The organism is Rhizobium sp. ZPR4, assembly GCF_040215725.1.
GTDB lineage: Bacteria > Pseudomonadota > Alphaproteobacteria > Rhizobiales > Rhizobiaceae > Rhizobium > Rhizobium rhizogenes_D.
Genome location: NZ_CP157969.1, coordinates 458,349 through 689,034 on the forward strand (window position 1 = coordinate 458,349; position 230,686 = coordinate 689,034).

General features: G+C 59.5%; 188 protein-coding genes and 3 pseudogenes (1 of these 191 running past the window's edge). 92 read left to right on the forward strand and 99 right to left on the reverse strand.

Going from position 1 to position 230,686, the window contains the following annotated elements:
• Nucleotides 1-11 precede the first annotated feature (11 nt).
• Together ABOK31_RS29995 and ABOK31_RS30000 are read left to right on the forward strand one after the other, a co-directional pair.
• A complete protein-coding gene (locus tag ABOK31_RS29995; RefSeq protein WP_349962613.1) occupies nucleotides 12-1,616 on the forward strand; it encodes a GMC family oxidoreductase N-terminal domain-containing protein in 1,605 nt (534 codons plus the stop codon).
• A 28-nt stretch (nucleotides 1,617-1,644) separates the two neighbouring features.
• Nucleotides 1,645-2,652 carry a GlxA family transcriptional regulator gene (locus ABOK31_RS30000; protein WP_349962615.1) on the forward strand — a complete coding sequence of 336 codons (1,008 nt, stop codon included), beginning with the start codon at nucleotides 1,645-1,647 and terminating at the stop codon, nucleotides 2,650-2,652.
• Between the two features lie 124 nt (nucleotides 2,653-2,776).
• On the opposite strand, the gene ABOK31_RS30005 is transcribed toward ABOK31_RS30000, so the two are convergent.
• From ABOK31_RS30005 to ABOK31_RS30020, 4 genes are all read right to left on the reverse strand, one after another.
• A complete protein-coding gene (locus ABOK31_RS30005; RefSeq protein ID WP_349962616.1) occupies nucleotides 2,777-4,204 on the reverse strand; it encodes an aldehyde dehydrogenase family protein in 1,428 nt (475 codons plus the stop codon).
• On the reverse strand, nucleotides 4,201-5,292 hold the full coding sequence (locus ABOK31_RS30010) for an ATP-binding cassette domain-containing protein (RefSeq protein WP_349962617.1): 1,092 nt from the start codon (nucleotides 5,290-5,292) through the stop codon (nucleotides 4,201-4,203). The genes ABOK31_RS30005 and ABOK31_RS30010 overlap by 4 nt, the downstream gene beginning before the upstream one ends.
• The gene (locus tag ABOK31_RS30015; RefSeq protein WP_174172596.1) at nucleotides 5,289-6,341 is read right to left on the reverse strand and encodes an ABC transporter permease subunit; all 1,053 of its coding nucleotides are present in this window, start codon (nucleotides 6,339-6,341) and stop codon (nucleotides 5,289-5,291) included. Before ABOK31_RS30015 ends, ABOK31_RS30010 begins: the two co-directional genes overlap by 4 nt.
• Nucleotides 6,342-6,450: 109 nt before the next feature.
• On the reverse strand, nucleotides 6,451-7,323 hold the full coding sequence (locus ABOK31_RS30020) for an ABC transporter substrate-binding protein (RefSeq protein ID WP_350019317.1): 873 nt from the start codon (nucleotides 7,321-7,323) through the stop codon (nucleotides 6,451-6,453).
• 226 nt (nucleotides 7,324-7,549) lie between these two features.
• Between ABOK31_RS30020 and ABOK31_RS30025 the strand changes: the two genes are divergently transcribed.
• On the forward strand, nucleotides 7,550-8,527 hold the full coding sequence (locus tag ABOK31_RS30025; RefSeq protein WP_349962620.1) for a LysR substrate-binding domain-containing protein: 978 nt from the start codon (nucleotides 7,550-7,552) through the stop codon (nucleotides 8,525-8,527).
• A 297-nt stretch (nucleotides 8,528-8,824) separates the two neighbouring features.
• Here the strand turns inward: ABOK31_RS30025 and ABOK31_RS30030 are convergent, their stop codons facing one another.
• The 5 genes and pseudogenes from ABOK31_RS30030 to ABOK31_RS30050 form a co-directional block, all read right to left on the reverse strand.
• Nucleotides 8,825-10,024 carry an ABC transporter permease gene (locus tag ABOK31_RS30030; RefSeq protein ID WP_349962621.1) on the reverse strand — a complete coding sequence of 400 codons (1,200 nt, stop codon included), beginning with the start codon at nucleotides 10,022-10,024 and terminating at the stop codon, nucleotides 8,825-8,827.
• 4 nt (nucleotides 10,025-10,028) lie between these two features.
• On the reverse strand, nucleotides 10,029-11,171 hold the full coding sequence (locus tag ABOK31_RS30035; RefSeq protein WP_349962622.1) for an ABC transporter permease: 1,143 nt from the start codon (nucleotides 11,169-11,171) through the stop codon (nucleotides 10,029-10,031).
• Complete coding sequence (locus ABOK31_RS30040) at nucleotides 11,168-11,878, reverse strand: ABC transporter ATP-binding protein (RefSeq protein WP_349962624.1); 711 nt, start codon at nucleotides 11,876-11,878, stop codon at nucleotides 11,168-11,170. The genes ABOK31_RS30035 and ABOK31_RS30040 overlap by 4 nt, the downstream gene beginning before the upstream one ends.
• Nucleotides 11,875-13,014 (reverse strand): efflux RND transporter periplasmic adaptor subunit, encoded by a 1,140-nt coding sequence (locus ABOK31_RS30045; protein WP_349962625.1) that lies wholly within the window; start codon nucleotides 13,012-13,014, stop codon nucleotides 11,875-11,877. The genes ABOK31_RS30040 and ABOK31_RS30045 overlap by 4 nt, the downstream gene beginning before the upstream one ends.
• A gap of 87 nt (nucleotides 13,015-13,101) precedes the next feature.
• Nucleotides 13,102-13,233: pseudogene (locus ABOK31_RS30050) on the reverse strand (AraC family transcriptional regulator); the annotation flags it as partial.
• 204 nt (nucleotides 13,234-13,437) lie between these two features.
• Between ABOK31_RS30050 and ABOK31_RS30055 the strand changes: the two are divergent.
• The 6 genes from ABOK31_RS30055 to ABOK31_RS30080 all read left to right on the forward strand — a co-directional run bounded on the left by ABOK31_RS30055 (nucleotide 13,438) and on the right by ABOK31_RS30080 (nucleotide 21,270).
• Nucleotides 13,438-14,451, forward strand: coding sequence for an ABC transporter permease (locus ABOK31_RS30055; protein ID WP_350019318.1), 1,014 nt, complete (start codon nucleotides 13,438-13,440; stop codon nucleotides 14,449-14,451).
• Nucleotides 14,452-14,481: 30 nt separating this feature from the next.
• Complete coding sequence (locus tag ABOK31_RS30060; RefSeq protein ID WP_349962629.1) at nucleotides 14,482-15,501, forward strand: sugar ABC transporter substrate-binding protein; 1,020 nt, start codon at nucleotides 14,482-14,484, stop codon at nucleotides 15,499-15,501.
• A gap of 12 nt (nucleotides 15,502-15,513) precedes the next feature.
• On the forward strand, nucleotides 15,514-17,631 hold the full coding sequence (locus ABOK31_RS30065; RefSeq protein WP_349962631.1) for an SMP-30/gluconolactonase/LRE family protein: 2,118 nt from the start codon (nucleotides 15,514-15,516) through the stop codon (nucleotides 17,629-17,631).
• A complete protein-coding gene (locus ABOK31_RS30070; RefSeq protein ID WP_349962632.1) occupies nucleotides 17,628-18,722 on the forward strand; it encodes an SMP-30/gluconolactonase/LRE family protein in 1,095 nt (364 codons plus the stop codon). The genes ABOK31_RS30065 and ABOK31_RS30070 overlap by 4 nt, the downstream gene beginning before the upstream one ends.
• A gap of 1 nt (nucleotide 18,723) precedes the next feature.
• Nucleotides 18,724-20,217 carry a sugar ABC transporter ATP-binding protein gene (locus ABOK31_RS30075; RefSeq protein ID WP_349962633.1) on the forward strand — a complete coding sequence of 498 codons (1,494 nt, stop codon included), beginning with the start codon at nucleotides 18,724-18,726 and terminating at the stop codon, nucleotides 20,215-20,217.
• 156 nt (nucleotides 20,218-20,373) lie between these two features.
• The gene (locus ABOK31_RS30080) at nucleotides 20,374-21,270 is read left to right on the forward strand and encodes a LysR family transcriptional regulator (RefSeq protein WP_349962635.1); all 897 of its coding nucleotides are present in this window, start codon (nucleotides 20,374-20,376) and stop codon (nucleotides 21,268-21,270) included.
• Nucleotides 21,271-21,376: 106 nt separating this feature from the next.
• Here ABOK31_RS30080 and ABOK31_RS30085 read toward each other — a convergent pair whose 3' ends face one another.
• On the reverse strand, nucleotides 21,377-22,873 hold the full coding sequence (locus ABOK31_RS30085; RefSeq protein ID WP_349962636.1) for an aldehyde dehydrogenase family protein: 1,497 nt from the start codon (nucleotides 22,871-22,873) through the stop codon (nucleotides 21,377-21,379).
• Nucleotides 22,874-23,020: 147 nt separating this feature from the next.
• Here ABOK31_RS30085 and ABOK31_RS30090 point away from each other — a divergent pair, with 147 nt between their 5' ends.
• From ABOK31_RS30090 to serA, 3 genes are all read left to right on the forward strand, one after another.
• Nucleotides 23,021-23,767: a glucose 1-dehydrogenase gene (locus ABOK31_RS30090; protein WP_174172610.1), complete on the forward strand. Its 747-nt coding sequence runs from the start codon at nucleotides 23,021-23,023 to the stop codon at nucleotides 23,765-23,767.
• 10 nt (nucleotides 23,768-23,777) lie between these two features.
• Nucleotides 23,778-24,875 carry an isocitrate/isopropylmalate dehydrogenase family protein gene (locus ABOK31_RS30095; protein ID WP_349962638.1) on the forward strand — a complete coding sequence of 366 codons (1,098 nt, stop codon included), beginning with the start codon at nucleotides 23,778-23,780 and terminating at the stop codon, nucleotides 24,873-24,875.
• A gap of 287 nt (nucleotides 24,876-25,162) precedes the next feature.
• On the forward strand, nucleotides 25,163-26,401 hold the full coding sequence (gene serA, locus ABOK31_RS30100; protein ID WP_174172612.1) for a phosphoglycerate dehydrogenase: 1,239 nt from the start codon (nucleotides 25,163-25,165) through the stop codon (nucleotides 26,399-26,401).
• 72 nt (nucleotides 26,402-26,473) lie between these two features.
• On the opposite strand, the gene ABOK31_RS30105 is transcribed toward serA, so the two are convergent.
• The 3 genes from ABOK31_RS30105 to ABOK31_RS30115 all read right to left on the reverse strand — a co-directional run bounded on the left by ABOK31_RS30105 (nucleotide 26,474) and on the right by ABOK31_RS30115 (nucleotide 32,553).
• Nucleotides 26,474-29,608, reverse strand: coding sequence for an efflux RND transporter permease subunit (locus ABOK31_RS30105; protein ID WP_174172613.1), 3,135 nt, complete (start codon nucleotides 29,606-29,608; stop codon nucleotides 26,474-26,476).
• Between the two features lie 54 nt (nucleotides 29,609-29,662).
• The gene (locus tag ABOK31_RS30110; RefSeq protein WP_349962639.1) at nucleotides 29,663-30,781 is read right to left on the reverse strand and encodes an efflux RND transporter periplasmic adaptor subunit; all 1,119 of its coding nucleotides are present in this window, start codon (nucleotides 30,779-30,781) and stop codon (nucleotides 29,663-29,665) included.
• A gap of 284 nt (nucleotides 30,782-31,065) precedes the next feature.
• Nucleotides 31,066-32,553 (reverse strand): GMC oxidoreductase, encoded by a 1,488-nt coding sequence (locus ABOK31_RS30115; RefSeq protein ID WP_349962641.1) that lies wholly within the window; start codon nucleotides 32,551-32,553, stop codon nucleotides 31,066-31,068.
• 123 nt (nucleotides 32,554-32,676) lie between these two features.
• On the opposite strand from ABOK31_RS30115, the gene ABOK31_RS30120 reads away from it, so the two are divergent.
• On the forward strand, nucleotides 32,677-33,561 hold the full coding sequence (locus tag ABOK31_RS30120) for a sugar phosphate isomerase/epimerase family protein (protein WP_349962642.1): 885 nt from the start codon (nucleotides 32,677-32,679) through the stop codon (nucleotides 33,559-33,561).
• 25 nt (nucleotides 33,562-33,586) lie between these two features.
• On the opposite strand, the gene ABOK31_RS30125 is transcribed toward ABOK31_RS30120, so the two are convergent.
• A complete protein-coding gene (locus tag ABOK31_RS30125; RefSeq protein WP_349962643.1) occupies nucleotides 33,587-34,435 on the reverse strand; it encodes a sugar phosphate isomerase/epimerase family protein in 849 nt (282 codons plus the stop codon).
• A 579-nt stretch (nucleotides 34,436-35,014) separates the two neighbouring features.
• Between ABOK31_RS30125 and ABOK31_RS30130 the strand changes: the two genes are divergently transcribed.
• Both ABOK31_RS30130 and galE read left to right on the forward strand, forming a co-directional pair.
• Complete coding sequence (locus ABOK31_RS30130) at nucleotides 35,015-35,989, forward strand: UDP-glucuronic acid decarboxylase family protein (protein WP_349962644.1); 975 nt, start codon at nucleotides 35,015-35,017, stop codon at nucleotides 35,987-35,989.
• Nucleotides 35,986-36,960: a UDP-glucose 4-epimerase GalE gene (gene galE / locus ABOK31_RS30135; RefSeq protein WP_349962646.1), complete on the forward strand. Its 975-nt coding sequence runs from the start codon at nucleotides 35,986-35,988 to the stop codon at nucleotides 36,958-36,960. The genes ABOK31_RS30130 and galE overlap by 4 nt, the downstream gene beginning before the upstream one ends.
• Nucleotides 36,961-36,963: 3 nt before the next feature.
• On the opposite strand, the gene ABOK31_RS30140 is transcribed toward galE, so the two are convergent.
• From ABOK31_RS30140 to ABOK31_RS30170, 7 genes are read right to left on the reverse strand one after another with little or no spacing between them, the layout of a single operon-like run.
• On the reverse strand, nucleotides 36,964-38,202 hold the full coding sequence (locus ABOK31_RS30140) for a glycosyltransferase family 4 protein (RefSeq protein WP_349962648.1): 1,239 nt from the start codon (nucleotides 38,200-38,202) through the stop codon (nucleotides 36,964-36,966).
• Nucleotides 38,199-38,939 carry a class I SAM-dependent methyltransferase gene (locus ABOK31_RS30145; protein ID WP_349962649.1) on the reverse strand — a complete coding sequence of 247 codons (741 nt, stop codon included), beginning with the start codon at nucleotides 38,937-38,939 and terminating at the stop codon, nucleotides 38,199-38,201. Before ABOK31_RS30145 ends, ABOK31_RS30140 begins: the two co-directional genes overlap by 4 nt.
• The gene (locus ABOK31_RS30150) at nucleotides 38,936-40,246 is read right to left on the reverse strand and encodes a glycosyltransferase (RefSeq protein ID WP_349962651.1); all 1,311 of its coding nucleotides are present in this window, start codon (nucleotides 40,244-40,246) and stop codon (nucleotides 38,936-38,938) included. Before ABOK31_RS30150 ends, ABOK31_RS30145 begins: the two co-directional genes overlap by 4 nt.
• Entirely contained in the window at nucleotides 40,243-41,466 is a 1,224-nt protein-coding gene (locus ABOK31_RS30155) for a glycosyltransferase (RefSeq protein ID WP_349962653.1), read from the reverse strand. The genes ABOK31_RS30150 and ABOK31_RS30155 overlap by 4 nt, the downstream gene beginning before the upstream one ends.
• Nucleotides 41,447-43,270, reverse strand: a complete 1,824-nt coding sequence (locus ABOK31_RS30160; protein WP_349962654.1) for an ABC transporter ATP-binding protein — start codon at nucleotides 43,268-43,270, stop codon at nucleotides 41,447-41,449. The genes ABOK31_RS30155 and ABOK31_RS30160 overlap by 20 nt, the downstream gene beginning before the upstream one ends.
• Entirely contained in the window at nucleotides 43,267-44,268 is a 1,002-nt protein-coding gene (locus tag ABOK31_RS30165) for a glycosyltransferase family 2 protein (RefSeq protein WP_349962656.1), read from the reverse strand. The genes ABOK31_RS30160 and ABOK31_RS30165 overlap by 4 nt, the downstream gene beginning before the upstream one ends.
• Nucleotides 44,252-44,377: a hypothetical protein gene (locus tag ABOK31_RS30170; RefSeq protein WP_349962657.1), complete on the reverse strand. Its 126-nt coding sequence runs from the start codon at nucleotides 44,375-44,377 to the stop codon at nucleotides 44,252-44,254. Before ABOK31_RS30170 ends, ABOK31_RS30165 begins: the two co-directional genes overlap by 17 nt.
• Nucleotides 44,378-45,046: 669 nt before the next feature.
• Between ABOK31_RS30170 and ABOK31_RS30175 the strand changes: the two genes are divergently transcribed.
• The 4 genes from ABOK31_RS30175 (at nucleotide 45,047) to ABOK31_RS30190 (ending at nucleotide 50,195) form a co-directional block, all read left to right on the forward strand.
• Entirely contained in the window at nucleotides 45,047-45,505 is a 459-nt protein-coding gene (locus ABOK31_RS30175) for a (2Fe-2S)-binding protein (protein ID WP_349962658.1), read from the forward strand.
• Nucleotides 45,506-45,507: 2 nt separating this feature from the next.
• On the forward strand, nucleotides 45,508-46,875 hold the full coding sequence (locus ABOK31_RS30180) for a cytochrome c (RefSeq protein WP_349962659.1): 1,368 nt from the start codon (nucleotides 45,508-45,510) through the stop codon (nucleotides 46,873-46,875).
• Complete coding sequence (locus tag ABOK31_RS30185) at nucleotides 46,868-49,153, forward strand: molybdopterin cofactor-binding domain-containing protein (protein WP_349962661.1); 2,286 nt, start codon at nucleotides 46,868-46,870, stop codon at nucleotides 49,151-49,153. Before ABOK31_RS30180 ends, ABOK31_RS30185 begins: the two co-directional genes overlap by 8 nt.
• Before the next feature lie 442 nt (nucleotides 49,154-49,595).
• Nucleotides 49,596-50,195 carry a hypothetical protein gene (locus tag ABOK31_RS30190; protein ID WP_349962663.1) on the forward strand — a complete coding sequence of 200 codons (600 nt, stop codon included), beginning with the start codon at nucleotides 49,596-49,598 and terminating at the stop codon, nucleotides 50,193-50,195.
• Nucleotides 50,196-50,255: 60 nt separating this feature from the next.
• On the opposite strand, the gene ABOK31_RS30195 is transcribed toward ABOK31_RS30190, so the two are convergent.
• The gene (locus ABOK31_RS30195) at nucleotides 50,256-50,567 is read right to left on the reverse strand and encodes a type II toxin-antitoxin system RelE/ParE family toxin (RefSeq protein WP_174172628.1); all 312 of its coding nucleotides are present in this window, start codon (nucleotides 50,565-50,567) and stop codon (nucleotides 50,256-50,258) included.
• Entirely contained in the window at nucleotides 50,564-50,815 is a 252-nt protein-coding gene (locus ABOK31_RS30200) for an antitoxin (RefSeq protein WP_174172629.1), read from the reverse strand. Before ABOK31_RS30200 ends, ABOK31_RS30195 begins: the two co-directional genes overlap by 4 nt.
• Nucleotides 50,816-51,539: 724 nt before the next feature.
• Between ABOK31_RS30200 and ABOK31_RS30205 the strand changes: the two genes are divergently transcribed.
• Together ABOK31_RS30205 and ABOK31_RS30210 are read left to right on the forward strand one after the other, a co-directional pair.
• A complete protein-coding gene (locus ABOK31_RS30205) occupies nucleotides 51,540-51,821 on the forward strand; it encodes a GNAT family N-acetyltransferase (RefSeq protein ID WP_349962665.1) in 282 nt (93 codons plus the stop codon).
• 351 nt (nucleotides 51,822-52,172) lie between these two features.
• Nucleotides 52,173-52,406, forward strand: coding sequence for a hypothetical protein (locus tag ABOK31_RS30210; RefSeq protein ID WP_174172631.1), 234 nt, complete (start codon nucleotides 52,173-52,175; stop codon nucleotides 52,404-52,406).
• A gap of 25 nt (nucleotides 52,407-52,431) precedes the next feature.
• On the opposite strand, the gene ABOK31_RS30215 is transcribed toward ABOK31_RS30210, so the two are convergent.
• The 3 genes from ABOK31_RS30215 to ABOK31_RS30225 all read right to left on the reverse strand — a co-directional run bounded on the left by ABOK31_RS30215 (nucleotide 52,432) and on the right by ABOK31_RS30225 (nucleotide 56,043).
• The gene (locus ABOK31_RS30215; protein ID WP_349962667.1) at nucleotides 52,432-54,207 is read right to left on the reverse strand and encodes a thiamine pyrophosphate-dependent enzyme; all 1,776 of its coding nucleotides are present in this window, start codon (nucleotides 54,205-54,207) and stop codon (nucleotides 52,432-52,434) included.
• Between the two features lie 150 nt (nucleotides 54,208-54,357).
• Nucleotides 54,358-55,542: a 2-isopropylmalate synthase gene (locus ABOK31_RS30220; RefSeq protein WP_174172633.1), complete on the reverse strand. Its 1,185-nt coding sequence runs from the start codon at nucleotides 55,540-55,542 to the stop codon at nucleotides 54,358-54,360.
• A 228-nt stretch (nucleotides 55,543-55,770) separates the two neighbouring features.
• On the reverse strand, nucleotides 55,771-56,043 hold the full coding sequence (locus ABOK31_RS30225) for a hypothetical protein (RefSeq protein WP_349962669.1): 273 nt from the start codon (nucleotides 56,041-56,043) through the stop codon (nucleotides 55,771-55,773).
• A 795-nt stretch (nucleotides 56,044-56,838) separates the two neighbouring features.
• Here ABOK31_RS30225 and ABOK31_RS30230 point away from each other — a divergent pair.
• The 3 genes from ABOK31_RS30230 to ABOK31_RS30240 all read left to right on the forward strand — a co-directional run bounded on the left by ABOK31_RS30230 (nucleotide 56,839) and on the right by ABOK31_RS30240 (nucleotide 58,721).
• Complete coding sequence (locus tag ABOK31_RS30230) at nucleotides 56,839-57,477, forward strand: HAD family hydrolase (protein ID WP_349962671.1); 639 nt, start codon at nucleotides 56,839-56,841, stop codon at nucleotides 57,475-57,477.
• 45 nt (nucleotides 57,478-57,522) lie between these two features.
• Entirely contained in the window at nucleotides 57,523-58,335 is an 813-nt protein-coding gene (locus ABOK31_RS30235; protein ID WP_349962673.1) for an arginase family protein, read from the forward strand.
• Between the two features lie 176 nt (nucleotides 58,336-58,511).
• Nucleotides 58,512-58,721, forward strand: coding sequence for a DUF2945 domain-containing protein (locus ABOK31_RS30240; RefSeq protein WP_174172662.1), 210 nt, complete (start codon nucleotides 58,512-58,514; stop codon nucleotides 58,719-58,721).
• 502 nt (nucleotides 58,722-59,223) lie between these two features.
• Here the strand turns inward: ABOK31_RS30240 and ABOK31_RS30245 are convergent.
• On the reverse strand, nucleotides 59,224-60,057 hold the full coding sequence (locus ABOK31_RS30245) for a hypothetical protein (protein WP_349962675.1): 834 nt from the start codon (nucleotides 60,055-60,057) through the stop codon (nucleotides 59,224-59,226).
• Nucleotides 60,058-60,511: 454 nt separating this feature from the next.
• On the opposite strand from ABOK31_RS30245, the gene ABOK31_RS30250 reads away from it, so the two are divergent.
• Nucleotides 60,512-61,477, forward strand: coding sequence for a magnesium transporter CorA family protein (locus ABOK31_RS30250; RefSeq protein ID WP_174172664.1), 966 nt, complete (start codon nucleotides 60,512-60,514; stop codon nucleotides 61,475-61,477).
• A gap of 26 nt (nucleotides 61,478-61,503) precedes the next feature.
• Here the strand turns inward: ABOK31_RS30250 and ABOK31_RS30255 are convergent, their stop codons facing one another.
• From ABOK31_RS30255 to ABOK31_RS30280, 6 genes are all read right to left on the reverse strand, one after another.
• On the reverse strand, nucleotides 61,504-62,088 hold the full coding sequence (locus ABOK31_RS30255) for a DUF4337 family protein (protein WP_349962678.1): 585 nt from the start codon (nucleotides 62,086-62,088) through the stop codon (nucleotides 61,504-61,506).
• Between the two features lie 420 nt (nucleotides 62,089-62,508).
• Nucleotides 62,509-63,273 (reverse strand): glucose 1-dehydrogenase, encoded by a 765-nt coding sequence (locus ABOK31_RS30260; RefSeq protein ID WP_349962679.1) that lies wholly within the window; start codon nucleotides 63,271-63,273, stop codon nucleotides 62,509-62,511.
• Between the two features lie 11 nt (nucleotides 63,274-63,284).
• Nucleotides 63,285-64,052, reverse strand: coding sequence for an SDR family oxidoreductase (locus tag ABOK31_RS30265; RefSeq protein WP_349962681.1), 768 nt, complete (start codon nucleotides 64,050-64,052; stop codon nucleotides 63,285-63,287).
• Nucleotides 64,053-64,503: 451 nt separating this feature from the next.
• Nucleotides 64,504-65,478: a glycine betaine/L-proline ABC transporter substrate-binding protein ProX gene (proX, locus tag ABOK31_RS30270; protein WP_174172668.1), complete on the reverse strand. Its 975-nt coding sequence runs from the start codon at nucleotides 65,476-65,478 to the stop codon at nucleotides 64,504-64,506.
• A 308-nt stretch (nucleotides 65,479-65,786) separates the two neighbouring features.
• On the reverse strand, nucleotides 65,787-66,890 hold the full coding sequence (locus tag ABOK31_RS30275) for a helix-turn-helix domain-containing protein (protein ID WP_349962683.1): 1,104 nt from the start codon (nucleotides 66,888-66,890) through the stop codon (nucleotides 65,787-65,789).
• A 47-nt stretch (nucleotides 66,891-66,937) separates the two neighbouring features.
• On the reverse strand, nucleotides 66,938-68,488 hold the full coding sequence (locus ABOK31_RS30280) for a trimethylamine methyltransferase family protein (protein ID WP_349962684.1): 1,551 nt from the start codon (nucleotides 68,486-68,488) through the stop codon (nucleotides 66,938-66,940).
• A 170-nt stretch (nucleotides 68,489-68,658) separates the two neighbouring features.
• Between ABOK31_RS30280 and ABOK31_RS30285 the strand changes: the two genes are divergently transcribed.
• Entirely contained in the window at nucleotides 68,659-69,609 is a 951-nt protein-coding gene (locus ABOK31_RS30285) for a LysR substrate-binding domain-containing protein (protein ID WP_174172671.1), read from the forward strand.
• On the opposite strand, the gene ABOK31_RS30290 is transcribed toward ABOK31_RS30285, so the two are convergent.
• On the reverse strand, nucleotides 69,586-70,689 hold the full coding sequence (locus ABOK31_RS30290; protein WP_349962686.1) for a mandelate racemase/muconate lactonizing enzyme family protein: 1,104 nt from the start codon (nucleotides 70,687-70,689) through the stop codon (nucleotides 69,586-69,588). The genes ABOK31_RS30285 and ABOK31_RS30290 overlap by 24 nt on opposite strands.
• Before the next feature lie 222 nt (nucleotides 70,690-70,911).
• On the opposite strand from ABOK31_RS30290, the gene ABOK31_RS30295 reads away from it, so the two are divergent.
• Nucleotides 70,912-71,817: an ABC transporter permease subunit gene (locus tag ABOK31_RS30295; RefSeq protein ID WP_350019319.1), complete on the forward strand. Its 906-nt coding sequence runs from the start codon at nucleotides 70,912-70,914 to the stop codon at nucleotides 71,815-71,817.
• A gap of 11 nt (nucleotides 71,818-71,828) precedes the next feature.
• Nucleotides 71,829-72,851 carry a betaine/proline/choline family ABC transporter ATP-binding protein gene (locus ABOK31_RS30300; protein WP_349962690.1) on the forward strand — a complete coding sequence of 341 codons (1,023 nt, stop codon included), beginning with the start codon at nucleotides 71,829-71,831 and terminating at the stop codon, nucleotides 72,849-72,851.
• A gap of 312 nt (nucleotides 72,852-73,163) precedes the next feature.
• Here the strand turns inward: ABOK31_RS30300 and ABOK31_RS30305 are convergent, their stop codons facing one another.
• On the reverse strand, nucleotides 73,164-73,679 hold the full coding sequence (locus tag ABOK31_RS30305) for an NUDIX hydrolase (RefSeq protein ID WP_349962692.1): 516 nt from the start codon (nucleotides 73,677-73,679) through the stop codon (nucleotides 73,164-73,166).
• Nucleotides 73,680-74,008: 329 nt separating this feature from the next.
• Nucleotides 74,009-75,019: a substrate-binding domain-containing protein gene (locus ABOK31_RS30310; protein WP_349962693.1), complete on the reverse strand. Its 1,011-nt coding sequence runs from the start codon at nucleotides 75,017-75,019 to the stop codon at nucleotides 74,009-74,011.
• A 184-nt stretch (nucleotides 75,020-75,203) separates the two neighbouring features.
• Between ABOK31_RS30310 and ABOK31_RS30315 the strand changes: the two genes are divergently transcribed.
• From ABOK31_RS30315 to ABOK31_RS30350, 8 genes are all read left to right on the forward strand, one after another.
• Entirely contained in the window at nucleotides 75,204-76,232 is a 1,029-nt protein-coding gene (locus ABOK31_RS30315; protein ID WP_174172677.1) for an ABC transporter substrate-binding protein, read from the forward strand.
• Nucleotides 76,233-76,322: 90 nt separating this feature from the next.
• Nucleotides 76,323-78,560: an iron ABC transporter permease gene (locus tag ABOK31_RS30320; RefSeq protein ID WP_349962695.1), complete on the forward strand. Its 2,238-nt coding sequence runs from the start codon at nucleotides 76,323-76,325 to the stop codon at nucleotides 78,558-78,560.
• A complete protein-coding gene (locus tag ABOK31_RS30325; protein WP_174172679.1) occupies nucleotides 78,557-79,621 on the forward strand; it encodes an ABC transporter ATP-binding protein in 1,065 nt (354 codons plus the stop codon). The genes ABOK31_RS30320 and ABOK31_RS30325 overlap by 4 nt, the downstream gene beginning before the upstream one ends.
• Before the next feature lie 36 nt (nucleotides 79,622-79,657).
• Nucleotides 79,658-80,458, forward strand: a complete 801-nt coding sequence (locus tag ABOK31_RS30330; RefSeq protein ID WP_349962697.1) for an inositol monophosphatase family protein — start codon at nucleotides 79,658-79,660, stop codon at nucleotides 80,456-80,458.
• Nucleotides 80,459-80,614: 156 nt separating this feature from the next.
• Nucleotides 80,615-81,925, forward strand: coding sequence for a sn-glycerol-3-phosphate ABC transporter substrate-binding protein UgpB (gene ugpB, locus ABOK31_RS30335; RefSeq protein WP_349962698.1), 1,311 nt, complete (start codon nucleotides 80,615-80,617; stop codon nucleotides 81,923-81,925).
• Between the two features lie 67 nt (nucleotides 81,926-81,992).
• A complete protein-coding gene (ugpA, locus tag ABOK31_RS30340) occupies nucleotides 81,993-82,874 on the forward strand; it encodes a sn-glycerol-3-phosphate ABC transporter permease UgpA (protein WP_174172682.1) in 882 nt (293 codons plus the stop codon).
• 9 nt (nucleotides 82,875-82,883) lie between these two features.
• Nucleotides 82,884-83,732 carry a sn-glycerol-3-phosphate ABC transporter permease UgpE gene (gene ugpE / locus ABOK31_RS30345; RefSeq protein WP_349962700.1) on the forward strand — a complete coding sequence of 283 codons (849 nt, stop codon included), beginning with the start codon at nucleotides 82,884-82,886 and terminating at the stop codon, nucleotides 83,730-83,732.
• Nucleotides 83,732-84,787, forward strand: coding sequence for a sn-glycerol-3-phosphate import ATP-binding protein UgpC (locus tag ABOK31_RS30350; RefSeq protein WP_349962702.1), 1,056 nt, complete (start codon nucleotides 83,732-83,734; stop codon nucleotides 84,785-84,787). The genes ugpE and ABOK31_RS30350 overlap by 1 nt, the downstream gene beginning before the upstream one ends.
• A gap of 315 nt (nucleotides 84,788-85,102) precedes the next feature.
• Here ABOK31_RS30350 and ABOK31_RS30355 read toward each other — a convergent pair whose 3' ends face one another.
• From ABOK31_RS30355 to ABOK31_RS30375, 5 genes are read right to left on the reverse strand one after another with little or no spacing between them, the layout of a single operon-like run.
• Nucleotides 85,103-85,879 carry an ABC transporter permease gene (locus ABOK31_RS30355; RefSeq protein ID WP_349962703.1) on the reverse strand — a complete coding sequence of 259 codons (777 nt, stop codon included), beginning with the start codon at nucleotides 85,877-85,879 and terminating at the stop codon, nucleotides 85,103-85,105.
• A 2-nt stretch (nucleotides 85,880-85,881) separates the two neighbouring features.
• Nucleotides 85,882-86,700 (reverse strand): ABC transporter permease, encoded by an 819-nt coding sequence (locus tag ABOK31_RS30360; RefSeq protein ID WP_349962704.1) that lies wholly within the window; start codon nucleotides 86,698-86,700, stop codon nucleotides 85,882-85,884.
• A 33-nt stretch (nucleotides 86,701-86,733) separates the two neighbouring features.
• Nucleotides 86,734-87,810: an ABC transporter substrate-binding protein gene (locus ABOK31_RS30365; RefSeq protein ID WP_349962705.1), complete on the reverse strand. Its 1,077-nt coding sequence runs from the start codon at nucleotides 87,808-87,810 to the stop codon at nucleotides 86,734-86,736.
• Between the two features lie 14 nt (nucleotides 87,811-87,824).
• Nucleotides 87,825-88,655: an ABC transporter ATP-binding protein gene (locus ABOK31_RS30370; RefSeq protein ID WP_349962707.1), complete on the reverse strand. Its 831-nt coding sequence runs from the start codon at nucleotides 88,653-88,655 to the stop codon at nucleotides 87,825-87,827.
• A 6-nt stretch (nucleotides 88,656-88,661) separates the two neighbouring features.
• Complete coding sequence (locus ABOK31_RS30375) at nucleotides 88,662-90,017, reverse strand: LLM class flavin-dependent oxidoreductase (protein WP_349962822.1); 1,356 nt, start codon at nucleotides 90,015-90,017, stop codon at nucleotides 88,662-88,664.
• A 313-nt stretch (nucleotides 90,018-90,330) separates the two neighbouring features.
• Here ABOK31_RS30375 and ABOK31_RS30380 point away from each other — a divergent pair, with 313 nt between their 5' ends.
• Genes ABOK31_RS30380 through ABOK31_RS30405 form a run of 6 tightly spaced genes read left to right on the forward strand, consistent with a single transcriptional unit; the run spans nucleotide 90,331 to nucleotide 96,647 of the window.
• Nucleotides 90,331-91,509, forward strand: a complete 1,179-nt coding sequence (locus ABOK31_RS30380) for an acyl-CoA dehydrogenase family protein (RefSeq protein ID WP_349962709.1) — start codon at nucleotides 90,331-90,333, stop codon at nucleotides 91,507-91,509.
• Between the two features lie 11 nt (nucleotides 91,510-91,520).
• Entirely contained in the window at nucleotides 91,521-92,876 is a 1,356-nt protein-coding gene (locus tag ABOK31_RS30385) for an LLM class flavin-dependent oxidoreductase (protein WP_349962710.1), read from the forward strand.
• An 11-nt stretch (nucleotides 92,877-92,887) separates the two neighbouring features.
• Nucleotides 92,888-93,226: a DUF3088 domain-containing protein gene (locus ABOK31_RS30390; protein WP_349962711.1), complete on the forward strand. Its 339-nt coding sequence runs from the start codon at nucleotides 92,888-92,890 to the stop codon at nucleotides 93,224-93,226.
• A 13-nt stretch (nucleotides 93,227-93,239) separates the two neighbouring features.
• Nucleotides 93,240-94,460 (forward strand): acyl-CoA dehydrogenase family protein, encoded by a 1,221-nt coding sequence (locus ABOK31_RS30395; protein ID WP_349962713.1) that lies wholly within the window; start codon nucleotides 93,240-93,242, stop codon nucleotides 94,458-94,460.
• Nucleotides 94,457-95,785: an LLM class flavin-dependent oxidoreductase gene (locus ABOK31_RS30400; RefSeq protein ID WP_349962715.1), complete on the forward strand. Its 1,329-nt coding sequence runs from the start codon at nucleotides 94,457-94,459 to the stop codon at nucleotides 95,783-95,785. The genes ABOK31_RS30395 and ABOK31_RS30400 overlap by 4 nt, the downstream gene beginning before the upstream one ends.
• A 13-nt stretch (nucleotides 95,786-95,798) precedes the next feature.
• Nucleotides 95,799-96,647, forward strand: a complete 849-nt coding sequence (locus ABOK31_RS30405; protein WP_349962716.1) for an NADPH-dependent oxidoreductase — start codon at nucleotides 95,799-95,801, stop codon at nucleotides 96,645-96,647.
• Nucleotides 96,648-96,653: 6 nt separating this feature from the next.
• On the opposite strand, the gene ABOK31_RS30410 is transcribed toward ABOK31_RS30405, so the two are convergent.
• On the reverse strand, nucleotides 96,654-97,664 hold the full coding sequence (locus ABOK31_RS30410; protein ID WP_349962717.1) for a LysR substrate-binding domain-containing protein: 1,011 nt from the start codon (nucleotides 97,662-97,664) through the stop codon (nucleotides 96,654-96,656).
• Complete coding sequence (locus tag ABOK31_RS30415; protein ID WP_349962719.1) at nucleotides 97,661-98,014, reverse strand: hypothetical protein; 354 nt, start codon at nucleotides 98,012-98,014, stop codon at nucleotides 97,661-97,663. Before ABOK31_RS30415 ends, ABOK31_RS30410 begins: the two co-directional genes overlap by 4 nt.
• Here ABOK31_RS30415 and ABOK31_RS30420 point away from each other — a divergent pair.
• Nucleotides 98,007-99,623: an ABC transporter substrate-binding protein gene (locus ABOK31_RS30420; protein WP_349962720.1), complete on the forward strand. Its 1,617-nt coding sequence runs from the start codon at nucleotides 98,007-98,009 to the stop codon at nucleotides 99,621-99,623. The genes ABOK31_RS30415 and ABOK31_RS30420 overlap by 8 nt on opposite strands.
• Nucleotides 99,624-99,684: 61 nt before the next feature.
• Here the strand turns inward: ABOK31_RS30420 and ABOK31_RS30425 are convergent, their stop codons facing one another.
• The 7 genes from ABOK31_RS30425 to ABOK31_RS30455 are packed head-to-tail and all read right to left on the reverse strand — an operon-like array spanning nucleotide 99,685 to nucleotide 107,377.
• Entirely contained in the window at nucleotides 99,685-101,109 is a 1,425-nt protein-coding gene (locus tag ABOK31_RS30425) for an FAD/NAD(P)-binding protein (RefSeq protein ID WP_349962722.1), read from the reverse strand.
• A 3-nt stretch (nucleotides 101,110-101,112) separates the two neighbouring features.
• Entirely contained in the window at nucleotides 101,113-102,348 is a 1,236-nt protein-coding gene (locus ABOK31_RS30430; RefSeq protein ID WP_349962723.1) for an acyl-CoA dehydrogenase family protein, read from the reverse strand.
• 60 nt (nucleotides 102,349-102,408) lie between these two features.
• Nucleotides 102,409-103,467: an aldo/keto reductase gene (locus tag ABOK31_RS30435; RefSeq protein WP_349962725.1), complete on the reverse strand. Its 1,059-nt coding sequence runs from the start codon at nucleotides 103,465-103,467 to the stop codon at nucleotides 102,409-102,411.
• 14 nt (nucleotides 103,468-103,481) lie between these two features.
• The gene (locus tag ABOK31_RS30440) at nucleotides 103,482-104,417 is read right to left on the reverse strand and encodes an oligopeptide/dipeptide ABC transporter ATP-binding protein (RefSeq protein WP_349962726.1); all 936 of its coding nucleotides are present in this window, start codon (nucleotides 104,415-104,417) and stop codon (nucleotides 103,482-103,484) included.
• Nucleotides 104,395-105,390 (reverse strand): ABC transporter ATP-binding protein, encoded by a 996-nt coding sequence (locus ABOK31_RS30445; protein ID WP_349962728.1) that lies wholly within the window; start codon nucleotides 105,388-105,390, stop codon nucleotides 104,395-104,397. Before ABOK31_RS30445 ends, ABOK31_RS30440 begins: the two co-directional genes overlap by 23 nt.
• Entirely contained in the window at nucleotides 105,387-106,391 is a 1,005-nt protein-coding gene (locus ABOK31_RS30450) for an ABC transporter permease (protein WP_349962730.1), read from the reverse strand. The genes ABOK31_RS30445 and ABOK31_RS30450 overlap by 4 nt, the downstream gene beginning before the upstream one ends.
• On the reverse strand, nucleotides 106,388-107,377 hold the full coding sequence (locus ABOK31_RS30455; protein ID WP_349962732.1) for an ABC transporter permease: 990 nt from the start codon (nucleotides 107,375-107,377) through the stop codon (nucleotides 106,388-106,390). The genes ABOK31_RS30450 and ABOK31_RS30455 overlap by 4 nt, the downstream gene beginning before the upstream one ends.
• A gap of 289 nt (nucleotides 107,378-107,666) precedes the next feature.
• Between ABOK31_RS30455 and ABOK31_RS30460 the strand changes: the two genes are divergently transcribed.
• The 4 genes from ABOK31_RS30460 to ABOK31_RS30475 are packed head-to-tail and all read left to right on the forward strand — an operon-like array spanning nucleotide 107,667 to nucleotide 112,688.
• Nucleotides 107,667-109,271, forward strand: a complete 1,605-nt coding sequence (locus ABOK31_RS30460; protein WP_349962734.1) for an ABC transporter substrate-binding protein — start codon at nucleotides 107,667-107,669, stop codon at nucleotides 109,269-109,271.
• 23 nt (nucleotides 109,272-109,294) lie between these two features.
• Nucleotides 109,295-110,473, forward strand: a complete 1,179-nt coding sequence (locus ABOK31_RS30465; RefSeq protein ID WP_349962736.1) for an LLM class flavin-dependent oxidoreductase — start codon at nucleotides 109,295-109,297, stop codon at nucleotides 110,471-110,473.
• 11 nt (nucleotides 110,474-110,484) lie between these two features.
• On the forward strand, nucleotides 110,485-111,522 hold the full coding sequence (locus ABOK31_RS30470) for an ABC transporter substrate-binding protein (RefSeq protein WP_349962737.1): 1,038 nt from the start codon (nucleotides 110,485-110,487) through the stop codon (nucleotides 111,520-111,522).
• Nucleotides 111,523-111,539: 17 nt separating this feature from the next.
• Complete coding sequence (locus tag ABOK31_RS30475; RefSeq protein ID WP_349962739.1) at nucleotides 111,540-112,688, forward strand: acyl-CoA dehydrogenase family protein; 1,149 nt, start codon at nucleotides 111,540-111,542, stop codon at nucleotides 112,686-112,688.
• Nucleotides 112,689-112,715: 27 nt separating this feature from the next.
• Here the strand turns inward: ABOK31_RS30475 and ABOK31_RS30480 are convergent, their stop codons facing one another.
• Both ABOK31_RS30480 and ABOK31_RS30485 read right to left on the reverse strand, forming a co-directional pair.
• A complete protein-coding gene (locus ABOK31_RS30480; RefSeq protein ID WP_349962741.1) occupies nucleotides 112,716-114,317 on the reverse strand; it encodes an ABC transporter substrate-binding protein in 1,602 nt (533 codons plus the stop codon).
• A 1,165-nt stretch (nucleotides 114,318-115,482) separates the two neighbouring features.
• Nucleotides 115,483-116,412 carry an MYG1 family protein gene (locus ABOK31_RS30485; protein WP_349962743.1) on the reverse strand — a complete coding sequence of 310 codons (930 nt, stop codon included), beginning with the start codon at nucleotides 116,410-116,412 and terminating at the stop codon, nucleotides 115,483-115,485.
• A 401-nt stretch (nucleotides 116,413-116,813) separates the two neighbouring features.
• Between ABOK31_RS30485 and ABOK31_RS30490 the strand changes: the two genes are divergently transcribed.
• The 4 genes from ABOK31_RS30490 (at nucleotide 116,814) to ABOK31_RS30505 (ending at nucleotide 120,676) form a co-directional block, all read left to right on the forward strand.
• Complete coding sequence (locus ABOK31_RS30490; RefSeq protein ID WP_349962744.1) at nucleotides 116,814-118,886, forward strand: hypothetical protein; 2,073 nt, start codon at nucleotides 116,814-116,816, stop codon at nucleotides 118,884-118,886.
• A gap of 304 nt (nucleotides 118,887-119,190) precedes the next feature.
• Nucleotides 119,191-119,628, forward strand: coding sequence for a curlin (locus tag ABOK31_RS30495; protein WP_174172711.1), 438 nt, complete (start codon nucleotides 119,191-119,193; stop codon nucleotides 119,626-119,628).
• A 62-nt stretch (nucleotides 119,629-119,690) separates the two neighbouring features.
• Complete coding sequence (gene csgH, locus ABOK31_RS30500; protein WP_174172712.1) at nucleotides 119,691-120,089, forward strand: curli-like amyloid fiber formation chaperone CsgH; 399 nt, start codon at nucleotides 119,691-119,693, stop codon at nucleotides 120,087-120,089.
• Nucleotides 120,090-120,262: 173 nt separating this feature from the next.
• Complete coding sequence (locus tag ABOK31_RS30505) at nucleotides 120,263-120,676, forward strand: curlin (RefSeq protein WP_349962745.1); 414 nt, start codon at nucleotides 120,263-120,265, stop codon at nucleotides 120,674-120,676.
• A 311-nt stretch (nucleotides 120,677-120,987) separates the two neighbouring features.
• Here the strand turns inward: ABOK31_RS30505 and ABOK31_RS30510 are convergent, their stop codons facing one another.
• Nucleotides 120,988-121,908 carry a LysR family transcriptional regulator gene (locus ABOK31_RS30510; protein ID WP_349962747.1) on the reverse strand — a complete coding sequence of 307 codons (921 nt, stop codon included), beginning with the start codon at nucleotides 121,906-121,908 and terminating at the stop codon, nucleotides 120,988-120,990.
• 144 nt (nucleotides 121,909-122,052) lie between these two features.
• On the opposite strand from ABOK31_RS30510, the gene ABOK31_RS30515 reads away from it, so the two are divergent.
• Entirely contained in the window at nucleotides 122,053-122,931 is an 879-nt protein-coding gene (locus ABOK31_RS30515; RefSeq protein WP_349962748.1) for an NAD(P)-dependent oxidoreductase, read from the forward strand.
• A 184-nt stretch (nucleotides 122,932-123,115) separates the two neighbouring features.
• Here ABOK31_RS30515 and ABOK31_RS30520 read toward each other — a convergent pair whose 3' ends face one another.
• Both ABOK31_RS30520 and ABOK31_RS30525 read right to left on the reverse strand, forming a co-directional pair.
• Nucleotides 123,116-125,161, reverse strand: a complete 2,046-nt coding sequence (locus tag ABOK31_RS30520; protein WP_349962749.1) for an acyltransferase family protein — start codon at nucleotides 125,159-125,161, stop codon at nucleotides 123,116-123,118.
• A 186-nt stretch (nucleotides 125,162-125,347) separates the two neighbouring features.
• A complete protein-coding gene (locus ABOK31_RS30525; protein ID WP_349962751.1) occupies nucleotides 125,348-126,082 on the reverse strand; it encodes a YoaK family protein in 735 nt (244 codons plus the stop codon).
• A gap of 328 nt (nucleotides 126,083-126,410) precedes the next feature.
• On the opposite strand from ABOK31_RS30525, the gene ABOK31_RS30530 reads away from it, so the two are divergent.
• The 8 genes and pseudogenes from ABOK31_RS30530 to ABOK31_RS30565 all read left to right on the forward strand — a co-directional run bounded on the left by ABOK31_RS30530 (nucleotide 126,411) and on the right by ABOK31_RS30565 (nucleotide 133,123).
• Nucleotides 126,411-126,713: a helix-turn-helix transcriptional regulator gene (locus ABOK31_RS30530; RefSeq protein ID WP_174172718.1), complete on the forward strand. Its 303-nt coding sequence runs from the start codon at nucleotides 126,411-126,413 to the stop codon at nucleotides 126,711-126,713.
• Complete coding sequence (gene hyfB, locus ABOK31_RS30535) at nucleotides 126,710-128,731, forward strand: hydrogenase 4 subunit B (protein ID WP_349962753.1); 2,022 nt, start codon at nucleotides 126,710-126,712, stop codon at nucleotides 128,729-128,731. The genes ABOK31_RS30530 and hyfB overlap by 4 nt, the downstream gene beginning before the upstream one ends.
• The gene (locus ABOK31_RS30540) at nucleotides 128,722-129,678 is read left to right on the forward strand and encodes an NADH-quinone oxidoreductase subunit H (protein ID WP_349962754.1); all 957 of its coding nucleotides are present in this window, start codon (nucleotides 128,722-128,724) and stop codon (nucleotides 129,676-129,678) included. The genes hyfB and ABOK31_RS30540 overlap by 10 nt, the downstream gene beginning before the upstream one ends.
• Nucleotides 129,678-130,343, forward strand: coding sequence for a hydrogenase-4 component E (locus ABOK31_RS30545; protein WP_174172721.1), 666 nt, complete (start codon nucleotides 129,678-129,680; stop codon nucleotides 130,341-130,343). The genes ABOK31_RS30540 and ABOK31_RS30545 overlap by 1 nt, the downstream gene beginning before the upstream one ends.
• Nucleotides 130,340-131,044, forward strand: a pseudogene (locus ABOK31_RS30550) (proton-conducting transporter membrane subunit); the annotation flags it as partial. The gene ABOK31_RS30545 and the pseudogene ABOK31_RS30550, both read left to right, overlap by 4 nt.
• Nucleotides 131,045-131,049: 5 nt before the next feature.
• Nucleotides 131,050-131,439: pseudogene (locus ABOK31_RS30555) on the forward strand (hydrogenase expression protein HypE); the annotation flags it as partial.
• Nucleotides 131,440-131,451: 12 nt separating this feature from the next.
• Nucleotides 131,452-131,979 (forward strand): NADH-quinone oxidoreductase subunit B family protein, encoded by a 528-nt coding sequence (locus ABOK31_RS30560; protein ID WP_349962757.1) that lies wholly within the window; start codon nucleotides 131,452-131,454, stop codon nucleotides 131,977-131,979.
• A 118-nt stretch (nucleotides 131,980-132,097) separates the two neighbouring features.
• Nucleotides 132,098-133,123: a DUF4365 domain-containing protein gene (locus ABOK31_RS30565; protein ID WP_349962758.1), complete on the forward strand. Its 1,026-nt coding sequence runs from the start codon at nucleotides 132,098-132,100 to the stop codon at nucleotides 133,121-133,123.
• A 743-nt stretch (nucleotides 133,124-133,866) separates the two neighbouring features.
• Here the strand turns inward: ABOK31_RS30565 and ABOK31_RS30570 are convergent.
• On the reverse strand, nucleotides 133,867-134,601 hold the full coding sequence (locus tag ABOK31_RS30570; RefSeq protein ID WP_349962760.1) for an SDR family oxidoreductase: 735 nt from the start codon (nucleotides 134,599-134,601) through the stop codon (nucleotides 133,867-133,869).
• Between the two features lie 148 nt (nucleotides 134,602-134,749).
• Between ABOK31_RS30570 and ABOK31_RS30575 the strand changes: the two genes are divergently transcribed.
• Nucleotides 134,750-135,628: a LysR family transcriptional regulator gene (locus ABOK31_RS30575; RefSeq protein WP_349962824.1), complete on the forward strand. Its 879-nt coding sequence runs from the start codon at nucleotides 134,750-134,752 to the stop codon at nucleotides 135,626-135,628.
• 173 nt (nucleotides 135,629-135,801) lie between these two features.
• Here ABOK31_RS30575 and ABOK31_RS30580 read toward each other — a convergent pair whose 3' ends face one another.
• The 10 genes from ABOK31_RS30580 to ABOK31_RS30625 all read right to left on the reverse strand — a co-directional run bounded on the left by ABOK31_RS30580 (nucleotide 135,802) and on the right by ABOK31_RS30625 (nucleotide 145,135).
• The gene (locus tag ABOK31_RS30580) at nucleotides 135,802-136,557 is read right to left on the reverse strand and encodes an SDR family NAD(P)-dependent oxidoreductase (protein ID WP_349962762.1); all 756 of its coding nucleotides are present in this window, start codon (nucleotides 136,555-136,557) and stop codon (nucleotides 135,802-135,804) included.
• A gap of 15 nt (nucleotides 136,558-136,572) precedes the next feature.
• Nucleotides 136,573-137,331: an SDR family oxidoreductase gene (locus ABOK31_RS30585; RefSeq protein WP_349962764.1), complete on the reverse strand. Its 759-nt coding sequence runs from the start codon at nucleotides 137,329-137,331 to the stop codon at nucleotides 136,573-136,575.
• A 9-nt stretch (nucleotides 137,332-137,340) separates the two neighbouring features.
• Nucleotides 137,341-138,375: a proline racemase family protein gene (locus ABOK31_RS30590; protein WP_349962766.1), complete on the reverse strand. Its 1,035-nt coding sequence runs from the start codon at nucleotides 138,373-138,375 to the stop codon at nucleotides 137,341-137,343.
• A 12-nt stretch (nucleotides 138,376-138,387) separates the two neighbouring features.
• Entirely contained in the window at nucleotides 138,388-139,863 is a 1,476-nt protein-coding gene (locus ABOK31_RS30595; RefSeq protein ID WP_349962768.1) for an aldehyde dehydrogenase family protein, read from the reverse strand.
• A 34-nt stretch (nucleotides 139,864-139,897) separates the two neighbouring features.
• On the reverse strand, nucleotides 139,898-141,136 hold the full coding sequence (locus tag ABOK31_RS30600; RefSeq protein WP_349962770.1) for an FAD-dependent oxidoreductase: 1,239 nt from the start codon (nucleotides 141,134-141,136) through the stop codon (nucleotides 139,898-139,900).
• 56 nt (nucleotides 141,137-141,192) lie between these two features.
• Nucleotides 141,193-142,071: a dihydrodipicolinate synthase family protein gene (locus tag ABOK31_RS30605; RefSeq protein ID WP_349962771.1), complete on the reverse strand. Its 879-nt coding sequence runs from the start codon at nucleotides 142,069-142,071 to the stop codon at nucleotides 141,193-141,195.
• A 30-nt stretch (nucleotides 142,072-142,101) separates the two neighbouring features.
• A complete protein-coding gene (locus ABOK31_RS30610) occupies nucleotides 142,102-142,767 on the reverse strand; it encodes an amino acid ABC transporter permease (protein WP_174172734.1) in 666 nt (221 codons plus the stop codon).
• 9 nt (nucleotides 142,768-142,776) lie between these two features.
• Nucleotides 142,777-143,439 carry an ABC transporter permease subunit gene (locus ABOK31_RS30615; protein WP_174172735.1) on the reverse strand — a complete coding sequence of 221 codons (663 nt, stop codon included), beginning with the start codon at nucleotides 143,437-143,439 and terminating at the stop codon, nucleotides 142,777-142,779.
• Nucleotides 143,436-144,233 carry an amino acid ABC transporter ATP-binding protein gene (locus ABOK31_RS30620; RefSeq protein ID WP_174172736.1) on the reverse strand — a complete coding sequence of 266 codons (798 nt, stop codon included), beginning with the start codon at nucleotides 144,231-144,233 and terminating at the stop codon, nucleotides 143,436-143,438. Before ABOK31_RS30620 ends, ABOK31_RS30615 begins: the two co-directional genes overlap by 4 nt.
• Nucleotides 144,234-144,301: 68 nt before the next feature.
• Nucleotides 144,302-145,135: a transporter substrate-binding domain-containing protein gene (locus ABOK31_RS30625; RefSeq protein WP_349962773.1), complete on the reverse strand. Its 834-nt coding sequence runs from the start codon at nucleotides 145,133-145,135 to the stop codon at nucleotides 144,302-144,304.
• A gap of 199 nt (nucleotides 145,136-145,334) precedes the next feature.
• Between ABOK31_RS30625 and ABOK31_RS30630 the strand changes: the two genes are divergently transcribed.
• Nucleotides 145,335-146,054, forward strand: a complete 720-nt coding sequence (locus ABOK31_RS30630) for a GntR family transcriptional regulator (RefSeq protein ID WP_174172738.1) — start codon at nucleotides 145,335-145,337, stop codon at nucleotides 146,052-146,054.
• 9 nt (nucleotides 146,055-146,063) lie between these two features.
• Complete coding sequence (locus tag ABOK31_RS30635; RefSeq protein ID WP_349962775.1) at nucleotides 146,064-146,849, forward strand: pyrroline-5-carboxylate reductase; 786 nt, start codon at nucleotides 146,064-146,066, stop codon at nucleotides 146,847-146,849.
• A 95-nt stretch (nucleotides 146,850-146,944) separates the two neighbouring features.
• Here the strand turns inward: ABOK31_RS30635 and ABOK31_RS30640 are convergent, their stop codons facing one another.
• From ABOK31_RS30640 to ABOK31_RS30650, 3 genes are read right to left on the reverse strand one after another with little or no spacing between them, the layout of a single operon-like run.
• A complete protein-coding gene (locus ABOK31_RS30640; RefSeq protein ID WP_349962776.1) occupies nucleotides 146,945-148,213 on the reverse strand; it encodes a glycerate kinase in 1,269 nt (422 codons plus the stop codon).
• Nucleotides 148,210-149,298: a tartrate dehydrogenase gene (locus tag ABOK31_RS30645; RefSeq protein ID WP_349962778.1), complete on the reverse strand. Its 1,089-nt coding sequence runs from the start codon at nucleotides 149,296-149,298 to the stop codon at nucleotides 148,210-148,212. The genes ABOK31_RS30640 and ABOK31_RS30645 overlap by 4 nt, the downstream gene beginning before the upstream one ends.
• A gap of 21 nt (nucleotides 149,299-149,319) precedes the next feature.
• Entirely contained in the window at nucleotides 149,320-150,555 is a 1,236-nt protein-coding gene (locus ABOK31_RS30650; protein ID WP_349962826.1) for an MFS transporter, read from the reverse strand.
• Nucleotides 150,556-150,730: 175 nt separating this feature from the next.
• On the opposite strand from ABOK31_RS30650, the gene ABOK31_RS30655 reads away from it, so the two are divergent.
• Nucleotides 150,731-151,645, forward strand: coding sequence for a LysR family transcriptional regulator (locus tag ABOK31_RS30655; RefSeq protein WP_349962779.1), 915 nt, complete (start codon nucleotides 150,731-150,733; stop codon nucleotides 151,643-151,645).
• Between the two features lie 152 nt (nucleotides 151,646-151,797).
• On the opposite strand, the gene ABOK31_RS30660 is transcribed toward ABOK31_RS30655, so the two are convergent.
• Entirely contained in the window at nucleotides 151,798-152,577 is a 780-nt protein-coding gene (locus ABOK31_RS30660; protein WP_349962781.1) for a 3-keto-5-aminohexanoate cleavage protein, read from the reverse strand.
• Nucleotides 152,578-152,662: 85 nt separating this feature from the next.
• Between ABOK31_RS30660 and ABOK31_RS30665 the strand changes: the two genes are divergently transcribed.
• From ABOK31_RS30665 to ABOK31_RS30695, 7 genes are all read left to right on the forward strand, one after another.
• On the forward strand, nucleotides 152,663-153,553 hold the full coding sequence (locus tag ABOK31_RS30665) for a MurR/RpiR family transcriptional regulator (RefSeq protein ID WP_349962783.1): 891 nt from the start codon (nucleotides 152,663-152,665) through the stop codon (nucleotides 153,551-153,553).
• The gene (locus ABOK31_RS30670) at nucleotides 153,550-154,878 is read left to right on the forward strand and encodes an aspartate aminotransferase family protein (RefSeq protein ID WP_349962784.1); all 1,329 of its coding nucleotides are present in this window, start codon (nucleotides 153,550-153,552) and stop codon (nucleotides 154,876-154,878) included. The genes ABOK31_RS30665 and ABOK31_RS30670 overlap by 4 nt, the downstream gene beginning before the upstream one ends.
• Before the next feature lie 255 nt (nucleotides 154,879-155,133).
• A complete protein-coding gene (gene glnH / locus ABOK31_RS30675; protein ID WP_349962786.1) occupies nucleotides 155,134-155,877 on the forward strand; it encodes a glutamine ABC transporter substrate-binding protein GlnH in 744 nt (247 codons plus the stop codon).
• A gap of 59 nt (nucleotides 155,878-155,936) precedes the next feature.
• On the forward strand, nucleotides 155,937-156,593 hold the full coding sequence (gene glnP / locus ABOK31_RS30680; RefSeq protein WP_174172747.1) for a glutamine ABC transporter permease GlnP: 657 nt from the start codon (nucleotides 155,937-155,939) through the stop codon (nucleotides 156,591-156,593).
• On the forward strand, nucleotides 156,590-157,318 hold the full coding sequence (gene glnQ, locus ABOK31_RS30685) for a glutamine ABC transporter ATP-binding protein GlnQ (protein WP_174172748.1): 729 nt from the start codon (nucleotides 156,590-156,592) through the stop codon (nucleotides 157,316-157,318). Before glnP ends, glnQ begins: the two co-directional genes overlap by 4 nt.
• A complete protein-coding gene (locus ABOK31_RS30690) occupies nucleotides 157,308-158,354 on the forward strand; it encodes a C45 family peptidase (protein ID WP_349962788.1) in 1,047 nt (348 codons plus the stop codon). Before glnQ ends, ABOK31_RS30690 begins: the two co-directional genes overlap by 11 nt.
• A gap of 11 nt (nucleotides 158,355-158,365) precedes the next feature.
• Nucleotides 158,366-159,298 (forward strand): MurR/RpiR family transcriptional regulator, encoded by a 933-nt coding sequence (locus ABOK31_RS30695; RefSeq protein ID WP_349962790.1) that lies wholly within the window; start codon nucleotides 158,366-158,368, stop codon nucleotides 159,296-159,298.
• A 363-nt stretch (nucleotides 159,299-159,661) separates the two neighbouring features.
• Here the strand turns inward: ABOK31_RS30695 and ABOK31_RS30700 are convergent, their stop codons facing one another.
• Nucleotides 159,662-177,628 (reverse strand): VCBS domain-containing protein, encoded by a 17,967-nt coding sequence (locus tag ABOK31_RS30700; RefSeq protein ID WP_349962791.1) that lies wholly within the window; start codon nucleotides 177,626-177,628, stop codon nucleotides 159,662-159,664.
• 241 nt (nucleotides 177,629-177,869) lie between these two features.
• Here ABOK31_RS30700 and ABOK31_RS30705 point away from each other — a divergent pair, with 241 nt between their 5' ends.
• A complete protein-coding gene (locus ABOK31_RS30705) occupies nucleotides 177,870-179,081 on the forward strand; it encodes a hypothetical protein (RefSeq protein WP_349961381.1) in 1,212 nt (403 codons plus the stop codon).
• A gap of 260 nt (nucleotides 179,082-179,341) precedes the next feature.
• A complete protein-coding gene (locus tag ABOK31_RS30710) occupies nucleotides 179,342-180,292 on the forward strand; it encodes a transglutaminase-like cysteine peptidase (RefSeq protein WP_174172753.1) in 951 nt (316 codons plus the stop codon).
• 74 nt (nucleotides 180,293-180,366) lie between these two features.
• Here ABOK31_RS30710 and ABOK31_RS30715 read toward each other — a convergent pair whose 3' ends face one another.
• The 5 genes from ABOK31_RS30715 to ABOK31_RS30735 all read right to left on the reverse strand — a co-directional run bounded on the left by ABOK31_RS30715 (nucleotide 180,367) and on the right by ABOK31_RS30735 (nucleotide 186,683).
• Nucleotides 180,367-180,987: a ribbon-helix-helix domain-containing protein gene (locus ABOK31_RS30715; RefSeq protein WP_349961384.1), complete on the reverse strand. Its 621-nt coding sequence runs from the start codon at nucleotides 180,985-180,987 to the stop codon at nucleotides 180,367-180,369.
• A 41-nt stretch (nucleotides 180,988-181,028) separates the two neighbouring features.
• Nucleotides 181,029-182,330: an HlyD family type I secretion periplasmic adaptor subunit gene (locus tag ABOK31_RS30720; RefSeq protein WP_174172755.1), complete on the reverse strand. Its 1,302-nt coding sequence runs from the start codon at nucleotides 182,328-182,330 to the stop codon at nucleotides 181,029-181,031.
• A complete protein-coding gene (locus tag ABOK31_RS30725; protein ID WP_174172756.1) occupies nucleotides 182,330-184,483 on the reverse strand; it encodes a type I secretion system permease/ATPase in 2,154 nt (717 codons plus the stop codon). The genes ABOK31_RS30720 and ABOK31_RS30725 overlap by 1 nt, the downstream gene beginning before the upstream one ends.
• A gap of 29 nt (nucleotides 184,484-184,512) precedes the next feature.
• Nucleotides 184,513-185,868: a TolC family outer membrane protein gene (locus ABOK31_RS30730; RefSeq protein WP_349961386.1), complete on the reverse strand. Its 1,356-nt coding sequence runs from the start codon at nucleotides 185,866-185,868 to the stop codon at nucleotides 184,513-184,515.
• A gap of 401 nt (nucleotides 185,869-186,269) precedes the next feature.
• Nucleotides 186,270-186,683 (reverse strand): hypothetical protein, encoded by a 414-nt coding sequence (locus tag ABOK31_RS30735; RefSeq protein WP_349961387.1) that lies wholly within the window; start codon nucleotides 186,681-186,683, stop codon nucleotides 186,270-186,272.
• A 933-nt stretch (nucleotides 186,684-187,616) separates the two neighbouring features.
• Here ABOK31_RS30735 and ABOK31_RS30740 point away from each other — a divergent pair.
• The 3 genes from ABOK31_RS30740 to ABOK31_RS30750 all read left to right on the forward strand — a co-directional run bounded on the left by ABOK31_RS30740 (nucleotide 187,617) and on the right by ABOK31_RS30750 (nucleotide 190,178).
• Nucleotides 187,617-188,468 carry a DUF6502 family protein gene (locus ABOK31_RS30740; protein ID WP_349961389.1) on the forward strand — a complete coding sequence of 284 codons (852 nt, stop codon included), beginning with the start codon at nucleotides 187,617-187,619 and terminating at the stop codon, nucleotides 188,466-188,468.
• Nucleotides 188,465-189,490 (forward strand): DUF5666 domain-containing protein, encoded by a 1,026-nt coding sequence (locus ABOK31_RS30745; RefSeq protein ID WP_349961391.1) that lies wholly within the window; start codon nucleotides 188,465-188,467, stop codon nucleotides 189,488-189,490. Before ABOK31_RS30740 ends, ABOK31_RS30745 begins: the two co-directional genes overlap by 4 nt.
• Before the next feature lie 172 nt (nucleotides 189,491-189,662).
• The gene (locus ABOK31_RS30750; protein WP_349961392.1) at nucleotides 189,663-190,178 is read left to right on the forward strand and encodes a DUF6118 family protein; all 516 of its coding nucleotides are present in this window, start codon (nucleotides 189,663-189,665) and stop codon (nucleotides 190,176-190,178) included.
• Nucleotides 190,179-190,563: 385 nt separating this feature from the next.
• Here ABOK31_RS30750 and ABOK31_RS30755 read toward each other — a convergent pair whose 3' ends face one another.
• From ABOK31_RS30755 to ABOK31_RS30815, 13 genes are all read right to left on the reverse strand, one after another.
• On the reverse strand, nucleotides 190,564-191,643 hold the full coding sequence (locus tag ABOK31_RS30755) for an ABC transporter ATP-binding protein (protein ID WP_174172763.1): 1,080 nt from the start codon (nucleotides 191,641-191,643) through the stop codon (nucleotides 190,564-190,566).
• On the reverse strand, nucleotides 191,640-192,440 hold the full coding sequence (locus tag ABOK31_RS30760) for an ABC transporter permease (RefSeq protein ID WP_174172764.1): 801 nt from the start codon (nucleotides 192,438-192,440) through the stop codon (nucleotides 191,640-191,642). Before ABOK31_RS30760 ends, ABOK31_RS30755 begins: the two co-directional genes overlap by 4 nt.
• 1 nt (nucleotide 192,441) lies before the next feature.
• Nucleotides 192,442-193,314, reverse strand: a complete 873-nt coding sequence (locus tag ABOK31_RS30765; protein ID WP_174172765.1) for an ABC transporter permease — start codon at nucleotides 193,312-193,314, stop codon at nucleotides 192,442-192,444.
• A 111-nt stretch (nucleotides 193,315-193,425) separates the two neighbouring features.
• On the reverse strand, nucleotides 193,426-194,436 hold the full coding sequence (locus ABOK31_RS30770) for an ABC transporter substrate-binding protein (protein ID WP_174172766.1): 1,011 nt from the start codon (nucleotides 194,434-194,436) through the stop codon (nucleotides 193,426-193,428).
• A gap of 55 nt (nucleotides 194,437-194,491) precedes the next feature.
• Nucleotides 194,492-194,806: an NIPSNAP family protein gene (locus tag ABOK31_RS30775; RefSeq protein WP_349961395.1), complete on the reverse strand. Its 315-nt coding sequence runs from the start codon at nucleotides 194,804-194,806 to the stop codon at nucleotides 194,492-194,494.
• A gap of 5 nt (nucleotides 194,807-194,811) precedes the next feature.
• Nucleotides 194,812-196,275, reverse strand: coding sequence for an aldehyde dehydrogenase (locus ABOK31_RS30780; RefSeq protein ID WP_349961398.1), 1,464 nt, complete (start codon nucleotides 196,273-196,275; stop codon nucleotides 194,812-194,814).
• Nucleotides 196,276-196,280: 5 nt separating this feature from the next.
• Nucleotides 196,281-197,321 carry an LLM class flavin-dependent oxidoreductase gene (locus ABOK31_RS30785; RefSeq protein WP_349961401.1) on the reverse strand — a complete coding sequence of 347 codons (1,041 nt, stop codon included), beginning with the start codon at nucleotides 197,319-197,321 and terminating at the stop codon, nucleotides 196,281-196,283.
• Nucleotides 197,318-198,253: a flavin reductase family protein gene (locus ABOK31_RS30790; RefSeq protein WP_349961403.1), complete on the reverse strand. Its 936-nt coding sequence runs from the start codon at nucleotides 198,251-198,253 to the stop codon at nucleotides 197,318-197,320. Before ABOK31_RS30790 ends, ABOK31_RS30785 begins: the two co-directional genes overlap by 4 nt.
• A complete protein-coding gene (locus ABOK31_RS30795; RefSeq protein WP_349962828.1) occupies nucleotides 198,250-199,077 on the reverse strand; it encodes an alpha/beta hydrolase in 828 nt (275 codons plus the stop codon). Before ABOK31_RS30795 ends, ABOK31_RS30790 begins: the two co-directional genes overlap by 4 nt.
• A 33-nt stretch (nucleotides 199,078-199,110) precedes the next feature.
• Nucleotides 199,111-199,713 (reverse strand): amino acid synthesis family protein, encoded by a 603-nt coding sequence (locus ABOK31_RS30800; protein ID WP_174172772.1) that lies wholly within the window; start codon nucleotides 199,711-199,713, stop codon nucleotides 199,111-199,113.
• A 352-nt stretch (nucleotides 199,714-200,065) separates the two neighbouring features.
• The gene (locus ABOK31_RS30805; RefSeq protein ID WP_349961405.1) at nucleotides 200,066-200,977 is read right to left on the reverse strand and encodes an agmatinase; all 912 of its coding nucleotides are present in this window, start codon (nucleotides 200,975-200,977) and stop codon (nucleotides 200,066-200,068) included.
• A 21-nt stretch (nucleotides 200,978-200,998) separates the two neighbouring features.
• A complete protein-coding gene (locus ABOK31_RS30810) occupies nucleotides 200,999-201,694 on the reverse strand; it encodes a GntR family transcriptional regulator (protein ID WP_174172774.1) in 696 nt (231 codons plus the stop codon).
• A gap of 86 nt (nucleotides 201,695-201,780) precedes the next feature.
• Nucleotides 201,781-202,482, reverse strand: coding sequence for a helix-turn-helix transcriptional regulator (locus tag ABOK31_RS30815; RefSeq protein WP_174172775.1), 702 nt, complete (start codon nucleotides 202,480-202,482; stop codon nucleotides 201,781-201,783).
• A gap of 129 nt (nucleotides 202,483-202,611) precedes the next feature.
• Between ABOK31_RS30815 and ABOK31_RS30820 the strand changes: the two genes are divergently transcribed.
• The 8 genes from ABOK31_RS30820 (at nucleotide 202,612) to ABOK31_RS30855 (ending at nucleotide 211,745) form a co-directional block, all read left to right on the forward strand.
• Entirely contained in the window at nucleotides 202,612-203,379 is a 768-nt protein-coding gene (locus ABOK31_RS30820; protein ID WP_349961408.1) for a metallophosphoesterase, read from the forward strand.
• Nucleotides 203,380-203,580: 201 nt separating this feature from the next.
• Nucleotides 203,581-204,165, forward strand: coding sequence for a protein-tyrosine-phosphatase (locus tag ABOK31_RS30825; protein WP_349961410.1), 585 nt, complete (start codon nucleotides 203,581-203,583; stop codon nucleotides 204,163-204,165).
• 349 nt (nucleotides 204,166-204,514) lie between these two features.
• Nucleotides 204,515-205,579: an ABC transporter substrate-binding protein gene (locus tag ABOK31_RS30830; protein WP_349961411.1), complete on the forward strand. Its 1,065-nt coding sequence runs from the start codon at nucleotides 204,515-204,517 to the stop codon at nucleotides 205,577-205,579.
• Nucleotides 205,580-205,669: 90 nt separating this feature from the next.
• Nucleotides 205,670-207,436: an iron ABC transporter permease gene (locus ABOK31_RS30835; RefSeq protein ID WP_349961413.1), complete on the forward strand. Its 1,767-nt coding sequence runs from the start codon at nucleotides 205,670-205,672 to the stop codon at nucleotides 207,434-207,436.
• Entirely contained in the window at nucleotides 207,429-208,490 is a 1,062-nt protein-coding gene (locus ABOK31_RS30840) for an ABC transporter ATP-binding protein (protein ID WP_349961415.1), read from the forward strand. The genes ABOK31_RS30835 and ABOK31_RS30840 overlap by 8 nt, the downstream gene beginning before the upstream one ends.
• Nucleotides 208,491-208,592: 102 nt before the next feature.
• Nucleotides 208,593-209,264, forward strand: coding sequence for a response regulator transcription factor (locus tag ABOK31_RS30845; protein ID WP_349961417.1), 672 nt, complete (start codon nucleotides 208,593-208,595; stop codon nucleotides 209,262-209,264).
• Nucleotides 209,254-210,645, forward strand: a complete 1,392-nt coding sequence (locus ABOK31_RS30850) for a sensor histidine kinase (protein WP_349961418.1) — start codon at nucleotides 209,254-209,256, stop codon at nucleotides 210,643-210,645. The genes ABOK31_RS30845 and ABOK31_RS30850 overlap by 11 nt, the downstream gene beginning before the upstream one ends.
• Nucleotides 210,642-211,745, forward strand: a complete 1,104-nt coding sequence (locus ABOK31_RS30855) for an ABC transporter substrate-binding protein (RefSeq protein WP_349961419.1) — start codon at nucleotides 210,642-210,644, stop codon at nucleotides 211,743-211,745. The genes ABOK31_RS30850 and ABOK31_RS30855 overlap by 4 nt, the downstream gene beginning before the upstream one ends.
• A 322-nt stretch (nucleotides 211,746-212,067) precedes the next feature.
• On the opposite strand, the gene ABOK31_RS30860 is transcribed toward ABOK31_RS30855, so the two are convergent.
• The 3 genes from ABOK31_RS30860 to ABOK31_RS30870 form a co-directional block, all read right to left on the reverse strand.
• Nucleotides 212,068-215,148, reverse strand: a complete 3,081-nt coding sequence (locus ABOK31_RS30860; RefSeq protein ID WP_349961421.1) for an efflux RND transporter permease subunit — start codon at nucleotides 215,146-215,148, stop codon at nucleotides 212,068-212,070.
• A gap of 9 nt (nucleotides 215,149-215,157) precedes the next feature.
• Nucleotides 215,158-216,279 (reverse strand): efflux RND transporter periplasmic adaptor subunit, encoded by a 1,122-nt coding sequence (locus tag ABOK31_RS30865; protein WP_349961423.1) that lies wholly within the window; start codon nucleotides 216,277-216,279, stop codon nucleotides 215,158-215,160.
• Nucleotides 216,280-216,799: 520 nt separating this feature from the next.
• Nucleotides 216,800-217,273, reverse strand: a complete 474-nt coding sequence (locus ABOK31_RS30870; RefSeq protein ID WP_349961424.1) for a VOC family protein — start codon at nucleotides 217,271-217,273, stop codon at nucleotides 216,800-216,802.
• 235 nt (nucleotides 217,274-217,508) lie between these two features.
• Here ABOK31_RS30870 and ABOK31_RS30875 point away from each other — a divergent pair, with 235 nt between their 5' ends.
• Nucleotides 217,509-218,054, forward strand: coding sequence for an AAA family ATPase (locus ABOK31_RS30875; protein WP_349961426.1), 546 nt, complete (start codon nucleotides 217,509-217,511; stop codon nucleotides 218,052-218,054).
• 252 nt (nucleotides 218,055-218,306) lie between these two features.
• On the opposite strand, the gene ABOK31_RS30880 is transcribed toward ABOK31_RS30875, so the two are convergent.
• A complete protein-coding gene (locus ABOK31_RS30880; protein WP_174172789.1) occupies nucleotides 218,307-218,693 on the reverse strand; it encodes a hypothetical protein in 387 nt (128 codons plus the stop codon).
• A 641-nt stretch (nucleotides 218,694-219,334) separates the two neighbouring features.
• Between ABOK31_RS30880 and ABOK31_RS30885 the strand changes: the two genes are divergently transcribed.
• Nucleotides 219,335-220,087 (forward strand): Crp/Fnr family transcriptional regulator, encoded by a 753-nt coding sequence (locus tag ABOK31_RS30885; RefSeq protein ID WP_349961428.1) that lies wholly within the window; start codon nucleotides 219,335-219,337, stop codon nucleotides 220,085-220,087.
• A gap of 92 nt (nucleotides 220,088-220,179) precedes the next feature.
• On the opposite strand, the gene ABOK31_RS30890 is transcribed toward ABOK31_RS30885, so the two are convergent.
• Nucleotides 220,180-221,082: a LysR family transcriptional regulator gene (locus ABOK31_RS30890; protein ID WP_349961430.1), complete on the reverse strand. Its 903-nt coding sequence runs from the start codon at nucleotides 221,080-221,082 to the stop codon at nucleotides 220,180-220,182.
• An 84-nt stretch (nucleotides 221,083-221,166) separates the two neighbouring features.
• On the opposite strand from ABOK31_RS30890, the gene ABOK31_RS30895 reads away from it, so the two are divergent.
• The 6 genes from ABOK31_RS30895 (at nucleotide 221,167) to ABOK31_RS30920 (ending at nucleotide 226,964) form a co-directional block, all read left to right on the forward strand.
• Complete coding sequence (locus ABOK31_RS30895) at nucleotides 221,167-221,601, forward strand: PACE efflux transporter (RefSeq protein WP_174172792.1); 435 nt, start codon at nucleotides 221,167-221,169, stop codon at nucleotides 221,599-221,601.
• 286 nt (nucleotides 221,602-221,887) lie between these two features.
• Complete coding sequence (locus ABOK31_RS30900; RefSeq protein ID WP_349962830.1) at nucleotides 221,888-222,913, forward strand: ABC transporter substrate-binding protein; 1,026 nt, start codon at nucleotides 221,888-221,890, stop codon at nucleotides 222,911-222,913.
• Nucleotides 222,914-222,939: 26 nt separating this feature from the next.
• The gene (locus ABOK31_RS30905; protein WP_349962832.1) at nucleotides 222,940-223,950 is read left to right on the forward strand and encodes an iron chelate uptake ABC transporter family permease subunit; all 1,011 of its coding nucleotides are present in this window, start codon (nucleotides 222,940-222,942) and stop codon (nucleotides 223,948-223,950) included.
• Nucleotides 223,947-224,708, forward strand: a complete 762-nt coding sequence (locus tag ABOK31_RS30910; protein ID WP_349961431.1) for an ABC transporter ATP-binding protein — start codon at nucleotides 223,947-223,949, stop codon at nucleotides 224,706-224,708. Before ABOK31_RS30905 ends, ABOK31_RS30910 begins: the two co-directional genes overlap by 4 nt.
• A 157-nt stretch (nucleotides 224,709-224,865) precedes the next feature.
• Nucleotides 224,866-225,633, forward strand: a complete 768-nt coding sequence (locus ABOK31_RS30915; protein WP_174172796.1) for an SDR family oxidoreductase — start codon at nucleotides 224,866-224,868, stop codon at nucleotides 225,631-225,633.
• Between the two features lie 182 nt (nucleotides 225,634-225,815).
• The gene (locus ABOK31_RS30920; RefSeq protein WP_174172797.1) at nucleotides 225,816-226,964 is read left to right on the forward strand and encodes an ROK family transcriptional regulator; all 1,149 of its coding nucleotides are present in this window, start codon (nucleotides 225,816-225,818) and stop codon (nucleotides 226,962-226,964) included.
• A gap of 7 nt (nucleotides 226,965-226,971) precedes the next feature.
• Here ABOK31_RS30920 and ABOK31_RS30925 read toward each other — a convergent pair whose 3' ends face one another.
• The 5 genes from ABOK31_RS30925 to ABOK31_RS30945 all read right to left on the reverse strand — a co-directional run.
• Entirely contained in the window at nucleotides 226,972-227,979 is a 1,008-nt protein-coding gene (locus ABOK31_RS30925) for a phosphosugar isomerase (RefSeq protein WP_349961434.1), read from the reverse strand.
• A 69-nt stretch (nucleotides 227,980-228,048) separates the two neighbouring features.
• Nucleotides 228,049-228,936: an ABC transporter substrate-binding protein gene (locus ABOK31_RS30930; protein ID WP_349961435.1), complete on the reverse strand. Its 888-nt coding sequence runs from the start codon at nucleotides 228,934-228,936 to the stop codon at nucleotides 228,049-228,051.
• 64 nt (nucleotides 228,937-229,000) lie between these two features.
• Nucleotides 229,001-229,789 carry an amino acid ABC transporter ATP-binding protein gene (locus ABOK31_RS30935; RefSeq protein ID WP_349961437.1) on the reverse strand — a complete coding sequence of 263 codons (789 nt, stop codon included), beginning with the start codon at nucleotides 229,787-229,789 and terminating at the stop codon, nucleotides 229,001-229,003.
• Entirely contained in the window at nucleotides 229,786-230,652 is an 867-nt protein-coding gene (locus tag ABOK31_RS30940) for an amino acid ABC transporter permease (RefSeq protein ID WP_349961439.1), read from the reverse strand. The genes ABOK31_RS30935 and ABOK31_RS30940 overlap by 4 nt, the downstream gene beginning before the upstream one ends.
• Nucleotides 230,649-230,686: the final stretch of a BadF/BadG/BcrA/BcrD ATPase family protein gene (locus ABOK31_RS30945; RefSeq protein WP_349961441.1), read on the reverse strand. It continues 916 nt past the right edge of the window; 38 of the gene's 954 nt are visible here — the last part of the coding sequence; its start codon lies beyond the right edge, outside the window; the stop codon is at nucleotides 230,649-230,651. Before ABOK31_RS30945 ends, ABOK31_RS30940 begins: the two co-directional genes overlap by 4 nt.

Below are 230,686 nucleotides of genomic sequence, written 5' to 3' on the forward strand. Positions count from 1 at the left end.
CGGAGCCTTCAATGAACTGGGACTATATCGTCATCGGCGCCGGATCGGCAGGTTGCGTTCTTGCCAATCGGCTAAGCGCCGATCCCTCGATCAAGGTGCTGATTCTCGAAGCCGGCGGAAGCGATAAGAAATTCAACATCATGATGCCGTCGCTTGCGTTCAAGGCGATGGCCGACAAGCGCACCAACTGGAAGTTCATGGCCGAACCGGACCCGACGCGCAACAACCGCCGGGACATGGTGCCGCGCGGCGAGGTCCTTGGCGGTTCCAGTTCGATCAATGCCATGTTCTATGTGCGCGGCAATCGTGGCGACTACGACCATTGGGCCCAACTCGGCAACCGCGGCTGGTCCTATGACGACGTTCTCCCTTACTTCAAAAAGGTGGAGGACAATCGCGACGGCGTGACCGATATCTACGGCAAGAACGGCCCGATCGTCGTCAGCGCCGTGCGCAAGCCGCCGAAGCTCGCGCATGTCTTCATCGAGGCGATGAAGGAACTCGGCTATCCCCACAATCCGGCCTACAACGCGGAACCGACCGAAGGCGTTGCCGTCAGCCACGTGACCCAACACATGGGGATCCGGTTCAGCGCCGCGCGAGGATACCTCGACCCGATCAAGTCCCGACCGAACCTGACGATCATCACCGGCGCATTGGTGCGAAAAGTCATGTTCGAGGGCCGGCGGGCATCTGGCGTGGAGTTCCAGGTCAACGGTAAGCAACGCATCGAGCGCTGCTGCGGCGAAATCATCATCTCTGCAAGCGCCATCAACTCCCCGAAGCTGCTCATGCTCTCCGGCATCGGCCCGGCCGAGCAGCTCAAGGCGCATGGCATCCCGGTCTTGCAGGATAGCCCCGGCGTTGGACGCAACCTTCAGGAACATGCCAGCACGCAGGTGAAGGCCTATGTGAACATCAAGACGCCGAACCAGGAGTTCAACCTCCTCGGTATCCTGAAATATGGCGCGCAGTTCCTGTTCGACCGCTCTGGCTACGCCACCTACACCTATACGGGCATGGGGCTGATCCGCACCCGTCCCGAGCTCGAATATCCTGACATCCAGTATCACTTCGGTGCGTTCTCCGCGAATTACACCGACGAGGGAATCGAGATGCAGAAGGAGGCGGCGATCAATCTACAGCCGAATGTCAACAATTCGCGCAGCCGTGGCTATCTGGAGCTGCGCTCGGCCGACCCGAACGAACAGCCTAAGATCCAGTTGAACCTCCTGAGTGATCCTTACGACATCGAAACCCTGATGGCCGGTGGCCGGATTGCGCGGGCGGCGCTGCAATCGAAGGCGTTCGCCCCTTATATTACCGGCGAGATGAAGCCCGGCAAGGATGTCCAGACGGATGACGAGTGGATCGCCTACATGCGCGAGAACGCAAGTGGCAGCTACCATCCGTGCGGTACCTGCAAGATGGGGATAGACCCCGCGGCGGTCGTCACTCCCGACCTTAAAGTCATTGGCGTCGAAGGGCTGCGCGTCGTGGATTCCTCGATCATTCCGCAGATACCGAGCTGCAATCTGAACGCGATCAGCATGGCGATCGGCGAAAAGGGCGCCGACCTCATCCTGCAGGATCGGGCTGCGCGCGCCGCTGCTTGAAGGATCAGAAAACGAAGTTGAGATACGAATGAGCATTCCGTTCACGAAGACCGTCGTTTTCTATATCGTGCCTGACTTCACGATGCTGGCTTTCACATCCGCTATCGAAGCATTGCGCCTGGCAAACGCCGTTCGGGGAGCGGAGGCCTACCGATGGCGGGTCGTGTCCGGCGATGGGCTACCTGTGAAGGCGAGCTGCGGCCTCACCATTACGCCGGACGGCTCCATCGCCGGGGAGAAGGCAAATCCACATGCCGCTAAGGCCGACATGGTCGTGGTTTGCTCCGGGTGGCACGTCGAACGCGCGGTGGACAGATCGGCCGCAGCTTGGCTCAGGTGGGCACGCAACGCCGGCACCACGATCGCAGGCATTTGCACGGGTGCCTACCTGCTTGCCCACGCTGGACTGCTCGCCGGCAAGCGCTGTACGATTCATTGGGAAAACCTGCCTGTTTTTAAGGAAAAGTTTCCAACCGCGATTGCCGTAACAAACCTGATCGAATGTGATTCCAACATCTATACATGTGCGGGGGGAGCCGCATCCTTCGATCTCATGCTGCATTTCATAGAGCACGAATTCGGAAGGCGGACGTCGCTGGCGGTTTGCGAGCAGGCGATCTTCGACCGCATCCGTCCACCGTCCGAGCGGCAACGCAGTCTCGTGCGGACGCTCGGCAATCTCAATCCGCTTCTGCTCTCAGCTGTCGAATTCATGGAGGACGCAATGGCCGAGCAGGCGAGCATCGAAGCCGTTGCCCGCCATATCAAGCTGTCTCGCCGCCAGATGGAACGTATGTTCGCCAAAGAATTGGCGACATCGCCATCCCGATTTTACCTGGAGCTGCGCCTCGATCGAGCTCGCCTGATGATCCTGCAATCCGGCATGGCCGTCATCGATGTAGCGGTTGCATGCGGCTTTGTCTCAAGCTCGCATTTCACGAGATGCTATCGCGAGCACTATGGCGTGTCACCGAATAAGATGAGGGTAAAGAAACCCCGCAGTGCGCAACTGCAGAACCTTGCCGAGGCGCCCTGAGGCTTTGAGGCAACAAGGCAGACCTGCAGCCGTGATCGCCGCTTGGCTCCATGACCAAAATTACGGCTATGCGGGTGACACCATGCCCCCTCACCGCATCCGGTGCGGTAAGGGGGTTTTCAATTCATGCCAGAAGACCGCCGATGGCCTTCAACTCCACGAAGGCTTCGAATCCCGCTTCGCCACACTCACGACCATTTCCGGACTGCTTGAAGCCGCCGAAGGGCGCGGAGGCGTCCCAGGCAGGATAGTTGATCGTCACCTGGCCGGCGCGCAACTGCCTGGCAATCGCCTTCGCCTTGGACAGGTCCGCGCACTGGAGATAGGCCGCCAACCCATACGGGGTGTCGTTGGTGATTGCGATTGCCTCTTCGACGCTGTCATAAGGAATGAGGCTGACGACGGGTCCGAACATCTCTTCGCGTGCTGCCGTCATGTCCGGTGTGACATCCGCAAAGACAGTCGGCTGCACGAAATACCCCCGGCTCAGCGACGAGGGCCGCTCGCTGCCTCCGGCAACAACGGTCGCACCTTCCGCAATCGTCCTGTCGATCAGCGACTTCACCCGCTCGTATTGGCGCTCGTTCATGACCGGGCCGAGCATGACACGATCGTCCGTGACGTCGCCTAGCACGACGGACCGCGCAGCCTGTCGGGCATATTCAATCGCCTTCTCCTGCAGGTGACGCGGCACGAGCATACGCGTCGGCGCCGTGCAGGACTGGCCGGCATTGCGATAGGCGCCTAGGACGCCCTTCGTCACCACGCTCTCGAGATCAACGTCGTCGACAAGAATGTTCGCAGAGTTGCCGCCGAGTTCCTGATGAACACGTTTGACCGTATCGGCGGCACTCTTGGCCACCTGGACACCGGCGCGTGTCGAGCCCGTGAAGGAAACCATGTCGACACCGTGATGGCTCGACATGGCCCCGCCAACAGTCGGTCCGTCGCCGTTGATCAGATTAAAGACGCCGGGCGGAAAGCCGGCATCGTGCAGGATTTCGGCAAACAGCATCGGACTGATCGGCGCGTATTCGCTCGGCTTCAGCACCACCGCACAGCCGGTCGCAAGCGCCGGCATGACTTTGGTGACGATCTGGAGTACCGGAAAATTCCACGGCGTGATCAGCGCACAGACACCGACGGGCTCCAGCGACAGCAAGGTCGGTCCGGCCATACGTTCGAATTCGTAATATTCGAGGATCCGGATCGCATCGGCTATATGCGCGCGCGAGCCGGCGATTTGAGCCTCCCGCGCAAAGGTGATCGGCGCACCCATCTCGAGCGTCGTCAGCTGCGCCAGTTCCTCGGCGCGTTCGTCGAAGATCGACAGCACCCGACGAAACAGCGTCAGCCGTTCCTCGCGGGACGACTGGCTGTAGGTTGCAAAGGCACGGCGCGCCGCTTTCACCGCAAGATCGACGTCTTCCGCCGTCCCCATCGCGATCGTTCCGGCAACCTCTTCCGTCGCGGGGTTGATGACGTCGCGTCGTGCCCGGTCGTCCGTCGTGACGAAGCGGCCGTCGATATAGAAGTGATCGAGATATTTCAAAGAGCATGCTCCTGCTGTTGCTGATCGTCGCGAGGCGGCTCGCCGGATCGCGCCTCGCGCGCCATGCGCGGCACCAGCGCCTTGAAGGCATCGGCCATTTTGACCACCCCCGCCGGGACGCCATTCTTCAAGACCACGAAGGATCTGGCGACATCGCCTTGCGACAGGGCGATCAGGTGTTCGAGATTGTCCTCGGCATCGACCTGTCCGTCTACATGGGTGTTCGTCACGACCCCGGGCGTCATGATCGATTCAGCGCGCATTACGCGCGCCAGATTGATGTCGTTAACGAATTTCTCGATGTAGGCATCTGCCGGACTGAGGATAATCTTCTGCGGCTCTCCCTGTTGCACGATGACGCCGTCCTTCAGGATTACCAGATGATCGGCAATCTTCAGGGATTCATCGAGATCGTGCGTGATGAAGACGATCGTTTTGTCGAGTTCTTCCTGCAGCTCGAGCAGAAGGTTCTGCATGTCCGTCCGGATGAGCGGATCGAGTGCCGAGAAGGCCTCGTCCATCAGCATGACGTCCGAATTCGAAGCCAGCGCGCGGGCGATGCCGACGCGCTGCTGCATGCCGCCGGACAGTTGTTGCGGATAGTAATTCTCGAAGCCCTTGAGGCCCAGCCGCTCCAGCCATTTCAGGGCGTTTTTCCGTGCGTCACCCTCGCTATCGCCGCGAGCGCGCTGCGCCATTTCGACATTCTGCTGCACCCGCATGTGCGGCATCAGCGCGAAGTTCTGGAAAACCATGGACATACGGAATCGACGAAGTTCGCGTAATGGGGCGCCCGTCAGCCCCGCTACATCGGTGCCGTCGAGCAAGATCTCACCGGCGGTTGGTTTGATCAGCCCGTTGATGTGGCGGATCAGCGTCGATTTTCCCGACCCGGACAAACCCATGATAACGGTGATCTCACCGCGTTTCATGTCGACATTGATGTCCCGCAGGCCGAGAACGTGGCCGTGCTTGTCAAGCAGCTCCGCCTTTCCCATACCGGCCCGAACATGCGGCACCATCTCCTGCGGCTCGGAGCCGAATATCTTGTAGAGGTTACGGATCGATATCTTCGGTTGGTCGGTCAATGGCCTCCCCCTCGATGTTGGAGAGTGGAGTTTACGCGCGACATGGACGCCTTGCTGACGCGATCGAAATTGATGGCCAAGAGGACAATGCCGAAACCCGCGACGAGGCCGACACCGAGTTCGAGATTGTTGATGCCCCGCAGCACGAGAACGCCGAGACCAGGCGCAGACACGAGCGACGCAATCACAACCATGGACAGCGACATCATGATCGTCTGATTGACGCCGGCCATGATGCTTGGAAGCGCGAGTGGCAGCTCGACCTTTATCAGCTTCTGCCACGGATCGAGACCGAATGCGTCAGCCGCCTCGCCGACATTGCCGTCGACCATCCGGACGCCGAGGTTGGTCAGCCGGATCACCGGCACGACGGCGTAAAGAATGATCGCGATCCCGTAGAGCTTCGACTCGGTGACCGAGAACAGGAAGATCAGCGGGATCAAGTAGACAAAGGATGGAAGCGTCTGGAGCATGTCGAGGATTGGCAGCGAAAACCGCTCCATGCGCTTGCTCTTCGACATCATGACTCCCAGGGGAATGCCGATAACGATACAGATGAGCGTACAGGCGAACACGATCACCATCGTCTGCAAAGCGTAATGCAGGTGGTCCACGAAACCCAGCGTCAGGAGGCTGGCCGTCACGAGACCAAGGATGGCCCAGGAGCGTGATGCGAGATAGACGATCACCAAGAGCGCGATAACCAGAACCCACCAGGGAACGACGTCCACGACGTGCAGCGAGAAATCAAGAAGCCATGACAGCGGCTGCGTCAGCGGATCTAGCACCGTCTTCAAGCCGACGCGCAGATACAGAAAAGTGCTCTCGATACCTGACGTCAGGTCACGCGTGCGCGGTATCGCCTGACAGGCATCATGTAGGGCATCGAGGGACGGAAACGGTGCGTCCATGAGCGATGGGCCGGACGTATCGTTGGCCTCCTTGGCTCGCTTGAGCAGTTCCGCCATGCTCATTGGACCGCTGCCCGCGCCGGCATTGCACCAGTTGCGAAGCCCCAGCCCATCAAAAAGTCCAGCGTAGAACGCCATGGTCCACCTCCGTAAGGAGCATCATCCGGAACCGGGCACGTCTTTAGGCCGGCCCGATGCGACAAGCGGCCCTCCGGGCACCTGGGTGCCGGCAGGCCCGCGACGCGCCTTACTTGATAATGGCGGCGATTTTGGTTTTGGCGTCGTCGGACAGCCAGTTTGGCCAGACGTCCTTGTAGGTCGTCAGGAAGTGAACGGCCGTCTCGTCGGCCGAGGCCTTGTTCTCTTCCTGCCATGAGAGAAGTCCGTTCATGACCTCGTTGCTGAAGGTGACCTTGCTCATCAGCGCCACCAGTTCCGGGTTCTTGTCATAGAACGGCTTGGCCATCGTAGTCAGGACGGTCGCCTTCGGCCAACCAGTCTTGCTCGGGGTCGCGCAATCGGCCGTGGCGTTGCACTTGGCCTTCTCGGCATCGACTGGCCCCATGTCGACTGCGACCATCTTGTATTTTCCGAGCACGCTGGTCGGTGCCCAGTAATAGCCGAACCAAGGTGCCTTGGCCTCGTACGCCGATGCGATCGACGCGGCGAGCGTCTCGAGCGATCCGTGGTTGAAAACCTGGATGCCGTGTTTTTCGAGCTCGAAGGCCTTAGCCAGATTGTCACTTGAGGTGCGGCAACCAGTACCGACAGGGCAATTGTTGAAACGGCCGCCGACCAGCTTCGGATTCGCAAGAATACCGTCGATCGTCTTCAATTCGGGATGTTGTTCCGCTAAATATTCCGGGATCCACCATGCATCGACACCGCCATCGGATAGAACGTTGGCGACCTTGACGATCTTTCCTTCTTTTTCCAGCTTGTAGTAAACATCGGCGACACCCGGCCAGACTTCGGTCAGGATGTCCGGCTGACCCGTCTCGGCAAGCGAGGTGAGCGCAGGCACCGTCGAGGTCGGAACCTTCTTCACCGTGCAGCCGTAGCCCTGTTCCATCAGGAAGCTCGATACCGCCGTGACGACTGCAGCGGATGACCAGTTCATTTCCGTTATCGTCACCGTTCCGCAGGCGGCGCTAGCGGAAGAGATGCTCGCGAAAAGGCCCGCGCCGACCAAACCCACAACTGCAAGAAATGATTTCATTTTTTGTTCCCCATTGGCTTTTGCCGATGACCGCCCGCGCAAAGTATTCGGGCATGTACGCGATCGGTTCTCAGTCGTTCTCTTGCTTTCCAGGGGAGAGATTACGGAGTGACTAGGAGATAACAAGTTGCTTAATTCCTACGTCATGCGTAACCTCAGCTTTATGCAAAGACTTCGTTACAAGTTGCCACCACCGAATCTTTTGATCACTTTCGAGGCTGCCGGGCGTCATCTCAGCTTTACGAGGGCAGCAAGCGAACTCAACGTGTCGCGTGTCGCCGTCAGTCAGCAAATCCAGGCGCTTGAGAAATTCCTCGGGATAATTCTGTTTCAGCGCCTGCAGCGGTCGGTGAAGCTAACGCGAGAGGGCGAACGCTATCACCTTGCAATTTCCGACGCTTTGGAACGAGCCCTGCGGGCGACCACCGAGATCAGCAAACGTGCGGAAAGCAATGTTGTCAATGTCGGAACCACGCCCGGCTTCATGACATACTGGCTGTCGCCAAGACTCGGCGAATTTCGGACCCTGCATCCCGACATCGAGCTTCGTTTCATCGTTTCCGACGGAAATCTTGGGTTCGAGGACAATATCGATGTGGCCATTCGCTATGGCGTCCCGCCCTTTGATGGAGCGGACGCAACCTTTCTCGCGAGGCAGGCGATTGCTCCGACATGCACAAGCACATTTCTACCCGAAGGCACACGTTTCCAGCCGTCGGATCTCCTGAAACAGCCCCTCTTGCATTTGGAAGGTCCATACGATGAACAGACACGCTGGTCGTCCTGGTTTCGCGCACAAGGCCTCGACATGGCGAAGGCCCGCGCAGGCATCACGCTCAACTCGTACACAAGTCTTGTTCAGGCAGCTCTTGACGGCCAGGGATTCGCTCTGATCGGCCCACCGTTGATCGAGAAATTTCTATCCAACGGTAACCTCGTCCAGCCAGTCGACGCACAGCCAATCGTCCGTCACGCTTTTCACCTGCTTTTACCGAAGACTACGCTGCCATCGATGGCTGTTCGCGCTTTCGCTGGCTGGATCAAGGCGTCGTTTCTGGCTCTGGGAGAAGCTCTGAGAGAAAATGCCACGGAACATGAGACTTGAGCGCTTAGCAGAAATGGGAGCGCTGTCCGCCGCCGAAAGCGGACTGAGCTTGTCACCTCCACTCAAATCGGAGGCTGCCAGCTCTTGAACCTAATCGAACCGGCGACCTGCAAAAAGCTTTATCGGGGTGCCGCCTTTCGACCGAGGCTGACGGCATTGTCTGGTATCTCGTGCGCTCCGGGATTGCGATTGGGCGTCGATCACGTCGGGCGATGATAAGGGCTCTGGCTGCTGCGCGGGTCAGAGCCCCTGCTGGGACGTGGATGGTATTGCGCGACGACCGTCGAGCTCGAGAGCTTATCCGCTCGACCGAAGCGCGGCGGTCAAGGGAAGCCGGCTGGCGACGATCGCCGGCACTGCGCCGCCTATAATGCCGATTGCAAGTCCGAGCAGACCGGCCGTCGCCATGACGTCGCCGGTTACTGAAAGCTGGAACGCCATGCGCGCACCGTTGGCACCGACCGTGCTTGCCTGCCAGCCGTTGAAGGCCAGCCAGGATGCCAGCAGTCCGAACGCAACGCCAAGTGCGGCAAGCACGATGGCCTCCACCCATGTGCCGAGAAACGCGGATATTCGGCTGAAGCCGAGTGCCCGGACCGTGGCGATCTCGACGGTACGGTCCGACACGGAGTTCATCATTGTGTTGAGCGCACCGGCCGTCGCCCCGACTGCCATCAACAGCGCGAGCGGCCAGCCGAACAGCCGGATGAGGCTGGCCGTGCGGGCCGATTGCGCCGCATAGAGATCGGCCTCGACAACGGCGCGCAGCGGGGTCGTCCTTATTGTGTCGAGCTTGGCCTGAAGCCGTGGCAATGAGGCGGGATTGGCAAGACGCAAGCGTAGGCTCTCGATCTGCCCCTGCCGGTCGAAGGCCGATCGAACCGCGTCCAGATCTGCCCAGATCTCGGACTCGAAGGCGCTGCCTCGCGCCGAGAACAGGCCGACCACCGTCCAGTCGACCGAGCCGAGCCGCACGATGCTGCCGATCGATATTCCGAGCTGTTGCGCGAGTCTGTTCCCAACGACAATCTCGCGCGAGCCGCGTATGAACAGACGGCCGGTCGACAAGGCAATATGGTCACGGATAGAGGGACCGGACTGATCCATGCCACGAAGGGCCAAGGTCCGGCCCGCGTCCGACCCGTTCGATTTGGCGTCGACGGCAACGACGATTTCGCGCGAGAAGATCGGCATGCCGCTGACGTCTCGGGTCACGCCGATGTCATCGGTCGTTGCACCCAGGGTGCGAATGACGGAGGCCGGAACATCGGAGCCGACCTCCTGGTTGGTGCCGCCGCCTAGAACGACCACAACGGAACTGGAGCCGGCACTTTGCAGGGCCGTCTCAAAACCTCTTGCCATGGCCAGGAAGCCTGCGAGAACGCAGACGACGAGCGCCACGGAAAGAACCATCGAGGCGGAGATGGAGATGCGTCGCGGCAGGCTGAACAGGTTTGCCCTGATCATGACGAATGCTTGCTTGGCATTGGAGGACATGAATCTACCTCGTTCTGAATGCGGAGATTATCGGGATCCTGAGCGCGTTGAGCGCCGGAAGGGCACCGGTCACAAGCGCCAACAGGGTGACCATCGCCAGGGCTTTTGCAAGAATCGCATTGGAAAAGACGAGGCCGATCGCAGGTCCCGCGATGACCGTTGCAAGCAGTGCAAACATGAGGCCGATGATGCCGCCGACCACGAATATGAAGAATGTTTCGCCAAGGATCAGCGCCATGATCCAGGAGCCGGAAAAGCCCAAGGTTTTCAGCATGCCGATCTCGAAGGTGCGCTCTCGAACTGCAAAGACCATGGTATTGCCGACGATCATGAGCAGCGTGATAAATGCCGCCCCGACCACCATGTTGACGATCAATCCGATATCGGCGTATTGCCGCAGGAAGGTCTCGAGGAACTGTTTTTCCGACCTGGTCTGTGTCGGCGCCGCCGAATTGGCAAACAGCTGATCTATCCTTGAGGCAAGTTCTCCTGTCTGAACACCTGACTGAGGTCTAACGATGAAGGCATCGACCGTGTCCTTGTTGCGGGCTCTGAGCGCATTGACATAGTCGTATTGAGCGACGACGAAATAGGTGTCGGTGGAGGCGTTTTCGCCGTTGAAGATGCCGGCGATTTCAAAAGACCAGTCGCGGCTGCCATCCTGCTTTGTCGTATCGAAGCTGGTGACGACGATCTTCTGGCCGACGACCCAGCCTTGCGCGTCGGCAAGCGCCCGGCCGACGAGGACGGTACTGCGGTCCTTGCTGAGTGCGCTCATCAAATCCGACGTCAGCCCGAGCTCCTTGCCGTTCGAGCTGAAGAGCCGTGCAGGTTCGGCGGCACTCACGGGAATGATGTTCTTTTCGACCGTCGCAAAGCCGCGAAGGCGCGACATATAGCCGACGGCGGTCACGCCCGTTTCGGTACCGATCCGGTTCAGGTAGGAAATTGGTAGCGGCTGGGCGCGGCCGGCCGCACTCATGACCCCAAGAATGTCCTCGCTGGCTGCTGACGAGCCCTGGCTACCGTCGATGAAGCTCGCCGTCAGGCCGTAGATGAGAAAGGCCGTGGCGACACTGACCATCAGCAATATTGTGCGCAGCGGCTTTCGCCACGCGCTCTTTCGCACGAGATCGAGGAACGTCATGCGTCCGCCCTCCGCTCTTCGACGAATTCACCTTTGTCGAGATGAAGCGTTCGGCTGGCATAGCTTGCAGCCTGCGGGTCGTGGGTCACCATGATGATGGTCTTGCCGAGCTCGCGGTTCAGAAAACGCAGCATTTCCAGCACCTCGTCCGCCGACCGGCGGTCGAGGTCGCCCGTGGGCTCGTCACACAGCAGCAATGCCGGATCCGCGACGATCGCCCGAGCGATGCCGACGCGCTGCTGCTGGCCGCCCGACATCAGCTTTGGATACTGCTTCTGGCGACCCGAAAGACCTACGAGATCCAGAACCTTGTCAACGCGGGCCTGGCGCTCCCTCGACGAAAGCGGCTTCAGTAGAAGTGGCAGCTCGATGTTTTCGGCCGCGTTCAGCATCGGCAGGAGGTTATAGAACTGGAAGACGATGCCCATGTTGTGGGCACGCCAGGAGGAGCGAGCCGTCTCTCCCATCTGGTCAAGGTTGCTGACCCCAATGCGCAGGCGACCCTGATCCGGCTTGTCTATACCCGATAGCATGTTGAGCAGCGTCGATTTTCCGGATCCGGAAGGCCCCATGATCGCGACAAACTCGCCGCGGGCGATCTGCAGGTCGAGATTGGAAAAGATCGGTACGGTCTCGGTCCCTATCTTGTATCCCTTCTTGACGCTGTTGAGCACGATGTATGGCTCTTTGCTTGTAGAGGCGGTCATCGAGGAGTGTCTCCTGGCTGTTGTGCTGGAACGGTCGAAATACGAATGCGGGCGGCCATGTTCGGCATGGTACCGTCGGGTGGATTGACGAGCGCAAGGCGCAGCGTGATCGTGCCTTTCTCCGCCGAGGCGACCGGCCATAGCTGCAGGATCTCGATCGCGAAAGGCTTGTCCGGGAAGCCGTCGAGGACAGCCTCGCCGCGAAGGCCAGGTCGAAGCTCGCCGATATTGGTCTCGGCCACGTCGGCTTCGATCACCAGGCTCCTGGTATCGGTAATCGTCAGCAGGCTTTCGTTTTCCTTGATACTGTCCACACGGGCCAGTACCCGGCTGCCGACACGGGCGTCGAGCCGCGTCACCGTGCCCGAGATCGGGGCTCTGACGGTCAACGCATCAACATGCTCTTGCGCGATCTTCACGCCGAGTTGGGCCCTGGTATAACTTTGACGTGCCTGATCGACCGCATTCAGCGCCGTATCTCTGGCTGTTTGCGCCTCCTCGACGGACTGGATCGAGACAGCGCTCTTTGCAGAGAGCGTCGCATTGCGTTGCAGCGAGCTGTCGGCCTGCTTGAGCGCCAGGATCTTTCCGTCAAGGACAAGCTTGGTGGCATCGCTGTCAGCCTTGGCTTGCTCCCGTGAGAAATCAGCGCTGACGTCATCGATTTTAACGATGACCTGCCCGGCTTCGACGCGATCGCCGATACTGACGCCAACCGATGCGATCTCTCCCTCATATTTGGAAAAGACCGTCACGATGCGCGGTGCGACGACGAAACCGGACCCGGTTATCTCGGGCGCTGATGCCGGTTTGGGCGAATTGGCGGAAGGGATGGGCGAACCAATACCGGAAGCCGCTTGGATGGATGAAACACTTGGTTTGTCGTCGATTTGCGCCATGCCCGGCGGCGGCGTGATTTCCGGCGACGATTGCAGTGCCGCTTTGATACGAGGTGCAATATCCGGCCAGAAGAAAGCGACCGCGATCGCGCTGACGCCAAGGGCGAGCATGGCACTTGAGAGGACAAGCCGCCAGCTCTTCTTGACCGGCGGCTCCACCGTTTGGAACGAAGGCTCAAGAGACAATGACCTGAGCGTTTCGGCGAGTTTGCGATTTTGTTCGGTGTTCGTGTTCATGCCGCCAACAAGAACAGGACGCGCAAAAACTCGACCTCAAACGCATTCCAGCTCGTACACGATCGCGATCTGGTACTTTTTTGCCCCCTAATGCCCCGAACCGGTCTTCTTGCGCCAGTCCAGAGGCGCAATCTCCGTTACACGGCGAAATTCACGGTTGAAATCGGACTTGGTCTGAAAGACCACCGCACACATCACCTCGATCGCGGATTTTTCCGTTTCTCCGGTTTCAGATCGATCCTTTCCACGCAAACGCCCGCCCCCATCTGGTGCCCGGAACTGAACAGCGTTTCAGAAAAACGAAATTGCTCAACTGACATTCAAGGAAGATGGTTGTTGTCGGAGGCTCGGCCCGGACAGGGTCTGAGAGGAGTGATCTGTGACCAGACGGGGAACGATCTCGCGGTCGAGGGGAGGCATATGGTGAGCGGCAGCAAGAGCGCCGGCACGACGAGCGGCGGTACGCCTAAGAAGCCTATCAAGCTGAGCCAGGAAGCCGTTGTTGTCGGCATTTCGATCTTATTGTTTTTGATTTTCTCCATCAGCCTCAACAACTTTCTGTCAGAAGGCAACATCGTCGCCCTCCTGAAGAATGTATCCATCCTCGGCACGCTGGCGGTGGGCATGGGGTTTGTCGTGGTCGGGCGCGGCATCGACCTGACCATGGTCGCCGTCATGGTCGTCGGCGTCGCATTCAGCATCTGGATTTCGTCCTGGGGCATCGATTTCACGCTGGCGGTCCTGATAGGCGCGGTGCTTGTCGCCTTGATCGGCCTCTTTACCGGCATCATGATAGCCTTTGCCGACATCCCTCCGATCTTCGCGACGCTCGCCATCGCTTCCTCCGTCTATGGTTCGGGCCGGATCGTCTTTGCCTCCGACGTGCTTTATGCACCCAACAATATCGCCTGGCTGAAATGGATCGGATCCGGAGCGGTATTTGGGATTCCGGCTTCTGTCGTCATCTTCGGCGCGGTGACGGCGATCATGGGCCTGTTTCTCAGGAAAACACGCTTCGGGCGGCTGGTCTACGCGACCGGCGACAATCCGAGCGCGGCGCGCAACATGGGTCTGCCGACACGACCGATCATCGTTACGCAATATGTCATCAGTGCGCTGATTGCCTTTACCGCTGGCCTGATCATGACGGGCCTTGTGACCGGCATCAACACCCGCCTCTACAATTCCAGCCTGATCTACGATGTGCTTCTGGTGGTTGTGCTTGGCGGCATCGGCCTGTCCGGCGGGCAAGGCGGGGTGCGCAACGTCATTGTCGGCACGATCTTGGTCGGCATTCTCACCAATGGCATGACGATCCTGAACTTCAGCTACACCAGCCAGAACCTCATAAAGAGCATCATTCTGCTAAGTGCGCTTGCCATCGATGCGATCATCAATCCACGGGATGAGCAGACCTCGCAAAGCGGGGATATCTAAAATCTCGAGACGTCCAATAGGGAGGAAACTATGACGGTTCTCAAGAAAATACTGATGGTCGTCGGCCTCAGCGCCGCCGCACTCTTCACGGCCTCTACCATCACGTCGGCGCAGGAGACCGACCAGGTCGGTCGCCAAGCCTATATCGACTCGATGAAAGGCAAGAAGGTCATCTTCGTGCCGATCTCTCAAGGGTTCGATCTCAACCAGGCCTGGGTCGCCGTCTGGCAGCGGCACGCCGCCCGCTACGGCTTCAAGCTTGAAGTGCGTGACCCCAATGGCGACACCAATGCCGGTATTCGCGCCATGCAGGGTGCGATCGCCGAAAAGCCGGACCTGCTCATCGTTCAAAATCCCGATGTGCAGACCTATGCCCGCCTGCTCAAGCAAGCGCAACAAGCCGGCATCAAGGTGCTGCAGGTCAACATGCAATCAGCGACCCAGACCGACAGCTATGTCGGCAATGACTGGATCGAAATGGGCAAGCTGGAGATGACGGAGCTCGCCAAGGCCTGCACCGGTCCCAAGGCGCCGTCGCACAAGGTCGTCTGGCTCGCAGGCGTGCAGACCGGAGCCGCCAACATCTTCATGCGCACCGGTATAGACGAAATCCTGAAGCAATATCCCGAACTGCAACTCGTCTCCGACCAGCCTGCCGATTATTCCAGCGAAAAGGCCCGCCAGATCACTGAGACCGTTTTGCAGCAGCATCCTGATCTTTGTGGGATCATGGGCATCTGGGACAACGCCGAGGTCGGCGCGGGTGCTGCGGTCGCCGCAGCCGGCAAGCAGGACCAGGTCACGATCGTCACCAACGGTGCCGGCAGCGATACCGGCTGCCAAAGCATCAAGAACGGCCTTCTGGACGTGATCTACAATTTCAACGCGCCGATCCAGGGCGAAATCGCTGCCCAGCAGATTTCCGAACTTTTGCAGCATCCTGATCGCCAGGCCGGCAGTGAAAAGACGATCTTCTTCGGGCCGATAACCCGCGTCGACAAAACCAACGCAAGCGGCCGAAACTGCTGGAAGCTCGACGAGCTCAAGTAACGGAACGAACAGATGAGCATGGCTGAAAGCCTGATACGATTGCGCTATCGCGTCCTCCCCGACCATGTGGTCGGGGAAATCCTCGCGAAGAAATGGATCGACAGCGTCATTCCCTTTTTCGCGCTGATCCTGCTGTGTGCAATTTTTGGGTCGATCGTCCCGGGATTCTTCGACGTTGCGACATTGACCAATCTCAGCGGCCAAACCGCTGAACTGGGTCTAATCGTGCTCGGGCTGACGATCGTTATGATATCGGGCGGCATCGATCTTTCAATCGGATCGACCTTCGCCCTCACCGTCCTGGCCGCGCTCTATGGCATGAATGTCGCCCAATGGAGCTTCGGTGTCGGGCTTGCCGCCACCTTGGCCGTCGGCGCGACCTGCGGGGCGATCAATGCCTTCATGGTGGGCATTCTGCGGATGCGCGCCTTCCTGACTACGCTCGTCACGCTGATCATCTTTCGCTCGACCTTTGAGATCATCTTTCCGCAGGTGTCGACGGCGTTGGTGACCAGCTCTCCGGATTCGCCACTCTACGACTATCTGGGCCTTGGTCACATCGGCGGCATACCCGTGTCCTTCGCCTTCTTTGTCATCGTCGCGATCATCCTGCACATCGTGCTGTCGCGCGGCCGCTACGGCTGGCGGCTATTCGCCGTCGGCGGCGCTCGTCGATCGGCCTACAATGCCGGCATCAACGTGCGCTTGACCGTGTTCAGCGCCTACGTGGTCTGCTCCGTGTTCGTCGCGCTCGCCGCCTTCCTGTTCTGCGCCCGCATCGGCAGTGCAGCCTCCGACATTGGCTCCGGCCTCGAACTCCAGGCGCTGACCGCCACCGTCCTCGGCGGCATTTCCCTCGGTGGCGGACGCGGCTCGGTGGCGAAGGCCCTGATGGGTGTCGTTTTCGTCCTCGTCCTCTCCAACAGCCTGCTGACGCTTGCCGTACCCGGCCCGGTCAACGACCTGACCCTGGGCTTCGTGCTGCTTGCCTCGGTCTTCCTCGATGTCCGATGGGTCAAAAATCGCCATAAGATCTTGCGTAGCGTCTATATCTCGCCCACCTTTGCCAAGATGCCGGAGGCGGTTTCCACCGCCCCGGGCATGCCGATGGCGGTCAATGATCGCCTGAAGGATGTCGGCGTGATCGGACTTGGCATCCTTGACGGCGCCGAGGACGTGATCTTCGACCGGGAAGACCGGCTCTATACCGGAAGCCGCCAAGGCGAGATCCTGCGCTTTTATCCGCCCGACTATACCCGCCGTGAGGTCTTTGCCCATATCGGCGGGGCACCGCTCGGCATGGCCTTCGACCGGCAGGGCAATCTCGTCGTCTGCGTCGCCGGCATGGGCCTTTATCAGGTGTCTCCGGCCGGCGAAGCGAAGCTTCTCACGGCCGAGACAAATCGCAGCCTGACATCGGTCGTCGACGACAGCACGATGAAACTCGCCGACGACTGCGACATCCTTCCCGATGGGCGGATCGTATTTTCCGAAGCGACCGTGCGCTTTGAAATGCACGACTGGTACGCCGATGCGCTTGAAAGCCGCGGCAACGGCCGCATCATCGTTCACGATCCGGCAAGCGGCGTTACCCGGACATTGATTTCCAACCTCGTATTCCCGAACGGCGTCTGCACATCCTTCGACGGACAATCGGTCCTCTTCGCCGAAAGCTGGGCGTGCCGCATCAACCGCTATTATTTCACCGGACCCAAGGCCGGCAAGCTCGAACGGGTGATTGAGGGCCTGCCAGGCTATCCGGACAACATAAACCGCGCGTCCGACGGCACTTATTGGCTGGCATTGATGGGCATGCGGACACCCGCGCTCGATCTGTCGCTGGAAATGCCCGGCTTTCGCCGGCGGATGGCACGGCGCGTGTCCGAAGACGCCTGGCTGATGCCCAATCTCAACACCGGCTGCGTGCTGCGTTTTAATGAAAAAGGCGAAATCCTCGAAAGCTTCTGGGATCAGACGGGCGAAAAGCATCCGATGATTACGTCGATGCGCGAGCACAAGGGCATGCTTTATCTCTGCGGCATCTTCAATAACCGCATGGGTACGCTCCCGCTGCCGGGAGCTGACAAGACCTGGTTCAGTACCGATTCCTACTGGGGCAAACCGGCATGAGACCATTCGGAGAATTCCTCGACCGCTTCCTGGGCCGCGGCGCCTGGGCCGTCACCGTCCCGACTTTCGACGGACCACTTTTACCGAACCAGAAGCTGGAAGAGGCAGAGACGCTTGCGCTGCTCGAAGCAGCGGACAACCTGATATCGACACCCAAGGGCATTCTCGTTTCGAGCGGCAAGCGCCTCCTGCGCATCCAGCCCAATGGCGGTATGGAGGAGGTTGCCAGCTTTCCTCAGGATATCACGGCGCTCGCCACGGCGCGCGGCATGACGGCAGTCGCACTCGATGGCGAAGGCGTCGCTATCCGTGGCGGCGCCCATGACGGCGCGGCTTTCAAGAGCACGGCCAATGTAAACCTTAATTGCGTGACGGCGCTGACCTTCCTGAACAACGATACGTTGCTCGTCGCCAATGGCTCGACGACATCAGGCGTCTCCGGCTGGCGACGCGATCTCATGCAGAAGGGCTGTTCCGGCAGCCTTTTGAAGATCGATCTGGGCGCGCGCAAGGTCGATCTCGTAAAGTCGGATCTTGCCTGGCCGGCAGGCGTGGCGACAACCGGCTCCAACCGCATCTTCGTCAGCGAGGCATGGCGACACCGGGTCATATCGATCGATCTCGCTTCCGGACAGGTTGAAAACGCGCTCGAACACCTGCCCGCCTACCCGGCACGCATCGCCCCTGCCGTCGATGCAGGCTACTGGCTGACGTTTTATTCGACGCGCAACCAGCTGGTGGAATTCATTTTACGCGAGGATCGCTATCGCGAACGCATGCTGGCGGAGGTTCCTGAGGCGTTTTGGATGGCGCCGTCACTGAGTTCCTGGAGCTCTTACCAGGAACCAATGCAGGGCAGCCAGCTCAAGCAGATGGGCGTCCTTAAACCCTATGCCGTGACCCGCTCTTACGGGCTTGTTGTCAATTGCGACTCGCAGATGCGGCCGCTGGCGAGCTTTCATTCGCGCGCCGACGGCAAGGCGCACGGAACTGTGGCGGCCTGCGAACATGGCGACGACCTGATCGTGGCGTCGCGCGGCGGTTCCAAGGTCCTCAGGCTCTTCGGTGCGGCGAACGGGCAGCGAGGTTGACATGGGCAACATCATCGAATTCACAAATGCGACCAAGACCTTCGGCGGCATAGCGGCCTTCCGCAATGTCGATTTCACGCTGGAGCCGGGTGAGATCCATGCGCTCCTTGGCGAAAACGGCGCGGGAAAGTCGACGCTGACCAAGGTGATGTCCGGGGTCTATCGCCTCAGCGAGGGTAAGCTCTCTTATGATGGCCGCGAGGTGGATTTCGGTTCGCCATCGGAAGCCCTGAAGGCGGGCATTGCCATGGTGTTCCAGGAAACCAACCTGGTGCCGGCAATGACCGTGGCGCAGAACCTCTATCTGGGCGAGGAAAAGCTATTCAACCGTCTGCGCGGCCTCAACATCCAGGCCCGGCAGTTCCTCGTCGGCATGGGGTTCCAGGTCGATCCGACCGCGCAGGTGAGCACGCTCGGCGCAGCCCATAAGCAGATGGTCGAAATCGCCCGCGCCGTGCATCACAAGGCGAAGGTCATCATTTTCGACGAGCCGACAGCGACGCTGACACCAGAGGAAAAGCGCCACTTCTTCAATCTTGTGGGCCGGCTGGTCAAAGCCGGGGTGGCGATAGTCTTCATCACCCATGCGCTCGAGGAAGCATTGCAGGTCGCCAACCGCATCACGGTGATGCGCGACGGTGAAATCGTTGCCACCGGCAAGGCTGGAGATTTCAGCCGGAATTCCATCGTCCAGGCAATGGTGGGCCGCAACCTCTCCGAAACTCTGCACGGATCGGCAAGGCGCGTTCCACGCAGCTATGGCGAAAAGGTCCTGTCGGTGGAGAATTTGTCCTGCGCCGGCCTGGTGCGGAACTCGTCCTTCTCCGTCTTCGCAGGCCAGGTCACCGGCATGTTCGGGCTTGTCGGCGCCGGCCGAACGGAGATGGCCAAAGTGATCTCCGGCGTGATGAAGCGGAACCTGTTTCATGGCGGCGAAATCCGGCTCTTCGGCAAGTCAGTGCGCTACCGCGTCCCGCGGCCGGCCATGCTCGACGGCATCGTCTATGTTACCGAGGACCGCAAGCTCGATGGCTTCTTCGAGACGATGACCGGCGGCGAGAACCTGCAGATCGGTGAATTGTCCAATGGCGTCAACCCGTTCTCGATCGTCTCGCTGGCGCGAGCCAAGGAATTGGTCGCCGATTGGGGCGCTCGGCTTCGGCTCAAGCAAATCAACGATCAGGCGCGGATGATCGAGCTATCAGGCGGAAATCAGCAGAAGGTGGTGATCGCCAAATCGCTGATCCAGAAACCGAAACTGATCATTTTCGACGAGCCGACGCGCGGCGTCGATGTCGGCGCCATTGTCGAGATTCATCAGCTGATCAGCGATCTCGCCGACAATGGCATGGCCGTCGTCGTCATCTCCTCCTACCTGCCGGAAATCATGGCCGTTTCCGATCGAATTCTCGTGGTCAAGCGCGGCCGTGTTGTCGAAGAAATGATGGCATCGGATGCCTCCGAAGAGAAAATCATGTTTGCAGCCGTTCATTGATCCCCTCCCAATTCAGGCATCTCAATAGGTCGCTTGCGCCGAGCATCGCAGGCGGCTTTTTTCTACGGTCGATCTTGTCATGATCGCATGGCGGAATATGCTGACGTTCGGAGGGGTCGATCGGTATCGATCGGCGCAAGTGAGACCATAATAATCATGCCGAATATCAATTTGAAATTGCTGCAAACCTTTCTTCTTGCAGCGGAATCCGGAAGCTTTCGGAAGGCTGCGGAAGAAAGCAACCGATCGCCTTCTGCAGTCAGCATGCAGATCAAGGATCTCGAGGAGCAGATAGGCCTCAGCCTGTTCACACGCACGCCGCAGAGGGTCAATCTCACCAACGAGGGCCAGGCGCTATTCGAGGAGATTGGGCGGGCCATGGCCGATGTGCAGGCAAGCCTAGACAAGCTGACGGAACTGGCCGCCCGTCGCAAAGGAAAAATCCAGATCGCTTGCGCCCCGACCCTTGCCACCAGCCGCCTCGGTGACATCTTGTCGACCTTCAAGCTGCGTTATCCACGCAGCGTGGTCGAGGTGCAGGAAACCCCGCCGCAGGCAGCGCTTGCCATGCTGCAGCAGCAAGAAGTCGAATTCTACATCGGCCCGGAGGTACCCAACCTCAACGACTTCCATTTCGAATCGATCATTGACGATCCGCTCGTCGCCTGCATCCCTGAAGAACTCTATGCGGGTGAAAAGACGATCCGGCTGGACGCAATCACCCAGTTCCCGCTGATCATGCTCAATCGCAAGACCGCCGTTCGCGGCCTCGTCGATCGCCTGACGCGCGAGGAAGGCATCGAGCTCAATGTCCAGTATGAAGTCGAGAGCGCGCAGACCGCCTTGGCGCTTGCCTCGTCAGGGCTCGGCGTATCGATCGTGCCAGGCATCGCACTCGGGCGGAATGTCGACCGCCGCATCCGCGTCGTGCCGCTCGACAATCCCAACGCCCGACGAGCTGTCGGCATCATCACCACTCGTGGCTATGTGCAGCAGCGCTATGCCGAACAGCTTATCGCCCTCATTCGGACCAATCTGCGCGGCGAGGGCTGAGCGCCTGGAGCAGTTCAGCGCTTCACGGAATCTCTGAACTGCTCTATCTCTTTGTTTTCACGCAATTCCGGACGGAAAACCGCTAGACACTTTTCCTGGAATTGCTTTAGTCGGTCTGTATCCACACGGCCTTGGTTTCAAGATATTCGTGAAGGTGCTCAATGCCACCTTCGCGCCCGTAGCCGGACATCTTCATGCCGCCGAAGGGCACGGCCGGATCGAGCGCGTGATACATGTTCACCCAGACCGATCCCGCCTTGATGCGGCGCACCAGCTTGTGCGCCATTCCGAGATTCTGCGTGAAGACGCCAGCCGCCAGGCCATAGGGCGATGCATTGGCGCGCTCGACGGCTTCATCGATCGTATCGAAGGGCATGGCTGAAATGACCGGCCCGAAGATCTCCTCGCGGGCGATTTTCATCTCGTCCTTGACATCGCCGAACACGGTCGGGGCAATGAAGTTTCCCTTATCGTAGAGAGACCCGGAAAGGCGCGTGCCGCCCGCAACCAGCGCGGCGCCTTCGCTCTGCCCGGATGCAATAAAGCTCTCAACGACCTGCGCCTGACGGACAGAAATCAGCGGCCCGATATCGGTATCAACGTCAATGCCATGACCGATCCGCAGCGAGCGGGCAAAATCGCCGACTTTGGTGACAAACTCATCGTGGATTTCGCGCGCCACGAACAAGCGCGAGCCGGCGATGCAGATCTGTCCGGAATGGGCAAAGACCGCCATGGCCGCGATCGGCACGGCGCGGTCTATGTCAGCGTCGCGGCACACGATCACCGGCGACTTGCCGCCAAGCTCGAGCGAAACCCGTTTCAGATTGCCGACCGCGGCACGGGCGATCGATTGCCCGGTGACGGTAGACCCCGTAAAGACGATCTTGTTGACGTCGGGATGTTCGGCCAGCCGGGCACCGGCGACCGAGCCCTTGCCGGTGACGATGTTGACCACTCCGTCCGGTACGCCGGCCTCTTGCATGAGTTTGGCGATCAGCAGCGGGGTGAGTGGCGCATCCTCCGAAGGTTTGAGCACCACCGTGCAGCCTGTCGCCAGCGCCGGAGCAATCTTCCAGATCGATGCCGCGGTGGGCGCATTCCAGGGAATAATCGCGCCGACGACCCCGATCGGCTCCCGGCGGGTGAAAGTCACGATCTCGCCGGGAATTGAATTGTCGATCACCTCGCCATGAAGCGCGGTCGCCATGCCGGCATAAAACCGCAGCATTCCGATGACCCGCCGCTTGTTGGCAAGCGTGCGCATGATCGGCATGCCCATGTTCAGCGTGTCGGAAACCGAAAGACGCTCCCAGTTCTCCTCGAACAAGTCCGCGATTTTCAGCAGCAGCGTCTGGCGCTCATAGGGTGAGAACCTCGACCACGGCCCTTCCAGAGCCCGACGCGCCGCGGCAACGGCGCGGTCGACATCGGCGGCGGCGGCGAGCGGAACAGTTGCAAGGACCGCCCCTGTTGCCGGATTATAGGTCTCGCTGACTTCACCGGATTGGGCGGCAACCCATTGGCCGCCGATGAACATCGGCCGGAAGCCGCCGTCGTAAAGCTCAGCCGCCATCTGCTTGGCGTCGAAAGTCAGTGTCATGGCGCGGTCTCCCAGTTTCATTCTGCAGTCGATATTCACTATCAGATCGCCACAACACAAATAAAGAAACCTAAAAAGGCGTTCAGATAATCGGACTGTGAAATCGCTCCGACTTATCCGATGCTGAAGCAAATGGAGGATCTTGATATGCGTCTTAAGGGAAAAGTGGCGATCGTCACCGGTGGCGGATCGGGTTTCGGAGAAGGAATCCTTCGGAAATTCGTAGAGGAAGGTGCGCAGGTCGTTCTCGTCGACCGCGACCTCGCTGCCGCGGAGCGCGTAGCGGCGCAGTACGACGGATCGGTCGTGCCGCTTGCCGGCGATGTCGCCACGCTCGATAGCCTCGTCGCAGCGCGGGATCTGGCACTGGCACGGTTCGGCGGTCTGCATATCCTCGTCAACAATGCCGGCATCGGACAGCCGCCGATGCCGATGGAGGATATGGACGAAGGCCTGTTCGATCGCATCTTCAATGTCAACATCCGCTCGATCTACAATGGGGCGCGGGCGGTGCTGCCGCATTTCAAGGCTGAGCGGCAAGGCGCCATTCTGAACGTCGCCTCCACGGGCGGCGTCTCCCCTCGCCCCAACCTCACCTGGTACAACGCCTCGAAAGGATGGGGCATCGCCGCCACCCGCGCGATGGCCGTGGAACTTGCTCCCTTCGGAATTCGCGTCAACGCGATCAATCCCGTTGCCGGCGACACGCCGCTGCTGTCGACCTTCATCGGCTCCGACAGCGACGAAAGCCGGGCGCGGATCGTCGCCACCATTCCGATGGGACGGCTTTCGACACCTGCAGACATGGGCAACGCCGCCGCTTTTCTGTGCTCGGACGAAGCAAGCATGATCACCGGCGTCGATCTCAATGTCGATGGCGGCAAGTGTATCTGAAGAGGCTGTCATGAAGGATATCTATGAGATTGCCGTGGTTCATGGCGACGGGATCGGTCCGGAGGTCTGCGCGGCGGCGGTCGATGTCGTCAAGGCCGCCCTCGGTAATCGTTCGCCCCTCAATTTCCGGGAATATCCAGCGGGGGCGGAGCATTTCCTCAAAACGGGCGAGAGCTTTCCTGAGCCCACCTTCAACGCCTGCCGAAATGCCGATGCGATCCTGCACGGTGCCGGCGGGATACCGGGTGTGGTCCATCCCGACGGGACGGAGGCAGGGCTGGATTTTACCCTCAGGCTGCGTTTCGAGCTTGATCTTTATGCCAATATCCGGCCGATCCGCCTTTTCGAAGGCGTTGCCTGCCCGCTTGCTGGCGTAAAGGCAGGCGAGATCGATTACATCATCCTGCGCGAGAACAGCGAAGGGCTCTACGCTGCCCGCGGCGCCGGCGTGCAACTGCGTGGCGAACTTGCCGTCGACAGCCTGGTTCAAACCCGCTCCGGTGTCGAGCGGATCGTGCGCAAGGCCTTCGAGCTTGCGCGTCAATCGAATGGCGCGCCCAGGGACGGTGTGAAACGCGTGACCTGCTGCGACAAGGCCAATGTCCTGCGCAGTTACGCTTTCTTTCGGTCGGTGTTCGACCTCGTCGCGCCGGACTATCCCGACATCGAAACGGAATATGTGCTGATCGATGCCATGACCATGCATCTCGTGCTCAAGCCCGGCCATTTCAACGTGATCGTCACCGAAAACATGTTCGGCGACATTATTTCCGATCTCGGCGCGGCGACCATCGGTGGCATGGGGCTGGCGCCCTCGGCCGAACTCGGCGATCGCAACGGCTTCTTCCAGGCAGCGCACGGCTCGGCTCCTGATATCGCCGGCAAGGGCATCGCCAATCCCTATGGAACGGTGCTCTCGGCAGCCGCCATGCTCGACTGGCTAGGGACAAAGCATGCCGATCGGGCGTTGTGCGAGGCCGCGTCCAACATCCGAAACGTCACGAATACGGCTCTGGCTGCGGGCTGCCTCAGCGCCGACCTCCGAGGCAACTGGAAATCGGCCGACATCACTCAGTTTCTATGCGAACGGCTTGCCCGATTGCATTGAACCGCTCCGACACGATAGTGATCGCATCTGTCCTTCGAGTGGCTTAGGCACGGATCGTCGATCGCTCGATATCGGGATCGTCTTCAGGTCGACGGTGCGCCGCAGCTGTTGGGCAGTTTCCTTGATCATGATGAATTGCGGCAACAGAAGCCCATGTCTACTGGCGACATTGAGTTTGCTCTTGCGCTGTCCATGGGATGGTCGCTAAGTCATGCGACCGTGGCTGCGAGCTTTTTGGCGGACGAGCGGCGTCGGCCAAATAGAATTCGAGAATCAAGGGCAATTCAATGACCGGACAACTTTCTCTTCCTCGTGATCGGATCTCAGTCCTTCTATTGGAAGGGATCAGTCAGAGCGCGGTGGACTATTTTGCGTCATCCGGCTACGTCAATCTCACTCATCTGCCGAAGGCCCTCGATGACAAGGATCTCAAAAGTCATATAGCCGAAGCGCATATCATCGGCATTCGGTCGCGCACGCAGCTGACAGAAGAGATTTTCAGCTCTGCCAAGAAGCTGATGGCAGTCGGCTGTTTTTCCGTGGGAACCAATCAGGTCGATCTGGATGCGGCCCGCCGACGCGGGATCCCGGTGTTCAACGCCCCCTATTCGAATACGCGCTCGGTCGCCGAACTCGTCATCGGCGAGATCGTCATGCTGACCAGACGGATTTTCCCGCGTTCGGCTTCCGCTCATGAAGGTGGATGGGACAAATCCGCCGAAGGCAGTCGCGAGATGCGCGGGAAAACGCTTGGTATCGTCGGCTACGGCAACATCGGCTCGCAGCTCAGCGTTCTTGCGGAAAGCATGGGCATGAACGTTCGCTATTTTGATCCATCAGACAAGCTTCGCCACGGCAATTCAGAATCCATGGCGTCGCTCGGTGAACTGCTGGAAATCTCAGATTTCGTGACGATGCATGTTCCCGAAACCAGCTCGACGCAAAACATGATAACCGAGGCCGAGCTGCGCAGAATGAAAAAGGGAGCCTTTTTCATCAACAATTCCCGCGGGACGGTGGTCGATCTCGACGCGCTTGCGAAGGTTTTGAAAGAGGGGCATCTCGCAGGCGCGGCAGTCGACGTGTTCCCCAAGGAACCGGCATCGAACAAGGAACGCTTCGAAACGCCGCTGCAAGGTTTGGACAATGTGATCCTCACTCCGCATATTGGCGGGTCGACCGAAGAAGCCCAGGAACGTATCGGAAGGGAAGTTTCCAGGAAGCTTGTGGAATATTCCGATGTCGGGTCGACGCTGGGCGCGGTCAATTTCCCCCAAGTTCAATTGCCGCCGCGTCCAAACGGCACGCGTTTCATCCATGTTCACGAAAATCGCCCTGGTATCCTGAACAGTCTCAATACGATCTTTTCATCGCGCGGACTGAATATCGTCGGCGAGTTCCTGCAGACACACGGCGAAACGGGCTACGTGGTTATTGAAGTCGAAGGCGTTGGCCAAACGGCGAACGAGATACTTGACACCCTTCGCCAGATCCCGGGAACGATACGAGCTCGATTGGTTTACTGACGGACATTGCCCCAGACCTGCCCCGTCCCGGTGGATTTCCGCCACCGGCATGAGGTTCACTGTTGCCCGGTCTTAGCGCAGGATTTTCAACTGTTCTTGTCCTACCTCCTCTCTGGGCGAGATCCGGCGGCTTTTGGTAAGCCACTTGGAAAATCCATCGAGATAGAGGTAGACAACGGGCGTGGTGAGCAAGGTTAGCGCCTGACTGACGGCCAGACCGCCGAACATTGCAAAGCCCAAAGGCTGGCGAAGTTCCGATCCTGTCCCATGACCAAGCATCAGCGGCACCGCCCCCAACATGGTTGCCATGGTGGTCATCATGATCGGCCGGAACCGGATCAATGCCGCTTTGCGTATCGCCTGCTCGCTCGTCAATCCCTCGCTGCGTTCTCCCTCGATGGCGAAATCGACCATCATGATGCCGTTCTTCTTGACGATGCCGATGAGAAGGATGACGGCGATCAATGCGATCAGACTGAAATCGTAGCCGAGCAGCATCAGCGTTGCCAGCGCCCCGACACCGGCCGATGGTAAGGTGGACAGGATGGTCAGGGGGTGAATATAGCTCTCGTACAAGACGCCGAGGATCAGATAGACCACGACGAGCGCGCCGACCAGCAAGAGCGGGATGGAGCCCAGCGACTGCTGGAATGCCTGGGCGGTGCCTTCGAAGCTGGTGTTGATCGATGCCGGCAGGTTCATCTGATGCAGAGCTGCATTGATCCTGTCCGTGGCGACGCCGATGGATGTGCCTGCCGCAAGGTTGAAGCTGATGGTAACGGAGGGGAACTGGCTTTCATGACTGATCTGGAGCGGCTGCACCGGTACGGTGGTCCAGTGCGCCAGCACGGAGAGCGGGACATCAGGGCCACTTGCAGATTTCACATACAGCTTATCCAGCGTGCTCACCTCGCTCTGCAGGTTCGGCAGCACCTCCATGATGACGTCATAACTCGACAGCTGGGTGAAATATTGCGCTATCTGACGCTGGCCGAAGGCGTCGTCCAGCGTGTTGTCGATCGCTTCCGGCTGAATGCCGTAACGCTGTGCCTGGGCGCGATCGATGGTCAGCGTGAGGGTTGAGCCGTTCGTCTGCTGGTCTGACGCGACGCCTTCGAGGCCGGGCAGTGTCTGCATCTTGGCGAGCACCTTCGGCGACCAGCTGTTGAGGGCGTCGATGTCGGCGCTGGTCAAGCTCATCTGGTACTGCGTGCGCGATGCGCGAGCGCCGACGCGCACGTCCTGCGCCGCCTGGAGGAAGAGGCGCGCGCCCTCGACTTTCTCCAGCTTTGGCTGCAGGCGCCGGATGATCTGGTCAGCACTCGCCTGACGCTGGTCGCGCGGCTTCAGGGTGATGAAAACCCGGCCCGTGTTCAAGGGATTGCCGACGCCGCCGACGGCCATGGCGACGCTCGCCACATCCGGATCCGCTTGAACGATGGTTCCGAGCTGCCGCTGACGGTCGAGCATCTTGGTGAAGGAAATGTCTTGTGCCGCTTCGGATTGTCCGGTGATCAGCCCTGTATCCTGCTGCGGAAAGAACCCCTTGGGTATCCAGATGAAGAGCAGCACGGAAAGGGCCAGCGATGCGAAGAAGACAGCAAGTGTAATCAGGCGGAACTTGAGCGCGAGATCGAGTGCCCATTCATAGCCATTCGTCATGGCATCAAACCCGCGTTCGCTGAGGGCGTAAAGTCTGCCGTGACGGGCTTCTTCGTTGTTTCGCAGGAAGCGTGATGCCAGCATCGGTATCAATGTCAGCGACACGAAGGCCGATACGGCAATGGTCATTGCGAGCGTTAGTGAAAACTCCCGGAACAATCGTCCGATGATGCCGCTCATCAATAAGAGCGGCAATAGAACGGCGACGAGTGAGAGGCTGATCGACAGGATCGTGAAGCCGATCTCGCCGGCACCAGCCATGGCCGCTTCGAAGCCGTCCATTCCCTCATCGATATGACGCTGGATGTTTTCCAAGACAACGATGGCGTCGTCGACCACAAAGCCGACCGCAATGGTGAGTGCCATCAATGAGAGATTGTCGAGCGTGAAGCCGGCAATCCACATCATCGCGCAGGCACCGAATAAGGCAAGCGGCACAGTCAGGCTTGGGATGAGCGTAGCCCGAACACTGCGCAGGAACACGAAGATGACGGCGACAACCAGCAGCACGGTGATCAGAAGCGTCGTGCGCACGTCGCTGACCGCGGCCCGGATTGTCTGCGTTCGATCGCTGAGGACGCCGATCTTGATACCGGGCTGCATCGACGCGGTCAGGCGCGGCAATTCAGCCGTGATACTGTCGACCGTCTGAATGACGTTTGCGCCCGGCTGCTTGAAGATGATCAGGAAGATGCCGCGCTTGCCATTGGCCCAGGCAGCCTGCTTGCTGTCCTGCGCCGCGGTGACAGCCTGGCCGATGTCGCGGATATAGAGCGGCGAACCGTTCTGATAGGTGATGATGACGTCGTTCCATTTCGATGCGTCGATAAGCTGGCCGTTGGTGTAGATGGTATAGCTTCGCGACGGGCCGTCGATATTGCCGGTGGGATTGTTTTCGGTAACGCCGTTCAGCTGCGTTCGCACGTCCTCCAGCGTCAAGCCCCTGACCGCCATCTTGCTCGGGTCCAGCTGCACGCGGATGGCCGGCTTTTGCTGTCCGCCATAAAGCACTTGCGCCACGCCGGGAAGCTGGCTGATCTGCTGGCCGAGCTTCGTTTCGACCTCGTTGTCGACCGTGGTCAGCGGCAGGGTGTCCGATGTCGCGGAGAGGAGAAGGATTGGCGAATCGGCGGGATTGACCTTGCGATAGGTCGGCGGGCTGGGCAGGTTGGTCGGGAGCTGGCCGCTGGCGGAATTGATGGCAGCCTGCACATCGTTGGCGGCGCCGTCGATATCTCGATCCAGATCGAACTGCAGGGTGATTTGCGTCGAACCAAGCGAGTTCAGCGACGTCATCTCGCTAACACCGGCGATCGAGGCGAAGGCGGTTTCGAGTGGCTGCGCGACCGACGAAGCCATGATGGTCGGGCTTGCCCCGGGCAACTGCACGGAAACCTGAATGGTCGGAAAATCCACTTGCGGCAGCGGCGCAACGGGCAGCAGCGGGTATGCCACTATGCCGACAAGCAGGATTCCCGCCATGATGAGCGAGGTGGCAATCGGATGTTTGATGAATGGCGACGACAGGCCACGAGACTGAGCCATGCGAGCTTCTCACTCTTGTAATTCAGTTGCACCGGAAACAGCGATTGTCAGGTCTTACTGGGCAGCCATTCTTGTCGCGGGCGGTGCGTCCGTGGCGATCTGCTGCTTGGCGTCGGCGACAAGGCTGCCGGGTTGCACACGATAGGAGCCATCGGTCACCACCATCTCGCCGGGCCTCACGCCATCACTCACCACGACATTGCCGTTGCCGGTCTCGGAGACCTTTATCGGGCGAACCTGTGCCTTGCGATCCGGCCCGACAATATAGGCGAACAGGCCATCGGGGCCGTGCTGCACGGCGTCGAGCGGAATCTGCACCACATTCTTCAGCGTCGAAATGGCCAGTTTGACCGTTACCGACTGTCCCGGCCAAAGCCCGTTGTCCGCATTCGCAAACGTCGCCTTGAGATTGATTGTGCCGGTTGCGACATTGATCTGGTTGTCGATGTACGAAAGCGTGCCTTGTGAGAGTACGGTCTTCCCATCCTCGCTAGTCACCTCTACCGGCACGTCGCCCGAAGCGAGCGCCTTGCTGACCGCCTGCAGTTGATCTTGCGGGGCCGGGAAGACCACGCTGATCGGCTGGACCTGCTCTATGGTGACGATACCGGTCGTATCGGTAGGCTGTACGAGGTTCCCCACGTCGATCAGGCTGAACCCCGCCCGTCCCGAGAATGGCGCAGAGATCCGGCAATAGGCCAGATTGACGCTGGCAGACTGGACAGCGGCTTCGTCCGCCTGCACCGTTCCCTGATCCTGAGCGACCAGTGCCACTTGGTCGTCCAACGTTACCTGCGGAGCTGTGTGCTGCGCGACCAGCTTGCTATCGCGATCGAGATCCACCTGAGCGCCTTTGTGCAGGGCCCGGTCATGCGCCAGTTGGCCTTTTGCCTGCGCGAGTGCGGCCTCATAGGTTTGCGTGTCGATCTCCACGAGCGGATCGCCCTTGCTCACCATATGCCCTTGCGTGAAATCGACCTTGGCTATGCGGCCGGTGATCTGCGAATGGACGGTGACGGTGTTTAGCGCCTGAACCGTTCCAAGCTCGTTCAGATTGACGAGGAAATCGTCCGATCGAGCGGGAGCAAGGGTGACCGGGACGCCAGGGGCCTGTGGCGGCTTTGCGCCATCTTTGACCACGGAGTGGTCAAGCCCGGTCAGCTCACGTTCCACATAGGTTCTCTCTATCCATCCCGTACTGATTGCTCCGATGATAAGAACGCAGACTATCAACGCTTTTGGGCTCTTGAGCCGAGAAGAACGCTGCAATTCGGCCATGTTCATCATTCCCTGAACGCGGCGACCGGGATTGGACGTCGTCAGGCAGCAAAAAACGCCGCGTGATGGCGAATGTTTGGCCATTGGACTGCACTATTGCGTGATCGCCAAGTGAGCAAAGCTTGGCAAAGCCAAGATCGGCCCCGAGTTTTTCCTCAATAATTCAGCTGGTCTGCCGATCAGGCGGTACGTCGATCAGCCGCGATCTGGCTGGCGCCAATGCTGGCAAGCGCGACGCTGAACAGGGTCGGGTTGGTGGCGGTCATCGTGGGAATGACACCATTGCCGGCGACGTAGAGGTTGTCGAAGCCCCAGACCTTGGAGTTCCTGTCACAAACGCTGGTGCCGTCGTCGCGTTCGCCCATGCGGATCGTGCCCTGGTAATGCAGCGACGAACCGACGGGCTGCACGAAGGTAGCGAAACCCGGAGCCGGGCGACCGATGATGGCGGAAATACGCTGGGCATGGCCCTTGGCCGCTTCGAGGCGCGCCTTGTCGCCTTCCGACTGACGCCACTGGATGGAGATGGCCGGCAGGCCGAGCCAGTCGCGACGATCGTCGTCGAAGATAACGCGGTTGTCAGCGCTAAGATCCGAGGGCACGAAAACGCCCATGCCGATCGGCTGGCCGCTCATATCGCTGGCATGTGGCATCGAGTGCAGGCTGGCTGGGGCGATAGTGACGGAATAGGGGAAATCCTTGGTGGCCGGAATCCAGCTCATCGCTGTCATCGGCACATCGGTCTGCATCTCCGTGATCTGCGAGACGATATAGTGATCGTTGATATAGCGGCCGAGCGCTTCGGGGCGGATGCCGGAGGCGTAGAGCAGCTGCGGGGAGTGCAGAGAGTCACACGCAACGACAACCGTGCCGGCGCTGACGATAAAGGTCTCTTGCGAGCCGGCGCGGGCAAGTTCGACACCCGTGACCCGGCCATTTTCATGGATCACGCGGCGGCAGGTGGTTTCAGAGAGAATATGAAAGCTATCCTCCGGCTCGTCGACGAGATCGCCGAGAACGACGTCGGTGCCGTGATAGCGCAGGCCATCGGGGCCTGGCGTCGCCGCGAGCGGCATGGGCTGAACGAAGCGATCGGGCGTCCGGCCAGGATCGAAGACCTCGCCCAGGCGCTCGCGCATGGCGATGGCTGCAACATCGCCGGCGCGTGGGTCCTTGTTGGTCCCGAGCAGTTTTGCCGACACGGCCAAAGCCTTATGCATCTCGTCGGTAGGGATGAAGGGCACCAGCTCGATCTCTGATGGGACCGGCGTGCCGGTCGACCATTTGGTGCCCATGCCGCCGACATTGGCGGCCGAGAAGCCGGCAAAAAGGTTTTCATCCTGGGCATCGGCATCGTTGGCGATGAAAAGGCCCGAGCGGCGCAGCAACGAATGATCGAAGCCACCGGCACGCCGGGCCTCCCATTCTTCCTTGTTGATCGGCATACGCGGGCTGCGGTCGCCACCCTGGGCACACACTTCGAAGGCCGCACGTTCATCGAGATCGGCGATATTGTCGAGATGTGCGCCCTTTTGCGGCAGGATCTGCGGGCCGGCTTCCACCATCAGAATGCGCGCTTCCGGCCAGTTATTCCTGATGACCCGTGCATAGGCCGAACCGGTCGGACCACTTCCGATGATGACGACGTCGGCAGACTGACCAGACATTCCTGCTATTCCCTATTGTTAAATCAATTTGATATCAAACAAAGATGTATTCTAGCCGATGTCAATCGGGATTGTTAAGTTACCGAACAAAGTTTTGGTGACAGCGCTCAAGGAGATGCCGCGATGAAGATAGGTCTGAGTTCATACAGTTTCCGTCCGTTGATGCAGAGCGGCGCCATGCAGATCGAGGATGCTTTTGCGTGGGTGGGCAAACATGGCGGCGATCATGTCGAACTGGCAACGCTCTCCGTCGCACCCGAAGGACAGGATCTTCAATATGAACTCGCCAATGACGCGGAGATGCTGGAGCGCCTGAAGGGCGCATCCCAGAAAAGCGGCGTGCCGCTTTCCGGCCTCTGCACATCAGGCAATTTCATCGACGACGGCGAGCGAGCATTCCAGCTTGGCCGACTGAAGCGCTATGTCGAGCTTTGCGACAAGCTTGGCGTCCGCTTCCTGCGCCACGATGTCGTGCCTTGGTCGCTCCGCGCAACGGAGCCCGGCCAGTTCGAAGCAGCATTCCCGGCGATCGCCGACGCCACGCATGAGCTTGCCGCGCATGCCGGGCGCTATGGCGTGACCACCAGTGTCGAGGATCACGGATTCTTCATGAATTCCAGCGAGCGGATCAGGCGGCTTCTGCATGCCGTCAATCTGCCGAGCTTCAAGCTGACCGTCGATATCGGCAACTTCCTCTGCGTCGACGAGAACCCGCTGACAGGAACGCGTGCATGCCTTTCCCAGGCAAGTTTCGTCCACTTGAAGGATTTTTACGTGCGCCAGACCGCGCCTGGCGCGGATTGGCTGCGGACGGTCGGCGGCCAGGCAATCCGCGGCTCCGTCTTCGGCTATGGCGACCTCCCCGTCAAATCGATCGTGGAGGACATCGTCGCCTCAGGCTATGACGGCTTTGTCTCGCTCGAATATGAAGGCAACGAGCCGACGCAATACGGTTGCGAAACCGGCTTGAAGAATGCGAAGGCGATGTTTGCGGCCGCTGGCCGCTGAACCTTGCCGTTCTGCAATCAAAAGACTAGAGCGCGGCGATCCGGTCGACGCGCCTTTTGAGATCGGCGAGGCGTTTGCGGTCGCCTCCCGGCACCTCGATCGAGGCCCAGCCGGAATAGCCGACATCGGACAGCGCCTTGTTGACGGCGGCCCAATCGCAGTCGCCATCGCCCAGCTCGACATTAAAGCCCTTCCACGGGCCTTCGCTGTTCATCTTTTCGAGACTGTATTCCTTGATGTCGATCTTCAGGATGCGCTTGCCGAGCGCCTCGATCCAATCCGTCGGCCGACCATAGCGCAGAACATTGCCGACATCGAAATACCAGCCGAGCTTCGGATGGTTGAAGCGATCGACGAAATCGGCCGCCTCCAGCGGGCTCAGCAGGAAGTCGTTCCACACATTTTCGAGCGCAATCGACACGCCGCTTTCTTCCGCGGCAGGCAGGATTTTTGCGATTTCCTCGCCAGCTCTCGCATAAGCGGCCTTGTAACTGGTGCCCGCATTGACGACGCCAGGCACAAGCAGCACCGTCGTGGCGCCATAGAGCTTTGCATCGTGAAGCGCCTTGACCATCGAATCGACACAGGCTTGACGCGCCACGGGATCAGGATCTGTCAGCGGGCGCTTCCAGTGCACGGCATTGACGAGGCCAGGAATATCAAGGCCGGTCTTGTCGTGGGCGCTCAAGACCTCGTCGAGCGGCAGATCATTGGGTGAATCGAGCTCGACCCCATCATAGCCGAGATCACGCAGGAGCTGGAATTTCTCCAGAATGGAAAGCGAAGGCTCCTCGACCATACCCCATTTCAGACTGATCTTCGCCAAGGGGCGGGCGGAAGCGGGCGAAGAGGAATTATTGGCGGATTCGGTCATCGATGGGTCTTTGCTTGGCATGAACGGATAGGCGGCGGCACTATGTCAGCCAATGCGAGGCCGATCAATCGGTCATCGGAAGGCAAGAAGCGAAGCTCGCCACACGCAGCTGAATGGATCGCGGTGGCGGCGCAGGTTGTCAGGCGACTTCGGCGACCCCCAAAAGGCGGCCTCGAGCGGAGCATCGGCAATATCGGCTTATAAAGGAATCAGGATTTTCTTATCAAGATCTGCAATCTTTAGGTGTGCCCATAGGCGGCGGCGTCAGTCTTGTGGTTGAAGATTTTCTCACCACAATTCCGTCGAGAAGACTTTCAACTTCCATCAGACCAAAGTCCGATCCATGACCGGACCTAGGTCCGAAGGCGCAATCTTTGGTCCTAATGCCATGGATTGCCCCGACCTTTGCGCCAGTTGTTTCCCGCGATGGAAGCGACGGCATACCCGGCCGCTATCGTATTGCATGCGGAGAAGGTCGATGAACATGAACGGCGTCCTTGAAAGCGACATCACAGCCCCGGCATCTGCCGCAGTTTCCGACAGCGGCAACTTCACGCTGCTGGCTGCGAGATAACCGGCATGCAGCAAACAAAGCGAATCCTGGTTACCGGCGGCGCAGGTTTTCTCGGCTCCTTCCTATGCGAACGGCTTTTGCGGGAAAAACACGAGGTTATCTGCGTAGACAATTTCTTTACAGGCCGGAAAAGCAATGTCTTTCATCTGCTTGACAACAAGTCCTTCGAAATCGTCCGCCACGACATCACCTTTCCCCTCTATGTGGAGGTGGATGAGATCTACAATCTTGCATGTCCAGCGAGCCCGGTTCATTACCAGTTCGATCCGGTGCAGACGACCAAGACCAGCGTCCACGGTGCGATCAACATGCTGGGGCTCGCCAAACGGGTCGGCGCCAAAATCCTGCAGGCCTCCACCTCCGAAGTCTATGGCGATCCCGAGATCCATCCACAACAGGAGGAATATTGGGGCCGGGTGAACCCGATAGGGCCGCGCTCCTGTTATGACGAAGGCAAGCGCTGCGCCGAGACCCTGTTCTTCGATTATTGGCGCCAGCACAAGCTGCAGATCAAGGTGGCGCGCATCTTCAACACCTACGGCCCAAGGATGCGCCCCGATGACGGCCGTGTCGTTTCCAACTTCATCGTGCAGGCGCTGCAGAACAAGCCGATAACGGTTTATGGCAGCGGCCAGCAGACGCGCTCGTTCTGCTATGTCGACGATCTTATCGACGGCCTGGTTCGCCTGATGGGAACAAAGGACGAGGTGACAGGCCCGATCAATCTCGGCAATCCAGCGGAATTTACGATGCTGGAGCTCGCCAACCTCGCGATAGAACTGACTGGAAGCCGCTCGACGATAAAATACCTGCCGTTGCCTGAGGATGATCCCAGACAACGGCAGCCGGATATCAGCGTCGCATCACGCGAACTCGGCTGGAAGCCGAGGGTTCAGTTGCGGGAAGGCCTTGCCAGAACTATCGCCTATTTCGAAGAGTTGCTGTCGTCAGGCCGTTCGCACGCGATCGCTGCCGAATGAGGACGGTCCTTGTCACCGGCGGAGCCGGCTATATCGGATCGCATTGCTGCAAGGCCTTCGCTGAGGCCGGGTGGTCGGTTGTCACCTATGACAATCTCTCTCGCGGCTGGCGTGACGCCGTGAAATGGGGGCCGCTGGTCGAAGGCGACATTGCCGACGCCGAGACGGTCGCGGCAACGTTGCGCCAATACCGCCCGGATGTGGTCGCCCATTTCGCGGCCTATGCCTATGTCGGCGAATCCGTCGAGTTTCCTGCGCTCTACTATCGGAACAACACATTCGGGACGCTGGTTCTTATCGAGGAGATGCTGAAAGCAGGTGTCGACAGGCTGATCTTTTCAAGCACCTGCGCCTCCTATGGCATTCCGACCCGTACGCCGATCGACGAGACCCATCCGCAGTGGCCGATCAATCCCTATGGATGGTCGAAATTCATGATCGAGCGGATGGTGGAGGATTTCTCGCGCGCCCGCGGTCTCAACGCGGTGATGCTGCGATATTTCAATGCAGCCGGCTGCGATCCCGATGGCGAGATCGGTGAGCGGCACGAGCCCGAGACCCATGTCGTGCCGCTCGCCATAGAAGCGGCGATCAGATCTGGCCGAACCTTCACCATCAACGGCACCGACTTCGACACGCGCGACGGCACCGCCATCCGCGACTACATCCATGTCAGCGATCTCGCGCAGGCACATGTCTTTGGCGGAGAGAAGCTGTTGCGCGATGAGGGGGTGCATGTCTACAACCTCGGTACCGGCAACGGGACGACCGTTAGGGAATTGGTCGATGCTGTCAGCCGCGTTTCCGCGCGAAGCCTTCCCGTTGCCTATGGTCCCCGCAGAGCCGGCGATCCACCGGCTCTCGTCGCTGCGGCCGATAAAGCCGAGCGCGAGCTTGGATGGGTGCCCAGGAATTCCAGCATCGACAGGATCATCGAGACGGCACTCGCCTGGTATCGCAGCCGGATGTGATCCTTACTTGCGTGCTGTTGTCAGAAAATTATCGAGAGCGGCGCCAACCGCTTCGATCGAAAATTTTTCCGTTACCCGCTGTCGGGCAGATGCGCCCAGTCGCACCCGAAGAGCTCTATCGTCTCTCAATCTTGCCAAGGCCCGCGCAATTTCCTCCGGCTGCTCCTGCCCGACCATCAGGCCACCCGAAGCTTCTCCGTCGGCAAAGATGTCCGGCAACCCCTGAGCATCCGAAGCGATGACGGGAAGGCCGCAGGCCATGGCTTCCAATGGCGCAACCGGCATGCCCTCGACGCGCGAGGCTGTGACATAGACATCTGCAGCCGATAGCCAGCGCCGGATCAAGGTTCGGTCCGTCATGTAGCCGGACAACCATTGCACGTTTGCCAATTCGCTTTCGCGAACGAGCTTTGCGAAAGCATCATTGTCCTGGCCCGAGCCAATAATCACCAATCGGCAGGTAGAAGCACCAGAAGCACCAGCAAAGCTCTCCCAGGCTTTCAGAAGCACATCAAGCCCCTTGCGGCGGATATCGATGCGCCCGTGATTGAGGACGATGAAGCAATCCTGCGGCAGGCCGAGATTTGCTCGCGCCTCATCGCGAGCCGTCGCTTGCCATTCCCGCGTATCCAGTGGATTGGGGATATTCGCGATATCGACAGCAATGCGCGGATAGGCCTTGGCAAGGCGCTCGCGCTCTGCGGCTGAAGCAACGATCAGACCGCGGCAGGCGCGTAGCGAAAGCTGTCTTGCGGCAGCCTCGATCCAGGAGAGTGTACGATCGCCTCCCTGAAAGGTGGCATAGAGAGGGAGGTTTAAGCCCCGCGCCAGCCATGCCAGTGCATCGAAACGCGTGTATTCATACTCCTGGGCAAGCAGCAGATCGCATCTGGAGCGGGAAAGGATCTCGCGGAAGGCGGAAAGCGGCGTTGCACACCAGCGCCTCAGGCTGTAGGCGGCAGACGAATGGCCTTGCCAAGGCCGCCTTGCCGGTGCAACCCAGATCGGTGTCCCCGTACCCGAGTGTTCGTAGCACTCAATCCTGTTCACCCGCTCGGATACACAGACGATGATCGGCTTGTGGCCTACCGAACTCAGCGCCGCCGCATAGCCGAACAGCCAGCCTCCCGTCATCCGCTCGACGAAGTCCTGAAGTTCAAGCCCGATCGGCTCGAGAAACTCTTCGATCACATCGCCCCACGGGAAGAGGGCGATCACCTTGGACGTCTGGTAACCTGTCATTTGCGCCAGGCAAAGGCGGTCTCGGTGCCGCGCGTGGAGGGCCGGTGCAGCAAGTAACCAAGGAAGGTGACGGGCGCCGCCAGCGCATAGAGGACTTTTCGGCGCCGGCGTCCGATGCGGGAAAACGAGACGTCGTGGAAGAAAGCTGTGGCGGCGTTGATGAAGGTGGCGCGCCGTTCCGGGCGTCTGTCAAAAAGCGCCGTGAGTTCCGGGTCCCGGTATCCTCGCCTGACATGGCCCCATTCGCGCATCAGCTCGCTTTCATGCGGGCAATGGCGTTTCATGACGCTGAAATAGGGGTAGTGCCAATTGAGCTCAGGGGTGGAGATCAGGACATACCCGCCTGGCCGTACCACCCGCAGCGCCTCCTGTGCGGCGCGGCGGTCGTCCTCGATGTGCTCCAGCACATCGAACATGGTGACAATATCGAAACTGTCGTCGTCCATTGGCAGCGAGCAGGCGTCACCGCAGATGAAGGTCGATTTCGCCCAGGAGGGCTGATGGTCGGCCAGTTCGGGGTCGATATCGAGCGTGACGATTTCGGCTTCCGGATAAAGGATGCTGGCAAGACCGCTGCGACCGCCGCCGATTTCCAGCACCCGTCCGGTGCCTCCCGTTTCAAGCGGCGCGACCCGATGGATGGCGCGCATCTTTTCGCGATAGAACAGACCGTCCGTCAAGCCGTTCGGATAGGGGTTCCCGGACAAAAACTGGCCAAGCGCTGCTTTCTTGATCATCGCGATATTCCTTTTTCAGCCGTTGCGGCTGTCCCCAGCGGGGTTCGCCGCATTCTCCAGCCGAAGCGCAGCAGAAACTGCAGGCCGGCGAGCCAGCCCTCTACTTCGGCCGCCAAAATTCCGAGCCTGCCCGGAGGCCCTTCGAAGAGCGCCTTGACGAAGGTCTTGGCAAAATAGACCGGCAGCTGCTTGCCGATGCGCACGATGTTTCCGCGGTCGCCGAAATTATCGTATTGCGTCACAAGGGCCGCGACGTGGCCCTTCATATAGGCTCTGATCTGCCGCTTGAGGCCGGGCCAGTCGCTGCGATGGTGGTGGAAGACAACGGCCCGAGGCTCGTAGAGGCACACACCACCAGCTACCAGCAGCCGGTACCAAAGCTCAGAGTCTTCGGAGCATCCCGCCGCTCCCGCGCCGAGGCGCTCATCGAACAGGCCGACCCGCTCGAATACGGAGCGTCGAAAGGCCATGTTGGCGCCGGCGCCGATCTTCCAGACATGCGCCCCGCTCGGCCGCGTCTCCTCAAAGAAGCGCCTGTCGAAGGTGAGCGGCACGAAAGTCGAACCAAAGCCGCCCATGGTGAACTGAAAGGAGCATTGCGCCGCCGTATCGAGACGCGCCGGCAGCACAAGACCGGTAAACGCCTCAACGTCCCGTTCCGCAAAGGCGCGCGCGATCTCGGCGGTCCAGCCCGGATGCGCTTCGACGTCGTCGTCGGTGAAGGCGATGATATCAAAGCGGCTTATTTGAACGCCGGTGTTCCGGGCTCGGCTTAGACCGGCATGGGGCTCGTGGACATAGCGAAAATCGGGGAATTGCCTGCAGATGTCCCTCGCATTCCCATCGTGAGAATTGTCGACGACGACGACCTCACCTGGAGGGCTGCGTTGTGCTGCAAGGCTGCTCAGACATTTGCTCAGAGCCGGACCGCGATCGCGAGTGCAGATGACCACGGAAATGTTCTGCGCGGAAGCGGAGGATGGAGCTGCGATCGCGTCGAGCGCCTCCACCAGATTTTGCGCCCCAAGCGCCGCCTCCAGAGAGAGCGCAGGCTTTGGCTGTCCTTCATAGGTGGCGCGCAACGGTGCGCCTAGCCCAATACTGCGCGCCTGGAGCTGCGCGGCCGCATATTCGGCAGCAAGCTGGCGCAATTGAGAGGTCCCGTAAGGTAGCTCGTCCTCCAGGGACGCCCGTGCTCCCAGCGGCAGGTTTTTCCACCAGAAGATCGACAATGCGGGCTCGCGAGCGTTCCCGATATCGGCGTCCGCAAGATCGATGTGCCTTACCTCAAAGCGTTCTGTCCTCATGAATTGCGCTCCCGGATCGACCTGATACGGGCGCGGGAGCGATCATATTCGCCGGCAAGGCCGTAGATTCCGCCCCACAGCTCAGCAATGCCGAAACGCAGCTCATGGCCGCGAAGCCGGCGAGCCGCGCGGGCAAGCGCCTTCAACTGGTCGAAGAACCACCAGCGGACCATGGCGCGATGGCGCGCCCGCATTTCATTATCGGTGCGATAGCTTTTGACGAGAAAGGCCATCATGCCGAGGCCCCAGGTCCAGTATTGCCGCCGGAGCTGCGGAATGGTTTCGCGATGCTCGTGATAAACGGCATATTCCGGCTCATAGATCATCGGGCGTCCGGAGCGTAGGACGCGGTAGAAGATATCGAGATCGCCGCCTCCGGGCAGCGGCGCTCCCGTATCGAGCGCCTCATCGAAGCCGCCAAGCTCGATCAGCAATTTGCGGTCGAAAGCCATGTTGCAACCGGCCCCGAGAATCCCGGCGCCGACGGGATGGAGCGGGTTGTCAAAGCGGGCCTTGTGAAACTCCCTTCGCGCAAAGCCGCGACCGAACCCTCCACGCCGCTCGAAAAAGATCTGCGCCTCGGTGTCGAGACGAAACGGCAGCACGAGGCCTGTGAAGCCGCCGACGCCGGGGTTGTCGCTGCACGCCTTGGCAAGGCCCGAAAGCCAATTACGGTCCACCACGACGTCATCATCCAGATAGGCGATGACATCGCCCCAGGCCGCATGAAGAGCGGCATTTCGAGCGAAATCCAGCCCGGCCTTCGGTTCGAAAACGTAGCGGATATCCCGGAAATTCCCGACGGCTTCGCGCGTGGCCGCATCCACCGAGGCATTGTCGACCACGATGATTTCGACGAACTGGAAGGGAGATTCATCCCGAATCTGATCGAGCGAGCGCAGCAACCGGGAAAGACGCTGCGCACGATCCTTGGTGCAGATCGCGATGCTGAGGCTGGGTAGCGTCGTCTCGTTCGCGGGTAAGCGCGCCCTCAGCTCCTCCTCCAGCTTTGCAACGAGGATGCGCTCCGCAAAGCGCTCGTCGGCAAGGGCTTTCAGGCTTTCGGCCGACAGCATCGGGCCAGCGAGCTGCTCGATCATTTCAAATCCGATCAGCCGGCCCTGCCATCGTGCGATCAAGCCGACACCGGTCTGCTCAGCCGAGAGTTCAATCGGTGCCAGGGGCTCCGACAACTCGATATCAATAAGCTTGTAACTCATCACCCAACTCCCGGCCGCTGCGGCGGCCGTGTTGAAATTCGTGGAGCCTGGAAAAATGTCCCTGCCGTTTGAAGAGCTCGTCCGGCGAACCGGCCTCGACCACGCGACCTTTTGTCATGACGATGATCTGATCGGCCGCCAGAACGGTCGAAAGCCGGTGAGCGATCACGACAACGGTACGGTTATGCGAGTATTTATCGAGCGCCAGCTGAAACGCCTGTTCGGTTTCGGCATCGAGCGCGTTCGTCGCCTCATCCAGCAGCAGAATATCGGGATTTCGAAGGATCGTTCGGGCGAGCGCCACGCGCTGCCTTTGCCCGCCGGACAGGCGCATTCCCTGGTCGCCGATCCGTGTCTCGTAGCCATCCGGAATGAGGCGGATGAAATCGTCCGCCTTGGCGATTTCGGCAGCCTTGCGGATCTCGTCCGGCCCGGCATCCAGATCGCCATAGGCGATGTTGGCTGAAATCGTGTCATTGAAGAGGTGGACCTCCTGCGACATCAGCGACAGACGCTTGCGCCAGCTGCTAAGATCGAATTCGGGAAGAGGCATACCGTCTGCCACGATCGCGCCGGATGTCGAATCCATGAAGCGAAAGAGCAGCGCCATCACGGTGGATTTTCCTGCCCCGGACTCACCTACGATCGCCGTGGTCTTGCCGGCGGGAATGCTGAAGGAAACATCCTCCAGCGCCAGCGGCTGTCCGGGCGCATAGCGGAATGAGACATTGCGGAATTCGACGGCTTTCCTGAAGCCAGGCGCCTGTACATGCCCCTCCGAGAGAAAAGGCCTCTCCGTTGTGCGGAGGAAGTCATCGACATCGTCGATGCTGCCGGCGAGCCCATCGAGCGCGATCTTCGATTGCAGCAACTCCCGGGTCGGACCTTGCAGACGATATAGCAGTGAGAGAAACGCGGCTAGCGCCGCAATGCCCAGGCCCACCGATTGAGCGACGAGAACGAGCGCGCCGATCAGGATTGTAATCGAGATTTCCGAGACAGGTCCCGGTGTCGCCCACAACATATCGAGCTTCAGAAGGCGTCGCCGCACATTGTCGGAAGTTTTCCGGAAACGGTTACGTTCATAGTCCTCCTGGGCGAAGGCGCGGATCAGTTGCAGCGCGTTGATGCTCTCCCACATCCGCAGGCCGAACTGCTTGTTTTCCTCGACGACGGCCTTGCCGGTTTCATCTGCGCGGCGCGTGGCCAGGCGAATGGCCATGGCCGCGAAGAGCAGGAACATCATCGAGAAGAAGGTCAGCCGGACGGAAATCAACAGCATCAGCAGCATGAAGACGACGAAGGTGCAGAAGCAGATCATCAAACGATAGGCGAGACTTAAGGCCTGACTGACCTTCCAGGTATTGTTGGCAATCGTCGTGATGATATCGGAGCGTTTGTTTTCCGCCCGATAGTCGATGCACGAGCTTATCGTCTGATCGAAGACCCTTGCTCTTAGCCGATGCGCGACGAGACCATCGATATACCGGGTCACCCAGGTATTGATGAGATGGACGGCATTCTTGAGGAGGATGCTGACGCACAGAACGCCTACCAGGAATGCCGTCAAATGGCTTTGCGGAACGGGCGCGAGAAGGCGGTCGAAAGTTCGCTGCCATTCTCCCCCCTGCGCCGCTGCTGCGCCGAGGCTCTGAATGAGGGGAATGAAGAGAAAGAGGCCTGCTCCCTCAAGGACCGCGGCGGCAAGGCCGAGCCCGACGATGGTTGGCCCTGCCCAGGCAGGCGCCTCCGCCAGGCGCAAGAGCCGTTGCAGCCGTGTGAGAAACGAACCGTCCGACCTCACGGGATCGTCTCCGTATAGAGCGGCCGCAACTCGGCGTTTCTTTGCAACCCCCTCAAGCGGGCCTTGAGCCAATCGGGAACCAGCCTGGCGCGGCAATAGACGTCCAGTATGTTCGGCAGGCTTGAAATCGCCAGGCGTGGCTCCAATGCCAGAAATCGCCTCAACAGATCACAGCCATCGAAAAATCGCCCGCTGACAAAAGCTCTGACGACCAGCCAGTGGATCATGTCGACCAAATGAGCGTCGAGATCGCTGCCATACTGAGGATATTTTTCGCGATATTCGGCAAGGACGATTTCGCATGAAGAGAGCATCCGCTTGACGTCGCTCGACATGTTCGTGTTCGTCATGCGGTAGCCGATCAAGTGCTGCTGTATGACGCGGAATTCGTAGTTTTCCGCGATTCTGAGGCAGATCAGAAGGTCCTCGCAGCCCTGGGCGTTGCGTGCCCTTAAGGACGGGTCGAACTGCCCGGCTTTTTCGAATGCGGAACGACGCATGAGCATCGAGCTGCCATTGCCGACGAAATTGTTTCTGCACATGCGCTGGAGCACATGTCCTTCATGGCTCGGCCGGTTATGCAGGGAAAATACGCGGCTATGTTCGTCGATGAGCGCGTACCAGCAATAGGCCAATCCAACCGCTGGTCCGCCCTCATCAAGCGCTTGCCATTGAAGGGCGATCTTTGCCGGAGCCCATAAATCGTCGGCATCGACAAATGCGAGAAACTCGGCGTCGGTCGCCGCCGCACCATTGTTGCGCGCCACGGCGACACCGCTATTGGCCTGCCGAAGGACCCGGATTCGTGGATCCTGCTTCGCGTATTCGGCCACGATGGATAGAGATCGATCCGAAGAACCGTCATCGACAATGATGATATCAAGCGCCTGATGCGTCTGGCGACAGATGCTGGCCAGGGTCGCACCGATCGTTCGTTCGGCGTTGAACATCGGCACGACCACCGCAACCGTGGTACTTCGCTTAGCTCCCACAGTCATTGCCACCTTTGGCGACGAGGCCGACGAACCCGATGATACCGTTGCCGACGGAAGCATTGGCAGATGCCGGGGCTGTGATGCCGCTTTCAAGGACGCCGTTCATGTTCATCGACCTTCTCCGCATGCAATACGATAGCGGCCGGGTATGCCGTCGCTTCCATCGCGGGAAACAACTGGCGCAAAGGTCGGGGCAATCCATGGCATTAGGACCAAAGATTGCGCCTTCGGACTTAGGTCCGGTCATGGATTGGACTTTAGTCTGATGAAAGCGGCTTCCTTGCCAAAATCAGCGGAACGATTGCCGGCTGCGGTGGTTTTCAGCGAGACTTTTTATGAGCAATTCCAAGTGATCTCACTTCGAAGGGTGATGATTTTGCGGGCGGCATCACCATCGCCGCTACCATCCGTATTTCCATTTGGCGGCGATCCATTCAATGCGACACAGCCTCGAAGGCTTACCTGAGTGCCCCTCGTCGACCGCCGACACCATGTCAGTCTGCGCGAGCGCAGAAAAAACTGGCCGGCTCCCGCGATGCGATTGCGCCCGAGACCGCAAAACAGGAGCCTCGTCGTAAGCCACGACAAACAGGGAAAACGTGAGAACGCCAACTGGAGGCGTCAGCAATTTCAAGGCACCGGCGCGCTCGTGGCTGCTGAACGGTGCGACGCAACGGCTGTGATAACGCATTGTTGAAGTTTACCCATCGTCGATACCGGCGTACCATCCCTCAGCAATTCCGTTGATGCGCCGATTTCACCGTCAGGCAGGGATGGAAACATGCTCACTCTGAATATCAATGAGCAATTGCACGAGGTCGATGTCCCCGAAGACATGCCACTTCTTTGGGTGCTGCGGGACCACCTCAATCTGGTCGGTACCAAATATGGCTGCGGCGTCGCCCAGTGCGGCGCCTGCACCGTCCATGTCGCTGGCAAACCGGTGCGCTCCTGCCAGCTGACCGTCGGCGACGTCGGCACCCGTGCCGTGATCACCATTGAAGGAATTGGCAAGACGCCGAACGGCGCGAAGGTCCAGCAAGCCTGGATGGAAGCGTCTGTACCGCAATGCGGCTACTGTCAGGCCGGTCAGATCATGTCGGCGACGGCCTTGCTCAACGTCAATCCCCAACCCGACGATTCCGACATCGATGCGGCCATGGCGGGCAATCTCTGTCGATGCGGAACCTACATCCGCATCCGCCGTGCGATCAAGAACGCCGCTGCCAAGCCGGCCTGATCATGAAGAAAATCATCGGCCTTCTCTTTGCGGTCATTGTCATCATCGCCCTTGGCTTTGCGGGATGGTTGCTTCTTGGCCGCGATCCGACTTCGTTTGCCGGCGGCTCGACAGTAGCGCTCGACGATTACCGAGCAGGCACCGTGAGCGGTGTTCCGGCTCAACTTGCCAGCGCCGATAGTGTGAAGCGCGGCGAATATCTCGTCCATGCCGCGGACTGCCAGGCCTGTCACACGGCGCGCGGCGGCATTCCCTTTGCCGGCGGCTTCGCCTTCAACATGCCATTCGGCACCATCTATTCCACCAACATCACGCCGGACAGGGATACAGGCATCGGCAATTACACCGATGCTCAGTTCCTGGCGGCCGTGCATAAGGGCATCCGCGCCGACGGCGAGAAACTTTATCCGGCCATGCCCTATGCGTCCTACACCTATATGGCGGACGCCGATGTGCTGGCGATCAAGGCCTATCTCTTCACGCTGTCGCCGGCCCATGCGCCGGCGAAGCCCGACCAGCTTTCATGGCCCTTCGATCAGCGCGACCTGCTGTCGTTGTGGAGCGTTGCGTTCAACACAGACGAACGCTTTCGCCCCAATATAGGTCAGAGCCCGCAGTGGAATCGAGGGGCCTATCTTGCCGAAGCGCTCGGCCATTGCGGCGAGTGCCACACGCCGCGCAATCTTGCCTTTGCGCTCGACAATCACCGCAAATTCGCAGGTGCCGTTACCGCCGGCTGGCATGCCTACAATATCAGCAGCGACAGGGATTCCGGCATCGGCGACTGGAGCGACGAGGATATCTATCTCTATCTTTCGACTGGCCACGCCAATGGGCATGGCGGTGCAGCCGGCCCGATGGGCGAAGCCACCGACGACAGCCTCAGCTATCTGGTGCCGGACGACGTGCATGACTTGGTGACCTATCTGCGCAGCATACCAGCCCACGCAACCGACCTGCCGCGCACCGTCACCACGGCGGCGCCGGCATCACACAAGGAGGGCGTGGCGGATGTCGATCCGCGCGGCGAGAAGATCTTTGCCGGTGCATGCGCCAGCTGCCATGACTGGACCGGCGTGAGCCCGGTCACCGGCTATGCGACGCTCACCGGCGTGCGCGCCGTCAACGATCCCAGCGCCACCAACGTGGCGCAGACGGTCATCAACGGCGTTAACCGCACGACCGCTGAGGGCAGGATTTTCATGCCCGCCTTCGGTCAGGGGTATTCGGACGACGACATCGCAGCCGTCGCCAACTATGTGACCGCCCGTTTTGGTGCCGAAGGCGCGCATTTGACAGGAAAGGATGTGGCCAACCTGCGAAAGCAAGCGGCCCAGCAACCTCATCCCCCGGAGGCAAACAATGACTGACATCAGGTCTGATTTCGCCGAGTCCGATGCCTATCTTTCGGCGTTGATGCGCGAGGTTCGTTCACTGCCCGTGGGCAACGCCGCGCCAAGCATGGGACGACGCAGTTTCTTCAAACTCGCCGGCGGCAGTGCTGCCGGGCTGATCCTGGGTTTTTATCTCGGCGACGAAGCATCCGCGGCCGAGGCGGCTGATGGCAAGGATCAGGCGATGAACGCGTTCATCCGCATCGCTCCGGACAACAGGATCACCATTTATTCCAAGTGTCCGGAGATCGGCCAGGGCATCAAGACCTCCTTCGGCGTCATCATTGCCGAAGAGCTTGATGCCGATTGGGCTCATGTCGTGATGGAGCAGGCCGACATCAACCCCAAGGTTTACGGCAGCCAGGGCGCGGGCGGCTCGACCTCGATTCCACGCGCCTGGGACCAGTTGCGGCAGGCCGGCGCGAGTGCCAAGGCGATGCTGATCGCCGCGGCCGCCGAACAATGGGGGGTGGAGCCGCCGCAGATCACCGCGCAGGACTCGCTCTTGACCCATGCCGCCACCAGCAGGTCCGCAACCTATGGATCGCTGGCAGCCGCAGCGGCAAAAATGCCTGTGCCCGATCCTCGAAGCCTGAAGCTGAAGGCACGCTCCGAATATCGCCTGATCGGCCAGCGCTATCACGGCGTCGACGATCCGAAGGTCGTCAGGGGCGAGCCGCTGTTCGGCATCGATGTCCAACGTCCCGGCATGGTCTATGCCAACTACACCAAATGCCCGGCAGCGGGCGGCAAGGTCAGATCCTTCAATGTCGACGAGATCAAGGCCGAGCGCGGCGTGCTCGATGCTTTTGCCCTGGATGGCACCGGCCAAGCGGTCGAAGTCATGCCGGGTGTTGCCATTATCGCCAGGGATACCTGGAGCGCTTTCCAGGCGAAGAACAAGCTGAAAGTGGACTGGGACCTAAGCGAAGCTTCGACGGATTCCACCTCGAAATTCGCAGCCGAGGCCAGGAAGCTCGCAGCACATTTTCCGGAAAAGCCTGATGAGGATGTCGGCGACGTGGACAAATCCTTTGGCAATGCCGCCAAGACCGTCGAGGCTTACTACGAATATCCCTTCGCAGCCCATGTGCCGCTGGAGCCGATGAACACCACCGCACACTGGCATGACGGGGTAATGGAAATGTGGGTCCCCACCCAGCAGCCCGATCGTGGCTTGCCGGTGATTGCGAAGGCAGCCGGCATAGCGCAGGAAAAGATCGTGATGCACCAGACCCGCGTTGGCGGCGGTTTCGGGCGGCGGTTGGTCAACGACTATGCCTGCGAGGCAGCGGTCATCGCGCGGAAGGTCGACGCCCCGGTCAAGCTGCAATGGACCCGGGAAGATGACTTCGGACACGACTTCTACCGCCCGGCCGGTTACCATCAGTTCAAGGGCGCGATCGACAGAGATGGCGGCCTCGACGCCTGGCAGGAGCATTTCATTACCTTCACCGCCGACGGCAAGAAGGAAGCAAGCGGCGCTGGCCTGACCGACAATCTGAAATATTCCATCAAGGCGCCCAACCTGCGCCGCGGCAAAACCATGCTCCCGCTGAAGATCCCGACCGGCGCCTGGCGGGCGCCGGGCGACAATGCCCAGGTCTTCGCCGCGCAGAGCTTCATGCACGAACTGTCGCTGGCGTCGGGCCGCGACCATGTCGAATTCCTCATCGCTGCCGTGAACCGCGACGTGCCTGAGCTTGCACCCAAGGACAGGAGTGTCAACTTCAGTCCGAGACGTGCCACCGACGTGATCAGGATGTGCGCCGACAAGGCGGGTTGGGGCAGGAAGCTACCGAACGGCAGCGGTCTTGGTCTTGCGTGGTGCTATTCCCACGCCGGCCATGTCGCGCAGGCCGTCGAGCTTCGCGTCGATGCCAGGAAGCAGATCAAGATCGACCGGATTGTGGTGGTGCTGGATGTCGGACCGATCATTGACATGGCCGGCTCCGAAGCGCAGGCGCAGGGTGCGTCGACCGACGCCCTTTCCACCGCGATGGGCCTCAAGATCACCATCGAAAACGGCCAGATCGAGGAACAGAACTACAACGCCTATCCGATCCTGCGTCTGCCCTTCGCGCCGATGACGATCGATGCCTATTTCATCCAGTCGGACAATCCGCCGACAGGCATGGGAGAACCCGCCTTCCCGGCATTAGCCCCTGCCCTCGGCAACGCCATATTTGCAGCAACGGGAGAGCGGGTACGCCGCCTGCCCTTGCGGGATCTGGGTTACTCGCTGGCGACCTGACATATTGCCTTCGCTCGGCCTCCATCGGCTTAGTTCATTTCTGATGATGTTCTCGCCCTTTGCACCGCAATCGACACGCAATCCACGGACATGAGGTATCAATTATGGAGATTGGGCGTACGGTATACGGCTATCATGGCTATGCCTCAAACTCCTCAGCGGTTTCGCCGAGTGACACCTGGTCTCCAAGATTCTCAATCAGTTGTTAGAAAAATTAATATCGCTGAATTCGGCAATCATACTATCGAATGCACCGCTCCTGAAAGCAGCCACAATGGTCGACTTCAGCCCAAATCGCTGTCATTGGGATGATTGCTCGGACAAGCTTGCCCTTGATATCCACGGGGCCGCTTGCCTTGTTTCAGTGGCGTATAAGCTGGACCGGAGACATATTGCCGATTATTTTCCTGGTTGTCAGCGCCAAGGTTGGGAAAGTTAAAACATGGTTTTCGAGAAATCGTGGGGCCTTTTTATCCGGATCCGGACGAATCTGTCGTTGCTGTCGGCTTTTATGGCTGCGATATGCGTGTCGTTCCCTGCGTACGGGATGGAAGATCAGGTCACCGGGCTGAAGATCGACCTCAGCAGCGATTTCATCGTCAAACCCGATTCCACCAAAAGCCCGACATACGATGTCCTCTTCGGGATCGACCCCGCGTCCGGTCAACCGCCTCATGTGGGAACCTCGAAGTACCTCTGCGGCGTCACATTTCGTGCCGCCCCGCAGAACGCCGGGTTCACCCAGGATCAGATCAATGAGATGATCAGGGGCGAGGAATGGAACCTGCAGGCCCGCAAGACGCTGTCGGCCAACTTAACTCTGGAGACCGCGAATGCCTTCCATATCGATGGCATCAACGGAGTTGAGTTCACAGGCATCCCGAAAGTTGGCCCGGATCACGAGAATGTCCGGCTGATGATGTCAATGCTTGAAACCCCCAAGGGCCGGACGACAGTCGTCTGCACCGCTACCAAAGCAAGTTTCGACGGTGTAATGCCAATGTTCCACACGATCCGTGACGGGGTCAGCCCTCCCCGCTAGGCTCAGGAGGTTGATTTTCAGCTACAACGGGTTTCAGGCAATCCTACCTTCGTCGGAAGATCATTCGTTCAGACGACCAGCCAATCGCTTCATGAGATCCATTCGCTCGTGAAAAATCGCCACGATCAGGGCAGGCGCATCCTCGCGAAGCAGACAAAAGACATAGTGGTGTTCACACCGCGCCATTCGTAACGCCGGATGAAGCGCGCTCATATCCTTGAAAGGACCTTTCCCCTCGGCAAGGTTCGCAATGCCTCGCTCCAAAGCCGAGATGTACCGGCGTACCTGAGCGGTACCCCATTGCGCATGTGTGTAGCGGATTACCGAACGTAGATCCGATTCCGCATCCGCGGTAAGAATGTAAGCCGTCAAGCACGATCCTCGGCAATCTCCTCATCGAGGATGTCACCTACGGTTTTAGTCGACAGTTTTCCGGCGAGCCCGTCATTGATGCGCGTATTCATCAATGTCTTCAATTCCTCCCAGGCTCGATCTCCATCTATGTCACCGGGAAAGAGGCGCTCGAGTGCATACTGCTTGATTGTCTTGCCCTGCAAAGCGGCCAGCGCCTTTAGGCTTTGATGTTGCTGATCCGTTATGTCGATCGTCAATCGGCTCATCTACGGTGCTCCTGAACTGAGAAAACCCACATTAGCACATATGTGGGTATGTGGCCACTGCCGCAATGTTTCTCGAAGATTGTTGCTGATGTCGCGACTGAGTTTCGGAGATCGCGCCGATTGCGATTTTGCACTAACCCGTATGGACAAAGCTAATACCCTCTCCCGACGAAGGCGCGCCGTCAGCCATACCATCTCCCCTGCGGAGGACCGGCAGGTCTTGGTCCGGTGTGTGAGCCATGCGGCCAGCGGCTGAAACAGGAAGAGTTGCGTACCGAACTAAATCCCGCATATCGGCGAGAGCGGTGGGTCCGATGCGGAAGTAAATTGACGCACCGGAACACGAATGCCAACGCGTTGGCACCATCTGAATTCTGCTAGAAAGTTCGGGCATCACATTGAGGCGTGTTCGGCCGGATCGCGCCAGAAGCGGACATTATCCTCCGATTGTCTTTCATCTTCCGTTGGCTAAACTTTGTCTTCCATCGTTCCTCTTCGGAAACAGCAGCGAACCGTTATGTCCACGATCCGACCAGCAGCTTCAGGAGACGAGGAGCCAATCGTTCACCTTTGGCATCAAGGGTGGCATGATGCTCATGCCGAACTTGTTCCCCAAGAGGTTCTAGCCTATCGAACGGAACGTCACTTCCTTATCTGGCTGAAAGAAGCGCCGGATAGGTTTTAAGTTGTTCGATCCGGGAAGGATCTTATTGGTTTCGTTTCTTTGAAAGGCATCGAGGTCGTCAAGCTCTACGTTGGCCGAGGCGCTCGGGGAACTGGCGTGGCATCTGCTTTATTGAGCTTTGCGGAGCGGGCTTTGCGCCAAGATGGTGTGGTTGAGGCGGAGCTTTTTTGCACAGCGGGTAACGCCCGAGCTGAAAGTTTTTACCTGCGGCAAGGCTGGACCCTTGTCGATACGTTTAACGATGCGCTCTGGATTCCGGCTGCTATCGGCCAAAAGTTCGTCGTTTCAACTCATCGCTATCGGAAAAAGTTAAGCGACTAGCCTTGTCTGCTTCGGGATGCCTTCTGTTCGGCAAACCTTAGCTGGAAGGTTTCGATCGCATTGCGCGCCAACCCTTGGCTTGCAAGCCCTTCTTCGAAGACCATTTCTCAATAAACCTGTCATTGATACATGCTCCATGAGTTCGAGAGGCTCTGCCGAATAGACTTGCGTCTCCGCTATCCATCGAACATTGCAATATCGACCCAAAGATTTACAACTATTCATTGAATATGCGAATTGATTATTTGTATTGATGAACAATTGATGCCTTGCTCTTGAAAAATGGCGCTGCAGCAGTTGCCTGCGCTTACCTCCGCTATACCTTGTCGACGAATATGGACGCCCGTCGTCATGGAGGAGAGCATCATCATGCCAGGTAAACAATGGTTGATCGATCTTGCAGATCAATCGAAGCGGCAGTGCCACGAGCAACTCCGTCAGAAAATCGATACAGCCGTGCAAGAGCTCCTGCAAGGCGGGTGGGAGCCTCAGTGCATAGCGGAAACGCTGCTCGAAATCGCCGACAACTATTTCGACACAGTCATTGGTGACATGGAGATGACGCCTTCGACATCATTGCATTGATCTGACATCGACGCTTCGTGTGGCGCTACAGGTTATTAGCCCGCGGATTTTGTCCCACCACCTGCTCTGCATCTACGGGAACCTCAACCAGGATGGATGGGTGACTGGGGCTGTAGCTTTCGTGCATGATCTCGGCGAGATTGCTCAGATCCGGCATCAGCTTGCGGCTTGACCAGCCGCATGCGCGTGCCATCGATCCAAAGTCGATGCGGTGCAGATCGCTGTGGTAGCGGGTGGATGAATAGTCGGGAATGACCACGGGCAGGCCCTGCACCATGATGCCGAGTGCGCCATTGTCCAGCACGAACAGGACGATTCCCAATGATCGCGCTTCGGCCAGACAACCCGCAATCAGCCGGAAGCATCCATCGCCCGTAAAAGCGAAGACCGTCGCGTCCGGTTTCGCAAGCTTTGCGCCGATTGCCGCGCCGAATGCTCCGCCCATTGCGGAACCGCGATAAAGCGAATGGAAGCGGACGTTCGGATGCGGGCGCTGCGTGACATATTGACGATCTTTGTAGGCAAGGCATACATCGTCGAATGCAATGCTTCCCGGTTGCCAATGACGATCAAGTTCCTGATAAAATCGGGCGATATCGATTGTCCCAGGACGTGGCGGCATGATCTCGCGATCATTGAGATCAGCCACGAAAGCCGGTGCTGGGGGGCGCGGCAGCCGAAGATCCTCGAGCCGGCCGATCGCTTCGCTTAGAACCTGATCGATCGGCCCCCGCACGTCGAAATAGTCGCCGCGCACGCGATGCCGAAATTCGCCTCCAACGCTGCCATATGGGTCGGCCAGGTTGGTGAAATTCCATGTCGTATGGGCGGGTATGTCAGAAAAATTAAGCGTATATTCGTCAGGGCAGAACCCGAGGGTAATGACGATATCGTCAGGGCCGAGACTTCTCCAGAGCTGCATTGCGCGATCATTGCCGCCAAAGCCCAGATAGCCGAAACCGAAGCTATTGTCGCGCGCTACCGCATTCGCCCCGTTTATGCTCCAGACGATCGGTGCCTGTAACACCTTGCACAAACGTTTGGTGAGGGCAGGCATGTACGGATACATGGCCGCCTCTTCGCCAGCGAGCACGATCACCCGACGGCCAGCCGCTTGCTGCGGGAATTCGGTCAGAAAATGGGCGAGCGCCCCATGGTCGATCCTGTTCGGTCTATGAGCGTAGTCAGCGCGCCAAGCCATATGGACCGGCTCAGGCACCGTCTTTCCAAGTGCCTCCGGCGGCATCAGAAGTGCGATAGGCGAGCCCTGATCGAGATGTTTGCGAGCCTGCTCAAGTTGTTCTCCGATATGATCTGGATCATTCAGGACGAATGTGCCTGATGGTAGCTCGGCCTTCAACTGAGCCACGACGTCGGCACCCTCCGGGCTCGTGTCCTGCAGCGGTGCACGGTATCGCGTATCTGCCGGACTGAGAGGAATGAGGTAGATTGCGGGAATATTATGTAATTTCGCATCACTCAGACCACAAGTCAGCAGCCGTGTCGCGGCTCCCGTCGTTGCAATGGCTGCGCTGATTTTCCCGCTCGCCAGATAGTATCCCAACGGAATGAAGCCGGCGACATACTCTCCGATATTGAAGAAAACCGGGAATTCGGCACCGTCCTCGAGGGAGACCATCGGCTCGAGATGTTTGAGCAAATGGATGACCCCTCCCCCCGTGACGCCGGCATAGTGACGCACATGCCAGGTCGCTAGCGTGTCGATCAGGAATTCATACCCTGTTTTCGGCTTGGTTACTCGAACATCGCCTGCCGTTTCGACTGCAAGATTCACCGTCATTTGCTCGCTTCTCCGCTATGACCTTCATTCCTGAATGCTGCCCTGAATGCTGCAAAGTATTGACGCGCATTTCCCCGGAGCCGGCCCAGGCCCCGAACAGGCGCGGTTCCGACACACTGCCGATCCCGATTGCATGTTCTGGAAGCAGAATTACGCGATGTGGCTTTCCCGGGAGAGGGCTTCCATACCCGCAACCGTCGCCAGCAGATCCTCATCACAAAGCGATGCCTTTTGATCGGCGATATGCTTGAAACGGGAAAAAGCGCGATCGAGATCGGCATCGGAGTCGAACTCGACGCCCAACGAGCGCATGCACATGCGAAAACCGTTACGACCCGAATTCTTACCTAGCACCAGCCGATACTCGTCAGCGCCGACCTCCGCCGCCGTCATGATCTGATAGGTCAAGGGGTTCTTCAGCATGCCATCCTGATGAATGCCGGACTGATGCGAGAAAGCATTCTTGCCGACGATCGCTTTGTTCGGCTGTACAACGAAACCCGTGATCTCCGAGACGAGCCTGGATGCAGCTGTTAATCGACGGGTTTCGACCGACGTCCGGCATCGGAAGAAATCCTCGCGTGTATGCAGTGCCATGACGATCTCCTCAAGCGACGCATTGCCCGCCCGCTCGCCAATGCCGTTGATCGTGCATTCAATCTGACGCGCACCCTGCCGGGTCGCTTCGAGCGAGTTGGAAACAGCCATGCCCAGATCATTGTGACAATGCGCGGAGAACACGGCCCTGTCAGCGTTCGGCACGACATTGCGCAGATAGGTGAATAGCTTGCCGTATTCGTGCGGCGTGGCGTAGCCGACCGTGTCCGGCAGGCTGACCGTGGTCGCGCCGGCTTTGATCACCTGTTCCACGAAACGGGCAAGAAACTCCGGCTCCGACCGGCTCGCGTCCTCGCAGGAAAACTCGATATCCTCGGAATAGCGTCGCGCGTGGAGCACCGCGTGAACGGCATGTTCGAGCACGTTTTCCGGTGTCATTTGCAGCTTGTATTTCATGTGAATAGGCGAGGTGGCGAGCACGATATGGATACGAGACGACGCCGCACCGGAAACGGCTTCCGCCGTCAGGTCGATGTCACGCTCGACCGCGCGGCTCAGGCTGCAAATCGTGCTGTCCTTGACGACCCGCGCCACGGCCTTGATCGCTTCGAACTCGCCGGGACTGGAGACGGCAAAGCCGGCCTCGATCACATCGACCTTCAGCCCTTCGAGCATAAGTGCGATCTCGACCTTTTCACCGGCGTCAAGGTTGATGCCGGGGCTTTGCTCGCCGTCACGCAAAGTAGTATCAAAGATAATGATCTTCTCGGTGTTCATGCGGACTCTCCCGATCGATTGAAGCATCGGCATTGCCGAATTCGTAAGGGTTAGCTGTATGGAATTACGCTGAAGTCACGGATGATCGACGCCTCGGGCGCATGTCATGCCCGCGGAGAAATCCGTCACCTGATGCAAGTCCTGTCAGATCTGATCCTGTTTGCGCCTGGCTTTGCCAGCATGCTGGAAACCGGGCAAAGCACTCCACGCTTAAGTTCGCATACACGCCTATGTCATCATCGAAATTGTGTATTTCCTGACGTGCGCGCCCCATCCTGATGACTCGGCATCCGCAACCCATGGCTGCGTCTGCTTCAGAGCGGAATGCAATCGAACGGACATGCGCTCGGTACGGAATTTCGTCCCCACGCAGGCACGGCAGGCAAATAGGTGATCAAGCCCCGCACCGGTCAGATGGCGCGCATATTGCCGTTGCAAGGCAGTCCAGGCCACCTCGATTTTCGGAGCAAAAATTTCAAAACCTGAGAATTGAATGTCCATAGCGCACCGAATGGTTACGATGGCGAGGATGGCTGCATTCGAGACGGCGGTATTTTAGAAAACTATGGACTATTTTTAGGAAATTACGGTTTCTGCTTGGCCGCCAACAGGTGTCTCCGCTTTGCCACACTTACTTCTGCCGCGATTATTTCAATGATATGGCGAGCGCAGCATCTGCCTCGGCTCGCGAGCCTTTAAATGTGCTGGAGCCTCGATGAACACGGCGCCTGCACTTAGACGCCCCACATCAAGGCAGCAAGGCTTGCTTGCCCTCGAAACCTTGGATGCTTGCGAGAGCGTGGCGGCTTCAGACCTAATATTCTTAACTGGAACCGAACTATTGGCCCCAAGTTGATTTGGCCAAGCTCTCGATAGATATGCCACTGCGCGGCACCGTTGATATTGGAAACATTCGATCCGGCCAAGTGATCCTGATCAATTCTGGCCCTTTGCAGGACTACACGACAAGCGCTAGACCGAGTCCTCGACCATAACGCCCGGGTCAACGGCCACCTGCTCAAGCCAGGTTAGCCGAACCTTAGCCGATATCCCCCTTTTTTGATCAACGGCGTCGGTCATCATTCGAGCATCCGCACCCATGGCCCCCGGACCTCATGTCAGGCATAGCGCCTGCAGAACTTCGGAATTGCCATGGTCTGATCCCTTCGATATATCCAGACAAATATATCGCTACTAAACGTCGTTCCGGCAATATCCCGACCAGCGCTTCGCAGTACTCAGTTCCTTTCTCGGACCAAACAGCCAACAGAGCCTATGCCCAAAAACAGCATTGTCGTGTTCGACATCGACGGCACGCTTACCGACAGCGTCGCCCAGCACCAGATAGCCTTTGAAAGGACATTGCGGAGCTTCGCGTTTCCGGCGCTCAGGACGGACTGGTCGAGCTATCGGCATCATTCGGATAGCGGAATTTTCGAGGAAGCCTGGGAGGAAGCCGGTTGGTCGCCGACGCCGGACCATATAGGCCTTGAAGAACGGTTCAGGCGCGAGTTTGATTCCGTTTTCGAGAACGAACCTGTCTCTCCGATACCAGGCGCAAGAGAGTTTCTCGCGTCCCTGTCGCAGACCGATTGGCTACCTGTTTTTGCCACCGGCAGCCTCCGCCACGGCGCGGTCCGAAAATTGAAGTGCCTCGATGTTCCTTTCGAGCAGGATATGCTGGTGACGGCATCGGAATATACGACCAGAGAAGAAATCGTCTCGAATGCTATCGCACGGGCGAAGGAAAAATACCGGATTGTCAGCCCCGAACGGATCATCTCGATAGGCGACGGCATCTGGGACCTGAAGACCGCTCGGAACCTGGGGCTGGAATTCTTGGGCATCGGCTTTGGCGAAAAGGCCGAGCAACTGCGATCCGCGGGTGCAAAAGTTCACGCTGGATTCGAGGAAGGCCTTGCCATCCTCTCCTAAGGCTCGATCCAGAATCCAAACACCATAGCATCAAGGAGAGGCCGTTTGACCTACGAACTCATTGTATCCCAAGGACGGATTGCCGACAGAACGCCCGGCGCCATACCGGGAGCGGCCCTGACGGCCGAAGCACTTCAGAAACTTGCCGGAATGACACCGACCTTTGTCGGTGCGAAAACCCCGGTCAAGCAGGACGATTGGTCGACGAGCCTGCCCGAAGCCCGAGAAACGCTGACCGCGCTGCAGAATGCCGTTTCCGATACCCTGCAGCGCGACAACAAACCACTGCTGGTCGCCAACACCTGCTCTGCCAGCCTCGCGACGCTACCCATCGTTGCCCAAGAGTATCCGGACGCAATCCTTCTATGGATCGATGCCCACGGCGATTTCAACACACCGCAAACGACACAAAGCGGGTATCTCGGCGGCATGGTTCTCGCTGCCGCCTGCGGGCTGTGGGACAGCGGTCACGGCAAAGGCCTCAATCCGGCGCAGGTCGTTATTGTCGGCGCACGAGATATTGATGCAGCGGAAGCAGATCTGCTGCAACAATCGGGCGTCCGTGTCCTCTCGCCCACCGAAACCAGCCCGGAGACGGTCCTGTCGACAATCGGCGATGCCCCGGTCTGGATCCACGTCGATTGGGATGCCCTCGAACCCGGCTACGTGCCGGCAGCCTACGCTATATCCGGCGGCCTTCATCCGGACACCTTGAAAGCCATTTTCGACGCTATCCCGAAGACGCAGATCGTCGGGATAGAACTTGCTGAATTCGAGGCCTCGAGCGACGACATCAAGGATGCCTCCTCCTTGGCCGTTCTCATTCAAACCGTGTCGCCGCTATTGCCGATGGCATAGATCCGTGCACAGGCTCATTCTCGATTTGGAACCTGGAAGTCGCCGATAGAAAAATCCAATCGCATCATTAAGCAATACCGACCTTTGCGGCGTCGCAACAAATAACGAGATCAGACTGGCGCGGATATCCAACAAGGCTGTTACAATCGGACAATACTTTTCGAACGGGCGAGGAGATGACAAGACGATTTGCAATCGGCGATCACGTAAGCTGGAATTCCGAAGCCGGGCGAGTGTCCGGGACGATCATCGCCATTCACACCAGCGACTTCGACTACAAGGGATATACGCATCGCGCGAGCGAAGACGAGCCGCAATATGAGATCAAGAGCGACAAAACCGATCATGTCGCCGCTCACAAGGGCAGCGCTCTCGACTATGTATAGTCAAGCCGACTCGTGACGAAGCAATGGTCAAGGTGGTCAAGGCATTTTGGTCAATTGCCTGATCGCAAGGCCATTTGTTGGCGAAGAATACACCCGAGATGGACCCTGATATCTATCACGACGCATTAAATCGATTTCTTCAATCCGTCCCGGGCGACGTTCACCGACCACGGGCGTAGTCGTTGAGTTGATTAACTACTCCACGTATCGTCGGTTTCTACCGATTGCCGTGAGAATGTGAGCGGTTAAGCTTGGTCGTCATTGAAAGTTTCGCCGATGCTCTTGGCGGACAGTTTTTCTGTCGGCAGGGTGAGCAGCACGAGTTGACTGCACAAATGGTCCTCATCCACAATCAGTTCCTGACGCTCATCGGCAACATCACAATATCACCCTGCATGATCACCCTGCATGTAAAAACGACTATTGCGATACGAACGGTTTTCACCGACTTCCACGATCTCACCTGTCTCGAAAATAGCGTTCTTCATCCGCAAGATGGATGTCACTCAGACAGATCGAAAACGAGTTTGGCGTTCGGGCTTTTATTGCTGTATCCGACGATATTACAGCCCTCACGGATCGGCGCCTTGCCCAGCAGCGTCAGATTGCCGCTCTGATAATGGCCGTTGACCAAGTACGGTGCCGGGTCGCAGCCCTTCTTGAAAGTGTACGCGACACCCGAGAACCATTCGTTCGGGACTTCCCAGCCGTGCACCAGGACTGTGTTCGGTTTGATGGCGCCAGCGATCGATGCCTTAGGCTCCTCATATACGATGATATGCTGCTTCTGATTGTTGAACATCAGCGAGCCGTTATGCCCGATAGGCTCTCCGTATCGATCCTCCGTGCGAAATGTCTGCGTGACGGGCACATCCCTGTACGGCCAGCCGAACGGACACAACTGCAGCCACATGGCACCTAGAGTGCGATCCATGGCGGTATCGGCAACGCGCTTGCCGGTGTCGGAATCACGAACGCCGGGATATCCGTAGAAGTTCTTGCTCTTGGTGTCTGGTCCGTCGAAAAGGTAATGCTTACCGTCAGTTTGCAGGTCGCCAGTTTCACAGTTCGCGCTAGCCTCGTAGACGCGACCGCCGTCATCTCCGTACGATTGCGCGCACGATGTGTCCGATGGATGCCAGTTCCCGCACCAGTTCTGCACCGATTCCGGTGTCACCTTGGCCTTCAGCGCCGATTTTGTGCCACCGTAGTCCGTGAATTCGAAGATGATGGGTGCAGGGCCGCCGCTCAGGGCGGGGAACTCTTCACCGATCGGCGCAGGTGGCATTGCAGGAATACTAGCAGCGAGAAAAATGAGTGGAACGAAAATCGACATGAAATCCCCAGGGCGTCGCCGGTTGATGTGTCGAAATGTAACACCCAATAATTGCGTAATTTCTAGTTGTGTTGGTAAAATTGTCCGCAACGGGAAATCCGTCGTCAGTAGTTTGCTGACGGTGGATCGGTAATGCCGTAGGACCAGATGTCAGCCACATCGGACAGCTCCTTGGTCCGCGACGTCAGCCAGCCATGCTGGTCGGACGTGCACGCTTCAAAAGCGCCAGCGCATTTGGTGGTTTCGGTGGAGCCGCATAGGCATCCTGGCAGGAGTTTTGATCTTGTCGATCTCGACCATTTCTTCAAAGATGGTCAGGATACAGAATCGAGGAGCGCCGGAACACATCATTGCTTCCAGCGGTCATTCTCGCCAATTGCCGTTCGGTCAACTGAGTTCCATACTTGGGCGAACCGAGAGTTTCTCGCCATACTGCAGGGAGTGACCACAGGAAATGCTAAGTGTTTTCCCGGTGCCGCAAGACGATAAAAAGGGCCAGCCGCAAGCGTTTGCAGAAGCCTTATGGATCGACCTGCTGAGTCCTAGTAGTGCTGAGTTAAGGGAGGTGGAGGAAGTCATTGGCGCACCTCTCCCCTCCCTTAGTGCCCTCAGTGAAATCGAAACGTCGAGCCGACTGAGAAATCAGCATGGCGTGCTTTACATGAGTACGCCGTCGGCGGCCCGACATCCGGAAGGGGCTGATACGACACCGCCCCTCGGGTTTGTCTTATCGATGAATCGTCTCGTCACGGTCCGGTTTATGGCACTGCCGGCTATTGACGCCGTCGCGTCCGGATTTGCCGGAGAAGATGCTCCAAAATCGAGCCTTGAGGTCTTCACATTGCTCTGTGAAGACATTGTCGACCGCGTTGCCGATGCTCTTGAGCACCTGGCAGGAGAGCTCAATGGCCTTTCAACAAGCGCCTTTCGTGCTGAGGACCCTCGCGGCCACCATGCAGCCCGCGCAAACAAGCTGTTGCGAGCACAATTGCGCCAGGTGGGGCGTCTAGGAGACCGTCTCTCCGAGATTCGAGACGGTTTACAGGGTCTCGGGCGCGTTGTGACCTACACAGAACAGCAAGCCAAGGGGTGGTCGGAAGATCTGGAGCCGCGTCTGGCAGGGTTATGCCGAGATATCCATTCGCTCGTGGACTATGAAGAGCAACTTGCCAACAAAGTCCAGTTCGTGCTGGACGCTCTCGTCGGCCTGATTGGCATTGCTCAAAACGACATATTCAAGGTTCTGACCATCGTATCGATCGCCGGCATTCCTCCAACCCTTGTCGCCGGCATCTACGGCATGAACTTCAAGAACATGCCGGAATATGACTGGACCTGGGGATATCAATATGGTTGGGCCGTCATCTTACTTAGCACCCTCATTCCACTGGTTTGGTTCAAGGTGAAGGGCTGGTTCTGATGGCGGGTGATACAACGGAACCCGGATCACCCTGCCCCCCACGCCCACAATAGTAGCACCCCACCCAAAAGGCCAAGAGCTGAGGATCCCCACCAGGCCGAGCGTCTCCGGGTCAGGGCGGCCACGGCACCCAGCGCGATTGCAACCTGCAACATGGCGACGGCGTAGGCGTAGTAGTGATGACGATGAATAAGGAGATTGGCCTCGTCATCCTTCTCGTCCCGCATTTTTTCAAGTTCATGCGCGGCAGCGCTGATTGATTTTTCTTCGTCCGCGTATCGTCGGTTCGTTTCATCGAGATCCGGCGCCACCGGCTTGCCTTCCGCGGCGAGAAGCTCCATCTGCGATTTGAGGATCGCAATCTTGATACCTTTCGCCTGATAATAGGCCCACTGATCGGAGGCTTGGGCCTGCTTTTGAGCCGCCTCCGTCTTCAACGCCAGCGCCTCATTGATTGAGCCTCCCGCCAGGAGGGAGCCGATTGCTGCGAGTGCGGCAAAGAACGCCGTTGTTAGAGCGATGAAACGCAGCAGCGAGGCGGATTTCTTCTCGATCTCCTCATCGATGGCTTCACGCAATTTGTCGGTATCAACCTCGATCTCTTCAGGCATGGTGCAGCTCAAAAAGTGAAACAATCAGGGCGCACACTCTCGCATGAATCTCCGCATCTGGAACTAGGCTGAGAAGGAATTTCTCCAACAATACCCAACTCTAAAGGGAGCCTGACTGAAGCTCGAGCCTGCTACCGGGCTGTATTTGCCCATTGCTCTTGAAGGGAAGCAAACTGTCGTCCCACACTTCCGCAAGCCAGTCTACCGAAATGCTGGCTCGGAGAGACCGTCTGAACCGAGCACGCCAGTCCAGGATATTCCTCTCCGCTTGGGCGGATGGCACCTCTTTTGGATTTCGCTCAGGTTCAGTCAGGCGAATCCAGATCCCATTGCCTTTAGCCGGCCCCAAGTATTCCGGAAATAGGATTACCTCCCGATGGAAATCCTCATGGCAGTTCGCGAAAAATCACGAGCGCAATATCACGATGCAGGAAGCGGCAGTTTCTTGGTCCGCCCGCCATCGACCACATAAACCTGGCCGCTGACAAAGCCGCTCTCTTCCGATGCAAGCCAGACTGCCAGGTTCCCAATGTCACGAGGCTCGCCCAGCCGCCCCACCGGATGCATGACGAGAAGTTCGCGCCGGACGCGTTCGCTATCTGGCATGCTGTCGATGTACTGCTCGCTAAGGTCGGAATTGATCCAGCCCGGAGCAATCGCATTGCAACGAATGCCATCTCGTCCTTGATCCACTGCAATCGCGGCAGTGAACCCATGGATACCTGCTTTCGACGCGGAATATGCGGGATGACCGGGATTGGACGCCAGGCCCTCGATGGACCCGATGTTGATGATGCTGCCTCCGCCCCGCCGTCTCATATGGGGCACCGAAGCCTTGGTGAGCAAGAACGGAGCCTTGAGGTTGATCGACATCATCTGATCCCAATCCTCCTCCGACATCTCCTCGACCGTCTTCTCGAACATGATTCCGGCATTGTTCACCAGAACGTCGAGACCGCCGAATTCCCGCACGGTCCATTCGATCGCATCCGTGATGTCATGCGAGCTGGAGAGATCCGCTTTAAGGAAAAACGTCCGCTCGCCGAGCATCTCGCTCGGCGGCGCATTTCTTTGGACGATCACCACCGTGGCGCCTTCTTCGATAAAGCGCGCCGTTATGCCGGCTCCGATTCCGCGGCCGCCGCCCGTGACGATCGCGACCTTGCCTTCCAGTCTTCCGACCATCCCCTATCTCCTCAATAAACGGCTTTTGCGCCGTTGACTTCGATCGTTGCACCCGCGATGTATCGGCTGGCATCGGAGGTGAGGAAGGTCACCACGTCGGCAATGTCTTCCGGCTCGGCGATCCGTCCCAAAGGAACGCTGCGGTTCAATTCTTCGATGGCAGTGTCCGGATCGAAGCCCCGGCGGATGAAACCGGTGCGCAGCATTGGCGTGTTCACTTCGTTGGGGCAGACGGCGTTCACTCTTATCCCGTCGCCGGCATGGTCCCGGCCGAGGCATTTCGACAGGCTCGCAACGGCCGCCTTGCTCGCACAATAGGCGGGATGTCCAGGACCGGGATAAAGGCCCCAGCACGACGAGATATTGACGATCGAGCCGCCGCCATGGCTCTTCATATGTGCGATCGCCTTCCGGCAAGTGTAGAAAATGGCGTTGACGTTGATATCCCACGTCCTTGCCCAGTCTTCATCAGTCGTCTCGGTGATCGTGCCACGCGTGATGATGCCGGCATTGTTGACAAGCGCGTCAAGCCGACCCGTTGCCTGAACTGCAAAATCGATCAGCTCCTCGCAATAGGCTTTCGATCTGAGATCGCCTGCTTTTGTCCAGACGACATGCCCATCGCGATTGAGATCGGCAGCAACGTCCTCCAAAGCCTTGGCGTCGGCATCGCCAGCAATGACATTATAGCCGCGCTTTACGAACTGCCTGGCAATCACCCTACCGATGCCGCCGGCCGCGCCGGTCACCACGACAGTCATCCCGCTTTCGGTCTTCATAAGCCCTCCCTAAACTCGACAGTTGTGTCTAGACTATTCTCGATCTCTGGCCGGAATGCCAGAGTCGCAAAACGTAGAAAAAGTCATGTGTCGATTGAGTTTGACGCTATAAGGCTTCGCACTGGAGCGCCTTGACTCCGCCACACCGCTACAGGCACCCGCGGGCGGCCCTAAGCGCCGTGACCTTTATTCCTGTCCGATATTATTTGGCGTCCTGTCCAAACCGCGGGATCGACTGAGGTGTGGATGCCTTCGAAGTTTAAGACGATTTCTTCATCGACACGCCTGGTCTCCAACTGGGATATCCGACCGGGATAACTGACATTCGACCCGATTCGATTGAAGCGTTCCTGCTCTCGATACAGGCGAGAGTCTGACAAACGTCACGCGGAACGCATCAGAAAACCAACGTGCGATGACGCTGCCGCACAGAACGGCAGCGTCTGCTCCATTACTTCGCAGCCTTGGCGTCTGCGATCCACTTGTCCCATTCCGACTTGTGCGCCGAGATCCAATCGGTCACATGCTTCTTGATCTGCTCATTGGACTTCTCGCCGTCATTGACGAGTTTGTTTTCGGCATTGATGTCTTCAACAGGGATTTGCACCTGCTCGAACCACTTCTTGGCCGACGGGTTGGCGTTTACGAAGGCGGTGTTGGCAATGACCATCTGGTCGTTCACCGGAAAGCCGAGATTGCCCAGACCTGGGACCGTGGTGTTGTCCGTCTTGCCATCGGGAAGTTCGGTCTTCTTGACATTGAGCCAGACCACTTCCTTGCCTGGCCGAAGCACGGCGGAAACCCACAGCGGCGTCCAGGTGTAATAGAGGGTCGGCTTACCTTCCTTGATCCTCTCGATCGCATCGGGGATGATGGAGAAATAACCGCCCTGTTGATGTTCGACAGTATCTCGAAGGCCGTAGGCATCCAGTTGATGTTCGATGACGCGCTCGCAGCCCCAGCCAGGTTCGCAGCCGTAGAGATCAGCCTTTCCATTACCATTAATGTCGAAGAGCTTTGCCTTCTCTGGATCTTTCAGATCTTCGAGATATTTGATCCCGGTCGCATCCGCAGTCTTCTTGTCGATGAGATAGCCCTGCAGCGAGTTGGTCGAGAGCTTTCCAAGCCGGATAAGCTTTGCATCGCCGCCGGCTTCCTTCCAATAGGCTTCGTGAAGCGGCTCCCAGTGGGCCGCATAGAAGGTGAGATCACCGTTTGCTACCGCGACATGGGCAAGCTGAACTTGTGTTTGAACGGGCTCGGCAACATCGTAGCCAAGATCTTTCAATCCCTGCGAAACGATATATGTCTGGAACAACTCTTCAGTAATTCCGGACCATGCCGGTTTCACTTGCTCGGCTGCCGACGCATTGCCGGTCACTGCCAGAAGCGATGCCAACAGGGCAGCGATGGACTTTATCTTCATGATGCCAGTTCCCTCTTTTTTGATTGACGCTCGACCTTCCGAACTACGCAGTGCAAAGCGCCTTTAGCTCTGCGTTCCAGATACTCCTCCCATGGAGTACTAAGATTGGTAACACATGTCTTTCGAACTCAACGCCGTAAAAAAGTAGACCGTCAGGTGACTTTAATGCACTGATCTCATTGTGTTGTTTGCTCTTGATAGAGGATGTGGCCGCGCTGCCGGATACCGCGAATAAGATCGCTTTGACCGAAATTCCATTGGTTGTGCTGAGGTGGTCGCAGACCTGCAAGAATGCCGGATGAGACGCTCTACCAGAATGCGGCGTGTCGCTTCTTCTTCCGGATCCCAATCGGCGTCATGCGCTCCAGCCTTGCTTGCTGGGGACTGCATCCATACAGAAGACGGTAGCATTTCGAAAAATGAGATGCCGAGACGAAACCACATGCTACTGCAATGTCGACGATGGGCTTGTTGGTGGCTTTAACCAACTGTCTCGCACGATCGAGACGCAACTGAACATAGTATTTGTGCGGAGAGATGCCGAGATAGGTTTCGAACAGGCGCTCCAGCTGTCGCCTTGAGATCGTCAACATATCCGCAATCCGATCGAGCGAGAGCGGTTCATCCAGGCAGCCCTCCATCAGCGCGAGCGCCTGGGCAAGCTTGCTGCTCGTGCCGCGCGCGGTCCACGGATACCAGCCCGTTTGCCGATGCGTCCGGTCCCTTACTCCGTCGGCAACATTGCGCTTGCAGATATCCGCCGTCAGATACGTACCAAGCGTGCGTTCGAGAAGCGCTATCGCAAGATCGAATGCCGAGGTTTGCCCGGCACAACTCCATATACCGCCATCTGCGGTATAGATTGCGTCAATCGCCTTGAGGTTGTTGAACGTCTCGGAAAAGGCGGCAGACTGCTCCCAATGAATGGTGCATTCGGCATTCTTCAGCGCACCCATCTCGGCAAGCATCCATGTGGCCGTTCCGAGAGCGACCACGGGTATGTTCTGTCGAAGGCACAGCCGTATGGCGCCCGATAGCTCAGCCGACGCACCGGGTTCTGCAGCGCCGTCCGCGATCATAACGACCATTTCGGTGCGCGCGGATGAGCCCATTTTGGGCATGACTTCCGAGAATCGAAATTGAACCGGCATTGCCAGACCAAGGCTGCAGGCTTCAGAAGCACCGGATCTGCTTGCGAAAGCCCAGCGAAATCTCTGCCGCCCCAGAATTGCATTGGCTTTTTCGAACGGTGCGAGGAAGGAAGAAAGGCTTAGCAGCGAAAAGCCGGGAAACAGAAGAATCGTAACCGTGGAGGCGTCATCCTGACCCAAAAGGGCTGGCTCGGCGAAAGTGGCCGCATCATCGACCAAATCCGCAACGTCATCGTCCGGCCATTCCGATATTCGTCTCATCTCTCCGCTCCCCTTGCGAATGCGCCTCGCTAGACGCTCTGAAGAGATCAATGATCTTCGTTCAGCGCGTCGACGGCAGGGATTTCGCGACTGCGGCGGTCGATATAGGCACGCAGTTCCTCCTCGACGGCTTCGTCGAGCTTGGGCTCCTGGTACTCCGACAACAGGTATCGAGCCTGCTCCAGCGCACGCTGCTTGATATCCTTGGATCCGTCGGCAATCCATTGCTCGATCGAGTTGTTGTCGAACAGTTTCGGCATGAAGAACGCGTTTTGGAAGTTCGCCTGGGTATGCGGATGACCGAGATAGTGACCACCGGGGCCGACATCGCGGACGGCTGCCAGTGCTTCGTCGAAGTCATGCCACTTGACGCCTTCAGCCATGCGGTAGCCCATCGCGCAAACTTCGGAGTCCACCATGAACTTCGCGATCGAGCAGTGCATTCCCGCCTCGTTCCACCCCGCCGAATGCCAGATGTAATTCGCTCCGGACATCAGGACCGCCATCATCGTCATCGCGCTTTCATAGCCCGATTGAGCGTCGAACATCTTGGCGCCGCCCAGGAGATTCGAGGTGCGCCAGGGAACGTTGTAGTGGCGCGCCATCTGGCCGATCATGAAGTTCATGAGGGAAATTTCGGGCGTCCCGGCCATCGGCGCGCCCGACTGCATCGAAACGGTCGAGAGATAGTGCCCGTAGATCGCAGGGCATCCGCGGCGGACGACCTGCGTATAGGCGAGTGCGGAAAGAGCCTCGGCGTTAAGCTGGGCGACTGCGGCTGCGGTAGAGGCGGGGGTATTGGCACCACCGAGCACAAACGGCGAGCAGAGAACCGGCTGGTTGCGCCGGTTGAATGCCCGCATGGCGCCGAGCATGGTCTGGTCCCAGACCAAGGGCGAGTTGCCGTTGCAGTTTCCGGTGGCAACCGCATGCGTCTCCATGAACTCCGCGCCGAACAGGATCGCGCACATGTCGAGCACATCCTCGGCGTTCTTGGGCGACGTCGTCATGCCCATGAACATCTTGTCCGAATACTTCATCGAGGAATAGGTGATGTGAAGGTGACGATGGGCCACCACGATATCCATAGGCTCGACGATGTGGTGCGCCGACGAATGCAGTGCGGGCATCATGTGAGCAAGTTTGTGGAATGTTCCCAGGTCGGCGATCGTCGGCCCGCGGCGAACATCTTCGAGGTCTCGCATGTAGGGCGCGCCCGTCATCGGCACGAAAATCGAATTCTTGCCCCCGAGCTCAACATTGTTTTCCGGATTCCGGGCGTAATATTTGATGTCGGACGGAATGGTCTTGATGAGGTCCATGATAAGAGCACGATCCAGATGGACCCGCTCGCCCCTGACGTCGGCCCCTGCCCGCTTCCAATCATCGAGTGCGATCGGATCGCGGAACACGACGCCGACCTCCTCGAGAATGTCCATCGAAGCATTATGAATTTGCTCGATCTGCTCCTCGTCCATCGGTTCGACATTCGGAAGACCGCGCTTCAGCGTCGGAAGCATCTGGAATTTCGGAGTGGTCCGAAGCATCCGGCGGGCGTCTCGGCCACCCCTTCTTGCCGTGTTGGATTGCATGCTCATGGCGCCTGTCCTCCCCCAGAAAAATTCTCTCGGTGTGCGGAAAACTCGACGTCGCGCACGGACTAGACTAATGACCGAGGCATGCGGAATAACCAAATGCAAAAGTCTCACGCGTCAGTTGACTATTATGCTAGCGTGCAGGCTTACCATTGCCTTTGGGAGAGGGATTCTTGGTTCGCAGGTTTTACGACCTTCCATCGCTCACGACGCTTGCTGTGTTCGAGGCGTCTGCGCGTCATCTGAGTTTCAAGTTGGCAGCCAGCGAATTGAACGTCACGCCTGGCGCCGTCAGCCGCCAGATCAAGGCGATCGAAGACGAGGTGGGTGTGCCGCTATTCGTGCGGAATGCGAAGGGTGTCGCCCTCACCACCGAGGGAGAAGAACTCTACGGTGTATTGGCCAGCGGATTTTCGAAGGCTTCGGAGGTCGTCCGCTCGATCAAGCGCGGCGATCGGGCGCGAAACGTGACGATTGCCTGCACCGACGCTTTTGCGACGATGTGGCTGATCCCGAGAATGCCTGACTTCTGGCGTCGCTATCCCGAAATCGCGGTGGACCACCTTATTTCCGACAACGCCAAGGATTTTCGACGAGCCGAGGTCGAGCTTCGAATACGCTATGGGTTCGGCGCATGGCTCGACGAAACTGCGGAACTGTTGTTTGACGACGTGATCTATCCGGTATGTGCTCCAGGTTTCGCCGCCGAACACGAAGGCGTCACAGCCGTGGGCCTGGGGGAACTGCCGCACCTGCATGTGGATTGGGTCGATCCGGATTGGGCGGGATGGGATGAGGTCCTATTGCGTGCCGGGATCCCCCATGGTCATGGCGCCGGCCGGAGGTTCGGTAAATTCAGTGTCGCCATACAGGCCGCCATGGCGGACCAAGGCGTCGCAATCGGATGGGACCGCCTGGTGCGTCATCTCATAAATGAAGGAAAGTTGGTGCGGATCACCGATCTGGTGATCCCGGCACCGGGCGCCTATTATCTGACCTGGAACAATAATCGCGAGCTTTCGGTCGCGGCCACCGTGTTTCGCGATTGGTTGCGTGAAATGGCCGAGCGGGAACGAGGTATCACGCCCAACAGGATGATATCAGCCAAACGACAGGACTGGTGAGCCGAGCTTCGACCTGTCCGGCTTTACGCCAAGGCCCGGCCCGGTCGGCACTTTGATGCGCCCCTGCTCGATACGAACGGAATTTTCCGCGTCGTAATGTCCTTCGATGTAGGGTGCGGCGATCCAGGACCCTTCGAACCTCGATGGCGCGACGGTGGCACCCACATGCACGCAGGCCGCGGCGATGATGTCGCCGCCCCAGGCATCGTCGCAAGTGTGCGGCAGGCTGCGTGCATCGCAGATGTCGCGGACGGTCCTCAAGGCCGAGATGCCTCCGACACGAGTCAGCTTGAGGCCGAAACCATCGACCAATCCGCCTGAAACCGCCCGCATTACGCTGTTCACGTCCTCCGCCAGCTCGTCCATATAGACAGGGTGGCAAAGCTGGTGGCGAACCGCCGCGATCTCCTCCACCGTATTGCAGGGCTGCTCCATCACCATGGAGATATCCCTGCAACGCTGCGACAGGAACATCGCGTCCCGGCTGGTAAGACTTCGGTTCGCATCGGCCGCAAGCCTTATCCCCGGTTTGATCGCCGCCTTGACCTTGTGCAGCGTCTCGATGTCCTCCTCGACATCGCGCCCGCCGATCTTGAGCTGAATGCGGGCATAGCCTTCCAGTTGGCGTTCGCGTGCTTCCCTCGCCATCTCGTCAGGCGAGGCCGTCGTGATCGAATAGTATGTCGGGATCGTGTCTCCGGTCGCTCCGCCGAGAAGGTCGCATACGCGCCGGCCATAGCTGTTGCCCGCGATGTCCCAGGCAGCAATGTCGATAGCAGCCTTGGCGTACCGGCTGCCGTTGAGCGAAGCATCCATGGCGCGGTTCAGCTGGCCGATGTTCCGAGGATCGAGGCCGATAAGACTGGAACCGATTTCCTGGAGGGCAGCACGAGCGCCCAACATATGCTGCGGTTGATAGACCGGTCCCACCGGGCATGTTTCCCCAAATCCAATAATGCCTTCGTCGGTGACGAGTTCAACCACGGTGCTCTGCAGGAACGTCACCGTCGCGGACGCCATTTTGTACCCGCCCGCAACCGGCAGATCAACATTGTACACGTTTATCGCTGTCAGCTTCATCGCGGTCTCCATCATGGCGGATAGGCAGAAGCTACGGTGTTTGGCGCCGCTGATGAAAGCCGAAATAAAGTCACCTGACGGTCTACTTTTTTGCGCCGGGGAAACAACGCCTCCTGTGTTATTCAACACTATTAACAAGACCTAATAAAAAGAGGGAACGTAATGGCAAACTGCGGAATTCTTGACCCGTTTGCTTGTGGTAAGCTTCCACTTGCAGATTGGATGACGGTCGGTCTCAGATGGCTGGTGGACAACTACCGCCCGTTCTTCCAGGCCGTGAAAGGCCCGATCGACACGATGCTTCAGTCCTTCTCCGCCGGCTTGAGCGCGGTGCCGCCGACAATCGTGATCGTCGTGGTCACGCTGCTGGCCTGGCAAATTGCCGGGATCAGGCTGGCCGTCGGATTAGCTGCCACCTTGGTCTTCGTCGGCTTCATCGGTGTCTGGCCGGAGACGATGCTCACCTTGTCTATCGTTTTGACCTCGCTGATCTTCTCCATCGTGATCGGTCTTCCGCTCGGCATATGGGCGTCGCGTTCCGACACGCTCTACGCGATCCTTCGACCTCTGCTCGACGGGATGCAGACCATTCCCGCCTTCGTCTACCTGGTTCCTGTCGTCATGCTTTTCGGGATCGGCAACGTGCCCGGCGTCATCGTCACCGTCATATTCGCCGTCGCCCCCGTTATCAGGCTGACCTATCTCGGGATGAAGCAGGTTCCGGTCGATGTGGTCGAAGCGATGCGAGCCTTCGGTTCGACCGAGTCCCAGCTGCTCTGGAAGGCGCAGCTGCCGTTGGCCCTGCCGACGATCATGGCAGGCGTCAACCAGACCCTGATGATGTCGCTTTCGATGGTCGTCATCGCTTCGATGATTGCCGTCGGCGGGCTCGGTCAGATGGTGCTGCGCGGCATTGGACGTCTTGATATCGGCATAGCCACGGTTGGCGGCCTGGGGATTGTCGCCCTCGCGATCGTATTGGACCGCCTGACGCAGGCACTGGCAAAACCAACGAAACGAGGGGAATGGCTGACTCGCGGGCCTGTCGGCCTCGTCCGATCCTGCGTGGGAAGCTCATACAGTCCCGCAGCTCAGGACGTACCGCAGTCGTCGGCCATCAAGAATTGAGGAATGCAGCCATGACCGAAGCAGTCATAGAATGCAGCAACGTTTGGAAGATTTTCGGCGAGAAATCCAAAGAGGCCTATAAGGCCGTCAACGACCATGGGCTGAGCAAGAAGGAGATCCTGGAGCAATACGGTTGCGTGGTTGGCGTGGTGGACGTCTCGTTCACGGTCGGGAAAGGCGAGATTTTCTGTATCATGGGACTTTCCGGTTCCGGAAAGTCCACACTGGTCCGGCATATCAATCGCCTTATCGAACCGACGGCGGGCGTGATCCGCGTCGCCAATCAGAACGTCAACTCGCTGCAGGGGCCGGAACTCAGGCAATTGCGGTCCCAGAGCGTGGGAATGGTCTTCCAGAACATGGCCCTGCTTCCACATCGCACGGTGATCGACAATGTCGCTCTGAGCCTGGAGCTACGCGGCATGAACCGGAACGAGCGCCACATGATTGCAGCCGAAAAGCTCAAACTGGTGAGTTTGGACGGCTGGGGCGATCGCTTCCCCGATGAGCTATCCGGCGGGATGAAACAGCGGGTGGGCCTTGCACGAGCGATGGCAGCCGATCCGGAGATCCTGCTGATGGACGAGCCATTCTCCGCCCTCGATCCACTGATCAGACGGCAGCTCCAGGAGCAGTTTCTCGACCTGTCAAAGGTTCTCAAGAAAACGACCGTATTCATCACGCATGACCTCGATGAGGCCATCCGGCTCGGAACTCATATCGCGATCATGAAGGACGGACGGTTTGTCCAGGTGGGAACTCCCGAGCAGATCGTGACCGAGCCGGCGGACGATTACGTCGCCGATTTCGTGAAGGGAATTTCCCGGCTCGAATTGATTTCGGCGAGAAGAGTGATGCAACCTATAGCGGCAGCGTCCATTCCCGTATCAGGCCCGACCGTCCTTGCAACGGATAAACTGTCGAGGCTGCTGCAAATTGCCAAGGAGCACGATGGAGAAATCACCGTCCTCGACGACGAACGGCCGGTTGGAGTGATTTCCCGACACGATCTCCTCAATGCCGTCAGTGGATGATCTCGACCGGTCCAACAGCCCGACATACGTTCCCCGGCTTGTCGGTTTCTCCTAGTTCCCGACAAGCTCTTGCTGGCAATGGCAAACACCATTGCCAGCATTTTTCCTGAGCCAATCGCATCGACACAATGAAAATGGCCGAAGGGTTCGCAAATCCAGCCGAGCATGAATCCTATCCGCCTTGCATGGTTCAAACCGCCGCTCTTCGACTGGTCAACCAATACCGTCACTCGATGTCGACGCTCCGGTCTTACTACCTGCAACGGTTGGTTAAATATAACTCTTGATGAGATATGGACGGGAAAATGGCGATCACTTTGCCAGTGGCTTAAAGTTGACGAGCAGCGATTTAAGCTCGATTTCGCGCACCCGCCGTGCCGCTTCGTCGGGGCTAACCCAATCGAGCCGACGCTGTCCTCGCTCCTTGAATTCCGTCCCGACCTCTTTCACCTCGATTTGAAACATATCGACGACGCACGGCACGACCTTTCCATCATCAAGCTCCTTCAGATACGTATACCGGCCGATCGGCGTTTTCCTCACCTTGCCGCGAACCCCCGCCTCCTGCCAAGCTTCGATCGCGGCCGCCTCGTGAGGCTCCTTGCCCTTCATCGGCCATCCCTTCGGTACGATCCACCGCCCGCTGTCGCGCGACGTGATCAGCAGTATCTCAGTCTCGTCACGACCATCCCTGTAACGGAAGCAGAGCGCGCCATATTGGTTGCGAAACGCGTCTGCAAACAGCTTTTCCGGCGTGCTCGCGAGCTGTTGCAGCAGGTGTTTTGATTTAGGAGAGGCAGGCTTTCCGCCGCCTTTCTTTGACTTCATGCCATTGCGTCCGTCAGGTTAGGCATTTGTTTCCACAACGGGTTTTCCCTCTGATCTTGTGATCCGGCACTCAAGAAGCTCTCCGCGCACTTCGAGTACCGGATATGCAGCGGCAACCAGATGTGAATTTATCTGCTTGAGATCACGCAGCAGATCGAGATGAAGCGAGTCGCCTCCACCATCTCGATGCCGCTCTACGAAACTCGACCTTCTCGTCCGCAAGCATCCGGGCCATGCGTTCATCTTGGTGCAGCTCTGAAGGAGAGCCGTCAGGTCCGAGGGCGCGCTGAACCGCGGTCGGAACGATGCAAAAGATAAGAACCCAATGGCTATCCTCCTCTAACCGAGCCTCGCCAGGTGAGCTCGGCGTGCAATTTTACCGAATGGTCATCGAGCCCGTCCGATGACGGGTCCTCGGTCAGCCATGTCACCGCATGCCGCGCGATTGCCACCACGGGCTGCACAAAGGTCGTCAAATTATAGGAAGACCAGGAGGCTTGCTCGATGTCGTCAAAGCCAACCACGCAGAGCTGATCCGGGATTGAAAGCGAGAACTGGTGCCGCGCCGCATCCATGAAACCGCAGGCAATGAGATCCGTCGCGCAAAAGACAGCATCCGGTCTTTCCCTCCGGGTTAGCAGCCGTTGCGCGACAACCTTACCTGCCTCGTATCCGGTCCAACCATATCGCTCGACGATGACATCCAGTCCCTGGGCTTTGGCCGCGGCGATGAACCCGGTCTCGCGTGCCATCAAACTTGGCGTACCGGCTTCCGAATTTGCGAAAGCAAGCCTGGTACAACCGGCACGGACAAAGGCAGTTACAACACGCCCTGCCGCCTCGTGATCATCAAGATTGATCCGCAAAGGTCCGGGTTGATCGTCGTCTCTGTTGATCAGAACGAGGCGCTGGCCGTTGCGTAGACAAAGTTTCGTGATCGACTTGTCAGGCAGACCTGAGAGAATGATCGACGCATCCGCCCTATAACGGATTGCCTGCTGAAGGGCGCGATCGACGCTGCCGTCGGAACGATCGGTGTTGACCAGCATCGCGACCTTGCCGGCGATCTGCAATTGCTGTGTCAGCTCGCGCAGCAATGCGGAGCGGTAAGGTGTCGCCACCTCCGAGACGATCAGGCAGACGATGCCGCTCTCATTGCGCATCAGCCCGCGGGCAAGATGATTGACCTGATATCCAAGTTCTTCCGCCGCCTGCAGAACCTTTTTCCGCGTTGCCTCGGAGACACTGGCGCCAGGCGTGAACGCACGAGAAACGGCCGAACGAGAAACGCCCGCTCGCTTTGCCACTTCTTCAGCGCTGACAAAATCCCTTTGCGACACGGTCGTCTCCCCAAATCCCGACGAAGCTTCACATAGTTTGCAAGCGTGTGCAATACTATAGCCAAGTCAGCATTGTGAAACTTTTATGACGGTGATGGTTGACATGGATCGCTGTTCAATGCAGCATTTGCACACGCTTGCAAAGAGCGCTCGGCGTGGAGGCGCCGCATAGCAGGAGGACATCATGCGATTGGTCAACATGGCCGCGGCAACCCTTGCCGCGGGAATATCTCTTATTGCCTGGTCGGCCCATGCCGCCGGCGATCTCAATGTGATCTGCTCTGCCGATCCAGAAGTCTGCGATCTGATGAAGGGCCTGTTCGAAAAACAGAGCGACATCAAGGTCAACATGGTCCGGCTTTCCGCCGGCGAAACCTATGCCAAGATCCGCGCCGAGGCGCGCAATCCGAAGACCGACATCTGGTGGGCCGGGACCGGCGACCCACATCTGCAGGCGGCGGCCGAGGGCCTGACACTCGAATATAAATCGCCACTTTTGGACCAATTGCAGGACTGGGCGAAAAAACAGGCTGAAAGCGCCAACTTCCGCACGGTCGGCGTTTATGCCGGCGCGCTCGGCTGGGGCTATAACACCGACATCCTCAAGAAGAAGGGCCTGAAGGAGCCAAAGTGCTGGGCCGATCTGCTCGACCCTTCCTACAAGGGCGAGATCCAGATCGCCAATCCGAACTCGTCCGGGACATCCTATAATACGCTCGCCACACTCGTGCAGATCATGGGTGAGGACAAGGCTTTCGAATATCTTTCAAAGCTCAATGCCAATGTTTCCCAATATACCAAATCGGGCTCCGCCCCGGTGAAAGCAGCGGCGCGCGGAGAATCGACGATCGGCATCGTCTTCATGCACGACGCGGTTGCCCAGACGGTCGAGGGTTTTCCCATCAAGGCGGTCGCGCCTTGCGAGGGCACGGGCTACGAGATCGGCTCCATGTCCATCATTAAGGGCGCGAGAAATCTCGAGAACGCCAAGAAGTGGTACGACTGGGCGCTGAGCGCAGAGGCGCAATCGCATATGAAGGACGCGAAGTCCTATCAGCTCCCCTCCAACAAGTCGGCTGCGGTCCCGAAGGAGGCACCGAAGTTCGAGGACATCAAGCTGATCGACTACGACTTCAAGAAGTATGGCGATCCGACCGTCCGCAAGGCTCTGCTTGCTCGTTGGGACAAGGAAATCGGTGCGAAGGCCAACTGATCGCCTTTATCGACTGCCTGGGCAGGCCGGCTCCTCGTGCATCCGGCCTGCAATTTCTCTGAATTGTTCCGAACGGGATGCGATCCGACCATGACCAATAGCAAACGCCGGCTGGATGTCGCGCTGATCTTCGGCATCGCCGCCCTGATACTGCTCCCATGGTATCGCATCGAGGGCGGCTTCTTCAGCCTTGGCTGGCTGGGCAGCTTTCCACGCGACCCCTCCACAGCACCTGGAATCCTGCAGATTACCAGTTACGGTCGATGGTGGCTCGCGATCGCCGTCGGGCTTTTCGTGCTCGGCAGCATCGCGCGCTTCGTGTCCAATCCGATGCCGCGCGGCGCGCTGATGGCGCTCGCGGGAGCATTGGGCCTTGCCTTTCTATCGCTTCAGGGACTCGCGATCACCGCATCGGGCTGGAGCTGGTCAATCTGTGAAACCATGTTCGGCGCGCTGGCAGATGGCCAGCCGGCCATGGGTGCCGGCGCCGTTACGCTCGGCATTGTCTTCATCCTGCTCTTTTCTTTCGGCCTTGCCGAACGCGGCGCGATGAAGGGCGATGCCTTTGTCGTCAGCGCCATCACCATGCTGGTCGTGCTGGTCGCGATCTTCGTCTTCTATCCCGTCGGCAGCATGTTCATCGGGGCCTTCCAGTCCTTCGACGGATCGTTCGATCCCAGCGGCTTCACGACGAACATCCAGGATCCGTCGATCTGGAGCCTCAGCTGCATTGTCGGCGGTGACCGTTGCGGCGTTGCCTGGCGCACACTCTGGCTGGCGATACTGACGGCAGGCGGGTCGACGCTGCTTGGGCTCTGCTTTGCGCTTGTCGCCACCCGCACGCGGTTCCCCTTCAAGAAGGGATTGAGGCTTCTCACAATCCTGCCGATCATCACGCCGCCCTTCGTGGTCGGCCTGGCACTGACATTGCTGTTCGGGCGGGCGGGCGTTGTCACGCAGGTTGCGGCCTCGATCTTCGGAACGGAACCAAGTCGCTGGCTCTACGGGCTGACGGGTATCTGGATCGCGCAGGTTCTCTCCTTCACGCCGATCTCTTTCCTCGTACTCATCGGTGTGGTCGAAGGCGTCAGCCCGTCGATGGAAGAGGCTTCTCAAACCCTTCGCGCCGATCGCTGGCGTACATTCTGGCGGGTCTCCCTACCGCTGATGAAGCCAGGCCTGGCAAATGCCTTCCTGATCGGCTTCATCGAGAGCATGGCGGATTTCGGCAATCCGATGGTGCTCGGCGGCAGCCATGGCGTTCTGTCGACGGAAATATTCTTCAGTGTCGTCGGTGCACAGAACGATCCGTCGCGCGCCGCTGTCCTTGCCATGATCCTGCTCGTCTTCACGCTGAGCGCCTTCCTTGCACAGCGCCTCTGGCTGCAGGGCAAGAGCTTTGCGACTGTCACCGGCAAGGGCGATTCGGGCGCCCATAGCGCCCTGCCCCGTGGCCTTTCGATTGCGATCCATGCGCTCGTCATTCCCTGGATGATCTTTACCGTCATCGTCTACGTCATGATCCTCTTTGGTGGTTTCGTGCGCACCTGGGGCCTCGACAACACGCTGACGGTCGAACATTACGTCAAGGCTTTCTCAATCGGCCTGCGCGACGATGGTGGTCTTGCCTGGAGCGGCGTTGCCTGGAACTCCTTCTGGACGACGATGGAAATCGCCCTGATCTCCGCACCCTTGACGGCGGCCGTCGGCTTGCTCACCGCCTATCTGATCGTGCGGCAGAAGTTCGTCGGCCGCGGCCTGTTCGAATTCGCGCTGATGATGAGCTTTGCGATTCCCGGTACCGTCATCGGCATCAGCTACATCATGGCCTTCAATCTGCCGCCGCTGGAAATGACCGGAACGGCATTGATCCTGGTTGCCTGCTTCGTATTCCGTAACATGCCGGTCGGCGTGCGCGGTGGCGTTGCAGCCATGAGCCAGCTCGACAAAAGCCTCGACGAGGCCTCGTTGACTCTACGAGCCGACAGCCTTCGCACCCTCCGCAAGGTAATCCTGCCATTGCTGCGACCGGCGATTACCGCAGCTCTCGTCTATTCCTTCGTGCGGGCCATCACGTCGATCAGCGCGGTCATCTTCCTTGTCAGCGCCCAGTACAATATGTCCACCGCCTATATCGTCGGCTTGGTCGAAAACGGTGAATATGGCGTTGCGATCGCGTATTCCTCCGCGCTCATCGGCGTCATGATTACCGTCATCGCCGGCTTCCAGCTGCTTGTCGGAGAAAGGCGGCTGCGACGGGTAAACCGTGTCGCAACGACACCGTCGCCGATCGCGCCCGCATCGCTTGCTCAGGAGAAAACCGCATGAATCCGAAGGCTCCCGGTTCCGTCGTCTTCGAAAATGTCCGAAAGACCTTCGGCGCTTTTACCGCTATTCCCGATCTGTCGCTCACCATAGAGCCTGGAACGCTTGTAACCCTGCTCGGCCCCTCCGGCTGCGGCAAAACGACGACACTTCGCATGCTGGCGGGGCTCGAACATCCCTCCTCCGGCCGTATCCTGATCGGCGGCAAGGACGTCACCATGCTTCCGGCCAACGAACGCGACGTCTCGATGGTCTTCCAGAGCTATGCCCTGTTTCCGCACATGACGGCACTCGACAATGTCGCTTACGGGCTGGAATCCTCGGGTATGAAACGCAAGGCAGCACGCGAGAAGGCGGAAGACGCGCTCAGCCTTGTTGGCCTTTCCGGCATGGGCCTGCGTCTTCCCGCCGAACTCTCCGGTGGCCAGCAGCAGCGTGTCGCTGTCGCACGGGCGCTCGTCGTCGAACCACAGGTGTTGCTTCTTGACGAGCCGCTTTCCAATCTCGATGCGCGGCTGCGTCGCCGTGTCCGGACGGATATTCGCGAGTTGCAGCAGCGGCTCGGCTTTACCGCAGTCTACGTTACCCATGACCAGGATGAGGCACTTGCCGTATCGGATCGCATCATCGTCATGAAGGATGGCGGTATCGCGCAGCAAGGTGCACCGCGCGAGCTCTACGATGCCCCGGCCTCCGCCTTCATCGCCGACTTCATGGGTGAGGCCAATGTCATGCCATGCGACGTCGTGGAAACCGATGGCGATGGCGTCACGATCGCGATCGAAGGACTTCGCCACAGGGTCAGCAGCCGTTCAGCCAAGCGCGGCCCGGCCCAGCTTGCCGTTCGACCGAACGCCATCACGCTGACGCCAAGAACCAGCAGCGGCCTCTTCAATGGCCAGATCACTCACTCTGCCTATCTCGGCGATCACGTCGAATATGAGGTAAAAACCGATCGCGGCTCGCTCTTTGTCGTCGACGCAAGCGTCGATTACGCCCTTCCTCCCAACACGGATGTCACCATCGCCTTCAAGGATCGTGGCATTGCCGTCATCGCCGGCTAAGCGCCGTCAAACACCAGACGATTAAGGACATACCGCATGACATCCGTTCCCCTTGCCGATCTCGAAGCACGTCTCGCCCTTGCCGAGGTCATTGCCCGCGAGGCCGGCAAGCTCGCTCTCGACTATTTCAGGCGTCGCGAGACCCTGATCATCGAAACCAAGCGCGACCTGCAGGATGTCGTGTCGATTGCCGATCGGGAGGTGGAAAATCTCATCCGTAGCCGCATTCACAAGGCCCATTCCGGGGATAGTATTCTCGGTGAGGAATATGGGCTTGAGACAGGTCCCTCCGACTACACCTGGGTCGTAGACCCGATTGACGGAACAAGCCCCTTCGTCAACGGCATGCCCAACTGGTGCGTCTCCATCGCGGTCCTATATGCAGGCGTTCCCGTGATCGGTGTCATTTCGGCGCCATGCCACGATGAGCTTTATATCGCCGCACATGGCAAGGGCGCCACCCTGAACAGCAAGAGCCTCAAGCTGGATGCCTCGCGCAATATCCGCAACGCCGTGACAGGTATCGGCGCCAACAACCATGTCTCGCCGGCCTTCGTCGCGAAAATGGTCGAGCGGGTACTCGAAGCCGGGGGCAATTTTATCCGCAACGGCTCGGGCGCTCTCATGCTCGCCTATGTCGCCGCCGGTCGCTTGGTCGGATATTACGAACCCTATATGCATGCGTGGGATTGCCTGGCCGGTTATTGCCTCGTGAAGGAAGCCGGCGGCTGGTACCTCCCCTTTCCGACGGAAGGTGAATGCCTGACCAAAGGATCGGTGGTGCTGGGTGCCGCTCCCGGCGCAATCGACGACCTCAAAAAGATAGCTGGCTTATAAACTTCACGGTAGACAAGAGCTGAACACACATTAGTTTAAATGAACGCGCTTGCATGTTGGTCACCGAATCCGGCGGCAGTGTAGTGCAAAGCGGGCTGGCCGATCGAGGAGGATCAGCCAATCCGTTTCACGGGAGGAATGACAATGGGAGGAATAATGCCTAATCGCTTCACTTGGAGCAGCCTGGTGGCGGCTGCAATTTCGTTCGCCGGTACATCGCACGCGTTTGCAGCAACCGAGCTCCAATGGTGGCATGCCATGTCTGGCGCCAACAACGAGGTCGTCGACCAGCTGGCCAAGGAGTTCAACGACAGCCAGAAGGACTACAAGATCGTACCCGTGTTCAAGGGTACCTATCCGGAAGCTCTGAATGCCGGCATTGCCGCGTTTCGTGCCAAGCAGGCGCCAGCCATTCTGCAGGTCTTCGATGCCGGCAGCGGCGTGATGATGGGTGCCGAAGGCGCGATCATGCCGGCGGCCGAAGTCCTGAAAAAAGGCGGCTATACATTCGACAAATCGCTCTATCTGCCCGGCATCGTTTCCTACTATTCCAAGCCGGACGGCACGATGTTGTCCTTCCCCTACAATTCGTCTTCGCCGATCCTTTATTATAACAAGGATACCTTCAAGAAGGCCGGGCTCGACCCCGAAAACCCGCCGAAAACCTGGCCTGATGTCTTTGCAGCGGCCAAGAAGATCAAGTCGAGCGGTGCATCGGCATGCGGCTTCACCTCCACCTGGCTCACCTGGATTCAGACGGAAAATTTCGCCGCCTGGAACAATATCAGCTATGGCTCCAACGAGAACGGCCTCGGCGGCACCGATGTCAAACTGGCGTTCAATGCGCCGCTCTTCGTCCAGCATTTCCAGGCAATCGCCGATCTCGCCAAGGACGGCACCTTCCGCTATGGCGGCCGCACGTCTGAAGCCAAGCAACTCTTCACGTCTGGAGAATGCGGTATCCTGACGGAATCGTCCGGCGGCCTCGGCGACATCATCAAGAGCGGCATAAGCTATGGCATTGGCCAACTTCCCTACTACGAAGGTGAAGGCAGGCCGCAAAACACCATCCCCGGCGGCGCCAGCCTTTGGGTTTTCGCGGGCAAGAGCGACACCGAATACAAGGGCATCGCCGAATTCTTCCATTTCCTGTCGCAGACGAAGATCCAGGCGCGCCTGCATCAGGTGTCCGGCTATTTGCCGGTAACGATGGCCGCCTACGAGGAAACCAAGAAATCCGGTTTCTACGACAAGAATCCCGGCCGCGAAACGCCCATCCTGCAGATGCTCGGCAAGGCTCCAACGGCCAATTCCAAGGGCGTGCGCCTCGTCAACCTGCCGCAGGTGCGCGACATCATGAACGAAGAGTTCGAGGCGATGCTGGCCGGCAAGGAAGACGCAAAGACGGCGCTCGACAAGGCCGTCGAGCGCGGCAATGCCGCCATCCAGCAAGCCATCGGCAATTGATGCGCTGATGCGGTCTGGCCCGCGGCCGTCACGGCTGCGGGCAGTTTTCCCGTCCTAGGAGATCGCCGTGCAGCGCGTCGTCTTTCCGAACAAGATCCTTCCCTATTTCCTGGTCGCTCCGCAGATCATCCTGACGGTCGTCTTCTTTTTCTGGCCGGCGAGCCAGGCGCTTTATCAATCGACGCAGCGCGAAGACCCCTTCGGACTGAAGAGCGGCTTCGTGGGGCTTGCGAACTTCCGCGCCGTCTTGTCCGACGAGACCTACCTGCATTCCCTGCAGGTCACCGTGATCTTCAGCGTCGCGACGGCGCTGCTGTCGATGATCGTCGCGCTAGCGCTCGCCACCGCCGCCGACAAGGTGGTGCGCGGCCAGACGCTTTATCGCACGCTGCTGATCTGGCCCTATGCGGTCGCTCCCGCGGTTGCCGGCATGCTGTGGCTCTTCATGTTCAATCCGGCTATGGGCACGTTGGCCTATATTCTGCGCCGCAACGGCTTTGCCTGGGATCCGCTACTGAACGGCAATCAGGCCATGGTGCTGGTCATCGTTGCCGCGGCCTGGAAGCAGATCAGCTACAATTTCCTGTTCTTCGTGGCCGGCCTGCAGGCAATCCCCAAATCGCTGCTGGAAGCAGCGTCCATCGACGGTGCTCGCGGCAACCGGCGCTTCTGGACGATCGTCTTTCCGCTGCTGGCGCCAACGACCTTCTTCCTCTTGGTAGTCAACACGGTCTACGCCTTCTTCGACACCTTCGGCATCATCCATGCCGTCACCGGTGGCGGGCCGGCAAAGGCGACGGAAACCCTCGTCTACAAGGTCTACAATGACGGCTTCGTCAATCTCAACCTCGGCTCTTCCGCGGCTCAGTCCGTCATCCTCATGGTGATCGTGATCGCGCTCACCGCATTCCAATTCCGCTTCGTCGAGAAGCGTGTGCATTATGCGTGAGGCGAACCGATGATCGAAAAACGCCCCATCGCCAATCTGATCGGCCATCTCATGTTGATCCTTGGCATCGTCATCGTCGCCTTCCCGATCTATTACACTTTCGTCGCCTCGACGATGACATCAGCCGAGATTCTGCGGCCGCCGATCTCACTGCTGCCCGGCGGTCATTTCGCCGAAAACTATGGTGAGGCGCTGAACGGCGGCGTGGAGCGCGTGGTCGGTGTCAGCCTTGAACGGATGCTGTGGAATACGTTTGTCGTCGCAGTCGTCATCGCTGCCGGCAAGATCGCGATCTCCTTCCTGTCGGCCTTCGCCATCGTCTTCTTCCGCTTTCCGCTGCGGATGGTGTTCTTCTGGATGATCTTCGTAACATTGATGCTGCCGGTGGAAGTGCGCATCCTGCCGACCTACAAGGTCATCGTCGATCTCGGCATGATCGATACCTATGCAGGCCTGACTTTACCGCTGATGGCATCGGCAACGGCGACATTCCTGTTCCGGCAGTTCTTCCTGACGGTGCCGGGCGAACTGCTGGAAGCCGCCCGCATCGACAATGCCGGCCCCTTCCGCTTCATGCGCGATATCCTGTTGCCGCTGTCGAAGACCAATATCGCCGCCCTGTTCGTGATCCTCTTCATTTATGGCTGGACGCAATATCTGTGGCCGCTCCTCGTCACCAATGACGCGAAGATGTCGACGATCATCATCGGGCTCCGGAAAATGGTGGATTTCGCCGATGCAGCGACACCGTGGAATTTTGTGATGGTGACGGCGATCCTGGCGATCATCCCGCCCATCCTCGTCGTGGTGCTGATGCAGCGCTGGTTCGTCAAAGGCCTTGTGGAGACGGAGAAATAATGGCTGGGATCACCCTCAAGGGCGTCCGCAAAAGCTACGGCGGCAACGTCGATGCAATCAAGGGCGTATCGCTCGATATCGCCGATGGCGAACTCGTCGTATTGGTCGGACCTTCCGGCTGCGGCAAGTCCACGCTCCTGCGCATGATCGCAGGCCTGGAAGCCGTCACATCCGGCGAAATCAACATAGGTGGCCGCATCGTTAATCGCCTGGAACCCTCAGAACGCGACATAGCGATGGTCTTCCAGAACTACGCGCTTTATCCGCATATGACTGTGCGCCAGAATCTGGCATATGGGCTGAAGAACAGGAATTTCCCCGCAGCCGAGATAGAGCAGCGCATCCAATCAGCGGCACGATCGCTTGAGATCGAGCCCTTCCTCGAGCGCAAACCGCGTCAACTCTCCGGTGGTCAGCGACAACGTGTAGCGATGGGCCGCGCCATCGTACGCGAACCGGCGGCGTTCCTGTTCGACGAACCGCTTTCCAATCTCGATGCAAAGCTGCGGGTGCAGATGCGCGTCGAGATCAAGCGGCTGCAGCGCTCGCTGGCAACCACCAGCGTCTATGTCACTCATGACCAGATGGAGGCCATGACGCTTGCCGACCGGCTGGTGGTGCTGAATGGCGGGCGGATCGAACAGGTCGGCACGCCGATTGAACTCTACGAACGGCCAGCTACGACCTTTGTCGCGACGTTCATCGGGTCACCCTCAATGAACCTGCTTAGGATCACGGAAAAAAGCGGCGCCGTCCTGGCACCAATCATCAGCCAAGATGCTCGTAATGCGACAATTGGAATTCGGCCGGAGGACCTTCATCTCGCCAATGATACGAATGACGCTGCCTTCACCGCCCACGCTCGCGTTCAGGCGGTGGAGTTGGTGGGCGCTGAAAGTTATGTCTACGGCATCTTGCATGATGGGCAGAACATTGTCTTTCGTGTTCCCGGTCGCTCCCAGATATTGATCGATTCCGAGCTTGCCGTTGCTGCTTCTGCCGAAAACCTGTATTTCTTTGACAGCGAGGGAAACAGGCAAGGTCGGCGTCAGTGATTGGCTTTCCCAGTTGGATCAGGGCCGCTGGGAGCATCCACCAGCGGGCGGTTTAACTCCCCGCCGGTGACCGCCCTATGCCAGGGATGTGCAGCATCGCCTCGGCCAGAAACTCCACCAGCAACCTCACGCGCGTGATTCTGGTTCGTTCGGGCGCGATAAGCATGGTCAACGGCACCGCCGGTCGGCGAGGGCAGTTGCGAATATCTCCAAATTGAAGCCATCGAAATCATCGGCATGTCGCGCTTGGAAATAGAATGTACCCGAACAACCGGTTCATCCCACTCAGGTACATTGAAGCACGATATTTGCAGTCTACGCGGTCTGCTTAGGCCGCCAGCGCAACAAATAAGCTTCGAGTGCATAGGCAAGTCGGTTTAAGGCAAATCCGACAAAGCCGAGCACGAAGACGCCGACCATGACAAGTGCCATATCGAACCGCTCCCTACCCGCAATGACCAGGCCGCCGACGCCCGGGCCGACCGCCAGGAAATATTCTGCGCCGACCGTTGCCAGCCAAGCATAGATCAAGCCCAGATGGACACCGGTGGCGATCGACGGCATTGCCGCCGGAATATAGATCCGCAATGCCTTCTGCCGCGCATTGAACCTTAACGCTCTTGCGACTTCCAGAAGATCGGCCGGCGCGTCGCGCATGCCGTCATAGGTATTGAGAACGATGGGGATGAAGGCGGCGAGCGCGACGAAGACGATCTTCGCCTGCTCGCCGAAACCGAACCATACCGAGATCAGCGGTATCCAGGCAAGAAGGGAGATCTGCTTCAAGCCGTTGAAGGTCGGCATGATCAATCGGTCGGCAACCCGCGAGAGCGCCAGCAGGCTCGCGAAGCCGACACCGAGCACGCATCCAATCAGGAAGCCGGCTATATTCCGCATAAGGCTGAAGCCCAGTTCGCCGATGAGATCATTGTCGATCAGCTCACGCTTGGCCGTGGCGACGACATCCTCCAGCGACGGCAGAAAGCGCGCATCCACCAGACCGGTGCGGCTTGAGACTTCCCAGGCGACGAGGAGAAGGATCGGCAGCGTTATGCCGCGCCGAAACCGGACGAAAGGGCTGGTTTGCGTCATTGTCAAATCTCCTGCCGTTTCCAGCGCTGGATCAACAGCTCCGTGCGATCAAGGCCCTTGTCCATGACAAAGCCGACCAGCCCAATCACGATCATCGCGACGATGACCGTATCGAGCCAGAACATCTGCCGACCCCAGACCAGCAGGTAGCCGAGCCCCTCGGAAGAGGCGAGCAACTCGACGCCGACAAGCGATGTCCATGAATGGGTGAGGCCATAGCGGATACCGGTGAAGATCGACGGAAGCGCGCCCGGCAGCACGATCAGACGCAGGGTCTGCCAGCGGCTGAAACGCAGCGCCCTGCCGACTTCAATATATTTCGGCGACACGCCGCGAATTCCGGCGAGCGTGTTCATCGTCATCGGCACGATGGCGCCCTTGGCGATGATGATGATCTTCAAGGTTTCCTCGATGCCGACAAGCAGCATGAGAAGCGGAATCCATCCGAGAGTCGGAATTTGCGCAAAGGCGAGGAAGAGCGGCTTCACATAGTCCTCGACCGTTTCGGAAAGCCCCATGGCAATGCCGAGCAACAGACCGAGCCCGGCGCCTATGGTAAAGCCGATGACGACACGGCCGAGGCTCACTCCGGTATGATAGAGAAGTTCGCCGCTCAGGATCATGTCGCGGCCGGTCTGATAGACATAGGCCGGCGGCGGCAGGATCTGCTCCGGTAACCAGCCTCTGGCGGAGGCTACCCACCAGAGAGCAAACAAACCAAGCGGAAAGATCAAGCCGGTCACGAAAAACGCGAGGCGCGGGAGCCTTGCGGATGATAGCGGGAGGCCGGCTCGACCGGCAGTCTCGGCGACAACGCTCATACAAGCCTCCTTCGCTCATTTTGTTGGCGACGATCAGGAGGCGACCGGCTTTCCGTCGGCGCCATAGGGCTGCCAGAATTTTGTCAGGCCGAGCCTTTCCAGCGCATTGTTGAGATATTTCGGCTCAAACCAGCCATTGAGATCGACATCACGGCGGATCAGGCCATATTCCTTGCTCTTGATCGCCTGCTCCTTGTACTGCGAGACTAGGAGATCGTCGATCAGCGGCGAGTTGCGATAGGCGAGCGTATCGTTGCGGAAATACTCCTCCAGGATCGGTACGGGCGTGCCGGACTTGTGCCAGAGTTCGAAGAGCGCTGCACGGTTCTCTTCCTCGGACGACCATTGCGCCGCCTTGACGAAAGCATCGACGACACGCTGCGTGATCTCCGGATGGGCGTCGATGAAAGCCTGGCGGCCGATGACGCCGGCATTGCGCCCGAAGCGCGGATCATCGCCCTTCGTCGTGTAAATGATATCGGCGCTATCCTTCGCCGCCAGATTAATGAGCTGCGTGTCGCCGAAGGCGGCGTCGATATCCTTGCTGGTCAAGGCCGCGACCGTGCCGGCTGTATCGAGATTGACGACCTGGATGTCGCGCTCGTTCAATCCATGTGCCTGCAGGATCTTGATTGCGGAGAGATGGCCGTTGGTGCCGCGCTGCAGCGCGACCTTGCGGCCCTTCAGATCTTCGATCGTCTTGATGCCGGATCCCTTGGCAACAGCGAGATAGAGCGGTTTGCGTGCGCCGCTCGCCAGCAAAAACTTCGTCTTCAGGCCCGTTGCCCGCCCGATCAGCGCGGGAAGATCGCCCTGATAGGCAAAGTCGAGCTGGTCGTTGGCGAAGCCTTCATTGACGGCTGGACCTGCCCCTTTGAAGAAGGTCCATTCGATCTTGATGGTCGGATCGTTGGCGAATTCCTTTTCCAGAAATTCGCCGGCGCGCGCCGTCGCTGCCGACGTTCCCTCGGCATAGGGTTTATTGTCGACACCGATTGCGGCGTATCCGACGTGAATGACGAGGGGGGCCTGCGCCCAGGCGGGGGCGGACAATAGCGTCAAGGCGACTGCCGCACCGGCGACCAAACGGGAAAGAATGGACAGTTTCATCTGTTGCTCCGTGATTATTCTGCAGCGACGACGGCAGGCCGGGCTTCAACCACCGGACTTGTGATGCCGGATGGAGCGCGAGGCGTTGATGTCGTGGCGTTGAGGCTCTCAAGAATGCGATTGCGGATTTCGACCAGCCGAGGAGAGGTGCGTTCGCGCGGGCGCGGCAAATCCACGGCAACGATGTCGCGGATGCGACCCGGCCGGGGCGACATGACGACGACGCGGTCGCCGAGATAGACAGCCTCCTCGACATCATGCGTCACCAGGACCATGGTGATGCGCTCCTTCGCCCAGATCGTCTGCAGCTCGTCCTGCAGCCTTGCCTTGGTGATGGCGTCGAGCGCGCCAAAGGGTTCATCGAGAAAGAGGACATTGGGGCGGTTGACCAATCCGCGAGCGATGCCGGCGCGCTGGGCCATCCCGCCGGAAAGCTGGTGCGGATAGGCCTTCGCAAAGCCGGAGAGCCCGACAAGTTCGAGGTGGGATTCGACAAGCCTGCCCTTCTCCGCCTTGGACAGACCGGAATTTTCCAGCCCGAGCGCGATATTGCGGGCGACCGTCAACCAGGGGAAAAGCCGCGGCTCCTGAAAGACGATGCCACGCTCGAGGCTCGGTTCCTTGACCGGCCGCCCGCCATGGCCGACGAAGCCGGACGTCGGAAGATCGAGACCGGCGCCGAGGCGCAATAGCGTCGACTTTCCGCAACCGCTCGCTCCGACGATGGTCACGAACTCGCCCTCGGCGATATCGAGGCTGACATCGTCGAGCGCGGTCAAGATCTCGCCGTTGACCTTGAACTGGCGGGTGACATGGCTGATCTGGAGATGCAGGGAATTGCCCATGATGTGCTACTCCGCGGCAACGGCGCGGCGGGCGGGGTGTCGCGGCACCTTCAAACCGAGATTTTCGCGCAGTGTCGTGCCTTCGTAATCGCTGCGGAAAAGACCGCGACGACGCAGCTCCGGCAACACATGTTCGACGAAATCATAAAGGCCGGTCGGCAGTTGCGGCGGCATGACGTTAAAGCCGTCGGCTGCGCCCGTCTTGAACCACTCTTCCATATGATCGGCGATCTCGATCGGCGTTCCCAGAATCTGCCAGTGCCCCCGCGCGCCGGCAATGCGAAGATAGAGCTCCCTGATCGTCAGGTTTTCGCGCCTGGCAAGATCAAGCAGCAATTTCTGGCGGCTCTTGCTGCCATTGGTTTCCGGCAGATCCGGAATGGGACCGTCGAGCGGATAGTGCGAGAGGTCGACACCGCCCGACATGCCGTTCAGCATCGAAAGGCCGACAACCGGATGGACGAGATCCTGAAGCTCCGCGAATTTTTGCCGCGCTTCCTCGCGCGTTCTGCCGACAACCGGGAAGATGCCGGGCATGATCTTGAGATCATCCCGATCCCTTCCGTATTTTGCCAGGCGACCTTTGATATCCGCATAGAAGGCTCGCGCATCTTCGACGGTCTGATGGGCGGTAAAGACGACCTCGGCGGTGCGCGCGGCAAGCTCCCGTCCCGGCTCCGAAGAGCCTGCCTGCACGAGGACGGGATGGCCCTGCGGCGTGCGCGCCACGTTCAGCGGCCCGCGCACCTTGAAATGCTTTCCAGTGTGATTGAGGATGTGCTGCTTCTCCGGCTCATAAAAGACGCCGCTCTGCTGATTGCGGGGGAACGCATCTTCCTCCCAGGTATCCCAGAGGCCGAGCACGACATCGGCAAATTCTTCGGCGCGTTCATAACGCTCCGCATGGGCATAGTGCTCGTCCCTGCCGAAATTATGCGCTTCATGGTCGCTGGAGGATGTCACAAGGTTCCAGCCGGCACGCCCCCCGCTGATATGATCGAGAGGGGCGAATTTGCGGGCGATGTGATAGGGCTCGTTGAACGAGGTCGAGGCGGTTGCGATAAAGCCGATGTTCTTGGTGACCGCCGCCAGGGCCGACAGCAAGGTAATCGGCTCGAACTGCGCGACATAGCGCTGGGCCGTGCGATGCAGTGCCTCCGTATCCGCTCCGCGCGTCCCGACGCCGTCAGCCATGAAGATCAGATCGAACTTCGCCGCTTCGGCGATTTGCGCAAGCTCGACATAATGGGCAAAGTTGGAACCGGCATCGGCCTGCGTTAAAGGATGCCGCCAGGCGGCGATATGATGGCCGGTTGGATAAAGGAAAGCGCCAAGCTTCAATCGCCGTTGTCTGCCCGTCATCATCTCTTCTCCATCATGGCCGTCGGGAGAAGGCTAATCATTAAAGATAATAATCTATAGAAAATATATTCTATTTACGGCCGTCACTTCGGATTTGTTCGTCATTTGCGACACCGAACCGGCGGAGATCGTTTCGTGACGATCGAGCGGGACGGCTTGAGAATCGCGACCGGCACTGTCTTCAGCCCAGCTCGGAAAAGAATTTCTTCCTGCCCGATCAAATAGATATTGCTGGACTTGGGCCAGTTATCACCGAACCCTTCATGCCGGTAGCGGTCGAGTACCGCTTAGGATCCATTGGCATGGAGCAGACATGTCTTTCCAATCAGACACATCCGATCCCCTTGTCGCAAAGGCCATCGAACTGAGACGGGCATTCGATCGGGACGCGGTCGAGCGCGACCGGTTGGGCGGCAGACCAACCGCGCAGATTCGCCTGCTGAAGGAGAGCGGATTGCCTTCGGCGCAGATCCCGGCCCGCTATGGCGGTCGCGGCGCTTCCTGGCTCTCCATCCTTAGAGTGGTACGGGAATTTGCCCGCACCGACGGTTCGCTCGCACATCTTTTCGGTTACCATCATCTCCCCTTGAACCTCGTGCTCTTTCGAGGGTCGGATGTGCAGAGGGAGCGGTTGCTCAGAGCCTCCGCGGCGAACAATTTCGTCTGGGGCAATTCCGGCAATGCCATGTCGAAAACATCGTCAGGACGGCGGATCGACCGTGGCTGGCTGGTCAACGGCAAGCGCCCGTTTTCCTCTGGCTCGCACATATCAGACTATATCCAGATCTCCTTCGAAAACGCCGACGGCGAACGGCTGACGGCGGCCGTTCCTGCCAATCGGAACGGCATTGTCATCGAGGACGACTGGGACGGTATCGGCCAGCGCCAGACCGGCAGCGGCACGGTCAGTTTCCACGACCTCGAGATAGCGGATGACGAACTTATCAGCTCGCCTGCCGTTCCCCTTACCCCCTACACCTCGCTGACCTCCCTGCTGCAGCAGAGCGTGCTGCTCAACGTCTTTGTCGGCAGCGCCCAAGGCGCGCTGGAAGAAGGCCGCGCCTACACGACGACGTCCTCACGCCCCTGGATCTATTCCGGCGTCGACAAGCATACCGACGATCCCTGGATCAAGCGGCAATACGGCGATCTCTACATCCGAACGCTCGCTGCCACCGAGCTTGCCGACAAGGCCGCCCGAAGCCTTGACGACGCCTTCAACCAGGGACCGGGCCTGACGCATGAAGATCGCGGGGCCGCCGCCATCGATATCGCCACGGCAAACCTCTATGCCGGTGAGGTCGGGCTTGCCGTCTCCAGCGAGATCTTCGACGTTATGGGCGCGCGATCGGCAACCACGGCCAATGGCTTCGATCGCTTCTGGCGGAACGTGCGAACCCATACACTCCATAATCCCGCCGAATACAAGAAGCGCACGCTCGGCACCTTCCTTCTGACCGGCGAGTTCCCCGCTCCGGCAATGTACCGCTGAAAGGACATCTCATGGCTAGACGCAAGGACCAGATCAAGCTCGGCGCCTTCCTGCTCTTCACCGGTCATCATGTTGCCGCCTGGCGGCATCGGCAAGCGTCCGTGGGCACCGAGTTCGAGAATTATCTCGAGCTCGCGAAACTCGCTGAGGCCGCCAAATTCGACGCCATCTTCTTTGCCGACGGTGTCGCGGCACGGCTGAAGGACCTGAATGCGGCGAGCCGCAAGGCCCATAGCGGCATCTATCCGTTCGAACCCATCACGCTCTTGTCGGCGCTTGCCAGCGTCACCCGCAATATCGGCCTGATCGCGACCGCCTCGACGAGCTTTTCCGATCCCTTCAATCTTGCGCGCCAGTTCGGCTCGCTCGATCGCTTAAGCGGCGGCCGCGCCGGCTGGAATCTCGTAACATCCGCCGATCCGGACGCGGCCTTCAACTTCGGCCATGACGCTCAGGTCCTGCATGCCGATCGTTATGATCGAGCCGAGGAATTCGCCGATGTCGTGCTTGGCCTCTGGGATAGCTGGGAGGACGACGCCTTCGTTCGAGATCGCGAGAGCGGCCGTTATTTCGATCCGGAGAAGCTGCACCCGCTTGACCATAAGGGGCGCCACTTCAGGGTACGCGGGCCGCTGAACATTCCGCGCTCGCCGCAGGGACGTCCGGTCGTGGTGCAGGCCGGGGCCTCGGAGCCGGGTAAGGAACTGGCCGCGCGCACTGCCGAAGCGATCTTTGCCGCACAGATCACGCTTGACGAGGCCAGGGCGTTTTATGCCGATGTGAAAGGCCGGCTCGGCAAATATGGCCGTTCGCCGGATGACCTGAAGATCCTGCCGGGCATCTTTCCTGTGGTCGCACGGAGCGAGGCGGAAGCGGAAGACAAGTTCCAGTCCCTGCAGGAGCTCATCCAGCCGGAAGTGGGCCTCAACCTCCTCTCGCAGCTGACCGGCGTCGATCTCAGTTCCTATCCGCTTGACGGTCCGGTGCCGCCCGAGCCGCCGGTCACCAATGCCGGCAAGAGCCGCCAGGAACTGGTGCTCGATCTCGCCCGCCGCGAAAACCTGACGATCCGTCAGCTCTATCTTCGCATCGCCGGCGCCCGCGGTCATTGGCAGGTGGTCGGCACCCCGACGCAAATCGCCGATGTCATGGAAGAACGCTTCGAAAATTACGGCGCCGACGGCTTCAACATCATGGCGCCGATCATGCCCGGCGGACTTGCTGATTTCATCACGCTCGTCGTGCCGGAGCTGCGTCGCCGCGGGCTGTTCCGCACCGAATATGAGGGCACTACACTGCGTGAGAATCTCGGGCTCAAACGTCCAGCCAACCGTTTTTCCGCAAGCAATGCGGCCGCAGCAGAATAGGAGACCACCAAATGGCGCGTGACAAACTTTTCCTCATTGCACCGGGCTTTGCCGATCCGAAACATCCGGGCGTCAGCTTCGTCTGCCCTTATTGCAATGCCATCGAAGGATTGCTTGCCTCCTTCCCCGACCTCGCTTCGGCGATCGATGTCGAAAGGGTCGCCTTCCTGCGGCCGCGGCAGAAGGTGATCGAGGTTGCCGGCGAGGAAAACCAGTCGCTGCCGCTTCTGATCCTTGCGGACAACCCGCCTGATGATGCCGGCGATTGGAACGGCACGCGCTTCGTCAATTCGACCGATCGCATCCTCGAGCTGCTTGCCGAACGGCACGGCTTTCCACGCGTGCATTAGCAACGAGGCCGCCATGACCATAAAACCCGATGGCTTCGAGCCACCCCATCCTCTGCCCTCCCTTTTCGAGGCCGACAAATCGAATCCCTATCTCGCCAAGGCTGCCGAGCTTCGAGATGTGTTCACGAGGGACGCCGTCGAGAGAGATCAATCGGGCGGCAGGCCGGCGGAGCAAATCAGGCTCCTGAAGGACAGCGGCCTCGTCAATCTGGTCATTCCGAAGGAGTTCGGCGGTGCCGGCGAACCCTATTCGACTGCCATGCGGATCGTTCGCGAATTCGCCAAGGTCGACGGCTCGCTCGGCCATCTCTATGGCTATCATTTCAGCCCGTTGCAGAATGCCGTCACCACGATAAAGGATGAGCGATCCCGAGACATCCTGCGCCGCTCCGCAGCGGGACGCTGGTTCTGGGGCAATACGACGAACAGCTTCTCAAAAAGCCTCTTCGGTCGACAGGAGGCCGGGAAGATCATCCTCAACGGTTTCAGGCCGTTCGCCTCCGGCTCGCATGTCGCCGACTATCTGATGGTTGCTTGGGAGGAAGAGACGACCAACAAGCGGAGCTTTGCCTATATCCCGGCAGACCGCAAAGGCATCACCATTGCCGACGATTGGGACGGGATCGGCCAGCGCCAGACCGGAAGCGGCCGTGTCCTCTACGAGAACGTCGAGATCGACGAAAGTGAGATCCTGACCGACCGGCCACAGGAACCCATCGCCCTGTTGGCACCCTTGCAACAGCAGAGCGTGCTGCTCAATGTCTTCGTCGGCTCGGCGCAGGGAGCATTGGCAGCCGCACGCGACTATACCGTCACCCAATCGCGGCCGTGGATCTATTCCGGCGTCGAACGGCACACCGACGATCCATGGATCAAGAGGCAGTATGGCGAACTATGGATCAAGGTGCAGGCGGCAACCGCGCTTGCCGACCGGGCGCTCTCGGCGGTCGATGCCGTCTATGCAAAAGGACAGGATTTGACCGCCGAGGAACGCGGCGAGGCGGCGATCGCGGTCGCATCCGCCAACGTGCTCGCCGGCCGGGTCGCCCTTGAAGTGACGAGCGAGATCTTCGAGGTCATGGGCGCAAGGTCCGCAGTCAGGCCGCTCGGGTTCGATCGCTTCTGGCGCAACGTCCGCATCCACACGCTTCACAATCCCGCCGAATACAAGACCCGCAATGTCGGGACATGGTTCCTGGACGGCGAGTTTCCGGAACCGGGGATATTCCAGTGAGCAGGAAACGCGAGCTTCATCTCAATATCAACATCCTGCATTCCGGCTTTTCACCGGCGGCCTGGCGCATGCAGGGAAGCGACCCGCGCGCATCCTTCGATATCAATCACTACATCAATGTCGCCCGGATCGCCGAACGCGGCACCTTCGATGCGGTCTTCCTCGCCGATCAGGCAGCCATTTCCGATCGCGTCGACTACCGGCCGCTGACGTCTCTCGAGCCGACCATCGTGCTGGCGTCGGTTGCAGCCCATACCGAGCATATCGGCCTCATCGCCACGGCATCCACCACCTATAACGAGCCTTACAATATCGCGCGGCGCTTTGCGACGCTCGACCATGCGAGCGGCGGCCGCGTCGGCTGGAATATCGTCACCAGCGCCGATCTCTCGCAAAGCCGGAATTTCGGTCTGGAAAAACCGGTCGCGCATCAAAGCCGCTATGAGCGGGCGGCCGAGTTTACATCAGTCGTAAAGGCACTGTGGGACAGCTGGGAGGAAGACGCCTTCATCGGTGACGTCGAAAGCGGTCGGTTCGTCGATACCAGCAAGGTCCACGCGATCGCCCATCGCGGCAAGCATTTCTCCGTTCACGGACCTCACAACGTCCCGCGCCCGCCGCAGGGACATCCCGTCATCGTACAGGCTGGCGGCTCGGACGACGGACGCGAGCTGGCGGCCCGGCACGCCGAGGCAGTGTTCTCAGCCTCGCAATCCCTGGAGGAGTCGCTGGATTATGCGCGCGACCTCAGAACGCGCGCGGCTCGCTACAGTCGCACCCCGGACAGTCTGTTGGTGCTCGCCGGCCTTGCGACGATCATCGGCAGCACCGAGGCGGAGGCCAGGCGACGCGAGGAGGAGCTGCGCGAACTCATTCCGCTGGAATACAGTCTTGCGCGCCTGTCCGGCGTTCTGCAGGTCGATCCGAACAGGCTAAGACTCGACGAGCCGCTACCGGACGATATTCCCTTGCCGGCCGATGGCGGTCACACGTTCTTTCGTGCAACGCTCGCTCTTGCACAGCGCGAGAAATTGACCGTGCGTGGCCTCATCCGCGCTTTGAATGGCGGGACGGGACACCGCACCATCGTCGGCACGCCAGAGGCAATTGCCGACGACATCGAAAAGTGGTTCGAGGTCGGGGCCGCCGATGGCTTCAACCTGATGCCCGACGTGCTGCCGCACGGCCTGGAGGTCTTCGTGGACGAGGTAGTCCCCATCCTGCGCCGCCGCGGCCTGTTCCGGAAAGACTATGCGGGCCGTACCCTGCGGGATCACCTGGGTCTTTCCCGACCCGCCAACCCCTATGCCATTGCCGCCGAATGAAGGAGAAACAAGCATGACGCCAGTTGCGACCGCCAGGCTTCCGGATGACGATAGACTAGCCGCTCTCGTCAGGGAGCGCTACCGCAACAGCCAGCATATCGGCGTGGACTGGAACGAGACGATCGAGACGCTGCTGTCTCATCGCTCCGTGCGCGACTATCTGCCGGAAACGGTTCCTGACACTATCCTCCAGCTTGCGATCGCAGCGGCGCAATCGGCGCCAAGCTCATCCAATCTGCAAGCCTGGAGCGTGATCGCGGTCAGGGACGAGGCGCGCAAGGCACGACTGAACGCCATTGCCGGAACGCAGAGGCAGATCGCACAGGCGCCGTTGCTGCTGATCTGGCTTGCGGACCTTTCAAGGCCGCGCCGTATTGCGACGGACCAGGGTTCCGCTGCCGATGGGCTGGACTATGTCGAGAGCTTCCTGCTCGGCGTCATCGACGCAGCGCTTGCGGCGCAAAATGCCGTCGTATCCCTAGAGTCACAGGGCCTCGGCACCTGCTATATCGGCGCGATCCGCAACGATCCGGAAACCGTGGCACGCGAACTGGAATTACCGGCCGGCGTGTTCCCGGTCTTCGGCCTCACAGTTGGCTACCCCGATCCGGCAACACCGGCGGCGGTCAAGCCGCGGTTGCCGCAAACGACCGTTCTGCACCACGAGCGCTATGATCGTAGCCGGAGGTCGGGCGATCTCGAGCATTACAATACAGTCCTGCAGGACTTCCAGGCCGAGCAGCGCATGCCGCGCACCGATTGGACGGTGCAGGTAAAAAACAGGATCGGCACGGTCGAAGCCTTGAAGGGACGACATCTGCTCGGGGTTGCCGCGCGCCGTCTCGGCTTCAAGCTGAAGTGATCGATGTCATTCGGCGGCAGCAATATCGAATTTGCGCCGTGAGTTCCGCAACAGGATATCGCCGATCGTCCGCAATGCCTTGACCTCGGCCTGAAGCCAGCTGCGGAAAAGCTCGACGCGCATCAGGCGCTCCTTGGCGGGCGTCGTCACGAAGAAATAGGAAAAGCTTACCGGCTGCGGACTGCCGAACGGGCTGACAAGGCGCCCCGCCTTCAGCTCGGCCTCGGCCAGGCGAACTTTACCGAGCCCGAGCCCCTGCCCCGCCAGCGCGGCGTCTATGACGAGGGAAGACTGGCTGAGGCGAAAGCCGCCATTCGGCAGGCGCAGGGCCAGTCCTTCGGCTCGCAGCCAGGCATTCCAGTCTGGGCAGGAATGATCGTGTTCCGCGCCATCCTCGTGCAGCAGCGGCACGCCTTCGATTGCCTGCGGTCCATTCCAGAGCCAATGCCGCTCGGCGAAGTCCGGGCTGCAGATTGGCACGACGGCTTCGGAGAACAGATGCTCGACGACCAGACCGGGGTAGCCGCCGCTGCCATAACGAATGGCGCAATCCGTGTCGCCAGCATTCAGATCGGTCAATTGCGTCGAGGCATCGAGCAGAATCTGCAAGCCGGGCGCTGCCTGTCTCAAAGCGTCCAATCTCGGGATCAGCCATTTGCTGGCAAAGGACGGCGCCACGGACACGCGGATCGGAAGATCGTGGTCGCTGGCAACGAATTGCGTCATGGTCGCCAGCACCGCATCGAATGCATTCGTCAAACCGGGAACGAGCGCGAGACCGGCTGCCGTCAATTGCAGCTGACCGCGAACCCTGTGAAAAAGCGCCTGCCCCAGATAATCCTCCAGCAGCCGAATCTGCTGGCCGACCGCTGCCGAGGTTACATGCAACTCCTCTGCGGCACCCAGAAAACTCAAGTGCCTTGCCGTGGCGACGAAGGCGCGCAGCGAGGTCAATGGCGGCAAGCGCGCCAAGGTCGGCTGGATGGCTTTTTTTCGAGTCTGGGCAATCGTGTTCATGGGAGCGATTGCAGCACAATCCGCCCGCCAAAGACGAGAACGCGCTTTGCGTTTACCGGCAAGCGGGCGGACATTTTCTTCCATGCCCAAAGGGCATAGGGGAAGCAAAAACTAAAATCCTGAAATAGTCTATATTTTTGATAGACAATAGCGTTTGACCTTTCCCCGGCGAAACGAATTTCGCGAAGCTTTTCTTTCTCAAGGAGCGAGAAAAACATTCTTCCGTTTTGCCGGCTGGCGACCTGAAGATGCGCCAGCCACGGCCGGTCGGCAGCTTCTGCGCAGCCAGACCGCCGCATATCCGCACAGGAACCGAACCATTTCAGCCGGCAAGGAAACCGAATGACCATCAATCGCCGTCGTTTCAATCAACTGCTTCTGCTCTCGACTGCCGCGAGCCTGTTGCCGACCTTTGCCGCGCGCGCCGCAGACACGCCACCGCGTGGCGGCACGCTCAATTTCATCGTCGAACCCGAGCCACCGACCATCCTGGCGCTGGCCCATACCGCCGGCGGCACACAGAAGATCAGCCCGAAAGTGACCGAGGGCCTGCTGACCTACGACTTCGGCCTCACGCCGAAGCCACAGCTCGCAACCGAATGGTCGGTCAGCGCGGATGGTCTCACCTATACGTTCAAGCTCAGGCCCAACGTCAAATGGCATGACGGCAAGCCGTTCACCTCGGTGGACGTGGCCTATTCGATCGAACTCCTGAAACAGGTTCATCCGCGCGGGCGCGGCACCTTCGCCAATGTCATTTCAGTCGATACGCCAGACCCGCTGACGGCGATATTCCGCCTCTCCAAGCCGGCACCTTATCTCCTGAAAGCGCTCTATGCGGCCGAATCCCCGATCGTGCCGAAACACGTCTATGAGGGCGTCAAGATTGCCGATGTTCCGACCAGTCCGAACGGCAGTGCGCCCATCGGCACCGGCCCCTTCGTCTTCCGGGAATGGGTTCGTGGCTCCCATATTATTCTCGAGCGCAATCCCGATTACTGGGATGCCGGCAAGCCCTATCTCGACCAGGTTGTCGTACGTTTCGTGCCCGATGGCGCCGCTCGCGCGGCCGGTTTCGAGACCGGAGAATTCGATCTTGGCGGCGACAATCCCATTCCGCTCGCCGATCTCGAGCGCATCAAGGCCCTGCCGAATATCGGCATCGATTCCCGCGGCTACGAGACGAAAGGCGATCAGACCCAGCTCATTCTCAACCTCGACAACGAATATCTGAAGGATGTCCGTGTCCGACGCGCGATCGCCCACGCGATCGATCTCAACGTTATCCTCAACACGGTCTGGTATGGCTATGGACACGTCTCTCCGACACCGGTCAGCACGTTTCTGCCCAACTATCTGGATAGGTCGATCAAGCCCTACGCCTTCGATCTCAAGGTGGCCGAGCAATTGCTTGACGAAGCCGGCTACAAGCGAAACGGCGGCGGCACCCGGTTCACGCTGCGACTGACGCACAATTCCTACAATGAAGGCTTCAAGCGTGTTGCCGAATATCTGAAACAGAACCTCGCCCGCATCGGCATCGATGCGAGAATCGATTCCTATGATTTCTCCACCTACATCCAGAAGGTCTATACCGAGCGCGCCTTCGACCTGACGGCGGAATATCTCGGCAACCAGTTCGACCCGACGCTCGGCGTGCAGCGCATCTACTGGTCGAAGAACTTCAAGCTCGGCTTGCCGTTCTCCAATTCCAGCCACTATCAGAACCCCGAGGTCGACCGGCTGCTCGAGACAGCCTCGATCGAAGTCGACGAGGCAAAGCGCAAACAGGAATTCAACGACTTTCAGAAGATCATCGCCGACGAGCTTCCCGTCATCAATCTGATCTCGCTCGAAAACGTCACCGTCTTCAACAAGCGCGTCAAAAATCACACGACCGGCGCCGAGGGCGTGCAGTCGAATTTCGCCGATGTCTACATCAAGGAGGGAGAAGGCTGACGCTGAACGCAGCGCATTCTGCTTGAGGGGGCGATGCGGCGCCCCCTTCTTTTATGGTGACTTACGAGGCGGCAAGTGCAAGCGGCGTCAGCTTGCTGAGGATACGATCGGCGAGCGCAATTGCCTGTACCCGCTGTTCCGAGATCGAGCTCGACTCCCAGGCAACGCCGCGCAGCGGATGGCCGATGGCGCTGATGTTGCGATGGACACGGCCCTCTTCCGAAATGACATCCCCTTCTACCGTGGCATCGATGCCGAAGCCGGTGCTGTGCGGGCGGACCTCACCGCTTTCGACGAGGCTCCTGACGAAGGGATCGGAAATGCGCCGCCAGTCATGCAGCTGATGGCCACGGCAGTCGATGACGCCGCCGAAGGAATGGACCTCGGTGCCGCCCGTGCGGCTCTTTAACGTCACCGCGATCGAGCGGCCGGAGGGTTTCATCGCCAGCAATCGGGCAGGCCGATGCCGCAGCCGGCCCTCGGCGATGGCATTGGAGACGGCGCGGTAGCTGTCAGGCGCAGCGCGATGGGCCGTCACGTCCCAGAACGCCCGCAGGTGACGGGCAAACCGTAATCTCTCCGCATCGTCAGCCTTCTGCCAGAGAGGCAGAATGTGCGGCCGGATGGCAACGGGCAGCGCCTGCCAGTCCTTGGCCGCAGCAGCCAATGCGCGACGCTCGGCCTTGACGATCGAGAGTAAGGATCGTGCGGTGGTCGGCAGCGGGCTTTCGGCGAGAAAATCCCGCTCCGGCTCGACATTGCGCCGATCCTCGATGAACTGGCCGCGCCTGGATATCACCTGATATTGGCCTCGAAAGCCCCGCGCCTCCATGCTGGCGACCGCATCGACCATCGACAGGCTGGAGCCGATGAGCAGGATCTCTTCTGCTTCGACCAGACGATCCAGGGCAGCGGCATCCCACGCAGAAGTCGCGAAAGCCGGATGATGGGCAGCGGATGCTTCCTTTTTGGGAAGATCGGGTTGGAAGACGCCGAGGGCCAGAACCACCTCGTCCGCTGTGATAGTGTCGCCTTGGCTGGTTACAATCTCCACTCTGTGCGGGGCGGACGCCAGGCTGCTCGCCGCGGCTCTGACGTGCCGGAATGTCGATCCGGAGCGGGCGGTCGATATCGCTCGATGCAGTTCATCGCGGACATAGGTTCCGTAGAGGTAGCGTGGCGGGAAACTGCCGGCTATATCGGCAGGCAGTGTCCAGCCGTAACGCGGCGCATTCTCCGCTAGCCAATGAACGAGATGGTCCGGCTCTTCCGGATGAAGCGAAAAGGTGCCGGCGGGGCCGTTAACGAGGTGCACGCTCTCGGTCGTGCTGTAGGCGACCCCGCGTCCAAGTTCCTCGCGGGGCTCCAATATCGTGATCGAAAGCGGCACCTCCGTCTTGTCGAGCAGCTTGATCGCCGTCAGGGCGCCGGCAAAGCCACCGCCGATGATGACGACGGAATGATGGGAATGCGGGTCTATATGCATGGTTCAAAAAACCTTGCCTTCTTCCAGATGCGTCGTGGTGCCGTTGATATAATAGTCGCCCACAACCCGCGCCTTGTGCAGCAGTGGATTGTGGTTGAGCACCGTGCGGATGTTGCGCCAATGGCGATCGAGATTGAGATGCCGCGACGTCGCCGAGCCACCGCCGAGCTCGAAGACATTGGTTGCCGCAGCCAGTGCGAGCTGCGATGTGACGATCTGGGTGCGCGCGGTCGTCAGCGCGCTTTCGACCAAAGCCGTCTCCAAAATCTGCGGATCATCGCCTGCAAAAGCCGCAGCCGTCCGGTCGAGCGCGCGGGCGCTTTCGCGGATCAGCGTATCGACGGCAAAGGAGTTTGCCGCGATCTCGCCCAGTATCTTCTGGACGAAAGGATCGACGTTTGCCGTCTCGGCGGCGCTGTGGGCCGCGGAGCGCGCCTGTCTGCGCACATATTCAGTCCCTTCGCGAAGCGCGCCGCGCACGGCACCCGCCATCGAGGCGGCAAGATGAAGCTGGCGCAGGGTGGACGTATGCCTGCCGATCAGCGTGCTTAGCCCACGCCTCGAAATCTCGTGCGGCAGCACTTCCACGTCGTCGAGCAGCACGCCGCCGCTTGCCGTCAGGCGCTGGCCCATACCGTCCCAATCGTCGAGAATGGTGATGCCCTTGCGGTCGACGGGCAACAACACGCTGACGAGCTCACCTTCATCGTCCTTGGCGCTGAACGAAGCAAAATCGGCAAAAGCCGTGCCTGTTGCATACCATTTTTGCCCGTTGAGCCTGAAGCCATCGCCTGTTTTCATCAGCCGCGTCGTGACCTCGCCGGGGCGTTTCGTGCCCTGCTCCGTATGAGCGCCGCCGAAGAGCTTTCCGCCCAGAACCCGGGCAAGCTGCGTGCGGTCCAGCGAGCTGTTCGGATTGAGCAGCAGGGCCTCGGTGAAATTGAAATGGCTCCTCAGCGCGTGCGCGACATTGCTATCGGCCGCACCAATCGTCATCACCATCTCGATATAATCCAGCACCGATCCACCCGGGCCGCCAAGCGCCGTCGGTATGCGCAGTGCGCCAAGGCCGGCCTCCTTAAAAAGCCGAAAGGCCTCGTGGGGCAGTTCGCGTTCAAGATCTCGCGCTGCGGCACCTTCCGCGATCTGCGCGGCAAGGTCAGGCACGCGGGCAAGTAACGTCGCCCGATCGGTTTCAACGGATAGGGAGGGTGCGGCTGATGAAGCGACTATGGGCATGAAAGGCTCTTTTCGCGCCGGAAGAAAAGGCCCCGCCTGAGCAGGGCCTGGGCTTGATGGCTATGCGACCGCGCGGGCCAGCGGCACGACGTTTTCGGCATCGCCCGCGGCACTGACGGGAACCCGGCCCTCGACTGGGTGGCTCGGATCGTTGAAGCCTGGTGTCGATGGATGGCCTGTCGTGACCAGGCGGTCGACCAGAGCCTCGTCCTCGGCATTAAGCCTGACATCAAGGGCACTTACATAGCTGTCCCAATGCTCCTCCGTGCGCGGCCCGGTGATCGCCGACGTAATCAACCTGTTGTTCAGCACCCAGGCGATTGCAAATTCGGTCGGCGTGACCTTCTTGGCGGCGGCGTGGGCGACAATTTCCTTGGCGATGGCGATCGATTCCGGCCGCCATTCGGTTTCGAGGATGCGCTTGTCGCCGCGGCCGGCACGCGTATCGGCGGCTGGCTCCTTACCCGGCTCATATTTTCCGGTGAGCACGCCACGTGCCAGTGGCGAATAGGAGACGACGCCGAGGCCGTAATGATGAGCGGCCGGAAGCTGTTCGGCTTCGGCGGTGCGATTGACGATGTTATACAGCGGCTGGCTCGCGACCGGGCGATCGATGCCGAGTTGGTCGGCAAGATGCGAGATCTCGGCGATGCGCCAGCCGCGGAAGTTCGAGACACCGAAGTAGCGCAGCTTGCCGGCGCGGATGAGATCGGCAATTGCCCGCACCGGCTCCTCCAGCGGCGCGTCGAAGACGGCACGATGGAAATAGAGGATGTCGATATAATCGGTGTTGAGGCGGCGCAGCGAGTTTTCGACCGTCTCGATCACCCATTTACGCGAATGGCCACCGAGATTGGGACCCTTCTTGTGTGAGTTGACGAACTTCGTCGCCAGCACCCAGTGATCGCGGTTTGCCTTGATGCCCCGGCCGACGACTTCTTCCGATTTGCCGTCATGGTAGACGTCGGCAGTGTCGATGAAATTGATGCCCTGATCGCGAGCCTTGTCGATGATGCGGAAGGCGACGTCGTCGGGCGTCGGGCCACCGAACATCATGGTTCCTAGAGTAAGGGGCGATACCTTCAACGCACTGCGCCCGAGATAGCGATAGTCGACCATGTCATTTCTCCATTTCATTCTGCGTGATGGCAAGCGACCGCGTGGCCGCTGCCCGTTTGCCGATAGGCCGGATCGTCGGTCCGGCAGATGTCTGTTGCGAGCGGACAGCGCGTGTGGAAACGGCAGCCGGATGGCGGATTGTGTGGGCTCGGCAGATCGCCGGTGATCGGGGCGGCCTGCTTGCGCCGCGACGGATCGGGGACGGCGGCAAGCAATGCGCGCGTATAGGGATGCTTGGCATCGCTCCAGAGCCTTGCCGTCGGCGCGCTTTCGACGATGCGGCCGAGATACATGACCAGCACGCGATCAGCGAAATAGTGCACGACCGAAAGATCGTGGGAGATGAAGAGATAGGACAGCGAAAGCTCCGTCTTCATCTCGACGAGAAGGTTGAGGATCTGCGCCTGGATCGACAGATCGAGTGCGGAAACGGGCTCGTCGCAGATGACGAGCTCCGGTTGCAGGATCAGAGCCCGGGCAATCCCGATGCGTTGGCGTTGGCCACCGGAGAACTCGTGCGGATAGCGGTCGAGCGAATCCGGGGGCAGGCCGACATGGGCAACCATCGAGGCGGCTATGGCATCGCGGCTCTTGCGATCCCCGATGCCGTGCACGCGAAGCGGTGCGGTCAGAATCGTCCGGATCGTCTGGCGCGGATTGAGCGAGGCAAACGGGTCCTGGAAGATCATCTGGATGTGCCGGCGGATCGCCTGCAATTCCTTGCCCGACATTGCAGCGACATCGCGCCCCTTGAACGTGACGCGGCCGGAGGTCGGATCGATGAGACGCATCAAGGACTTGCCGAGGGTCGACTTGCCGCAGCCGGATTCCCCGACCAGCGCCACGGTCTCACCCTCAAGGATCTCAAGCGATACGTCATCCACGGCCCGCACTGTCCCAGCCGCAGCCGGATAGTGCGTGGAGAGCCTATCGACCGACAGAAGCGACATGGGCTCTCTCCGCAAGGACTGGCACATAGGGACAAGCGACCTCACGGCTGGCCGAAACTGCGATAAGCGGCGGCACGGCTTGCCCGCAAGCCGGTCGCGCCACCGGACAGCGCGGCCGGAAGGGGCACCCCTCTTCGCCCGCTGCCGAAACGATCGAGCCGCGAATTTCGATCAATGGCCCGTCGCGATAGTGATAGTCGGCCTTCAATCGTGGAGAGGCCGCAAGCAACCCTTGCGTATAGGGGTGATAAGGCGTCTCAAACAGGGCACCGGGCAGCCCCTGCTCGATCTTTCGCCCCGCATACATCACGACGACGCGGTCGGCCCATTGCGCGACGATGCCGAGGTCATGCGTGATGAGGATCACGGCCATGTTGAGCTGGCTGCGCAGGCGATCGAGCAACTGCAGCACCTGCGCCTGGATCGTGACGTCGAGCGCCGTCGTGGCTTCGTCGGCAATCAACAGCCTGGGATTACAGGCAACGGCAATCGCGATCATCACTCGCTGGCGCATGCCGCCCGACAGCTGGTGCGGATAATCGTCGACGCGCTTGCTCGCCTCGGGAATGCTCACGAGGTCGAGCAGGTCGATCGCGCGCTGGCGTGCCTGTTTCCGGTTCAATTTTTCATGGATGCGCAATACTTCGACGATCTGGTCGCCGATGGTCAGAACAGGGTTGAGCGATGTCATCGGCTCCTGGAAGATCATGGCGATGTCGTGCCCGCGAATGCCACGCATCTCCCGTTCGGGCAACGTCAACAGATCACGGCCGTCGAACAGGATTTTACCCGCCGTCTTCGCATGCGCAGGCAAGAGCCCCATCAGGCCGAGCGCCGTCAGGGACTTGCCGGAGCCGGATTCGCCGACAACCGCCAGCATCTCACCGGACGTCGCGGTGAAACTGACGCCCTTGACCGGCTGGGCGCTGCCGAAACCGACCGAGAAATCACGGACATCAAGAAGTGCCGTCATCGACGCTCCTCCGAAAAACGCGGATTAAGCGCATCGTTCAGGCCGTCGCCGATGAGATTGAGCGACAGTACGGTCAAGACGATAGCAAGGCCCGGCAGGGCGGTGAGGTACCAGGCGGTCCGGATGACATCGCGCCCCGCGCCGATCATCGACCCCCAGGAAACCCGATTGGGATCGCCAAGCCCCATGAAGGATAGCGCCGATTCCATCAGGATCGCGCTTGCGACCATAACCGAAGATGTCACGATCAAGGGCGGCAGGGCGTTCGGCAGGATTTCCCGAAAGATGATGCGAGCGTGGCCGAAGCCGAGGCTGCGGGCGGCAAGAACATAGTCTTTCTCTCTGATGGCGCGGAATTCGGCGCGTGTCAGCCGCGCGACAGTCGGCCAGCTGACCAGCGCGATCGCGACCGTTACCGTCGTCGTGGTCGGCTGTGCGATTGCGACCAGCACGACAAGCAGGACGAAACTCGGCATGGTCTGGAAGATCTCGATGAGCTTGACGAGGAGGTCATCGACCACGCCACCGAAATAACCGGCAAGCGCACCGATGGTCACCCCGGCGCCAAGCCCAAGCAGGGTCGCCGCAATACCGACGGTCAGCGAGATCTGGGCGCCGTGCAGGATGCCGGCCAGCACGTCTCGGCCCATGGAATCCGTTCCCAGGAGATAAGCTGGGTTCTGGCCCGGCCAAAGGAAGGGTCGCGCTACCATTTCCAGGGGATCGCCGGGATAGAGGATCGGCGCAAGCAGGGCCGCAAGCACGATGGTGGCAAGAACCGCAATGCCGAAAAGTGCGTTGGGATTGGAAAGAAAGATCTTGAGCTCCCGCCCACGCCCCCGCCAGCGCGGGGCCGAAACCGCCGTCGTACGCGCATCGGGCGCATGAATGTGGGTCCAACGGCGTTCGGGAGCAGGCACAGCCTTCATCTCCCTCTCGGGCACCTTAGCCCCAACATCAGGCACCGTGTCCGCATAGATTTTGAGTTCCTGCGCTTTCATCGGCTTGCTCCGATCCGTGGGTCGAGCCAGGCCTGCAGAAGATCGACCGCGGCATTGGCGATGATGACGAGAAGTGACGAGAGCAACAGGATGCCGAGCAGAACGCTGAAGTCGCGGGCCATGACCGCTTCGAAGGCCAGTCGCCCGAGGCCGGGCCAGCTGTAGACCGTCTCGACGACGACGGCGCCGCCCAGCATGCCGCCGAAATGCATTCCAGCCATCGTCGTGATCGGGATCAACGCGTTGCGCAGCACATGCCGCGTCGTCAACATGAAGGGCGAAACGCCCTTTGCCCGCGCGGTGCGGACGAAATCCTGCGACTTGACCTCGAGCATGGAGGCGCGCGTCAATCTCGCGTAGATGGCAAGATAGAACAGGGCGAGCGATATGGCCGGCAGCACCATGTAGCGTATCCGATCGAGCAGCGCCGGCAGGCCGGTCAGCCGCGAGCCGATGGTGCTGTCACCGCCACTCGGCAGCCATCCGAGCTTGACCGAAAACAACAGGATCAGCATCAGCCCGATCCAGAAGCCCGGGATTGAATAGAACAGCAGCGAGACGATCGAGATCAGCCGGTCCGGGAGCCGCCCGGCAAATGTAGCCATCAGCGATCCAAGGATCAGCCCGATCGCAATCGCCGCGATGAGCGCAGCCAGCATCAGTGTCAGGGTGCCCGGCAATCGCTGGCCGATCAGATCGGCCACCGGCATGCCGTAGCGCGGCGAAAAGCCAAGGCTGAAATGCGCGAGATTGTTGAGATAGTTCGCCAGCTGCACGAGGATCGGATTGTCAAGGCCGAAACGCTCGCGCAGGGCCGCCATCGTCTCGACAGTCGCCGATCCGGCTTCGGCCGCCATGACATCGGCCGCGTCACCTGGCGCCAGCTTCAGCAGGAAGAAATTCAGGATAACGATGCCAAGCATGGTCGGCACCGCCTGAATGGTTGTCCGGCGTAGTGTTCGCCCTATCCGCATATAAGCCGACATCGAAACTCCTCGGCAGCGTCAATCGAATTTTCAGGCGCCGCATCGCAATAGTAGTTGACTAAATCTGTAGGTTTTGTCAAATCGATATTGGTAGATATTTCTGAAATTTCTCAAATCATGCAGAGAAATTAGAATGTATTTTCATATATTTGGGATATTCGCATCAATTCTTCCAAGAAGCGAGCGCAAGGCAACAAAGCAACCTACGAGAACCGCACTCTTCGAGAACATAAAACCAGCAGCCATTCGGGCTCAGCAGTGCTGCTCTAGACAGACGAGGCAACTTCAGATGAATAGATTTCCTACAATTACACGCAGGAGTTTCCTGCTCTCGTCGGCAGCATTCGGCGTGATCGCAGCCACCGGAACAGCAGTGCGTGCCGCTCCGTCCCGCGGCGGTACAGCAACCCTTCTGCTTTCGGCCGAACCGCCGGTTCTGACCACGATCGCCCATACGGCCTTCAACTCGGTCTATGTCTCGCCGAAGGTGACCGAGGGGCTGTTGACCTATGATTTCGATCTCAATCCGCAGCCGCTCCTCGCCAAACAATGGGCCGTCAGCGATGACGGGCTACGCTACACCTTCAGGCTGCGCGACGGCGTCAAATGGCATGATGGCAAGCCCTTTACCGCCGATGACGTCGCCTTCTCGATCAAAACCCTCAAAGATGTCCATCCGCGCGGGCGCAACACCTTTCTTAACCTCGTCGAAATCGAAACGCCCGATCCCCTGACCGCGGTCCTGGTGCTTTCCAAGCCGGCCCCTTACCTGATTACCGCGCTTGCCGCCTCGGAATCGCCAATCGTTCCCCATCATCTCTATGAAGGAACGAAAGTCGCCGAAAATCCGGTCAACCTTGCCCCGATCGGCACCGGCCCCTTCAAATTCAAGGAATGGGTGCGTGGCAGCCATATCGTCTATGAGCGCAATCCCGATTATTGGGACCAGCCACGCCCCTATCTCGACCACTTGATCGTCCGCTTCATTCCCGATGCCGCCGCCCGCTCGATCGCAATCGAGACCGGCGAGATCGATCTGGCGCCATCGACGCCCGTTCCGCTCAGCGATCTCGATCGCCTCAAGGGTGTGGCGAGCCTCGCCCTCGAAACAAGGGGCTATCAATATGCGAATGGTGTCAGCCGTATCGAATTCAATCTCGAAAGGCCGGTTTTCAAGGATATCCGCGTCCGACAGGCCTTCGCGCATGTCATCGACCGCGAGGTAATCCGCAATACCATCAACTACGGCTATGGCGAAGCGATCCCCGGCCCGATCAATCCCAACCTGACAAAATGGTATGTCGCCGATCTGAAGACCTATCCGATCGATCTCGCCGCTGCGGAGAAGCTGCTCGACGAGGCCGGTCATCCACGTGGTTCGGACGGCGTGCGGTTTCGTCTCAATCTCGACTATGTGCCGAGCGGCGAACCCTACAGCCGCGGCTCGGAATATATCCGTCAGGCACTCGCTAAGGTCGGCGTCGAGGTGACGGTACGCAGCCAGGATTTCGCCACCTACACCAAGCGCATCTACACCGATCGCGATTTCGATTTCGCCTATGAAGGAATGAGCAATCTCTTCGATCCCACCGTCGGCGTGCAACGGCTTTACTGGAGCAAGAACTTCAAGCCGGGCGTGCCTTTCTCCAATGGCTCCGCCTATAGCAACCCCAAGGTCGACGCTCTTCTTGAAGCCGCCGCCGTCGAAGTCGATCCGAAAAAGCGGGCCGAGCAATGGCGTGAGATCCAGGGGATCCTCGTCGAGGATCTGCCCGCCCTCGACATCGTCAGCCAACCCGAACTCACCATCTACAACAAGCGCATCTCCGACCACACGCTCGGTGGCGAAGGCATCGCCGGTAGCCTTGCCTACGCCTACATCGCAACTGCCTGAAGCATCGAAAGCAAGGGAAAGCCATGTCCATTCAGCACCGTCCCGGCTCCATCGTGGGCCTGCCGAAATTCGCAGCACCGACCGATTTTCCCGACAGCCCGCTATCGCAGGCCTTGAAACAACCTGTTCTTCTCGGCCTTTTCCTGCCGATCCAGGCCGGCGGCTGGACACAATCGACACTGGAACGCTCCACCGATTGGCGTTTCGACTACAACAAGGCGCTGACGCTTCGCGCGGAGGAGCTGGGTTTCGACCTCGTCTTCGCCCTGTCCCAATGGCTTCCCAAGGGCGGCTATGGAGGCGTCTTCGACGGCCAGGCTCTCGACAGCTTCGTCTCAACCGCAGCACTTGCGAGCCTCACCAAGAAGATCATGCTCATCTCCACGATGCATGTGCTTTACGGCCCTTGGCATCCGCTGCACCTCGCCAAGTTCGGCGCTACGCTCGATCACATCACCGGCGGTCGCTGGGGCATCAATGTCGTCACCGGCCATAGGGCCGTCGAGCACGAGATGTTCGGCTGGCAGCGCATCGAACACGATAAGCGCTATGAGCTTGCAGCGGAATTTCTCGAGGTCGTACAGCGGCTGTGGAGCGACGACGAGAATTATTCCTTCGAAGGCGAAAGCAGCTGGAAGCTCGGCGGCGGCTACGTGACGCCGAAACCGAATTTTGGTCGGCCGATCCTGGTCAACGCCACCGGCTCGGATGCCGGCATCGCCTTTGCCGGCCGCTATTCGGATATCGTCTTCATCACCAGCCCGACCGGCGCTGATATCGACAGCGCCCTTGCCTCCCTGCCGGCTCACACTGAGAAAGTGAAGAACGCCGCCGCCGATGTCGGCCGCACCGTGCGAACCCTGCTCAATCCGATGGTCATTTGTCGGCCGACCGAGAGGGAGGCATGGGAATTGGCCGACCGGATCGTCGCCCATGCCGACCAGCGCTCCCGCAAGGGCTTCCAGTCGCTGGATTCCGATGCCCATGCCTGGAAGGGGCGCGACGCCCAGGATCCCTATCGCTTCATCGGCGGCAATATTCGCGTCATCGGTTCGCCGGAGCAGGTTGTCGATCAGTTCGTCAAGCTGAAGGCGGCCGGCATCGACGGCTTGCAGCTCAGCTTCTTCGATTTCCGCGACGATCTGGAATTCTTCGGCGAGGAAGTCCTGCCGCTGATGAAACAGGCCGGGCTTCGCCACTGAAAGGAACGATCATGACCAGCAATGCCATTTCCGAAATCTGGTACACACGCTGCCCTGTTCCGACGCCTGTGGGTCTGGCCGCGCAGCTCGGCTATCTCGAAGACGGCTTTCGCAGCGAAGGCGTCACGCTGAAATCCATCATCGATTCTCCGGATCGAAACATCCGGCAGAGCCATTTCAACCATACGCTCGACTGGTCCTTCCGCCACGGCGGCAATGTGCCGCCCATTCGCGCCCGCTCGGAAGGGCGTCGTACCCGCCTTGTCGGCATTACCTGGACGGACGAGTTTCAGGCGATCATCACGCTGCCGGGAACCGGCATCAAGACGACCAGGGATCTCAAGGGCCGACGCTTCGGCATCGCCCGGCGCCCGGAGGGGATCGTCGACTTCATGCGCGCCACGGCGCTCAAGGGCCTCATCTCGGCCCTTTCGCTTGAGGGTATTTCCAAGGACGATGTCGAAATCGTCGAGATTGCTCTTGCCGATTCCGTGCTCGCAAGCCAGGAGGGGCCGTCGCTCTTCGGCCTTAAGCGCAGACAGGCCTATGGCGAAGAGATCGCCGCTCTCCTGCGCGGCGAGGTGGATGCGATCTACGTCAAGGGAACCGCCGGGATCAACGTCGCCAACCTCCTCGGCGCCGTTCAGGTTGTCGAATTCGGTTTTCATCCCGATCCGAAAATCCGTATCAATTCCGGCTCGCCGCGCGTGCTGACCATAGACGAGCTCCTTGCCGAAGAACGCCCCGATCTCGTGCGCAAGCTGATCGAGGCGATCTTCAAGGCAAGTGCCTGGGCAGAGGCCCATCCGGAGGAAACCCGCCGCTTCGTCGCCCGGGAATCCGGTGCCACGGAAGAGCAGGTCCTTGCCGCAAACGGCCCGGAAATCCATCGCCACCTCGGGCTGGGACTGGAGCCGGATCTGATTGACGCCGTCGAGCACTACAAGAACTTCCTGCGCGACTTCGGTTTCCTGGCCGGCGATTTCGATATCGGCGAATGGGTGGATCGCCGCCATATCGATGGCTTTGCCGAACGGGCCGTCGCCTGAACCAGGTTGCAACGACAATGACAAAGACGGCTGATGAGCTGATCGGCAAGGCGAAAGACCTTGCCGAGGATTTTTCCAGGACAGCCGCGCATCACGATACGACCGGCGCCTTTCCCTTCGAAAACTTCGACAGGCTTTTCGATACCGGCCTGCTCGGTCTCGTCAGCGGACGCGATCACGGTGGTCATGGCGAGGGCCTGACATCGGCACAGGCCGTTATCAGCGAGATCGCCCGCGGCGAACCATCGACCGCGCTGGTGCTTGCCATGCACTACACCTCGCATTTTGCCATCCGCCGCCTCGGCAAATGGCCCGTGCATCTGGCGGAGCGGGTGCTTCTGGCAAACAGGCAGGGCGTGGCGCTGATCAACAACGCCCAGGCCGAACCGCGCATCGGATCGCCGGCCCACGGCGCCCTGCCGGAAACCATCGCGCGCCGTGACGGCGATCGCTGGCGCATTTCCGGTCATAAGAGCTATGTCACCGGCATCCCGGTTCTGAAATGGGTATCGCTTCTCGCCGTCACAGACGAGGAAGAGCCTCGCCTTGCCTCGTTTCTCGTGCCGACCGACGCCGCCGGCTTTCGGATCGAAAAGAACTGGAATGCGGCCGGCATGCACGCAACGGCGAGCGACGACATCATTCTCGAAGACGTATCGATCCCGATTGACGACGTCATCGAGGCGCAGCCCGCCACGGAACCGCTCCGCCGCGATGAGCACGCGGCGGCCTTCTTCTTTGGCCTGCTCGGTGCGGTCTATCACGGCGTGGCAAGGGCCGCGCGCGATCGCGTTCTTGTATTTGCCAGCAACCACACACCCACGAGCCTTGGCACGCCGATCGCGACTGTGCCGCGTATTCAGGATGGCTTGGGTGAAATAGAGGTCCGGCTTGCAACGAATGCGCGGCTGCTGCGCTCGCTTGGAGAGGATGTCGATGCCGGCAGGCCGGTGGGGATGGATGGCATGCATGTTCGCCATGTCGTCATCGACAATGCTGTTGCCGTCACCAGCCTCGCGCTCGAACTCGCCGGCAACCCCGGCCTCAATCGCGATTTCCAGTTGGAGCGCCACCATCGCGACGCGATCACCGCCCGTTCGCATGCGCCGCAGAGCCACATGATCCGCACGATCGCGGCGAGGAACGCCCTGAGCCGGCTTGGATAGCCGGCTCGATCGGTGGGGGCGAAGTCGTCAGGCACTCGGGCTCAGCCAGATCTGGCCGAAGCTGTTGTTGATACCCTGCGCGCCGGGCGCAAAATTCCTGACCCGCCTGTTGGCGACGATCTGCGCACCTGCCGCCACCAGATCGACGGAGACGACGTCGTCATGGATGACGTGCTGGAATTTGTACCAGAGCTGCCGGCGTTTTTCCTCATCCGGCTCGATCGCAGCCGCTTCCAGCAGTGCATCGACCTCCGGATTGGCGTAATGGCTGGCATTGGAGAAAACCAGGCCAATCTTGAAGTTCTTCGACCAATAGGCGCGCTGTACACCGAGCGTCGGATCAAACGTGTTGGAGAGGGATTCGATCACCAGATCCCAGGCACGATCCGTGTAGACCGTCTTCAGGAAGGTGGCGAGATCGAGTTTGAGGATTTCGGCATCGATGCCGACCGCGGCAAGCGATTGCTTGATGAAATCGGCATAGGAGGGCTGAAGAAAGGAATTATAGGCAAGCCTCAGCTTGAAACGCGTGCCATTGGCGCCGCGCGGGTAGCCCGCATCGTCGAGAAGCTTGTTGGCAAGCTTGGGATCGGGTTCGCGCGCCTTGATGCTCGGATCATACCACTTCGGCAAGGCTGTGCTGATCGGGCTTGGCGAAACCTGCGCATAGCCGAACAGGGCGATATCCACGAGCTTCTGCAGGTCGATGGCGTGCGCGATCGCCAGCCGCACATCCCTCTTCGTCAGGATTTCATTCTCGTAGTTGAAGAACAGCTGCTGCTGCGGCCCGGAATAGGCGTAGGTCGTGGTATCGACGACCAGGTTGGCATTGGCCTTCAGCCGCTCGATATCCGATAGCGGCACGGGATTGGCGCCAATGTCGACCTCTCCGGTCTCAAGAGCCGCGGCCCTTGACGCCGGATCGAGAATGACGCGCAGGACGACACGGTCGAGATAGGGCTTCGGCGCATCCCAGTAATCGGGGTTGCGGTCGAAAATCAAATGGCTGCCGGGTACCCATTCCTTGAGGATGAACGGCCCGGTGCCGATCGTCTGGGCAAGCGTCGGCTGTTCCGTTGGCTTGAAGGTCTCATAGACATGCTTCGGTACGATCGGCGATTCCGAGCTGCCGAGGGCTGAAATGAGATAGGGGGCCGGTTTCGAAAGAACGATCACCGCGGTCAACGGATCGGGCGTTTCGACATCCGTCACGTTCTGGAAGGTGATACGCCCACGCGGATGGGCCTCCTTCAGGCGGAAGACGGTGAACTTGACATCCTGCGAGGTGAAATCCTTGCCATCATGCCATTTGACGCCCTTGCGGAGTGCGAAGGTGTAGCGAAGTCCATCAGCACTTGCCGACCACGAGGTCGCCAGAAGCGGCGTCGGGTTGAGATCATAATCGAAATCGAGCAGCCCCTCGTTGATCTTCGGCCCGATCGCCTGGCCCGTGCCGGAAGATGTATTGATCGCGATCAGCGCCGTCGGATCGGGATAATAGGCCCAGTTCAGGGTTCCGCCGCTCACCGGCGTCTCCGCGGCGCTTGCCCATGACACGTTGCCTCCCAAGGCAAGGCCTGCGCCTCCAAGGAGCAGCAATTGGTTGAAGTGGCGGCGATTGATCGACATTTGCTCGCTCCGAAAATTGGCGTTACCGGGCACCGGGCCCGTCGCGAAAATGATCGTGTCGAAACCCGAAGATCCAAAGGCAGTTTTTCTAGCGCGAGGCGAAAGCAATCCTTCCTACAGGCATTTGCCACTCTCATCCAATCAAGGACGATGATCATCCGGGATGGATGATTAAAGCTTCGCCCTGCCACCTGAGGTTAGTCCGGTGGCAGGGCAGACCGCCGACGGGTGGCAGTGGTGTCGGCGACCGGGGGCAGTCCTCCAATATCCAAATGGATCTGCGTTGAACACGGACTTTGGTCTGATGATGAACAAACTTCTTCTCCAACACGACTTACGAGGTGCAATACCGGCGGGTATCGGCTCGCCGATACGACCGAAAGCCTCTCATGCAGCGACCAACGCTCTAATTCGAGCGATCCTTTTCATCGGATGGACGAAGTCTCAGCTGACATGTTTTCGGAAAATACGCTGTCCGTTCATAAATCATCGGCCGCAAATCTGAGTCTTCGACAGGTCGGCTCAGCCTCCGACAAAGCCGAGACAGTGCGGAGCCTGGGAGCAGCGGGGCGCCATCAAATCCGGAAAAAACTCAAGCCACGCGCCTGAAGGACCGGTCAGGGGGCGCGGATAGTTCTTTTGCTCTTGGTCGGATCTGAACCGGCGCGGCTACAGCATCACAAATTATATTCGAGGTCGTGATGCGTCGATAGATCAGGCTGCGCTTCCATAACGATCACAGGTCACTGTGAATTTGATCCGCCAGCCGAGCCTTCTTCACATATCGCTTTTCCAGTTTCCTGGTTTCGCATAGCGGTGTGAGCCCCTTGCTGTTTGGGATCCGGCAAAAAACCGGCCAGCAACTGCGCAAGTCGTTCTTTCGACATCGGCGGGGCGGATAAGCGCATCATGGGCCTCCATTTCGATGTCTTGATCGTGCCAATGCACGCTGATGGGAGCAACGGCGGGGCCGGATCATCCCCAGATAATTTCACCCGGACATTTCCAGTCGATCTGAACGGGATGCAAAGCTGAGGGGCAATCCGGCCCCTGGCTGCAAAATGATAACGGGCAATTGGCCGAACTGCCCCACCCGCTGGTGCCCTCGGTATTCCGCCGAGCTTACCTGATGAGGCGACGGGCAAGCTCGGCCTCGAGCTGGTACTCAACCGGCTCCTTTCTCCGCATCCTCCACGGCCAACCTAGCCAGAGCGAGCGCGGCCTCTCGCGTTTTGGCAGCGGCAATAAAACGGCCGTTATGGCAGAAACTGGCACCCTCAGTTCCGGTGGCCACTTCCAGATCGTGACCGCTCAACCCCGCCCAGGCCGCCGGAAGGTCGGCGCGCAGTTCGAATCCCTCCTCCGCACGGCGAATTCCGGTCAGGCACCAATCGGCCTCGCGCGGGTGGACCACGAACAAGAGATGATCGGCACCCGCTTTCATGATTGCCGGACGAAATGGCATGCCCATCGGCAGTTCGAGAACGCGGCCCTCCCCCGCAGACGCAATCGCCTGCAGCACCAACGCTTCGGCGCGCAGTTTCGCATGGATCCCGGCAATCTTCGCATCGACGAAGCTGCGGGCGATCGCGACGGCAGTATGAAATGCCCGGTCGGTCGCCTGCGGATCCGCATCGTCGAAGACGGGCTTCAATGTTTCAAGCAAGGACGGCAGGGTCAATCCGGCCAGCAAACCGGCGCTATCCGGGCTGAGTGCGCCATTGTCGACCAGGTCGATCGGCAAGACGAAGCTGGCATCGAAAGCGGTATGCACGGTCTCGACGAAGGCGCTCGGGACAGAGAGAACGGTCAGATAGTCGCGGCCGAAATGTTTCCAGATCAACCCGAACGAACTGAAGGGCTGACCATCATCGCGCTGCGGTGCACCGCGCTGGTGATGATCGAAAATCCCGGCGGCCGCATCATAAGCGCTGCCAACATCATAGACGACGCGATCGGCGCCGGGCGTGATCCATTCCGGCGCCCTGCTGCGAACAAGCCGCGCGTCAGGGAAAAGTCGTGTGAGAATGACGCTGGACAACACTTCGTCAGCATGAAAGCCGCCGGAATGGGTGACGAGGAAACTTGGAGCCATACGGCTATAACCTTACTGTTCGCAAATTGGACGAACGGGCTGATAACCAGTTTTGGCCGTCACCTCAACCGCTCATCATGAAAGCGAAGGAACGAACGCAGATCGTAGAACGGGTTGCTCCTATTCGCATATGGGAGGTCTCGACGTCATGCTCCGCTATGACCGCCCATAAATATCCCCGCAAAGGGGGCAGATTGGGGCCGCGTGACACCCGAGCTCATTCAGGCCCTACAAGTGGTTGCGTCTTTGCTGCGGAGCTTCTACCTTTCAATCAATGGCTGCACTTCCGCCGGTTCCTCATTCGAGAAAAGTGGATTGGAGACAGAAAATAGCCGGCTGCGGCATCATCCTTCGCAGTTGTCAGATACGCCTGCTTTGCTCGAATTTCTTTCGGAGACCATATGCAGCAATCGGAATTCCAGATCGATACATGTGTGGCCTGGGTACTGGACTGCATGAACTCACCCAATCCGGACGAGCCTTTGCTGGCGTTGAGCGCTGATCCTCGGCCTCTTGCACGCGTCATCTCGGAAAACAACAAGCCGCATCCGCTCGTCGGTATCCTCAGCGCCATGATGGCCAGTGCTTTGATCAGAGCCGATAGGCCCGGCGAGATCGAGACCGTTCTGGGGCGCGTGGCTGACCTCTTTGCGCCCGACCATAGATACTATGTTCGCGGCAGCAATTTCGGCGATCTCGTAAACGCATTTCCCTATCTGCATCTCAGCACCATTCGGGCCTCCCTCGCCACCGCGGATTACGCCACGGCGTTTTCGGTTATGCTGCTGATCGACGACATGCTACGCCGCAAACTGCACTGGGTTCTCCCGGACGCCCACACTCTTGCGCCGATTCTTGCTCATCCAACTATCGATTCCTATGGACCGTTCTCGATCGAGCGAGATTGGCTCCTAGATCGCCAGGAGAAGATTCTCGCTGGCTTCAAGCCCGACCGAAATCTGATACAAACCTATGATTTTGAAGAATTCTTCATTTTCAACGCGCTGCTAACCGAGCAGCCCAGGCGTGCCTTGTCAGTAATCGAAAACCGAGGACTGCTAGGCCCGCTCGATGTTACCACGGTCGGAAGCTGCGGCCGCGGCCATCTTGAATTCAATGCCGTATGTGTTCTTGCCGCTCTTGGTCGTTTTGACGAAGCCCTCTTACTCGCCCGCGCCATGGTGCAATATGGCTACGGAACGATTTGGCGTTTCGACCTGGAGGACGCCACCAAGATGGGTTGGACGCAGGATACGCGCCAGAACGAATGGTTGGCAGCTCTGGCCGAGACGCCTGCCTATCACGCTTTTCTCGATGATTATGTTCGTCGGCGGCATTTCCAGGAGGACGACCTCGCACTCAATCCGCTTTGCGCGATGCGTGAAGACATGTGGGACGGCAAGAAAAAGAAGCGCTGCTGGCTTTCAAAGCGGCTGATTGCATCCGGCGACCCGGTGGTGAGGACGCGGCGGCTGTTCACCCGCGCCTCGGATGGCGACTTTGACATTGCAGCGAAAGAGGCCTTCGACACGTCGACATGGTCGATAGGCCGCAAACAGTTCACAGACGACGCCATCCCGCTCTCTTCCCTTTTTCCACATCCGAGCCTTTCGCGTCTTCGCGACTGGGATGACCCGAGACTGGCGCGATTTTGTTGGGATGTGGGGCACAATCCGGCATCGTTCGATCTCGACCAAGCCATCGGCATCATTGCAGATCATCAGCCAAATCCAATCCGTCGTGAATGGATTGAGGGCAAATTCGTCTATGCACCGGCATTCGAGCCGATGCTGAACGATCGGGGCCATGGCGAGGCCGTCAATTTCACGTGGCGGCTGCTCAAGGCCGGTTACGCACGTGACCTCATCGAGCGCATGTCACACCTTCCGCCGGACAAGGCGGATAAGGTCTTTGCCATGCTCGCCATGTTCGACAGAGAGGATTGCCGGCAGGCAGCAGCGGCGCATTTCGCCCTGCCGGATTTGCCGGCAATGATCGAGCAGGCGTTTTCGGAACGCCCATCGCTGGAAACGCATCTCGCTCTTGCCGACTACGGTGATCGCCACCAACGCTGGCGATCCGGTCTCGTTGCCGCGATGCGTGCTTATGCTCTGCACCTTTATTCGAATTACCATCCCGGCGCAGACTGGTTTCTGGAAGGGCTGGAGCATTTCTCCCGCGCTCGCTGCTGCCAGCTTCTGTTCTTCCTGATCCATCACCCTGAAGACGATCCTGTGCTTGCCACCATGATCGAAAAGGAATGGCTTCCAACAGGGGTCGGCGTTGGCGCCTTTGACGCCTACGGCAACACCCGTGCCTTTTATTATCGCACCGCCGTTTTGAACCGTATGCTCCATGCGCCCGAACTGCTGGAATTCTGGCTCAGTTCGCCATGGCTGCTCTATTATTGCTCCGGTGCCAAGGATCGGGAGACCCGCAGATTGGTCGAACGCTGGCAGAAGAAGAAACGATAACGAACCGCCAAGGCTCTCGTCGCGCGATGAAAGTTACCCGACAGGGCGCCGATAGAGCGCAACCTGCTCCTGAACCATAAATTCGTTCAATCCCAACATCCGGCACTCACGTTAGGATCTGCTACTCCCTGACAACCCTCCTGCGAAACGTCAAACTTCTTCGGGTATCAGCTCCGCAATGTCAGCGGGCATCGATCCCGGCGAATGAACCTCGACTGAATGATACCTTCAGCTTCCGTTCCAAAGAGAGCGTCTAAAAGAAAGACGTTCAACCGCGGTCTTATCCGCCTGAGGAGACACAGTCATGATCCGCACGTCTTTCATTGCAACCGCACTCGTCGCTCTCGTTGGCTTTACCGCCGCAGTACCCGCCATGGCCAACGATGTGCGTATCGAACAATATGGCTGGTCGAATTCTGCCGGTGGTGCGCAGGAAGGATATGGAAACCGGATCAGGACCTACCAGAACGGCGGCTACAACCGGATTGTCGGCCATCAATATGGTCGCCACAACCTTTCGGCTATCGGCCAGGAAGGCAATGACAATTACGGCGCCACCTATCAGAACGGCGACCGCAATGTCGCCGGCATCGGCCAATTTGGCTCCAACCATACGACCATTCTTACCCAGGACGGCAATGGTAACATCGCGGCTGGCGTCCAGGTCGGCCATGGCTGCAGCGCCAATGTAAGCCAGGGCGGCAACGGCAATGTCGCGGCCTTCGTCCAGGCCTGCCCGTAAGCGGCTGTGCGATGGCGCAAAAGGTCGGAATTGCAACGGCAGACCACTAGGGGAGATGACCCATGCCAAATAGCGTCAAACATCCACGCCGCCTGATCGCCATTCTTGCGCTGGTTCTGCTTCCCGTCGGCGCGGTTGCGGCCATGACGACTGCCAACCAATCCGATGAGGCGCAGCTTTGCGAAATCAAGGCGACGCCTGGAGCAGGTATGGTGAGACTGGATGCACTCGTCCACGCCGACAGCCATGTCGGCGGGACCTACACCTTCCATGTCGAGAAATCAGGAGGCGGCGGAAGCTCCACGATCAACCAGAGCGGCGACTTTGAGGCCACAGCCGGACATCCGGCAATCCTCAGCTCCGTCTCGCTCGACTCCAAAGGAGCCGAATACAAAGCCACACTGGATGTCGTGATCGGGGACAAGAATTTCAGCTGCACGAAGCAGATCGGCGGCGACTAGTCGGTCTCTACGTTCTGCGAATCCCTTAAAAAGGACGCCGGTTTCCGGCGTCCTTTTGCTTTTGATCCGGCCGAAACGACTGAACGACAACTGAACGGGCAATTCCGACTGGGTTCAGCTTAAAGATGCGAAAGTTGATCATCGGCTAAGGCAGCCGGCCAATGGAGATCAGGATGACCCGCAATGTGTTTAAGATCCTTACCGTCACTCTTCTTGCCGGGAGCCTGGGACAAGCAGCCTTGTCTGTGCCAGCCTATGCCGGCGGCCGGATCTCGTTCAATCTCGCGCCTGATAATGCCGAGGATGCAGATCTTTTCTCAACCGGACTGCGCGTCTATTCGCTCTACCGCGGTCTGAAGGGCGCCAACATCCGGCAGCTGGGCCGGGATAACGCGGCTGGCATCGCTCAGGCTGGCCGTGGAAACCTCGGCTTCATCCGGCAGCAGGGCGATGGTCATTCCGCGACCTTGCGGCAGAACGGCAACAACAATGCCTATGGCATTTTCCAATATGGGCGAAATACGGAAACCGACGTGGTGCAGGATGGGGATAACGGCGTTGGTGCGACCTTCAGCTATGGCTGGTAAGGCAGTTCACGACAGTCCCGAGGCGGATTTCACGTTGTTTCATCAACGCCTGAACAAGGCGCTTGCCCGCCACTCAGGTAGAAGCCCCCATAGACAATTCCGGCGTTCCGGCGACGGTTCGACAGGATCTTTGCCCTGCGCATCGATCGTGACGCTCCCCACGTATTGCTGGTGCGGCTACACCGCCGCAAGGCCGAACCGCTACACGTGCTTGAGCAGCAGGAACCCACTCAACCCCGGCGCATCAGAAAACGATGGCCCGGATTTGAGGCAAGGCTACCTCACCTGCCGGCCCGTTGCGGACTCCCTGGTCAGCCAGCTTCCCGACGCGCGGCGATGATCAGAAATTCCATGAGGCTCTTCGCACCTTCGGACAGGCCGGAGCGCTCACCGTGAGATATATAGTAGCCGCGACCGGAGGTCAGAACTTCGCTTCCGATCCGCCGCAGGCTGCCCGACGCAACTTCGGCCCTTAGCAACCTGATGCTGCCGAGCGCGATGCCCTTGCCCTTAATCGCGTCCCCGATCGTTTGCGAATAGGTCGACAGCGTCTTATTGGGCCAAGCGTCGAAATCTGGGAATGAAACCCTCTGAAACCACACCCGCCAATCAACCCAATCGGGGGACGCGCGCTCGAAGTTCAACAGGGCCGGACGGCGATCCTGCGGGATTTCGTGTATCGACGACACACCATCAAAACGATCGGCGATCTCCGGAGAGGCCATTGGGGTCAGCTCTTCACCGAAAAGTCTCGTAGATATGCGGCCCGGCAGCGCGCCGTCACCATAGGTCACGGTGAGATCGTTGTCATGGTCGAACAGGTCCTGCGGGTCGTCGGATGTGATCACGCGGGTTGGGCAAGCATTCGACGACAAGCCGAAGTCGCGCAGATGCGGCGTCAGCCAGAACATGCCGACAGGCGTATTCGCACCGATCGACAGCGGCCGCCGCGCCTGGATCCGAAGCGTACTCAGACCCTGATGCAGGAATTCGAGCGTCATGCTCGAAGTCTGATAAAGCTTTTCGCCCAGCGGCGTCGGGCGCAGCCGATTGCCATCCCTGACGAACAGAGGTTCGCCCATCCACTCTTCAAGCTGTCGGATACGCTTGCTCACTGCCGCCTGAGACACGTTCATCTCGGCGGCGCTACGCCTGAAACCACCGGCCCGATAAGCAGCCTCGAAGAACAACAACGTGTCGAGTGGCGGCAGATTCAGACGATATCTCTTCATGAAGTGATAACCTGAGGTTCCTCATTAGGATGAAAATAAGCAAGGTTTACAGGCTGGCATGTCAACCTACAATCCGTGATGTCAACAACGTACAGGGATTGGAAAATGTCGCTACCGCACATCGGGTTTGTTGGATTGGGTAATATGGGTGGCCCAATGGCGCTCAGGCTGGTGGCTGCGGGATATCAAGTAACCGCGTTTGATCTCAGCCAGGAAGCGTTGGCCAGAGTTGTTTCGGCTGGTGCGATCGCTGCATCTTCGGCCAACGAATGCGCAGCCCAGGCTGATATTTTCCTCACCTCTCTTCCGAGGCCCGACCATGTCGAAAAGGTCATGTCGGGGGAAGGTGGCGCGCTTGCGAGCCTCAAAAGCGGTAGCATCTGGGTCGACCTGACGACGAACCGCAACGAACTTCTATTCCGCCTCAGGGATGAGGCACCCGAAAGCGTCAGCGTGGTCGATTCTCCCGTGACCGGAGCGGTCGACGGTGCCCGGAACGGCAAGCTGACGCTATTTGCCGGAAGTGACCATGCGACCTTCGGGCGCATCGAACCCGTGCTTGCCCATCTCGGCATGGTCATTCATTGTGGTGCTCTCGGAACAGGCAATGTCGTGAAGCTCGTGACCAACCAGCTCTGGTTCATTGCAGCGGCCGCCATCGGGGAAGGCTTTGCCACTGGCATGGCCAATGGAGTCGAACTCGGCACTCTCTGGCATGCGATCCAGAATAGTGTTGGCGACAGCTTTGTGGTCCGTCATGACGCGCCGTCGATCTTCGCTGGCCACTACGACCCCAGCTTTAGCCTCGACCTCTGCCTGAAGGACCTCCGCCTTATCCAGGAACTGAACCGGAATGTTCGATCTGCGATGCCGATGACAACGGCTGCGGAAGGAGCGTTCGCTTTGGCGGCAAGCCGCTACGGCGCGAACGCCGCCGAGCTTCATGTCGCCAAGCGCATCGAGGACGATGCCGGCCTTTCCATGCGCCTGGAAGGCAACTGGATACCTCACGGGGAAAAATAGCTGCGAGATAAGGCGGAGCCGCTGCTCGCGCTGTCTTCCCGTGGCTCGATCCGGCCAAAGACCTGTCCTTAATGCCAGCGGCACAATCCGTGAACAGCTCCCGGTCACGGCGATGCCCAGCCCAATGAGAAATTGGAAGCGCCTCACGGAGATGGGTTGAGGTCGGCACTGATCGCGCCCTGACTTAATCGACGAGTTTGGACAACGCAGGAATATAGAGAGGACTGAGGGTCGCTGCAAAAGTCGCCGTGAGGTGGTCAGCGTCCTTGTAGAGCGGCAGACCGTTCCGCACAGAATCGCAGCGACCGCTGCCACAAAGCAAAGGAAGCGGATCGATGATTGCAATCCCATACTTCGCAGCAAGGCGGGTCAGGATCGCATGCGAGAGCGCCTGCCGTTTCTCGATGTAGTCGAGCGGCGGCGCGACATCCATCGACGTGCCTCGCATCATCGCCTTGGCGATGGCTTCCGGCATGTAGCGACCCATTTCGGGAACATCCGACACCAGCACGACCCTGGTGCCCTGTTTGGTCAGGTCCGCGATCAGACGGTCCATTGCTTGGACGACGGATGCCGACCGATCCTCCAATGGAGGCGGCACCGACGGATCGAAATATGGCCCTTCGTTGGGCATTTCGGCATCGTGGACATATTTGGGCCAGTAAGCCACCAGGAAGACCAGCGGAATATGTTGTGCGGCAATTAGATCGCGCACCGCGCCGTTGAAGTCGCCACAGAGCTCGGTATCGCCGCGCGGCGTGAGCTGAACACCGGGCAAGGGCGGGCACGACGAATGTCCCGCGAAGAGCCCGGTGATGCCAACCTGTTTCGCAGCGGCATCGATGGCCGGCGCCATCGCACCGGAATGGGAATCACCCCAGACGAGAAAAGAGGGCTTCGCCGAGTTGTCAGGCCCGAGCGGGCAAAGCTTGCCTGCACGAATCCCTGCAGCCGAGCGCCCCGCCGTATCGGATTCGGCAAAGCACGGCGGCAGGCTGAAGCGGCTCTGATCATAGGTGGAAGCATAGACCCGCTGCACATCCGCCGGCAGTCGCCCCGGTACGCCACCGTGATGAGCGACATAATCTCCCAATCCGGCAATGGCGATCACGACGGTCAGCGCGCTGGCAAATAGCGGCATGCGCTTTACATGGCTACCGCGTCCACGGAACGGCCGCTCGATGAAGCGCCATGAGATGATGGCCATGGCGACAGACGTCAGAACGATCAGGCTGCCTTGCATCAGCGAAAGCTCTCGTCCCGTCACCTCCCGGCTGAAGACGATGAGCGGCCAGTACCAGAGATAAAGGGAATAGGAGATCAGCCCCACGAACACCATGGGTCGCGATTGCAGAATTCTGCTCGCTGGCCCGAGCTCGTCTCGCGCGTGAATCACCAGCGCCGCACCAAGACAGGGTATCAAGGCTGCCGGGCCTGGAAAGAGTGTCCGGTCGCTAAACCCGACGATGGCAATCGCGATCAGAAGCACACCGGCAGTGGCCAGCCCTGCTCGCACCTTGGGCTGCTTTGGCATCGGTAGGACACCGAAGGCCAACAGCGCTCCAAGGAGCAGCTCCCATGCGCGAAATTGCAGCAGATAAAATGCGTCAGGCTGAGATCGGAACAGCGTCCAGGTGCTTGCCATGAATGAGACGGCCAGTAATCCAGCCAGGATCGGCGCGACATACCGTTGCGCAAATCGGTTGACGACCAGCAATAGCAAAGGAAACAGAATGTAGAACTGCTCTTCGACCGCCAGGGACCAGGTGTGCAGCAGCGGCTTCATCTGCGCACCGATATCGAAATATCCGCTCTCCTTGTCGAATTGAATATTCGATGTGAACAGGGATGCGGCCTTCAAACTGCGAGCGAAATAGGCAAATTCGGCCGGCATCAGCAGAAACCATGCCGCAACCGAAGATGTGGCCAGGACAGCAAACAATGCCGGGAAAATCCGACGGACACGGCGCTCGTAGAATTGAACGAGACTGAACTCGCCCTTTGCGATCTCGCTTGAAATCAGCGATGCCATCAGGAAGCCGGAGATGACGAAAAACACGTCGACGCCGACGAAACCGCCACCAAAGCCGGGGATGCCCGCGTGGTAGAGAACGACGGGAATGATAGCCAGAGCCCGCAGGCCGTCGATGTCCCGACGATACGCAAGGCCGCTCGGCCCATGTCCGAAGTTTGGCGCTGGAGATAATGAGCGCCGAAGAACAAGATTCAAATTCAACTCTCCAAACCTGCCGATGTGCGCATACAGCCGCAACGTGTCTTTTTTGGGCAAATAGCGTCATCGACTGACGTTAAGCTGAAAATCCCCGGCTTTGGCTTGCGATCATGGAACCGCTAGGAGGTTTCCGGTGACGATTCCGAGGCCAATACCCCTGTGCCGCTGAGACAAAATCAATCGTCAATAGCTCTCATGGGGAACAAGCACCCTCCTTGCCCGTAAGATTGCGTCAAGTGCGATTGCGACCAGGGCAGCGGCGGCCAGCAGGAGAAGATAGCCGCCGATGGCTCGATACACGAACACTCCCAGGACACCGCCAAGGAGGAATGAAACAATCGTGTAAAGATGCAATCGGAGTTTGCCCAGATTGTGCCGCGCCTCCGAAGGCTGCTCACGCCCACGCAAGGCGTCCAGGGCAACGGCCAGCTCGATGCCTATATCCGTTGCCATCCCGGAAACATGCGTGGTGCGAACCCGGGCGTCCGAGATGCGGGTGACGACCGCGTTCTGAAGGCCCATCAGGAATGCAAGCCCGAGGACGAGAACCGGAGTGCGCCAGGCAGCAAGCAACCAGAGATCCGCGCAGCCAAGCGCGGCAAGTAAGATAGCCTCGGTCAGAATACTGTAAGCATAGATCGCATGAATATTGCGCCGGCGACCGGCGTTGACAATCAGCGTTGACGCCGCCGCACCCAAGATGAAGGCAATTACAATCCCGCCGTAAAACAGGCTAGACAGCCACTGTCCCTCGGCAAGGTGATCGGACAGCGTCGATACATTGCCCGTCATGTTGGCCGAGAAGAAGCCGACAGCGTAGAAGGCCGATGCATTCAATGCGCCGGCGATTGCCGCCAGGCAAGCCGCCAGCCGGCGGTCAATTTTCTCGTTGCGATGAGTGCCTTGTCTTACAAGCATGCGAGTTACTTCTGGCGGATACGGATCGGGGACATCGGAAGCCTTTGCTCTTTCCCGGAATTCAGGCCGAACATCTTTCCGAACCTGAACCAGAAACCGTCAAGCTCTCCTCCATTCCCGGCGTTGCGAGATTGGGTTGTGGCGATTTCCATGAAGGCCAACTGTCCGAAATGATGACGATTTGTCTTACTACTCGGCAGGGCGTTCTCACAAGTGAGCTTTTGGCTTTGTGTGAAGATGCCGCATCATAAATGTGATTTGATACATCAGTAAGCATGCGCTAAACTGCTAACATCAGAGCTTATGAAGCATAAGTGATGGTTCCGCCATGATCACCGCCGCACAGATGCGTGCCGCAAGAGCCCTTCTTGGTATAGATCAGCGCCAACTCGCGGAATTGGCGGGGGTATCCGTTCCGACAATCCAACGGATGGAGGCAAGCCCCGACGTCGTGCGCGGCAATGTTGATTCCCTGATGCGATTGCTGGCGGCTTTAAGCGAAGCCGGCATTGAGGTGATCAACGAAGGCGCGGTCAGCCCGGATGGAGGGCGCGGCGTCAGGCTGAAGACCAAGCGGTCGGAGAGCGGGGCGCCGGGATTGCCCGGACGAGGAACGGGACCTCGCTCATGATCTCCCTGGCCGCGATCCTGCTGTGCTCGGTCTTCCTGTTTGCAACGGCAATTCTTGCGGTTTGCATCGCCCGATCGAAACAGGCAACGAAGCTCATCTATGGCCTAAGTTTCGGTCTGTCGGCAATCGCCTTTGCCGTAGCGATCGGCGCGCTCGCCACGGTGGTTTCTCCCAATACCGCATCTACGCTCGTGCTTCCGATCGGCCTGCCGTGGCTCGGCAGTCATTTCCGTCTGGATGCGCTATCCGCCTTCTTTCTAACCGTCGTCAATTTCGGCGGCATGCTTTCGAGCGTGTATGCGCTCGGCTACGGCCGCCACGAACATGCGCCGCACCGGGTGCTGCCGTTCTTCCCGGCCTTTGTCGCCGGCATGAATCTCGTGATCCTTGCGGATGACGCCTTCACCTTCCTGATGTCCTGGGAGTTCATGTCGCTCGCCTCCTGGGCACTCGTGATGGCCCATCATCGCGATACCGGCAACCGGAAAGCCGGCTATCTCTATATCGTCATGGCGAGTTTCGGCACGCTCACTCTCCTGCTCGCCTTCGGTCTGCTTGCGGGACCGGACGGCAATTACAGTTTCGCTACGATGCGTGCCGCCGACCATGCGCCGCTGACCTCGGGCTTGGTGCTCGTTTTGCTGTTGATCGGCACTGGATCCAAGGCCGGACTGGTGCCCTTGCATGTCTGGCTGCCGCGAGCGCATCCGGCCGCCCCCAGTCATGTTTCCGCGCTCATGAGCGGTGTCATGACCAAAGTCGCGGTATACGGCTTCATCCGCGTGGTCTTCGATCTCCTCGGCGCGCCGGCATGGTGGTTCGGCATCGTCGTTCTGGCGATCGGCGGCATCACCGCGGTTCTTGGCATTCTGCACGCGCTGATGGAGAGCGACCTCAAGCGTCTGCTTGCGTATAGCACCATTGAAAATATCGGCGTCATCTTCGTCAGCCTCGGTCTGGCGCTTGCGTTCAGGGCGAACGGCATGGGGCTGGCGGCGGCTTTAGCGCTGACCGCCGCGCTATTCCATATTCTGAACCATTCCTTCTTCAAGAGCCTGCTTTTCTTTGGCGCCGGCGCCGTGCTGACGGCAACCGGGGAACGGGACATGGAAAAACTCGGTGGCCTCATCCATCGCATGCCGGTGACCGGCCTGGTTTTTCTCGTTGGCTGTGTTGCCATCTCGGCTCTTCCTCCCTTCAATGGTTTCGTTTCCGAATGGCTGGCATTTCAGGCTGTCCTGCAGAGCCCGGCCCTGCCGCAATGGGGATTGAAGCTGCTGGTGCCGGCCGTAGGCGGCCTGCTCGCCCTTGCCGCGGCCCTTGCAGCTGCCTGCTTCGTCAAGGTGTTCGGCGTGACGTTTCTTGGCCGTGCCCGCAGCCTGCCGGCCGAACGGGCGATGGAAGTCGATCGCTTTTCGCTCGCCGCCATGTCGATGCTGGCCTTCCTTTGCCTTGCCGCCGGCATCCTGCCGGGGGTCGTCATCGATGCACTCGCACCGCTGACGCTTTTGCTGATCGGCCAGCGGATGCCGGTGCAGACGGACATTCCGTGGCTGTCGATCGTGCCGATCGCCGAAGCTCGCAGCTCCTATAACGGCTTGCTCGTTTTCCTCTTCATCGTCTTTTCGGCGTCGCTCACGGCCTATCTCGTCCACCGCTTTGGCTCGCGGCGTATTCGACGAGCGCCGGCCTGGGATTGCGGCTTTCCGGTGAATAGCCCGGCAACGCAATATTCCGCCAGCAGTTTCGCCCAGCCCATCCGGCGCGTCTTCGGCACGCTGATCTTTCGCGCGCGCGACCGCGTCACCATGCCGTCACCCGGCGATCTCCGACCCGCACGGTTCGCCCTGGAAATGCACGATTATATCTGGGAAGGTCTCTACCTGCCCATCGTCGGCGCCGTCGGCTTTGCGGCCGAAAAACTCAACTATCTGCAATTCCTGACCATCCGGCGCTATCTGAGCCTGGTCTTCATAACGCTCGTCCTCCTGCTTCTGGTACTGGCGCTATGGTCATGATATCTGCCCTTTTCGCCCAGGCCCTCCAGATGTCGCTCGTCGTGCTGCTGGCGCCGCTGCTGACGGGCGTCGTGCGCATGTTCAAGGCGCGGCTGCTGCGCCGGCGTGGGCCTTCTCCGATACAGCCCTATCGCGATCTTGTCCGGCTTCTGCGCAAGGAGGCGGTCGTTGCGGAGAATGCGTCCTGGCTGTTCAGGGCAGCGCCTTATCTGATCTTCGCCGCGACATGGGTGGCTGCCGCCATCATCCCCACCTTCGCCACCGGCCTCCTCTTCAGCTGGACCGCGGACCTGATCGCCATCATCGCGCTGCTTGGCAGCGCGCGATTTTTCCTGGCGCTCGCCGGCATGGATGTGGGCACCAGCTTCGGCGGCATCGGCTCGAGCCGCGAGATGATGATTGCGACACTGGCCGAGCCGTCGATGCTGCTCATCATCTTCACGCTTGCCCTGGTGGCCGGCTCGACGCAGCTTTCTGCCATCACCGCCTTCATGACCTCGCCGCAGGTCGGCTTGCGTGTTTCGCTGGCGATCGCGCTCATCGCCCTCATCATGGTCGCGATCGCCGAAAATGCCCGTATCCCCGTCGACAACCCCGCGACACATCTGGAATTGACCATGGTGCACGAAGCCATGGTGCTCGAATATTCCGGGCGGCACCTCGCCATGATCGAGCTTACGGCGTCGCTCAAGCTCTTGCTCTATATTTCGCTGATCGCCTGCCTGTTCGTTCCCTGGAAGCTGGTCGCTTTCGGGGCCGGGCCGGTTGCCTACCTGGTCGGATTGTCCGCCTATCTTGCCAAGTTGGCGGCGGGTGGCGCCCTGCTTGCGCTCTTCGAAACCGCGACCGCCAAGATGCGCGTTTTCCGCGTGCCGGAATTCCTCGGCGCCGCGCTGATGCTCGGTCTGCTCGCCGCCCTGTTGCGTTTCGTGTCGAGGGGCCTGTGATGACCGGGTCGGTCTTCGACATCGCTCACATGCTTGCCGGCGGCCTGGTACTCGTCAGCATGATGATGCTTTATCAGGATCGGCTTTATGCGCTGCTGAACGTCTTTGCGCTGCATTCGCTGGTACTGACGCTGTCGGTTGCCTGGCAAGCTCTTGTCCAGGATGCACCGCATCTCTTCGTGACCGCGGCGATCGCTCTCATTTTCAAGGCGATTATCATTCCTGTGGTGCTGCATCGCATGATCCGCCAGCTCGGCATCCATCGCGAGATAGAGACTGTCGTCGGCGTCGGTCCCACCATGCTCGTCGGCCTGGGACTGGTGGCCCTGGCAACGGTGGTCATGCTGCGGGTGACGCCATCGGCCGATCCGATCGCGCGCGAAGATCTTGCCTTTGCCCTGTCGGTCCTGTTGCTGGGACTGCTGATCATGGTCACGCGCCGCAATGCCGTCAGCCAGGTCGTCGGCTTCATGTCTCTGGAAAACGGATTGGTGCTGGCGGCGACCGGCGCCAAGGGCATGCCACTGGTGGTGGAGATCAGCGTCGCCTTCTCGATCCTGATCGCCTTCATCGTCATCGGCGTCTTCCTGTTCCGCATCCGCGAGCGCTTCGACACGGTAGACGTCCGGGCGCTTGACGATTTCAAGGGGAGGCGACGGAAGTGAACGCCCTCTCCTCCTCCATCCTCGGCTTCGACGCTGTGACGGCCGTCCTCGTCGTACCAATCGCCGCTGCTGCTCTTCTGGCACTCCTCCCCGGCTACCGCATGACGGCGCGGCTGAACATAGTCGCGAGCCTTTTGACACTGCTTGCAGCGCTTTTGCTTTTCTTCAGCGCTCGGCTGCCACCGGGCCGATATCTGCTCGTGGACGATCTCAACATCGTCTTCATCGTCCTCAATGCCTTCGTCGGCTTCACCACCAGCGTCTTCAGTGCCGGCTACATCGCCCATGAACTTGAGATCGGCCGTCTCACGCCCGCCAACCTGCGATTCTACCACGCGATGTATCAGGTCATGATGTTTGGTATGAACCTCGCGTTCGTGTCGAACAATATCGGCCTGATGTGGGTGGCGGTGGAACTTGCAACGCTGACCACCGTACTGATGGTCGGCATCTACCGCACCCATGAAGCGCTTGAAGCGGCCTGGAAGTATTTCATCCTTGGAAGCGTCGGGATTGCTTTCGCGCTGTTCGGCACCATCCTCGTCTACCTGGCCGCTCAATCCGTCGTCGGCACCGGCTACGACGCCATGATCTGGACGACGCTGGTGGAACACGCCGCCGGCTTCGATCCGGCTCTTCTCAACCTCGCCTTCATCTTCCTGCTGCTCGGCTATGGCACCAAGGTCGGACTGGCGCCGCTCCTGCCTATCCACCCTACGGCGAATTGACCTTCGATGTACCGCTGCTCAACGACGGCGACGTAAACGCCCGGATATGGATTCGCATTCGCGAAGTCGAGCAGATCCTGTCGCTCATCGAACAGATTCTCGACCGGCTGCCGGGCGGCCCGGTTCTTTCCGATGTTTCGCCTGTCAATGAATCCAGAGAGGGTGTGGCTCTTGTCGAAGGATTCCGCGGTGACATCCTGGCATGGCTGCGCCTCACGCCTGAGGGCAGGATCGAGCGCTGCCATCTGCGCGATCCGTCCTGGTTTCAGTGGCCGCTGCTGGAGGCTGCGATCAAGGACAATATCGTCGCCGACTTTCCGCTCTGCAACAAATCATTTAACTGCTCGTATTCGGGGCACGACCTGTAAGGGCAGCAAGCTATGCGCAAGCTCCTGTTCGAAAGCCTGATCCGGCCGCCATTGACGGAACCTGCACCCGTCAGCGCCAATGCGGCAGTCGAGGAGCTCGCGGCCGCAGTGGATAGTAAAGCGCGCCGCAGGCTCGGCCGCAGTCTGGCGATACGCGCCGTCGACGCCGGATCCTGCAACGGTTGCGAACTCGAAATGCATGCTTTGAGCAATGCCTTTTATGATATCGAACGGTTTGGCATCCGTTTCGTGGCCTCGCCCCGTCATGCCGACGTGCTCATGGTCACCGGCCCCGTGACCAGGAACATGGCTGAAGCCCTCGAACGGACATATAATGCCACGCCGGAACCCAAATGGGTCGTGGCGTTGGGCGATTGCGCGCGCGATGGCGGTTGCTTTGCCGGGAGCTATGCCGTGGTCGGCGGGGTTTCGAAGATCGTGCCCGTCGACTTGCACATTCCCGGCTGCCCGCCTTCACCAATCGATATCCTCAAAGGCTTGCTGGCGCTGCTTGACCATGTAAGCGAGGGGAGCGGCTAGAGCATGATACCGAAAAGTGTGAGCGATTTTGCGCCCGGAATTGCGTGAAAACAAGGAGATAGAGCATTTTCGTAACTCCGTTTGAAACGGAAATGCTCCAGTTTGACGGCAAGGTTCGATGACTGGACGTCTACGGTCAGTTATTCCTGCAATCGCCGCGGCTGCGGTGGCAATGTATCGCTTCATCGCACCGACCGGTCGTGTGAAGCTATCGCGACGACGTCGGCGCCTCATGGGCACGAGCGCCTTTCATAAAGATCCCGCCATCATTGCAGCCATCGACGCCGTCGAGAAGGTGTTTATCCGAGACTTCAAATGGTCTTTCCGCCGGATATCATACCCGCAGGAGAGCGGCATTGATGCTCGCGCCGAGATTCTCGATAACGGATGGTCCGCCGGCCGCTTTCTGCCGATGCAGATCAGGCCGGCTCCGCCAGAACGGGACGACTGCGGCAATTACATCCATCAAGTTCAGACGTGCGATCTGGGTTACTGGACGGCACATTCCTTATCGGTTTGCGTGATCCTCTTCGACCCGGACAGCGGCAATGTTGCGTGGCAATGGGCTGCGGCAACAGACGGCGACCATGGAAATGCGGAGACGCTGCTAGCCGTTCCAGCGTCGAACGTCCTGGATGCATCCGCCAGACTGAGCTTCGAGGAGGCCGTCTTACCGAATCCGCAAATATTGCTGCGCTCTGCATTCGCCGTCGATCGTGCCTTGATGGAAAGAATTGCCGATGAAGGGGCGATATTCATTTGGGACGAATGGGGCGATTTCTCCCCAATCTTCGGCAATTTGCGCGTCCTTATGGGTAAGGATGAGCCGGAGATACAAGTCGATTATCGCATTCGGGCGCATAACCTCCACGAATTGATGGTCCAGCTCTTCCCTTGGGCATGTTATTCCTATGCTGAGCCGATCAAGGAATACTCCGGCGAAGTGGCGGTGCATGTGCTGGAGGTCGCACTTCGGCCGGAAGCCCAGGCCTATCTGGAAGCGGAAGAGTTTCTGGATGCAGGCTATCCCGAAGAGCAGGATCCCCCATTGCCGGAGACGGAAGATTATATGACCGCCGAGGAAGAGGCTGCCTTTTGGCGAAGCAGGACAGGATCGCATGGCTCCGATGAGTGGGAAAATTGAATGAGCCACGATGCCGCTTGGCAGTTAGATGTAAGACTCGCGTGTCAACAAAATCATATAGTTATCGCTGCACACAATTTGAGAACTGGCAATTGAGTTGAGAAAGCCGCTCGGACTTTGCCACCTTGTTTGAGATTCATTCCCGTCATACGCGGACTGCTTGTGCTGATCAATGACACTGGCCCAGTCCCTGAGGTCATCGGTGCGGACACGTAAGGTCGGCCATTGGATGATGACCGAAATGGCCTTGTCGCAAACTCCCGGTTAATGAAGCGTCCTAGTCAAGGCGTGTACGGGCAGCGCTCACCAAGTGAAACGAGGACCGAAAGAGCCATAGGAGCCCGGTGCCGACCCGCTTGGATCTAGCTGATTATCTCGTTGGACTCTCTCCATCCATCGCCGACGATCGGCCGCTTTGTCTTTGGCGTTGGCCGGATCTGTTGATTTGCTCGCGGTTACGCGGCCAGATTGACCGCCAGTTCCACCGACTGTCGAGCAGGAAACAAGGAAAATAGCGGGAAAAATAATCAGGATACCTAAGGCCGTCGGCCTCGTGAGCCCGGAGTAGATCGGCTGCGTAGACATTCCTAATGCTTTCTTTGACCATCCGTCATAAAGGGGGATGTTATTCGATTTCGCATCGAGTGGAAACTAGAGGCTATTCGGATTTGCGTTGTGATGGGCAGCAATTCGGTCCGCCGGGCCGTACCAATCCCGCCAGCTTGATGTAGAGCGCACTTCGGTCACCCCATCCGCCATCCTCCATTCACTGAAACTACAGTTCCAGTCACAAACGATCCCGCCTCCGACGCGAGCCAGAGAACGGCACCGGCTATATCGTCAGGCGTCCCTGCACGGCCCAGCGGGGTTGCCGCGACGATCTCGGAAACACGATCATCCGACCAATTCTCGGTGAAACCGGTACCGGCGATGAAGCCGGGCGCTATCGCATTTGCGGTAATGGCACGCGGCGCCAGTTCGCGAGCCAGAGCATAGGTCAGACCATGCAAACCAGCCTTCGACGCTGCATAGGCCAAGCTGCCGGCCCGACTCCCTCCGGTTTGTGCGCCGATCGAGCTGATATTGATGACGCGACCGCCGGGATTGGCAAGTTTTGGCGCAGCAATCAGTGTGGAGAGGAAACTCCCCTTCAAATTGGCGTCGATAGCGGCATCCCAACCCTGCTCCGCCTCGTTGACCGGGGTCGTAAGGCTGACCGGACGAACGAAGCCTGCGGCATTTACAAGAACGTCTATACGAGCGAAATCCGCAAACGCGCGTTCCACTTCATTTCGGTTGCCGACGTCGGCACGACGCCATTGTGAGGATGGGCCGAGGCGATCCGCAGCCTGCACCAGCCGGTCCTTGTTGCGTCCGACGATCACCACTGTGCAGCCGGCCTTCACCAGCGATGCGGCCACACCAAATCCTATGCCACTTGCACCCCCAGTTACGATCGCGATCTTTGCTTCCGCCATCTCGGCACCTCACGTGAATTAAATCTTTCCAAGGATGAAGCAGAGATCATGATATGTCGAATATGCTTTATCATGTTGTTTGATATGTTATATATATTGCATGCTCAGTCTCCGCCAATTCCAGCAATTTCTTGCCGTCGCCGAAACCATGAGCTTTCGCCGCGCCGCGGAAAGGCTCAGCATGGCGCAGCCGCCACTCACGACAGCCATCCGTCAGATGGAAGAGGAGCTTGGCGTGCGCCTGTTCGAGCGCACCAACAGAATTACCGGCCTAACCCCAGCCGGCGAAGTTTTGCGTGAGGAAGCACAGCGGACAATCGCTCAAGCGGAGCGCGCAATGACCTTGACAAAGCGCGCTGGCGAAGGCGCCATCGGAACGTTGCGTATCGGTTTTGTCGCCAGTTCCATCCACCATCTGGTGCCGCAGATCATCGCCGGCTTTCGACGGGACAATCCCTCGATCGTGTTGGAACTGGAAGAGGCCACATCCGCGCGACAGATTGCATCCATTATCGCCGATCAGACGGATGTCGGCCTTGTGGCGCTGCCGATCCCTGCCAGCGCGGAAATGCTGATGGCGACGAAGGTTTTGCTGGAGAGCCGACTTGTGGCCGCAATACCAGCCGATCATCCTTTGGCATCGGAACCGCTGTTTCCGCTTGCCGCCCTGGCGGGGGAATCGTGGATCCTCTTTCCAGAAAGCGAAGGACCGGGACTCTATTCAACGATCATGCGGGCATGCTTCGAAGCAGGATTTTCACCGCGTGTCGAACAGCGTGCCGTACAGATGGAAACTATAATAGGCCTGGTGGCCGCCGGTCTCGGCGTGTCTTTGGTGCCTGAAGCGTTCCTGTCGTCCAGGCACGAGGGGGTAGCCTTTCGGAATCTCGATGGTGAGGGCACGCCCATACCTTACAAAGTTGGTTTGGCGTGGCGAAGCAGCCAATCTTCGCCCGTCCTTTCTTCCTTCCTGCGTTTCGTGGAGCAACTCCGGCAAAGCGGCTCCTTGAGGCAGACAGCAGTTTGACAACCACTTTGATTTCCAGCTCGGCACCAAATCAACCAACGATCTCAGCCGCCGTCCGAAGGATGTGCGAGCTCTTGAAAGAATCCGAACCGGCGCTCCGTAAGATACTTCTAGCGCAGAATGTAAATTCCCCGAGTAAGGATACCGGACGCAGATTCAGGATTTCTCGCGCCCTAAGCGACCGCCTGAGCGCCGGTGATCTCGACCAGAGAGCCGCAGATGAAGGCGGCCTCGTCTGACGCCAGGAATGCAACCAGTGCGGCGACTTCTTCGGGCTTGCCGATGCGTCCGAAAGGCACGAGCATGTCCAGGTCCGCGATCGTGCGGCCGGATCGCCTTACGCCTGCTTCCAGCATTGGCGTGTGGATCTCGCCCGGGCAGACTGCGTTGACCCGAACCTTGTCTGGCGCATAGTCTCGGGCCAGATTCTGGGTGAATGCCGCAACGGCTGCTTTCGTCGTGTTGTAGGCAATGTGGTTCGGTGCGGGATAGAGCCCCCATTGCGAAGCCGTGTTGACGATCGCCCCGCCCTCGGCCGCAATCATGTGCGGAAGTACGGCACGGCATAGGTGGAACATCGAATCGAGATTGACCGTAAAACTGATGTCCCAATCCTCATCCGACAAGGACAGCAGATTGCCGCGCCGGTTGATGCCGGCATTGTTGACGAGGATATCGATACGGTTTCGCAAGCCGAATGCCTGCTCCACGAGATTGAAGCACGCGTCCTTCCTTGCAATATCCGCCGCGATCATCGTCGCGGTGCCTCCCTCGGCCTTGATACCGTCAACGACCTGATTAGCGGCCTCGGCGTTCACGTCCGTCACGATGACGAGTGCCCCTTCGCTTGACAAGCGCCTGGCGATGGCCGAGCCGATCCCTCCGCCGGCTCCTGTAACGATCGCAACCTTGCCCTCAAAACGCTTCATGGGAATCATCTCCATTTATCGAATATAGCTTCCACCGTTGACATCGAGCGTCGCCCCGTTCAGCGACGCCTGGCTCGGGCGCAGGACGAATGCGACGAGTTCAGCCACTTCCGACGGCGCGGCCATTTCACCGATCGGAATATCCGCAACCGCGGCGGCCTTCCCATGCGCGGCGATAAAATCTTCCGCCATGTCCGTGCGTACCCAGCCGGGAGCGATCGCAACCGCGGTCACACCTTCGCCACCGAAACTGCGAGCGATCGACTTCGTCAGATTGACGAGTGCCGCCTTGGTCGCCCCATAGGGCATCGCATCGGCTGCGTAACCGCGCTGTCCGGCCCGGCTGGCGATGTTGACGATACGGCCACCGCCATTTGCCTTAAAATGAAGGATCGCATTCTTGCAAAGGTCGGCGGCGGCGAAAAAATTGATCTGAAACTCCCTCTGCCACACCGCTCGCCAATCGGCCTGCGAGGCATTGATGGACACTTCCGTCCGGATTCCCGCGTTGTTGACGAGTCCGTTCACACGTCCGGCAATGTCGACCGCCCCTCGCCAGAGTTCGAACGGCCCTTCCGCCGTAGAGAGGTCGGCCTGGATGATCCAACCGCGACCGCCGATGCGCGCCAGCAAGGCTTCTGCTCCCGCCCTGTCCCGGCCGAAGTGAATGATCGGTCTTGCGCCTTCTGCAGCAAGGCACTCGACAATCGCGGCGCCTATTCCGCCGGATGCTCCGGTGACCAATACGGTCTGTCCTTCAAGTGATCTGTCCATGATTGCCTCTCACCGCAACAGGTCGACCTGCGGTCCCCATGTATCGGAGAGCGCGAAGCCGGCCGCGAATGGATCGTTTTCCGAAAGGCGCAGTTGCGAGCGGCCGTAGACATAGCCGCGGCCGGTGATGCGCGGAAGGATCGCCTTGCGGCCGCCGACCTGCGTTTCGCCGATCACCTCGGCCTTGAACTCTCCTCCAATGATCGAACGCGACGTGCGGATATCGCCGACCGAGACGACGCCTCTTGCGTAAAGGGCGGCAAGATTGGCGGAGCTACCGGTTCCGCAGGGCGAGCGATCGACGCGGCCGGGCTGCAGGGTCGTGCAGGTTCGAACTGCCCCATCCGTCTCCATGTCACGGAACATGACATAGGCAATTTCGGTGATGCCCGGCAGCGTCGGGTGAGCGACCTTGATCTGCTCCCCCACCAGGCGCTTCAGCTCGATGCCGGCTTCAGCCAGCGCGCGCGCATTTCCCGGTTCTATTTTGAGCCCGATCTGGTTCGCATCGACCAGCGCATAGTAAACGCCGCCGAAGGCGACATCGATCTTGATCCGTCCCCAGACAGGCGTTTCGACGTCGTGGTCGAGCAATTCCGCGAAACTTGGCACATTGTCGAGGCTCACGCCGACACAGCGGCCGCTCTCGCACCATGCGCGGGCGACGATCAGACCGGCCGGGGTGTCCAGCCGAACCACGGTCTCCGGCTCGCGCATCGATATACGGCCGCTTTCCAGAAGAGCCGTGACCACACAGATGCAGTTGCTGCCCGACATGGGATGCGCACGGTCGGCCTGCAGCACAATGAATCCGGCATCGGCGTCAGCGCGCGTCGGAGCGACGAGCAGGTTGACGGACATGGCGACATTGGCGCGCGGCTCGAAAGTGACGAAACGCCTGAGGCTATCGTCGACCGTATTGATGTGGTTCATCTTGTCGAGCATCGTTGCACCGGGAATGTCCGGAGCACCGTCAACGAGGACGTGGCCAAGCTCGCCCTGGCAGTGAACGAGCAGCAATTCGAGAGATTTGTCGAAACGCATCCGATCGCGCCTTTACTTGATGTACCAGCCCCAAGGCTTGTCGGTGACATATTTGGTGATCTGCTTGGTCTCGAGATAATTTTCGAGACCCCAGCGGCCAAGCTCGCGGCCAATTCCGGATTCCTTGTAGCCACCCCATGGCGCCTCGGTGAAGGTGGGCTGGGAGCAATTGATCCAGACGATGCCTGCCCGGAAGGCTGCTGCGACGCGCTCGGCACGAGCTTCGTCCTTCGACATGACGGCGGCAGCCAGGCCGAAACGGGAATCGTTCGCAAGCTCGATCGCTTCCTCTTCGGTCTCGAAGGGCCGGATGCACACGACGGGGCCGAATATCTCCTCAACCCAGGCGTCGCTGTCGAGCGGAACATCCGTCAATATTGTCGGGCGAAGATAATAGCCTTTATCGAACCCTTCCGGCCGCGTTCCGCCGCATGCGACAGTCGCCCCAGCCTTCCGCGCACCCTCGATCGCGGCAACGACCTGCTCGTACTGGCGCTTGGAAACCAGCGGCCCCAGCAGGGTGCCCTCTTCCAGGCCGTTTCCGATCTTGATCTTATTCGTCTCCTCGATCAGGCGCGCAAGAAGGCATTCGTAAATCGCTTTCTGCACGAGAACGCGCGACGTTGCCGAGCAAACCTGGCCCTGGTTCCAGAAGATGCCGAACATGATCCATTCCACTGCCTCGTCGATATCGGCATCTTCGAACACGACGAATGGCGACTTGCCACCGAGCTCAAGGCTCACGCGTTTGATGTCGCGGGCAGCCGCAGCCATGATCTTGGAGCCCACGGGGCCCGAGCCTGTGAACGCCAGCTTGTCGACGCCCTTGTGGTCGATGATGGCCTGTCCGGCGATCGAACCGGAGCCCGTAAGGATGTTCAGGACCCCCGGAGGTAGCCCGGCCTTATCGGCGATGGCAGCGAGCTCCAATGCGGTCAGCGACGTCAGCTCGGCGGGCTTGAGGATGACCGTGCAGCCGGCTGCCAACGCAGGAGCAACTTTCCAGGCGGCCATCAACAGCGGATAGTTCCAGGGAATGATCGCACCCGCGACGCCGATGGGCTCCTTGACTGCCCTGGAAGCAAAGCGGTCGTCGGCGAGCGTGATGATTTCCTCCGGATTGTTATCGAGCTGCTCGGCAAGGCCGGCATAGAAATCGAAGCATCCTGCCGCATCGGCGGTGTCCCAGTCGGCCTCCGGGAAGGGTTTGCCATTATCCAGAACCTCCAATCGGGCAATGTCGGCCTGACGGGCGCGAATACCGCTGGCGATAGCCCTGAGATATTGCCCCCGTCGGGCACCGGAGAGCTTCGGCCATCCATCCTTGTCGAAGGCACGGCGAGCGGCCTTCACAGCGGCATCGACATCCTCGGCCGTCGCTGCGGCGATCGTCTGTATGACCTCTTCGGTGGCCGGGTTGACGACGTCGCACGTGCCGCCCTTGATTGGCTTCACCCATCGTCCGTCGATATAGAGTTCTCTTCGCATGTTCTTCCCTCTTTGCTTGCCGTGGCCGCCTGGCTCAAAACCGGTCGACGCGATAGGGTTTCATGTCCACGGGCGGTTCGACGCCCGTGATGAGGTCCGCCATCAACCGGCCGGTCGTTGCTGCATAGGTCAAGCCGAGATGTCCGTGACCTGTCGCGTACCAGACGTTCCTGCGCTTGGCCGACCGTCCCATGACCGGAACCGTGTCGGGCAGAGCCGGGCGATGTCCCATCCATTCACTCGTCTGTTCGGCTCGGAGCTCCGGCAGTGCCTCCTTGGCGCGTTTGACCAGCACCTTGGCGCGGCGATAATCCGGCGGCGCATCGAGGCCTGCCATCTCCACCGTGCCGCCAACCCGTATCCCGCCCGCCGTCGGCGTCACCATGAAGGCCCGCGCCGGCCAGATGATCGAATGGCGCATGGAGATGTGCGGCGCCATGATTTGCGTGTGATAGCCACGTTCGGTTTCGAGCGGGATATGTTCGCGCAGCAGCGCCGAAAGGCGGGCGGTGAAGGCGCCGGCGGCGAGCACGAAGCCGCCCGCTTCGATCCTGCGCCCGTCCTTTGTTCTGAGCGCCTTAACGCAAGCATCTGCCTGCTCGAACCCCGCAACTTCGGCCTGTTCGATGCGCCCACCGAGGGCTTGGAATTTTTCCGACAGGGCAACGACCAGTTCGTGAGGATCGGCAATCGAGCGGTTGTCGGGAAAAAGCGCGGCCTTGCCGATCTTCGTGGTCAGCGCCGGTTCGAGATCGCGGATGGCATTGCCACCAAGAATTTCGTGCCGGAAACCAAAGCGTTCGAGCATTTCGATATGCTCGCGGTCGGCCCGAAACTCGGCCTCGTCGCTATAGAGGCTGAGACATCCCTCTGCGCTCAGCATGTGCTGAAGGCCGGTCGCCTTGAGGAGTGCCTCCAGATCCTCGTGGGCACGTGTGCACAGCGTCGCGCCGGCGTCTTCAAGCTCCCTCAGCTTCGATGGACGGCTTGCAGCCACAAAGCGCAAAAACCAAGGGATCAGCCGCGGCACATAGGAGGGCCGGATGCGAACAGGCCCTTCGGGATCAAGAAGCCATTTGGGCATCTGCGCCCAGATACCCGGACGCGAGGCCGGCATGAATTCCGTCACCGCGATGCTCGCCATGTTGCCGTAGGAAGCACCCTGCCCCGGCGCATTCCTATCGATGAGCACGACGGATTGGCCGCGGCGCTGCAACTCGTAAGCAAGGCTGGTCCCGATAATGCCGGCGCCGACGACAATGATTGAAGCCACTTCATTTCCTCAAAAATGCGTATCGAGGCGCCACCGCACCTCGATATTCGATCTGCTCACCAATTCAGGATGGGTTGCATGGCGGCCCTGAACTCAGCCTTCTCCTCGGCCGTCAGTTCGCCGAGGGGTGCGCGGCTGTTGCCAACGGCCAAGCCTTGAAGCTCGCAGCCATATTTGACCTTCTGCACGAACTTGCCGCTCTCGAGGATGTTCATCGCGCGATAGAGCACGATCATCTTCTCGCGTGCGGCGGCGAGATCACCTGAGCGGAAGGTTCGATCAAGATCGACACAGGCCTTTGCCATACAATTGGCCGGCCCGCAGATCCAGGCGTCGGCACCCCAGAACATGAAGTCGAGAGCGATGTCGTCCGAGCCGGAGATCAGGTCGATGCGACCCTTGTAACGGGAATGGATGTCGATCGCGCGCTGGAGGGAGCCGGAGCTTTCCTTGATGCCGAGAACACGAGGATCGTCCGCGAGCGCATCGAGGATATCGAAACCGATCTCGACGCCGTCCTTGTAAGGATAGCTATAGAGCACAAGGTTGATATTGGTGGCATCGAGCACATTGCGAAAATGCGCGAGCAGTTCGTCCTGCGTCGGGCGCGTATAGAAGGGCGTCGCCAGCAAAACCGTGTCGTAGCCGATCTCCTTGGCCCGAAGCGTGTTTTCGATGACTTCACGGCTTGCAGGCGCGTTCGTGCCGGCGATCAGGGCTTCGCCTTCCCTGGCAAAATCCTTGACGAACCTCAAGACATCGTCACGCTCCTCGTTCGACAGCGCGGAATATTCACCGGTCGATCCCATAGGGACCCATCCGGTCACTCCGGCGGCGCGCAGCGCCGTGAGATGCCGTTCGAAGGCTTTGAAATCGACCTTGCCGTTCGCGTCGAAGGGGGTGATGAGCGCAGGCATGACGCCGGACAGTTTCATGAAGGTCTCCTGTATGTGAAGCGATTGCGTTTAGATGGCGAGTTTCTTCAGGATGCGCGCCTCGATGAGCGAGACGGCTCGCGTCAGCGGAAATGCGATGACGAAATAGATCAGGGCGACGACCGTCAGCACTTCGACGGGCCTTGCCGTGTTGTTCGAGATGTTTTGGCCGACGAACATGAGGTCCGCCATCCCGACGGCGGAAACCAGGGCGCTCTCCTTGAACAGGCTGACGCAGTTCGACAGCAGCGTCGGGATCGCGCGCAACACGGCCTGCGGCAGCACGACATTGATGATCTGGATATTGCGGGGAAGTCCGAGCGCAACGCAGGCATCCAGTTGCTCAGGCCCGATCGACTTCAGGCTGGCACGGAAAGTCTCGCTGGTGATCGCACCCATGTAGAGGGTTAGCGCAATCACACCCGACGCAAGGTTCGACAGTTCGACACCAAGCAACAGCGGCAGGCAAAAGAAGATCCAGAAGAGCTGAATGAGGACCGGTGTGCCGCGAAAGAACTCGACATAGATACTGGAGACAGCCCTTAGCGCCATGTTGCGGGAGGTTCTGACAAGGCCCACCAGAAATCCGAGAGAGCATCCGAGCACGATGCAGATGACTGTCAATTTGACGGTCATCCAAAGACCGAGCAACAGCGCGTGCTCGAAGCGGAGAAGGATCGAGAAGTCGAGCGTCATCCTGGCCTCCTAGCTGACGAGAAGCTGCCGACGGCGTTCCAGGAAGCCGACGATTTGCGTGATCGGAAAGGACACGACGAAATAGATCAGCGCCACGACCGTGAATGTTTCGATCGGCCGGTATGTTTCGGTCGCGAGCGTCTTTCCCTGGTACATGAGGTCCTGGATCGCCACGATCGCAACCAGCGCACTCTGCTGGAAAATGACGATGCCGTTCGTCAGCAAGACGGGGATGGAGGCGCGGAACGCGGACGGGAAAACGATGTAGAGTACCCGCTGCAGCGGTGAAAGGCCGAGCGCGATACCGGCGTCGAGTTGCTCCCGCGGAACCGCCTGGATCGCCGCCCGATAGGCTTCTGCATTGAAGGCCATAAGGTTCAGCCCAAGCGCCATCACACCCATTGTGATCGGGTCGAGAAAGACGTCGAAAATCATCGGAACGCAGTAGAAGATCCAGACGATCTGAATGATGGCGGGCGTGCAGCGGAAAAATTCGACGAACAGCATGAACGGCAGACGGACTAGCCGGTAAGGACTCATGATCAAAAGAGCGAGCCCAAATCCCAGACCGATGCCGATGACATTGGCCGCCGCCGTCAGCTCCAGAGACACCCATAAGCCCTTGAGCAGCGGCGCGATCGAGACTGCGTTGAAGTCGAAGGTGTAACTCACGCAACCGCCCCCTGCTGCTTGATGTGAAACACGCGGTCGATGAATTCCTTGGTGCGCTCTTCCCTGGGAGAGCCGAGCACCTGTTCTGGAGGGCCGTCCTCGACGACGACACCGCCGGCGCAAAAGATCACGCGCGAGGCAATGTTCTTCGCAAACCACATGTCGTGGGTGACGATCATCATCGGCATGTTCTGCGATGCCAATTGGAGGATCACCTGCTCCACCTCGCTGACAAGCTCGGGGTCGAGTGCCGAAGTCACCTCGTCGAAAAGCATCAGCTTGGGATCCAGCATCAGGGCGCGGGCAATCGCGACGCGCTGCTTCTGGCCGCCGGAAAGCTGGGCGGGGTACGCATTTGCCTTTGCAGCAAGTCCAAACCGCTCAAGAAGGGTCTGGGCACGAGCCATAGCCTTCGATTTCGCCTCACCCCGTACCTTGCAGGGCGCAAGGATGAGGTTCTGGATGACATTCAAGTGCGGGAAAAGCGTGTAGTGCTGAAAGACCATGCCGATCGATCGACGGACTTCCGTATCGATGAGGGTCTTCTTGCCGGGGCCTTCAGACGAGATATAGGCCTTCCCATCGAAGCCGATCGAACCGCTATCTATCTGCTCAAGGCCCATCATTACCCTGAGCAGCGTGCTCTTGCCGCCGCCGCTCGGGCCGATGACAACGACGCGTTCGCCAGGTTTCATTTCGATGTCGATGCCTTTCAGCACCTGAATGGCTCCATTGCCATAGCTCTTGTGGAGCGCCTGCATTTTGACGAGGGGAAGGCTGAAGGACATGGTCATGGCCGATCTCGGTTTGTCTGGAAAGCGAGAGAGTGCGTCGGCGGCCAGGCGCCGACGCCGGACGGGACTTATTTTGCGCCCTTGAGGACTTCATCGACGGCCTTGCGGATCAGCTCGTCGACATGGCCGGTCGCGACCTTCTCTTCGAGAAAGATGTTCACGACTTCGACGTCTGAAGCCGACATATTATGCGGCAGACCGAAGGATACGCCTTGCTTGGCAAGGGCGGGCTTCGGGTTCAGAGCAACGGCCCAATCGGGATTTGCCTGGGTCAGAAGCTGGTTGGTATCGGAGGCGTCGACCAGGATGTCGGCTCGCTTCGAGGTAAGGGCCAGACGCGTCTCGTCATTGCCCGGAAGCCGCATGATCGTGGCATTCTTCACGGCTGCGGAGATTGCCTTGTCCTGGGCTGTCCCGGACATGACGGCGATCGTCACGCCTGCCTTGTCGACATCAGCCACCGACACTGCCGTCACCGGAACCTTCGGGTTGTTCTTATTGTAGGCGAGCGAGATCTGATATTCCATCGCCGGGATGGAGAACTGGACGGCCATGGCGCGGGCCGGCGTCCGGTTCAACGCCAGCGAGACGTCCCATTTCCCAGCCTGAAGACCGGCGACGATATTGTCCCAGGTCGTATCGACAAACTGCGGCTTCACCTTGAGAACGTCGGCGAATTCCTTGCAGAGATCGGCAAAGAAACCCGAATACTCACCCGTTGCCGGGTCGCGCATGACATATGGCGGCGCCACGGCCGCGCCACACCTCAAAACCCCTGCCTTCTGCACGCCCTGCCAATAGCCGTCGGCGGTCTGAGCGTGAGCGGTGGTGGCGTGAAGGCCTCCCATCAGGGCGAGCGCGGGCAGCGCCCGCAAGGCGGACGTGATCAACTTCGAAAGCATCGGCATTCCTCTTTTGCTGTGCGCGAAGCGCGGTTCCACTCGTCGGCTTTGGCCGTTTCTTTTCGATTTTTATGTCGGCTACGTGTCGACTAGTAAATTTATGTCAACAGCGTGTCGACAAAGTCAAGCGAAAAAATTAAGATTGCTGATGCGCTGTTTTTCTGGCCCAATGCCGCATACGCAAATGAAAGGGACTTAAGTGTCTGACGAGACTGAAGTGAAAAGGGTTCGGGGAACCGGTTGGAAAAGCGTCTATGATACGCTGCGAAACGAGATCCTCGCGCTCACCTTACCGCCGGGGCAGCTTCTCGACGAGATGAGCCTGGCCGAACGCTTCGACATGTCTCGATCGCCGGTGCGGGAAGCCTTGATCCGCCTGGGGGCGGAAGAGCTGGTCGTGACGCTTTCCAACCGCAGCACGATCGTCGCGCCGATCGAAGTCGCGACCTTTCCGAAATATGTGGAAGCGCTGGACATCGCGCAAAGGATGAACACCCGTCTAGCGGCGGCACTGCGAACCGATACCGACCTCAAGCTCATTGCCAAACGGGAAAAGGCATTTGCGACCGCCGTCAAGACTGGAAACCATCTGGCGATGTCGGAGGCGAACAAGGAGTTCCACATGGCGATCGCCTATGCCGGCAAGAACCAATATCTGGCATCCTTCTACGATAAGCTCCTGTCTCAAGGTCAGCGCATGCTGCACCTGCATTTCGAATATTTGGAGCGTTCCCACGAGGGGTATCTTCTCACGGACGAGCATAGCCTGATGCTGGAGGCGATCCGAGACAAGAACGTCGATCTGGCGGATGAGCTCGCCCATGCGCACACCCGGCAATTCCAGGACAACTTCATCAACTTCATGCGCGAGAACTACACGACCGACGTCCCGCTCGGATCCGCGCGAGCCGCAGAATAGAAGGCTGGAATGAAAGCAATCGGCTTTGTCGGAACGGGCGCGATCACGGAAGCCATGGTGGAGGGCCTCCTGGCCGAGCCGGCTCACTCATCCAATATCCATGTCTCGCCTCGCAATGCGGAAATCGCCGCAAGGCTTGCCGCCAAGTTCGACACGGTAACTGTCGCGGCTGACAACCAGGCGGCCATCGATCAGAGCGACGTCGTAATCCTGGCCATCCGTCCGCAGATTGCCAAGGACGTCATACGTCGGCTTCGTTTCAGGGATGGACAAAGCATCGTCAGCGTTATCGCGACGATGGAACGCCAAAATCTGCTCGATTGGATCCGGGCCGAGGTAGATCTCGTGCAGGCGATCCCCTTGCCTTTCGTCGCGGATCGTCGGGGCGTAACCGCCATCTACCCTCCCCATCCGGAAATCGCGGCCCTATTCGATGCCCTCGGTACGGCCGTTCAATGCGAATCCCGCAAGGAGTATGATCTCCTTGCCGCAGCCAGCGCGATGATGTCGACCTTCTTCGGTATCATGGAGTTTACGACCGACTGGCTGGAAAAGAATGGGCTCGATCGAACGAAGGGCCAAGCCTATATGGCGCCGCTGTTTGAAAGTCTCGCGCAGCGGGCCAATGAGAGGAATGTTGATTCGTTTCATTCGCTCAGCGAGCAATTCGCCACAAAGGGCGGGTTGAATGAGCAGGTCCTGTCGGATTTTGAGGCGAAGGGCGGGCGAACCGTATTGGTCTCGGCATTGGATCGGGTGTTGGCTCGTATCGAAGGACGCGGTGACGACATCTGAAAGCGTAATTCACAAGAGTTTCCGGCGAGTTCGACGCCGGCCGGACCATGGCGACGATCTTGGCTCTGCGGTTGCCGCGGATAGACATGGCGGGATCAGCGGATCAGGATTGCGCGGATGTCGTTTACATTGGTCAGCGTCGGTCCGGTGACAACAAGGTCTCCGATCGCCTTGAATGCCGTGTAGCTATCGTGCAGGGAAAGAGCCGAGCGCGGCGAGACGCCTGCGTCCTGCAAGCGTATGAGCGTGTCGGGGGTGATGATTGCTCCGGCGGCATCCTCGACGCCGTCGATTCCATCGGTATCCCCGGCGATGGCCCATATTCCCGCTGCGCCGTTCAGACCGATCGCCAGGCTTAGAAGGAACTCGCAGTTGCGACCGCCGCGACCGATCGAATCGTGCGGCAATGATACCGAAGTCTCGCCGCCCGAGAGAATGATGGCAGGGCCAGCGACCGGAAAGCCTTTCTTTTTCGAGGAGGTGGCTATGCCTGCAAATACGGTGCCGACCTCCTTGGCTTCACCTTCCAGGGCGTCACCCAGAATGAGGGGCGTCAGCCCGTTGGCGCGGGCGGTTTCCGCAGCGGCAAAAAGCGCCATGCCCGGGGAAGCGATCATTCTGATCTCGGAGTTCAGACTTTCAGGACGCATGGGAGCGCCACCTTCCACTAGCACCTCCAAGGCAGTTGCGGGCAGTGACAGGCGATACCGTGCCACAATCTCCCGAGCGTCTTGCACCGTCGTCGGATTGGCAACCGTCGGGCCGGAAGCTATCTCCGATGGATCGTCGCCCGGGACATCGGAAATGACCAGCGTGACAACGCGAGCGGGATGAGCGACCTGCGCAAGCCGGCCACCTTTGATACCCGAGAGCTGGCGACGCACGGTGTTCATCTCGGAGATCGAAGCGCCGCTTGCCAAAAGCGCCTTGTTGACGGCTCTCTTGTCGTCCAGTGTCATGCGTCCGGCAGGATGGACAAGAAGCGACGAGCCACCGCCGGAGATCAGCGCGATCACGAGGTCGTCTGGCCCGAGGCCTCGGACGCATTCCATGATGCGCGAGGCCGCCTCGACGCTCATGTGATCGGGAACCGGATGAGACGCTTCGATGATCTCGATGCGCCCTGCGGGGACGGCATGGCCGTATCGTGTCACGACGATACCGCTGAGGTCGACATCGCCCCAGGCTGTATCGAGGGCAGCCGCCATTGCGGCGGATGCCTTGCCGGCGCCGATGACGATGCACCGGCCTTGGGGTCGCTCCGGCAGATGGGATGCGACCACCTTCGCCGGATCGGCGCTGGCGACGGCCGCGTCGAAGATCCTGCGCAACACATCCCGGGCGGACGCATCGTTCCAGGTCATTCGGCCGCTGCCAGGATATTGGAGCCGGCAATCGCTTCGCAAACCGCGTCGGTGACTTGCTGGGTGGTAGCCTTGCCGCCGACGTCCGGGGTCAGGATGCCGGCTTCTGTAACGCGTTCGACGGCTGCCATGAGCCGCGTAGCCGCATCCTTCTCGCCGAGATGCTCCAGCATCTGCGCCGCGGTCCAGAAAGTGGCGATCGGATTGGCGATGCCCTTTCCGGTGATGTCGAATGCGGAACCATGGATCGGCTCGAACATCGACGGGAAACGACGTTCCGGATCGATATTTCCAGTCGGTGCGACACCGAGCGATCCTGCCAGCGCGCCTGCGAGGTCGGACAGGATATCCGCGTGCAGGTTGGTTGCGACGATCGTGTCGAGGCTTTCCGGCTTGAGGGTCATGCGTACGGTCATGGCATCGACCAGCATCTTGTCCCAGGTGACATCCGGGAATTCTTTCGAAACTTCTGCGGCGATCTCGTCCCACATGACCATTCCGTGGCGTTGGGCGTTCGACTTGGTCACGACGGTCAGAAACTTGCGCGGACGCGATTGGGCCAGCCTGAAGGCGTAACGCATGATGCGGGTGACGCCGACGCGGGTGAAGATCGCCACCTCGGTACCGACTTCCTCCGGCAGGCCCTTGTGGGCGCGTCCGCCATGGCCCGAATATTCGCCTTCGGAATTTTCGCGCACGATGACCCAGTCGAGATCGCCAGGTCCGCAATTGCGCAGCGGCGACGTAATTCCAGGCAGGATCTTGGTCGGACGGACGTTGGCGTACTGATCGAAGCCCTGGCAGATCGGCAGACGCAGGCCCCAGAGCGTGATGTGATCCGGCACGTCCGGCGCACCGACCGCCCCGAAATAGATGGCGTCAAACGCTTTCAGCGTTTCCAGACCGTCGGCCGGCATCATCACGCCGTGCTTCTTATAGTAATCCGAACCCCAGTCGAAAGTCTCGGCATGGATCCTGAAGTCACCGCTACGCTTCTCGAGAGCTTCGAGAACCTGAAGGCCGGCGGCAATCACTTCCGGGCCGATGCCGTCCGCAGGGATGGCTGCAATCTTGTATTCACGCATGGTCGTTCTCCATTCGGTATCTCAGTGTTGGACGGATGTCTTGGTTTGCGCACCGCGGGTTCCGGTGCGCGAAAGGATCAGGGTGACGGCGGCAGACACGACCAGCAGCGCCGCGACGAAATAGAGGCCGCCGGCAAAGCTTCCGGTCATGTCGTGGATCCAGCCGATCATCGAGGGGCCAACGAAGCCGCCGAGGTTGCCGATCGAGTTGATGGTCGCAATCCCCGCCGCAGCAGCCGGCCCGGACAGAAACAGGGTCGGCATGCTCCAGAGCGGCGGCTTGGAAGCACTGATCCCGACGTTGACGAGCGTCAGGGCCGCGAGCACGGCAAACACCGTCGTCGAACCCGTCGCGAAAGCGAGGCCCGCTGCCGCAAGAAGACATGCGCCCACGACGTGCCAGGTGCGCTCGCCTGTCCGATCGGAATTACGCGCCCACAGGATCATTGCAACGACGGCGAAGATGGCTGGGATGGCATTGATCAATCCGACCTGAAACGAGGAGAGACCGAAGCTCTTGATAATCTGCGGAGACCAGATTCCAAGCGTATAGAGACCCGCCGACGTTCCAAAATAGACGAGCGACAGAGCCAGAATCCGCACATTCGCGAGCCCCGCCCAGATGCTGTGGCTTGCCTTGGACTTCGCGGCATTCTCCTGATCCATCGTCTTGACCAGCCAGGCTCGCTCATCGTCCGATAACCACTTCGCCTTCTCGGGACGGTCCGTCAGGAAGAACAGCACAACGACACCGAGCAAGACGGCCGGAACCGCTTCGATGATGAACATCCACTGCCAGCCGGCAAGACCCCAGAGACCGTGCATCTCAAGCAGAGCGCCGGAGATCGGGGAACCGATGGCGGTTGCGAGCGGGGCCGCGGCCATGAACATCGCCGTGACCGCGGCTCTGCGCCGGGCAGGGAACCAGTAGCTGAAATAAAGAATGATGCCCGGGAAGAAGCCAGCTTCGGCGACGCCGAGAAGGAACCGAAGCACATAAAAACTCGTCGCGCCCTGCACCAACGCCATGCAGCCGGAGACAATGCCCCAGGTGATCATAACGCGGGCGATCCAGATGCGGGCTCCGACCTTGTTGAGGATAAGGTTCGACGGCACTTCAAAGAGAAAATAGCCGATAAAGAAGATGCCTGCACCGATGCCAAACACGGTGGATGAGAACCCAAGATCCTTGTTCATCGTCAGCGACGCGAAACCGATGTTCACACGGTCGATGAAGGCGATGAGATAAAGAACCATGATGAATGGCACGATACGCCATGTGATCTTGCGCAGCACGCGCGATTCCAGGTCGCTCAAAGCAATTTCCTCCCTTTTTTGCGCGCCTCCCGCGCAATTCCGGGATCATATTTTTGGCTTTTCAGGAAACCAACCTTCAGATAATTATATAATTTATTGATATAATGGATCGCCAATGGAACTCGAGCAGTTGAAATGCTTTGTCGCCGTCGCCGAAGAGCTTCACTTCGCCCGCGCCGCCAGCAAGATGGGTCTCCAGCCTGCATCGCTCGGCCGGCACATACGTCTGCTCGAGGAGGCTCTTGGGGCACGGTTACTTACGAGAACCACCAGAAGCGTTTCATTAACCGAGGATGGCATCCTGCTCTTGAACGAAGTCCGCCCGATCCTTGGAAAACTGGATGATCTGGCGTCCCGGTTTCGCGCTGGCCGCCATCAGACCACCTCGATGCTTCGGATCGGAGCAATCGACAGCGCGGCCGCCGGTCTGGTCCCTCTCCTGTTGCAGGACTTTCGAATGATCGATCCTGATACGACGACGCAACTCGTCGAGGACAAGTCGATCCGGCTCATTCCAAAACTGCTCGCCGGACGGCTCGATATCATCCTGATCCGGCCGCGCGAGGGACTAAGCCGCAGCCTCGTCGTCAAGCCGCTTTTCTTCGAAACGGCCGTCGTCGCGATGCCTGCAGAACATCCCATGGCGACCTTGCCGGAAATCTCGATCGATGACCTTATAGATGAACCACTGATCGTGCCCGAGAGACGCTCCCGGCCACATAGCCACGATCTCACGATGGACCTCTTCGCATCGATAGGGTTGCGACCGAGGATCGCCCAGATCGCCGATGAGAAGCAGACGATCATCAACATGGTCGCCGCCGGTATCGGCTCGGCGATCGTTCCGCGTTGGACATCGAAGCTTGCCCTTTCCGGCGTCCGCTACATTCCGATCAAGCTTCCTGGCGACAAACCCATAGAGAAGCTGCCGCTCGCCGCGGCTTGGATCAAACAGGTCCGGGATCCCGTTCGCGACTCCATGCTTGATCTCCTGGCACGCAATCTCGAGCGTTACGCCAGCATCGCGTGAGGCCCTGACATCAATCAGCGCCCAAAGTCGACTTGAGGAAGGGGATACAAAGGTGGTCAATTACTGAGCTGCGTCGATTGCCTGCACCACAGCGATCGCAAACTTCAACGGACAGGCCACCGGGCTTCGCCATACCTACTAGGGCGATTTCGCTAACGCCGAAGCCCGAGATGTCGAAGCACCGACTCGACGTCACGCACGAGATCCGCATTTGACGAGGCAAAGCTGCCATCGGCCCTATAGAGATTGTTCTCGAAACCGACACGGACATGCCCGCCCAAAAGCGCTCCGGCGGTAACGCATGCTGCTTCGTGGCGGCCGAATGCGCAGACGCTCCAATGGGAAAAGCGCGGCATGTCTGGCGCGAGAAAAGGCAAAAGATCTGCCGGCGCCGAGGTCTGCCCAACGCTGTAACGACCCAGAACGTAGAGCACCGGCACATCATCGAACGCCAACAGGCCGCGCTGACGATATTCGGCCAAACGGATCGCCTCGGCGGGCTCATAAAGGATGATCTGCGGCAGCACGTCTTCCCGTCGCATCCAGGCGAGCAGGTCCGCGAAGGCCGCTTCGTGGGAAGCATCCGGAACAAGTTCGCGCAATGCAAGCGACGCAGCCTGCGGGCGCACGGCCTTCACGACCGCAATCTGTTCTGCCGGTGAATAAATCCCCAATGCCTCGCTGGTAATCTGGATCACCATTCTGTCCGCGACCTCGGCGCGGATCGCGGCGATCGCGGCCTTGTAGGCATCAGCATCCAGCAGATGCGTGCCATCCGGATTGCGGACATGCACATGGATCATCGACGCGCCTGCTTCCAGGCATTCACGGGCGGTACGAGCCAGTTCCGCAGCCGTCAAGGGAATGGCGGGATGATCCTGTTTCGTGCGACGCCCTCCATTCGGGGCCACTGTGATAGTTATCTCCGGCATGTCAGCCCCTTCGATCCATATGTTTCATATAAATCACAATGAAACATATGTTGCAATAACGCCCTACTAGAGATACAAATCCGGCATGGAAAAAAATCCTCTTGAAGAGACGATCCTTGCAGCCTTCGACGGGATGTCCGCGCAATTGCAGGCGGCCGCCCGCTATATTCTCGACCACCCTCGCGATATCGCGCTGCTTTCGATGCGCGAGCAGGCGCGACAGGCGGGGCTGCAGCCGGCAACGATGACGCGGCTCGCCAAGCATCTCGGCTTCGAGGGCTACGAGGACATACGGTCGCTTTATCGCGCTGCGGTTCGAGGCGACGCACCAAATTTTGCGGGTCGCGTGAGCGAGCAGGCGCAGCACCAGAAGCTAAAGGGCGACCAGTTTCTCGCTGGCGAGATGCTGATGACCTTCGGCAGACAGGCGGCGTCATTGGCAGAGCCGGATTCGCTTGCCCGCATCGCCGACATCAGCGCCCGCATTTCGGCGGCGCGCGAGGTCTATTGCCTCGGGCTGCGCTCCAGTCATGCCCCAGCCTGGCACCTTCACTACATCCTTTCACTTATCGGAAAGCGGTCGACGCTGCTCGACGGAATCGGCGGAACCGGGACCGATCCGATCGGCCGGGCCGGGCCGGAGGACGTGCTGGTGGCGGTGAGCGTCCTTCCCTATACGCGCGCCACCATCGAGATCGCCGACTATGCCCGCGAACGCGGCATTCGCGTCGTCGCCATCACCGACAGCCCGGTTGCGCCGCTGGCACAGTCTGCGGACATGGCCCTCATTGTCCGGACCGACAGCCCCTCCTTCTTCCACAGCATGGTCCCGGCTTTCGCGGCCGCCGAAATCGTCGGCGCGCTGGTTGCCGGTCACGGCGGCGACGAGACGCTTTCGGCACTTAGCGAATTCGACGAACGCCTCGCCGCCCTCGGCACACACCTCACGTCCCGCAACATCAGGAAAACACCGTGACCCACCTGCTTCATCGATCCATTCATGCCAACCTGCCGGTCGCCGTGCGCGGCGAAGGCATTCATTTGTTCGATGCCGCCGGCAAGGCCTATATCGACGCCTCCGGCGGTGCTGCCGTTTCCTGTTTGGGTCACGCCCATCCCGACGTGCTCGCGGCGCTTCATGCGCAGCTCGATCGCATCGCCTATGCTCATACCGGCTTCTTCACGACGGAAGTCGCCGAGGAGTTGGCCGACCAACTTGTCGCCGATGCACCCGAAGGTCTCGATCACGTCTATCTCGTCAGCGGCGGATCGGAAGCGGTGGAAGCGGCGCTTAAGATGGCGCGGCAATATTTCGTCGAGAAGGGTGAGCCGCAGCGTCGCCACATCATCGCCCGCCGGCAGAGCTATCACGGCAATACGCTGGGGGCGCTCGCAACCGGCGGCAACGAGTGGCGGCGGGCACAGTTCAAGCCGCTGCTGATCGAAACGCATCACATCGATCCCTGCTATGCCTATCGCCTGCAAATGCCCGGGGAAAGCGACGAGGCTTATGCCGCGCGCGCCGCTGGTGAACTGGAGGCGAAGATCCTCGAACTCGGCGCCGATCAGGTCATTGCCTTCGTCGCCGAAACGGTGGTGGGCGCAACGGCCGGCGCCGTTCCGCCTGTCGCCGACTACCTGAAACGCATTCGCGCCATCTGCGACAAATACGGCGTACTGCTGATCCTCGACGAGGTGATGTGCGGCATGGGTCGCACCGGCACGCTGCATGCCTGCGAGCAGGATGGGGTCGCGCCAGACCTCATGACCATCGCCAAGGGTCTCGGCGGTGGGTATCAGCCGGTCGGCGCGGTGCTGTTGTCAAAACGCATCTTCGATGCATTCGCGCTCGGATCGGGCTTCTTTCAGCACGGCCATACCTATATGGGCCATCCGATGGCCGCCGCCGCGGGGCTTGCGGTGCAAACCATCCTGAAGCGGGACGGCCTGCTCGGCAATGTCAGGGACATGGGGAATTATCTGGAAGCATGCCTTGTCGAGCGGCTGGGAAACCACCACCATGTTGGCGACATTCGCGGCCGCGGCCTTTTCCGTGGCGTGGAACTCGTGAAGGATCGCACGACGAAGAAACCGTTTGACGCCGGACTGAAACTCAATGCGCGGATCAAGAAGGAAGCCATGACGCGCGGTCTGATGGTCTACCCGATGGGCGGCACCATCGATGGACAGAACGGCGACCACGTTCTGCTTGCCCCGCCTTTCATCGTCGGGAAAGACGACGTCGAGGCGATCGTGGAAAGACTAGGAGATGCCATCGAGGCCGCAATCGCCTCCATTTGAGGACTGCACAAAAGACCTATGACCTCTGGAGAAGGCCCGCGCTGTCTTACAGCGCGGGCTTTTGCTGTTCGGTCTTTCATGGGTGCGCGACGCCGGCCAGCGTGAAGATGGATGCCACCCATTGCATGCATTATTTTCAATGCAAAGACTTCATCTGTGCAAATTTTCAATGCGACAAACTCCTAAAAGCATTCTATATTTGCATATAGCGTCAATGAGCAAACTTTAGACGCATCAACAATAAAGGGAACTTCCATGAAACAGCGTATTCGTCATTTGCTGATCGGCGCTTTCGCCGCAGCCCTCTCCTTCAGCCCGGTTCTGGCCAAGGATCTGATCGTTGCCACCGACACCGCTTTCGTGCCGTTCGAATTCAAGCAGGGCGACAAATATGTCGGCTTCGATATCGATCTGTGGGATGCGGTCGCCAAGGATATCGGCGTCAGCTACACGCTTCAGCCGATGGACTTCAACGGCATCATCCCGGCATTGCAGACCAAGCAGGTGGATGTCGGCCTTGCCGGCATCACCATCAAGGACGAACGCAAGAAGGTCATCGACTTCTCCGACGGCTATTACGACAGCGGGTTTCTGCTGATGGTCCCGACCGAAAGCAAGATCACCGGCCCTGCCGACCTGAAAGGCAAGACGCTGGCGATCAAGACCGGCACGTCGGCCGCCGACTACGCCAAGGCCAATTTCAAGGACACCGAACTGCGCCAGTTCCCGAATGTCGACAACGCCTACATGGAACTGCAGACCGGCCGTGTCGACGCCGCCATGCATGATACGCCGAACGTGCTCTACTACATCAAGACGGCCGGCGGCGGAAAGGTGAAGGCTGTCGGCGAGCAGATGATGGCCCAGCAATACGGTATCGCCTTTCCGAAAGGCAGCGACCTCGTCGCCAAGGTGAACGCCTCGCTCGCCAAGCTCAAGAAGGACGGCACCTACACGGCCATCTACAAGAAGTGGTTCGGCGCCGAGCCGAAGCTCTGATCGCCCGGTAGCCTTATGCGCGTCGGTTCCTCCGGCGCGCAGTCCACGGGAGTATTCCAATGCAATTCGACTGGTCGGTGGTCATCGATGCACTGCCCGCTCTTCTCGGCGGTGCTCGCTTGACCGTTCTCATCGCACTAGCGGGTCTCGTCGGCGGCATCGCCGTCGGCGCCGTCGCGGGTTTCATGCGCGCCTATGGCAACTGGCTGCTCAATGCCATCGCCTTCATCTATGTGGAGATCATTCGCGGCACACCTATCGTCGTGCAGGTGATGTTCATTTATTTCGCCTTGCCGATGCTGGCTGACATCCGCGTCAACCCCATGACGGCAGCGATCACCGCCATCGTCGTCAATGCAGGCGCCTATATAGCGGAAATCGTTCGCGGCACGCTGCTTTCCGTCAGCAAGGGCCTCCAGGAAGCCGGGCTCGCACTCGGCCTGCCGATGTGGAAGGTGCTGGCCTATGTCGTCGGGCCGATCGCCTTTCGCCGCATGATCCCACCGCTCGGCAATCAATTCATCGTCAGCCTGAAGGACACCTCGCTCTTCATTGTCATCGGTGTCGGCGAGTTGACGCGGCAAGGACAGGAGATCATGGCCGCCAATTTCCGTGCCGTCGAGATATGGACGGCGGTCGCCATCCTCTACCTCATCATGACCGGCATCCTGACCTTTGCCCTCCGCTTCACCGAAAAGAGGATGCGCATCCTATGAGCATCGTGGAATTCAGAAACGTCACCAAGACTTTCGGCCCGATTACAGTCCTCAAGGATGTCAATCTCAACATCGAGGCCGGCCAGGTCGTGGTGCTGATCGGCCCATCCGGCTCTGGCAAGTCTACCCTTCTGCGCTGCATCAACGCGCTGGAGGAAATCGATGGCGGTGATCTCGTTGTCGACAATATCAGCGTTCGCGAGGGGCGTTCGCGCGTGCGCCTCATCCGCCAGGAAGCGGGCATGGTGTTCCAGCAGTTCAATCTTTTCCCGCAGATGACGGCCCTGGAAAACGTCGCCTTCGGCCCTCGCCGCGTCCGCGGCCTGGGCAAAGCCGAAGCAACCGCGCACGCCAAAACACTGCTCGCGAAAGTGGGGCTGGCGGAGAGGGGCCATCACTACCCCTCCGAATTGTCGGGCGGCCAGCAACAGCGCGTGGCGATCGCCCGCGCGCTTGCGGTCAAGCCGAAGCTGATGCTCTTCGATGAGCCGACCTCGGCACTCGATCCCGAACTTCGCCAGGAAGTGCTGAAGGTCATGCAGTCGCTCGCCGAAGAGGGCATGACGATGATCGTCGTCACCCACGAGATCGCGTTTGCCCGACAGGTCGGCACGCGGCTGATCTTCATGGAGGGCGGCAAGATCACGGTCGATGGTAATCCGGCTACCCTGCTCGACAATCCCGAAAATCCCCGCCTTCGTGAGTTCCTTCAGCATGTCCATTGATAAATTCCACCGGCTTTCCAGCATCGAGATTGCCGGCGCGCCGTTCGAAATCGGCCTCCAGCTTGGCCGCCACGGCGCAGAAGCCGCCCATGCCCATCTGATCCGTACCCATGCCTGGGCACATGTGACCGATTCTAAGAACCGCGATAGCGTGCAGGCTGCAAGAAAGCTGACCGAGACGCGTTTTCCTCACTACTTCGAGGAGTTGCGCGGGCTGGCAGCGGGCCTGGAATTGCCGTTGGACGATGTTTTCGCGTGGAACTGCCGCGGCGACATCTGGGCCATGAGCCCGGATGGCTGCACGACCGTACAAATCCCCGGCGCTGAACCTATCATCGCTCACAACGAGGATGGCGACCCCGGTCTGCGCCGCGGCTGCGCGCTCGCGACCGTGCGCCCGTCCAAGGGCCGAGCTTTTACGGCATTCGTCTATCCGGCCTCCCTTCCCGGCCACACCTTTGCCGTCAACGATGCCGGCCTGGTCGTGACGGTCAACAATATCCGCTCCCGTGAGACCGGCGAAGGCCTGCCGCGCATGATCGTAACCCGCGCGCTTCTCGATTGCGGCTCTCTGGACGAGGCGGTCGAACGGGTCAATGCCGCGCCGCGTGCCGGTGCTTTTCATCTGACGCTTGCCCGATCCGGGGAGGCCGATATCCTCAGCTTGGAATTCACCCACAAACATCTCTCCGTCCAGACCGTGCGCCGCCCCTCCAGCCACGCCAATCACCTGATCCATGAGGATATCCGCACAGAGCAGCAGGTCGTTACCGCTTCTTCGAACTCGCGCCAGGAACGGGCCGATGCAATGATCGCGGAAGCCGACGGCAGCGTCGACCCTCTCGCTATCCTTCACGATACGACAAACAAGGCCTTACCGATCCATCGCCAGCAGCCCGACGATCCGGACAATGAAAACACGCTGGCGACCGCCTGCTTCAAGATCGGTACGGACAAGGTCGATTGCACGATCTATGATGGAAACGATACTTCTCCGCGTTTCCGCTTCAAGAGCGAAGCGCTCAGTCCCGCATGAAGGCAAGATGAATGACCACGCTAAGCGCATCGAAAAGCTCCCCGCGTCCACAAACACTAGAGGAACTTCGGGCGCTGACGGTGGACATCAGGCGCGGCAACACCGATCTTTCACTGGGGGGAAAGGCGCTCGGGGTTCTCTCCCGGCTAGTCGATACGCCCGAGCAGACGGCAGTCCGTACGATTTCCGAGCTGGCCGACGGGCTCGGCATCAACCCATCCACCTTGACCCGGCTCGCCAAGCGGCTGGGCTACGGCGGCTTCGGGGATTTTCAGGATGTCTTCCGCGAAGCGATTTCCGATGACGGCCGCTATTTCTACAGCCGTCAGGCTGGCCGGCTGATCTCGATCAAGGAGGAAGCCGACGAGGAAATCCATGTTTTCGAGAAACTGGCAGCTGAATCGAAAACCAATATTGACGGCTTTCTCGCTCAACTGGACGGTTCCGAATTACGAGCCGCGGCAGATAGGCTCGCGCGCGCACGGCGCGTTCGTGTTCACGGCGTACGCCAGTTTCATGCGTTTGCGAGCTTTCTTACCTATGGATTGGCGATGTTGAGGAGCGATGTTGCCCTGCTCGATGCACCGCGCCTCGGCGAAGCGGAGGGGCTTGCCCAGCTCGAACCCGGCGATGTCCTTATCGTTGCGAGTTGCGCGCCCTATACGCGCAATGTCGCCGAAGTCGCAGCCGTCGGTGCTCGGCGGGGGCTTGAGGTCATCGCCGTAACGGATACCCGATCTTCTCCGCTCGTCCCACCTTCCCGTCACGCATTTTTGGTACCGCACGCCAGCAGCTTTTTCAGCAACAGCATGGGTGCCTATATCGTCTTCTGCGAGGGTCTGCTCAATCTCGTCGCGCGGGTTCTCGCCGACGGCACTATCGATGCACTCGCCAGACGCGAGGCCCTGATCCGCGACCTTCGAATCGAGATTGAGCGAGATTGACATTTGCCGCCGAACGCTTTTGTGCACCGGTTGTGCAGCTGGAACAGGTTCGATACTTCAGTCATACCTTCGGCAATGCGTCCTCCCACCACGTAACCTCGGTGACGCGACGAATACCGCAGAACAGTAGGCTCTTGATAGGATGTGAATGGCCGCCCGGTCGGTGGGGCTTTTTAGGTGTGCAATGCCATCTGACCAATGTCCGGTGATCAGCCCCACTTAATACCATCCTGACTAGCACCGGCGGATTGAGCACGCTTCCCGTTAGACACATTGCTGGGCCATCGCTACCGCCTCCAGTTCAATGAAAAACGGCGCGTCTTGGACGCGCCGTTTCGAGCTTTCGGTGCCGGCGAAAAGGCGTCACGCGCCGGCAGTCTGCGTATGGGTTGCGAGCTGCTCCTCGTGATTGTTGAACAGCACGTGGACGGCATCGTGGCCCGTCGGCGCGTAGTTCTGCAGCGTGGCGACCACATGGGTTTCCGAACCGGTATTGACGCTGATCTTCGTCGAGTTGGTTGCGGCATCGACCGCAGCCGTCATCGACGCGACCGCACTCGCCTCGGTCATGCCCGGATGCTCGCCGACCAGCGCATTCAGCAGGTTCGAGACATCCAGCTTGTCACCGTCTCCCTTCGGGCTGAAGTCGGTGATGACATCGGCCATGTTGAGGTTGTGCAGGGCCTTGGCATCGAGCACGAAGGTATCCGCACCGGCGCCGCCCGTCATCGTGTAGCCGCCACCGCTCGTCAGCGTATCGTTGCCGTCGGTGCCGTAAAGGTGGCCGATCCCGCTGAAATCGATCTCGGCGGATGTGCCGTCATGACCCAGCGAGAAGTCACCGGCCGAATATTCGCCCGTGAGACCGATGGAGGCGGTGTGGGTGCCGTCGGTAACGGTCAGTACGCCGCCGGTCTTTGCCGCATTCTCGGTATAGGAGAAGCTGGCGGTCGCGGCGGAGATGTCGCCGAACCGCAAGGCATCGTTGCCGTCGAGGCCGGCGATCGTGCCGCTGAAGGCAGCCGCGTGGTCGATGGTGATCGTAGCCTGGGCGTCCTTGCCAAGCGTGATCGCCTCGTCGAACGAGCCGCCGATTTCAAGGCCTGCGTGACCCGACACCAGCACGGTGCCGGTGCCGCTGACATTGCCGTCGAGATTGACGTCGCCGCCATTTGCCCATAGCAGGCCATTATTGACGACATCGCTGTGGATATGGAGACCACCCGTCCCGGTCGCCTCCAGCGTGCCGGTGTTGCTCACCGCATTGGCGCCGGTGTCGATGACGAGCGCGTGGCTGCCGTCGGCAATGATCGTGCCCGCATTGACCAGCGTCAGGTGGCCGTCGCCGATCTGGCCGGCGCCGGAGATGGTGTTGTCGACATTCGTCAGCGTGACATGGTCGCTGCTGCCGAAAATGACATTGGATGCGCTGTCGGACAGTGTCACCTTGCCGCCGCCGGTCAGCGTGAGACCTTGCTGGACGATTTCGAAGTCCGTCTCGCTGCCAGCCGAAGAGATATGGATGCTGCCGGTGTTGTCGAGCGTACCGCTGAATGGCATCAGCGCACCGTCGGCAACCACCATGTCTCCGCTATTGTGCGTTACGACCGCTTCGTTGAAGAGGAAGTCGTCTGCGGTCAGCGCCGCAGCGCTGACACCTGCCAACGTGATGGTCTCACCATTGCCGAGCGTGATGACGGCATTGCCGGAGGCATCGCTGGACAGATGGGCCAGAACATCGGCGAAGCTGTTGAAGCCCGCAAAGCCGATCAGGTCGATCTTGTCATGCGCCACATCGAATTTGTGCACGACGTCTGTGCCGATGGTGTTTGCAAACACCAGCGTGTCGTTGCCACTCGATGCGGTCAGCGTGTCGTCGCCCGACCAGGCAAAGATCGGCGAACCCTTGGCGTAGGCTTCGACGTTGTCGGCCACGGTGGCCATTCCGGTCGAACCATCGGCATTGGTCCAAGTCTCAGTGACCTGGAGAACCACCGCACCGGTTACGCCATCGGGCGAAGTCACCGTCAGCGAGGACGGATTGTTCGTCACCACGGTCCAGGTGCCGTCGGCGTTGTGTGTGCCTTCGCTGAGCACCCAGCCAGCCGGAAGGCCAGCAACGCTCAACGTAACCGCGCCGACATGATGCGATGGATCTGCAAGCGCAAGGTTGATGGCCTCGCCGGAGGTGCCGGCAGGCATACTCGGAGCCTGCAGCGTGACGTTCGCGGAAGCTGATCCACCATCCCCGTCGGTGATGGTGAAACTAACAATCCTGCCATCTCCCGAGTTCGAGTTCGAATTGAATTGAATGTCTTTCAAGAGTGCCGTTATTGCGGTGGGTGTAGCGCTGTTCGAAGTAAATGTAATCGTCAGCGTTGCGCCCCCATCGCTTGACGTATAAGTGCCGATTTTCGTCCCACCGTAAGTCACATTGCTTCCACTCACACCAATTTTACCAGACGACATTCCTTGATTCAGAATGCTCAACTTGTCCGAAGCACCCGGCGAGCTGATGGTAAGAGTTCCACCATTAAAATTGGACGAGTCGGAGTCCGTGACAAGAGCGCGCGGCGCCAGATTAACGGTGGTCTGCCTTGTGTAAGTCAACAATTCATCGCTTCCGCTCGCTGCGGTATCCAGATCCAACACCGGCGCCACATTTACATGTGGAGCAACGGTGATCGTCGTCGTACTTACACTACTATCAATTGTTCCATCATTGACAGACCAGCTGATCGTCCTGGTGGTCGTGCTGGAACTCGTAGATGAGAACGTCACGCTATCCAAGACTGCTTGGTAATGCGCCAGCGTGTCGTTGCCCGTCAACGTCAGTACACCGGTTGCAGCATTGTAGCTTGCCGTAATCGATGTTCCCGTGACGGTCGCTGTCAGTGTGTCACCGCTGATAAAGCCACCAGATACGGAAACCTTGGCCGATGCCAACGTCGCATTGTCGACGTCATTCGCGGTCGTCGTGCTTGACAGAACTATTGCGGCATTTCCTGCATTATAGGAGGCAGTCGCGGCAACATTACTCAGTGTCGGTGCATCATTGGTTCCATTCACCGTCACGACGACATCCTTGGTGACCGTTCCGCCATGGCCATCGCTGAGTGTTAGGGTATAAGTCTGATTGATATGATCATTGACACCCAGTGATTGAATCGCGCTATCGTTGACACTGAAAGTCCAGTTAACCTTGTTATTCGTGTTGTCGACGCTCGCGGCAAACGTACCGTAGTAGCTACTGCCAGCAGGTGTCGCATAGCTAACCGTATGGGTATAAGATGCATGCGTATCCGTGAATGCGATCGACCCCGTCGTCGTCTCAATACCTGGTGTTCCGGAAACCGCCTTTACCGAGACATCGTCGATGTTGAACGAGCCGAACGGCTGGTACGGAGACCAGAATTTAATCAAGGTGCTCGAGTTCGTTGCAACGAAATTGACCGTATAGAGTACGTAGGGACTATTGCTGGAGTTAGAGTACGTGTAGCTGATGGCCTGCGTTTGAGATCCTGTCGTGACATCGAAAATTGCCGCTGCCCCGCCGGGTAGGCTAGTGGCAAAATCCTGCATGTAGAAGCTGAGCTGATATGTCTGCCCAACAACCGTAGATATTGTCTGCGAAAGCGAGTTGATGGAACTGGTATTTGAGACAAGCATTGCTGACGTGGAATCAAGCCGGCCGCCATTCACATCGTAGACTGACCCGGTGAGTGACCAGTTGGTTGGATAGCTGTGAGTTCCGGAGAAGTAATAACTCTGGAAATCACCATTCGTTATCAGCTCCGAACCCACGCTGTAGGACGCATCCTCCGTCACCGACCCAGTCGTCGTTCCCGTGCCAAAGACCGGCGGGTTATCGACGCCCGTAATCGTGACGGTAACGTTGTGCGGCGTTCCGTCGGCCGAGGTGAGAGCCAGGGTATCGGTCAGCTTTGCGCCAGCCGTCAGCGCTTGAACCGCCGTGTCATTGTTGTTCAGCGCATAGGTCCAAGTTCCAGTCGCGGAACCATCATTGGTGAAGGTGAATGTCCCGTGTGCGCCCGCGATCGAGTTTGAAGACGCGGTCGTGAAGGAGCTCTGGTTTGCATCGACGTCAGAAACGACGATCGCGCCGCTGATCGGGGTGGTACTGCCCTCCAGAATGCTTCCGGTATCGCCGGTAAACGTCGGCGCATCGTTGGTGCCGTTGACCGTCACATCGACCGTCTGGGTCGTGACGCCGCCATGGCCATCGCTGACCTGCACCGCGAAGACGTCGTGCTTCTGATCCGACGCCGTCAGCGGATCGGCCTTCGACTGATCCAGAACGTAGGTCCACTTGCCAGTCTGATCGACGCTCAGCGTGCCATAGGCTCCGACCTCGGAACCGGCGCTGTTGGCGCTGTTCTTCGGATCGACAACCGACCAGGTGAAGGACGTGTCGTCGACGTCGCTCGCCGTCAGAGAGCCCGAGACCGTGCCCGCGCTCACTGCGACGTTGACGCCGGCTTCCGCGACCGAACCGGTTGCCGCGCCGCTGATTACGGGTGCATCATTCGAGCCGTTGACGGTGATGTTGACCTGCTGTGTCGCGATGCCGCCGTGGCCGTCCGCGACTTCGACCGTGAAGCTGTCGACCTTCTGATCGCCGAGCTGCAGCGAGTCGGCCGCCTTTTCGTCGATCGTGTAGGTCCATTTGCCGGAGCCTGCGTCCATCTGCAGCGTGCCGTAGGTGCCATGCACCGACGATACGGTTGTCTGGCCCGAGACGATCGACCAGGTCGCTGTATCACCATGATCGACGTCACTGCTTGCCATGATGCCTGAAACCGTCGAGGTCCCAACCGCATGACCGCTTGCATCCAGGCCCTGCTCGACGACCGAACCGCTTGTCTGGCTCGATGCCAGGATGACCGGCGCGTCATCGGTGCCGGTGACGGTCAGCTCGTAGACCCCGGAGGTGACGCTGCCGTTGCGATCCGTCACTTCGAAGGGAATGCTGATCTTGGCGATCTCGCCGGCGCCAAGCGCGTCGAAGGCCGTACCCGGGGTCACCGTAATAGTCGAACCATCGAAGCTCAACTGCGGCATACCGAGGGTGATGCCTTGGGGACCGGAGACCACTGCATGCGTGGTGTCGAAGGTGAGCGCACCCGTGGTGCCCTGACCATCGGCGCCGTAGTTGAACTGAGCCGAACCGAAAGTGAAACTGTGGGTATCGTTCTCGTTCATCGCATCGGCGATGACTGGCAGCGAGGTTGCCGATGCGGCGGTCAGCGAGACATTGGCGAGATAGGTGCCGGTGTTGTCGCTGGCAGTGCCGACTTCGACGAAAGAGATCGTGTTGTCGCTGCCGTGTGCCGTCAGCGGCAGGGTGATGGTCGACATAGGCCCGGCGCCAGGCGTCGGGGTCAGCGTATCGACCAGCTCTCCATTCCACCAGACCTGTACGGCTGCGGTGCCATTGGCCGGCGTGCCATATTCGAAGCTCAGAACGTAGCTGGCACCATCGGTCAAGCCGTGGACGGTCTGTGAAATCGCGATATTGCCCGGAGAAGCACCGAGATCAACCATCGGCGCGCCGTTGGACGAGGTAACGCCGTTATAGTTGCTGGCAATTTCTTCAAGCCGCACGCCGGTCTGGCCCGGCTCGGTGCCGGAAATCGTCCAGCCGGTGCCTTCGGTCGCCCAGATGAAGCCGCCGCCATTCGTCCAGGCGGATGCCGTCGCATGGGCGAAATCGCCGTCGACCAGAAGGTTGGAGGCAACGGTATGGCCACCAGCATCCTGTGCACCGATGATGACCGGGAAATCGTCAGAACCGTTGATCGTCACCGTCAGCGTCTGGGTGCTGGTGGCACCGTGATTGTCGGTGATCGTGAAGGTGAACGTGTCGGTCAGCGTCTCGTTCGGGATGAGATGCTGCACGGCGGGATCGGCATTGTTCAGGACATAGGTGTATTCACCGCTGGTGCTGTCCCAGGTCAGCGTGCCGTAGGTGCCGGCAACGCCTGCATGGCCGTCGGTAACGTCACCGACCTTGGCAACCGAAAGGACGTCCAGATGGTCGACGTCGCTGGCCCCCGCGAGAAGGCTGCCGGTCGCCGTGACTGCTGTGTCCTCGGTCACCGAAGCCGCCTCGGCAACGGCGATCGGCGCATCGTTTGTACCGATGACATTGATCGTGACCGTCGCGGAGCTTTGGACGCCGTGGGCGTCCTGAACGGTATAGTCGAAGACTTCCTTGACCTGTTCGCCCTGGCTGAGGGAGTTGGTCGCATTCTTCGTGTCGTCGAGCGTGTAGCTGTAAGTGCCGTCGGCGTAGATGGTCAGCTTGCCGTAGGTGCCGTCAACAACGGTCGGGTCGGAGCCCGCCACATTGGCGACCGCAGACGGCGTCGTTCCCGCACTGATGCCGACGACCGTCAGCGTATCGAACTTGTTGGTGTTCGCATCCGTTGCATGATTGCCGTGCAGAATGAAGCCTTCGACCGTCTCGCTCGAGCTGTCCTCAATCACCGCGCTCAAGGCAGTGAAGTTGTTTGCCACGGGCGCGACGTTCATCAGCTGGCTGAGCGACAGCGTACCGCCGGCACCGCCGTTTTCGCCCATGAAGGTGAACTGTTCGACATTGGTGACGGTGATCGTCTCGGTGCCGTTCGTCAGCGTGTAGCTGCCGGTGCCGTCGTCGGTGCCGGTGTGGGTCACCGTCCAGTCGGCCCATTTGCCGGCAAGCTTCAGCGTATCGGTATCGCTGCCTGCGGTTGCAACGGGATCACTGTCGTTGATGACGATGTGGACATTGCCGGTGAGGCCGGTCATGTCGAACGTGTCGTTGCCGCTGCCGCTGTTGACGACGATCGTGTCGGGCGCCAGCGCCGTGTCGCTGACATTGCCGAAGACGATCGTGTTGCCGGCGCTGCCGCCGAGATCGAGGTACAGGTCCTCGATGCCGTCGGCACGGACGCTGCCGCCGCCGCTGACGCCGATGGTCAGATCGGCATGATCGTCAGCCGACACGATGTTGCCGGTATCGCTCAAGGCGATCTCGCCGATCGTGTAGGTGTGGCCGTTGCCATCGCCAACGATATGCAGCTCGTCGGTGTCGGTTTCCTTACCACCAACCAGGGTCGCACCGCCGTCGATACGGTCGTTGCCGGAGCCCACGGTGTAGTAGATCTTGTCGCTACCCGTACCGCCGAGGATGGTGTCGTTGCCCGTGCCGGCGACGATGATGTCGTTGCCAGCGCCGCCGATCAGTGTGTCGTTGCCAGCGCCGCCGAAGATGACATCATCACCCGCACCGCCGTCGATGGTCACGCCACCGCCGGCTGCATCGCTCATATAGGTCTTGGAGACCGCAATCAGGTCGTTGCTGTCGGTGCCAACGATATGTTCGACGCCCTGGAGCTGCAGGCCCGAGGTCGAGCGGTAGTCGAGGACATAGCCGTTGGAGCCGGACCCCTGCAGATAGAGCGTATCGTCGCCGGCGCCGCCGTTGACGCTGTCGCCGGTGCCGGACATGTGGTCGAGCGAAACATCGATCTTGATGCCGGCGCCGAGGTCGAAGCTGCGCGGACCATAGGCCGCGGCATCGGCAAGATCGGCGGACATATAGATCTTGTCGTTGCCGGCGCCGGCATCGATGGTGTCAGAGCCCGTGCCGGCCCTGATGATATCGTCGCCGGAACCGCCGATGATTGTGTCGCCGTGGTTCGAACCGACCAGGGTTACGCCGGTTGCATTGCCGGCATTGGTCAGTGTCCAGCCATTGCCGCCGGCAGCCGACAGGTCGATGTTATGGCCGTTGGCATTGATCGTCGCCGTGCCATTGTTGACTGTGTCACTCGTTGCGGTCCAATCGCCGGTGGCGGTGATCGCAGCTGTCGCGCCGTTCAGAACCTTGACGATGTCCTTGTCGTGAAGATCGGTGACGGTGACCGTGCCGCCGGCAGCCACGAAAGTATCGTTACCCGCGCCGCCCGTCAGCGTATCGCCGGCACCGCCAATCAGCGTGTCGTCGCCGCTGGTGCCGATGACATGCGTCATACCGGCCACATTGTCCCTGCCGACCACATGAGTTGTGCCGGCATCGGTTGCCATGTTGGCGGCAATCGTCTGCGAGCCTACCGTCTGGCTGACGTCGGAGAGGTTGACAGTAACGCCGGTCGAGATGGCGGAATAGTCGATCGTCTGACCGGTTACCGTGCCGGCCGCGTTCACTTCGACCGTGAAGCTGCCGCTTGCCGTATCATTGTCGCCGTCCGTCGCCGTGTAGCCAAAGGTCAGGTCGATCGCATGGCTGCCATTGGCAGCAATAGCGCCGGAATGATCGAGCGGCTGGAGGAGCGTGAACGCATAAGAGCCGGAGCCTGCGACCGCAAGCGCCACGGTGAAGACGACGTTGGCCGCGTCAGCCGCTGTCGGCATCGATCCGGTATAGGCCACCAGCAGGCTGCCGATGAAGGCGTAGGCCAGCGGCTTGCCGTTCGACGAGAGGCCGTTCGGGCCGGTCACGTTGCTTGCGGCGGATGCGCTGCTGAAGGCGACACTCTTGGCGCCGTCGGCGCCGAAGCTGATTGCCAGCGAGCCCGTGGCGGACGGATGCGTCGTCGCCAGGTCGTTTTCACCGACGCCGCCGATGCTCACGCTTCCGATGGTCGGAACGTCGTCCTTGAAGGTGATGACGCCAGACAGGTCGGCAGACTTGCTTGCCGTATCGCCGTCGCCATCCATCACCGTCACCACCGCGCTCAGGGAACCGGTTGCAAGATTCAGGTGGTCGACCGGGTTGTTGTTGACGATGTCCTTCAATGCGACGTTTTCGGTGACGCTGAGTGCACCGCTGCCGGAGTCGATGGAGATCGTAAAGGCAATGTGCGTCTTGCCGTCGGCGCCGGTATAGACGCCGTTGACCGTACCGGCCGCCTGCTGCTGCAGGGTGATCGCATGATTGTCGATGGTCGACAGGCCGGAATTCGCATTGCTGCCGACCTGCAGGGAATAGACCTGCGAGGCCAGGCCATCGGCGCCGGCATTGACGGTCGCCGTGACGATCGAATGCGTTCCCGTCGAGGCACTGATCGGTGAGGCGGTCGTCAGGCCATGTTCGTCAACAGTGATCGCCTGGGTCTTGTCGACCGCGAAAGACGAAATGGACGGGCCGTCGTCGGTAACATCGACCGAGAAGCTCTGTGTCCCCTTCGTCGTGTCGCCGTCGCCGTCATGGCCGGCAACCTGGAAAGTCAGCTTGATATCCGAGAGGTTGGTTTGGCCGTTGACGTCGTCGAGCGCCTTGTAAAGCGTGAAGTTATAGGCGCCGCTGGCGTGGCCACTGTCCTGGGACAGGGCAACCTTGAACACCCAGCTCGACTGGTCGGCGGCGTTGCTGCCTGTATAGGCGATCAGCGTCATGCCGTCACTGCTGACCGAGTAGGACAATGCATGGCCGCCAGAGCTGAGCTTGGTCGCGTCAAGCGTCTGGTTGTTGCCGTAGCTCGCGCTGAAATAGCTGCCGTTCGAACGCGCCACGAAGGTGACCGCATGCGCAGCCGGGCCGTCGGCGCCAAAGGCGAGATTGAGCGCAACCGTGCCCGTGCTGATGCCAGAGGGCGACAGTGAACCGGAATTCGTCACAAGGTCGTGCTCGGCGAGGGTCTTCGTCGAGACGGCGTTGCCGATCGACGGGCCGTCATCATCGAAGTGAATGCTGCTGCCAATGGAAACGGACGTGCTGACGGTGTCGCCATCGCTGTCGGTCGCGCTCAGCACAGCCGAGAGCTTGCCGTTAAGATCGACCAAGTCGCCATCCGACTTGGACGGGTTCGGATTGGCAAGCGCCATATACTGGGCGATGCTGACCTTGCCGCTGTCGTCGATACGGATCGCAAAGGCGATCTCGCCGTCGGCGATCTTACCGACGACGGTGCCATCGGCAAGCTGCGAGAGCGTGATCGCCTGACCTGCAGTCGTCGTCAGACCGGAGTCGGCATTGTCGATATGGAGCGTCAGACTGCTCGTTGCACCCGACGCATCATCGGCACCCATCGAGACTGACGGAGAAACGACGCTATGCTGCGCGTAGACCGTCGACATATGGGGGTCGTTGCCGCCCGTGATGCCGGCAAACAAGCTCCTGACCGAATTGCTGGCACTGACATCGTTGTCGCCGCTGCCGCTCTCGTCGATCGTGATCGAACCCGTGAGGGCCAGATCGACCTTCGGCGCGTCGTCGACGATGGTGACCTTCAGAGCACCGGTCAGCGTTACGCTGTCGCCGTCGCCGTCGGTCGCCTGGATGACCGACCCGAAGTCGATGGCCGAGATCGAACCAGTGCCCGAGCGCAGGTCGTTACCGGCTCCGGCGACGTTGTCGAGCTGATCGTACTGCTGGAAGGTGAAGCTGCCGTCGCCGGAAAGCGTCAGCGACAGGACCGGACGGTCGAAAAGCGGATTATAGCCGCTGTGATGATCATTATCGACATAGCCGATGATCACGTTGTTGACCACGGCATAGGAGAGCACTTCGCCACCCGAGGTCAGATGCAGAGCGGCAAGGGTCGACGTGGCATTGGCCGTGAAGCTGAACCCACCGCCGACTGCTGCGCCGTCGGCACCAAAGGAGACGGTGGAAGCAACCGAGCCGGATACCGTCGCCGCAAAACCGAGGCCAAACAGCGCCGGCTGCGAGGACGATCCGTCATGCGTACCATCGAGCGGGCTGTTGCCATGCGACAGCAGATTGTAGATGTCGCCTTCGTCGGCCCTGGCCGCAACGGTCGTGCCGGAGGCAACCGGGACGTCGTCGGTGATGGCGATCGCCAACGAACCCTTCGCTGCATCGCCGTCTCCGTCCGTGACGGTGAAGCCGAAATTCAGCGTCAGGCTGTCTTCGGTGGTCGACGCGGTCGAATGAACGAGCGGTGCATCCGCGGCGAAGCTGTAGGAGCCGTCAGAGCCAATCGTCAGAACTGCGACAGTGGCATGGCTGGAGGCGCCGGTTGCCGTCCAGGTCGTCACACCGTTCGCAGAAGACGATGCCCAGGTCACGGATTCCTGGTGGCCGATGCCATGGCTGTCGAGATAGATCGCCTTCAGTGTCGGGAGGCTGTCCATCGACACGCTCTTGACGCCATCGGCACCGGCGGAGAACAGGGCTCCTGCGTCGCCATTGATCGTGTTTACGTCCGCGCTGCCGCCGTCTGGGTTGCCATGTGCCTGTGCGTCGTCGTTGAGCGGCGTCGAGGTGGCATCAACCTTATAGGCGATCGGTGCATCATCCTTGACGGTGACCGTCAGCGCGCCGCTGGCCGTATCGCTGTCGCCATCGGTGACGGTGAAGTTGAACGTCAGATCCTGCGTATTTTCCGCAGTCTGGCTTGCGCCGTGAGCGACCGGCGCACTGAGCGTGAAGCTGTAGGAACCATCCGTACCGATCGTCAGCGTCGCAACCGTCTGGCCGCTGTCCTTGCCCGTCGCGACCCAGATCGTCTCGCCGCCCGCCGTTGTCGTCGGGCTACCCCAGACGACCGACTCGACATGGGCAAAGCCGTCCTTGCCGGTATAGATGGCGCTGAAGTCAGTCGTTGTTCCGAGCGTCACCTGATGCACGCCATCCGCGCCACCCGTAAAGAGCGTGCCGCTTGCGCCGCTGACCGTATCGGTATCGGCTACGCCGACCGTGTCGGGATTTCCGCCCTTCAGGGCATCGTCATTCAACGTCACGCTGGTGACGGTGACGCTGTTTGCGAGCGGTACGTCATCCGTGACATGCAGGGTCAGCGAGCCGGTCGACGTATCGTTGTCGCCGTCCGTCACCGTGAAGGTGAAGGTCAGCGGCAAGCTTTCTTCCGTCGTGCCGGAGGTCGGATGAACGAGCGGCGCGCTGGTGCTGAACGTGTAGGAGCCATCGGCACTGATGGTCAGCGTGGCGACCGCGTCGTGATTGGCGCTGGAAGCGACCCAGGTGGTCGCACCGCCGGAAATCGTCGGCTTGCCCCAGGTAACGTCTTCCTGCTGCGCGAAACCGTTGGCGTCGACATAGATCGTCTTCAAGGCCGGCAGGCTGGACTGATCGATCGAGACACTGGCAAAACCGTCGGCGCCGGCGCTGAACAGAGCGCCGGCAGCGCCCGAGACACTGTGGGCGTTGGCATCGTTGACGTCCTGGTTTCCACCAGCCTGCGCATCGTCGTTGAGCGGTGAAGCGGTATTGTCAACCGTGTGGGCGATCGGCACGTCGTCCTTGACGCCAACCGTCAGCGAGCCCGTTGCCTTGTCGCCGTCGCCATCGGTGACGGTGAAGTTGAATGTCAGGGACAGGGTCTCTTCGGCGTCTTGCGAAGTCGGATGCGCGAGCGGCGCTCCGGTCGAAAACGTATAAGAGCCGTCGGCATTGATGGTCAACGTGGCAACGGTCTGATTATGCTCGCTGCTGGCGATCCAGGTCGTGCTGCCGTCGGCGACCTGCGCCTTGCTCCAGGTCGCGGCTTCCTGATGCGCGACGCCATTTGCGTCGGTGTAGATCGTGGTCAGCTTCGGCAGATCCGAATGGGCGATCGCGACACTTTTGAACCCATCCGCACCCATGTTGAACAGGCTGCCGACGTTGCCGCTTACGCTTTTATATTCATCGGTCTGGTCGGGATTACCGCCCGTGAACATATCGTCGTTGACGAGATGCTCAGCTGTAACAGCGCTGGCGACCGGGAGACTATCGGCGACGTTGAGCGTCAGCGAGCCGGTCGACTTGTCGCCATCACCGTCGGTGACTTCGAAGCCGATCTTGAAGTTCTCGTTGTCGGAGCCCTTGGCATCGGCAAACGCGCCGGATTGGACATAGGTATAGCTGCCATCGGCGTGGACGGTCAGCGTGAAGATGACGTGGCCGGAATCCTTGCCGGTCGCGGTGTAGATCGTGTCGCCGGAGTCGTCCCTCGAAGTGCTATAGGAGAGACCTTCCTTGTGAGCGACGCCGTTTTCATCAATGTTGATGGCTTTGAGACCGGTTGGATTGATGAAGGTCAGCCGCGCGAAGCCATCGGCGCCGGTCGTAAACAGGCTGCCCGCTGCGCCGCTGACGGAGTCGCTCTTGGCGCCATCCGGCGGTGTCGAGCCTTCGCTCGGCTGCTCGACAAGCGGCTGGACGGGAGACGGATTCGTCCCCGAGGACGTCGACGTGGTGTCATGGAGGCTGCCCGAGTCGACCGTTACATTATTGGCGACCGGAAGGCTGTCGGCAACGTTGAGCGTCAGCGAGCCTGTCGCCTTGTCGCCATCACCGTCGGTGACTTCAAAAGAGATCTTGAAATTCTCGTTGTCGGAACCCTTGGCATCGGCGAACGCGCCAGATTGCACGTAGGTATAGCTGCCGTCGGCACCGACCGTCAGGGTGAAGAGAACCTGGCCCGACTCCTTGCCGGTTGCGGTATAGATGGTATTGCCCAGATTGTCCGTCGTGGTGCTATAGGACAGACCTTCCTTGTGAGCGACACCGTTGGCATCGATGTAGATGCCCTTAAGGCCGGTCGGATCCGTGAAGCTGACCTGCTGGAAGCCGTCAGCGCCGGCAGTGAACAGGCTGCCCGATCCGCCGCTGACGCTGTCGGTGGCACCTTCCGACGGGGTCGACCCTTCGCTCGACTCGACGAATGGGCGGAGCGGCATCTGCTCGGTCGGTGTCGTGTCGTAAAGGCTGCCTGTGCCGACCGTAACGTCGCTGGCGACAGGCTTGTCGTCGGCAACAGTGACGGTGAAGCTGTTCGCGGCAGTATCGCCATCGGAGTCCGTTGCCGTGTAACCGAAGGTCAGCGTGATGGCGTCCGAGCCCTTGGCGTCGTCGAGCGACTGGACCAGCGTGAAGTTATAATGGCCGTTGTCGGTATCGGAAACCGTCGCATAGAAGACGATGTTCGAACCGATCCCGCCCTTCGCATCTGCGACAGCCGTCGGAGCAACATCACCGGTGTAACCGACCAGCGTACCGTCAGCGAGCAGCGCCGTATGCACCGCAAGGCCATGCGAGCTGAGCGTGCCATTGTTCTCACCCGTTACCGAAACTGTGGCATCGGTAAAGGCGACCGAGCGGTCGCCGGCGCCACCCTGATTGGTGTTGGCGTTGTCAGCACCCCAGGAGATGTTGAGCGAGCCGGTGGTGATGGCATCGGTTGCGACATGCGGGTTCTCGTTGCCGCCTGTTAGCGCACCTTCGGTCACGGAGCCTGCATCGCCGGCCGAAGCGACAGGCTTGTCGTCGGCGACCGTGATGGTGAAGCTGTTCGTGGCCGTATCGCCGTCGGAGTCCGTTGCCGTGTAGCCGAAGGTCAGCGTGATGGCGTCCGAGCCCTTGGCGTCATCAAGTGACTGGACAAGCGTGAAGTTATAGTGACCGTTGTCGGTATCGGAGACCGTTGCATAAAAGACGACGTTGGATGCGGAGGTTGCCGTCGGAGCCGCCTCACCGGTGTAGCCGACCAGCGTCCCGTCGGCCAAAATCGCCGTATGCACAGCGAGACCATGCGAGCTCAGTGCCTCGCCATCCTGACCTTGTGTCGTGACAGTAGCGTTGGTGAAGGCAACCGAGCGGTCGCCGGCGCCACCCTGATTGGTGTTGGCGTTGTCAGCCCCCCAGGAGATGTTGAGCGAGCCGGTGGCGGTCGCATCGCCGGTCGCATGGGTCAGTGCTGCGTTGCCGTTCGCCAAAGCACCTTCGGTGACCGAGCCCGCATCGCCGAGGGCGGCGACAGGCTTGTCGTCGGCAACGGTGACGGTGAAGCTGTTCGTGGCCGTATCGCCGTCAGAGTCCGTTGCCGTATAGCCGAAGGTCAGCGTGATGGCATCCGAGCCCTTGGCATCATCAAGCGACTGGACCAGGGTAAAGTTATAATGGCCGTTGTCGGTGTCAGAGACCGTGGCATAGAACACAACGTTGGATGCGGAAGTTGCCGTCGGAGCGGTCTCCCCGGTGTACCCGACCAATGTACCGTCGGCCAGCAGCACAGTATGAACGGCAAGGCCATGCGAGCTCAGCGCTTCGCCGTCCTGACCTTGGGTCGTCACCTTAGCATCGGTGAAAGCAACCGAGCGATCGCCCGCCCCACCCTTGTCGGTGTTGGCATTGTCAGCGCCCCAGGAGATATTGAGCGAGCCGGTGGCACTCGCATCACCTTCGACATGCGGATTCTCGTTGCCGCTTGCCAGTGCACCTTCGGTGACAGAGCCCGCATCGCCGAGGGCGGCGACAGGCTTATCGTCGGCAACGGTGATGGTGAAGCTGTTCGTGGCCGTATCGCCGTCAGAGTCCGTTGCCGTATAGCCGAAAGTCAGCGTGATCGCGTCAGAACCCTTGGCGTCGTCGAGCGACTGAACCAGCGTGAAGTTATAATGGCCGTTGTCGGTATCGGAAACTGTTGCGTAGAAGACGATGTTCGAGCCAACCGCGCCCTTGGCATCCATGGCCGCCGTTGGAGCAACATCACCGGTGTAACCAACCAGCGTGCCGTCGGCCAAAATCGCCGTATGAACCGCAAGACCATGCGAGCTCAATGCCTCGCCATCCTGACCTTGTGTCGTGACGGTAGCATCGGTGAAGGCAACAGACCGGTCGCCGGCGCCGCCCTGGTTCGTATTGGCGTTGTCGGCACCCCAGGAGATGTTGAGCGAGCCGGTGGTGATGGCATCGGTTGCGACATGCGGGTTCTCGTTGCCGCTTGCCAGCGCACCTTCGGTGACCGAGCCCGCATCGCCGAGGGCGGCGACAGGCTTGTCGTCGGCGACGGTGATGGTGAAACTGTTCGTGGCGGTGTCACCATCGGAATCGGTGGCCGTGTAACCGAAGGTCAGCGTGATCGCATCGGAACCCTTGGCGTCATCGAGCGACTGGACCAGCGTGAAGTTATAATGGCCGTTGTCGGTGTCGGAGACCGTGGCATAGAACACAACGTTGGATGCGGAAGTTGCCGTCGGAGCCACCTCACCGGTGTAGCCGACCAAAGTGCCGTCGGCCAAAATCGCCGTATGAACCGCAAGGCCGTGTGAGCTCAGCGCGCCGTTGTCCTCACCCGTCGCCGCAACCGTGGCATTGGTGAAGGCAACCGAGCGGTCGCCGGCGCCGCCCTGGTTCGTATTGGCGTTGTCAGCACCCCAGGAGATGTTGAGCGAGCCGGTGGCGGTCGCATCGCTTTCGACATGCGGGTTCTCGTTGCCGCTTGCCAAAGCACCTTCGGTGACCGAGCCCGCATCGCCGAGGGCGGCGACAGGCTTGTCGTCGGCGACGGTGATGGTGAAGCTGTTCGTGGCAGTGTCACCATCGGAATCGGTGGCCGTATAGCCAAAGGTCAGCGTGATGGCATCAGAACCCTTGGCATCATCAAGTGACTGAACCAGCGTGAAGTTATAGTGACCATTGTCGGTGTCAGAGACCGTGGCATAGAAGACGACGTTGGATGCAGAGGTTGCCGTTGGAGCCGCCTCACCAGTGTAGCCGACCAGCGTCCCGTCGGCCAGCAGCGTAGTATGAACGGCAAGGCCATGCGAGCTCAGTGCCTCGCCGTCCTGACCTTGTGTCGTGACAGTAGCGTTGGTGAAGGCAACCGAGCGGTCGCCCGCCCCACCCTTGTCGGTGTTGGCATTGTCGGCACCCCAGGAAATGTTGAGCGAGCCGGTGGCCGTTGCATCGCCGGTCGCATGGGTCAGTGCTGCGTTGCCGTTCGCCAGAGCGCCTTCGGTGACGGAGCCCGCATCGCCGATTGCCGCGACAGGCTTGTCGTCGGCGACGGTGATGGTGAAGCTGTTCGTGGCCGTATCACCATCGGAATCGGTGGCCGTATAGCCGAAGGTCAGCGTGATCGCGTCAGAACCCTTGGCATCATCGAGCGACTGAACCAGGGTGAAGTTATAATGGCCATTGTCGGTGTCGGAGACCGTCGCATAGAAGACGACGTTGGATGCGGAGGTTGCCGTGGGAGTAGTCTCACCGGTGTAACCCACCAGCGTACCATTGGCCAAAATCGCCGTGTGCACGGCCAGGCCATGCGAGGTCAGCACGCCGTTGTCCTCACCTGTCGCCGCAACCGTGGCGTTGGTGAAGGCGACCGAGCGATCGCCGAGGCCGCCCTTGTCGGTGTTAGCGCTGTCAGCGCCCCAGGAGATATTGAGCGAGCCGGTGGCCGTCGCGGCGCCGGTGTCATGGGTCAGGGCTGCGTTGCCGGCAGCCAACGCCGCCTCGGTGACCGAACCCGCCGTACCAACGGCCGCAACCGGTACGCTGTCCGTGATGTCGACGTTCGCGACAGCCGAAACCGTGTGGCCGCTCGTGTCGGAGACCGTGTAGCGAAATTGCAGTTCAAGCACATCGCTGGCCGAATTGGCACCGCGTGGATGGTCAAGGGCAGCGAGCTGGGTGAAGGTATACTCGCCGGTCGAGGCGTTGAATACCAGCGTGAAGACCGTGACGCCATTGGCGACGCCGGTGACGGTCTGGCCGTTCTGGGTGACAACAACCGCAACGCCGCCGGAGGTCAGGCCCGACAGCTGCTGCGTGCCGCTGCTGGTGATTTCTGCCTCGCCGACCAGCGTGACAGTGGTGATCGAGGCATTGTTGCCGCCGAAGCCGAAACGACCGGTGCTGCTTGAGGTAAGGAAGGTGCCGGTGCTGCTGCCACGCTCGACCAACGAGGCCGTTTCGGTCGCCTGCGGATCGATGAAGGGAACGCGGGTCTGGGTGCCGGAGAGATCGCCGCCGCTGCCTCCGCCGAATCCGCCGCCAGGACCGAGAAGTCCGATCAGGTTCAGCGGCGTGCGCGCATTCCCGGCCTGGCTGTCCGTGAACTGGTGGCCGGAATCCGTGCTATTGCCGGCGTGAACCGAACCATCGGGACCTTCAGCGACATTGATGCCCTGCTGCTGTAATGCCGCGACGACGGCCTGCTGCGGCAGCGTCACTTCCCCGATCAGGAAGGTCGGAACATGCAGAGCACCGTTGATGATGACGATGCGTGTTCCATCGGCCTGGATCAGAACAAGGTTGCGCCCTTCGACGTGGATATCGTCGATTGAGGTGTTCGGCGGCAGATGGACGACATTGCCATTGTCGGGCACGATCTGGATCGGCTGACGAGCGGCAGTGTTTTGCGGCTCGTTGGCTGCAAGGCGCCCCGTCTTGCCATTCGCCTGTTGCTCTTCGGCTTGTGCCACCTCGAATGCAGCGACATCAGCATTCTGCGACAACGGCAGCGAATAATCGGCGCTGATATCGGCTGCGACGCCCTCGTCCCGGCCGCTTGATGCGAAATCATGCGAAGCAGCTTCGTGGTCTACGGTCGAAATACGCAAGTCTTCCATGGGTCTGGCTCCCGGTGTCTCGTAATTTGCCGCAATCAATTACGGGAGCGGGACGATTGCAATACTTCATTAACCTCGCCGATATAGCCGGTTATGCAGCATCGCAGAATTATTTTACCGATGGTTAACTCAACCAAAGAACAAGTCGTTAAGTATACCGCTTGACTTTACGTCAGCCGCGGTGTGCAAATGCGGCCCGATAGGCTGTTGCAGTCTGCCATAGAGAATCGGGGGAGTAGTTGTGCCGTTTGCGATCAGCCTTTCGTTGGACCTTTTGACCGAGCGGCTGTCGCGCAGACTGCATCGGCGACCAGCACGCGGTGCGGCCCTCATCCTCTGTGCCGGCCTTGCCGGCTGTCAGATGGACGGTGTCGGACTGGAGAACAACAGCAAGAAGGACGACATAAAAATGCCGTCCACGGCCATCGAAGAGACCTATGGTGGCGACAGCGGCACGGAAATTACGCTGCTGCTGCGCAAGGGCGCGGCCGGCCTCTACGAAGGTCCCGCTCGCGACATACGCGACGGGGCGGTGCTTGGCGTCGGCGAACTCGGCAACAATCAAGTTCGGCTGCGCGTCAAAGATGTCGGTCCGGGTCTTGCTGGCGTTGCCGCACAGGTTACGGCGGCCAAAGGCCGAAATGCCGCTTTGATCGTCAGCTATTTGCCGCCGGCCGAGACTGCGTCCATTGCTGCCATTCCTCCCGCCCAGCGCCCGCCGTTGCTTAATCTTGCGAGCGCGACTACCACGACGGGCGGAGACGTCTTCAACCTCGCCTCGGGCGAAATCGACAGCGCGATCGAGGGCGTCAAGGCGGCAGGTCCCGGGGGTCATAAGAAGGTGTCGGCGCTGGTGCCTGCAGATTTTTCTCAATCCGATACAACAAGATTGGGCAGCGCCATCTGGAACAGCGGCAACACGTTCATGGGCCTTGGCCGTTACGGCGCAAGCGATCAGGCCGCGGATATCCTGACCAAGAACCGGCCGCTGATCCAGTCAGCCGAAATCGTGGTCATTCTCGGAAACACATCGGAAATCGGCATGGCAGCAAGTGCCGTGCGCAGTGCCACCATTCCCGGTCAGGCGCTGGTCGGCACCAACAACTGGCCGCAAGCGGTGTATGCGACGCCCGCCGTGGCTGGCGCATTTGTCGCGACGGACGATACGCAGAGCGGCGGGCTCATTGCCGAGCGTTATCAGCGCCATTTCAATCACCCGCTGACGACCTCCGGCTCCTATGGCTACGACGCCATGGCGATCGCCTCCGGCCTTGTCCGCTCCCAGGGACCGCAGGCCGTCACCGCCGCCAACCTGACGAACAAGGTTGGCTTCCGCGGCACGACCGGGCTTTTCCGCTTCACCGCCTCCGGCATGGTGGAGCGCAAGATGGTGATCAATACGATCGACGGCGGCAAACTGAAGGTTTCCACACAGCCCTCACAGTCGTTCTGAAGCCGGGCAATCTCATAGAGCGCATCGCGCGTCGTTGCGGCGCGTTATCGCCATCACGATACTGCCGTTTCACTGACCGGCCTTGGGGGTGGATCACTTTGGCGCCCTTCGCTGCATCATCCTTAATACTTTCTCACTGGGCCCTGTAGAATTTTATACTTATTTGATCGCTTAATTTATACTTAATTTAGCTACGTTTCCGAACGTCATATTCAGAAGTATCGCGCACTATTCTCTCAAACAGGGGAAATAGTGCGCCAATGGAACGCAAGAACAAAAAAAATATACTTGCAGCGCTTGCTGCAGCTTCCTTCGCTCTCGGTCTATCGTCACCGACCGCTAGCATGGCGGCGACCGGCGATACCGTCCGTCCCGTCGTCAAGCTGCTTCAGGACCCGCTGGTGGACACGGCCTTCGACCTCTTTGCGCCCACCATCAGAAACGCCGCAAAGGCGATCAGCGGCGTCGACCTCGCTACGCTGAACCAGAGCCTTGCCGTTGCGCCAGGCGGCCTTCCGCATAATGACCTCACCGCATCCGAGCCGGTACGTCCCGCAAAGCCAAGCAACGTTCCTCTGGGCGACTCGGTGTTCGGAACCGTCGCCATTCCCTTCAAACATCTTGCCGCGCTTAACAATTTCGCCGGCCCGCTCGCCGAAATCCGGTCGGGTAAATCGCTCGATTGCGGTGCAGGTGGATGCAACGCTGCCGAAACCGCCATAGCCGCGGCTGAAACAAAGATTGCCGGCGCCTCGATCCGCGACAAGATCAACAACATCAATTACACGGTCAACCATGCCATCCGCTACGCCAGCGACATGGAAACCTATCACGTGGCGGATTACTGGGCGAAGCCGAGCGAGGCTCTGTCGCACCAGCAGGGCGACTGCGAGGACTATGCCATATTGAAGATGGCAGCACTCTACAATGCGGGCGTCGATCTCGACCACATGGCGCTAGTCGTCCTCTTCGACCAGCAGCGGCATTTCTACCACGCCGTCCTGTCGGTCTCCGTCAACGGCAACAACCTCATTCTCGACAACATGCGCGATGAGGTTTTGTCCGACAAGCGCATTGCAGAATATCTGCCCCTCTATTCGATCGTCGCTGGCCGCGGCTATCTGCATGGTTCGCGCGATCCCCGTGCGCAAGCGGTTGCCGCCGCAATGCCGCTCGCCAAGGTGGTTCCCGGCGAAGGCGAGGTTCACTAACCGAACCCGCCGCCCAGGCTTACACCGAGACTTACCGGGGCCGAGTGTCACGTATAACGAAAGCGATGGCGCTCTCAGTAGACGGAAAGATAACCGATCAGCATCAACGCCTCGTGGGTCGGCGCCAACGCCAGATTGATCTGGCCCGTCAGCGATTGCGGGCCGAAGCCGATCTTGAAGCCAGTGTTCAGCGTCTTGCCGCGATTGACCGATAGGACGGAGAGTACCTCCTGAATCTGGGTGTCAATCGACAGGCGTAACGTACGCGCCGTCTGCTGGACATCATCGATCAGCGGCAGGCGATGGCGCAGCATCTTCAGGAAAGCATCGTTGAAGAGCTTGATCCCGCGCTCTTGCGTCAACACCACTGCAGGTGTCGGCGACGCCTGAAGGACGGCGTTGAGATTGGTCAGCGACGCGACATCCTCGACAGCATCAAGGCGGCTCAGCGCCCATTTGAAGCTCAGCACGCGCAGCAGGGATGTGAGATTGCCGGTTTCCGGCATTTCAGCCGCCGTATTGGAGACCAGGTCACCGATGCTGATGCCGCCGGCTTCCGACATCCGCCCGAGACCATCCCAATAAATACGCTCCAGACGAATGCCACGACGCTCGCCGCCGCCGGTTACGGCGCGGAAACGCGGCTCCAGCTCATCACCATCGACCGATGGCAAGGCTTCCTCCCGGACTATCATGGCAGCTTCGTCTTTCCCGGCTCCTTTGCGCATGACCGCCCTCACCGTTCCGTCAGCGCTTCGGAGCGCGCCTTGTTGATCGGCTTCATCAGATAGGTCAGGATGGTCTTGCGACCGGTCATGATCTCGGCCGAAGCCACCATGCCGGGGATGATCGGATAGTGCTTGCCGTCGCGCTCCAGCGCGGATTTGTCGGTCTTGATGCGTACGAGGTAATAGGTCTCGTTCTTGTCCTTTTCGACAAGGCTGTCGGCGGAGACGTTGACGACCTTACCGTCCAGAGCACCGAAGATCGAGAAATCATAGGCCGAGATCTTGATGACCGCCGGCTGGTCGATGCGCACGAAAGCAACGTCGCGCGGCGAAATCTTCGCCTCGATCAACAGAGTATCCGCTGTCGGAACGACACCGGCGATGACCTTGCCGGCGTCGACATAGGCGCCGATCGTGTTGACCTCCAGCGTATTGACGATGCCGTCGACCGGGGACCGGATATCCGTATGCTTGACCCGATCGGATGCCCCGCGGATCGTCTCGTCGACGACGGAAAGTTCAGACAGTGCCTGTCCCTTGTCGGTCAGGGCCTGCTGGCGCAGCTGCAGCCCAAGGTCGGTAGCCTGTAATGTTGCCTCCTTGACGGCCGCCTGCAGGCGATCGAGGCTTTCGACATAGACTTTAAGCTGTCCTTGCAGGTCGACAAGGTCTCGCTGAACTTTCAAGACTTCTGTTTGAGCAACGAGCTTTTTCTCACCGAGCGGCCTCAGCAGATCATATTGCTTCTGGGCGCCGGCGATATTCTGCGTCAAACGGTCTATGTTGGCGTGGGCTTCGTCCAGCTCGTTCTGATGTTGCTTCAGGCGCTGATCGAGAACATCGAGTTTGTTCTTATAGGAAGCGCGATCCGCCTCGAAGAGCTTTTCCTCGTTGTCGCAGACGTCTTTTGCGGTAGCAAGTATATCGGTCGGGCATACGAACTGTGCGTCGAAAGCACCCGCCTCCTCCAGAGCCAGACGCTCTACTTTGGCACCGAGCGCGCGGGCCTTGGCAACGGATTCGCCGAGTGTCGATGCCGTCGTTGTGTTGTCGAGCTGGACGAGAATATCGCCCTTGTGGACGACCTGTCCGAGATTGACATTGATCTGCTGGACGATACCGGGCTCGGACGATTGTACGATCTGCGTCTTCGATACCGGTATCACCTTCCCCTCGCCGCGCGCGATCTCATCGATATCGGCGAAGGCCGCCCAGGCGATGAAAGCAACGATCATCAAGGCACAGAGGCCAAGGATCAGCCGGGCGAAGAGTGGGGGATTGTCGTGGATATTGCGGTGAGAGGCACTCATCATTGCACCGCCTTGCGCTGCATCGCCTCGATGACCGCATTTTTCGGCCCATCGGCGATGATGCGGCCCTTGTCGATGACGATCAGCCGGTCGACCAACTCCAACATGCTGTGGCGATGGGTTGCCACCAGCAGCGTCGTTTGCGGGCCGAATGCGTGGGTCAGCCTGCTGATGAGATGACGCTCGCTCGCCAGATCCATCGCCCCCGACGGTTCGTCGAGGAAGACGATCTTCGGCCGGGTCAGGAGCAGGCGGGCAATTGTCAATGCCTGCTTTTGGCCGTTCGAGAGGTTCGCACCGCGCTCGCCGACCGGCATGTCGAAACCGCGTGGGTGAAGGGCAACGAACTCTTCGACGCCGGTCATGCGCGAGACGGCCAGCAATTCCTCGTCGCTGGCGTCAGCCCGGCCGAGCAGCAGATTTTCCTTCACTGTGCCGGAGAACAGGTCGGACGATTGGCCGGCGACAGCCACGGCGGCGCGTACCTCAGCCACGTGATACTGGCGTATATCGACGCCATCGATCAGGACGCGGCCGCTGGCCGGCTGAAACAGCCCGTCGAGAAGCCGACCGAGCGTCGTCTTGCCTGAACCGATGCGGCCGATGATCCCGATCTTTTCGCCAGGCGCAACCGTGAAGGACAGCTGATTGATGACCGCCTGGTCAGAGCCCGGATATTGGAAGGAAACGTTCTGGAAGCTGAATCCGCCGTTGCTGATCTGCCGGTTGACGAAGCCGACGGTCGACGGGCGATCATCAGGCTGCTCCATGATCTTGTCGAGAATGCGCAGCGACATGGTGGCCTGTCGGAAGCGCGCCAACGTCATGGCGATCTGTCCGAAGGGCGCACCCGCACGGCTCGCCAGCATGACGGTTGCGACAATCGCGCCCATGGCGATTTTTCCGTCGGCAAATTCGTACGTACCCGCAACGACGATGAGCACGCTAACCATCTGCTGCAAGAACATCGTCATGTTCATGGCGTTCGACGAGATATGCTTGATGTCCTCGCTGGTGCGGCTCGAATATTTCGTCAGCTCCTGCCAGCGGCGCAGCATCGTTGCCTCGGCACGCAGGCTCTTCAATGTCTCGATCGTCGAAATGGTCTCGACGAGCAGCGACTGGCGGCGCGATGCCTCATTCGTCGCGGTCGCCATGCGCTTGCCGATCTGGGCCTGGGCCACGAGGCCGATCGTCACTGAAAGAACGAAAGCGACGGCCGGAATGATCACGAGCCAGCCGGCGATCAAATAGATGACGATCAGGAAGATCACGACAAAGAGGCTGTCGATCAGCACGCCGATCGTATTCGACGTGAAGAATTCGCGCACGAATTCATATTGCGTCACGCGGTTGGCATATTCTCCGGTCGACATCGGGCGGGAGGCCAGCGTCGAATTGAGGATCTTGTCGAAGATCAGCTGCGACAGCCGCAGGTCCGCCTTGCGACCCGCATAGTCGATCAGCGATGCGCGCGCTGTCTTCAGCAGAAAATCGAAGAGATAGGCCAGCGAGATGCCGGCGGTCAGCACCCAGAGCGTGGGGAACGCCTTGTTCGGCAGGACCCGATCGTAGACGTTCATGGTGAAAAGCGGCGACGCCAACGCGATGACGTTGATGAACAGCGCCGCCAGCATGACGCGGGCGTAGGTGCGCCAATAGGGCACCAGCGCCGTTGCCAGCCAGTGCCGCTTCTCGATCTCCATCGCATGGCCGACGCGCGCTTCTTCCGAAGAGTTCTGATAATAGAGCGTGAAGGCAAATGCCGATTGCGGATTGAGCGCGGCGAGCTCCTCCCGCGTCAAACGGGTTGCCGTGCCCGCGACCGGTACAATATCGGTGACGTAAGAACCGCTTTCGGTCATTTCGAGCAATGGCAGAACGCCGCCATCAGCAAAGGTGACGATGGCGGGACAGTCGAAATTGCCGAGCCGGCAATCACGTTCCGTATGCTTCAGGACTTGCAGACCGACGCGTTCCGAAAGCCGTTCGACATCGTCCAGCTCCATGGCTTCCAGAATTTCGTCCGGAACGCCCGAAAACAGTACAGTATCCGAGTTCGGGCGACCGTAAAACGCAGCGACCGATTTGAATGCCGACTTGAAAGTCTGCAGCGATACGCTCGCAGACACGTCAGGTGCTACGTTCAACATGAAGTACTATCCAATTCGGATCGTAACGATTAACGAATCGGCTCGAGCAGATCGATCGGCAGGCCGGGCTTCTGATGCGAGTCGTATTTGGTATATCCGGGATCGGCCGTATTCGACGAAACAGCGAACTGATCACGGGCATAAGGCGTCGCCTGATCGACCGGCTTCAGCTTCATCGTCGCCAACAAGCTGCCCGATGCCGCAAGGATCTTGTATTCGGCAAAGAGCGATGCGACTTCCGCCGTCTTGGCCAAAACCTCGGTGTTGAAGCGGGTGTTCTGGGCATCCAATAGATCCAGCAACGAGCGCTGACCGACCTTGAATTGCTCGCGATAGGACGTCACGAGCTGAGCATTTGTCTTTTCCTGACCATCCAGGATGCGAGCCAGCTGGCCCTGGTTGGTGCGTTCGCTCCAGGCCGAGCGGACAGACTCGTCGACTTCACGGTAGGTCTGGCTCAGCGCGAAACGCTGTTCGGCCGCACGACGAACCATCTCCTGCTGATGGGCCGTATCGATGCCGCCGTGATAGAGGTTCCACTTGGCGACAACACCCACCTGGACGTCGCTTGTATTACCCTTGTTACCGTCGACATCGTCACCAATGCGGGCGCTGCCGACGAGGTCGAGTCGTGGCAGGAATGCAGACTTGGAACCGCGGACGTCGGCGTCTGCGGCATTGACATCAGCCTTGGCCGATGAGATCTGCGGATTGTTCTTTTGCGCGATGAAGACCGCGTCATCGAGCGTCTTCGGCAGGTAGCGGGACACTGAGGCGGGGCGATTGGCATTGCTGATCGGCTCGCCGACGACCTGAAGGAAACGGATCTTCGTCGCGTCGAGTTCCTTCTTTGCTTCTTGAAAGCGAGCATTGGCCGCCTGCAGGCGTTCACGGCCCTGAAGACGATCGGCATCGGTGAGGGCACCGCCCTTGATGCTATCCTCGATGTTGCCAACCATCTGCTTATGGAAGGCAACATTCTTTTCCGCAGCCGCGACGATCTCCATCTGCAGCTGATATTCAAGATAATCCTGAGTTACTTCGAGCGCCAAAGCTTCCGAGCGCTGTTGGACGCGAAAGGATGCACCGTCGACACGGGCCGCCTGCTTGTCCTTCTGCGCCTTGCGATCGCCGCCGTCAAATAACGTCTGTGTAATAGTTAAGCTTACATCAGCGGGATTCAGGTAATCATTGGTACGCGACAAGGCTCCGGATGTAACATCCGACAGTCTACGGCGACCGTAGCCGGACTCGAGGTCGACCGAGGGCAAGTAAAGCCCCCGCGCCTGGCGCAATTGAAACTCGGTTGCTTCCCGATCCTGTGCAGCCTGCATGATCTGGGGGTTGGTTTTCATTGTCTTTTCAATCGCCTGCTGCAATGTCATAGCGCCAGCAGAACCGCTTGATAAAGAACTTATGGCTATCGAAATCCCGATTGCCGCCTTCAATCGCATCTTATAAGCCAAAACTACGTCCCTTCCCCAAACTATACTTTATAGACACACTTTATAAATCTTATTCACCTACAGACGTAGACGAAATCACGTCTATTTGTAAAATAGATTCACATTTAATCTCCTGAAACAGTTAATATCGGAGATCGCAAGCCTTTACGGCAGAAATCTATTGACTATTTTTGGACTATTCACAGTGACGATATCCATGTTGCATGATAGCAACAATTATAATATTCAACCAAACAGAGAATTTACATGATGTAAGCTACCAATACGCGCTAGAAGGCAACTTAAAACACCAAGAAAAACTTAGAAATATTAGAAAGAACTCATCGGCACACAAATTCGCCCGGATGCATGGGGGCACTGAACCGCAATCCGCCAACCATCGGGGACTGAGCAGGCCAAATCCTTTCTTGGATGTAGCCGTCCTGGCCAATGATCTGTAAATCGGGCTTATTGTATCGGCTGCCGACGCAGGTCGCGTCCTTTCCAAGGGAGACAACGGCGCCGTCGAAGCAAGGATCAGCAGCGAACGATGTCTGCGTGTCGCCGTTGTTCGATCCGCTGGCGAATGTCGGAGCACCATCACTCTCAGGACGTTCTGACCATTGTCCTTGTCGCTTCGGGCCTGTCGCATGACGCACAACGCACTCCATCGCACTATTCTGCGGCTCGCGCGCAACGGCAGTCCATCCGCAGAGGGTCAGTGCAGGTTGATCGACAGAGTAAATGGCAGCCATGTTACAAATTCCTTCGACACTGAAAGATGGGGCGGACCGAATCGCCCTGCTGGCTTTCACCGTCGTAATCCGTCAATTGCCGAGACGCTAAGACCATCCACGTCAACTGTCGCCGTCCATTTTTGATCAAACTAAGATTTTTGGATCTATCGCCTTGGAAGAACTTCAAAGCGCGGGCGGCTTGCGAGTATTAGCCGACAACAAACCGCGTACCGTCGTGCAGGCGCGGTCGAGGATCATCAACTCCGACGCCCGCATCCCGCCCTATCTCGGTACCAAATCCACTGCATTTTGCTCTCGAGGCGATCGGAACCAACGACCCCGCCGTTAGAGAAGCCAAGCGTTTCAAGTTCTTGAGCAGTGGAGTGCTCACCGAAAAGGTGCTCTCCAGTTTCAAGGCCCACCGCCCCGCAGTTCGTGCCAGAGGTCTTCCATGTAACTCGGCTACCGCATTCTCGGGAACCAAAGCCTCCTAGACGATCGACCACGTCTCCTGCGTCGTTCAGTTCCGTCACCCCCTCTTCAGGACTTGCAGTCCATTCCGCGTTAGCGTTCGCCTATTCGATAACGAACACTGATTCCGGCGGCAGCACTGATCCGCCAGACGGCCATAGCCTCTCGCCTATGGCCCTTCGGGGAAGCTTGCGCACTTCGCATATCACACCAGCCTCTTGACATGTGGGATTTTTTCCCATTTATTAATTGAGCAAGGTTTCGAAACAATTTGATGCAAAAGCCGCCTTAACCACGTCGCGCTTAGCATTGATGGCGGGGTAATGATTAAGATTGATGGCGATTAGATATTGGATCGACGGCATGCTCACCAACGGCCCTCATCAACGGCCAAAATTTGCAGCATCCGCTCTCCATTAGCGATCAACACTCGGCCGCATACATCGCGGTGACGCGAAGCAACTAAATTTGGCACCAGTTATGACGCAACAACGATCACGGCCTGTCATTTCCGACGCCGCATTGCAGCGTATGTTGGGAAAGGTTCTAAAACCGTTTGTCCGCTTGTCTCTTGCGAGCGGATTGACATTCCCGACGTTCACAACGGTCCTTAAACGTTTGTACGTCGACGTCGCGGAAAAAGAATACGGGTTGCCGGATAAAAAACAAACTGACAGCAGGATCTCATTGATAACCGGTATCCATCGTAAGGATGTCAGTAAGCTGCGGGTTGGTGACATGCCTTTACCTGCACCCCCACCGCCGGTGTCGCGTACAAGTCGTATTATCGCCAGGTGGCTAGCCGACGCTCGTTACCTGGACGAAAATGGGACCCCGCGGGCATTGCCAAGGATAGCGGAAGACGGCGCTGCCTCCTTCGAGACACTTGTCGAAGATGTAACGCGAGATTTGCGTCCTCGCGCTGTTCTCGATGAATGGCTGAACCGCGGAATCGCAACATTGGATACTCATGACCGCGTCCATCTTGGAGCGGCAGCTATAGTTCCAGATTCCGGTGATAGCGCCAAAGAGCATTTTTTCGCCCGTAACATGCATGATCATGCTTCCGCAGCCGTTTTAAACATGCTGTCGGCGGATCCAGCGTTTTTCGAACGCGCGGTACATTACGATGGTATTTCACCGGAACTTGCGAAAAAGCTGAACGATATAAGCAGGGTGGAATCGATGAATCTGCTTGTTCGCTTAAATCGCCTCGCGAATGAAGAGGTCAAGGCTGATAAGGGAGGTCAAGCTCGCTGGATCACCGGTGCCTACATTTTCACTGAAGCCAAAAGCGATGCGGACCTTAACGATGTTGAGGATGATCAATGACATCCATTCGCCTATATCGCCGGCACTTCTTGAAGCTTGCCTCTGTTTCGCCTGTCATTTTGGCTTCTCTTGCAAATGCGCAGGATTTGTCGCCGCCGATTGACCATGGAATTGGCGGCACAGGCAACTCCTTGAAGAGTGGCGACGATCATGGCATCGGCGGAACCGGTGTTTTCGGGACGATAGAACGCTTTGGAAGCATTTATGTAAACGGTCATCGTATCACCTATTCAGCGGATGTACCCGTCTATGTTGATGGCATCCGGGCGAACACACGCACGATGCGCTTGGGTCAAGTCGTAAGAGTAGCACTTGCTGGTTCGCTCACAAATCCGGCTGCTAGCGCCATCTACATTACAAGTGAGGTGACAGGCCGCGTTGAAAGCATCGATACGGATGGCCTTGTTGTGCTTTCGCAACGTATCGAATTGGCGCCGCAAACTTCATTGCCGAAATTGAAGCCCGGCATGATCGTGTCCGTTCACGGGATTCGCAAGCCGGACGGCGTTATCGTTGCAAGTCTGGTCGAGCGTCGCTCCCGTCGAACTCATTCATTGCTTCGAGGTGTGGCGACAAACGCGTCCGGTCGACTGAAAATTGGTGATCTTACGTTGGATCTCCCTTCCGACCACCTTGTAGGGCGGCGCGTTGTGGTTGATTTGGCTGATCGATCTGGGGACTTGCGCCTCCTTCGTGTCAGGGAAGAGGAGTTAATCCCGGGGCTTAACAACGGCAACATAAGTGTTGAGACTTACGCAGAAAATGACGGCCACGCCGTCAACCTTGGCATCGGCATTACATTGAGCGGGGCTAAGGCCGCGCATCTTGCGTCTCGGTCTCATGTTTATCTGGATCTCGCAATCAGCGGAGGTGATTTCGTTTCGTCTCCGCGCCAAGCGGAGCATTTGGGACCAAATCCACTTCAATCCAAACCACAAAATGAGGGACCTGCCCCTCAAGACGGGCCTGGGCACGGCGCTGGGCCAGAGAGATCAGACGGACCGGGGGGGCAACCAAGATAGTGCGGCTTGTTTTGAAGCAGACCGCCTACATGCCAAGCATGACCTTGTGCCGCGTAAAATAGCCAACGCAATCCATGTCATCAACAATGTGATGCCGGTTGAGCCATCCATGTTGTGTGAGAATGCACATTGAATCCGCCCATGAGGCACAATGACTTAGGAAGATAAGAGTATGGAAGCTCCGCATAGAATGGACGCTGATAGCCAAGGCGAACCAGTTGATGTGATGACAAGATTGCAACTTGCTTGTGCCGAACTCAGCCAGGCGGTCGTTCTGGTAAGCGAGCAGCAAGGCACAAATTCGCTAGGCATGCTGAAAAGACCGTTTCTGTACAGCGACGGTTATGCTCTGTTCGACCCTGCCTCGGTCGAGGAATTAGTTCGCAATCTCAGAGCCTGCTCTGAGGACCATGCAAGGGTGATTGCAAATATTGGGGATTGGATCTGCGACGGTGCCGTTCGATCGATTAGTCAACGTGTCAGCGCACTCGATGGTCTCGTCGCAACAATGAAGGCCCACGTTGAAAGCGCCCGCGAACGCCGGTGGCAAAATTTCTGCCTCCTCGCCGTTGGAGCCGCGGGATTTGTTATCGGGCTAACAGTCGCGATTGGCCTTCTATACCTCGTTGCACCGGGCCACGATTTTAGACTCCTTGCTAGCCTCGTCGGCTCGACGCTGAGGTTTTGACCAAGTTAAGGAACGTTGTTGGAAAATTGCGCCGGTGACTGACGACCCTGCCATTCCGCAATCGGCGCATGCGCAAGGGTTTCCGACGTAGTCATGATTTGCCCAAAAGCCATTATAGTATGGCAATCACTTACCGGGCGAAGGCGGGTTATAATGTTTCGCAAGACTATTACAACCGGTGACGTCCACGATGTTTTCGCATCTTTTTTCGAAGAGCGGCTGGGTCGGACGGCGCGGCCCTTTCGGTGGGCGCGACCATGGCGGCTCTCGTGTAGGCGCATGGTTTCATATTGCTTCTGATGGCCGTTATGATTGCCGTTATGATTGCTATCCTCACACCCGTTGCCTTCATCGCGCTTCGAGGAGCACCCGCCTCCGGCCAGCGCTAGCAGAAGACATGGGCTGCATCCGGATCGAACTCCAGATGCACATTATCGCCACGGCTCAAGCCCGAGATGGCTTCGTGGCCGAAGGGCAGCCGCACGGACAGGGTTTCGCCGGCAGCGATCCGCGTCGTCACATGCACATTGTTGCCGAGGAAGGTGATGTCGTTGACCGTCGCGCTGAGACCATTGCCGACACCCGCCTTGCGCCCGAGCCGGATGCGCTCGGGCCGCAGCATCAATGCCGCTTTGCTCCCCGAGGCCGGCCGGCCGTGAACCGGAATGCTGTTAAAGACAGTCTTGTCGCCGAGCGAGATCGTCGCCTGCCCGTTATCCGAGGACAGCAAGTGACAGGAGATGAAATCGCTGTCGCCGATGAATTCTGCCACGAAACGGGTGCGGGGATTGGCGTAGAGTTCCGGGCCTGTGCCGATCTGATCGATCACACCCTTGGAAAAGACAGCAATACGATCGGACAACCGCAGCGCCTCCTCCTGATCGTGGGTCACGTAGAGGATCGTCACTTCTGTCTGCTGATGGATTCTTTTGATCTCGTGCTGGATCTCCTCGCGCAGCTTCTTGTCGAGAGCCGACAGCGGCTCGTCCATGAGAAGCACGGGCGGATCGTAGGCGAGCGCCCTTGCGAGAGCCACGCGCTGCTGCTGGCCGCCCGACATCTGTGCGGGCTTGCGATCCTCGAAGCCTTCGAGCCGAACGAGGCGCAGCATTTCCTTGACCCGGCTATCGACCTCTGCCTTGGACTTGCGGCGGACCTTCAGCGGAAAGGCGATATTCTCTCCGACGGTCAAATGCGGAAACAGCGTGTAGCGCTGAAACACCATGCCGATATTGCGCTTGTGCGATGGCGTCGACAGCAGCGTCTCGCCGTTCAGCAGAATATCGCCCTTGGTCGGGTTCTCGAAGCCGGCAAGGATATAGAGTGTCGTGCTCTTGCCCGATCCGGAAGGGCCAAGAAAGGTCAGGAACTCGCCGCGCTGGACCTCGAGATTGACGTCGTGGACTGCGACGACGGGGCCATATTCCTTGCGGATGCCTTTGATCTTCAGGAAGGATTCGCTCATGATTTCAGAACCTTGCGTACGATTGCGGCCAGCGTCATTAATGTGACCGTCAACAGAATGAGAAGCGTGGAGGCAGCGGCGACGACAGGGGTCAAATCCTGCCTGAGCGTTGCCCAGACCTTGACCGGCAGGGTCTGCAATGTCGGGCTTGCCATGAAGATCGCCACGACCACCTCGTCCCAGGATGTCAGGAACGAGAAGACGGCGGCCGAGAACAATCCGTGGCTGATGGCAGGCAGCGTCACCCTGATCTTCGCCTCGAGTGGAGAGGCGCCGCAAAGCACGGCCGCATCCTCGATCGACTTGTCGAAGCCTTCAAGCGCGCCGGAGATCGACAGGATGGAAAAGGGCAGCGCCAGAACAAGATGGGACACCACGAAGCCGATCAAAGTGCCCCCAAGGCCAATTCGCAGGAAGAAGGCATAAAGCGCCACGGCGAAGACGACGACGGGCAAGATCATCGGTGTGAGGAACAGCGCCTTCAGCGCATCGCGAAACAGGAATTTTCCGCGCACGAGGCCGAAGGAAGTCACCAGGCCGAGCAGCACCGAAAGCACGGTGACGATCGCGGCGATCTTGAAGCTGGTCCAGGCGGAAGCCAGCCATTGCGGATCGGAAAGCAGCTCCGCGTACCAGCGCCAGGTCCAGCCCGGCGGCGGAAAGATCAGCCATTGCGACGAGCCGAACGACAAGGCCGCAATGAACAGGATCGGCATCAAGAGGAAAGCCGCCGTCAGGACGGTGATGGCAAGCAGCACATATTTCCACCAGCCGAGACGATCGAAATTCAGCAGCATCTCAGCGTCCTCCTGTACTTTGAACGCCGAAGAATCTCAGCTGGACGGCATAGAGCGTCAACGTGACGACGAGCAGGACGAAGGCGGCTGCGCCACCCATGCCCCAATTGACCAGGGATTGCACGAACTGCGCGATGAGTTCGGCGAGCATCATGTTCGCCGTGCCGCCAAGCAGCGATGGCGTGACGTAGTAACCGAGCGACATGACGAAGACCATCAATGCGCCCGCCATCATGCCCGGAGCGGCAAGGGGTAGCAGAACGCGGGTCAGGCATTGCAATCGGCTCGCGCCGCACAGCGCTGCTGCCTGCAGCACGGCCGGATCGATCTTCCTGATGACGCCGTAGAGCGGCAGGATGATGAACGGCAGCATGATATAGGTCATGCCGATCGTGACACCGGTGAGGTTGTTGACGAGGGCAAGCGGCTTGTCGATCAATCCGGCGCCGATCAGCATCTTGTTGATCAATCCCGTGCGCTGCAGAAGCACCATCCAGGCATAGGTGCGGGCGAGCAGGTTCGTCCACATCGAGAGAAGCAGGATCGCAAAGATCACCGAAGCCCATCGTGACGGCATGATCGCCAGCGTCCAGGCGACGGGAAAGCCGATCAAAAGCGATATGATGGTGACGAGGCCTGACACGATGAAGGTGTTGGCAAAAATCTTGATATAGGTCGCGGAGCCCAACAGCTCTGCATAGTTGCCAAGGCCGAATGTCGGCTCCAGCACGCTGCGAAGGAGCAGCGCGATGACGGGAAATATGAAGAAGATCGCCACGAAGGCGAAAGCCGGCGCCACCTGCGCAAACCCCGTGGGCTTTGCCGCCTTGCGCGCCGGTGCGGCCTCGTCCGCAATATCCATATATGTCGACATGGCAATTCCTTCCCACCAGGGGCCTGATGACAACAATGGCTGCCGATAGGCCCGGATCTCGCATTGCCCCGCCGCGGATCTTATCCGCGGCGGCCTAGTTGTCCTAAGAGCTTACTTCGCCTGCCAGGCGTACCATCTCTTGCCGATCTCATCGCGGTTTGCGGCCCAGTAGCTCATATCGGCGTTGACCTGGCTTGCCGTCTGCTGGTCCGGCAGGGTCTTGGCCGTTTCGGGGTCCATCAGTTTCGCCGAGCCGAGATTGATCGGCGCATATCCGGTCGCCTTCGCCAGATCGGCCTGCGGCTGTGCCGAGGTCGCAAGCGCGATGAACTTCATCGCCGTTTCCAGGTTCGGCGCACCCTTGGGGATGACCAGAGAATCCGCCGCGGTGATGTTCTGGCTCCAGGACGTCTCCGTCTTGACGCCGCTATTGGCAAGCGCGGTCATGCGACCGTTCCAGAGACTGCCGAAGGGTGCTTCGGCCGACGCCAGAAGCTGCTGCGACTGCGCGCCGCTCGACCACCAGACGATATCCGACTTGATCGTATCGAGCTTCTTGAAGGCGCGGTCGAGATCGAGCGGATAGAGCTTGTCGGCGGGAACGCCGTCGGCGAGCAGCGCCGCTTCGATCACGCCAGGGGCGGACCATTTGTAGAAGGTGCGCTTGCCAGGGAATTTCTTCGTGTCGAAGAGATCCGCCCAGGTCTTCGGGCAGGCGCTGACGGCATCGGCATTGCATCCGATGACGAAGGAATAATAGAAGCTTCCGACCGAGTAGTCGCTGACGAAGCGGGGATCAAGCTTGGACTTGTCGATAACGGAAAAGTCGAGCTTTTCGAGCAGACCGGCCTTGCCGGCCTGCGCGGCGTAATCGCCCTCGACGTCGACGACGTCCCAGCTGACCTGGCCGGCTTCGACCATCGCTTTAAGCTTGCCGTAATCCGTCGGACCGTCCTGCATGACGCCGATACCGGTCTTTTCGGTAAACTGGTTGGCCCAGGCGACCTTCTGCGCATCCTGCGTCGTTCCTCCCCAGCTCGTGAAGACCATGGTATCGGCCTTGGCGGGCATGGATGCGGCCATCATTGCGGCAAAGGCCGCGAGTGCAATTCTTGCTTTCATGTTCCCTTGTCCTTGTTTTTCAGTCTTTGGAGGCATGCCTTATGCGGCCACCCGTTCACCCCAATGGGGAGAAACCGGCGGGCTTCATAATCTTGTTTTCCGCTTGTTCGATCAGGTCGCGGATCTTCGGCAGGAAAGCCTGCCACTCGAGGTCCGCCGCCAGCCGTCCGCGCCGCGCTTCGCGGTCGTCGAGGCTCACATAGGCCCAGATGTGCACGATCTCGTTGATCACCCCGATTTCCGAATGGAAGTAGCCGACGAGATTGCCGAGATGCGCCTTCTGGATCGCAATTCCCTCTTCTTCCACGACCTTCAGATATTGCGGGATCGTACCGTTCTTCAGCCTATAGGTGCGGATCTCGTAAAACATCGGTCTCACCTCATGACGAAGGGATCGGGGATCGGCTCGTCCGACGTCCGCAACCAGATGGTCTTGGTCCGGGTATAGTCGAGCGCCGCCGCAAGCCCGCCTTCCCTGCCGTGGCCGGAAAATCCGAAGCCGCCGAAGGGGGCGATCGGCGATACCGCGCGATAGGTGTTGACCCAGACGACGCCGGCGCGGATGCCCTTCATCAGGCGATGGGCGCGCGTAAGGTTCTGGGTGAAGACACCGGATGCCAGTCCGTAGCGGGTGTCGTTTGCCAATCTCAGCGCTTCAGCTTCCGTCTCGAAGGAGACAACCGACAGAACCGGCCCGAAGAACTCCTCGGCCAGGGACGGCGAAGCGACACCGTCGCAATCGAGAATCGTCGGCTGGAAGTAATAGCCGGCGCCATCGGGCCTTTGCCCGCCGGTTATGAGCCGCGCACCGCTTTGAATGGACTTCTCGACGAGAGCCGCGACATGATCCTGCTGCCGCTTCGTAGCGAGCGGTCCGACCTCGGTTGTCATGTCGAGCGGCGAGCCGATGCGGATCGCCTCGGCCTTGCGCGCGAGGATCGACAGGAAGGTGTCCTTGACGCTGGCCTCGACGATCAGCCGCGAGCCGGCCACGCAGCTTTGGCCGGTCGCTGCGAAAATGCCGGCAACCTGCGCATTGGCAGCACTTTCAAGGTCCGCATCGGCAAAAACGATGAAGGGTGATTTGCCCCCCAGTTCGAGCGACGTCGAGGCAAGGTTCTCTGCCGAATTGCGCACGACATGACGCGCCGTCTCCGGCCCGCCGGTAAAGGCGATATGCGCGACCTTCGGATGCCGTCCGAGGGTCGCGCCGCAGGATGGGCCGAACCCGGTGATGATGTTGACGACGCCAGCTGGAAAACCGGCTTCATGAACCAGGCGCGCGAATTCCAGAAGCGGCGCCGGCCCGTCTTCCGAAGCCTTGACAACCATGGTGCAGCCGGCGGCCAATGCCGGGCCGATCTTGACGGCCGACAAGAAGAGCTGGCTGTTCCAGGGCACCACCATGGCGACGACGCCGACCGGCTCCCGGCGCAGCCAGACATCCATGTCCGGCTTGTCGATCGGCAGATAGGAGCCTTCGATCTTGTCGGCAATGCCGGCATAGTAGCGATAATAGTCGGCGACATAGGCAATCTGCGCAGAAGTCTCGCGAATGATCTTGCCGGTGTCGCGCGTTTCCAGTTCGGCGAGCTTTTGCGCATTGGCCGCAACCAGGTCGGCGAGCCTGTAGAGAAGCTTGCCGCGCTGCGTCGCCGTCAGTTTCGCCCAGGGGCTGTCGTAAAGCGCCTTTTCGGCGGCATTGACGGCGCGGTCGACATCGGCCTCGCGTGCTTCCGGCATCTCGGCCCAGACGTCGCCGGTCGCCGGATCGATGCTCTGGAAGCGGCCTTCCCCGTCCAGAAACTCACCGTCGATGTAATATTGGAAGCGCTGCATGACGTTCACTCCGCAAATGCCGGCATGACCTCGGCGATGAAGCGTTCGAGCGAGGCCTTCTTGCGCTCGAAGGACATGCCTGTGTCGATCCAGAAGGAATATTCGTCGTAGCCCATCGCTTCATATGTCTTTAGCCGGGCAATCACCGTCGAGGCGTCGCCGACGACATTGTTGCTGCGCATGACCGCATCCGACAGCATGGCGTTGGCGCGAATATCTTCTTCGGGAATGCGCTCGATCAGGCCCTGATGGACCGGCTTCTCGTTCTTGAACCAGGCGAAGAAGTAATTGTAGTAGACGCTGAGCTCGTGGGCGGCCCGCGCGATGTCGTCCTCGGACGAGCCGACATAGGTATGCCGCAGGAGCATGATCTTCGGCCGCTCGATATGCGTGTTCTTGGCGCAGGCATCGTTGAAACGTCCCATCAGCGCCTCAACCTCGTCATCGCCCTGCCAAAGCGGCGTCACCTGGACATTGCAGCCATTGGCAACGGCAAATTCATGCGAATTCGGGTCGCGCGCCGCAACCCAGATCGGCGGGTTCGGCTCTTGCAGCGGCTTCGGCGCCGAAGTCGTCGACGGAAATTTGAAGAACTCGCCATCATGGGCGTAGTCACCTTGCCAAATGCCTTTGACGGCGGGAATGAGCTCGCGCATGCGCTGGCCGGCACCCCAGGCGTCGAGACCCGGCAGCAACCGTTCATATTCGAAGGAATAGGCGCCGCGGGCAATACCGATATCGAGGCGGCCGTCGCAGATGATGTCGGCCATGGCGGCTTCACCGGCAAGCTTGATCGGATGCCAGAACGGCGCGATCACCGTTCCCGTTCCGAGTCTCGCTCTTGACGTCCGCCGGGCCAGATCGGCGATGGTCACGAACGGGTTGGGCGCGATGGTGAAGTCCATCCCGTGATGCTCGCCCGTCCAGATCGCGTGCATGCCGCCCCTGTCGGCGATCTCGCACAGCGCGACGAACTCGTCATAAAGGCTCTTATGCGTCTGGCTCGCGTCGAGACGCTCCATGTGAACGAAGAGAGAGAATTTCATGCTTGCACCGCCTTCCCGGAAACCGGCCGCACCATGCCGGAGGTCTCGTCACCAAAATAGACCCCGAAATTGCCGATCTGGCTTTCCATTGCGAAGCGGGCGACGATATCGGCCGTCGAGCTGGTCTTGAAGTGCGCCGCCTTCAAGGCATCGGGCTTCATGAACCTGCCCTCGCGCGGCTCGCCTTGCGAGGCGAAGGCGCGATAGACGATGTGATGCTTGCCATCGCTCTTGCCTTCATAGACCGAATAGAGAAAGCCGACCGTAACCGTGAGCCCGGTCAGCGCTTGCAGATACTGGCCGAGAATGTCGGCGGGACTTCCTTCGCTGCCCTCGCAATTCGGAAGGGCAAGAATGTCATCGCCAAGCAGCAGGATTTCGCCATCGCGCTCGACGACCGCGCCCAGCTCGATATTGCCTTCCGCGGCGGCGGAAACCGCCTTGCTCGCCAGGATCGGTGTGAAATAGCCGCCGCGGGCATAGCCGAGACCGTTGCGGCCGCTATTGTCGAACGAGACGATGCGCCCCATCAGGACAACATGGTCGCCGGCCTCGATCACCTGTTCCATGGCGCATTCGAACCAGGCGGCGACATCGGCAAGGATCGGACAGCCATCCGCGCCTGAATTCCATTCGACCGCGGCGAACCTGTCTTCGACCGGCCGCGCAAACGTGTTGGAGACGGCCTTCTGCGTCTCCGACAGCACATTGATGGCAAAATGTTTTGCGCTCGTCATGGCCTCGAAATTGCGCGAGGTCTTTGCCAGGCAGACAAGAAGAAGCGGCGGGTCAAGCGACACCGACGTGAACGAGTTTGCCGTAAAGCCAAGCGGCAGGCCCGCCTGATCTCGTGCGGTGACAACCGTGACGCCGGTCGGAAAGGCACCGAAGGCGTCGCGCAGTGCCCTTGGGTCGAAGTCTTGCGTCGTCATCTTGCGTCCTCCCCGCATGAAAGCCACTCGGCAAGCAGCTCATTGACGATGTCTGGTGCTGTCAGGTTCACCATATGGCGGTGGCCCTCGACAATGCGCACCCAGCCTTCGGGTGCCGCCGCCGCCATCTGTTCGGCCATCAGCGGCGTCGAATTCGGATCGCCCGACCCCGTCAGAAACAGCGCAGGCGCGCTGACATCAGGCCAGCGATCGGCATAGGTCTCATCGCCGCCGGCAAAAGCCGCATAGGCCGTGGCATAGCCTTGTGGATCGACAAGGCTCAGCCAGTTGCGGGTGAGCTCGCGCGCCACCGCGCTTTGAGCATCATCGCCAAACCAGCGCAGCAGCGGGCCTTCCTTGTCGACGCCGGCAAGCGGTATTGCCGCAGCACGAGCAAGCACGGCCGCCTTGGCCTCGGGGTCGCGGCGATAGACGCCGTTGAGATAGGCGATCCGCTTGATCCGTTCGCCAAAGGTGGCAGCGGCCCCTCCGGCGACAAGCGCACCCATCGAATGACCGGCAACGTTGACCTTGCCGAGTTCCATCTCATCAAGGAAACCACCGAACCAGGCGACGAAGGCTTGCAGCGGACTTCCCGCGGGCAATGCGACGCTTTCGCCATGCCCAGGCATGTCGACGGCGATGACGCGATGGCTTCCGGAAAATGCCTCGATCTGTGGCGTCCAGGCTTCCAACCGCATGCCGACACCATGGATCAGAACCAGTGGCTCGCCTTCGCCGACCTCATGATAGGCCGTGCCGCCTGCCGTGTGTTTGCGGAGCAAACCTTCCGTCTTCAGATGATCGGGCTTGCTCTGGTCCATGGTTTCCATCGCCGGCATCCAGACACCCGATCCTTACACGCCGGCCGGATTGGAGACGTCCTGTCCCAGATCCTTGAGGTCCTGGTAACGATCGCCGATGCGATGATGCGGCCGGCCGCCGACGGAGGCGCCGAGCGCCACAACGATCTCGTCGGCAGCGGGTGCATCGGGAACCGAGGTCTGGATCGTTAGATAATGCGAACGGCGGCCTTCGTCATTCTTGTCCATGAGCGGGATCATGATCGGCGCATTGGCGGGACCACGCGTGTTGCAGAAGGCGAGATAGGACTTGGCGCCGACGGCATGGCGATAGTGATTGCCGAACCGCAGGGTGTGGATCAGCGCGGACGCATGTTCGATCTCGCCATCCAGACCGACGACCGCCGATTTGCCATAGGCTTCGACCGCCTCACCCGATCCGACCGCGTCGATGATCATTTTGGTGAGCAATTCGCCGAGGATAGGCGCGGCAGCATGAATTTCGGGTTTCAGATCGGCGACGAAACCACGACCGGCCCAGGGGTTTTTGACGATCGCACATGCCGAGAAGAGCTTTAACGGCGTAGCTGCTGCCTTCCCTCCTTCAACAAGCGTCGTTTCGATCTGCAGGACAGTTTTTCGGATCTGAAGGCTCATGGCTCGCTCTCATCTAAGATTACGTATGATGGTATGCCATAATACTGTACTGTCAAGCGGCTTTGAGCGACCGGACTGAAAAACCTGCCGCGCACCAGAAATCATCAGCTATAACAATGCCTTATTGATAGGCAGCAACAAGCGTTCGCAAAAGCGGTGCTTGTTCGCCGCATATCTTCAGCTATCGATGTTCCGCTTTTGTATTAGTTATTATGGTATACCGTCACACCGAAGACATGGGAGAGTCAACCCGCTTCCCCAGGCAAACGACAATTTGATGAGGCATGACATCCACCGACATCATCCGGCATCGTGCAGGTCGGCTCGCCACACGGCTGGAATTTCGCCGGCGTTACTCCTGGCGGACGATGGCACCGATCGCATTGACGACAATGCGCGCCGCGGTCAGGGCCGAAAGGCCGTCGATATCGGCCGGAGGATAGAGCTCCACCAGATCGAAGCCTGCAATCCTCGCCCGCCGACCAAGGCCAGCGATCAGGTCGATGACCTGCGTATAGGTGAGACCGCCGGGCGTTCGTGCCGCCACACCCGGCATGATGCCGGGATCGATGCTGTCGCAATCCAGGGTCACGACGACCCGAGCGCCTTGCGGAATATGCTGAAGAGCTGCCTCGACCCCTTGCGCATGGATGTCGCGGGCCGTGACAAAGCGGCTGCCATAGCGCTGCGCCGCCTCGACGTCGGCAGGACGAGCACTACCGACACTTCGCAGGCCCACCTGCACCATTCCGGCAACATGCGGCATCTCGCTTGCCCGGCGCATCGGGCTCGAATAGCCATAACGCTCGCCATGCAGCTCATCGCGCCAATCGATATGGGCGTCGATCTGCAGGATCCAGACAGGCCCCTCATCCGCAAAGCCGGCGATGAAGGGGATCGTGACGGAACAGTCGCCGCCAAGCAGGATCGGTACGGCCGGCAATGCCAGGACCTCGCGCATCTTCGCCTTAATCCGGTCCCGGTTGCCGGCATTGTCATGCATGACGATCTCAATGTTCCCCACGTCGATGCAGCAAACCGGCTTGCCATCGAAGAGCGGACCGCCGAGATCGAAATCCCAATGCTCGACGAGCGCGGCATCATCCTGGCTGGCAGCGCGGATCGCTCCAGCCGACAGGGCGTAGCCGCTGCTGTCCTTGCCGGGATAGGTGCTGCCGTGACCAGCGCTGAAGATCACCACACGCGGCAGGTGACCATCGTCAAGGCGGTCCGAGAAGCCGAGAAAGGATGGGGAGGCAGTCATCTTCATGGCCTTGGCGAGAAATCAATCGATCGGTTGCCGCCCGGAAAGCACGGCCTGGGCGATAGCGCTTGCGCTGGTGACATGATCCATCGCCGCCTGATAGGCGCCATCGCCATCACCGCGCCTGATAGCATCGACGATACGCGCCATCTGCGCCGGACCCTGGACATCGCGATTTTGCGTCTTGATCGTCATGGAGCGCAGGTGGTTGATGCGTACGGTCAGAAGATTGACGACGCCCCAGGCCACATGGCGGTCAACCATGCTGAACAGCGTCTGATAGAAGGACGATGTGTGGGCAAGCACGCCCACCATGTCCTTCTCACGGTAGCTATGCTTTATATCCTCCAGCGACTTGTCCAGGGCATCGGCGATCGCGGGATTGTTCTGCTCGGCGCAAAGCCGTGCCGCCATCCCTTCGAGTGCCGCACGGATCTCGTAGATCTGCTTGGCCTCGTCGTGATTGAGCTGGGCGACGATTGGCCCCTTGTTCGGAAGGTTGGCGACAAGACCTTCGGATTCGAGATGGCGCAGAACCTCGCGCACGATCGTGCGGCTGACGCCAAGCTGGGCGCAGAGATCGCGTTCCACCAGGCGGTCACCCGGACGGAAATAACCATTGATGATTGCCTCTCGCACCTTGTCGAGGGCAAGCTCCCGCAACGTCTTGGTCGGACGCTCCACGCGAATTGCGGCGCCGTGCGCATCATCATTCATTTCCGCACCCTCGATCTTCGGATACCATAATATGGCCTACCAAAATCATCCATTGTCGAAATGAAGTCAATGCAGCAGAGCGCTCCTCAGAGCAAGGCCTGTTCGTGAATGCCGAAATGCTCCTTCAACACCTTCCAGCCTTTCGGCGTGACGTCAACGGCGCGGGACGAGGGCGACCGCCGTATGCAACCCTCCGCGAAAAGGAGGTTGGTCAAATGAACGCCAAGCGGTCCAGCAAGATGATGTTGGCGCTCCGTCCAATCGAGGCATTGCCGGGCAAGCCCGTAGCGCGTGGGTCTGATACTGGCCGTGTTCATGCCCATGCGGCCGAACCACTCTGCACCAGCCGGCGTGAGTTCGAACCGCTTCCTTTCGGCCGCGATGAGGAACCCTTTCTCCAACAATCCATGGGTTACGGCAATCCCGACACGGCCAGCCAGATGATCGTAGCAGCAACGAGCGAACCGAAGCTTTTGCGCATCCCGGGTCAGCGGCTTTCGTCGCACGGGCTCCGTCGGACCGATCGAGGCCAGGGTCTCGAGCGCCAGCGCGACATGGGAGCCGGCGAGACGATAGTATCGGTGCCGCCCTTCGGTTTCCACAGTCAGCAGGCCGCCGACCAGCAACTTGCCCAGATGGGAACTGGCCGTCTGCGCCGTCACGCCGGCAGAATAGGCGAGTTCCCCAGCAGGTCGAGCCCGGCCATCGAGGAGCGCCGACAGCATGGCAACGCGTGCAGGATCGGCAATCAGAAAGGCAACAGCGGCTATATTCGGCTGGGTCGTCATGTCTAGGCCTCTTCAAGTCAGGCAGCATCATAGCACCGAAATAGTTCGCATGTTTCGACACGCATCGAAGCATTGGGGCAGATCGCCGCCCTAGACTGAGCGCACAAGCAATTGCCACGGAACCGACCCATGACGAAAGAAATCCTCGCCTTTTTCACCGACACGCATCTCGGTCAGAAGTTGGTCGTCAAGAGCGAAATTGCTGGCGACAAGATGGGTTATGAGGAGACGCCGCAAGAGCACGAGCATCACCTGCGCGTGGTTCTCGACGACATCGCCCGCAAGGGCATTTCCAAGGTCGTCTTCGGCGGCGATATCGGCACGGCAAATTCGGTCGTGGGCTTTTTCGAACTCCTGCGCACTTATGCCTTCGATGTGTCGCTCATCCTCGGCAACCACGACACCTATGGCAATGTCGCGCCGTACCATGACATGGACGGCAATATCGTGGCAGGAAAACTATGCTACTCGCAGCAAGACCAGCATCTGAAACGGATTTTCCTCGATACGTCCGACAACGTCATCGGTAACAGCCAGCGCAAGTGGCTCGCCCGCGAACTCGAAGGTGTGAAGCGGGCCGCGGTCTTTCTGCATCACCCGATCCTGCCGCTCGACACGCCGGTAGATCGAACCGGTGCCGCCCTGCGCGACCGGGATGAGGTCAGATCGCTTCTGATCGGCATGGACTGCCAGATATCCCTATTCTGCGGTCACTACCACATGATCGACGAAGCCCGGGACGCAAACATCAGGCAATATGTCTCGCCGGCGGTCTCCTATCAGATCGTCAAGCAATCCGAACGTCTCAAGGCCGATACCGGGATGTTCGGCTATCGTATTCTGGAGATTGACGAAGAAGAGATCAAAACGCAGGTCGTCTTGTTTTCAAAAGCCTAAAGCGGCTTAGCTTTTCACGCAAACTCCGAACCGCTCCATCTCTTTGCCTTTTGCAATTCCGGACGGAAAACCGCTACGCACTTTTCCTGGAATTGCTCCAGGTGGCGCGTACAAGGAGCAAAAGCACTTTCACTTCAGAGCGATGACACTATATCGTATCGCAGCACCGCGGAATCGCCAGTTGATTTGAAGGATATGACAATGGGCGTGCTTTTCTCTCCAGAACTCACGGTTTGTGGCATTGAAGAATTGCCCGATCAACGCGCGCGCAACGTTACCCACGTGCTTTCCCTCCTCGATCCGGAATATCCCGAGCTCGATGTCTTCCACTCCTATGCCAGGCATCATCGCACGACGCTGCGTTTTCACGATATCATCGCGACGGCTCCGGGGCGGGTGATGCCCCAGCCGGAACATGTCGAAGCGATCCTGAAATTCGGCTCTGAGTTTCAGACGCAGCAAGCCCCGGAGGCGTCGAGCCATCTGCTGGTGCATTGCCATATGGGCGTATCGCGCTCGACCGCTGCCATGCTGTCATTGATGGCGCAAGCAAATCCCGACGAGCCCGGCGAGAGCCTTTTTGCTCGCCTGGTAGCCATCCGCCCACAGGCGTGGCCGAACTCCCAGATGATCGGCTTTGCCGACAAGCAGCTCGGCAGGAACGGGGATTTGATCGCAGCACTTGCCCGTCACTATGGCCGGCAGATCAAGGGGCGGCCTGACTTTGTCGACTGGATGACGCATCTCGGACGTCAGGCGGAACTTAATATGGCGATCCCCGCGTAAGGAGCACCTCTCCTGCCTGAGGACCAGCCGCCGGCACGACGGCCTGACTATACATCTTCTTCCGCCGTGACAGTTCCCTGACAGGAATCGATGTCACCTTGGCTGCAATCTGTAGAGGACAGAGACGGCCGGCTCACGAGCCGGCTAGCCATCGGGGAGGAGATATCATGAAAACCGCGCTCGGTCGCAACTAGCGCCTGTCATCCGGCATCCGTCGCCGGCCACCATCAGCCAATCACATCCTATTCACCGGCTTTCCACGAGGAGAGCCGTGTCGTCCATGTGCGTCCCTAATTCAGGGACGCGGGCGGCAACCAAAATCATGCAGCAGTCAACGGGAGGGATTCAAATGTCACTGCTATTCAAGAAACTCAGCATCGCAGCCGCCATGGCGATTGGTATCAACGGCGCAGCCTTCGCGGCAAGCGAAGAGCTCATCGCCGCCGCCAAGAAGGAAGGCGTGATCGCCGTCTATGCCGCGACCGATCTGTCGCAGGCCCAGGCCCTGCTCGATGCTTTCACCAAGAAATATCCCGGCATCCGCATCGATTACAACGATATCGGCACCAATGGCGTCTACAACCGCATCATCTCAGAAGCTGCGGCCAGCCAGGTCGGCGGAGATCTCGTCTGGACGTCGGCGATGGACCAGACGGTCAAGCTGGCCGCCGACGGCTATCTCGCCCCCTATGCCTCGACGGAAATCGGCGCGCTGCCAAGCTGGGCCGTCTATGACAAGACCGTCTATGCCACCACGCTCGAGCCGATCGGCATGATCTACAATAAGCTCGCCCTCAAGGAAGATGAAGTTCCCCGCACCCGCGCAGCCCTGATCGAATTCCTTGGCAAGGCGGATGTTGCCGGCAAGATCGCCACCTTCGACCCGGAAAAGTCCGGTGTCGGCTTCATGATCCAGACGAACGACTCCAAGCAGCGCAGCGATTATTGGGATCTGGTCTCGGCCTTCGGCGCCGCCAAGGGCAAGACCTATTCCTCGACGGGCTCCATGCGCGAAACGGTGGTTTCCGGCGAGAACGTGATCGCCTTCAACCTCATCGGCTCCTACGCGCTCGATTGGGTGAAGAGCGCTTCCAATCTGGGTGTCGCCTTCGGGCAGGATTATACGCCGGCCTTCTCGCGCGTCGCCGCCGTCATCAAGAACGCGCCGCACCCGAACGCCTCCCAGCTCTTCCTCGATTTCATGCTCTCCCAGGAAGGCCAGAACGCCATCGCCTCGAAGGGGATGCCATCGCTGCGCACCGATGTCGACCAGGGCTACAATCTCAACACCATCAACGAGCTGGTCGGCGGCAACCTCAAGCCTATCGCACTCGACGACTCGCGCCTCGAATTCATGGACCCCATGAAGCGCCTCGACTTCCTCAAGAAGTGGCGCGGATCGGTCAAGAGCTGACGCGGCGCCCAATCACCTGAGAGCATTCTCGCAGCCCGAACGGAAGCGGGAATGCTCGAAAGCAACAACCATCAAGAAGGAGGCACGCCGATGTCGGCACCGTCGACACCAGTATCGACTCTGTCTCACGCCGGACGGCCAGCGGTTCATTCGAACCAGACATTCACATCGATCCCGCAGCCGGCCAATGCCCTTGGCTTCAGGCGTATCGTCATCGGTCTGCTTGCCATCGTCGTGCTGGCGCCGATCGTCCTCATCATCTATCAGAGCCTGCTCGACGGACCATTCTTCGCGCCGAAAAGCAAGCTCTCCATCGAGGCCTATCGCTATATCCTGACTGACGAAATGTTCTATGACGCGCTCTGGAACACGGTCATCATGGCGGTCGGCATGGTGGCGATCGCGGTGCCGCTCGGCGCCGCGCTCTCCTTCCTGCTGACAAGGACCGATGTCAAGTTTCGCAAGGCGCTTGAAGTCGTCGTCCTCGTGCCGATGTTCATTTCGGCAATCGTGCTCGCCTTCGGCTATACGGTTTCCGTCGGCCCGGCCGGCTTCCTCACCATGCTGTCGCGCGATATCTTCGGAGCGGCGCCCTGGAACCTCTATTCACTGACCGGGATCGTCATCGTCACGGGCCTCGCCCATGTGCCGCATGTCTATCTCTATGTATCGGCCGCCATGCGCAACCTGCCGTCCGATCTTGAGGAGGCGGCGCGGTCGATGGGGTCGCCGATCTGGCGGGTCTGCCTGGACGTGACGCTGCCTATGGTCCTGCCGGCACTGGTCTTTGCCACCGCGCTGAACCTTTTGATCGGCTTCGAGATGTTCGGCGTTCCCTATGTTCTTGGCGACCCCAGCGGCATCATCGTTCTGACCACCTATGTCTACAAGCTCACGACGCTGTTCGGCGTGCCGACCTATCAGCTGATGGCCGTCGTCGTCGTCCTGCTCGTCCTGCTCACCCTGCCGCTCGTCGGGTATCAGCGACGCCTGCTGCGCCATAGCCGCCGCTATGCCGCTCTCGGAGGCAAGGGGGCGCGAACGACCGTGATGCGCCTTGGCCGGACCGGCCAGATCGTCGCGCTCTCCTTCATCGGCTTCTGGCTCTTCGTGTCGGTGGCATTGCCGATCGGCGGCATCGTGCTGCGCGCCTTCGTCGATGCCTGGGGACAGGGCGTCAATCCGCTGGCGCATCTGACCGTCGCGCATTTCGCGACGCTGCTCGAAGTGCCGACCCTGTTTCGCGGTATCGTCAACACCGTCATCCTGTCCGTGGTCGGCGGGGCGGCAGCGGTCGCGATCTATCTCGTGATCGGGCTTGCGGGACATCGCCACAGAGGCATGTCCAACACCGTTCTCGACTATATGGTGCTCTTGCCACGCGCCATGCCGAGCCTCATCATTGGCCTTGCCTTCTTCTGGCTGTTCCTGTTCGTGCCCTTCCTCATTCCGCTCAGAACGACGCTGATCAGCCTGTTTGCCGCCTATGTGATCGTCGGCCTTTCCTACGGCCTGCGCCTGCTGCAGGGCACGCTGATCCAGGTCAGCCCCGAGCTGGAGGAGGCCGCGCGCACCACTGGCGCGACCATCGGCCGGAGCTGGCGCGATATTGTCATCCCGATCATCCGGCCGGGTCTCGTGGGCGCCTGGGCGCTCATCATGATCGTATTCCTGCGCGACTACGCCACCGGCATCTATCTGATGAGCGCCGGCACCGAGGTCATCGGCTCTCTCATGATGGCGCAGCTTCAGTCCGGCGCCATGGATACGATCGCCGCCCTCGCCTTTGTCAGCATCCTTCTTACCGGCAGCGGCCTTGCCCTCGCCCTTCGTCTCGGAGCCAAGATCCATGACTGATCTCATCGTTCAAAACGTGCATAAGTACCTCGGCGGCCTGCACATCCTCCAGGGTGCCTCCTTTACCGCCAATCGCGGATCGATCGTGTCGCTGCTCGGTGCCTCGGGTAGCGGCAAGACCACCCTTCTGCGCTGCATCGCCGGTCTCGAACAGCCGGAAGTCGGCCAGATCAAGATCAGCGGCTCGGTGGTCTTCGACGGCGACAAGCGCGTTACCGTCGCGCCGGAAAGCCGCAATATCGGGCTGGTTTTCCAGTCCTATGCGCTATGGCCGCATCGCTCTGTCGCGGAAAACGTCGCCTACGGCCTGAAGCTCAGGGGCGTCAACAAGGCGGATGCGGAGAAGCGCGTTCTCGACACGCTCGGCAAGATCGGCCTCGGCCATCTAGCCGAACGCTATCCGGATCAGCTTTCCGGCGGCCAGCAGCAGCGCGTCGCCATCTGCCGCGCCCTCGTCTACGAACCGAAGATCCTGCTCATGGACGAGCCGCTGTCCAATCTGGATGCGAAACTGCGCGAAGAGGCTCGTTACTGGATTCGCAAGCTCGTTCTCGATCTCGGTATCTGCGGTGTGCTCGTCACGCACGATCAGGCCGAAGCACTGGCGGCTTCGGACAATATCCTGCTCCTGCGCAACGGAAAGGTGGCGCAGGAAGGCCCGCCGCAGGATATCTATTCAAAGCCCTCGAGCTTCTACGTCGCCGATTTTCTCGGCGCGAACAATGTTGCCGCGGGACGCATCAAACGCGATGGCCCTGCAGCCAGCATCCATGGTAGCAACTGGCAGCTCGATGGCGTGATGATGGGGGATGGGGCGGAAAGCGAAGGCAAGGCCGTCATCCGCGTCGAGCAGGTCGCCGTTCACGACCAGCCGGCACCTGGCCGCATCGAAATGCAGCTGGAGGCGTGCCTGTTCCTCGGCGACCGCTGGGAATACCGCCTGTCCTACGGCGATTTCAAGGCCAAGGCGTTCGGGCCGAAGCTGATGGCGGCAGGCACGGTCTGGGCGGAGATTCCGCGCGAGAGCGTGTGGCTGTATCCAGAGGCCGCTTAAAGCAGCAAGAAAGCGGTTCGGAGCTGCGTTCAGACCCGAACCGCTCAAGAAAGGGAGGAATTTTGCGTCTGCAATTAACGAGGATCTGGCCAGGTGAGCGCCATGCGCATTCTGCTCGTTGAGGATACGCAAGACGTTGGCGAGGCCATCTGCCGGCGCTTTCAGGCTGTCGGCCATACGGTCGACTGGCAGGTGAACGGCCGCGTCGCCGCCGAGATCCTGGCCTTCACGGACTATGATCTCGTCATCCTCGACGTCATGCTGCCAGGGCTCGACGGCTTCGAAATCTTAAAGGGGCTGAGACGCGCCCGCGTGACGACGCCCGTTCTCATGTTGACAGCACGGTCGGAGGTCGACGATCGTGTCGGCGCCCTCGACCTCGGCGCCGACGACTATCTCGTCAAGCCTTTCGACTTTCGCGAGCTTGAAGCCCGGGCCAGGGTGCTGCTACGCAGACGGAGCGGCGACGCGACCAACTTCGTCACCTGCGGCGACATCGTGCTTGATCGCACCAGCCGCTCGGTGAAAGTCGGCAAGCGTGAGGTTCAGCTGAAGCGCAGGGAGATGACGCTACTGGAAATATTTGCTTCGCGGCCCGGGCGCGTGTTCAGCAAGCAGGAGCTGCTCGACCAGCTCTACGGCTTCGACGAGGCCGTTAGCGCCAATGCGATCGAGCTCTATGTCGGACGGCTGCGTAAGAAGCTGGAAGGGGCAAAGGCCCGTATCGTCACGCTTCACGGCATCGGCTATCAGCTGGTCTCCGATGACGCTTGATCGCTCGCTCTTTGCCCGCCTGGCGGTCGTCATGTCTGTGCTCCTGACCGCCGGCGCGGGAGTGCTCATAACCACAAGCTGGTATTCCGCGCGCACCGCCGCCGACGATGCCTATGACCGGGTTCTGGTCGGCGCAGCATTGCAGATCGCCGATGGCCTTGCCGTCCAGGAAGGCGCCCTGATCGTCGATCTAAGGGCGTCGGCATTCGAAATGCTGGGGCTGGCCGACCGCGACCGCATCTTCTATCGCATCCTCGATCCGTCGGGAAAGACACTCACCGGTCACCGCGATCTGGAAACTGACGTCGACCTCGCCACCGTTCGCCGGGAGCCGGTCCTGAGCTCCGGCCTTTATAAGGGCGAAGCCGTACGCATCGCGGTCGTCGGGCGAGCCCTCTCCGACCCGGCGGCCTCGGGCTGGGCACATGTGATCCTCGCCCAGACCGTCGAAGCGCGCCGGGCGCTGACGCATGAACTGACGCTCGGCGCCGCAATCACCATCGTCATCATGTGCTTCCTGGCACTGGCGGTGATGATCCTCTCCATCCGCCAGGCGCTGCGACCGGTCAACCAGTTGGGCGGAGCTCTTCGCCGCAGGGATCCGCAGGATCTGACGCCTCTTTCCGTATCGGTACCGCGTGAGCTTCGCCCCTTCGTTGGTTCCATCAATCATTTCATGGGTCGCCTCAACGAACGCGTCGTGCTGCTACAGCGTTTCATCGCAGATGCGGCACACCAGATACGGACACCGCTGACGGCACTTACAGCTCAGCTCGACCTCTTGAACAATGACAAGCTGGACGAGGCGGACAGGCAGCATCTCGGGCGCGTCCAGCAGCGCGCCGACGAGCTGGCGAGATTGACCAACCAGCTCCTGAGCCATGCCATGGTCATCCACCGTGCCGAATCCGTGCAGCTCGAACCCGTCGATCTCAATGAAATCGCCAGGCGTGCCTTTCGCGTGGCAGTACCGATTACGGTCGACCCCGATATCGTCGTCTCCTTCGAAGAGGCCGATGTCGAGCTTGCCGTTCTCGGCGATCCGGTCAGCCTGCGCGAGGCGATCGTCAACGTCATCGACAATGCTCTTCGCCATGGAACGCTCTCCAGGCTCGAAGTGCGGGTGCGCGATGCTGGCTCCCTTGCCCATGTCGAGGTCGAGGATGACGGCCCGGGCATTCCTTCCGAAGAATGGCCGCGTGTCACGCAGCGCTTTCAGACATCCAAAGCCGGCGAAGGAAGTGCGGGGCTCGGCTTTGCCATCGCATCGGAAGTCGCCGCCGCGCATGGCGGTGCACTGCAGTTTCGCGCCAAGGGCGAGGACGCGCACGGCTTCACCGTCATTCTTGCGCTTCCGCGCATTCACAGGGAGGGAAAATGAAGCCACAGCTCCTCCTTGCGTCCTGGCTGGGGCTTGCAGCCTTTGCCTTTGCACCGACCTTGGCAACAGCCGTGGAAGGCACGTCGAAGCTCTTCCCGGCGGTCAATGGCGAGACGGCCCGCCTGTCGATCCATGGCGCGGCCGATCTCCAGGCCATGGAGCCGTTGATCCGGGATTTTCAGGAAATGGCGCCGGATATTGCCATCGAATATTCCGACTATGTCACGAATGAGCTGCATCGGAAGGCGAGCGCCGCCTGCGAACAGAACACGCCGCTTGGCGACCTCTGGCTTTCCTCCTCGCTCGATCAGCTCGTCAGCCTGGCCAACAACGGCTGCGCCTCGGCCTATCATTCATCGGAAACCGCCCAGGTGCCGAAATGGGCCAATTGGCGCGACGAGGTCTTCGGCTTCACCTTCGAGCCGGCGGTCTTCGTCTACAATGCGCGCTACGTGCCATCGAACGATGTTCCACGCACCCGCGCCGAGCTTGCCGATCTACTGCGGCGCAGGCTCGACTACTATGAGGGGCGGGTGGGTACCTTCGACATCAGGACGTCAGGCGTCGGCTATCTCCTCGCCTTCAGCGATGCTCGTCAGGCGACCGCGACCTATGGCCGCCTTCTCGAAAGCATGAGCCGCGCCGACGTGAAGGTCAGCTGTTGCACCGGGACCATCCTGCAGGAAATCGCCAGCGGACGGATCTACCTCGCCTATAACATGATCGGGTCCTATTCCTATGCGGCCGCTCGGGCCAATCCCGATCTCAGGGTCGTCATTCCACGTGACTATACGCTGATCCTGAGCCGTGGCGTGTTGGTACCGAAGGTTGCGCAGCGGCCGGACCTTGCCAGGCGCTTTCTCGATTATCTCCTCTCCAAACGCGGTCAGGACCTGGCGCGGCGCAAGGCCTTTTTCTTTGCCGAGAAAGGCAATATTCCCGAAGGGGTCGACGGCCCGTCGACCCTCGGCGAACTGAGCTTCGTTCAGCCGATCCGCATCGGCCCCGCATTGCTTGCCGCACAGGACGAAGCGCAACGGCGTCGCTTCATAGACGACTGGAGCCACTCGATGCTGAGCCAGCCGGCATCATCGCCCTGAGCAGCGAGGCGATGCCATTCGCCTACCCGCCCTCACAAACCAAACCGGCACGATGCGAATTCCGGTCGAGTGCATTTCCGGAAAGCCTAGCTCACCACGACGATTACTGCTGTCGTAGCTGACGGATCATCAGACCAGAAAAGACGAAGCCCCCTGCGACATCGATATTCCGATCAGTTCCTCATCGCCCTCAGTGTCGTTCCTGTGCAACGTCATCGCTGATGCGAGCCGAGCAAGAAGCGACGCCTGCCATGTGTCTTGCGGCATCATAGGCAGACATGCTTCAACTCGATCATCGCACCGACTTCGCCGGCCGGCACACTCAATGTGCAAGGGTCGGCTCTGCTTCTGTTTCCGGCGCATCCTTCTTGTGATGGTCGGCTGCGAGCAGCATGTAGACCGCGGGCACGACGAAGAGCGTGAACAGCGTTCCGATGGCAAGACCGGTGGCGATCACGAGGCCCATGTTGAAGCGGGCGGCGGCACCGGCGCCGGTCGCCAGGATCAGCGGCACGACGCCGAGAACCATGGCGCCCGTCGTCATCAGAATTGGCCGCAAGCGGATGCCGCAAGCGCCTTCTATCGCTTCACGCTTGGTCTTTCCTTCGGCCTGCAGCGTGTTCGCCACCTCGACGATCAGGATGCCGTGCTTGCTGATCAGCCCCATCAGCGTCACCAGGCCGACCTGGGTATAGATGTTCATCGTCGCGCCGCCGATACCGAGGCTGATGAAAGCGAGCGCGCCTGCGATCGACATCGGCACGGAGACGAGGATGATGAACGGGTCTCGGAAGCTGTTGAACTGCGCCGAGAGTGCCAGGAACACGATGATCAGGGCAAGGGCGAAGGTCGTCGCCATGCCGCTCGATTCCTGCACGTACTGGCGTGACTGTCCGCCATAGTCGACCGAATAGCCCTGCGGCAGCGTCCGCGCCGCGATCGACTTAAGCGTATTCAGCGCATCGCCGACGGCAACACCGGGCGCCGGCACGCCGGAGATCGTGGCCGAGTTCAATTGCTGGAAGTGCGCAACCGAGCGCGGGGTGGCCTGGAGTTTGGCAGTAGCGATCGCCGAAAGCGGGATCTTGTTGCCGTTCACGTTTGCGATCGGATAGTTCATGATCTGATCGATGGTCTGGCGCGACCGTTGCTCGACCTGCGGGATAACCTGATACGAGCGGTTGTCGATACTGAAGTAGTTGACATAGCCACCGCCCAGCATGGAGGCGAGCGCCGAACCGACATTGTTCATGGACAGCCCGAGAGCCGAGGCCTTGCTGCGATCGATCTGGATCGAATATTGCGGATTATCGACGTAAAGATCCTTCGTCAGGAAGATGAACTCGCCGGATTTCTGTGCTTCCTGCAGGAAGGCGGTGGAAACCTCGTTGAGTTGCTCGAAGCCGCTGGTGCTGCCGATGGCGAACTGCACCGGCAGACCGCTGGCGCCGGGCAGCGGCGGTATCTGGAAGACCACGGACTGTCCGCCGGCGATCTTCGCCAGATCGGCCTGCACCAGTGGCTGCAGCTGATCGGCCGTTCTCGTGCGCTGATCCCAGGGCTTCAGCACCATGCCCTCGAAGGACGTGCCCGGCACCTCGACCTGCAGGGTCTTGTCGGTTTCGGGGAAACTGCGGAAGATCTTGGTGACCTGGTTGGAGTTGAGCAGCTTTTGCTGAAGCGTCGCATTGGGAGGGTTCGTTACCTGCGCGGCCAAGAAACCCTGGTCTTCGTTGGGAGCCAACTCGGTCTTGGCGCTGGTATAGAGGAAATAGATGCTGCCAAGCACGATTGCGGCAAAGACCAACGCCACCGGAACAGTATTCAGGCTGCCATGCAGCATGCGCACATAGGGCCGATGGATCTCCGAAAAGCGGCGGTCGATGAAATCGGAGATACGCTCTTCCCAACCGCTGCGATCGATCAAATGCGGCTTCAGGATGCGCGAGCACATCATCGGCGTCAGCGTCAGCGCAATGATCATGGACACGGTAACGGCGCCGACCAGCGTGAAGGCGAATTCCGTAAACAGGGCGCCCGTCAGGCCACCCTGGAAACCGATCGGCACGTAGACTGCGATCAGCACCACCGTCATGGCAAGGATCGGCCCGACCAGTTCGTGCGCTGCATCCAGCGCCGCCCTCATGGGCGTCGATCCCTCTTCGATGTGGCGGTTGACGTTCTCGACCACGATGATGGCATCGTCGACCACAAGGCCTATCGCCAGCACCAGGGCAAGCAGCGTCAAAAGATTGATCGAGAAGCCGAAGATCAGCATCATCGCGAAGGTGCCGACCAGCGACAGAGGTATGGCGACGACGGGAATGGCGACCGATCGCGGCGAGCCGAGAAAGGCGAAGACCACGAAAATCACGATCACCAGAGCTTCGAGCAGGCTCTTCACGACCTCATCGATCGAGGTGGTGACGAAGGTGCTGGAATCGTAGACGATGTATCCTTCGAGGCCCTGCGGCAATTGCTGCTGGATGCTTGGAAAGACCGCTCGCACGCCGGCAATCACGTCAAGCAGGTTGGCCGTCGGCGCGATCTGGATACCCATGAACACGCCGTCCTGCCCATCGAAGCCGATCTGGACGTCGGGATTTTGAGATCCGAGGGCAACAGTCGCGACATCCTTCAAGCGCACGATCGTGCTGCCGATCTGCTTGACCACCATTTCCCTGAATTCATCAGCCGAATGCAGGTCGGTCTGCGCGGTCAGCACCGTCTGCGTCATCTGGCCGCGCGTTGTGCCGATGCCGGAAATGTAGTTGTTGGCTCCGAGCGCGGTCCAGACATCGCCAGCCGACAGGCCATAGGCGGCAAGCTTGTCCGGCTGCAGCCAGGCTCTCAAGGCAAAGGTTCGCGCGCCGAGGATTTCGGCCGTCTGAACGCCGTTGACCGCCTGCAATTTGGGCTGGACGACGCGCGTCAGATAGTCGGTGATCTGGTTGCTGGCCAGAACGTCGCTTCGGAAGCCGATATACATGGCGTCGATCGACTGACCGATGGAAACCGTCATGATCGGCTGCTGCGTGCCCGTGGGCAGCTGATTGAGAACAGAGGATACCTTGGCGTTGATTTCGGTCATCGCCGCATCGGCGCTGTAGTTGAGCCGCAGATTGACGGTGATCGTCGACGTGCCGCTGGTGCTCGTCGAGGTCATGTAATCGATGCCGTTGGCCTGCGCGATGGCGTTTTCGAGCGGCGTCGTGATGAAGCCGGCGATGACGTCAGGCGCCGCACCGGGATAGGTGGTCGTCACCGTGACGACGGCGTTCTGGGTCTGCGGGTACTGGCGCACGGTAAGCGAGCGGAACGACTGGTAGCCGATGACGATAATCAACGCGCTGACCACGAGAGCGAGAACGGGGCGCTTGATGAAGATATCGGTGATATTCATCGCTACACCTCAGTTGGGATTTGCCGGGTTCGCATTAGGATCGTTCGACGGCTGCACCTCGTTGTTGATGATGACAGGCGAGCCGTTGTTGAGTTTCAGCTGGCCGGAGGTCACAACCACTTCGCCTGCGTTCAACCCCTTGGTCACCGAGATCTGATCGCCTCGCGCCTGCCCCGTGCTGACGAATTTCTGATTGGCGACGAGCTGCGGCTTTCCGTCCGCGCCATTGCCCTTGTCGGTCACCACGTAGACGACATTGCCGTAAGGATTGATGGTGACGGCGGTCTGCGGCAGGGAGATGTACTCTTTCGGCTCCCCGACCACCACCGTTATGTTGCCGAACATGCCGGGCAGCAGCTTGCGGTCAGTATTGGGGAAGGTTGCCCGGATGGTGATGTTGCGGCTCTGCGTGTCCACCAGCGGGCTGATCGCCGTGATCTTGCCGTCGAAATTTTGGGTGCCATAGGCATCGACCGTTGCCGTCACCGCTTGTCCGACCTTCAGCTGCGACAGGGCCTGCTGCGGCATCGAAAAATCAAACTGGATCGGATCAAGCGACTGCAAGGTCACGACGGCCGTCCCGGCGGACAGATACTGGCCGAGGCTCACCAGCTTGATGCCGAGGTGGCCATCGAAGGGCGCGCGGATCGAATATTGATCGATCAACGCCTGCTGTGACGCGACCTGCGCCTGCGCCGCCTTCCAGTTCGCCAGATCGCTATCGACCTGGCTTTGCGCGATGGTGTTGGCCTTGATCAGCCTGGAGTCGCGATCATAGGCGATTTGAGCATTGGCCATCGTCGCCTTGTATTGATCCAACGTCGCGATCTGCTGATCGGCAAGCAGCTGCACAATAAGATCGCCCTTCTTGACGTCCTGGCCATCCTCGAAGCCGATCTTCTGGACGATGCCCTGGACCTGCGCCGAAAGATTGGCGCCTTCGACGGCATTGAAGCTGCCGATCGACTGCAGTGTCGTCTGCCATGGACTCGTCGCCGCGGTAATTGTCGAGATGGTCTGCGGTGGCGACTTGAGATTAGCCAGATAAGCCGCAATCATGCGGTTCTTGAATGCCTGGAAGCCGAAGATCCCGCCAAGGATCAGGCCTATGATGATCAGCATGATTATCATGCGTTTTATCATGAGTGGTAACTCTACTCTTCAGGAACAGGTCGGGAGGAATTCTGATGGCGGTGGCGCGATAGGATTTCACGGCAATCCTCTCAGAAACCCGCCGATGCCCAAACAGTCGCAAGCACATGGTTCCCTGCGGCCAATCTCTATATGGAAAGCGACCATTATGGGGACTGACAGGCTCGATCAGCCAGATTCCTTGGCGAAGACGCTCGTCACGCAGTCGTGCGCTTCGCCCGCCGAAGACTGCGCTGACCTTGCAATGATTCCAGCTGGCGGCGTTCCGTGTGGCCATCCTCTGTAAACCTCACCAGTCAAACGCCATTGGCCTGCCTCTGCATTCGATCAAGGATAAGTTGTTATTATCCGATCCACAACAGCCGATTTCATATGCCTAGATCCATATTTAATGGAGTCTTGAATAAAAGCAATCATAGCCCCGCGCACGACAGTCATCTCAAATCGCCATGGCATTGGCGACCTTGGATGGGGTGCGCTGGGCAAGCCGCTTCAGCCCTCAGCCACGCCGAGCCGCGTCGATCGCCGCCACATCGATTTTCTTCATGGTCATCATTGCATCGAAAGCCCGCTTTGCCTGATCGCCGCCCTCACGAAGCGCCTCCATCAGAATACGCGGCGTGATCTGCCAGGAAACGCCCCATTTGTCCTTGCACCAGCCGCATTCGCTCTCCTGGCCGCCATTGCCGACAATGGCGTTCCAATAACGATCCGTCTCTTGCTGATCCTCGGTATAGATCTGAAACGAAAAGGCTTCATTGTGTTTGAACACCGGACCGCCATTCAGGCCGACGCAAGCGACACCTGCAACCGTAAACTCGACGACCAGCACATCGCCCTGCTTGCCCTCCGGATAGTTTCCCGGTGCGCGGATGACGGCGCCCATGGTGCTGTCGGGAAAAGTCTCGACATAAAAATTGGCGGCGGCCTCTGCATCCTTATCGTACCACAAGCAAATCGTGTTCTTTGCCATTACTCTGGTCCTCCTGCTCTCCGTTTCCCGTCTTTTTGAAATAGGCGCTAGATCGCATTTCTCCACCCTCATGAACGCCATTTCGGCTGGGCAACGACCGGCTTCCTGTCGTAGCCTTGACATCCGACGGACCATTGAAGGGTTCAGACATGTCGGAATCGCGCTGCGAGAGATTATGGCAAGGGTGCGAAAAAGCAGGCGTCTTTCGAGCCCGAAAAGCCGATTGGAGTTCACGATGCTAGTCAACATAAGCGGATGGCCAGGTGTTGGTAAGTTGACAACCGGACGCGAATTGCAGGCAATTCTGGGCGGAAAGCTGCTCGACAACCACACCATTTTGAATGTAGGGCGCGCTTTGGCCGAAGGCGGGACAGCGGAGTATTACGATTTAGTCCGCGCCGTCAGATCTGTCGCGTTCGCTGCAATTCTAAAACTGCCGCCAGCTCTGCCCATCATTTTGACAAGCGTTGTTGCCCGCGGAGGATCGAACGGATTTCTTGAGGAAAATTGGCAAGCGATCATCGATCTCGCACAAGCGCGAAATTGCCCGCTCTTCTCCGTTACGCTGACGTGCTCGCCCGTCGAGAACGCTCGCCGCATCGCCAGCGAAGATCGCGGCAAGAGCGGAAAAAGTCGAAAGGCAGAGATTTTAGATAGGCTTGTCGTCGAACGCTCGCTTTTCGACGATGGGGCGACACATCGCACGACCATCGATAACACGACCTCGTCTCCCCGGGAGACGGCGCAACATATTCAAGATTGGATCAAGACTTTCCAATAAGGTTCGCAGGCCGTGGCCAGCCACAAAAGGAAGAAATGAAAAACGTGTCTTCTATCGGGAATGCAGCCCAGCAGGGCTCGTGAACGCTTGGCGGCTACATCACTCAAATCGGCGATTTTAATGAGCAATTCCAACGATCTAGACGCCTCGGCCGGACAAGGACGGTCGAGGCGTTGAACAATGCAGCGCAAAGCGGGAGCCGCAGATCAGGCCAGGATCATTCCGCATGCGCATATTCAGCGAAAGCAAAGCCTAGTGGCGATCGTGGCCATGACCGTGGTCGCCGCCATGATCTTGCGACGAGGTGGACGACGTCGATGGCGTGCTCACACCGACATTGCCTGAGTCAATCAGGTCGGCGGAGGATGCGGTGCGGTCAAGGAGTGCGTCGACGCGATTCAGATCTCCTTCGCATCGTCCCTCCTGCCGATTGTGATGGGCGTCCATCGCGGCGGAATAAAGTCCCATGGCTTCACTCTTCTGTTGGCCCGCCGGAGCATCACGCAACTCCGTTCCGGTCAACTGAAGACTTTCCACACAGCTCAACGCAGCGAAGCTTGGAACGGATGAGGTCGCAAGAGCGGCAAAGGTCGCTCCCAGGACAGCGAAAACGATCGTCGGTTTGGGCATTTTCAACATTGCAACCTCCATCAGGAGCGATTGCCGGTTCTGCCGAACAGGCATGATTTCCGATTTGTGAAAGCCCGGCGGTTTTCAGCAGCGCCGGCATCTTGCAGTCTGAACCGCTTGGGATAGGCCCGATATGATCTGGATCAATGCATTCAACCTTTCGGCTGCATCGATCTCGATAAATATGTCAGAAGTTGAATTTTCTCTTCGCCGCCAAGAAGGACGCAACTAGCCGCAGAGATGATGTTTGGTCTTGGCCTATTACCCGCCGGGAGACGAGGCTATCGGCAGCTTAACCCTTGTTCCCAATATGAAATTTCGTCTGGTTAGTTGCCGAAACAGCGCGCACTTGGGCATGTCATCGTCCAATGGCATCCAGCTATTTTCTGCGTAATCTCTTGCCGTTACATGGGTGCTAAACAGTTCATCACAACTGTTTCACTAAGAAGTGCTTGGCTTGTGATACCGATCGCCCGCCGCTCGTTTTCCTGCTAATATATTGTAATATTTCAAGAAATTCTCAAATCTTCCCGAAAAGCGCTATCTGCTTCCCGCCAATTGTTAATCCGAGTTAAGTTTTCGAAAAATACTCTCCATTATAATATTCTCTCTAGGGGGTGTGTCGATCTCAAATTCTGAAGGCATCCTATATGCCACATGATCTACTTCCACTTGACGGAAAGTCCGGTATCCCTTCTGCCTCGACAAACTGGAATACATATCATTTACCCTTGAATATGCCTTACTTGACTATGGGGAGAGGTGCCCTGGATGCGCTTGTCACCCGCAAACGTATCTGCATGAAGGGGTGCGATCTTATCCGCGAGGGAGAAGGAGGGCGAAACGCATATTTGATCTATAGTGGTTGGGCTTGCTCTTACAGGCTCTTGCGTAATGGAACGCGACAGATCATCAATTTCCATGTTCCCGGAGATCTCCTGGGTATCAGGCGACTTCTTGCTCCCGATTGCGACGATAATCTTTGTGCCATAACCTGTATTGAGGTGGGAGAGATCGACATTGAGAGCCTTTTAACAGCACTTTGTGCTGATAATTGCCTTGCCATGTCCATCCTTTGGTCTGTCTTCCGAGGCGAAGCCATCATAGCTCAGCATCTGGTTGATATCGGACGGCGCAAGCCGATCAATAGGACTGCTCATTTTTTTCTTGAACTTGGTGCCAGATTGAATCTCGCTGGCCTTGGCACGAGGACTGCATATGAATGTCCCTTGACGCAGTCACTGATTGCCGATGCACTGGGGTTGACTGCCGTTCATTTCAATCGCGTTCTAAAGCAGCTGCGCGAGTTGAATGCCATGACATTTCATGAAGGACGCGTGGAGTTTCTTGATGGCGGAAAGCTGGAGCATCTAGCCGATTTCAACTCGTCATATCTGCGATAGCCAGTGTTTGGAGAATATCGACTGGTTGCTACCGACCGATAGAGCATGGGCGGCCAAACCACACACCCGGAGAACGGTCTTTCGGACGCCGGCTAGGCAATCCCGGGCTTTCGATAGTCGATCCCGTTTGCTGCGAATTGCTCCCGAAGCCATTTCGCCGCCGGGCCGGCCGGACGCTGCTTGTGCCAGACGAGCTCAAGCGCGACCGGATGCGCTCCTTCGTCGAATTGGAGCACCGGCGTCGCCAGTCTGGAAGCCAGTGGCGAATTCTCCAGAATATGGGCAGGTATCAGCGCCCATCCGATCCCCTGCTGCAGAATCTGCAAAATAACCCAGTGACTTTCGACCCACCATACTTCGGCGGCAACGCGCAAACGGTGAGTTTCCGTGCCGTCGCTTCGCTTCGTCACCATGATCTGACGGTGACGTTTGAGCTCCTCCCAGGTGACGGGAGCCTGCGCCAGCGGATGGTCGCGGCCGCAAACCAGAATGAGGGGAACCCAGCCGATCGTGTGAAAGCCGAGCATGGGCGGAAGATCCTCCTGCCGCCACATCACGCCGAGATCGGCCTTGCCGTCGAGAACCAATCCGACGACGTCCTTGGTCGGCGGAAACAGCAGCTCCAGCTCGACATGCGGGAAGCGATCGGCAAAGGCAGCAAACAACGCGCCGGTCGATGGCTCGGGGTACAATTCGTCGATCGCAACGACAAGCCGTGTCTCGACATGCTCTTCGAAGCTTCTTGCAACGCCGATCAAATGTTCGCGGCGGTCGAGAAGCAGCCTTGCCTCCGGCAACAGCCGCCTGCCCGCCGCGGTCAATGTCGGGCTTCTTGTCGCCCTGCTGAAAAGCTTGACGCCGAGATCGTCCTCCAGCGTCGAGACGAGCAGGCTTACCGCCGATTGCGCCTTGCGCAAACGCCGAGCCGCCGCCGAAAACGAGCCTGCTTCGACGGCGATGACGAAGGCTTCCAATTGCTCGAGTGAAACCGCCATCTATGCGAATTCCAGATACTATCTAACTTTACCTATATGAAATAACAGATAGAAAAGCCGCCGACAACAACAGAGGACTTTGAAATGCGTAGCTTCAAGGACCGCGTCCGGCATGCGGTCATGTTCGAACTCATCGGTCTGGCGATCTTTACGCCAGGCGCCGCCTTGCTGTTCGATCAGCCCCTCGAACATATGGGGATTGTCGGCATCATCTCCGCCACGGCGGCGACGGTGTGGAATTTCGTCTACAACGTCGGGTTCGACAAGGCGATGATGCGCGTCAGGGGCAGCGTACAGAAGACCATCCCGATCCGTATCGCCCACACGGCTTTGTTCGAAGCCGGTCTGATCGTCGTACTCATTCCCTTCATCGCCTGGTATCTCGGGATCAGCCTGATGGCGGCACTGGCGATGGATATCGCGATCGTCGCGTTTTACCTGGTATATGCCTTCTTCTTCAACATCGCGTATGACCGCGTGTTTCCCATCGGGATACGGCCGATGCCACAGGCATCCTGAAGACCGGGGCCCCTCGTCTTGAAATCTGACAGGCGCATCGCAGTAGTGCGCCAGCTTCAGCATGACGACTGGGCCTCGGACCTTCAACTACACATAGTGTAGGCGCATATTCCGCCGCCTGGCGCGCGCTCCATCAGCCTCTCGTCGGGAAAATGCCCGACGAGAGGCTTTTCGGCACAAAGAAATAAATATGACTTTTTTCCTCTTGTTTGTGACCGGGCGGCAAGGCTATATCGCGCGGGCGCGTTCGTTCGATCGCGCTGACTATAGCCACCGGGATATTTTCGTGACCATATTGAAATCAGTTTTGACCATTTCAGTTCTTTGCGCGGCCCTCGGCTTTGCCGCAACGGCAGCTTCTGCCGCCTCCACCAGCTATCCGTTGACCATCGACAATTGCGGCGCCAAGGTCACCTTCCAGAAGGCTCCGGAGCGCGCCATCGGGCTCGGACAGAATAGCGCCGAAATCCTTCTCCTGCTCGGCCTCGAGGGCAAAATGGCCGGCACGGCCTTTTGGCCGAGCAAGGTTCTGCCGCAACTCGCCGAGGCCAATGCCAAGGTCAAACTGCTGACCGTCGAATTCCCGACTTTTGAATCGATCCTCTCTGAAAATCCTGATTTCGTCGCTGCCGCCCTGCCGAGCCTGATGGGGCCGAGCAGCAAGGTCGCCAAGCGCGAGGATTTCGAAAAGCTCGGCATCCCGACCTATCTATCGCCGAGCACCTGCCTCAGTACCGCCGTGGTCAAGGATCAATATGGCAGCCGTGGAGAGCTTTGGAACATGGATCTCCTCTACAAGGAGATCGACGAACTCTCGCAGATTTTCGACGTGCCCGATCGCGGGCAGGCCTTGATCGCTGACTTCAAGGCCCGCGAAGCCGCGCTCCGCTCCACTGTTTCCAAGGATGGCAAGCAGCTCTCCTATGTCTTCTGGTTTTCCAGCCAATCGCCCTCCTCCGACGCCTATCTCGGCGGCAAGAACAGCGCATCCGGCTTCATCGCCGATCTGCTTGGCGGCCATAACGCGATTACGGCGGAAGCGGAATGGCCCACGCTCGGCTGGGAGAGCATCATTGCGGCCAACCCTGATGTCATCGTCGTCGCCAGCCTCGACCGCAATCGCTGGGAGCTCGACAAGCCGGAAGCCAAGATCAAGTTTCTCACCACCGATCCCGCCGTCAGCCAGCTAGCCGCGGTCAAGAACAAAGCGATTGTCGTCATGGACGGCCAGGCCATGAACCCGACCATCCGGACGATCTATGGCGCCGAGCAGGTCGCCCAGCAGCTCAAGGCGCTTGGTCTCCTGAAGTGATCGATACATACCGGACCCTGAAGCAGCTGGCCATTATCGGCCTGCTGCTTTTCGCCTCTCTCGCGGCGATCGGCCTGACGATCGGTGTCAGCGTCGGCATCGGTGATCTACCGATCCCGCTTTCAACGACCTTCTACGCCATCACCAACAGGCTGGGATGGACGGGTATCGAACTTAACCGCATCCACGAAACGGTGATCTGGGACTATCGCCTCAGCCGGGCACTGGTGGCCGCTTTCTGCGGAGCGGGCCTCGCGCTCTCAGGGGCGATCATGCAGTCGCTCCTTCGCAACCCTCTTGCCGAACCCTATGTGCTCGGCATTTCGGCGGGTGCCTCGACTGGCGCGGTGTCCATCGTCATACTCAATATCGGCGCCGGCGCGGTTTCGCTTTCGGCGGGTGCCTTTGCCGGCGCGTTCGCAGCCTTTTTCTTTGTCGCTCTGCTTTCAAACGGCACACGAGGCGGCGCTGATCGTACCATCCTTGCCGGTGTTGCCGCCTCTCAGCTGTTCAACGCTGCGACCTCCTATGTCGTGACGACATCGGGAAACGCACAGCAGGCGCGGGATGTGATGTTCTGGCTGCTCGGCAGTTTCGGCGGCGTTCGCTGGCCGGAATTCATGCTGGTCGCAACCATTGTCGGCTTCGGGCTTGCGGTCTGTCTGCTCTATGCGCGCGTGCTCGACGCGTTCGCCTTTGGCGACGAGGCCGCCTCGTCTCTTGGCGTCAATGTCGGGCGGGCGCGGATCGGGCTCTTCGCATTGACTGCGATGATGACGGCGACGATTGTCAGCATGGTCGGTTCGATCGGCTTTGTCGGCCTCGTCGTGCCGCACGCGGCGCGCTTCTTCGTCGGCCCACTCCATATCCGGCTGCTGCCAGCCTGCGCCATCGTCGGCGCGATCTTCATGGTGCTGGCGGACATCGCATCGCGCGCCCTCATCCCCCAGCAGGTTCTGCCGATCGGTGTGGTTACGGCACTGGTTGGCGTTCCCTTCTTCTCCATCATTCTCTACCGGTTCCAGCGCGCATCATGAGCATCAAGGCCGACAACGTCATCTGGAAAATCGGCGCGAAGACCGTACTCGACGGGGTCTCTTTCGAGGCGCCCGCGGGCAAGATGCTCGGCCTGCTCGGGCCGAACGGCTCGGGCAAGACCTCGCTCCTGCGTCTGCTTGCCGGCCTAAAACGACCGAATTCCGGTCGCATCACGCTCGAACAGAAGGATCTGCAGCGCATGTCTCGCAGTTCGATCGCGAGGCGCGTCGCCTTCGTCGAACAGCACAGCACCACAAACGCCAATCTCAAGGTCATCGATGTCGTAAAGCTCGGCCGGTTTCCGCATCGATCGATGTTTTCCGGCTGGACATCGGCAGATGACGAGGCGGTCGAAGACGCTCTTGCGCGCGCCGGCATGAGAGAGAAACGCAACGACCGATGGCAGAGCCTGTCGGGTGGCGAAAAGCAACGCACCCACATCGCACGAGCCCTCGCTCAGGCGCCGAAAGAGCTGATCCTCGACGAGCCGACCAACCACCTCGATATCCAGCACCAGATCAGCCTGATGCGACTGGTTGCCGGTCTGCCGGTCACCAGCATCATCGCTCTTCACGATCTCAACCATGCCGCCATGTTCTGCGATGAATTGATTATCATGCAGCAAGGCAGGATCGTCGCCTCCGGCACGCCGAAAGACGTGTTGACCGAAGATCTGCTGAGGACCGTATTTGCTGTCGAGGCTAGGGTCGAAACCTCTCCCCACCACTCCCGGCCCCATATTCACTATCTCCGATGACGGGGAAATCCGGAATCGGTCCCTTGATTGGCCCTTGCCTCGCAGTGGAACCGAGCGCATCTTTCGCAACACCCTCGACGGGTTCGCGGGCTTTGAACGACATCGGCAAAGGACCGCATCGGCGTCTGTTTTACGCCTGCGGCAGATGGGGGAATGCGTGACGGATAGGCTCAAGGGCAAGATTGCCATCATTTCGGGTGGCGCTACCGGCATGGGTGGAGCGGCTTCGCGCCTGTTTGCGGCGGAGGGCGCCAAGGTTGCGATCATCGACAGAAACGGCGATGCGGCGGCTGAAACCGTGCGCGAGATCCGCGCTGCCGGCGGCACGGCGGACCATTGGGTTGCCGATGTTTCCGACGAGGCAGCCGTCAATGCGGCGGTCAAGGGCATCGAGGATCGCTTCGGCGCGGTGACCGTGCTCTTCAATCACGCCGGCACCATCGTCATCAAGCCGTTCCTCGAAACGACGCTCGAGGAATGGGAATGGCTGCATGGCGTCAATGTCCGCTCGATGTTCCTCATGACCAAGGCGGTACTGCCGGGCATGATTGCTGCCGGTGGCGGCTCCATCGTCTGCACCTCGTCGATCTCGGCGGTCGCAGCAACTCCGATGGAGGTGCTCTACGACACGACGAAGGGGGCGGTTCACATGTTCGCCCGCGCCATTGCCGTTGAATTCCGCGATCGCAACATCCGCTGCAATGCCGTATGCCCGGGCTTCATTCGCACGCCGCATGGACTGCGTGAGGTGGCTGAGTTGCAGGCCCTCGGCGTCGATGTCTCGGACGAGGCAATTGCGGCGCAGCAGGGCCGGATCGGCGAGCCCGAAGACGTGGCGCGCGCCGCCCTCTATCTGGCGTCGGATGATTCCAATTTCGTCAACGGCATCCATCTCTTCGTCGACAATGGCTTCACCGCCATCTGATCGCAAATAGCAGTGCATCGTCCGAGCAAGTCGATAGTTTTCAATAGGATATGGCTGTCAATTTCGCAGCGCCGATGGTAAGGGAGCTTTACGAATGACTTCACCGCCCCGGGTGCCCATTGAGTACTGCTTGGCAACAGACCGGAATTGATGCGCCGCCGCTAACGGAGAGTGCGCGGGCCGTGCTGCGAACCATTGCAAGCAACGGCCCCGCCACGAGACCGCAATTGAGCGCGGCGCTGATGTTTTCGAAGCCCACCATGTCGGCAGCCGTCAGCGAGCTTGAGCGGCATGACCTGCTTGCGCCGGCCGGGATCAATCGCGGCTCGGTCGGTCGGACCTCCGTCACCTACGGTCTCGGCCCAAAGGCGGGCTTCGTCATCGGCGTCGATTGCGGCACGACCCATATCAACGCGATCGCGCGGGGCCTCGATGGTGCGACGCTCACCACCGTCGAAATGCCGCTTGTCGACAAATCCGCTGACGAACGATTTCTTCTGATAGAAGATGTCATCGCACGGTTGTTTTCGCAGTTTGAAACGCGGTCGACACCGCTGCGCGCAATCGCGATCGCCCTGCCGAACATCATTTCCGCATCTCTTGAAAGAATGTCCGGCCGTGAAGCCTTGATACCGGTTCTGGAGCGGCTGCAAGCCACCTATGGCGCGCCCGTACTGCTTGAAAACAACGTCAACTGCGCAGCCCTTGCCGAATATCACGAAGGATCGGCAAAGCAGTATTCCTTTGCGATCTACATGCAGATCGGCGTGAAGACCGGCATGGGCATCGTGCTGGATGGCCGGCTTTTCCGCGGCTTCAAAGGTGGCGCCGGCGAAATCGGCCACCTGCCCTTTCCGTGGTCGGAGCACGAGCGGCCGAAATGGCAGCAGGTGGAAACCTATATGGGATCTGCAGCCCTTCTGGAGCGCGCCGCAGCAAAATGGCCCGCCGGGGAAGGTACGCCGCCGAAGAGTACCAGCGAACTTTTTGCCCGCGTGGAGCAATCTCCGACTGCGCGCGCCATTGTCGAGCAGCATGCCCGCGATGTCGGGAACCTCGCTGCCGCCTGCGTCAGCGTGCTCGATCCGCAACTGATCGTTCTTGGTGGCGGCGTCGGGCAAAACCCGCAATTGCTGCCCGGCGTCAGGGATGTGGTGAAGGAATTGTGCTGGCCGGTGGAAGTGGTCAATGGCCAGCTATCGAACCAGGCGACGGTTCTTGGCGCTGTGCGTCTCGCCATCGACTTTGCCATGGCGAGACTTTTGGGAGAGGAAGGCAAGACTGCTTTCCTCTATCCGAGCGCACTGACCATGGATCAGATCAACATCTGAGCAAGGCTCAGAAGTCGCGCTTGGTATCGGTCTGGCGGTAGCGGAATTCGCAGACCGGCAAGCCCGCATCTTCCGACAGCGTCGCAATCAGCAACTGCGCTGGGATGGCCTGCAAGATGGCATCGCCAATGCCTTCGGAGAAGGCCGGCACATGGATGACGACGAGATTGTCACCATCCACGATATCGGTCCGTGCGGTGACGAGAACCGAGGGGATGCCGAAGCCGGCGAGATCCTGCGCAAGCTTGACCTCACGGCCATTGCCGAAGAGCAGCACGCCGCTATCCCTGTCGTTCGGCTCCATCGGCCCATGAAGGAAATTCAGCGTATCCCAATCCTGGGCAGCGACGCGTGCGGCTTCACGCACGAGGAGTGCGGCATAGCCGGCCGTGCCCAACGCCGTGCCCGCGCCCACGCAATCGATAGATTTCTTGCCGGCCAGAAGCCTGGCCGCCTTATCGGCCCGAGCACGCGTCTGTTTCAGGACATCTTCGGCGCGGCTCGAAATTTCACTCCAATTCGTTCCCGATGAACGACCGGCCCTGTCGATGAGCAGAGCTGCGCTCAGCAACGATCCGAGATAGCTCGTCGTATTTGGACCGCTGTCAGCACCGCTTTCGCTTGCGATCATATGCTTCACGACCCGCGAAATCGGCGTGCCGTCTGCCTTCGCAATACCGTAGGATTGAACGCTCGGCCTAAGCTCCATGGCACGCGCCGGTTCTTCACTGCGCCCGGAAGCGGAAAAGGCGATGTAAGCATCGCCGGCATCGACTGACGGGTCGTAGAGATCGGTGCCGGGCAAAGCGAACGCCCGCAAGCCCTGGGAGCGCATCTGCGCCGCGGCAACGACTGCCGCATAAAGGCTTGCGCCGATACCGACAAGAACCGTCGATCCGCGCTTGACTGGCTCGAGATCGAGCGTTTCCAGCCGCTTGGAGACGGCATTGAAGCAGGTGTTGAGAGCAGCGGGCTGCAATGCGATCGCTTCGCGGTAGGGCACTCTGTCTGTCATGGTCATTTCCATCTGTTTGAAGGAGAGGCGGCCGAGCAGATAGCGGCCGCCCCCGAAGATTAGCGGATATCAATCCAGCTTCATGTAGTCGGCAAAGCGCGCGGCATCGTTGATGGTGACCTTGCCGAGCTTGTTTTCGCCAAGACCCCATTTTTCGAAGATCCTGGCGTAGGAGCCATCGTCGATCATCGATTGCATCGCCGCGGCAAGCGCATCGCGCAGCTTCGGGTCATCCTTGCTGACGAGCATCGCCTGGTAACCAACGGCATACTGGGCACCGGTGATGAGTTCCAGCTTCTTGTTGCCCGCGGGCTGATGCTGAAGACTGTAGGCCGCAACACCCGTCGTATCCATGGAAAGATCGACGCGACCGCTCTGCAGAGCGATCTTGATCTGATCGTTCGACGGGAACTGCATGACGTTGAGCGGCTTGTCGGCCGGGCAGAGCGTCTTTTGCTTGTCGAGGAGCTGAAGTGGTATCGAGCCCTGAACGGCGCCGGCGTTGAGCCCGCAGGCATCCTTCAGCTTGTGCACGCCCTTGGGATTGCCCTCCAGCACGATGATGCTGGTGCCCTCAAGCATGTAGTTGACGACATCGACGATCTTTTCGCGTTCGGCAAAATCGCCGAAGGCGGACATGCCCATATCGAAGCGGCCGGCCTGGATGCCCGGAATGATGCTGGCGAACTGCGCCGGCACGTCGGTAAATTTTACGCCGAGGCGAGCGCCCATCTCATCGCGCAGTTCGCGCTCGAGACCGATGATCGTCTTGTTGTCTTCGCCGTAGAAATCGTAAGGCGGAGTCTGCGGCTCCGTCCCGACCTTGATCTCGCCCGCCGACTGGATCTTTTCGGGCAGCATGGCGTGCAGCTTCTGGTCGACGCCATCAGCCCAAGCGGTAGAGCTTGCCACCAAGATTGCAGCGAACATGATTGTGAATTTGGTCTTCCCTGTCATCGGTATTCCCCTTTTTTTCCTGGTGCACGTGAAGGACGTGCGGCCTCATTGCGGTGCCTGCCAGTCAGTGCATCCGCCTCAAAAACGCCAGAGTTCTTTCCTGCCTTGGATTGTCGAGCACCTCGCACGCCGGCCCTTCCTCTACGACGGCACCCTGATCCATGAACACGATCCGATCGGCGACCTCGCGGGCGAAGGAAAGCTCATGAGTGACGACGATCATCGTCATGCCATCGGCGGCAAGCTTGCGCATGACATTCAGCACCTCGCCGACGAGTTCGGGATCAAGTGCGGATGTGGGCTCGTCGAAAAGCATCAGTTTCGGGTTCATTGCCAGCGCTCTGGCGATCGCTACGCGCTGCTGCTGACCGCCGGAGAGCTGATAGGGATAGGCGCTGCCGCGGCCATCGAGATCCACCATCTTCAGGAGCTCGCGCGCCCGGCTCAGAGCCTCCTCGCGCGACTTTCCGCGATTGAGGATCGGTGGCTGAGAAATGTTCGTCAGCACGTCCTGATGGGCGAAAAGATTGAAGCGCTGGAACACCATGCCGATGTCGCGGCGCTGCACGGCAAGCTCTTTGCCGCTCATCTCATGCAAGGCATCACCCCGCTCGTGATAGCCGATCAACTGGCCATCGACGAGAATGCGGCCGGCCGTCATTCGCTCGAGATGATTGATGCATCTGAGGAAGGTGGATTTTCCGCTGCCCGACGGGCCGAGAAGGCAGACGACCTCGCCTTTGCTGACGGAGAGATTGATGCCCTTCAACACTTCGAGCGAGCCGAAGGATTTGTGCACGTCGATCGCCTCGACGATGGGCTTTGCTGAGGTCGATATCATGGGGAGGCTCATCCGTTTCTCCCTTCCGCGCGCATGAGGCGCAGAGCGCCCTGCACGAAGCCGGGCGCCTCGTGTGTCGACTTTCCAAGCCGGCGTTCGATGACGAGCTGGATGGCGGAAGCGATCGTGGTCATCACGAGGTACCAGATGCTGGCGACGATCAGCAGTTCGATGATCAGGAAGTTCCGGGCGTAGATGTTCTGCGCACGCGTCAGCAAATCCTGGGCCGCGACGACGGAGACAAGAGAGGTCGTCTTCAGCATCGAGATCGTCTGATTGCCGATCGGCGGGATGATGACGCGCAGCGCCTGGGGGAAGATGATGCGCAGCATGGATTGGACCGGCGTATAGCCGAGCGCCTTGGCGGCCTCCTGCTGACCATTGTCGACGGCGAGCAAACCGCCGCGAATGATCTCCGCCATATAGGCGGCTTCATTGAGGCTGAGGGCAAGAAGTGCTGCGACGAAGGCCGTAACGATCGAATTGGTGTCGATGTGGACGGAACCGATATCGATGCTCGGAATGAAAAGCTGGATATTGAACCAGAAGATGATCTGGACCAGCAGCGGCGTGCCGCGGAAGAACCAGATATAGAGGCTTGCGAAACCGGATAGCACCGGATTGGATGCAAGCCGCATCGTAGCAAGGATCGCGCCGGCAACGATGCTGATGATCATCGACAGCACGGTGAACAGGATCGTCAGCTTGATCCCATCCAGGATCGTATCGTCGAAGATATATTGCGGCACCGCCGACCAGCTGATGTGGCGGCTTGTGCCGACCATGAATACAAGCAGCGCGACAACCGCGATCAACAGGACAGCGATCACGCGCTGCCCCCAGTTTCGTGCGGGAATGATCTTCTGGGAGGTCATGCGGCTCTCCAATCATCGGCAGTTTTCAGCTCGC

What these genes read in the sequence shown, in the direction of transcription:
- csgH (WP_174172712.1), top strand. Translation starts at nt 119,691, where the DNA reads ATGCCAAATAGCGTCAAACATCCACGCCGCCTGATCGCCATTCTTGCG.
- ABOK31_RS30565 (WP_349962758.1), top strand. Translation starts at nt 132,098, where the DNA reads ATGACTGGACGTCTACGGTCAGTTATTCCTGCAATCGCCGCGGCTGCG.
- ABOK31_RS30595 (WP_349962768.1), bottom strand. Translation starts at nt 139,863, where the DNA reads ATGCGAAGAGAACTCTATATCGACGGACGATGGGTGAAGCCAATCAAG.
- ABOK31_RS29995 (WP_349962613.1), top strand. Translation starts at nt 12, where the DNA reads ATGAACTGGGACTATATCGTCATCGGCGCCGGATCGGCAGGTTGCGTT.
- ABOK31_RS30560 (WP_349962757.1), top strand. Translation starts at nt 131,452, where the DNA reads ATGCGCAAGCTCCTGTTCGAAAGCCTGATCCGGCCGCCATTGACGGAA.
- ABOK31_RS30765 (WP_174172765.1), bottom strand. Translation starts at nt 193,314, where the DNA reads ATGTCGACATATATGGATATTGCGGACGAGGCCGCACCGGCGCGCAAG.
- ABOK31_RS30385 (WP_349962710.1), top strand. Translation starts at nt 91,521, where the DNA reads ATGGCTAGACGCAAGGACCAGATCAAGCTCGGCGCCTTCCTGCTCTTC.
- ABOK31_RS30225 (WP_349962669.1), bottom strand. Translation starts at nt 56,043, where the DNA reads ATGGACATTCAATTCTCAGGTTTTGAAATTTTTGCTCCGAAAATCGAG.
- ABOK31_RS30660 (WP_349962781.1), bottom strand. Translation starts at nt 152,577, where the DNA reads ATGCCGGAGATAACTATCACAGTGGCCCCGAATGGAGGGCGTCGCACG.
- ABOK31_RS30860 (WP_349961421.1), bottom strand. Translation starts at nt 215,148, where the DNA reads ATGAATATCACCGATATCTTCATCAAGCGCCCCGTTCTCGCTCTCGTG.
- ABOK31_RS30295 (WP_350019319.1), top strand. Translation starts at nt 70,912, where the DNA reads ATGACGGTCGGTCTCAGATGGCTGGTGGACAACTACCGCCCGTTCTTC.
- ABOK31_RS30795 (WP_349962828.1), bottom strand. Translation starts at nt 199,077, where the DNA reads ATGGACCAGAGCAAGCCCGATCATCTGAAGACGGAAGGTTTGCTCCGC.
- ABOK31_RS30820 (WP_349961408.1), top strand. Translation starts at nt 202,612, where the DNA reads ATGACGAAAGAAATCCTCGCCTTTTTCACCGACACGCATCTCGGTCAG.
- glnQ (WP_174172748.1), top strand. Translation starts at nt 156,590, where the DNA reads ATGAGCATCGTGGAATTCAGAAACGTCACCAAGACTTTCGGCCCGATT.
- ABOK31_RS30865 (WP_349961423.1), bottom strand. Translation starts at nt 216,279, where the DNA reads ATGATAATCATGCTGATCATCATAGGCCTGATCCTTGGCGGGATCTTC.
- ABOK31_RS30065 (WP_349962631.1), top strand. Translation starts at nt 15,514, where the DNA reads ATGAGCATGGCTGAAAGCCTGATACGATTGCGCTATCGCGTCCTCCCC.
- ABOK31_RS30155 (WP_349962653.1), bottom strand. Translation starts at nt 41,466, where the DNA reads ATGAGTTACAAGCTTATTGATATCGAGTTGTCGGAGCCCCTGGCACCG.
- ABOK31_RS30930 (WP_349961435.1), bottom strand. Translation starts at nt 228,936, where the DNA reads ATGACAGGGAAGACCAAATTCACAATCATGTTCGCTGCAATCTTGGTG.
- ABOK31_RS30635 (WP_349962775.1), top strand. Translation starts at nt 146,064, where the DNA reads ATGAAAGCAATCGGCTTTGTCGGAACGGGCGCGATCACGGAAGCCATG.
- ABOK31_RS30200 (WP_174172629.1), bottom strand. Translation starts at nt 50,815, where the DNA reads ATGAGCCGATTGACGATCGACATAACGGATCAGCAACATCAAAGCCTA.
- ABOK31_RS30080 (WP_349962635.1), top strand. Translation starts at nt 20,374, where the DNA reads ATGCCGAATATCAATTTGAAATTGCTGCAAACCTTTCTTCTTGCAGCG.
- ABOK31_RS30805 (WP_349961405.1), bottom strand. Translation starts at nt 200,977, where the DNA reads ATGACTGCCTCCCCATCCTTTCTCGGCTTCTCGGACCGCCTTGACGAT.
- ABOK31_RS30850 (WP_349961418.1), top strand. Translation starts at nt 209,254, where the DNA reads ATGACGCTTGATCGCTCGCTCTTTGCCCGCCTGGCGGTCGTCATGTCT.
- ugpB (WP_349962698.1), top strand. Translation starts at nt 80,615, where the DNA reads ATGCCTAATCGCTTCACTTGGAGCAGCCTGGTGGCGGCTGCAATTTCG.
- ABOK31_RS30290 (WP_349962686.1), bottom strand. Translation starts at nt 70,689, where the DNA reads ATGAAGCTGACAGCGATAAACGTGTACAATGTTGATCTGCCGGTTGCG.
- ABOK31_RS30720 (WP_174172755.1), bottom strand. Translation starts at nt 182,330, where the DNA reads ATGAGTGCCTCTCACCGCAATATCCACGACAATCCCCCACTCTTCGCC.
- ABOK31_RS30045 (WP_349962625.1), bottom strand. Translation starts at nt 13,014, where the DNA reads ATGAACACGAACACCGAACAAAATCGCAAACTCGCCGAAACGCTCAGG.
- ABOK31_RS30665 (WP_349962783.1), top strand. Translation starts at nt 152,663, where the DNA reads ATGGAAAAAAATCCTCTTGAAGAGACGATCCTTGCAGCCTTCGACGGG.
- ABOK31_RS30325 (WP_174172679.1), top strand. Translation starts at nt 78,557, where the DNA reads ATGAATCCGAAGGCTCCCGGTTCCGTCGTCTTCGAAAATGTCCGAAAG.
- ABOK31_RS30610 (WP_174172734.1), bottom strand. Translation starts at nt 142,767, where the DNA reads ATGACGCTCGACTTCTCGATCCTTCTCCGCTTCGAGCACGCGCTGTTG.
- ABOK31_RS30150 (WP_349962651.1), bottom strand. Translation starts at nt 40,246, where the DNA reads ATGAGGACAGAACGCTTTGAGGTAAGGCACATCGATCTTGCGGACGCC.
- ABOK31_RS30810 (WP_174172774.1), bottom strand. Translation starts at nt 201,694, where the DNA reads ATGAATGATGATGCGCACGGCGCCGCAATTCGCGTGGAGCGTCCGACC.
- ABOK31_RS30490 (WP_349962744.1), top strand. Translation starts at nt 116,814, where the DNA reads ATGCAGCAATCGGAATTCCAGATCGATACATGTGTGGCCTGGGTACTG.
- ABOK31_RS30650 (WP_349962826.1), bottom strand. Translation starts at nt 150,555, where the DNA reads ATGGTTCTTTATCTCATCGCCTTCATCGACCGTGTGAACATCGGTTTC.
- ABOK31_RS30585 (WP_349962764.1), bottom strand. Translation starts at nt 137,331, where the DNA reads ATGGACAGATCACTTGAAGGACAGACCGTATTGGTCACCGGAGCATCC.
- ABOK31_RS30090 (WP_174172610.1), top strand. Translation starts at nt 23,021, where the DNA reads ATGCGTCTTAAGGGAAAAGTGGCGATCGTCACCGGTGGCGGATCGGGT.
- ABOK31_RS30760 (WP_174172764.1), bottom strand. Translation starts at nt 192,440, where the DNA reads ATGCTGCTGAATTTCGATCGTCTCGGCTGGTGGAAATATGTGCTGCTT.
- ABOK31_RS30415 (WP_349962719.1), bottom strand. Translation starts at nt 98,014, where the DNA reads ATGGTCATTCGGTTTCCTTGCCGGCTGAAATGGTTCGGTTCCTGTGCG.
- ABOK31_RS30835 (WP_349961413.1), top strand. Translation starts at nt 205,670, where the DNA reads ATGTCGGCACCGTCGACACCAGTATCGACTCTGTCTCACGCCGGACGG.
- ABOK31_RS30605 (WP_349962771.1), bottom strand. Translation starts at nt 142,071, where the DNA reads ATGAAACTGTCCGGCGTCATGCCTGCGCTCATCACCCCCTTCGACGCG.
- ABOK31_RS30855 (WP_349961419.1), top strand. Translation starts at nt 210,642, where the DNA reads ATGAAGCCACAGCTCCTCCTTGCGTCCTGGCTGGGGCTTGCAGCCTTT.
- ABOK31_RS30040 (WP_349962624.1), bottom strand. Translation starts at nt 11,878, where the DNA reads ATGACCGCCTCTACAAGCAAAGAGCCATACATCGTGCTCAACAGCGTC.
- ABOK31_RS30305 (WP_349962692.1), bottom strand. Translation starts at nt 73,679, where the DNA reads ATGAAGTCAAAGAAAGGCGGCGGAAAGCCTGCCTCTCCTAAATCAAAA.
- ABOK31_RS30255 (WP_349962678.1), bottom strand. Translation starts at nt 62,088, where the DNA reads ATGCCTGAAGAGATCGAGGTTGATACCGACAAATTGCGTGAAGCCATC.
- ABOK31_RS30075 (WP_349962633.1), top strand. Translation starts at nt 18,724, where the DNA reads ATGGGCAACATCATCGAATTCACAAATGCGACCAAGACCTTCGGCGGC.
- ABOK31_RS30625 (WP_349962773.1), bottom strand. Translation starts at nt 145,135, where the DNA reads ATGCTTTCGAAGTTGATCACGTCCGCCTTGCGGGCGCTGCCCGCGCTC.
- ABOK31_RS30330 (WP_349962697.1), top strand. Translation starts at nt 79,658, where the DNA reads ATGACATCCGTTCCCCTTGCCGATCTCGAAGCACGTCTCGCCCTTGCC.
- ABOK31_RS30845 (WP_349961417.1), top strand. Translation starts at nt 208,593, where the DNA reads ATGCGCATTCTGCTCGTTGAGGATACGCAAGACGTTGGCGAGGCCATC.
- ABOK31_RS30480 (WP_349962741.1), bottom strand. Translation starts at nt 114,317, where the DNA reads ATGTCGATCAATCGCCGCCACTTCAACCAATTGCTGCTCCTTGGAGGC.
- ABOK31_RS30435 (WP_349962725.1), bottom strand. Translation starts at nt 103,467, where the DNA reads ATGGTCGACTATCGCTATCTCGGGCGCAGTGCGTTGAAGGTATCGCCC.
- ABOK31_RS30540 (WP_349962754.1), top strand. Translation starts at nt 128,722, where the DNA reads ATGGTCATGATATCTGCCCTTTTCGCCCAGGCCCTCCAGATGTCGCTC.
- ABOK31_RS30015 (WP_174172596.1), bottom strand. Translation starts at nt 6,341, where the DNA reads ATGGCGTTCTACGCTGGACTTTTTGATGGGCTGGGGCTTCGCAACTGG.
- ABOK31_RS30530 (WP_174172718.1), top strand. Translation starts at nt 126,411, where the DNA reads ATGATCACCGCCGCACAGATGCGTGCCGCAAGAGCCCTTCTTGGTATA.
- ABOK31_RS30000 (WP_349962615.1), top strand. Translation starts at nt 1,645, where the DNA reads ATGAGCATTCCGTTCACGAAGACCGTCGTTTTCTATATCGTGCCTGAC.
- ABOK31_RS30640 (WP_349962776.1), bottom strand. Translation starts at nt 148,213, where the DNA reads ATGACCTGGAACGATGCGTCCGCCCGGGATGTGTTGCGCAGGATCTTC.
- ABOK31_RS30785 (WP_349961401.1), bottom strand. Translation starts at nt 197,321, where the DNA reads ATGAAATTCTCTCTCTTCGTTCACATGGAGCGTCTCGACGCGAGCCAG.
- ABOK31_RS30455 (WP_349962732.1), bottom strand. Translation starts at nt 107,377, where the DNA reads ATGTCGGCTTATATGCGGATAGGGCGAACACTACGCCGGACAACCATT.
- ABOK31_RS30130 (WP_349962644.1), top strand. Translation starts at nt 35,015, where the DNA reads ATGCAGCAAACAAAGCGAATCCTGGTTACCGGCGGCGCAGGTTTTCTC.
- ABOK31_RS30260 (WP_349962679.1), bottom strand. Translation starts at nt 63,273, where the DNA reads ATGGTCGGAAGACTGGAAGGCAAGGTCGCGATCGTCACGGGCGGCGGC.
- ABOK31_RS30545 (WP_174172721.1), top strand. Translation starts at nt 129,678, where the DNA reads ATGACCGGGTCGGTCTTCGACATCGCTCACATGCTTGCCGGCGGCCTG.
- ABOK31_RS30710 (WP_174172753.1), top strand. Translation starts at nt 179,342, where the DNA reads ATGGAACGCAAGAACAAAAAAAATATACTTGCAGCGCTTGCTGCAGCT.
- ABOK31_RS30890 (WP_349961430.1), bottom strand. Translation starts at nt 221,082, where the DNA reads ATGGCGGTTTCACTCGAGCAATTGGAAGCCTTCGTCATCGCCGTCGAA.
- ABOK31_RS30830 (WP_349961411.1), top strand. Translation starts at nt 204,515, where the DNA reads ATGTCACTGCTATTCAAGAAACTCAGCATCGCAGCCGCCATGGCGATT.
- ABOK31_RS30185 (WP_349962661.1), top strand. Translation starts at nt 46,868, where the DNA reads ATGACTGACATCAGGTCTGATTTCGCCGAGTCCGATGCCTATCTTTCG.
- ABOK31_RS30440 (WP_349962726.1), bottom strand. Translation starts at nt 104,417, where the DNA reads ATGTCGCTTCTGTCGGTCGATAGGCTCTCCACGCACTATCCGGCTGCG.
- ABOK31_RS30275 (WP_349962683.1), bottom strand. Translation starts at nt 66,890, where the DNA reads ATGAGACGAATATCGGAATGGCCGGACGATGACGTTGCGGATTTGGTC.
- ABOK31_RS30895 (WP_174172792.1), top strand. Translation starts at nt 221,167, where the DNA reads ATGCGTAGCTTCAAGGACCGCGTCCGGCATGCGGTCATGTTCGAACTC.
- ABOK31_RS30485 (WP_349962743.1), bottom strand. Translation starts at nt 116,412, where the DNA reads ATGGCTCCAAGTTTCCTCGTCACCCATTCCGGCGGCTTTCATGCTGAC.
- ABOK31_RS30870 (WP_349961424.1), bottom strand. Translation starts at nt 217,273, where the DNA reads ATGGCAAAGAACACGATTTGCTTGTGGTACGATAAGGATGCAGAGGCC.
- ABOK31_RS30250 (WP_174172664.1), top strand. Translation starts at nt 60,512, where the DNA reads ATGCTAAGTGTTTTCCCGGTGCCGCAAGACGATAAAAAGGGCCAGCCG.
- ABOK31_RS30570 (WP_349962760.1), bottom strand. Translation starts at nt 134,601, where the DNA reads ATGGCGGAAGCAAAGATCGCGATCGTAACTGGGGGTGCAAGTGGCATA.
- ABOK31_RS30320 (WP_349962695.1), top strand. Translation starts at nt 76,323, where the DNA reads ATGACCAATAGCAAACGCCGGCTGGATGTCGCGCTGATCTTCGGCATC.
- ABOK31_RS30775 (WP_349961395.1), bottom strand. Translation starts at nt 194,806, where the DNA reads ATGTTTTACGAGATCCGCACCTATAGGCTGAAGAACGGTACGATCCCG.
- ABOK31_RS30655 (WP_349962779.1), top strand. Translation starts at nt 150,731, where the DNA reads ATGGAACTCGAGCAGTTGAAATGCTTTGTCGCCGTCGCCGAAGAGCTT.
- ABOK31_RS30365 (WP_349962705.1), bottom strand. Translation starts at nt 87,810, where the DNA reads ATGAAACTGTCCATTCTTTCCCGTTTGGTCGCCGGTGCGGCAGTCGCC.
- ABOK31_RS30410 (WP_349962717.1), bottom strand. Translation starts at nt 97,664, where the DNA reads ATGAACACGATTGCCCAGACTCGAAAAAAAGCCATCCAGCCGACCTTG.
- ABOK31_RS30245 (WP_349962675.1), bottom strand. Translation starts at nt 60,057, where the DNA reads ATGTCGATTTTCGTTCCACTCATTTTTCTCGCTGCTAGTATTCCTGCA.
- ABOK31_RS30240 (WP_174172662.1), top strand. Translation starts at nt 58,512, where the DNA reads ATGACAAGACGATTTGCAATCGGCGATCACGTAAGCTGGAATTCCGAA.
- ABOK31_RS30420 (WP_349962720.1), top strand. Translation starts at nt 98,007, where the DNA reads ATGACCATCAATCGCCGTCGTTTCAATCAACTGCTTCTGCTCTCGACT.
- ABOK31_RS30515 (WP_349962748.1), top strand. Translation starts at nt 122,053, where the DNA reads ATGGGTGGCCCAATGGCGCTCAGGCTGGTGGCTGCGGGATATCAAGTA.
- ABOK31_RS30725 (WP_174172756.1), bottom strand. Translation starts at nt 184,483, where the DNA reads ATGTTGAACGTAGCACCTGACGTGTCTGCGAGCGTATCGCTGCAGACT.
- ABOK31_RS30880 (WP_174172789.1), bottom strand. Translation starts at nt 218,693, where the DNA reads ATGTTGAAAATGCCCAAACCGACGATCGTTTTCGCTGTCCTGGGAGCG.
- ABOK31_RS30210 (WP_174172631.1), top strand. Translation starts at nt 52,173, where the DNA reads ATGGAGGAGAGCATCATCATGCCAGGTAAACAATGGTTGATCGATCTT.
- serA (WP_174172612.1), top strand. Translation starts at nt 25,163, where the DNA reads ATGACCGGACAACTTTCTCTTCCTCGTGATCGGATCTCAGTCCTTCTA.
- hyfB (WP_349962753.1), top strand. Translation starts at nt 126,710, where the DNA reads ATGATCTCCCTGGCCGCGATCCTGCTGTGCTCGGTCTTCCTGTTTGCA.
- ABOK31_RS30580 (WP_349962762.1), bottom strand. Translation starts at nt 136,557, where the DNA reads ATGAAGCGTTTTGAGGGCAAGGTTGCGATCGTTACAGGAGCCGGCGGA.
- ABOK31_RS30770 (WP_174172766.1), bottom strand. Translation starts at nt 194,436, where the DNA reads ATGAAAGCAAGAATTGCACTCGCGGCCTTTGCCGCAATGATGGCCGCA.
- ABOK31_RS30355 (WP_349962703.1), bottom strand. Translation starts at nt 85,879, where the DNA reads ATGACGCAAACCAGCCCTTTCGTCCGGTTTCGGCGCGGCATAACGCTG.
- ABOK31_RS30620 (WP_174172736.1), bottom strand. Translation starts at nt 144,233, where the DNA reads ATGACCATGTCCTTCAGCCTTCCCCTCGTCAAAATGCAGGCGCTCCAC.
- ABOK31_RS30105 (WP_174172613.1), bottom strand. Translation starts at nt 29,608, where the DNA reads ATGGCTCAGTCTCGTGGCCTGTCGTCGCCATTCATCAAACATCCGATT.
- ABOK31_RS30505 (WP_349962745.1), top strand. Translation starts at nt 120,263, where the DNA reads ATGACCCGCAATGTGTTTAAGATCCTTACCGTCACTCTTCTTGCCGGG.
- ABOK31_RS30780 (WP_349961398.1), bottom strand. Translation starts at nt 196,275, where the DNA reads ATGCAGCGCTTCCAATATTACATCGACGGTGAGTTTCTGGACGGGGAA.
- ABOK31_RS30300 (WP_349962690.1), top strand. Translation starts at nt 71,829, where the DNA reads ATGACCGAAGCAGTCATAGAATGCAGCAACGTTTGGAAGATTTTCGGC.
- ABOK31_RS30125 (WP_349962643.1), bottom strand. Translation starts at nt 34,435, where the DNA reads ATGACCGAATCCGCCAATAATTCCTCTTCGCCCGCTTCCGCCCGCCCC.
- ABOK31_RS30690 (WP_349962788.1), top strand. Translation starts at nt 157,308, where the DNA reads ATGTCCATTGATAAATTCCACCGGCTTTCCAGCATCGAGATTGCCGGC.
- ABOK31_RS30840 (WP_349961415.1), top strand. Translation starts at nt 207,429, where the DNA reads ATGACTGATCTCATCGTTCAAAACGTGCATAAGTACCTCGGCGGCCTG.
- glnP (WP_174172747.1), top strand. Translation starts at nt 155,937, where the DNA reads ATGCAATTCGACTGGTCGGTGGTCATCGATGCACTGCCCGCTCTTCTC.
- ABOK31_RS30140 (WP_349962648.1), bottom strand. Translation starts at nt 38,202, where the DNA reads ATGACAGGTTACCAGACGTCCAAGGTGATCGCCCTCTTCCCGTGGGGC.
- ABOK31_RS30165 (WP_349962656.1), bottom strand. Translation starts at nt 44,268, where the DNA reads ATGACTGTGGGAGCTAAGCGAAGTACCACGGTTGCGGTGGTCGTGCCG.
- ABOK31_RS30450 (WP_349962730.1), bottom strand. Translation starts at nt 106,391, where the DNA reads ATGAAAGCGCAGGAACTCAAAATCTATGCGGACACGGTGCCTGATGTT.
- ABOK31_RS30360 (WP_349962704.1), bottom strand. Translation starts at nt 86,700, where the DNA reads ATGAGCGTTGTCGCCGAGACTGCCGGTCGAGCCGGCCTCCCGCTATCA.
- ABOK31_RS30145 (WP_349962649.1), bottom strand. Translation starts at nt 38,939, where the DNA reads ATGATCAAGAAAGCAGCGCTTGGCCAGTTTTTGTCCGGGAACCCCTAT.
- ABOK31_RS30645 (WP_349962778.1), bottom strand. Translation starts at nt 149,298, where the DNA reads ATGCGTGAATACAAGATTGCAGCCATCCCTGCGGACGGCATCGGCCCG.
- ABOK31_RS30350 (WP_349962702.1), top strand. Translation starts at nt 83,732, where the DNA reads ATGGCTGGGATCACCCTCAAGGGCGTCCGCAAAAGCTACGGCGGCAAC.
- ABOK31_RS30380 (WP_349962709.1), top strand. Translation starts at nt 90,331, where the DNA reads ATGTCTTTCCAATCAGACACATCCGATCCCCTTGTCGCAAAGGCCATC.
- ABOK31_RS30020 (WP_350019317.1), bottom strand. Translation starts at nt 7,323, where the DNA reads ATGAACTGGTCATCCGCTGCAGTCGTCACGGCGGTATCGAGCTTCCTG.
- ABOK31_RS30445 (WP_349962728.1), bottom strand. Translation starts at nt 105,390, where the DNA reads ATGACGGCACTTCTTGATGTCCGTGATTTCTCGGTCGGTTTCGGCAGC.
- ABOK31_RS30220 (WP_174172633.1), bottom strand. Translation starts at nt 55,542, where the DNA reads ATGAACACCGAGAAGATCATTATCTTTGATACTACTTTGCGTGACGGC.
- ABOK31_RS30755 (WP_174172763.1), bottom strand. Translation starts at nt 191,643, where the DNA reads ATGAGCGAATCCTTCCTGAAGATCAAAGGCATCCGCAAGGAATATGGC.
- ABOK31_RS30925 (WP_349961434.1), bottom strand. Translation starts at nt 227,979, where the DNA reads ATGACAGACAGAGTGCCCTACCGCGAAGCGATCGCATTGCAGCCCGCT.
- ugpE (WP_349962700.1), top strand. Translation starts at nt 82,884, where the DNA reads ATGATCGAAAAACGCCCCATCGCCAATCTGATCGGCCATCTCATGTTG.
- ABOK31_RS30495 (WP_174172711.1), top strand. Translation starts at nt 119,191, where the DNA reads ATGATCCGCACGTCTTTCATTGCAACCGCACTCGTCGCTCTCGTTGGC.
- ABOK31_RS30815 (WP_174172775.1), bottom strand. Translation starts at nt 202,482, where the DNA reads ATGACGACCCAGCCGAATATAGCCGCTGTTGCCTTTCTGATTGCCGAT.
- ABOK31_RS30730 (WP_349961386.1), bottom strand. Translation starts at nt 185,868, where the DNA reads ATGACATTGCAGCAGGCGATTGAAAAGACAATGAAAACCAACCCCCAG.
- ABOK31_RS30800 (WP_174172772.1), bottom strand. Translation starts at nt 199,713, where the DNA reads ATGAGCCTTCAGATCCGAAAAACTGTCCTGCAGATCGAAACGACGCTT.
- ABOK31_RS30035 (WP_349962622.1), bottom strand. Translation starts at nt 11,171, where the DNA reads ATGACGTTCCTCGATCTCGTGCGAAAGAGCGCGTGGCGAAAGCCGCTG.
- ABOK31_RS30395 (WP_349962713.1), top strand. Translation starts at nt 93,240, where the DNA reads ATGACCATAAAACCCGATGGCTTCGAGCCACCCCATCCTCTGCCCTCC.
- ABOK31_RS30030 (WP_349962621.1), bottom strand. Translation starts at nt 10,024, where the DNA reads ATGTCCTCCAATGCCAAGCAAGCATTCGTCATGATCAGGGCAAACCTG.
- ABOK31_RS30430 (WP_349962723.1), bottom strand. Translation starts at nt 102,348, where the DNA reads ATGCCCATAGTCGCTTCATCAGCCGCACCCTCCCTATCCGTTGAAACC.
- ABOK31_RS30695 (WP_349962790.1), top strand. Translation starts at nt 158,366, where the DNA reads ATGACCACGCTAAGCGCATCGAAAAGCTCCCCGCGTCCACAAACACTA.
- ABOK31_RS30715 (WP_349961384.1), bottom strand. Translation starts at nt 180,987, where the DNA reads ATGATAGTCCGGGAGGAAGCCTTGCCATCGGTCGATGGTGATGAGCTG.
- ABOK31_RS30190 (WP_349962663.1), top strand. Translation starts at nt 49,596, where the DNA reads ATGGTTTTCGAGAAATCGTGGGGCCTTTTTATCCGGATCCGGACGAAT.
- ABOK31_RS30315 (WP_174172677.1), top strand. Translation starts at nt 75,204, where the DNA reads ATGCGATTGGTCAACATGGCCGCGGCAACCCTTGCCGCGGGAATATCT.
- ABOK31_RS30465 (WP_349962736.1), top strand. Translation starts at nt 109,295, where the DNA reads ATGTCCATTCAGCACCGTCCCGGCTCCATCGTGGGCCTGCCGAAATTC.
- ABOK31_RS30085 (WP_349962636.1), bottom strand. Translation starts at nt 22,873, where the DNA reads ATGACACTGACTTTCGACGCCAAGCAGATGGCGGCTGAGCTTTACGAC.
- ABOK31_RS30265 (WP_349962681.1), bottom strand. Translation starts at nt 64,052, where the DNA reads ATGAAGACCGAAAGCGGGATGACTGTCGTGGTGACCGGCGCGGCCGGC.
- ABOK31_RS30115 (WP_349962641.1), bottom strand. Translation starts at nt 32,553, where the DNA reads ATGTCTGGTCAGTCTGCCGACGTCGTCATCATCGGAAGTGGTCCGACC.
- ABOK31_RS30180 (WP_349962659.1), top strand. Translation starts at nt 45,508, where the DNA reads ATGAAGAAAATCATCGGCCTTCTCTTTGCGGTCATTGTCATCATCGCC.
- ABOK31_RS30940 (WP_349961439.1), bottom strand. Translation starts at nt 230,652, where the DNA reads ATGACCTCCCAGAAGATCATTCCCGCACGAAACTGGGGGCAGCGCGTG.
- ABOK31_RS30875 (WP_349961426.1), top strand. Translation starts at nt 217,509, where the DNA reads ATGCTAGTCAACATAAGCGGATGGCCAGGTGTTGGTAAGTTGACAACC.
- ABOK31_RS30460 (WP_349962734.1), top strand. Translation starts at nt 107,667, where the DNA reads ATGAATAGATTTCCTACAATTACACGCAGGAGTTTCCTGCTCTCGTCG.
- ABOK31_RS30120 (WP_349962642.1), top strand. Translation starts at nt 32,677, where the DNA reads ATGAAGATAGGTCTGAGTTCATACAGTTTCCGTCCGTTGATGCAGAGC.
- ABOK31_RS30525 (WP_349962751.1), bottom strand. Translation starts at nt 126,082, where the DNA reads ATGCTTGTAAGACAAGGCACTCATCGCAACGAGAAAATTGACCGCCGG.
- ABOK31_RS30405 (WP_349962716.1), top strand. Translation starts at nt 95,799, where the DNA reads ATGACGCCAGTTGCGACCGCCAGGCTTCCGGATGACGATAGACTAGCC.
- ABOK31_RS30370 (WP_349962707.1), bottom strand. Translation starts at nt 88,655, where the DNA reads ATGGGCAATTCCCTGCATCTCCAGATCAGCCATGTCACCCGCCAGTTC.
- ABOK31_RS30935 (WP_349961437.1), bottom strand. Translation starts at nt 229,789, where the DNA reads ATGAGCCTCCCCATGATATCGACCTCAGCAAAGCCCATCGTCGAGGCG.
- ABOK31_RS30790 (WP_349961403.1), bottom strand. Translation starts at nt 198,253, where the DNA reads ATGACGACGCAAGACTTCGACCCAAGGGCACTGCGCGACGCCTTCGGT.
- ABOK31_RS30470 (WP_349962737.1), top strand. Translation starts at nt 110,485, where the DNA reads ATGACCAGCAATGCCATTTCCGAAATCTGGTACACACGCTGCCCTGTT.
- ABOK31_RS30735 (WP_349961387.1), bottom strand. Translation starts at nt 186,683, where the DNA reads ATGGCTGCCATTTACTCTGTCGATCAACCTGCACTGACCCTCTGCGGA.
- ABOK31_RS30070 (WP_349962632.1), top strand. Translation starts at nt 17,628, where the DNA reads ATGAGACCATTCGGAGAATTCCTCGACCGCTTCCTGGGCCGCGGCGCC.
- ABOK31_RS30510 (WP_349962747.1), bottom strand. Translation starts at nt 121,908, where the DNA reads ATGAAGAGATATCGTCTGAATCTGCCGCCACTCGACACGTTGTTGTTC.
- ABOK31_RS30425 (WP_349962722.1), bottom strand. Translation starts at nt 101,109, where the DNA reads ATGCATATAGACCCGCATTCCCATCATTCCGTCGTCATCATCGGCGGT.
- ABOK31_RS30375 (WP_349962822.1), bottom strand. Translation starts at nt 90,017, where the DNA reads ATGACGGGCAGACAACGGCGATTGAAGCTTGGCGCTTTCCTTTATCCA.
- ABOK31_RS30740 (WP_349961389.1), top strand. Translation starts at nt 187,617, where the DNA reads ATGACGCAACAACGATCACGGCCTGTCATTTCCGACGCCGCATTGCAG.
- ABOK31_RS30590 (WP_349962766.1), bottom strand. Translation starts at nt 138,375, where the DNA reads ATGCGTTTCGACAAATCTCTCGAATTGCTGCTCGTTCACTGCCAGGGC.
- ABOK31_RS30215 (WP_349962667.1), bottom strand. Translation starts at nt 54,207, where the DNA reads ATGACGGTGAATCTTGCAGTCGAAACGGCAGGCGATGTTCGAGTAACC.
- ABOK31_RS30175 (WP_349962658.1), top strand. Translation starts at nt 45,047, where the DNA reads ATGCTCACTCTGAATATCAATGAGCAATTGCACGAGGTCGATGTCCCC.
- ABOK31_RS30575 (WP_349962824.1), top strand. Translation starts at nt 134,750, where the DNA reads ATGAGCTTTCGCCGCGCCGCGGAAAGGCTCAGCATGGCGCAGCCGCCA.
- ABOK31_RS30060 (WP_349962629.1), top strand. Translation starts at nt 14,482, where the DNA reads ATGACGGTTCTCAAGAAAATACTGATGGTCGTCGGCCTCAGCGCCGCC.
- ABOK31_RS30885 (WP_349961428.1), top strand. Translation starts at nt 219,335, where the DNA reads ATGCCACATGATCTACTTCCACTTGACGGAAAGTCCGGTATCCCTTCT.
- ABOK31_RS30825 (WP_349961410.1), top strand. Translation starts at nt 203,581, where the DNA reads ATGGGCGTGCTTTTCTCTCCAGAACTCACGGTTTGTGGCATTGAAGAA.
- ABOK31_RS30745 (WP_349961391.1), top strand. Translation starts at nt 188,465, where the DNA reads ATGACATCCATTCGCCTATATCGCCGGCACTTCTTGAAGCTTGCCTCT.
- ABOK31_RS30390 (WP_349962711.1), top strand. Translation starts at nt 92,888, where the DNA reads ATGGCGCGTGACAAACTTTTCCTCATTGCACCGGGCTTTGCCGATCCG.
- ABOK31_RS30750 (WP_349961392.1), top strand. Translation starts at nt 189,663, where the DNA reads ATGGAAGCTCCGCATAGAATGGACGCTGATAGCCAAGGCGAACCAGTT.
- galE (WP_349962646.1), top strand. Translation starts at nt 35,986, where the DNA reads ATGAGGACGGTCCTTGTCACCGGCGGAGCCGGCTATATCGGATCGCAT.
- ABOK31_RS30700 (WP_349962791.1), bottom strand. Translation starts at nt 177,628, where the DNA reads ATGGAAGACTTGCGTATTTCGACCGTAGACCACGAAGCTGCTTCGCAT.
- proX (WP_174172668.1), bottom strand. Translation starts at nt 65,478, where the DNA reads ATGAAGATAAAGTCCATCGCTGCCCTGTTGGCATCGCTTCTGGCAGTG.
- ABOK31_RS30170 (WP_349962657.1), bottom strand. Translation starts at nt 44,377, where the DNA reads ATGAACATGAACGGCGTCCTTGAAAGCGGCATCACAGCCCCGGCATCT.
- ABOK31_RS30910 (WP_349961431.1), top strand. Translation starts at nt 223,947, where the DNA reads ATGAGCATCAAGGCCGACAACGTCATCTGGAAAATCGGCGCGAAGACC.
- ABOK31_RS30280 (WP_349962684.1), bottom strand. Translation starts at nt 68,488, where the DNA reads ATGAGCATGCAATCCAACACGGCAAGAAGGGGTGGCCGAGACGCCCGC.
- glnH (WP_349962786.1), top strand. Translation starts at nt 155,134, where the DNA reads ATGAAACAGCGTATTCGTCATTTGCTGATCGGCGCTTTCGCCGCAGCC.
- ABOK31_RS30095 (WP_349962638.1), top strand. Translation starts at nt 23,778, where the DNA reads ATGAAGGATATCTATGAGATTGCCGTGGTTCATGGCGACGGGATCGGT.
- ABOK31_RS30475 (WP_349962739.1), top strand. Translation starts at nt 111,540, where the DNA reads ATGACAAAGACGGCTGATGAGCTGATCGGCAAGGCGAAAGACCTTGCC.